Below are 230,686 nucleotides of genomic sequence, written 5' to 3'. Positions count from 1 at the left end.
GACCACCCACAAGACCCTGCGCGGCCCTCGCGGCGCCATGATCATGGCGAGCGCCGAGCATGCCACCGCCATCGACAAGGCCGTCTTCCCCGGCCTGCAGGGCGGCCCGCACAACCACACCACCGCCGGTATCGCCGTCGCGCTGCACGAGGCGGCGCAGCCGACCTTCACCGCGTACGCCCACCAGGTCGTCGCGAACGCCAAGGCGCTCGCGGCCGCGCTCAACGACCGGGGCTTCGACCTGGTCTCCGGGGGCACCGACAACCACCTGGTGCTCATCGACCTGACCGGCAAGGGTGTCGAGGGCAAGCCCGCGGCCAAGGTGCTCGACGCGGCCGGCATCGAGCTGAACTTCAACACGGTGCCCTACGACCCGCGCAAGCCGTGGAGCCCGTCCGGCATCCGCCTGGGCACCGCCGCGCTCACCACGCGAGGCCTCACCGAGCAGCACATGCCGCAGGTAGCGGCATGGATGGACGACGCCGTCACCGCCGCCGTCAAGGACGACACCGCCGCCGTCGAGCGCATCGCCGGCGAGGTGCGCGACCTGCTCCAGGGTTTCCCCATGCCGGGGTACACCGACTAGCACTGTGATCGGAGCTCCTTTCGTGCTGAACTGTTCAGCACGAAGGGGGCTTCGATCATTGACAAAGCAGCTGGAGCTCATATGAAGCGCGTAACCATCGCCGACATCGCCCGCGCGGCGGGGGTGTCCAAAGGCGCCGTGTCGTACGCGCTCAACGGCCGGCCCGGCGTCTCCGAGGAGACCCGCCGCCGCATCCTCGCCGTGGCCGAGCAGTTCGGCTGGCATCCCAGCAGCGCGGCACGGGCGCTGTCCGACGGCCGCACCGGCGTGCTCGGCCTGATCGTCGACCGCCCGGCCCGCACGCTGGGCATCGAGTCGTTCTTCATGCAGCTCATCTCGGGCATCGAGGCGACCCTGTCGGCCCGCGACGTCAGCCTGCTGATGCAGGTCACCGAGGACCGCGAGCGCGAGATGGCGACGTACCGCCGCTGGTGGGCGCAGCGCCGGGTGGACGGCGTGATCATCGTGGACCTGCGCCGCGACGACCCGCGCATCCCGCTGCTCGAAGAGCTGAACATGCCGTGCGTCGTCATCGGCGGCCCGCACGGCCTCGGCACCCTGCCCGGCGTGTGGAGCGACGAGGTCGCGGTGACCACCTCGGTGGTCGAATACCTGGCCGCGCTGGGGCACCGGCGGGTCGCCCGGGTCGCCGGGCTGGCCGACCTGTGGCACACCTCGCTGCGCGGGCAGGCCGTCGCCGACTCCGCCGACCGGGTCGGGCTGACCGACGTGACCACCGTCTACACCGACTACACCGGCGAGGAGGGCGCCCGCGCCACCCGTGCGCTGCTGTCCCGGCGGCCGTCGCCGACCGCGATCGTCTACGACAACGACACCATGGCGGTCGCGGGGCTGGGCGTCGCGCACGAGATGGGCATCTCCGTGCCGCACCAGCTGTCCATTGTGGCCTGGGACGACTCGCCGCTGTGCCAGCTGCTGCACCCGCAGCTGTCCGCGGTCAGCCGCGACATAGCGGCCTACGGCGCGCACGCCGCCGACCAGCTGCTGAAGATCCTCGACGGGGCCGAGATCCGCGGCTTCCAGGACACGACACCGCAGCTCGTGCCCCGGGGAAGCACCGCTCCGCCGGCCGCCTGAGGCCTAGACTCGGCCCATGACCCTGTCCGCGGCGTACGCCCGCGAGCTGCTGGCGGCGCTGCCGGCCCAGGTCGCCGACCCGCTGAGCGCGGCCGAGTTCGCCGGCCTGGCAAGCCGCTTCGGGTTCGTCTTCAACCCCGATCACCGCGCCCTGCTCACCGCCGGGCTGCCGGTCGGCGAGCGCTGGCCGGACTGGCGCGACGGCGACCCGGACCGCCTGCGCGAACTGCTCGCGGCTCCCGTCGACGGGGTGCTGTTCGACGTGCAGGAGAACGGGTTCTGGCTGGCCGCGTGGGGCGACCGGCCGTCACGCACCGCCTTCGCCCTGGCCGTCGCCCGGCGCATGCTCGTGCAGGTCCCGCAGCTCGTCCCCGTGTACGGCCACCGCTACGCCCCCGCGCTCCCCGAGACCGACCTACCCGTCTTCTCGGTCATGCAGACCGACGTCATCGTGTACGGCGACACCCTGCCCGCCTACCTGCACCATGAGTTCGATCTGCCCCGCACCGACCCCACCCTCGGCAGCGCCTCCACCAGACAGGTCCCCTTCTGGTCCGACCTCACCTGATCCCGTCCACCCTGTCGCCCAGCCCGTGCCACATATAAACGTTGGCCTATCTGATCGAGTTTTCGAAGATCGGGCTCGATCAGATAGGCCAACGTCGATCAAAAGCCGGGTGTGGAACGCGGGCGACGCTCAGAGCAGGGCGTAAACCGTGGTTGCGTGGGCCACGAGCACACCCTTGGCGGTCATCGTGATGTCGGCGAAGGCCATGGTACGGCCGAGCTTGGTCAGCCGGGCCGTGACCAGCACGTCGCTGCCGAGCACCGGCCGCTGGAACGTCGTCGACAGCTGCACCGTGGTCATCGGCACGAAGCCGCCCCGAGCCGCGCTGACCGCGATCACCGTCGCGGTGTCCGCGGCCGCCATCAGCGCCTGCCCGCTCAGCGCCCCGCCCTCCCGGGCCAGCCGGTCCGACCAGGGCAGCCGCAACGTGGCCCAGTCCGGACCCGTCTCCTGCACGGTCAACCCCAGCTCCAGCACCCACGGGGCGAAGTTCTCGGCGAGGGTCCGGTCCCCGTCGAGCGCGGGCGCGTCCTGCTCCACGCTGCCGCCCGCGACACTGGGCAGCACCTGCACCTCGCCGCCGCCGGCGACCGGCGTGTCCTGACCCGACAGCATCCGGCAGTCCTCCCCATCCACGTACACGTTGACGTAGCGGCGCAGCTCGCCCCGCTCGTCGCGGATGCGCCGGCCCAGCCGGGGCCAGCGCTGATCGACCTCGTCCAGCACCGCACGCAGCGTGCCGTCCGCCTGTACCTCAAGTTTGGACTCGCCGCCGACCTCGGTCCGCAGCGCCCCCGGCACCAGCACCGTGACCATCAGATCCGGACCGCCCGTACACACAGCACGTCGGGCAGGTGCGCCGCGACCAGCGCCCAGCTGTCACCCTCGTCGGCGCTGGCGAACACCTCGCCGGTGCGGCTGCCGAAGTAGACGCCGACCGGGTCGTTGTCGTCGGCGCACATGGCGTCACGCAGCACCGACGGGTAGAACGGGGCGGTGGGCAGCCCGTACGACTGCGGGGTCCAGGTCTTGCCCGCGTCGCTGGTGCGGAAGACCCGGCACTTGTTCTCGACCGGGAAGCGCAGCGCGTCGGCGGTGATCGGGAAGTTCCAGGCGGTGCCGCCGCGGCGCGGGTGCGCCACCATCGCGAAGCCGAAGTCGCTGGGCAGGCTGTCCGCGATCGAGGACCAGGTCTGGCCGTCGTCGTCGGAGCGGTACACCCCGTGGTGGTTCTGCAGGTACAGCCGCTCGGGGTCCTCGCCGTCGCGGGCGACCTTGTGCACGCACTGGCCGAACTCCGGGAACGCGTCGGGGCTGAAGGTCACCTTGATGCCGCTGTTGGACGGGTGCCAGGTCTGCCCGCCGTCGGTGGTCCGATACACGCCGCCGGTGGACATCGCCACCAGCACCCGCTGCGGATCGGCCGGGTGCGGCAGGATCGTGTGGATGGCCTGGCCGCCGAAGCCCTCGCCCCACTCGGTGCGGTGCGGGTGGTCCCACAGGCTGCGGACCAGCTCGTAGGTCAGGCCGCCGTTGGTCGAGCGGAACAGCGCGGACGGCTGCGTGCCCGCCCAGACCACGTCCGGCTCGGCGGCCGAGCCCGGCTGCAGCGCCCACACCCTGGTCAGCGCCGTATCGGTCTCGCGCGGGAACGCCAGCGGGGCGTGGTCCGGCTCGCGCCAGCAGGCGCCCAGGTCGTCGCTGGTGGCCACGCTCGGGCCGAAGTGCGAGCTGTCGACGGCCGCCAGCAGGCGGGGCGTGGCGCGGCGGGTGTCGACGCCCACGGCGTACACCCCGGTCATCGGGAATTGCGGCACCGACATCTGCCAGGCGTCCCCGACCCGGTCCCGGCGGGCCAGGAACAGCCCTTTCGCTGTGCCTATGAGCAGCAGAACGGTCATCGTCGACCTCTTCGTCTCAGGTTCCACGGCATCGGCCGCTGCGCGCACCCTGAGCTGCCCCTGCCCGGTCGGCCAGGATGCCCGTGACGTCCGACACAACACACTACGTGGAACAATCGTGGCGTGACCCGCTTCCGCCTCCCCGCCGCCATCAGCGTCGCCGCCCTGATCACCGTGCTCGGCGGCTTCCCCATCGCCGCACAGGGCGGGTTCTGGTGGCTGGTGCTCCTCGTCCCGGCCGCGATCATGGTCTGGGCCTGGCGGGCCGGCACCGACGCCAACGAGCGCGGGCTGCGCGTACGGGCCCTGCTCGGCACCCGGATCGTGCTCTGGCCCCAGGTCGCCGAGCTGCGCGCGGACGGCCCCAAGCGTGTCGTCGCCGTGCTCACCGACGGCAGCGCCCTCACCCTCACCGCCGTCCGCCCCACCGACCTGCCCAAGCTGGTCGCCGCCGCCGGACAACCCCTCACCACCGCCTGACGAGGCAGGTCAGTAGCCGTCGTGGACCTGGTTGTCGAGGGGTTCGCCAGCGAGGTGGCGGTGTAGCTGCCGGGCCACCAGGCGGTACGCGCGCGGCAGCAGGCCGCGCACCGAACCTGCCACGTGTGGCGTGATCAGGACGTTGGGCATGTCCCACAGGGGGTGCCCGGCGGGCAGCGGCTCGGGGTCGGTGACGTCCAGGGCCGCGCTGATCCGGCCCGACGCCAGCTCCTTGGCCAGCGCCGCGGTGTCGGCGACCGGCCCCCGGGCGGCGTTGACCAGCATGGCCCCGTCGGCCATCGCGGACAGGAACGACGCGTCCACCAGACCCCGGGTCTGCGGGGTCAGCGGCACCAGCAGCACCACCACGTCGGCCTGCGGCAGCAGCCGGGGCAGCTCGTCGACGCCGTGCACGCCGTCGCGGGCGGTACGCGCGACATAGGCCAGGTCCACCTCGAACGGGGCCAGCCGCGCCGCGACCGCCGCGCCGATGGAGCCCGCGCCGACGATCAGCACCCGCTTGCCGCCCAGCTCGTCGGTGGGCGTGACCTCGGCGTACGACCAGCGGTGCGCCGCCTGCGCCCGCGCGAAGTGGTCGAAACGGCGCAGCGAGGACAGGATCGCCGTGACCACCCATTCGGCGGTGTGCGAGTCGTGCACACCGCGCGCGTCGCACAGCGTCACGCCCTCGCGCAGCCGTCCGACCCAGGCATCGGCCCCGGCGGTGGTCAGCTGCACGACCTTGAGCCCGGTCATCCGGTCGGCGAGGCCGACCACGTCGCCGCCGCTGAGGAACGGCGGCACCCAGAACTCGACCTCGGCCGGGTCGCCCGGCAGGGGCGCGTCGGGGCGGGGCAGCACCGCCACCTCGACACCCGCCGGCAGCGGGCCCATCAGTTCACGTCCGGCCTCATGGGCGATCCACATGCGCACGGCCCCACGCTAGCGGCCGCGGAGGGGGTGGGTGAAGGGCACCTGCCGCGTTCCGGAAGGTGCCCTTCATGACGTCCCGCCGTCACTCCCAGTAGATCGACTCCTGCTCGAGCGAGGCGTCGTACGAGCTGAACGGGGCGTTCCCGGTGCCCACGACCGCACCGGCGGCATCGACCGCCTGCAGGCGTAACCTGCTCTTGCCGTCGTAGGGGAAGGCGCCGACCCCGTCGACGAGCTCGAAGGTGCCGGTGACCCGGTCATCCGCCGCCAGCAGCCGCACCTCCACCGCTTCGGGCGGCGCCAGTACCAGCACCCGGGTCGGGTTCGGCGTCTGGCTCAGCGTCGGGTTCGGCGTGGGGTTCGGCGTCGAGCTCGGCGGGGTCAGCCACCAGGACTCCATCGCGATCATCGCACCGGCCCGGCCCAGGTCGACGTCGGTGTGGAAGCCGAAGGCGGCCTGCTGGGTTTCCACCTCGACTCGCCAGATGCCGTCCGCCTCCGGGGCCACGATCAGGCTGATCGCGGGTTCGTCCGCGGGCGCGTCGGGCAGCCGCCCCATGTACAGCAACCGGGGCGGCCCGATCAGCCCGCTCGTGCTGCCCTGCCTGCGGAGCAGCGCCGCGGCCTTGACGGGGTCGACCTCGCCACGGGCCGCGGCCACGGCCGCGGTCACCTCCTCCTCGGTGAGCGGTCGCACGTTGTGCTCACTGAGCCCGCCGGCTCCGGCCCTGCCCAGGTAGCGCACCTTGCCGTCGCAGGTCACCCGGTGTACCTGCGTCGGCTGGACGTCCAGGACAAGGTCACCCGTCGGTTCGTCGCGCCACGTCCGCGGCGTGCTTATCGTCGCGACGGCGATCCGGCAGCCGGCCGGGACCAGCGCAAGATCGACGCCGGCACCCCAGGCGACGGCGGTGTTGGCGAAAGAGACGCCGACGTATGGGTTCAGCGGGTACACCGAGACCATCGAGCCGTTGGCGCGCTGCTCGGTGCCCGCGTTGGCCAGCTGCTCCGGGCTCGCCCCACGTTCGTCGAACACGGCGATGCCGACCTGCTGCCCGGCGTCGTAACGGGCGGCGACGACGAGGCGGGCGGTCCCGACGTCCCCCACGAAGAGGATCTTCACCGCTCCGTCGGGCACCACGTCGACGTCGCGCTGCCGCAACCGCGCGGCCAGCTCGTCGACGAACCCCCGGTCGGCCGCGAGGCTGCCCCGGGTGGGGGACTCGATCAGCCGCCGGATCCACGGCGTGATCGGCTCGCTGCGATGCATGACCCCCACCGGCGAGGCAGACGGGTCGACGACCTCCGGCTGCGCGGTCGTCGCCGGTCCCAGCGGGCCCAGCATGATCCCTGCCAGCGCGGCGGCCAGCACCGCACTGATGCCGCCGGCCAGCATCCGCCGACGGCCGCGCCGGTGCCGGCGCATCAGGCGGCCGTACGGGTCCTCCCCCGGCACCACCGGACCGGCCAGCCGGGCCAGCCCTTCGATCAGCTCACGCTCGCTCACGCGATCACCTCCGCCACGTCGCCCGCGCGCCGGGGCTCCGGGCGCAGCACCTCCCGCAACCTCGCCAGCCCACGGCTGGCCTGCGACTTCACCGAACCCGCCGAGCAGCCCATCAGCGCCGCGGTGTCCGCTTCGGACATGTCCTCCCAGTACCGCAGCACCAGCACGGCGCGCATGCGCACCGGCAGCTCCGCCAACGCCGCCATCAGCTCGTCGCGTTCGGCGTGGGCTGCGCTCCCGTCTGCCCGCCCTCGTTCCGGCAGCACGCCGGTGAGCAGTTCACGGGAGCCGATCCGGCGCCACACGCTGGTGCGCTGGTTCACCAGCGCCCGCCGCAGGTACGCCATGGGCTCGTCCACCTGGTCCCAGCGCCGGTACGCCTTGAGCAGCGCCGACTGCACGAGATCCTCGGCAGCGTGGGTCGAGCCGGTGAGCAGGTATGCGGTGCGCAGCAGCTCGCCGTAGCGAAGCTGCACGAACTCGCGGAACCCCTCGTCCGCCATACGGCTCCTCCTTCCGTCGCCCTTCCCGACGCGGATGTGCGGGCGCGGGTTGAGAGAAACGAGGCAGTAGTTGAGCACAGCGCACGGAGATAGGCTCGTTCGCATGTCGTCGCGCCGGGCACGGAACGGGATCATCGCGGCGCTGACCGCGTTCGCCTTCACGGCCGGGTGCAGCGAGGAGCCCGAGACGATCGCCACGCAGGCCCCGACGCTGCCGGCCGCGCAGGCGTCGGCCGCGGCGACCTTCAGCCCGCGTACCGCCGAGGTGAAGACCCTGGCCACCGGGCTGCGCGCGCCGTGGGGGGTGGCGTTCCTGCCCGACGGCGGCGCGCTGGTGACCGAGCGCGACTCGCGGCGGATCGTGCAGGTCGGCCCCGGCTCGTCCGGCGGGAAGCTCACCGTCACCGAGGTCGGGACGATCCGCGAAGCGGACTCCGGCGGCGAGGGCGGCCTGCTCGGCATCGCGGTGTCGCCGCAGTACGCGCAGGACAAGACGGTGTTCCTGTACTACACCGCGGGCGACGACAACCGGATCGCGCGCTGGAAGCTCGGCGGACGGCCGGAGCCGATCGTCACCGGCATTCCGATCTCGGGCATCCACAACGGCGGGCGGCTGGCCTTCGGGCCGGACGGCTTCCTGTACGCGACCACCGGCGACGCCGCGACCCGGGGCAACTCGCAGGACCTGAAGAGCCTCGGCGGGAAGATCCTGCGCATGACGCCCGACGGCAAGCCTGCCCCCGGCAACCCGTACGGCACGCTGGTCTGGTCGTACGGGCACCGCAACGTGCAGGGCATCGCCTGGGACGCCGGCGGCCACCTGTGGGCGACCGAGTTCGGCCAGAACACCTGGGACGAGGTCAACCGGATCGAGCCGGGGAAGAACTACGGCTGGCCCGAGGTCGAGGGCGCGGCCGGCGAGGGGCAGTACGTCGACCCGGTGGTGGCGTGGCCGACCGACGAGGCGTCGTGTTCGGGTGCGGCGATGGCCGGGGACGTCTTCGTCGCCGCCTGCCTGCGCGGCGAGCGGCTGTGGCTGGTGCCGGTGCAGGCCGACGGCACGCTGCGGGCGGCCCCGGCGGCGGCGCTCGTCGGCGAGTACGGCCGCCTGCGCGACGCGCACACCGCCCCGGACGGCTCGGTGTGGGTGCTCACCAGCAACCACGACGGCCGCGGTGAACCCGCCGAAACCGATGATCGAATTCTGGCCGTCACGCTCGCTCCCGCGTGACACCCGGGGCATGATGGGGCGATGACTCGGTTGCCGCGGTGGGCACGGCCGCTGAGCCGCAGCGGGGCAGACCGGTCTGGCGGCGAGCCCCCGCGCGGGCGTGCCGTGCAGGTGTGGGACGCGTTCGGCCGGGTGCCGTGGCGTCGGTTCGGCTCCGCGCTCGGGCTGCTCGCCGTGTCGCTGACCGGGCTCGCGCTCGGCCTCTACCTGGCCGCCGGCACCAGCGTCGACGTCGGCCCGTTCCGGTCGACGATGGCGGTCACCCCGTCGTGGTACGGCGACACCGAGATCATCCTGCCGCCGCTGGGTTCACTGCAGCTCGACAGCCACGACGGCCCCGCCCGGCTGATGGTGCGGCTGGACGCGCTCGACCGCGCCCGCACCGAGGCGCTGATCACCGACCCGGCGGGCATCACCGCGGCCAGCCGCACCGCCGTCGACGACGTGCGCGCCGGGGTCACCCGGCTGGTGCTGCGCGCCACCGCGGTCGCGGTGCTCGGCGCGATGCTGCTGTCCGCGCTGGTGTACCGGCGGATGCGCCGGGTCGCCTGGGCGGGCGGGCTCGCACTCACGATCATGGCGGCGGCGTTCGGATCGGCGTTCGGCACCTTCAACCCGGGTGCGCTGCGCGAGCCGCGGTACGAGGGGCTGCTGGCCAACGCGCCGTCGGTGCTCGGCAACGCGCAGCGCATCGCCGACCGGTACGACGAGTACGCAGCCCAGCTGCAGAAGCTGGTGCAGAACGTGGGCAGCCTCTACGCCACGGTGCAGAACCTTCCCGTCTACTCCCCCGAGGACAACACGCTGCGCGTGCTGCACGTCTCCGACCTGCACCTGAACCCGGCCGCGTGGGGCGTGATCCGGACCGTGGTGGACAACTTCCACATCGACGTCGTCGTCGACACCGGCGACATCACCGACTGGGGCAGCGAGCCGGAGAAGGCGTTCGTGGCGTCGATCTCGCTGCTGAAGGTGCCGTACGTCTTCGTGCGCGGCAACCACGACTCGGCCGTGACCCAGGCCGCTGTCGCCGCCCAGCCGAACGCGATCGTGCTGGACGACAAGGTGGTACGGGTGGCCGGGCTGAGCATCGCCGGGATCGGCGACCCGCGCTTCACCCCCGACAAGGGGCTGGAACCGGCGGGCTCCGGCGACTCGAAGCAGACCGTCGAACGGGTCATCGACGTCGGGGACCAGCTCGCCGACACCATAGCCAAGCAGCGGGACGAGGTCGTCGACCTGGCGCTGGTGCACGATCCGATGTCCGCGGGGCCGCTGGCCGGGTACACCCCGCTGGTGCTGGCCGGGCACCGGCACCACCGGGAGATCAGCAAGCTGGGCGACGACCAGACCATGCTCATGGTGCAGGGTTCGACCGGCGGGGCCGGGCTGCGCGGACTGGAGGGCGAGACGCCCACGCCGCTGACGATGTCGGTGCTCTACTTCGACGACAACCGGGCGCTGATGGCGTACGACGACATCACCGTCGGCGGCACCGGCCTGGCCGAGGTCGCCCTGTCGCGCCACGTCGTCGACGACACCCCACCGGGCCAGTCAGCCGCCCCGGGCACGTCGCCCCGCCCGACCCCCTCCCGCACCCGCTGACCCGCTGACCCTCAGCCTGCCCTCAGCCTGAGGCGACCTCCCCGCGGCGACCCCACCCGCCAAAAATAGACGCTGGCCTATTACATCGATTATTCGAAGATCGAACTCGATGTAATAGGCCAGCGTCTATGGAAAAGGCAGGGCGTCCCGCGTGACCGGCGGACCGGTCAGCTAGCCAGGCGGGCCAGGACCAGTTCGCGGACGGTCTTGGCGTCGGCCTGGCCCTTGGTGGTCTTCATGACCGCGCCGATGATGACACCGGCGGCGGCCTGGTTGCCGCCGCGGATCTTCTCGGCGACCGCGGGGTTGGCGGCGATGGCCTCGTCGATGGCGGCGGTCAGCGCACCGGTGTCGGAGACGACCTCCAGCCCACGGGCGGCCATGATCTGCTCCGGGTCGCCCTCGCCGGCCAGCACGCCCTCCAGCACCTGGCGGGCCAGCTTGTCGGTCAGCTTGCCCGACTCGACCATCACCTGCAGCTTCGCGACCTGCTCCGGGGTGGCGCCGACGGCCTCCAGCTCGACGCCCTCGGCGTTGGCGCGGCGCGACAGCTCGCCCAGCCACCACTTGCGGGCCGCCTCCGGCGACGCGCCCGCGGCGACGGTGCGCTCGATCAGGCTGACCGCGCCCGCGTTGAGGATGGACTGCATGTCCAGGTCGGACAGGTTCCAGTCGGTCTTCAGCCGGGCCCGGTGCGCGCTCGGCAGCTCCGGCAGCGCGGCCTTGAGCTTGGCCACCCACGCCGGCTCGGGCGCGAGCGGCACCAGGTCGGGCTCGGGGAAGTAGCGGTAGTCGGTCGCGGTCTCCTTGGACCGGCCGGACGTGGTGTCGCCGGTGTCCTCGTGGAAGTGCCGGGTCTCCTGGGTGATGGCGCCGCCGCCGTCGAGGACCATGGCCTGGCGCAGCATCTCCGAGCGCACCGCGCGCTCGACGCTGCGCAGCGAGTTGACGTTCTTGGTCTCGGTGCGGGTGCCCCACTCCGCGCCGGGCAGGTTCAGCGAGGTGTTCACGTCGCAGCGCATCGAGCCCTGCTCCATGCGCACGTCGGAGACGCCGAGCGTGCGGATCATGTCGCGCAGCTCGGCGACGTACGCCTTGGCGATCTCGGGGGCGCGCGCGCCGAGGCCGGGCACCGGCTTGGTGACGATCTCGACGAGCGGGATGCCGGCCCGGTTGTAGTCGACCAGCGACTCGGTCGCGCCGTGGATGCGCCCGGTGGCGCCGCCGACGTGCAGCGTCTTGCCGGTGTCCTCCTCCAGGTGCACGCGCTCGATGCCGATGCGCACGGTCTCGCCGTCGATCTCGACGTCGAGGTAGCCGTCGGTGCACAGCGGCTCGTCGTACTGGCTGATCTGGAAGTTCTTCGGCATGTCCGGGTAGAAGTAGTTCTTGCGGGCGAAGCGGCACCAGGTGGCGATCGAGCAGTTCAGCGCGAGCCCGATGCGGATGGTCGCCTCGATCGCGGCGCGGTTGGCCACCGGGAGGCTGCCGGGCAGACCCAGGCAGACGGGGCACACCTGGGTGTTCGGCTCGCCGCCGAAGTCGGTCGGGCAGCCGCAGAACATCTTGGTGACCGTGCCCAGCTCGACGTGCGTCTCCAGGCCGATGACCGGCTCGTACCGCGAGATGACGTCGTCGTAGGTGGGCAGCACGTTGGTGCTCATCTGCTCGCTCCAGGCTGGGCGTGGGCGTGCGAGACGCCGCCGGACAAAACAACCACCAGCCTAGTAGCCCGCCCGGCCCCGCTCACACCGGGTTATCCGCCCCCGGACGCATCGATCATGACAGAACGAGTGGCGTACGTCACAACATGAACCGATCGGGTGAGCCTGCATTCATTCATTCGTCGCTGTGCGCTGATCACCGCCGCCCCGATCCTGAATGCACCCTGAGAACGGGACACGCACCGACCGGGCCACCCCTATCCGGCCTGCCGGTTCCCCGCGTCGCGTTCTTTCCCTCATCGATGCACAGGGAGGTGCATGATGGGTTCCGCAACGCTGTCCCGCCTCACCGCCGAGGCGCTCGGCACCGCAGTGCTGGTCTTCTTCGGTGTCGGCGCACTGCTCGTCGGCGGCGGTCCGCTGCTCGCCGGCGCGGTCGGCCTGATGATCGCCGCGGCCGCCGCCGCCTGGATCTTCGGCGGTCACTTCAACCCCTGGCTCACCCTCGCCGCCGCGGTCCGCGGCAGCGTGGACTGGGTCGGCGGCGCTCTGATCATCGCCGCACAACTGGTCGGCGGTTTCGTCGGCGGCCTGCTCATGTGGCTGTGCTACGGCGAGAACGGCGTCGCCGCCGGGCTCGGCGCGAACCGCCTGTCCGAGGCGGCGAGCTCCGGCAAGGGCCTGGTCGCGGCGATCGTCGCCGAGGCGCTGGCCGTGTTCGTCATCGCCTGCGTCATGTTCGCGGTCGGCGACGGCGAGCGTTCGGGCATCAGCCTCGGCCTGGCGTACGCCGGTGGCACGCTTGCCATCGCGGCGGTCACCAGCGCGTCGCTCAACTTCGCCCGCACCTTCGGGCCCGAACTCGCGCTGACCCTGGCGGGCGGCGCGTCGGACTGGTCCGACATCTGGGTGTTCGCCGTCTCCGGCGCCATCGGCGCGGTCCTCGCGGGCCTGCTCTACCCCCGCTTGAAGGGGGCCGCCTCCTGACGCCCGGTCCGCCGGCTCCGTGGCGCGGCCCGTGCCCTGACCCGGACCCACTCCTCAGGCAATGAGAAAGCGGCGTCCCCCTCCCCGGCCGGGAGGGGGACGCCGCCTCGCGTCAGACCGTCAGAGCGCGGGCGGGGCGAACGTGCCCACCGTCGACTCGACCGCGGCGGCGATCCGGTACATCCGGTCGTCGGCCATGGTCGGGGCCATGATCTGCAGACCCACCGGCAGCCCCTCGGACAGGCCGGCCGGCACCGAGATGGCCGGGCCGCCGTAGAGGTTCGTCGGGATCGTGTACAGGTCCGCCAGGTACATCTGGTACGGGTCGGCGGTGCGCGCGCCCAGCTCGAACGCGGTGAACGGGGTGGTCGGCGAGACCAGCACGTCGACCTGCTCGAACGCGGACGTGAAGTCGCGCGTGATGAGCGTGCGCACCTTCTGCGCCTGGCCGTAGTAGGCGTCGTAGTAGCCCGACGACAGCGCGTACGTGCCGATGATGATGCGGCGCTTGACCTCGTCGCCGAAGCCCGCCTCGCGGGTCAGCGACATGACGTCCTCGAGCGAGTTGCGGCCGTCGTCGCCGACGCGCAGGCCGAAGCGCACCGAGTCGAACCGGGCCAGGTTCGACGAGCACTCGCTCGGCGCGATCAGGTAGTAGGCCGGCAGCGCGTACTGGAAGTGCGGGCAGGAGATCTCGACGACCTCGGCGCCCAGCTTGGTCAGCGCCTCCACGGTGTCGCGGAAGACGGCCATGACGCCGGGCTCCGCGCCCTCGCCGGAGAACTCCTTGACCAGGCCGACGCGCACCCCGGTGAGGTCACCGGAGGCGCCCTGGCGGGCGGCGGCGACGACGTCCGGCACGGGCAGCGGGATCGAGGTGGAGTCGCGCGGGTCGTGCCCGGCGATCACCTGGTGCAGCAGGGCGGTGTCCAGCACGGTGCGCGCGACCGGGCCGGGCGTGTCCAGCGACGAGGAGAACGCGATCAGGCCGTAGCGGGAGGTGCCGCCGTAGGTCGGCTTCGCGCCGACGGTGCCGGTGACCGCGCCGGGCTGGCGGATCGAACCGCCGGTGTCGGTGCCGATGGCCAGCGGGGCCTCGTACCCGGCGACCGCCGCCGCCGAGCCGCCGCCGGAGCCACCCGGGATGCGGGTCAGGTCCCACGGGTTGTACGTCGGGCCGTAGGCCGAGTACTCGGTGGAGGAGCCCATCGCGAACTCGTCCATGTTGGTCTTGCCGAGCATGACCATGCCCGCGTCGCGGATGCGGGTCATCACCGTCGCGTCGTACGGCGGCCGCCAGCCTTCGAGGATCTTCGAGGCGGCGGTGGTGGGGATGCCCTTGGTCGCGATGACGTCCTTGATCGCGATCGGCACGCCGGCCAGCGGCCCGAGCTTCTCGCCGGCGGCACGCTTGGCGTCGACGGCCCGCGCGGCCTCGACCGCGCCCGAGTCGTCGACGTGCAGGAACGCGTGCACCCGGCCGTCGACCTCGGCGATGCGGTCCAGGTGGGCGCGGGTGACCTCCTCCGCGGACACGTCCCCGGCGGCGATCTTCCCCGCCAGGTCGGCCGCGGTCAGCTTGATCAGATCACTCATCGGGGTCACTCCTCATCCGCAAGGATCTGGGGTACGCGGAACCGGTCCTCAGCGCTGTCCGGGGCGCCCGACAGCGCCTCGTCCCGGGTCAGGCCGGGCACGATGACGTCCTCGCGCAGCACGTTGACCAGCGGCACCGAGTGCGACGTCGGCGGGATGTCGTCCGCGGCGACCTCACCGACCCGCGCCACCGACTGCAGGATCACATCCAGCTGGCCCGCGAACCGGTCCAGCTCCTGTTCGGTGACGGCGAGCCGCGACAGGCGCGCGAGATGCGCGACCTCTTCGCGGGAGATGGCGGCCATGACTGCCCCCTAGACGTAGCGGCGAACTCGGACAGCGCGAAGGGTGGCACACGCTCCGCGCCCGTAGCGAGTCTATTTGTCACCCGTGGCGTCTTTCGCAGCGCCCCTGCGTCCCGCCGGGAACGGCCCTCGGTCCGGACAGGGATGCTCGCGGCGGCTCCACAACTTCTGGGTTGTGGGCACAACCCAGAAGTTGTGGACCCGTGCGCGAATGCCGCGGCCGGACCCGAGCGCGGGTGGCGGGAGCCACAAGCGGGTGGCCGGAGCCGAGAGCGGGTGGCCGGAGCCGCAAGCGGTCGGCCCAAGCGGCAGCGGTTGGCCGCCGGGCCCGCGGCTCTCAGGCGCTGCGGGCCGGCAGGGTGGTGCGGGCGAGCCAGTCGGCGAGCTCGTCGGGGGGCAGCGGCCGGGCGTAGAACCAGCCCTGGGCGACCTCGCAGCCGGCGGACTGGAGCAGGCGCCAGGCGCGCTCATCCTCGACGCCCTCGGCGACCACGCGCAGGCCGAGCGCCCCGGCCAGCTCGATGATCGACCGTACGATCACCAGGTCGTCCGGGTCGTCGGCCATGGCCATCACGAACGACCGGTCGATCTTCACCTCGGACAGCGGGAGCCGGCGCAGGTGCTGCAGGGACGAGTAGCCGGTGCCGAAGTCGTCCAGCGCGATGCCGACGCCGAGCAGTTGCAGCCGGGTCAGCGTGGCCAGCACCCGGTGCGGGTCGGCCATCAGCGCGCTCTCGGTGATCTCCAGCTGCAGCCGGTACGGCTCCACGTCGTACCGCGCCAGCAGCTCCTCGATCTGCTCGACGATCGCGCCGGTGTGCAGGTCGCGCACGCTGACGTTGACCGCCATACGCACCTGCAGGCCCGACGCGGACCACTTGGCGAGCTGGATCACCGCTTCCTCGACCACCCACCGCGTCAGCAGGCGCATCACGGAGCTGGGCTCGGCCACCCGGATCAGCTCGTCGGGGCTGACCGGGCCGCGGGTCGGGTGCTGCCAGCGCAGCAGCGCCTCCACGCCGACGACCTCGCCGGTCGCGATCTCCACCTGGGGCTGGTAGAACAGCCGCAGCCCGCCCCGGTCCGGCTGGCTGAGCATGGTGCGCAGGTCGGCGAGCAGGCTGAGCCGCTGCGGGGAGTTCTGGTCGGCTTCGGGGCTGTAGACGGCGACGCCGTCGCCGTCGTGCTTGGCCGTGTACATGGCGACGTCGGCGTGGCGCAGCAGGGTGGCGAAGTTGGTGCCGTGGTCGGGGTAGAGGGCGATGCCGATGGAGCCGCCGACGTCGAGCGGCAGGCCGTCCAGCACGACCGGGGCGGTCAGCGCCTGCTCGATCTGCTCGGCCAGCTCCCGTGCCTGCTCAGGGCTGTCGAGGCGCTTCGCCACGACGGCGAACTCGTCGCCGCCCAGCCGCGCGACCAGGTCGCCGGGGCGCACCAGCCGGTCGAGCCGGTCGCCGACCGCGATCAGCAGCCGGTCCCCCACTTCGTGCCCGAGCGAGTCGTTGACGTGCTTGAACCGGTCCAGGTCGAGCAGCAGCAGGCCGAAGCGGCTGCGCGGATCGCCCTGCACGGCGCGCTGGGCGTGGCCGGCGACCGCGGCGGACACCTCGCCGATCAGCGCCTTGCGGTTGGCCAGGCCGGTGAGGGTGTCGATGTTGGCCAGGTGGTTCTGCTCGGCGGTGATGATGGACAGCCGGCGCACTGCCAGCAGCGGCAGGATCAGGGCCAGCACCAGTTCCGGGGCGACCTCGGTCTGCGCGGCGATGACCGGGCCCAGCATCAGCAGCGCGCCGGTGCTGAGCGCCTCGTTGGCCAGCGGGCCCATGATGATCGGCAGCAGCGAGCCGCCGTCGCGCAGCCAGATCGCGGTCGCCGTGGTCAGGTACTTCACCGCGAACCAGGTCGCCGCCGCGGCGGCCAGCGCGAGCAGTCCGGGCGGGTTGTCGCCGCTGAACAGGTGCAGCACCGCGTACGCGAACCCGAAGGCCAGCGTGTACTGGCCGAGGTTGAACACGGCCCGCCACAGCGCGTGCCGCAGCCGCAGCGAGGCCACCGCCACCGCCAGGCCCTGCACCACCACCGCGGCCGCGAGGCCGGAGTCGATCATTATGGCGAACGTGAAACAGATGGACGGGTAGATCGCCGAGGTGTTCCACCGGCCGGGCAGCGTCACGGGCAGCGCGTCGCCCGCGACGGCGAGCCCGGCCAGCAGCCAGAAGCCGACGGTGACATGCGCCAGCACCTCCGGCAGCCCGGCGAGGTCACGCAGCGTGATGGCTGCCGCCGCCACGGTGATCGCGATGACGTACACACCGAAATTCCGCCGCCGCTCCGCGGGCACGCGATTGCGATGTGCCTGCAGTGCTTGGGGTGTGGCCGCCATGGACACCTTCCCGAGGCCGATTGACGCGCGACCGCGCCGCCCGCCGATCGCGGCTGGTCACTTCACTCTAAGCCCGAAAACGCCCCAGACCACTCTGCGCGTTCGCGTGTGACGAAGATGTGATTGTTTGACCCTTTCCTCCGTCACTCCACGTAAGACTCATGCAACCTTGCGTATATCTCCATCCGCCGCTACGGCGCGCCCGACAGCACCCGGCGCAGCCCGTCCCAGGACGCCGCCTCCGCCGCGAGATCACCGTCCGTCGGGGACAGCCGCCAGGCCAGCCGGGTCAGCGCGCGGGTCAGCCGGGCCGCGTCCCGCTCGGCTGGCGTACGGTCCCGCCAGCTCGGTGGCAGCGCCCTCGCCTCCGCCGCGGTCAGCGGCAGCGCGGACAGGCAGCGCCGCGCCGCGTCCGTGGCGGCCGCCGAGCCCGCGCCGACCGTCGGATCCCGATCCGCCAGCTCCACCAGCAGGGACGCACGCATGTGCGCCGCCACGGCCGGCGCGAACACGACCCGTTCGGCGGCGCGGTCGAACAGCCACAACACCAGCGCGAGCGTTTCCGGCGACGCCGGTCCCGGACCGGGCCGGATGGTGACGAGGGAGCCGGCCACGCGCAGCCGTTCCCGCCACCAGACCACATCGCCGCCCGCCTTCCCGTCGGGCGACCGGGCCGCATCGCCGTCGGCGTGACTCTCCAGCCACCGCCGACGCTGACTTTCGTCCATCGCCAGCAGGGCCTTCATCGACTGGCGCAGCGAATCCCACCGGCCCGACGGCATCGCGCCCAGCGGATCGCGGTACGACGTCTGCTCGGGCACGCTGATCTTCGCGATGGCGCCGATCGGGACGCTCAGCGTGTACTCCTGCGGTTCGCGCATCACCAGCAGGCTGACGCCGGTGCCCACGGCGGACACGTCCCGGTAGCCGTCGTCGTAGGACCTCGGCACGTCGACGAACTCGATGCCAAGCACGCCGGCCCGCCGCTCGATCTCCGCGAAGGACGGGGGCGTGCTGTGCGGTGGCAGGTCCAGCCGGTGCGTCTGCACCATGAAGAACAGGCCCTGCCAGGGCGCGAACCGGCTCGACCGCTGCCAGTGCGCTTCGACGAGGCCGAAGTCGTACCACAGGCTGTCGCCGTTGCGGTTCTCGGCGTACTCGCCGAGGTGCTCGACCAGCCGGGCGGTCACCTCGTCCGGATCGTCGTCGGGGTGCACGCCCGCGATACAGCCGGTGCCGAGGACGTCGACGTACCAGTCGGCCGGCGGCGGACGCATTACCGCAGCACCACCCGGATCGCGGTGTTGCGGTAGCCGGCGCGGGCGAAGGCTGCGGCCATCGGCCGGTTACCCAGGTCCGTGTCGGCCCCGATCTCCTCGGCTCCCTGCTCCGCCAGCAGCGCTGTGGCCTCGGCCAGCAGGTCGTCGACGTAGCCGCGTCCGCGCTGCGCGGGCACGACGGCGAGATAGCCGATCACCGCGCGGGTGTGGTTGCGGGACGGCACGACCAGCCCGACCAGGTCGCCCTCCGGCGTGTACGCGGCCCGCCACCACTCGCGCGGCGACGGCAGTTCGGCCAGCCCGGCCAGCATGATGCGGGCGGCCTCGTCCAGGCCGTGCCGGGCGGCGTCGCGGGCGCTGTAGCCGTCGAGCGTGCCCTCGATCGAGGTCCGGCAGATCGCCAGCGCCTGCTCGTCGCCGACCTCGCGGAAGAACAGCCCGGTCGGGCGCGCCGGCACGTCGTCCGCGGGGGTCCAGGTGTAGTTGAACCGCTCGACGAACGGCTCGTACCCGGCGCCGGCCGCGGCGGCCAGCCGGTCCTCGGCGGCCTCCCGCACGCCGCCGGTGTCCCGCCAGCCAGGAGGAAGGAACAGGTGGTACTCGGGCCGCTCACCGTCGGCGGTGCGCATCTCACGCAGCGCCGCCGCGAGCAGCGCCGAGCCGATCTCCCGGCGGTCGGGCTCGGCTCCCGGCTCCAGCCAGTCGAGGCAGTACGGGTTCGCCGACTCGGGGAAGCCCCAGAAGGCGCAGCGCGCCACGGTCCGCCCGGCGCGCAACGCCACCCAGCTCCACCCGGGACGGTACTGGCCGTTCGCGAGAAACTCCGGCCAGGCTCGGCGGGACTCCACGCCCACGCCGGGCACCGGCTCATGCGGGTACGCCAGGAACAGGTCCTGCTCGCCGACGCGCAGCGAGCGGATTTCCAGATCGTTCACCTTCGTCGTCATCGATGCCGACGCTAGATCACTTGTCTACCCGTTTTCGCGGTGCGCGTCCGCGTAAGCCTTCGCGGCCTCCGGGCCCTGCTCCAGCAGCACGGCGAAGCCCGGCTCGTCGAGGGTCGGCACGCCCAGCGAGCGGGCCTTGTCCAGCTTGGACCCGGCGTTCTCGCCGACCACGACGAAGTTGGTCTTCTTCGAGACCGAGCCCGCCACCTTCGCGCCGAGCGCGGTCAGCGCGTCGGCGGCCCCATCCCGGGTGTGGTTCTCCAGCGTGCCGGTGACCACCACGGTCAGGCCGTCCAGCGGCTTGGGCCCGGTGTCGGCGACCGGCTCCTGCTCCATGCGCACGCCTGCGGCACGCCATTTGTCGACCAGCTCGCGGTGCCAGTCCTCGGCGAACCACTCGCGGACCGCCTCGGCGATGGTCCCGCCGACGTCCTCGACCACCGACATCTGCTCCAGCGAGGCCGACGCGATCGCGTCGAGCGCGTTGAAGTGGTTGGCCAGCGCGCGGGCCGCGGTCGGGCCGGTGTGCCGGATCGACAGCGAGGTCAGCACCCGGAACAGTTCCTTGCTCTTGGCCAGTTCCAGGTTGGCCAGCAGCTTGCCCGCGTTCGTGGACAGCGTGCCGTCCTTCTTCAGGAAGAACGGCGACTTCGCCAGCTGCGTCTCGTCGAGGCTGAACAGGTCGCCCTCGTCGGCCAGCACGCCGTCGGTGACCATCGCCCAGGCGGCCTTCTCGCCCATGCCCTCGATGTCGAAGCCGTCCCGGCCGCCGATGTAGATGATCCGCTGGGCGACCTGGGCCTTGCAGTAGCGGGTGTTCGGGCAGCGCAGGTCGACGTCGGCCTCCTTGGCCGGGGCGAGCTTGGTGCCACAGGACGGGCAGGTCGGCGGCATGGTCCAGGCGTGCTCGCTGCCGTCGCGCAGCCCCTCGACCGGGCCGAGCACCTCCGGGATCACGTCGCCCGCGCGCCGGATCACCACGGTGTCGCCGATCAGCACGCCCTTGCGCGCCACCTCCTGCTGGTTGTGCAGGGTCGCGCTGGCGACGGTCACGCCACCGACGAACACCGGCTCCAGCACCGCGTACGGCGTCACCCGGCCGGTGCGGCCGACGTTCACCTCGATGCCGAGCAGCTTGGTGTTGACCTCCTCGGGCGGGTACTTGAACGCGATCGCCCACCGCGGCGCGCGGCTGGTCGCGCCGAGCTTGGTCTGCTCGGCGACGTCGTCGACCTTGACCACGACGCCGTCGATGTCGTGTTCGAGGTCGTGCCGGTGCGCGGCGTAGTTCGCGATGTAGGCCTTCACCTCGTCCAGCGAGCCGACCACCTGCCACCGCTCGCTGGTGGGCAGTCCCCACGCCTTGAGCTGCGCGTACGCGTCGGACTGGCTGACCGGCTCGAAGCCCGCGCGGGCGCCGATGCCGTGCACGATCAGGTGCAGGGCGCGCCTGGCGGTGATCGCGGGGTCCTTCTGCCGCAGCGAGCCGGAAGCGGCGTTGCGCGGGTTGACATACGTCCGCTCGCCCGCCGCGAGCTGGGCCGCGTTCAGGTCGGCGAAGGCCTGCGCCGGGAAGTAGATCTCGCCGCGGACCTCGACCAGGTCCGGCGGGTTGTCCCCGGCCAGCTTGTGCGGGATGCCCGCGATGCGGCGCACGTTGGCGGTGACGTCCTCGCCGGTGCGCCCGTCGCCGCGGGTCGCGCCCCTGGTCAGCCGGCCCTTCTCGTAGGTGAGGTTGACCGCGAGGCCGTCGATCTTCAGCTCGCAGAGGTAGCGCACCGGCGCGCCCGCGTCCTTCTCGACCCGGGCGGCCCAGGCGGCGAGCTGGTCGTCGTTGAACGCGTTGTCGAGGCTGAGCATGCGCTCGGCGTGGTCGACGCTGGCGAAGCCGAGCCAGTCGCCGGCCCCGACCCGCTGCGTCGGCGAGTCCTGCGAGACCAGCTCGGGCTGCGCCAGCTCCAGCGCCTCGAGCTCGTGCATCAGCTCGTCGTAGGCCGCGTCGGACAGCGTCGGCGCGTCGTCGACGTAGTACCGGTGCTGCGCGTCATTGATCTTGGCCACGAGCTCGGCGTACCGCGTCCGGACCTTGTCGGTTACCTCACTGGTCACCCGTGCACGGTAACCGCAACCACCGACACCGCGGACCCCGCCCTGCGGACCACCCATGATCTGTTTTCGTGGACGCCGGACGTCGTCCCAGCAGCGCCGGGCGTCCACTAAAACAGATCATGACGTCAGTCCCAGGCGGCGCCGAGCATCGCCAGCTGATCCGCGTACTCGATGCGCCCGGCCCAGTCGGCCGGCCAGCTCGACATGCCCGTGGCGGCCCCGTGGAACGCGCCCGCCAGGCAGGCGATCGAGTCGGAGTCGCCGCTGGTCGCCGCGGCCCGGCCGAGCGCGGCCAGCGGGTCGTCGGCGTGGCGCAGCGCCGCGAGCAGCGCCGTGGCCAGCGCCTCCTCCGCGATCCAGCCCTCGCCGGTCTCCCGGCACACGTCACCGCCCGAGTCCGGCCTGGCCAGCGCCGCGAGCAGCAGGTCCAGCGCGTCCGCGCACTCGTCCCAGCCCCGCGCGATGAACTCCTCCGGCGTCACCACGCCCGGCCGCTGCCACAGGTCGCCGAGCCAGTCCTCGCGGTAGACGGTGCGCTGGTCGGCACAGCGGTCCCGCAGCGCGCCGGGCACGTCGGCCAGGTCGAGGCCGTCGCGCGGCAGGCGTACCGCCAGCGCGGTCAGCTCGGCCGCCGCCAGCCCGGTCGGGTGCCCGTGGGTCAGCCCGGCCTGCAACTGCGCCACCCCGGCCAGCGTGTCCAGGTCGTAACCGGCGATCAGCCCGACCGGGGTGACCCGCATGTTCGCCCCGCAGCCCTTCGAACCGGCGACCGTCGCCTCCTGCCAGCGCAGTCCCTGCGACAGGTTGGCGCAGGCGTTCAGGCAGGTCATGCCGGGTGCGCGGTTGTTGTCCGGACTCTGCGCCCAGGCCAGGAAGCGCTCGCGCAGCAGCGGTTCGAGCACCGCGGCCGACGGCTCGGGGGCGTCGCGCAGCGCCCAGGCCACCGCGAGCGCCATCTGCGTGTCGTCGGTGACGAGCGCCGGCTCGGGCAGCTCCCGGGGCCCGCCCGGCCCGTAATCCGCCGTGATCTCGGCATACCTGCGGAACTCGGTCGGCTTGCCCAGCGCGTCGCCGTACGCCAACCCGAAGAGCGACCCGCTGGCCGCGTCCATCACCATCACCCGCGGCATCCTGCCACCCCGACGCCACCCGCGCCGTGTCCGGGCGGCTGCCGTGACGGCCGCCCGGACGTCGGCGATCAGGCGACGGCCGGGTACAGCTTGCGCAGGTCGCCGGACAGGCCGGACTTGACCTGGCGGCTGACGTCGTCGGCGAGCACCTCGGGCAGGCCCTCCTCCACGCCGTCCAGGACCTGCGCCACCACGTCCGCGGGGGCGACCTTCGGGCCCTCGACGTGTGCGGCCATGTCGGTGTCGATGTAGCCGATGTGCACCCCGGTCACCAGCGTGCCCTGCTCGTGCAGCGCCAGCCGCAGCGCGTTGGTCGCCGCCCACGCGGCGGACTTCGAGGCCGAGTAGCCCGCGGTGGTGGGCATCGCGAACCAGGACAGCGCGGACAGCACGTTGACGATCGCGCCGCCGCCGTTGGCGCCCAGGACCGGCGCGAACTCGCGGGCCACCCGTACCGTGCCGAAGTAGTTGGTCTCCATCTCGCGGCGCAGCGCCTCGTCGCCGTCGAGGACGCCCGCCCCGGTCGCGATGCCCGCGTTGTTGATCAGCAACTGCACGTCGCCCGCCTGCTTCACGGCCGCGGCCACCGAGTCGGGGTCGGTGATGTCGAGCTGGAGCGGCACCACCCGCGGGTCGGTGATCGACGCGGCGTCACGTGCGGCGGCGTACACCTTCGTCGCGCCACGAGCCAGCAGCGCCTCGGTGAACGCCTTGCCGAGGCCGCGGTTGGCGCCGGTCACGAGTGCCGTAGAACCGTTGATCTTCATACTTCGCCTCCTGGTGGGTACTGCCTTCACCAGCCAAGCTATACGAAACGTATAGCCATCGTCCTGCGATATGAATCATATAGCGGCCACTACCCGAAAGGTATGCTGGCGGGATGCCCAAGCGGATGTACGGCCAGGTGTGCCCGATCGCCCGCTCACTCGACGTGCTCGGTGAGCGGTGGACCCTTCTCATCGTGCGCGAGCTGCTGCTCGGCCCGAAGCGGTTCAAGGAACTCCTGGCCCGGCTACCCGCGATGGGCACCAACCGCCTCGCCGAGCGGCTGCAACTGCTGGAGCACAGCGGGGTCGTGGCGCGCCGCGCGCTGCCCGCCGCCGCGGACGTGCGCGCCTACGAGCTGACCGCCTACGGCGAGCGGCTGCGGCCGCTGCTGGCCGAGCTGGCGGCCTGGGGATCCCGGCTGCCGATGGACGACGACGTCGACCCCGCCACGCTGCGCGCCGAGCTCATCGCGCTCTACCTGACCGAACACAGCGCGCCGGAGGACTCCCGCGGCCTGCACGAGACCTACCAGTTCCAGGTCGGCGACGAGGTCTTCCACGTCGTCGCCGACGACGGCACGGCGTACGCCCGCTCAGGCCCCGCGCCCACCCCCGCCGACCTCACCGTGACCTGCGACCTGGCCACCTTCGACGGCCTGACCCGCGGTTGCCCACCCGCCGCCGACACCCTCACCACCACCGGCGACCCCGCCCTGCTGACCCACGCCTTCCAGGTCCTGCGCCACCCCGGCCCGCCCGCGCCCTGACGCCATCACCAACGCGCCAGGCGGACGGCTCCCAGCCCCGGCCGCCGCCTCGAATAGAGGTTGGCCTATCTGGATGATTATTCGAAGATCGAACTCATCCGGATAGGCCAACGTCTATGACAGCAGTGGCCGAACGCCGGTAAGGTCACTGTTCGATGAGGCGGCGGCCGGCTTCGCGGCACGCCTCCAGGACCGCCTTGGCGTACGCGGGCGACGCGCCCGCCAGGCCGCACGACGGCGTGACCACCACCCGCTGCGCCAGCAGGTCCTCGGCGAACCCGAGGTCCCGCCACAGCCGCTTGATCCGCTCGGCCAGCGCGGCGGCGTCGGGCTGCCGCCCATTCGCCGCGGGCGTCGTGCGTGCCACGCCCGCGAACAGGCCCAGCCCGGCGTCGATCAGCTCACCGATCGCGTCGATCTTCTCCGCGCCGGTGCCGACCAGGTCCAGGTCCAGCGCGAGCCCGGACGCCCCGGCCTCCCGCAGCAGTGCCAGCGGGGCTTCGGGCGCGCAGCAGTGCACGATCACCGGCACCCCCGCCGCCTCGATCACCGAGGTGAGCGTGTCCCGAACGGTCGCCGGCGCCACCGAGCGGTACGTGTGCAGGGTGCTGGCGGTGCGCACCCGCCCGGCCAGCACCGCGGGCAGCGACGGCTCGTCGAGCTGGAGCAGCACCTGCGCACCCGGCACCCGGCGGCGCACGTCGGCCACGTGCGTCTTGAGCCCTTCGGCGAGCGACGCGGCCAGGTCCCGGGTCGCGCCGTGGTCGGATACCAGCGCCTCGCCCAGGGCCAGCTCGATGTTGGCGGCCAGCGTCCACGGCCCGGCCGACTGCACCTTCAGCGTCCCGGTGAAGCCCTCGGCCTGCTCGGTGAGCTGGTCCAGGTCGCGCTCGCGCAGGTCGTACGCCCGGCGAAGCTCCCGGCCCGCACTGGCGGCGACCCGCCACCGGCCCGCGTAGATCTCCACCGGCAGCTCGACCAGGAACCCGGCGCTGCGGCCGATCATGTCCGCGCCGGGCCCGCGGCCGGGCAGTTCCGGCAGGTACGGCAGGTCCGGCAGCTCGCCGAGGGTGAACTTGACCGCCTCGGCGATGTCGGTGCCCGGCAGCGAGCCGATGCCCGTCGCCGATCCGGCGGGCCACAGCGGCTGCGCGGGAATGATCGTGGTCTCGTCAGGCATGCTCATGGTGAGGCCTCGTTCTACTGGCGGGGACGACCCGGTACGGCCGCTCCGCGGCGCGGAGACGGCGGGGTGGGCAGCGCGAACGCCGCCCGGATGTGCTGATCCGCACCTGTGGAAAGAGCTCGACGGACACCGTGCCGGTGGGTCGAGGGAACGCGGCGGGGACCGCGCGCGGTCATGACGCGGTGGTGATGGTGGCGCTGCCGAGCACGATGTCACCGGCCGGGTCCGGCCGGTACGCGACCACGGCCTGGCCGGCGGCGATGCCGCGCTCGGGGCGGCGCAGCCGTGCGCTCATCGCGGAGCCGTCCAGCTCGACGACCGCCGGCGCGGGGCGGCCGTGCGCCCGCAGCTGCACCTCGCACTCGATCGGCCCGGTCGGCGGCTCGCCCGCGATCCAGACCGTACGCGCGCCGTCGACCTGCGTGACCTCCAGCGCCTCGGCGGGGCCGACGGTGACGGTGTTGGTGACCGGCGTGATCGACAGCACGTAGCGCGGTCGGCCGTCCGGCGCGGGCCGGCCCAGCGCCAGCCCCTTGCGCTGCCCCACGGTGTACGCGAACGCCCCGTCGTGCCTGCCCAGCACCTCGCCGGTGCTGCCGTCGACGATGTCGCCCGGCTCGCTGCCCAGGTGCTTGCGCAGGAAGCCCTGGGTGTCGCCGTCGGCGATGAAGCAGATGTCGTGCGAGTCGGGCTTGTCGGCGACGCCCAGGCCGCGGGCGTGCGCCTCGGCGCGCACCTGCTCCTTGGTCGAGTCGCCCAGCGGGAACATCGAGTGACCCAGCTGCTCGGAGTTGAGCACGGCCAGCACGTACGACTGGTCCTTGGCGAGGTCGACGCTGCGGCGCAGCAGCCCGTCGGCGCCCAGCCGCGCGTGGTGGCCGGTGACCACCGCGTCGAAGCCCAGGGCCAGCGCCCGGTCCAGCACCGCCGCGAACTTGATCTTCTCGTTGCAGCGCAGGCACGGGTTCGGGGTCCGGCCCGCCGCGTACTCCGCGACGAAGTCCTCGACCACGTCCTCGTGGAAGCGCTCGGCCATGTCCCACACGTAGAAGGGGATCGCGAGCACGTCCGCCGCCCGCCGCGCGTCGTGCGCGTCCTCCTTGGTGCAGCACCCCCGCGCCCCGGTCCGATGCGTCGCCGCATTCTTGGACAGCGCCAGATGCACCCCGGTGACGTCGTGCCCGGCCGCCACGGCCCGGGCAGCCGCCACCGCCGAGTCCACTCCACCAGACATAGCCGCCAGCACCCGCACCCCGACAGCCTACCCGCCCACCACTTTCCCCCGTTGATCATGAACTTATGGCACGGGTCGACGGCGTGTCATCGCCACAAGTTCATGATCACTTCTGGGTATCGCGAGCCGGCGCGCCCGTACCACCCGGGTGATCATGAGGTTGTGGACACGACACACCGCTGAGCCTTGCCATAAGTTCATGATCAACGCGGTGAGGCGCGGGAGGGGTGGGTCAGCGGGACATGCCGGCGCGGCGGGCGCGGTCCACGGCGGGGGGCAGGGCCGTGATGAGGGCGTCGAGGTCGGCGCGGGTGCTGGTGTGGCCGAGGGTGAAGCGCAGGGAGGAGCGGGCGGAGAGGGGGTCGGCGCCCATCTCCAGGAGCACGTGGGAGGGCTGGGCGACGCCGGCGGAGCAGGCCGAGCCGGTGGAGACGGCGATGTCCTGGGCGTCGAGCAGCAACAGCAGGGCGTCGCCCTCGCAGCCGGGGAAGCTGAAGTGCGCGTTGCCGGGCAGGCGGGAGCCGGGCTGCCCGGTGGGCGCGCCGTTGAGGACCGCGTCGGGGACCACCGCGCGTACCCGCTCCACCAGCTCGTCGCGCAGCGCGGCGAGCCGCTGCGAGTGCTGCTCCTGGTGCTTGACGGCGTGCTCGACGGCGAACGCGAAGGAGACGATGCCGGGCACGTCGAGGGTCCCGGAGCGCACGTCGCGTTCCTGGCCGCCGCCGTGCAGCAGCGGGGTGCAGGCCACGTCGCGGCCCAGTACCAGTGCGCCGACGCCGAGCGGCCCGCCCAGCTTGTGCCCGGTGAGGGTGAGCGCGGCGACACCGCTCGCGGCGTAGTCGACCGGCACCTGGCCGACGGCCTGGACGGCGTCGGTGTGCAGCGGCACCCCGCGCGCGGCGGCCAGCGCGGCCAGTTCGGCGATCGGCTGGACGGTCCCGACCTCGTTGTTGGCCCACATGACGGTGACCAGCGCGACCGTGTCGTCCAGCGCCTCGGCCAGCACGTCGGGCCGCACCCGGCCCTCGTGGTCGACCGGCAGCGAGACCACCTCGGCGCCCTCGTGCTGGCCCAGCCAGTGCACCGCATCCAGCACCGCATGGTGCTCGACGGCGCCGGTCAGCACCTTGGTCCGGCCATCGGGGCGGCGAGCCCAGTAGATGCCCTTGATCGCGAGGTTGTCGCTCTCGGTGCCGCCACCGGTGAAGATCACTTCGGATGGCCGTGCGCCCAGTACCGCCGCGATGCGCTCGCGCGACTCCTCCACCCGGCGGCGGGCAGCACGGCCCGGGCCGTGCAACGACGAGGCGTTGCCGACCTCACGCGCGGTCGCGACATAGGCGTCGAGCGCCTCGGGCAGCATCGGCGTGGTCGCCGCATGATCAAGGTAGGCCATCTCGCCGCCAAGCCTAGCCGTAAGGGTGCTTACCCGTACTCCAGGAGTACACGCACGAGGGCCCGGCGGGGGTTCCCGCCGGGCCCTGTCCAGGGCGTACGCCCTAGCGACGCTTGCGAATCTCCTCGGACGCCTGCGGCACGACCTGGTTCAGGTCTCCCACCACACCGAAGTCGGCCAGCTCGAAGATCGGCGCCTCGGTGTCCTTGTTCACCGCGACGATGGTCTTCGAGGTCTGCATGCCGGCCCGGTGCTGGATCGCGCCGGAGATGCCCACCGCGATGTAGAGCTGCGGCGACACCGTCTTGCCGGTCTGCCCGACCTGGAACGCGTGCGGGTAGAAGCCGGAGTCGGTCGCGGCGCGCGACGCGCCGACGGCCCCGCCGAGCAGGTCGGCCAGCTCCTCGATGATCTTGAAGTTCTCCGCCGACGCGACACCGCGGCCGCCGGAGACGACGATCGACGCCTCGGTCAGCTCCGGGCGGGCGCCCTTGGCCTCGGCGACGCGCTTGGTGACCACGGCCAGCTTGTCGGTGTCGGCGAGCGTCACCTCGACCTGCTCCACCGACGGCGAGGCCGCGGCGGGGCTGGGCGTGAGCGAGTTCGGCCGTACGGTGACCAGCGGCAGGCCCTTGGTGACCTTGGACTTCACGATGGTCGAGCCCGCGAAGACGACCTGGGTGGCGGTGCCGTCGGCGGCCAGCTCGACCACGTCGTGCAGCACGCCGTTGTCCAGCTTGACCGCGAGCCGGCCCGCGATCTCCTTGCCCTCCTGGGTGGAGCCGATCAGCACGGCCGCCGGGGAGGCCGTCTTGACCAGCTGCGCGAGCGCGGTGGCCTTGGGGGCGACCAGGTGCTCGTCGATCTCGGCGCTCTCGGCCGCGTAGACCTTCGTCGCGCCGTACTCGCCGAGCTTGTCGACGAGCGGGGCGGCCGTGCCGGGAGCGCCCAGCACCACCGCGGCAGGCTCGCCGAGCGAGCGCGCCAGGGTCAGCATCTCCAGCGTGACCTTCTTGACCGTGCCGCCGGAGGACTCGACGACTACCAGAACCTCAGCCATTGTCGGCGCCTCTCAGACGAACTTCTCGGACGACAGGTAATCGACCAGCGCGACGCCGCCCTCACCGGAGTCGGCGACCTTCTGGCCGGCGCTGCGCGGCGGGCGCTTGCTGTGCGACAGCACGGTGGTGGCGGCGCCCGCCCAGCCCACCTGGTCGGCGGCGACCCCGAGGTCGGCCAGCGACTTCGTGTCCACCGGCTTCTTCTTGGCCGCCATGATGCCCTTGAAGGACGGGTAACGCGGCTCGTTGATGGTGTCCCACACGCTGACGATCGCGGGGGTGGCGGCCGTGACGACCTCGTACCCCTCCTCGGTCTGGCGCTCGACGGTCAGCTGCGAGCCCTCGACGGTGAGCTTGCGCGCGCCGGTCAGCGCCGCGAAGCCGAGCCGCTCGGCCAGCATGTGCGGCATGACCTGGCCGCGCGCGTCGGTCGACTCGGCACCGGAGATGACCAGGTCGGGCGAGAGCGCGCTGATCGCGGCGGCGAGCACCCGGCTGGTGCCGAGCGCGTCGGTGCCGGCGAGGGCGTCGTCGAGGACGTGCACGGCCGCGTCGGGGCCCATGGACAGCGCCTTGCGGATCGACTCGGTGGCCCGGTCCGGCCCCATGGTCAGCACGGTCACCTCACCGCCGTGCGCCTCCTGCAGCCGCAGCGCCTCCTCGATGGCGTACTCGTCCATCTCGTTGATGACGTTGTTGGCCGAGGCACGGTCGACGGTGTTGTCGTCCGCGCGCAGATTGCGCTCGGCGCCGGAGTCCGGCACCTGCTTGACAAGTACGACGATCTTCATCGCGCTCTGACGACCCTCCTGAGTTGAACGGACGTTCATGCCCTCGCCGCGAGCCTGTCGCCTGACACGTCGCGGGTCAAGCTCGACCGGCTGTGGACGTTGCCACTTTTGCCAGCCCGCCGCAGGTTACTGACGAGTAATTTATTGCCCCTGCTCGTCTACCCGCCAGGACGGCCGCCAATAGTGACAGAGGTCACCCATTGACGACACCCATCCCGTAAAGTCACGCCTAGCAGGAGGTGTCATGACATGACCACGCAAACCGCACCCCTGCCGGGCCGCCCCACGACCGATCCAGGCTTGGGCCCCGAGGCGGAGCACCACCGGCAGGCCGAGCCCGACGAACACCTGTGCACCTGTGGCCGCCTACGCGACGACTGCGTCCGCGACACGATCCGCCACCTCTGGAACCTCACCCGCAGCTGACCACCGCCGCTCGGACTCGCTTTTCCATAGACGTTGGCCTATCTGGATGACTTTTCGGCGATCGAACTCATCCAGATAGGCCAACGTCTATTAAAAACGGGCCGCGCCGCCCGGCCGCCGAGCGCGGGTTACGCAGCCGGCGGCTTCCAGATGTACGGAGTAGTCGTCGTCACCGCGACCATCCCGAGCCGCTCCAAAATCGGCCGACTGTCCGCCGACGCGTCCACCTGCAAATACCTGAACCCGCGCGCCACCGCACGGATCGCCCGGTGCGCCACCATCGCCTTGTAGATCCCCCGCCCCCGCCACTGCTCCAGCGTGGACCCGCCCCACAGCCCCGCGAAGTCGGTGCCCTTCTCGTACCGGATCCACCCGGCGCAGACCACCTCGCCACCCGCCTCGGCGACCACGATCGTCAGCCCCTGCGGATCGGCGTCCAGCTCCTTGGCCAGGCCGTGCACCAGGTGGCTGCGGTCCTCCTGCCAGACCGCCTCCTCCATGGCCGCGATCCGCTCCAGGTCGTCTCGCGAGGTCACCTCGCGCAGCGTCACCCCGTCCGGCAGCACCGGGGCCTTGGCCAGCGGCTCGGCCAGGCCGATGATCACCGTCTCCAGCTCGTTGGGCGCGAACCCGGCCGCGACCAGCCGGTCCGGCAGGTCGGCGGGCAGGTCATGGCCGCGCAGCTTCCACTCGACCTCCTCGCCGCGAGCGGCGAAGTAGTCGCGCTGGCGGGCGATCAGCGCGTCGAGGTCGGGGCCGCTCAGGTGGGACACGTCGCGATAGGTGACGAATCCGCCGCGGTCGAGGCCGCTCATCCGGACCACCGGGCCGTCCCATTCGACGACCATGCCCGCGGGCAGGGGGTCGGGGATCTCGGTGCGCAGTTGCTCGTCGTACGCGCTCAGCAGGGCGTTGGGATCAAGTTCAGAAGTCATCGCCTTGATACTAGGAAGGTGCTGGCTAGAGTGCGCAACTGGTTTGATCCGCGCGAAGTTCACGAAACAGGGCAGACTCCCGACTACCGCTTCTCGCTGGCCAACGAGCGCACCTTCCTCGCGTGGATCCGCACCGGCCTGGCCATGATCGGCGGCGGGCTGGTGGTGGCCCAGTTCCTGCCGCCGATGGCCGTGCCGCACCTGACGAAGATCCTCGGAGTGGCGCTGATCCTGCTCGGCGTGGGCTGCGCGCTGCGCGCCGTCGACCACTGGATCCGCTGCGAGATCGCGATGCGCAACGGCCGCCCGCTGCCGCCGTCGCACTTCCCCGCGGTGCTCGCGATCGTCGTCGCGCTGGGCACGCTGGCCCTGCTGGCCGAGGTCTTCATCGACTGGTACCGGAGCCGGTGAGCAGCCCCGCCGACCACCGCGCGGCCGTGCACACCACCCCCGACCACGGGGCGCAGCCGGAACGCACCCGGCTCGCCTGGCGGCGCACCGTGCTGTCGGGCACGGCGTGCGCGCTGCTGCTGTTCCGGCTGGCGTTCAGCCGCGGCCTGGACGACGCCGGGGCGCTGGCTCTCGCGCTCACGCTGCTGAGCTGGCTGGCGTTGCTCCTGGTCGCCCAGCGGCGGATCAGGGCCATGGCGCGGCAGCATCCGACGGGGGTAGCCCGGACGATGGCGGCGGTCACCGTCTCCAGCATCGTGATGGGTCTGTTGGGGGTACTGCTCATCCTCTGGTGAGGTCTACGCTCTACGCCGTGGGACGCCTCTGGATGTTCATCTTCCTCGCCGAGCTCGTGCTGACCGTGGCCGCGCTGATCAGCTGCCTGTCCGCGGAGGAGCACCGCCTCAACGCGCTGCCGCGCTGGGGCTGGGTCCTCATCATCCTGCTGTTCTCGCCGATCGGGGCCATCGCCTGGTTCGTGGTCGGCCGCGAGACGACGCCGAACCCGAAGGTGTGGCGGCAGGGCAGCGGCTTCCCGGAGCACCAGCGCCCGCGCCAGCTGGCCCCGGACGACGACCCGGACTTCCTGCGCCGGCTCGCCAAGGAGCAGCGCGAGACCGCGGCCGCCGACCGCGAGCTGCTCAGCAAGTGGGAGATGGACCTGCGCCGCCGCGAAGAGGAACTGCGCAAGCCGGACAAGGCCGACGACTAGGCGCGGTCGCGCAACCGCCCCGCCAGCCAGTGGAAGGACTCCTTGGGCGTACGCCGCTGCGTCGGGTAGTCCACGTGCACCAGCCCGAAGCGCTGGCGGTAGCCGGCCGCCCACTCGAAGTTGTCGAGCAGGCTCCACACGAAGTAGCCGCGCAGGTCGAGCCCGTCCGCCCGCTTGCGCAGCGCCACCGCGAGATGCTCGCGCAGGTAGTCCACGCGCTGCGGGTCGGGCACCGAGCCGTCCGGGGCGACCTCGTCGGGGAAGCTGGCCCCGCCCTCGGTGATGTACACCGGCGGCAGACGGTCACCGTAGCGTTCGGACAGTTCGTCGAGGGTGTCGCCGAGCCCGGCCGGGCTGACCGGCCAGCCGAAGCCGGTCCGGGGCAGGCCCTCGATCTCCGCGAAGGCGAACGGCAGCTCGCCGACCCGGGCGAAGTCGCCCTCGGGCGTGTGGTCGGTGGCCGCGTCCGGGTCCGCCATGCCGACCCGGCTCGGGTAGTAGTAGTTGACGCCGTAGAAGTCCAGCGGTGACGAGATAACCGCCAGGTCCTCCGCGGGCACCGCGCCGAACGCGTCGAACATCTCCGTGAACGGCTCCGGGGCCTGCGGATACCGGCCGAGCAGCACCGGGTCCTCGAAGACACGGTTGGCGATGAGGTCGTAGAGGGCGGCGGCGAGCTGGTCTTCGGGGCGCTCCGAGGCGGCGACCACGGGCGTGTGCACGTTGGTGATGCCGATCTGCCCGGCCACCCCGGCGGCGCGCAGCGCCTGCACGGCCAGGCCGTGGCCCAGGAGCTGGTGGTGTGCGGCGGGCAGCGCGTCGAACAGCAGCGCGTGGCCCGGGGCGTGCGCGCCGGTGGCATAGCCGGCCAGGGTCACCGAGTGCGGCTCGTTGATCGTGATCCACTTGCCGACCCGGTCGCCGAGGCGTGCGCCCATCAGGGCGGCGTACTCACCGAAGCGCTCCGCGGTGTCGCGCGACAGCCAGCCGCCCGCGTCCTCCAGGGCCTGCGGGGTGTCCCAGTGGAACAGGGTCGCCACCGGCTCGATGCCCCGGGCCAGCATCGCGTCGACGAGCCGGTCGTAGAACGCCAGACCGTCCGGGTTGGCCGGTCCGGTGCCGTCGGGCTGGATGCGCGGCCACGCGACGGAGAAGCGGTACGCGTCGGCCCCGAGTTCGCGTACCAGATCGAGGTCCTGCTCGTAGCGGTGGTAGTGGTCGCAGGCGACCGACCCGGTGGCTCCGTCGAGCACCCGGCCGGGCTGGGTGCAGAAGGTGTCCCAGACCGACACCCCGCGCCCGCCCTCGGTGACAGCACCCTCGATCTGGTACGCCGCCGTGGCCACGCCCAGCGTGAAGTCCCTGGGGATCGCCGGATCCATCACGCGCCCAGCACCCGGTCCAGGTAGTCGTTGGCGAAGACGCGCTCGGGGTCGAGCTTGTCGCGCACCGCGAGGAAGTCGCCGAACCGGGGGTACGTCGGCGCGAGCGTGCCAGCATCCTGGTAGTGCATCTTGCCCCAGTGCGGCCGCCCGCCGTGCGCGCGGAAGATCTGCTCGGCGAGGCGGAAGTAGGTGTGCGGATCCTCCTTGAAGAACCGGTGGACAGCCACGTATCCGGTCTCGCGCCCGTGCGCGGTGGACAGCCAGATGTCGTCCGGGGCGGCGACCCGCACCTCGACCGGGAACGAGATGCGCCAGTTGTTCTGCGTGATCAGGCGGTCCAGCGCGCGCAGCACGTCGGGCACCTCCTCACGCGGCAGGGCGTACTCCATCTCCCGGAAGCGCACCTCGCGCTTGGTGGTGAAGACCGACGTGGACACGTCGGTGAACTCCCGGTTGTTGGTGAGCCGCTGGGCCAGCCGGTTGATCGGCGGGGTCAGCGCAGGCGCGGCCTTGCCGAGGTTGCACACCCAGTTGAAGACGGTGTTGGACATGAAGTCGTCGTCCATCCATCGCTGGAAGCCGCCGAGCGGCTTGCGCGGGGCGTCCATCGGCAGCCGGGTGTTGGTCTTGGTCAGCGCGGTCTGCGTGTGCGGGAACCAGTAGAACTCGAAGTGGTCAGCCCCCAGCGCCCGCTGCTCCCACCGGGCCAGCACCTCGGTCAGGGGCTCCGGCTTCTCGATCGCCTGGAGCTGGAACGCGGGCACGCACTGCACGGTGATGTCGAGCAGCACCCCGAGCGCGCCCAGGCCGAGCCGGGCCGCGTCGAGCAGTTCCGGGTTGCTGTTCTCGGAGATCTCCAGGACGCGGCCGTCGGCGGTGGCCAGGGTCAGCGCGACGATCTGCGTGGCCAGCCCGCCGAACGCGTGCCCGGTGCCGTGCGTGCCGGTCGAGGTCGCGCCCGCGATGGTCTGCGCGTCGATGTCGCCCATGTTCTGCAGCGCCAGGCCGTACGGCTGGAGCAGCTCGGGCAGCCGGTAGAGGTGGGTGCCCGCGGCGAGCTTCACCCGGTGGCGCTGCTCGTCGACGGCCAGCACGCCTTGCAGGTTGCGCAGGTCGAGCTGCACGCCCGGGGCGACGGCGATGCCGGTGAAACTGTGGCCCGCGCCGATCGGCTTGACCCGCAGCCCGTCGGCACGCGCGGCGGCGATCGCCTGCACCACCTCGTCGGGGCTGCTCGGATACGCCACCCGCGCCGGGGTGACGCTCTCGATGCGGCTCCAGTTCCGCCACACGGTGCTGCTGCTCACAGGAATGCCTTTCCTTCACCACGGTAGGTGGGCAGAGTCCCCACGACCGTGTCTGCGTCGATCAGGTGAAGCTCGTTGACGTGCTCGGACAGCTCGCCCGCCTTGGTGTGCCGCAGCCAGACGCGGTCGCCGAGGCGCAGCCGGGTCGCGGCCTGGCCCACCACCGGAGTCTGCACCTCGCCGGCCATCTCGCGGGGCACCATCTTCAGCCCCGCGGGCCACACGATCTGCGGGAGCCGGTCCATGGCGGGCGGGCCGGACGCGATCCAGCCGCCGCCGAGCAGGGTGACCCGGTCCGGGGCGGGCCGGCGTACCACGGGCAGCGCGAACGCGGCCGCGGGAGCCGGGGTGAAGTGGGCGTAGTTGTCGAACAGGTGCGGGCCGAACAGCCCCGAACCGGCGGCGACCTCGGTCACCGAGCGGTCCGCGCCGGTGACCTCCAGGCTGCCGGTGCCGCCGCCGTTGACGAACTCCAGCGGGGCCAGCTCGTTCACGGCCGCGACGGCTGCCGCACGACGTTCCAGCAGCTCGGACATCGAGGAGCGCTGCAACGCGCGCACCATCGCGCCGCGCAGCGGGCTGCCCTTCGGGGCGTTGCCCAGCCCGGCGATCTGGGCTTCGTAGCCCATCATGCCGACCAGCCGGAAGCCGCGCCGGGCGACGACCGCCTCGGCCAGCGCGCGAGCCTGCTCGGCGCGGTGCACCGGCGAGCGCCACACCCCGATATGCCCGAGCAGCCGCGACTTGAACGACGAGTCCAGCTCGATGGCGACCCGGATGTCGGCCCGCGCGCTCGGCGCGACGACGGCGTCCACCAGGTCCAGGTGATCCACCGAATCGATCATGATGGTGACCCGGCCGGCCAGCTCGGGCGAGGCCGCGAGCTGCGCGATCGCGGCCCGGTCCGCGCTCGGGTAACCGACGACCACGTCGTCGATCGTCTCGGCCAGCCACAGCGCCTCGGCCAGCGTGTACGCCAGCACGCCGTGGTAGCCGGGCAGCGCCAGCACCGCGTCGAGCACGCCGCGGGAGCGCACCGACTTGCTGGCGATGCGGATCGGCACGCCGTTCGCGCGGCGGGCCAGGTCGTGCGCGTTGTACGACAGCGCGGCCAGGTTCACCGCGCCGAACACCGGATCCAGCGCCGCGGTCGCCGTGTTCATCGCCGACCAGTACGCGTCGGCGTCCTCCCACGGCCGGGCCGTGGACGGAGCCGACACCTGCAGCGCCAGAGTCATCAGCGCACTCCCTTCACCGGCAGCACGGCGAGCGCGCCGAGCACCGAGATCACACCGGACGCCACGTACAACGGCCCGAAGCCGCCCAGCTGCGCGACGACGAACGCGCCGAGCAGCGGGGCCATCGCCTGCGGCACCGCGGTGGCGATGTTCATGATGCCGAGGTCCTTGCCGCGGGCCGCCGGGTCCGGCAGCACCTGGGTGGCCAGCGCCTGGTCCACCGACAGGAAGCAGCCGTAGCCCAGGCCGAGCAGGCCCGCGCCGATCGTGGCCACGGTCAGGGTCGGGAAGAACGCCAGCAGCACGGCGGCGACGCCCTGCAACCCCGACGAGACGAGAACGAAGACCTTGCGCCGTCCGATGCGGTCCGACAGCCGGCCGAGGAACAGCGCGGCCAGCACCACGAACAGCATGTAGATCAGCGTCAGGACGAGCAGCGCGTCCTCGGCCTTCTCGACCTTGACGTGGTACATCAGGAAAAAGAGCAGCAGCGTGGTGCCCAGCGCGTTGCCGACGTTGACCAGGATGCGACTGAGCAGCGTCCAGCCGAAGTCGGGGTAGCGGCGCGGGCTGATCCAGAACCCGGCGGCCAGGTCGCGGAAGCTGAACGGCGGCCGGGCCGAGCGCGGCAGCACCTCGTCGGGCGCGCCGAGCACGAACGGCAGCACCAGCAGCACGAGCAGCCCGGCCATCAGGGAGTAGCCGATGACCTGGCTCAGCGCCAGCTCGGTGACCAGCACGATGCCGAGGATGGTGCCGATCGCCTGCGGGGCGGAGATCCAGCCGGAGACGTACCCGCGCTGGCCGACCGGAACCTGGTCGGAGATGGTGGCGGTGAGGGCCGCGGTCAGCACGCAGAAGCCGACCAGGGTCAGCGTCCACCACACGCCGATGCCGACGATGTCGTCCTGCAGGCCGAGCACCACCAGCGAGGCGGCGAACAGCAGCGCGCCGAAGATGATCCAGGGACGGCGGCGGCCGAGCCGCGACACCGTGCGGTCCGAGAGAGCGCCGGTCAGCGGGTACGCGATCAGCGCGAACGCGCCGGCGATGCCGGACACGATGCCGAAGGCGACCACGTTGTCGACCCAGTCCGCGGCTTTGAGCTGCGCCTCGACCTGGATCGGCAGCAGCAGCTGCACGGGGGTCAGCTGCGCCATCCAGATGCCCAGCCAGGCCAGTGCGAACAGGCTGATCCAGCGGCCGGTGACCGGCCGTTGCGGCTCGGCGAACGGAGCGGGCGGGGGCGTTGCGGGGTCAGCCGTAGTGAGCGTGGCCGGTTCGGTCATGGGGGGTCCCTCGGGCCAGGTGTGATTCCCGTCGCGCGGAGTTTAGAGAACTTTTCATGTTCGCACCAGGCTCGCCACCCGGACAGATGAACGGCAGCGTGTCGCGCCGACGGGTCTGGTGCGAACGTGAAACCTTCTCTAGGCTCCGCCGCCATGAAGGCATACACACGTCTGCTCGGCATCGTCGCCGTGGCGGCGATAGCGATACTCGGCCCGGCCACCGCGGCCTCGGCGCACGAGGAGCGGGCCACCCGCGAGCTGGACGGCACCGGCAGCGTCCCGGTCTACCGCACCACCGGGCCCACCCTGCTGGTCTGCAAGACCGACCCGGCCGACTTCGCGACCCGCATCGCCGCCTTCCCGGCCGAGCTCAAGGCCGTGAACGAGCAGCTGTGGACGCAGTGCCAGAACGACGGGTTCCGCCACATCCAGCAGGCCGTGGACGCCGCCCACCTGCCCGGCACCAACATCAAGATCCTGCCCGGGGTGTACCTGGAGGAGCCGAGCATCGCCCCGGCCAGCCCCCAGTGCGCCGCCATGGAGAACGGCGCGGTACGCGGCCGCATCTACGGCTACCCGGTGCTCACCTGGGACCAGCAGCTCGCCTGCCCGCACCTGGCCAATCTGGTGGCCATCCTCGGCAAGAAGAACCTCCAGCTGGAGGGCACCGGCGCGAACCCGGCCGATGTGCTCGTCGACGCGCAGTACAAGAAGCTCAACGCGATCCGGGCCGACAACGCCGACGGCGTGTACTTCCGCAACATGTCCGCCCAGCGGGCCCAATTCAACGCCTTCTACATCATGGAGACCGACGGCTTCGTGGTCGACCGGACCATGGGCCGCTGGAACGACGAGTACGCCTTCCTCACCTTCGCCGTCGACCACGGCCTCTACACCGACTGCGAGGGCTACGGCAACGGCGACTCCGCCTTCTACCCCGGCGCGGCCTCGAACATCAACAAGGACCGGGGCCACGACGTGCCGCGCTACGCCGTGGAGATCCAGCGCTGCTACGGCCACCACAACACGCTGGGCTACTCCGGCACGGCCGGTGACTCGGTCTGGGTGCACGACAGCGTCTTCACCGAGAACACCGCGGGCATCGCCACCGACAGCGCCTTCCCCGACCACCCGGGCATGCCGCAGAACCACTCGAAGTTCGAGAACAACGTCATCGCGAACAACAACACCGACTACTACCGGCACATCGTCGACGGCACCTGCAAGAAGCCCTTCGAGCAGCGCGGGTACGAGCAGGGCGTGGTGTGCCCGGCGGTCGGCCTGCCGGTCGGCGCGGGCGTGGTCAACCCGGGCGGCAACTACAACATCTGGCGCGGCAACCACATCTACGGCAACCGGTACTCCGGGTTCGTGACCAGCTTCGTACCCGGGTTCGTGCGCAACGACACCGAGTTCGCGCAGCAGTTCGACACCTCGCACCACAACCGCTACCTCGACAACGTGATGGGGGTCAGCGAGAAGGGCGAGTCCGAGCCCAACGGGCTGAACTTCTGGTGGGACGGGCAGGGCGTCGGCAGCTGCTGGACGGGCATGTCCGACACGAACATCCGTACTGTGCCCGCCTGCGGCGACGACGACCTGCCCGCCATCGGCTCCCACCGCTACCTCGGCGAGCCCGCCGCCACCCTGAAGATGTACGCCTGCGCCGGCTACGACGGCGGACGGCAGCACCTGCCCTCCGACTGCGACTGGTACGGCGAGTACGCCGCCTCGGGGCTGGCGCGCATCGAGGTCAAGTGGGCGTTCGGCGGCGCAATCGTGCTCGGGCTGCTGGCGATCGGCCTCTACTACCGCCGCCTGCGCGACTCCAAGCGCGCCATGCTCGGGCTGCTGCTGGCGGTCGGCGGCTTGACCGTCGGCGTCTTCGGCACCCTCGACATGGGCAGCGTGCTGCACCCGATCGGCCTCGCCCTGTACGGCGCGGGCTTCGCCCTGCTGGGCCTGGCGCTGCGGGAGACCCACGCCCGCAAGCTGGGCATGACAACGCTGATCGTGGCCGTCTTCGCGCTGCTCGGCGCGATCGACCACGGGCTGATCATGATCCCGTGGCTGCCGGTCTCCCCCGCCCTGCTGCGGGTGCTGACCGAGGTCGTCTGGATCCCGTGGGCCCTCGGCGCGGTCCTCGTCGCGGGGCGCACCCGGGCAGTCGCACCGGCGGCCGAGCCCGCACCGGAACCGGCGGCAGCCTGACCAGCAGCGGTCGGCGGCGGCCTGACCGCCCGCCGCCGACCACTGCGCACGGTGACCGGGCACGGCATGTTCGGGGCTTCGAGCAGCGGGGTGTGCGGGTCGTCGCGTCGACCGGGCCGCTACCGGTTCCGTTCACGTTCGTGCTGAAGACGCCGCCCGCCGCCCCGGCCGCCGGGGGCGAAGATCACCGCCCCGGTACGGTCTTCGGCTCGGCGCTGATCACCGCCCCGGTGCAGGTCTCGGGTCGGCGCTGATCGCCGCCCCGGTGCAGGTCTCGGGTCGGCGAAGATCGCTGTTTCTGGTCATGATCTGCGGTCTGACCACAGTTTCTGACACGAAACAGCGATCTTCCCCCTCCCGCGGCAGCGCGCCGGAGGGTGGGCGTTAAGAAGGGCACCCTCCTCTACGCATGGCGTTAAGAAGGTGCCCTTCCTTCGTTCGGAGCGCGGCGCAGCGCGGCGCGCGGGGGGCGCGGGGCGGGGCGCCGGGGGGCGTTAGGCGAGGTTGGCGGAGCGGGGGTAGGCGTCGGCGGGGTCGGTGATGACGTTGACGAGGTAGGGGACGCCGGCGGAGAAGGCGCGGGAGAGGGCCGCGGGGAGGTCGGCGGCCTTGGCGACGGTTTCGCCGCCGCCGCCGAGGGCCTTGACGACCTCGTCGTAGCGCAGGCCGGGCTGGAGGTCGGCGGCGACGTCGTAGCCGTACATGGCGCGCATGGGGTGCTTCTCCAGGCCCCAGATGCCGTTGTTGCCGACGACCATGACGACGGGCAGCTTCTGGCGGACCAGGGACTCGACGTCCATCAGGGAGAAGCCGGCGGCGCCGTCGCCCATCAGCACGCAGACCTGGCGGTCGGGGTAGGTGACGCGGGCGCCCATCGCGTAGCCCATGCCGGTGCCGAGGCAGCCGTACGGGCCGGGGTCGAGCCAGCTGCCGGGGACCGAGGGCTCCAGGTAGCGCCCGGCGTACGAGACGAAGTCGCCGCCGTCGCCGATGGTGACCGCGTCGGCGGCCAGCACCTTGCGCAGTTCCCCGTAGACCCGGGCCGGCTTGATCAGCTCGGTGTCGGCTTGCATCTCCAGCTCGTGCTTGGCGGCCTGGGCCTGCTCGGCGGCCCGCAGCGTGGCCACCCAGTCCGCGTGGTCCACCCGGTCCCCCGCGTACGCCGCGAAGCCGGACAGGATCGCGCGCAGGTCACCCGCGGGCGAGACGGCGACGGAGACGTGCTCGGCGCGCTGGCTCGGCGCGTCGACGACGTGCACGACCTGGGCCGCGCCGAAGTCGCCGAAGCCGAGGCGGAAGTCGAGCGGGGTGCCGACGACGACCACCACGTCGGCCCCGTCCAGGGCCTTGCGGCGGGATTTGGCGAACGCGAGGGGGTGGCTCGGGGGCAGGGAGCCGCGGCCCATGCCGTTGGCGAAGACGGGCACGGTCAGCGCCTCGGCCGCGGCCCGCAGCGCCTCGGTGGCGTCCCCGCCGTACACGTCCGAACCCGCGATGATCACGGGCCGCGACGCGCCGGCGATGAGGCGAGCGGCCTTCTCCACCAGGTCCGGGTCCGGCTCCAGCACCTGGACCTGCGGTGCGACCGCCTTGCCGTCTCCGGTGCTGAAGACGACTTCCAGCGGCAGGTCCAGGAACGACGGTCCGCGGTGCGGGGCGAGCGCGTGCTCCAGCGCGGTCGTCACCGCCGACGCGATGTCGTCGGTGGCGGTGACGGTGGCGGCGTGTTTGGTGACCGGCGCGACGATCGGCAGGTGGTCGATCTCCTGCAGCGAACCGGAGCCCCAGCGGAACTGCGGCGCCCGGCCGCCGAGCACCAGCACCGGCGCGGCGTTGAAGAAGGCGCTGGTCAGGCCGGAGACACCGTTGGTGACACCGGGACCGGCGGTGAGCACCGCGACGCCCGGACGGCGCTGCAGCTTGGCGACCGCTTCGGCGGCGAACACCGCGGTCTGCTCGTGCCGCACGTCGTAGAGCGGGAAGCCGACCTGATGGGCGGCGTCGTACAGCGGAAAGACGTGCCCCCCGGAGAGGGTGAACATCTCGCGTACGCCCGCGGCCTGCAACGCGGCCAGCGCGAGCTGTCCACCGTGGCCGGAAACAGCGATGTCAGAGGTCTCAGCCATGACCGTGTCCCTTCGTGTGCCGGGAGCCTATCCAGCACGCAGGAAAATATGAAGAGGACTCACAAACTCGTCAGCGGCCGATGAACTTCGCCGGGCGGCGCTCCACGAAAGCGGTCATGCCCTCGCGCCGGTCCTCGGTGGCGAACAGCGCCGCGAACAGCTGGGACTCCCAGGCCAGACCGGCCGCGAGGTCGCGGTCGAGGCCGCCGTCGATGGCCAGCTTGGCCGCCTTCAACGCCTGGGCCGGACCGTTCACGTAACCCGCGACGAGTGCCTTGGCCTGGTCGTACACCATGTCCGCGGCGCACACCCGGTCGGCGAGCCCGATCTCCAGCGCCTCCTCGGCGTCGACCATGCGGCCGGAGAAGATGATGTCCTTGGCCTTGGCCGGGCCGACCAGGCGCGCCAGCCGCTGGGTGCCGCCCGCGCCGGGGATGATGCCCAGCTTGATCTCGGGCTGGCCGAGCTTGGCGTCCTCGGCGACGACCCGCCAGTCGCAGGCCAGGGCCAGCTCGCAGCCGCCGCCCAGGGCGTAGCCGGTGATCGCCGCGACGACCGGCTTCGGGATGCGCGCGACGGCGTCGAAGGCACTGCTCAGCGCACCGGCGCGAGCTGACATGTCCACGTACGACATGTCCGCCATCTCCTTGATGTCGGCGCCGGCCGCGAAGACCTTCGGTCCGCCGTAGACGACGACGGCGGCGATGCGGCTGTCGGTCGTGACCGCCTGGGCCGCGGCCCGCAGCTCCTCCTGGACCTGGACGTTGAGCGCGTTCATCGGCGGGCGTTCCAACCGGATGGTGCCGATCCCTGCGTCGACTTCCACGTTCACGAACTCGCCCACCGCTGCCTCCTCATCGAGTGCCGATAGGACGAGCTTAGGCGGTTTGCGTGCATCGCCTACGGTGAGGGCCGGAGGCTGCGATGATCGTCTATTACCGCGATCCCGCGGTCGAAGTCACCTCGACCGCGATCCACATCCACGACCGCGTCTTCCGGCTCGAGGATCTGGAGTACGTCTGGCACCGCGAGATCACCGCAGATCCGCGGTCCATGCGCCGGCTGGCCGGACGCGGCGCGCTCAACGCGGGCGTCGTGGTCGGGGCGGTGCTCGCCCTGCTCGGACTCATCTACCTGATCGCCGCCACGGTCGGCGACCCCGGAGCCGCGGGCCGGGTGCTGGTGCCGCTGGCGGTCGTGGTGCTGCTGGTCGGCCTGGCCGGTCCCGCCCTGGAGTGGACGCTGCACCGCCTGGACCACAGCTACGACCAGGGCATCTCGATGCACGAGATCTGGGCGGTGTGGCGCGGCCGCGAGCTGCTCCTGCTGCGCGTGGCCGACGAGTCGCGCTTCGGCCGCATCTACCGCTCCATCCAGCGCGCCCTCGAACAACACCGGTAGCGCGGCACGGTCGGCCCGTCCCGGATCCGGGACGGGCCGACCGCGGCACGACGGTCAGGGGCGCTCGACGATCTCCCGGCCGAGCGGCCACAGGGCGGCAGGCACCAGCTTGAAGTTGGCGACGCCGAACGGGATGCCGATCAGGGTGATGCACAGGGCGATGCCGGTGACGATGTGCATCAGCGCCAGCCACCAGCCCGCCACGATCAGCCAGACGACGTTGGCCAGCGTCGAGGCCAGCCCGGCGCTGGGCTTCTCCACGATGGTGTACCCGAACGGCCACAGCGCGTACCGGGCGAGCCGGAACGAGGCCACCCCGAACGGGATGGTCACGATCAGGACGAAGCAGATGATGCCGGCCAGCCCGTACGCGATGGCCAGCAGGAAGCCGCTACCGAAGATGAACCACAGGATGTTCAGGAGCGTGCGCATACCTACGATCGTGACGGGTCAGGGCAAGGTAGGCGCGAGTTCGTCCCATCCCGCGGGCAGCGGTCGCGGCTGCCAGGCCGGATCCGGCTGCCACCGGGCCCAGGACTCGTCCCACCACCGCTCGCCGGCCTCCAGCAACTGAGCCACCCGGTCGCCCTCGGCCTGGATCGCCGCCATCCGCCCGGGGTAGCGGGCCGGGCCGGTGCGCGCGAAGGCCTCGACGTCCTTCCACTCCCACTGCCCGGTGGTCGCGGGGACGTTCAGGTCCAGCTCGTGGTCCAGGGTGTCGAACCCGATGGCGGTACGCCGGGGCGCGTCCTGGAGGTTGACGTACCAGCCGTTCCACTCGCGCTGCGGACCCGTCCAGAACACGAAGATCGCGTGGTCGACCCCCGGGAAGTGCAGGCAGAGCATGCCGTGGCCGCGCCACTCCTGCTTGCCCTCCAGCAGGTACGGGTGCTCGCCGACCGGGAACGTCCCGGACGCGGGGAAGCCGAACCGGGTGCCCGGGGGCACGAACGTGGCCAGCAGGTCGTCGGTGTCCTGCACGCAGACTCCCGCGTACCCGAACCACACCTCGCCGTGCATGATCTCCCGCCGGACGACGGTCTCGCCGGGGGTGAAGCGGCGGGTCACCTGGCGCGGGCCGTGAACCGGCCCTCGGCCGAGGTGACCTCCAGCGGCAGGCCGAAGGTCGCCGACAGGTTGTCCGACGTGATCGTCTCCGGGATCGGCCCGGCCGCGACGATGCCGCCCTCGCGCAGCAGCAGCGCGTGGGTGAAGCTCGGCGGGATCTCCTCCACGTGGTGCGTGACCAGCACCAGGGCCGGCGCGTCCGGGTCGGCGGCCAGCTCGGACAGCCGTGCCACCAGGTCCTCCCGGCCGCCCAGGTCCAGCCCGGCCGCGGGCTCGTCCAGCAGCAGCAGCTCGGGGTCGGTCATCAGGGCGCGGGCGATCTGGGTGCGCTTGCGCTCGCCCTCCGACAGCGTGCCGTACTGGCGCTGGGCCAGCCCGGCCATGCCCCACTCGGCGAGCAGCTCCTCGGCGCGGGCCTCGTCCATCGGGTCGTACGCCTCGCGGAAGCGGCCCACCACCGACCAGGACGCGGTCACCACCACGTCGCGGACCAGCTCGCCCGCGGGCACCCGCTCGGCCAGCGCCGCCGTGGACAGGCCGATCCGGGTGCGCAGCTCGTTCATGTCGACGCGGCCGATGCGCTCGCCGAGCACGTACACGGCGCCCTTGGTCGGGTGCGCGCGGCCCGCGGCCAGGTGCAGCAGGGTGGTCTTGCCCGCGCCGTTGGGGCCGAGCACCACCCAGCGCTCGTCCAGTTCCACCCGCCACGAGATGTCCCGGAGCAGGTGTTTGCCCTCGCGCACGACGTCGACACCGTCGGCGGCGATGACGAGATCGGGGTCGTCCGGGGCGACCGCCCGGTTCACCTCGTGGACGGTCTGAGCAACGCGGTGCAGTCCTGACACGCCGATATCCAATCACGGCCGCCCCCGCCGGGGTGCAGACCTGCCAGCCAGATCACAGTCCGGCCGACGCCGGGACCCCATGGCCTCCGCCGGATCACATACGGTGAGGCGGCACACAGACCGATTGGGGAGGCGCTGTGACCGCCGTGATCGAGATCAGCGGGTTGTGCAAGACGTTCCACAGCCTGTGGCGCGAGGAGAAGACAGCCCTCGACGGCTTCGACATGCACGTCGAGAAGGGCCAGGTCCACGGCTTCCTCGGCCCCAACGGCTCGGGCAAGACCACCACCCTGCGCACCCTGCTCGGCCTGCTGCGGCCCGACGAGGGCGTGATGCGCATCCTCGACACGCCCAGCGCCCGGTTCGGCGACGTGGCGCACCGGGTCGGCGCGATCGTGGAGAGCCCGGCGTTCTTCACCCCGTTCAGCGGCCGCAAGACGCTTCAGCTGCTGGCCACCGCGGGTGGGCTGCCCAAGGGGCGGGTGGACGAGGCGCTGACCACCGTCGGGCTGCGCGACCGCGCGGACGAGCCGGTCAAGGTGTACTCGCTCGGCATGCGCCAGCGGCTCGCCGTCGCCTCCGCCCTGCTCAAACGGCCGGAACTGCTCATTCTGGACGAGCCCGCGAACGGGCTGGACCCGTCCGGCATCCACGCCATGCGCACGCTGATGAGCGACCTGGCCGCGCAGGGCGTCACGGTGCTGCTGTCCAGCCACCTGCTGTCCGAGATCGAGCAGGTCTGCGACTCGGTCACCATCATCGACCGGGGCCGCCGGGTCGCCCACGGCCCGGTGTCGGTGGTGCTGGCCGGTCACGACACCGGCGAGCACCTGGTGCGGGTCGCCGACGTCGAGCAGGCCGCGCGGTTGCTGCGGGCGGCCGGGGCGAGTGTGCGGGTCGCCGACGGCGTGCTGTTCGTGGGCGGCGTCAGCGGCCCGGCCGCGATCAGCGAGACCCTCGGCCGGGCCGGGCTCTGGCTGACCGAGCTGACCCCGCTCACCCCCGACCTGGAGAGCGTCTTCCTGGATCTCACCGGCACCCGGCCCGCCCCGGACGCGCCGCCGCAGATAGCCGTGCCGACCCGCCGCCAGCCGCCCGCGGGCAGTTTCATCGACCTCGACGTGCGGGGATCCGACGTGAGCGTGGGAAGCGAGGAGCGGGCATGAACCTGGTACGTGCCGAGGTGAGCCGGCTGCTGTCGCGGCGGTTCACGCTCATCATGGTGATCGGCCTGCTCGCCGTGTTCGGCGTCACCGCCGCGACGACGCTGGCCAACTCGACCCGGCCCAGCGACGGGACCTGGGCGGCGGCGCAGAAGTCCGCCGCGGAGCGGCGCGAGAGCCTCGTCAGGTTCAAGGCGAACTGCGAGGCGGCGTTCCGGGACGACAAGGAGAGCGCCGAGGCGATGTTCGCCGACGGCTGCGACGCCGCGGGCGACCCGGCCGACATCAAGGCCGCGCCCTACCTTGAGGACGCGTTCGTGTTCGACCAGGAGATCCGGGGCCTGACCGTGTTCCTGGCGGTGTATCTCAGCTTCTTCGCCTTCGTGGTCGCCGCGTCGTTCATCGGGGCCGAGATGAGCAGCGGCGGCATCACCAACCTGCTGCTGTGGCGGCCGCAGCGCTCGGCGATCCTCGGGGCCAAGCTGGCCGCGCTGACCGGCTGCGTGGCGCTCTTCTCCATCCTTTTCACGGCGCTCTACGTGGGCACGTTCTACCTGATCGCGTACACCTCGGGCTGGCCCGGTGACACGGGAGTGGCCTTCTGGGGCGACCTCGCCGCGCTGAGCTGGCGCGCCGTCGCCCTGTCGACGGCCGGTGCGGCGTGCGCTTTCGCGCTGGCCACGCTGGCCCGGCACACCGCGGCTGCGCTGGGCATCGCAGTCGGCTACTTCCTGATCTGGGAGGCGGGCGCGCGCATCGTCTTCGAGATCGGCGGCATGCTGCCGTACGACCCGTACTTCCTGTCCAGCTATCTGTCCGCGTTCATCACCGGCGACCTGACGTACTGGCACGGCCTCGACGGCACGGGCGACCTGGTGATCACCCGGCTCAGCGGCGGCATGGTCGTGGCAGGTCTGACCGCCGCCCTGCTGGCCGCCGCGTTCGCCAACTTCCGCCGCCGCGACCTGGCCTGATGCTTGCCGGACCCCCGCCCGATCCCGTCGGGCGGGGGCTCGGATCAGTCGACGGTGGAGCCGAAGACCTCGTCGCGGACCGCGTCGAGGGCGGTGAGCAGCGCGCCCTGGAGCACGGGTTCGTCGGCGACGCCGGTCACCACGACCCGCGGGGCGACCGGGCTGATCGCGGCTACCTCGTGCTGCACGCGCTCGGCGAGCGGGGTGCCGCCTGCCGCGCCGACCTCGCCGGCGAGCACGACCAGCGGCGGGTCGAGCACGATGCAGGAGGCCGCCACGCCCAGCGCGAGCCGCCGGGCCACCTCGTCGAGCACCGGGCCGCCCTTGGTGCCGGCCGCGATCGCGGCCTTGACCGCCTCGGCCGCGGTGCCGGCCCGGAAGCCGTGCTCGCGGGCCACCTGGCGGACCGCGTCCGCCCCGGCGACCTGCTGGAAGGCGCCCTTGCCGCGCCGGCTGACCTCGCGCGGGATGTCCGCGCCGGGCACCGGCAGGTAGCCGATCTCACCGGCCGCCCCGGCGGTGCCTCGGTGCAGCCGGCCGCCGAGCATCACGGCCAGACCGACGCCCTGGCCGATCCAGACGAGCAGGAAGTCGCCCACCTCGCGGGCCGCGCCGTGGTGCGACTCGGCGACCGCGGCGAGGTTCACGTCGTTCTCGAACACGATGGTGGTGTGCAGGTCGTCGCGCAGGGCCGCGGCGAGGCCGCGCTGCCAGCGGGGCAGGTTGAAGGCGAAGACGATGTCGCCGGTGTTCGGGTCGACCAGGCCGGGGGTGCCCAGCACGATGCGGCGTACGTCGCCGAGCTGCGCGCCGGCCTGCTCGGCCGCCTGGACGACGGCGTTGTGCACCAGCCGGACCGGGTCCTCACCGCCGCCGTTGGCGTCGGGCTTGGTGGACACCTCGACCCGGCCCACCACCGCCCCGGTGATGTCGGCGCAGGCGGCCACCACGTGCTCGTCGCCCACCTCGACACCCACCACGTACGCGCTGTTCGGGGCGACGTTGTAGAGCTGCGCGTTGGGCCCGCGGCCGCCCGCCTGCTCGCCGACCCGGCGCACCAGGCCGCGCTCCTCCAGCCGCTCGACCAGCTGGGAGGCGGTGACCTTGGACAGCCCGGTCAGCTCGCCGAGCTGGGAACGGGTGAGCGGGCCCCGGGCCAGCAGCAGCTCGAGCGCGGCCCGGTCATTGAGCGCGCGGAGCAGCCGGGGGGTGCCGGGTTGGGAAACTGCGGCCATGGTGCGTCATCCTAGAGTTCGGCATGCAGCACCGGGTGTCGGCGCGCCGCTGGCTTTTAGTAAAGTTTCTTATTAGATTGGGTTACCTTAACCAGTACGGCCGTAGCCTACGGCCTACGCGCACAAAACCACTATGGATGGCAAGACCCGACCACACTGGCCGAAGGGCCCACCACCAAAGTCGGGTCGAAGCGGAGGACACCGTGACCACTGATCCAGGTCTGCGCCGGCTGGCACTGCGCACCATGCTCGCCGCGTTCGAGGGCCACACCGCCCCCGAGTGGGCCACCGGCCTGCTCGGCGAGGGCCTGGCCGGCTACACGCTGTTCGGGTTCAACGTCGCCGACCCGGCGCAGCTCGCCGGGCTGACCGCACAGCTGCGGGCCGCGCGCCGGGACACCCTGATCGCCATCGACGAGGAGGGCGGCGACGTCACCCGGCTGGCCCACCGCACCGGCAGCCCGTACCCGGGCAACGCGGCGCTGGGCGCGATCGGCGACCTCGACCTGACCCGCCGGGTGTACCACTCCATCGGGCGGGAGCTGGCCGACGTCGGCATCAACCTGAACCTCGCGCCGACCGTCGACGTCAACACCGCGACCGACAACCCGGTCATCGGCACCCGGTCGTTCGGCGCGGACCCGGTCCGGGTCGCCGCGCACGCCGCCGCGGCCGTGGTCGGCCTCCAGCAGGCCGGGGTGGCCGCCTGCGCCAAGCACTTCCCCGGGCACGGCGCGACCATCGCCGACTCCCACCTCGAACTGCCCACCGTCGACGTGACGCCGCAGCTGCTGCGCGACCGCGAGCTGCCCCCGTTCGCGGCCGTCATCGCGGCGGGCACCAAGGCGATCATGACGGCGCACATCCGGGTGCCCGCCATCACCGGCGACGACCCGGCCACCTTCAGCGAGACGCTGCTGGTCGACGTGCTGCGCCGGGAGTACGGCTTCACCGGCACCGTGGTCACCGACGCGCTGGAGATGCAGGGCGCTGCCCGCGCCGCGGGCGGCATCGGCCCGGCCGCCGTACGGGCCCTGGCAGCCGGGGCGGACCTGCTGTGCCTCGGCGCGGACATCGACCTGGAGATCACCGAGCGGGTGGCCGCCGCCATCGCCGGCGCGCTGGCCGACGGCACGCTGCCGGTCGCTCGGGTCGAGCAGGCGGTCGCCCGCAACCAGGCGCTGGCCGCGTGGACGCACGGGATCGAGGAGATCGAGCTCAGCCCGCGGCTGGGCTACGACGCGGCACGGCGAGCGGTGAGCGTCGAGGGCAGCCTGACCGGGTTCGAGCAGCCGTTCGTCGTACAGCTGCGGGCCGGGCACACCATCGCCGAGGGCGCCGTGCCGTGGGGCCTGTCGCCGCACCTCGACGGCACCCCGCAGCTGGCCGTGGCCGCCGACGAGACCAGCGCCGGAGCACTGATCGACGCCGCCGCCGGACGTCCCATCGTGCTCGTCGGACGGCACACCCACCGCAACCCGGCCGCCCGGTCCCTGGCCGAGCAGCTCGCCGCGGTGCACCCGCTGGCTGTCGTGGAGATGGGCTGGCCCGCCGGCTGGCGGCCGAGCGGCGTGAAGGCCTTCGTCACCACGTACGGCGCGAGCCACGCCAACGGCCGCGCCGCCGCCGAGATCCTGGGCCTCGCCTCGTAACGGGCGTCACTCCGGTCTGGACTGACGGCCGACCCGATGGCAGTATTCATGCTCACGCATCTAATGCGTGAGCATGAATCGTTTCCGACAGGAGAACCCGCCGTGCCGCACGACCCCAGCACCTACCTCTTCCTGCTCGCCGGGGCGCGAGAGGGCGGCAACACCGAGACGCTGGCCCGCGCCGCGGCGGCCGAGCTCCCCGCGCACGCCGCCCAGACCTGGCTGGACCTGCGAGAGCTGCCGCTGGCCCCGTTCGCCGACATCCGGCACGCCGGCGACGGCGTCTACCCCCAGCCCGAAGGCGCGGAGAAGATCCTGCTCGACGCCACCCTGGCCGCCGACCACCTCGTCATCGCCTCCCCGCTGTACTGGTACAGCGTCTCCGCCTCGGCCAAGCTCTACCTCGACTACTGGTCGGGCTGGCTGCGCGTCCCCGGCGCCGACTTCAAGGCCCGCATGCGCGGCAAGACCCTCTCGGCCGTCACCACCATCAGCTCCACCGACCGCACCACCGCCGACCCCCTGCTCGGCACCCTGCGCCTGTCAGCGCGCTACCTCGGCATGCACTGGGGCGGCGCACTCATCGGCTACGGCAACCGCCCCGGCGACATCTCTGCCGACGCCGAAGCCCTGACCCGCGCCAAAACCTTCCTCGCCTGACCACGCCCCCACACCCTCACCCCCGCACCCCGCGCCCCAAGATCGTCGCGGTGGAGGGTTACGCGGCGGCGGTGCGGACCAGGGTGCGGATCTGGCGGAGGAGGACGGAGAGGGGGGCCAGGTCGGCCTTGATGCCCTCGAGTTCGCTGATGGATTTGCGGGCCTGGGCGATGGTGGCGGCGTTGTGCTGCTCCCATTGGGTGACCCGGTCCTGGGCGGGGGCGGCCGGGGTGGCCGCGAGGACCTCGCCGGTCAGGGCGGCCAGGGCTGCGTAGAGGTCGTAGCGCAGGGCCATGCGGGCCAGGGTCTGCCAGCGGTCGTCGCGCGGGAGCTGGGAGATCTTCGTCAGCAGCTCGTCGACGCGGAAGCGTTCGGACAGGACGAAGTAGACGCCGGCCACCTCGTCGAGGTCGTGGCCGGTGGACGAGGCCACCTCGACGATGTCCAGCAGGGCGAAGCTGTACAGGGTGCGGGCGCCCCACTCGGCCAGGTCCTGGGGTGCGCCCAGGGCCACCAGCTCGGCCTCGTGCTCGGCGATGCCCTCGCGCTCCGCGCCCAGGAACATCTCCTTCATGCGCGGGGCCAGCGCGGACACGCCGGGCTTGAGCTTCGCGATCTCGCCGGGCACGTCCAGTGGCGAGCGCCGGTTCTGGATCAGCCAGCGCACCGCCCGGTCCATGAGCCGCCGGGCCTTCAGGTAGACCGCGGTCTGGGCTGCGGTCGGCACGACGTTGTCGGTCGCCTCGACGGCCGCCCACAGCGCGGGCAGCTCGAAGACCTCCCACACGATCTCGAAGGCGCGCAGCACGTCCGCGGCGGACGCGCCCGTCTCCTCGACCGTACGGTGCACGAACGTGATGCCGCCCCGGTTGACGGTCTCGTTGACCAGCACCGTGGTGACGATCTCGCGGCGCAGCCGGTGCTCGGCCATCTGCTGGGTCATGCCGTGCAGCGGCGTCGGGAAGTAGTCGGCCATGGTCTGGGCCGTCCACGCGTCGTCGGGGAGATCCGAGTGGACGATCTCCTCCTCCAGCACGATCTTCACGTACGCCATGAGCACGGCGAACTCGGGCGTGGACAGGCCCTCGCCGTTCTCCGAGCGGGCCGCCAGCTCCTCGTCGCCGGGCAGGCCCTCCAGGGCCCGGTCCAGCCGGCCGGAGCGCTCCAGCTCGGTGATGAGGCGGCGGTGCACGGGCAGCAGGGACAGCGTCTGCGCGCGGGCGTTGCCCAGCGCCGTGGCCTGGCCGTAGTTGTCGCGCAGCACGAGGGCGGCGACCTCGTCGGTCATCGAGGCCAGCAGCTCGTTGCGGGCGTCGCGGCCCAGCTCCGGGTCCGCGCCCAGCAGGATCTTGATGTTGACCTCGTGGTCGGAGCAGTCCACCCCGGCCGTGTTGTCGATGAAGTCGGTGAAGATCCGGCCGCCCGCGCCCTGTGCGCCGCGGCGCGCGTACTCGATGCGCCCGGCCTGGGTCAGGCCCAGGTTGCCGCCCTCGCCGACGACCCTGGCGCGCAGGTGCCCGCCGTTGACCCGGATCGCGTCGTTGGCCTTGTCGCCGACCTCGGCATGCGACTCCGTGGTGGCCTTGACGTAGGTGCCGATGCCGCCGTTCCACAGCAGGTCGACCGGGGCGAGCAGGATCGCCTTCATCAGCTCGGCCGGGCTCATCGCGGTGACCGTGTCGGCCAGGCCGAGCACGGCCCGGACCTGCGGGGTGACCGGGATGGACTTGGCGGTGCGCGGGTGCACGCCGCCGCCCGCGGAGATCAGCTCCGGGTTGTAGTCGGCCCACGAGCTGCGCGGCAGGGCGAACATCCGGGCCCGCTCGGCGAACGAGGCGGCCGCGTCGGGGTCCGGGTCGAGGAAGATGTGCCGGTGGTCGAACGCGGCCACCAGGCGGATGTGCTCGGACAGCAGCATGCCGTTGCCGAACACGTCGCCGGACATGTCGCCGACGCCGACCACGGTGAAGTCCTCGGTCTGCGTGTCGCGGCCCAGGTCGCGGAAGTGCCGCTTGACCGACTCCCACGCGCCGCGGGCGGTGATGCCCATGCCCTTGTGGTCGTAGCCGGCCGAGCCGCCCGAGGCGAACGCGTCGCCCAGCCAGAACCCGTACGAGGCGGAGATCTCGTTGGCGATGTCCGAGAACGTCGCGGTGCCCTTGTCCGCGGCGACGACCAGGTACGGGTCGTCGCCGTCGTGGCGCACCACGTCCACCGGCGGGACGATCTTGCCGGCGTCGAGGTTGTCGGTGATGTCGAGCAGCGCCGAGATGAAGCGCTTGTAGCAGGCCACACCCTCGGCCTGCAGCGCGTCGCGGTCGCCCGCGGCGGGAGCCTGCTTGAGCACGAAGCCGCCCTTGGCCCCCACCGGCACGATCACCGCGTTCTTGACCATCTGCGCCTTGACCAGGCCCAGCACCTCGGTGCGGAAGTCGTCGCGGCGGTCCGACCAGCGCAGCCCGCCCCGGGCCACCGCGCCGAAGCGCAGGTGCACACCCTCGAAGCGGGGCGAGTACACGAAGATCTCGAACTTGGGCCGCGGGGCCGGCAGGTCCGGGATGGCCTGCGGGTCCAGCTTGAACGCGATGTAGGACTTGGGCCGCCCGTCGGCCGCCTTCTGGAAGAAGGAGGTACGCAGCGTGGCCTGCATCAGGGTCAGGAAGTTGCGCAGGATGCGGTCCTGGTCCAGGCTCGCCACCGACTCCAGCTGGCGGCCGATCGCCGAGATCAGCTCCTTGGCCTGGCTGCTGCGCTCGGTGTCGGACAGCTGCAGGCTCGGGTTGAACCGGGTCTCGAACAGCGCCACCAGCATCGCCGCGATCTGCGGGTACGCCGTGAAGGTGGCCTCCATCGACTCCTGCGCGAAGACGGTGCCGGCCTGGCGCAGGTACTTCGCGTACGCCCGCAGCACCACGGCCTGCCGCCAGGTCAGGCCCGCGCGCAGCACCAGCTCGTTGAAGCCGTCGACCTCGGCCTCGCCCCGCCACGCGGCGGCGAAGGCGTTCTCCACGTGCGCGCGCACCTCGGCCAGGTCCCGCGCCCCGGCGGGCAGCTGCAGGCCGAAGTCGTACACGAACACGGTCGCGTCGTCGCGGCGCACCTCGTACGGCCGCTCGTCGGTGACCCGCACACCCAGCGAGTGCAGCACCGGCAGCACCGCCGACAGCAGCATCGGCTCGCCGTGCCGGTACACCTTGAACCGCACGTCGTTGCCGGGCGTGGTGGCCTCGACGACGCTGCCCGAACCTGCCGTGAAGCGCCGCCGGAACAGGTGCATCTCCAGCTGACCGGGCTCGTCCAGCAGCTCCAGCTTGGCCAGGTCCTGCGCGCCCTCGTAGGGCAGGTGCCCGTCCTTGTAGGTCTCCGGCAGCGCGTCGGTGTACCGCGCCGCCAGCAGCCGGGCCTGCTCGTCGCCGACCTTGCGCTCCAGCACCAGCCGGAAGTCGTCGTCCCAGTTGCGGGTGGCGTCGCCCAGCATCTCGGCCAACGCGTCGGCATCCACGTCACCGGGCGGGTCGTTCGGGTCGGTGCGCACGATGAAGTGGATCCGGGCCAGGTTGGACTCGCTGACCCGGGTGGTGTAGTCGACGCCGATGCCGTTCAGCTCGCGCAGCAGGATGTCCTGCATGGCCAGCCGGTGCGCGGTGGTGAACCGGTCCCGCGGCAGGTAGATCAGGCAGGAGATGAACCGGCCGTAGCCGTCGCGGCGCAGGAACAGCCGCAACTGGCGGCGTCCGGCCATTCTGAGCACCCCGGTCACGGCCTGGTACAGGTCGTCGGTGCTGATCTGGAACAGCTCGTCGCGCGGGTAGGTCTCCAGGATCTCCAGCAGGTCCTTGCCGGAGTGGCTGCGCGCGGACAGGCCGGAGCGGTCCAGCACGTTGTCCACCTTGCGGCGGATCACCGGCAGATCCCGCACGCTGGTGCGGTACGCCGCCGACGAGAACAGGCCGAGGAAGCGGCGCTCGCCGCTGACGTTGCCGTCCGCGTCGAACATCTTGAAGCCGATGTAGTCCAGGTAGGCCGAGCGGTGCACGGTGGCCCGCGAGTTCGCCTTGGTGATCACCAGCAGGCGCTTCTCCAGCGCCTTGTGCTGCGCCTCGGGCGTCATCGACTCCAGGGTGCGGGCCGTGGAGGACGCGTCGTCGCGCAGGATGCCCAGCCCTGTGCCGGGCACGGCCCGCATCAGGTCGGTCTCGTTGCCGGCCGCGCCGGGCACGTGGACCAGCTCGTACTCGCGGTAGCCGAGGAAGGTGAAGTGGTGGTCGGCCAGCCAGCGCAGCAGCTCCACCGAGTCGGTGAGGTCGCGGTCGGGCACCGGCAGCTCGGCCCCGGAGATCTCGTCGGCCAGCGCCAGCGCCTGCGCCCGCATGCGCGGCCAGTCCTCGACCGCCCGGCGCACGTCGCCCAGCACCCGCTCCAGGTCGGCCCGCAGGTGCGCCAGCTCCGCCTCGTCGCGGATCGCGCCGACCTCGATCCGCATCCAGCTCTCGACCAGGTCGCCGGGAATGGCGTCGTCCGGCTCGACGTCGGCGCAGACCTCGGTCAGGTCGCCCTGCTCGTCGCGGCGCACCACCATCACCGGGTGCACCAGCAGCTGCACGTCCTTGCGGGCGGACAGCGCCGCGGTGACCGAGTCGACCAGGAACGGCATGTCGTCGGTGACCAGCTCCACGACGGTGTGGCGCGGTTCACCCGACAGGGACAGGCGCAGCTTCAGTTCGCCCGGCATCCGGGAGGCGGCCAGCTCGCGGTGCGCGCGGGCGGCCTCGACCAGGCGGGCCGGGGTGAGGTCGACGAGTTCCTCGTCCGGGGCGAAGCGCCAGTACCGCTGTACCAGCTGGGCTTCGGCGAGCCGGTCGTCGGCCAGGCTCGGGGTGTCGGGGCTGCCCCCGGCGGCCAGCGCGACCGCGGCCGCGATCAGGCGCTCGCCGTTGGGCAGGGGCTCGTCGAGATCGGCGTCGTCCAGGTCGTCCGGATGTGCCTGCGGCACCCCTTCGTTCCTGATGGTGTCGCCGCTCGCACCGGCTTCGACCTCGGCCGAAGCGCTGCCGCCGACCGTTGCGCCGCCAGACTCCATGAAAAGCACTCCCCTTCGCCCACCGCGCTGTGGGTCGTTGGTGGGACGGGCCGTTGCAGGGGCCGTCCCGTCGTCAACCCCAGCCTAGCCAGCACCCCCGGCCAGGCACTCGTTCGGGGGCCGCCGACATCGCGCCCCGTCAGTCCGGTGCCGGACAGCGCTGGTGTCACACGGCTGGTGCCGTTGCGGCAGAATGCCCGCATGGCTCTGCGCTCGAAGGTACGCCGTCCCAAGATTGTCCTCTCTCTGGTGGCGATGTCGCTGCTGTTCCCCGCACTTGCCGCCTGCTCGAAGGACGACGGCCCCGAGACGATGCTCGACGCGTTCCTGGCCGGCTGGCGCTCGGGGACCTTCGACAAGGTCACGTTCGTCAGCCCGACCGGCCAGGGTGTCGCCGTCGACGCAGTCAAGACCGAGCTGCGCGCCCTGGAGGGTGTCTTCCGCGACACTCCCCCGACGCTGACCAGGCAGGACCCGGCGGTGAGCCAGAACCTGGCGACCACCCAGATCAAGGTCGCCCAGCCGTTGCCGGACAAGACCAACTGGGAGTACACCACCACGGTCCGGATGACCAAGGCCAAGGACACCTGGCAGGTCATCTGGGAGCCCGCCATCGTGCACGAGAAGCTGACCAAGGGCGACGAGCTGGCCGTACGCCGGCTGGCCCCGGCCCGCGCCGGTGTCTTCGACGGCACCGGCGCCGAGATCGTCAAGTCCCGGCCGGTCGTCGTCATCGGCATCGAGCCGCAGAAGGTCAAGGACATCGACACGCTGGTCAAGGACCTGACCGAGATCTTCACCTCGGGGGCGTACGACGTCAGCAAGGACGACCTGGCCAAGCTGCCCGCCCGGGTGAAGGACGCCAAGCCGGACGCGCTGGTCGAGATCGTGACCCTGCGCCGCGAGATCTACGAGCCGATCCGCGACCGCCTGCGGGCGCAGATGGACAAGGGTGTGTCGTTCCGCGAGGAGGAGTGGCTGCTCTCGCCGACCCGCACGTTCGCGCGGGCGCTGCTCGGCACGGTCGGGCCGGTCACCAAAGAGATCATGGACAGCAAGCCCGGCGCCTACCAGGTGGGCGACCAGGCCGGTCTCGGCGGCATCCAGCGCAGCTACGACGACCGGCTGCGCGGCACCGCCGGGCTGAGCGTGGTCTCCAGCCGCAAGGCCACCGACGGCACCGTCCAGGACACCCCGCTCTACACGGTGGAGGACAAGGACGGTCAGAAGCTCCAGCTCACCATCGAGGAGAAGAGCCAGATCGCGGCCGAGAAGGCGCTCGCCACGGTCAAGCAGCGCAGCGCCATGGTGGCGATCCGGGTCAGCGACGGCAAGATCGTCGCGGTGGCCAACAGCGGGGCGGACAACCTCGCCTTCACCGCCCAGGTGCCGCCGGGCTCGACCTTCAAGGCCGTGTCCGCGTACGGCCTGCTCGACGCCGGCAAGGTCACCGCGAACCAGGTCGTGCCGTGCCCGAAGTTCTTCACCGTCGAGGGCCGCCAGTTCAAGAACTCGAACTTCCTGGAACTGGGCAACGTCCCCTTCCACACGGACTTCGCCAAGTCCTGCAACACGGCGTTCGCCTCGCTGGCCCCGCAGCTGGGCCCGGACGGCCTGATCAGCGCCGGCAACGCCCTCGGCCTGGGCCAGACCTGGGACCTGGGCGTGCCCGCCTTCACCGGCCGCGTCTCCACCGGCGGCAGCGCCACCGAACTCGCCGCGGCCTCCTTCGGCCAGGGCCAGACCATCGTCAGCCCCGTCGCCATGGCCGGCGTCGCCGCCGCCATCGCCCGCGGCCAGTGGAAGCAGCCCATCCTGCTGCTCGACCCGGTCCCGGCCAAGCCCGCCGCCGACGGCCCCGCCCTCAAGCCCACCACCGTCGACCCGCTGCGGGCCATGATGCGCGAGGTCGTCACCGTCGGCACCGCCACCGCCCTGAAGGACGCCCCCGGCGGCGCCGTCTACGGCAAGACCGGCACCGCCGAGTACGACGACAACCCCGCGCACACCCACGCCTGGTTCATCGGCTGGCAGGGCGACATCGCCTTCGCCGTCTTCGTCGAGAACGGCATCAAGCCCAGCGAAACCGCCGTCCCCGTGACCGAGTCCTTCCTCCGCAACCTCCGCTGACCCCCAACCTCAACGATCTTGCACGAACGGTGGGTACGACACACTCGTACCGGACGAAACAGCAACCGTTCGTGCAAGATCGTCGCGATCTTCGGGGGTCAGCGGGATCCGCGGGCGGCGGTTAGGGTCGCGGGGCATGTGGCCGTTTCGCAAGAAGGTGAGGGCGGCTCCTGAGGAGTCCCCGCCCGAGATCACGATCGACCCGTTCCTCGGCGATGCCGACGCCCGGCGGCTGAGCATGCACCTGGGCAACCGTGACTGGGCAGCCGCCCGCGCCATCGTCATGAACCCCGATCCGGTGCTGCACGGGTACTACGCCGGCATCGCCTCGACGAAGTCCGGGTTGATGGAGTGGATCGACGACGCCGTCCGCTCCGACCCCGACCCGACCGTGCCGCTGCTGGTCAAGGGCCTCGCGGCGATCAGCTGGGCCTGGGACGCCCGGGGCAGCGGTTACGCGTCCAGCGTCACGGAGGAGGGCTGGAAGCTGTTCCGGCAGCGGCTCGTGCTCGCCGAGAACTGCCTGGACGAGGTCCTCGACCGGGACCCTGGGAACGTCAAGGCGCTCGCCGGTCTGATCACCCTCGCCAGCGCCCGCTCCAAAGGGCTGGCCGAGATCCAGCGGCGGTTCGACGCGGTGATCGCGATCGACCCGACCAACGAGAGCGCCCACGCGACGATGCTGCAGGCGGTGTGCCGCAAGTGGAGCGGCAGCTCCGAGCTGATGTTCCGGTTCGCCCGTGAGCGGGCTGCCGCTTTCCCCGGCACGGGTCTGCCCGGCCTGATCGCGGAGGCGCACATCGAGGAGTGGCTCTCCCGCAAGAAGGAAGACGAATACCTGGAGCAGCGCGAAGTCGGCGACGAGCTGGTGGCGGCCGCCGAGAGCTCGATCTGGCATCCGGACTACCGCCGGACCCCGAACACGCCCTACGTCTGGAACGCGTTCGCCATGGCGTTCGCGCTGGGTGACCACTTCACCGAAGCCGAACGCTGTTTCGCCCTCATCGGGGACGCCTTCGTCACCGACGACCCGTGGTACTACCACGGCAAGGCCGAGCGGTCCTTCGTGAAGCTGCGTGACTACACCCGTTACCACCTCGCCGAAGCCTGACCGGCGCGGGCGGTCCGCCGCCGTGTCCCCCGGGCCGTTTCAGACGGTCCGCCGGGACGCGGCGGCACCGGTCGAAGTAGCCGCGCAGCTGGCGGCGACGTCAGCGGCCGGGCAACCGCGCGGTGAGTGCGAACAGGCACACGAGGGCGCCCGGCAGGGCGACGACACCGGGTTCGGCCAGTGCGGCCACTGCGGCGCCGGGCACCGCGGCGAGCCCGGCGCGCAGCACGATCGGATGCCGCAGAGGGCGCCCGGGGTCGTCACGTCCCCCGCTCCACCCGACGAATCGGCGCAGCCTAGCGGACGGTCGAGTCCTCCGTCACGGCCCCCGTCGCGGCCTGCTGCGGGCGGCGCAGCCAGATCAGGCCGAGCACCGGCAGCACGAGCGGCAGGTAGCCGTAGCCCTCGCCGAAACCGGACCACACCGTGGCGTCCGGGAAGTCCTGCGGCTGGAGCACGCTGAGCGTGCCGACGGCGAGCACGCCGATCAGCTCGACGGTGAAGCAGGCCTGCGCCAGGCGGCGGCCACCCGCGTCACCGCGCACCAGGCCGACCGTGGCGACGATGTAGAGCACCGCGGCCAGCGCGCTGAGCAGGTACGAGACCGGAGCCTCACCGAACTTCATGATGATCTGCACACCAGCCCGGCAGGTCGCGGCGACGGCGAACAGGCCGTACACGAAGACGAGAACCCGGCCCAGGCCGGTGTTCACGGGCCTAGGCACCGAACACCTGGCCGATGCGCAGCACGAGCACGGGCACGATGAGCGCGGCCACCCCGATGATCACGCTGCCGAAGCGGGTGGGCTCCATCTTGCCGACGATCCAGGCGCCCGCGGGCAGGAGCAGCATCGTCAGGGCGTACCCCAGGAAGGTGGTGGTCTCCCGCGGCGAGTGACCGCCGATCCAGCTCGCCACGGCGGCGCCGACCAGCACCACGGCGGCGATGCTGACGATCACGGTGCCGATCAGCTGCACGCGGTCCGGAGCGCGGTTGAGCGCGGCCGCCAGCAACGCGACGGCGGCCAGCAGCAGGGCGACGACGGTCGTCGCGGTGGAGAGCACAGCGGGCATGCGGCCACAGTATCCGCCGAGGCCGTCCCCTCCGCGCGCACCTCCGCGCGAGTTAGCCCACACCACCGCCGGCACCTGCCGCCGATGCTGATCACGCAGCGCGGCAGACCGCCGCTCTCCCCACGATCATGAAGTTGTGGCGACGCCACGCCGCCGACCCGTGCCATAAGTTCATGATCAACGCGGAGGTGTCGCGTGGTCAGGCAGCGGTGCGTTTCTCGGTGGCGGTGCGAGGGCTGGGGACGCGGGGGGCGCGGGTGGGGCGTTTGGGGGGCATCAACGGGGCCAGACCGGCGACCAGGGTGCTGACCAGCTCGGCGGCGTGGCGGCCGTCGGGGTCGTGGTCGGGGTCGAAGACGGTCAGCTCCATGCCGAGGCAGTCGGGGGTGTTGACCAGGCCGGTGAGCAGGAGTTCGAGTTCGGTCAGGGCGATGCCGCCGGGCTCGGGGGCGTCGACGGCGGGCATGACCGCGGGGTCGAGCACGTCCACGTCGATGTGCACCCAGAAGCCGGCGCAGTCGGCCAGGCGCTCGCGGGCCCACTGGGCGGTGCGGCGGGCGCCCTCGGCGCGCACCGCGGTGGCCGGGCGGGTCGCGAAACCGGCGGCCTGCAGGTCGAGGCGGTACTCGTCGTGCTCGCGGATGCCGAGCACGACCACGTCGGTGTCGCGGAAGTAGGGGCGGCGGCCCTCGATCCCGGCCAGCTCGGTCTGGCCCCGGCCGGTGACCAGGGCGAGGTCCTCGCCCGCGGCCGCGCCGACGTACGGGGCGTTGCCCGGGTGGCGGAAGTCGGAGTGCCCGTCCACGAAGACCAGCCCGATCCGGCCGCCGACCTCCTCGCCGAGCCGCCGCATGGCCAGCGCCGAACCCAGCAGGATCGAGCAGTCACCGCCCAGCACCAGCGGGAACTCCCCACCGTCGACGATCGCGCCGATCCGCTCGGCCAGCCGCACGCTGTACGAGTGGATCTGCAGCGCGTGCGCCACCCCGTCGCCCGGCCGCCAGTCACCGGGGTCGTAGCGGGGCGGGGTGACGCAGCCGGCGTCGCGCGCGTCGAGCCGGGTCAGCAGCTTCTTGTCACGCAGCGCGCCCGGCGCCTTGGCGCAGCCGGGCACGGAGGTCTCGGTCGGCGGGCGCAGGCCCAGGTTCGACGGCGCGTCGAGAACCGCGATGCGGCGCATAACCCCTTCTCCCCCCTGGCCTCATGCACGCTGGTGGGGAGTGCCCGGCGGCCCGCCGTACAGGCGGGCCGTCCGGGACGGGCCACGAGCGGTTAGAACAAAGCGCTGGCCAGGGCACGCCGCGCGGCCGCCACCGCGGGATCGTCCGGGCCGGCGACGGCGAACAGCGACACGAGGTGCTGGCGCACCGTCTCCCGATCGTCACCGTAGACGCGGCGCACCAGATTGACCAGCCGCTGATACGCCTGCTCTGCCTGACCGGCCAGCACCTCGACGTCGGCCGCCCGCAGTTGCGCGGCCATGTCGTCGGGTGCGGCGTCGGCGGCGGCGACCGCGGCCTGCGGGTCCACCCCGGTGACCCGCTTGGCCAGCACGACTTGGGCCAGGCCGGCCTCGGCCGCGGCGTCCTTCGGCGAATCCGAAAGGATCTTGCGGTACGCCTTCTCGGCCTCGTCCAGGTTGCCCATGATCAGGGCCTCGTCGGCCTCTTCCAGGCGCGGGTCCTCGGGCAAGGCCACGTCGACCCCGCCGGCCCGCAGCACGGCGTCCAGCCACTGGCGCAGCTGGGCCGGCGGCACGGGCCCGGCGAACGCGTCGATCGGCTGCCCGCCCACGACGGCATACACGGTGGGCACGCTCTGCACCCGGAACATGGCGGCCAGCCGCGGATCGGCCTGCGCGTTCACCCGGGCGAGCACCCAGGTGCCGCCGTCGGCGGCGTTGAACTGCGCCAGCGCGTCGGCGAGCTGGTCCACCTCGGGGTAGCCCGGAGCGAGGAAGGCCACCACCACAGGGGTGGTCATCGACTTCTGCAGGACCTCGTCCTGCACGTTGGCCTCGGTCACGTCCACCACGTGACCGCCCCCCGCGGGCGCACCGGGGAAGCCGCCGTTACCACCGTTGCCGGGACCGGCCGAGGTCGTCGTGGACGCGGCCGGGGTCGCCGCGGGCGCCTGCTGACTGCGCGCGGCCAGCGCGCCGAGATCCACCGCGCCACGCGTGAAGATCGACTGTCCGGGTCGGAGATCGCTCATGGTTACCCAGTCTCCCACGCCGGTGACAATCCCCCCGCCAAGGTCCCGCCCCACCCATAGATCACGACGATCTTGCGTGAACTGTTGCCCTTTTGCCCGGTACGAGTGTGTCGTACCCACAGTTCACGCAAGATCGTCGCCTCGGTCGGGGGTTAGAAGCGCGCGGGTTCGCGGTAGACGCCCCATTCGGCGCGGAGGGCGTCGCAGATTTCGCCGAGGGTGGCTTCGGCACGGCAGGCGTCGAGCATGGCGGGGACCATGTTGGCCTCGGTGCGGGAGACGTCGACCATCTTCTTGATGGCGGCGTCGACGGCGGCCTGGTCGCGGTCGGTGCGGCGGGCCTGGAGCATCTTGACCTGCTCGCGCTCGACCTCGTGGGAGACCCGCATGATCTCCAGGTCCTTGGCGATGGTGCCGGTGTGGCAGTTGACGCCGACGATGCGCTTCTGGCCTTCTTCAAGCGCGCGCTGGTAGGTGTAGGCGGAGTCGGCGATCGCGGAGGTGAACCAGCCGTCCTCGATGCCGCGCAGGATGCCGCTGGTGATGGTGCCGTCGGTGCCGCGTTCCTTGATGCGCTGGAAGATCGCCTCGGCCTCGGCCTCGATCTTGTCGGTGAGGGCCTCGACGTACCAGGAGCCGCCCAGCGGGTCGGCCACGTTGACGACGCCGGTCTCCTCCAGGAGCACCTGCTGGGTGCGCAGGGCGATCTCGGCGGACTCGTCGGTGGGCAGCGCGAGGGTCTCGTCCAGGGCGTTGGTGTGCAGCGAGTTGGTGCCGCCGAGGATGGCCGACAGCGCCTCGACGGCGGTGCGCACCACGTTGTTGACGGGCTGCTGGGCGGTCAGCGAGACGCCGGCGGTCTGCGTGTGGAAGCGCAGCCACTGGGCCTTCTCGCTGGTCGCGCCGTACACGTCGCGCATCCAGCGGGCCCAGATGCGGCGGGCGGCGCGGAACTTCGCGATCTCCTCGAAGAAGTCGACGTGCGCGTCGAAGAAGAAGCTCAGGCCGGGGGCGAAGACGTTGACGTCCAGGCCGCGGGACAGGCCCAGCTCGACGTAGCCGAAGCCGTCGGCCAGCGTGTACGCCAGCTCCTGCGCGGCCGTCGCACCCGCCTCGCGGATGTGGTATCCCGACACCGACAGCGGCTTGTACTTCGGGATCTCGTGCGCGCAGTACTCCATCAGGTCGCCGATGAGGCGCAGGTGCGGCTCGGGGTCGAACAGCCACTCCTTCTGCGCGATGTACTCCTTGAAGATGTCGGTCTGCAGGGTGCCGTCGAGCTTGCTCAGGTCGGCGCCCTGGCGCTCGGCGGCGACCAGGTACATGCAGAACACCGGCACCGCGGGGCCGGAGATGGTCATCGAGGTGGTGACCTTCTGCAGGTCGATGCCGCCGAACAGCACGTCCATGTCGGCGGCCGAGTCGATGGCGACGCCGCAGTGGCCGACCTCGCCCAGCGAGCGGCCGTCGTCGGAGTCGCGGCCCATCAGGGTGGGCATGTCGAAGGCGACGGACAGGCCGCCGCCGCCCGCGCCGAGGATCAGCTTGTAGCGCTCGTTGGTCTGCACCGCGTTGCCGAACCCGGCGAACTGGCGGATGGTCCAGGTGCGGCCCCGGTAGCCGGTCGGGTACAGGCCGCGGGTGAACGGGAACTCACCGGGCCAGCCGATGCGCTCGAAGCCCGGGTACGCGACGCCCTCGGCCGGGCCGTAGAGCGGCTCGACCTCGACCCCGCTGAGCGTGGTGAAGTCCGCATGGCGTTTGTGCGCCTTGTCGTACCGCTGCTGCCAACGCTCGCGACCGGCGGCGATCTCGTTCGCGTCCACGTTTCCTCCCGGGGTCTGATACCTGGATCACAGGATTTCGAGCACAGCGTAGCCCGATTGCCTGAACGATCGCTCAGCCAGTCGCTACCCGCCGGTCACTTGCCGAACCGCAGCTCCCTACGCATGATCAGGTCACCGCCCGTTCCGCTGCGGTTTACTTGGAGCGGGCCGTCCTGTTATCTTCTGGCCCACTATGGCCGCGGTTCGGCGACGGTCCGCCGGTCATGGAGCGAACGGGTCCCCGGGCCCATCGCCCCAGGTGAACGCACGCGAGGGGGAGCTGTGCCGATGCTGCGCCGGATGCGGTCGATCAGCGCCAAGGCCCGCCGCGTGACCCGCGAGCCCGGCCGCGCCCTCAAGTACGCGCTCTACCGCGCGCAGCTGCGCCTGCCCGTCGACGAGCGGCTCGCCGTCTACTCGGCCTACTGGGGCGCCGGCTACAGCTGCAACCCGGCCGCGATCTACGAGAAGGCCCGCGAGCTGGCCCCGCACATCCGCGGCGTCTGGGTGGTCAAGCCCGACCGCGTGGCGCACCTGCCGGCCGGCGTCGAGTACGTGGTCGAGGAGTCCCCGGCCTACTTCCGGGCGATGGCCCGCGCCAAGTACTTCATCAGCAACGCGAACTTCCCCGACTACATCGTCAAGCGGCCCGGCGCGGTCGAGGTGCAGACCCACCACGGCACCCCGCTGAAGCTCATGGGCATGGACGGGCTCACCTACGGCGGCCGCCGCGGCAAGGGCGGCGACGAGCTGCTCAAGCGGGTCGGCCGGTGGAACTACAGCGTGGCGGCCAACCAGCACTCGACGCAGTCCTGGGGCACCGCCTACCCGGGTGGCGGCTACGAGTCGCTGGAGTACGGCTACCCGCGCAACGACGTCCTGGTCAACGCCGCCCCCGACCACGGCGCGAAGGTGCGCGCCGCGCTCGGCATCGAGCCCGGCAAGCAGGTCGTGCTGTACGCGCCGACGCACCGCGGCCGCAACAGGGACGTGTCCGGCTACCTCGACCTCGCCGAGCTGGCGGGCTCGCTCGGCCCGGACTCGGTGATCCTGGTCCGCGCGCACTACTTCTACGAGGGCAAGCCGGCCGCGCCCGGCGGCTCCGCCCAGGTCCTGGACGTGACCGGGCACCCCCGGGTGGAGGACCTCTACCTCGCCGCGGACGTGCTGGTCACGGACTACTCGTCGACCATGTTCGACTACGCGGTGCTGGACCGGCCGATCGTGATCTTCGCCCCGGACTGGGAGTGGTACCGCACCACCCGCGGCGTGTACTTCGACATCTTCGACGCGCACCCCGGGGCGATCGCGGCCACCCAGGACGAGCTTGCTGCCGTGTTCGCCTCCGGCGCGGTCGACGACGAGCAGGCCCGGCAGCGGCGGGCGGCGTTCCGCGAGCGCTTCTGCGCCCTGGAAGACGGCAAGGCCGGCGAACGCGTGGTGCGCCGGGTGCTGCTCGGCGAGCAGGTCGGGGATCGCCCCGCGCCCGCACCCGCCGTACCCCAGCAGGCCACGCCTGCCGACCGGCCGGCCCAGCAGCCCGCCCTGTCCTGACCCGGACAGTCCCGGTCGCGGCGTCAAGATCGCTCGACTTGCCTGGCGCCTGTGCGTATCTTGCGTGCCCTTTCGCCCACCTGCCTGGCAAGTCGGCGATCAAGGCGGCCTGGCGACCGTCGCGAGCGGACGGTCCCCCGCCGGACGGGCATTCGATCGGTGTCTGTCTCTTTCGTCACAGTGAATACTTCGTTACCATCCGGTACACGAAATTGCTTCACGTAAGTGCGTCGGCGGCGGACACGTCGCGTCAGGCTGCGCGTGGGCCTGCTGTCCGATGCGGATCAGCGGCCCCCGTCCCGTCCTGCCGAAGGGATCCACCCCATGTCCCGACGCGCCACCCCGGCCCGCTCCCGGGTCAAACGCCCCCTAGCCGCCACGTTCGCACTGGTCACAGCCGGTGCGTTCGCCACGTTCGTGCCCGCTGCGGCCCCCGCCGCCGCAGCCGTGCTGGCCCCGAACGACTTCTGTCTGGCCGAGTGCGCAGACATCCTGCCGCCTGGCCAGAACGGCAACGCCACCCTCGTCGACATCCTCGGCCACCAGGTGTTCGGCACCCGGCCCGCGCACTCGGCCGACCAGCTCGACCGGTACGCCAACCTGGTCTACAACTACGCCGGGCTCACCGACGAGCAGATCCCGGCGTACTTCAACGACGCCTCGTTCGGCGTGCCCGCCGGGCAGGTCGAACGCAGCTACGCCCCCCGCTCCGACGTGACCGTGGTACGCGACAAGGCCACCGGCACGCCGCACGTCACCGGCACCACCCGGGCCGGGACCATGTTCGGGGCCGGCTACGCCGGGGCCGAGGACCGGCTGTTCACCATGGATCTGCTGCGCCACGTCGGGCGCGGCACGCTCACCCCGTTCGCGGGCGGGGCTGCGGGCAACCGCTCGCTGGAGCAGAGCGTGTGGCGCAACGCGCCGTACACCGAAGCCGACCTCCAGGCGCAGGTCAACGCGCTGCAGAACCTCGGCACCCGGGGGGCGCAGCTCTACACCGACGTGCAGAACTACATCGCCGGCATCAACGCCTACATCGCCAAGTGCATGGCCGACCGCAACTGCCCCGGCGAGTACGTGCTCACCGGGCACCTCGACGCGGTCACCAACGCGGGCGGCCCGGTGCAGTTCACGATGACCGACCTGATCGCCATCGCGGGCGTGGTCGGCGGCCTGTTCGGCGGGGGCGGCGGCAGCGAGATGGAGTCCGCGCTGGTCCGCGTCGCCGCGCGGGCCCGCTACGGCGCGGTCGAGGGCGACGCGGTGTGGAACGCGTTCCGCAGCCGCACCGACCCGGAGGCCGTGCTCACCATCCACGACGGCACGAGCTTCCCGTACGGCGCGGCCGACGACAACGCGGCCGGTGTGGTGCTGCCCGACGCGAACAGCGCCGTCGTCGAACCGGTCGTCACCAACCCGACCGGCTCGGCGAACAGCGCCGTCACCGCGCAGTCCGACATCGCCGCAGCCCTGGGCAGCCTGACCATCGGCAACAAGCGCAAGGGCATGTCCAACGCGGCGGTGATCTCCGCGGCGCACTCCGCCACCGGCCACCCGGTCGCCGTGTTCGGGCCGCAGACCGGCTACTTCTCCCCGCAGCTGCTGATGGTGCAGGAGCTGCAGGGCCCCGGGATCAGCGCCCGCGGCGCGGCGTTCGCCGGGCTCAACCTGTACGTGCTGCTCGGCCGCGGGCAGGACTACGCGTGGAGCGCCACCTCGGCGGCGCACGACATCACCGACACGTACTCCCTGCCGCTGTGCACCACCGACGGCAGCGCCCCCACCCTGAGCAGCAACAAGTACTTCTACCGGGGTGTCTGCACCGCGATGGAGGAGCTGTCGCACACCAACGCGTGGACGCCGAGCACGGCCGACGGCACCGCCGCGGGCTCGTACAAGCTGGTCACGTACCGGACCAAGCTAGGTCTGGTGGCCTGGCGCGGCACCGTCGGCGGCGTACCGCACGCATTCACCCACCTGCGGTCCACCTACCGCCACGAGGCCGACTCGGCGATCGGCTTCCAGATGTTCAACGACCCCGCCGCGATGGGCTCGGCGGCCGATTTCAAGACCGCCGCGGGCAACGTCGGCTACTCGTTCAACTGGTTCTACGTGAACTCCACCGACACCGCCTACTTCATGTCCGGCAGCAACCCGCAGCGCGCCGCCGGGCACAACCCCAACCTGCCGGTACGCGGCGACGCGCCATACGAGTGGCTGGGTTACCAGCCCGACAGCAACAACGCGACCTGGGCGGCCAACGCCACCCACCCGCAGTCGGTGAACCAGGACTACTACATCAGCTGGAACAACCGGCAGGCCAAGGACTTCGGGGCGGCCGACGGCGACTTCAGCTTCGGCTCGGTGCACCGCGGCGACCTGCTCGACGCCCCGGTCAAAGCCGCGATCGCGAGCGGGCACAAGTTCACCCGTTCCTCGCTGGCGAGCCTGGTCGAGAACGCCGGGGTCACCGACCTGCGCGGCTGGAAGGTGCTCGACGACCTGCTCCGGGTCATCGAGAGCCAGGCCGTCACCGACCCCACGCTGTCCGCCGCCGTCGCCAAGCTCAAGGCATGGCAGCAGGCCGGAGCCCGGCGCGTCGAGACCGCCCCCGGCTCGAAGGCCTACGCCCACGCCGACGCGATCCGGATCTTCGACGCGTGGTGGCCGCTGCTGGTCAGCGGCCAGTTCAAGGCCGAACTCGGCGACGGGCTCTACGGCGCCCTCGTCGACGCCATGCAGATCAACGAATCACCGTCCGGCGGCCAGAACGGTCCCGGCTCCGGCCTGCCCGGCTCGCTGTCCGCCAGCCAGGCCCACAAGGGCTCGTCCTTCCAGCACGGCTGGTGGGGGTACGTCGAGAAGGACGTGCGCACCGTGCTCGGCGACCCGGTCGCCGGCGGGCTCGGGCGCACGTACTGCGGCAACGGCGTGCTCAGCGCGTGCCGCACCGTGCTGCTGTCCACCCTGGGCAGCGCCAACGGGCAGGGGGCGAGTGCCGTCTACCCCGGCGACGAGCACTGCGCCGCCGGTGACCAGTGGTGTGCCGACGCGATCCTGCAGTCGGCGCTGGGCGGCATCACCGCGCCGCTGACCGCCTGGCAGAACCGGCCGACCTACCAGCAGGTGGTGTCGTTCCCGGCCAGGCGTGGCCAGGACATCGCCAACCTGGCCCAGGGCCGCTCGGTCTCGGCGAACGGCAGCCAGCTGTTCTACCCGGTCGGCAACGCCGTCGACGGCAACCCGACCACCCGCTGGAGCAGCACCTCCGCCGACAGCAGGCAGATCACCGTCGACCTGGGCAGCGTACGCAGCGTAGGCCGGACCATCCTGCGCTGGGAGGCGGCGTACGGGCGCTCGTACCGCATCGACGTCTCCACCGACGGCAGCACCTGGACCACGGCCTGGTCCACCACCACCGGCAACGGCGGCGTCGACATCAACACCTTCACCCCCGTCAACGCCCGCTACGTCCGCATGCAGGGCGTCCAACGCGCCACCACCTACGGCTACAGCCTCTGGGAGATCGAGGTCTACAGCCGCTGACGCGTCACCGACCTGCGACAACTCTTAAAGACTTGCGGCCTCCGAGTGACTCGGAGGCCGCAAGTCTTTAAGAGTTGCGAAAGGAAGGGGTGGGTCAGTGGGTGGCGGGGGTGGTGGCGTAGCCGTCGACGAGGTGGAGTTCGTCGTCGCAGGCTGCCGCGGCTTGGGGGTCGTGGGTGGCGAAGACGACGGCTGCGCCGCGTTCGGCTTCGGCACGCAGGAGGGTCAGCACCGTCTGGCGGTTGGCGGCGTCGAGTTCGCTGGTGACCTCGTCGGCCAGCAGCACCGGGCCGCGCAGGGCCAGGCCGCGGGCGATCGCCGTACGCTGCTGCTGCCCGCCGGACAGCTCCTCGACCAGCTGCTCGGCCTGGTTGGCCAGGCCGACCCGCTCCAGCGCCTCGGCGGTGAGCCGGCGCGCGTCCGGGGCCCGTACACCCGCCGACACCAGGGCGACCAGGATGTTCTCGGCCGCGGTCAGGGTCGGGGCGAGCCCGTTGTGCTGCGGGATCAGCACGATGCCGTGGGTGACGGCCTGGTCGCGGTCACGCAGCGGCGCTCCGTCGAGGCTGACCTGCCCCTCTACCGGGCGCAGCAGCCCGGCCAGCGCCCACAGCAGCGTGGTCTTGCCCGCGCCGGACGCGCCGGTGACGGCCAGGATCCGGCCCGGCTGGGCGGCCACGGTGATGTCGCGCAGCACCGCCCGGTCCTTGCCGTACGCCATGGTGATCCGCTCGGCCAGCAGCATCCGGGTCATCAGGCCACCTCACGGCTGTAGTCGGGGACGATCTGACCACGCCGGTAGGCGGTCGCGTCGTCCTCGGGCTCGTACTCGTCGACCGGCACGACCGCGCTGCCCGGTTGGGCCGCGTGCGCGGGGGCCAGCAGCACCGTGCCGTCGGGACGCGCGTGCACCCGCAGCTTGGTGCCGGGCGGCAGCAGCGCCAGCACGTCGGGCGGCAGGTGCACCGAGCCGTCCCGACCGACCACGGCGAACTCCTCACCGAGCCGTCCCTCGCCGCCGACCCGCCCGTCGCGGATGGTGACCTGGCGGCCCATGCCCGCGCCGACCTCGGGGTCGTGGGTGACCACGACGACCGTGGTGCCGTTGCGGCGCACCGACTCCAGGGCGGCGATGACCTCGTCGCGGGCGACCGAGTCGAGCTGGCTGGTCGGCTCGTCGGCGAGCAGCAGCCCCGGCTTGTGCGCCAGCGCGACGGCCAGCGCCAGGCGCTGCCGCTCGCCGGGGGTCAGCTCGTGCGGGCGCTGGCGCAGCCGGCCGCGCACGCCGAGCAGGCCGACCAGCGCGAGCACGTCACGCGGGGCGGGCAGGTCGGCCACACCGTGCGAGCGGGCGGCCCGCTGGGCGAAGCGCACGTTCTGCTCGGCGGTCAGGTACGGCAGCAGGTTGCGCTCGGCGCCCTGCAGCACGACGCCGACCTCGGTGGCGCGCATCCGGGCCAGGTCCGCCTCGGACGCCTTGGCCAGGTCGGTCTCGCCGACGGTGGCCCGCCCGGCGGCCGGGCGGATCAGCCCGGCCAGCAGGGAGAGCAGCGTGGACTTGCCGGAGCCGGACGGGCCCAGCAGGGCCACCGACTCGCCGGGTGCGATGTCCAGGTCCACCCCGCCGAGGGCGACCACGTCGTACCCCTCCAGCCGGTAGATGTAGACCAGGCCGCGACAGGTAACCGTGCCGTTCACCGGCCGCCTCCTCGGATCAGTTCGGGGGTCGCCCGCTTCACGAGCCGGCCGCTGCGCAGCACGACCACCACGAGCACCAGCAGGGCACCGGCGATCGCCAGCGGCAGCGCGTCCAGGGTCAGTCCGGGCACCAGCGTGCCGAGCACGTCCCCGGTCAGGTTCGGCGCGCCGGGCGTGCCGACGGTGACCAGCGGGATGCCGGGCAGCATCAGGGCCGCGGCGCCGAGGCCGACCAGCAATCCGACGATCATCGGCAGGCCGATCAGCGCGAGCCGTTCCCGCCGCAGCCCGCGGCGCAGCACGTTCGGGCGTACGCCGGTGACGCGCAGCGCGGCCAGTTCTGCCTGGCGGTCGGCGGCGCCCAGCCGGGTGCTGAGCGCGAGCACGCCGAGCGCGAGCAGCGCGGCCGCGACACCGGCCAGCAGGTAGAGCAGCAGCCCGAGCGCGGGGGCGCGGCGGCCCAGCCGGGCCAGCTCGTCCGGCACGGTCTCGGTGCGCAGCACCCGTACGCCCTGGCCGGCGAGCTTCGCGGCGAGGTCGGACGGGGCGTCCGCCGCGGCCCACACCTCGTAGCGCAGGTCGCTCGCGTCGGACAGGCCCTGCGTCACCGCGGCGGCCCGGGTCGCCAGGTCGAGGTCGAACAGCAGTCCGCGCTCGCCCGCCCGGGGCAGCACCGCGGCCTTCTCCAGCACGCTGAACGCCTGCGGCGTCTCGGCGAACGCGGGCAGGTCGAAGTGCTCCGGATCGTCGCTGCTCGGCGCGGGCCCGGCCAGCACCGCGGGCAGCTCCGCCGGGGTGTCCAGGTAGGAGATGAGCACATCGCCCTGGTCGGCGGAGTTCACGCTGAGGCCGAGCTGCTGGCCTGCGGTGACGCGTACGGTCGCGTTGGGGGTGCGGTCCACCAGGAACCGCCAGGCCGACGACTCGGTGAAGCGCACCGGCAGCTGCTGCCCGCCGGAGCTGAGCGACTGCACGACCAGCTCGGCCTGCACCGGGCCGCTCTCCCCGGGCTCCCGGGCGACCGCCAGGCCGACCAGGCGGCAGGGCGCGGCCGCGCAGGCGGGCGCGGCGGCGGTGTAGTTGCGCGCGCCGTCGCGCAGCCTGCCCAGCCAGACGATGCTCGGCGGCTCACCGGGCGAGGACAGCACCGCCCCCAGCCGGGCCGGCGTCTCGCCGAGCGTGCTCACCGACACCCGGGCGGTCACCTGGCTGCTGACCTCGGCGGCCTGCGGCACGTCCGCGCGCAGGCGGCCCGCCAGCAGGGACAGCGCGGCAGCGTCGTGGTCACGCCAGATCGCGACGGCGGGCAGCCGCTCGGACTGCACGCCGATCAGCTCGACGCGCTGGTTGTTGTACAGCTCGTCGACCCGCACCACGGCCATCGAGCGGCTCGACGGGTCGGCCGCGGCCAGTGCCTTGACCAGCGCCTGCGGGTGCGCCGCGGAGACCGCGTAGACGGTCGGCGCGCCGACCGCGTCGTCGGCCCGCTCGGCGCGCGCGTCCGCGGCGACGTCCCAGGCGGTGGCGGAGAAGGTCAGCAGCGCGACGGCGGCGGTGAGCACGGCGACCGTGCGGGCAGCCCCCGGTCGGCGTGAGAGCTGCGCCGCCGACAGCATGGCGGGCAGCCGGCCGCGGCGACGGGCCAGGCTCAGCCGCGCCCGCGACCAGAGGCTCAGCAGCCGGCCCGCGAACACGCCCGCGACGATGGCGAGCGCGGCGGGCGCCAGCAGCGCCAGCGGTGCGGACCGGTCGCGCAGCGCCGCGGCCAGCGAGGCGATCGCCAGCGCCGCGGCCACGCCCTCCAGCACGCCCGCGCGCCAGGTGACCCGCTGCGGCACGCGCCGCAGCAGACCCAGCACGCTGCGGCCGAGCGTGGCCCGTGCGGCCAGCCAGGCGGCGGCGCAGGCGAGCAGCAGGCCGCCCGCGGCGGCTGCGAATACCGGCCAGCGCAGCTCTACGTGTACGCCGTCGGCGAGCACCGAGCGGGCGGCCAGCTCGACCGCGCCCAGCCCGGCCGCCAGGCCCACCGGCGCGCCGAGGACGATCAGCAGCAGCGTCTCGCCCAGCCCGAAGCGGATCGTGCCGCCGCTGCCGTAGCCGCGCAGCCGGGCCAGCGCCAGCTCCGGGCCACGCTCCTCGGTCAGCGCCGCGACCAGCAGCAGCAGTACGACGAAGGCCAGCAGCACCAGCGGCACCGCGATGATGGGCACGGTCCGGGCGAGGGCGTCCTGGTCCTTGGCGGCGTCCTCGACGATCGACGGCAGCGCCGTCTCGACCTGCAGCTCGAACCCGTTCAGGGCCAGGCCGAGCGCGCCCAGCTCGTCGCGCAGCGCGGTGACGTCGTCGAGCCGCACCTGCGCCGACTTCAGCGGGTACGCCACGGACAGCGTCACCGGCACCGCGTCGCCGAGCCGCACGTCGTCCTCGGCCCCGGTGAACACGGCGTCCAGGCGCGGCGCGCCCTCCCCGCCGGACTGGGCCTGCGCGAAGTAGCCGTTGTTGCCCCAGTAGGAGTCGTCCGGGGCGAGCGGGGTGTAGAGGCCGACGACCTCGTACGTCCGGAGTTTCGCTTCGCCCTGCGTGGCGCGTGCCGACACCTTGTCGCCGACCTCGACCCCGGCCTCGGCCGCGGCGCGCTCGCTGAGCAGCACCTGCTCGGCGTCGATGGCGCAGTCGCCGGTGATCCGCAGGTGCGCGCACGCTCCCTGGTGCCAGGCCAGCCGGGCGGCGAAACGGTTCCCACTCACCGTGGACAGCGTGGTGTCGGTGCTGACAGAGCCGATCGGCCGGTCCAGCACCGCGGCCAGGTGCGGCGCCTTGGCCAGCGCGCCGTTGACGATCGACTGGGTGTCACCGACCGGCTGGTGTGCCGCCTCGGCGGTGTCCGCGCTGCCCTCGGCGGTCACCGTGACCGCGGCGGCGCTGGCCGGGGCCGCGCTCAGCGCGTCGGTCAGCACCGACTGCTGTGCGGCGCGGCCGTACGCCGGGGCGAGCACCGCCGCGGCGGTGGCGAAGGCCGCGAGCGACAACACCACCAGCGATCGGCCGGAGCGGTGACGGATGCCCCGCATCATGACGGACCAACCGGTCACCATCGCCTCCACGCGTAAGAGCCCTATGTGCCCCGACACCTTAGCGATTGGTCAGTCCACCCGTGAAGTCGCTTCACCTATCGTTGCCAACCCGCGTCCGAGCAGCTCTCCGGCCGAATCCACCTGCTCACACAGCGTTAACAAGCCCACCTCCACACCGCCCCTGCCGCCCTCTCGGCGGCGGCCTGCGCGGCGCTTTCGGGGAAACTGCACGAAAGGCGAGGCTTGTGCATGCAGTTTCCCCGAAACTGCGGCGGGTGCTGCTCAGACCAGCTCGTCCAGGAGCTGGTTGGCGGCGGCGTAGGGGTCGAGGGCGCCGGTGACGACCTTGTCGGCGAGGGCGGCGATGCCGTCGCCGGGCAGGTCGGCGAAGCGGGCGCGTAGCCGGCCCAGGGCCAGGGCTTCGATCTCGGCGGCGGCCCGGCGGCGGCGGCGCACCGTCAGCTGGTCGGTGTCGACCAGCCAGGTGCGGTGCTCCTCGATCGCGGCGATGATGCCGTCGATGCCTTCGGCCCGCGCCGCGACGGCCTTGACCACGCGCGGCCGCCAGTCCCCGGGGCCGCGGTCCGACCCGCCGAGGGCGATCATGCCCTGGATGTCGCGGTGGGTGGCCTCCACGCCGTCGCGGTCGGCCTTGTTGATGACGAAGATGTCGGCGATCTCCAGGATGCCCGCCTTGACGGCCTGGATGGCGTCGCCCATGCCGGGCGCGAGCAGCACCAGCGTGGTGTCGGCCAGCGAGGCGATCTCGACCTCGGCCTGGCCCACCCCGACGGTCTCCACCAGCACCACGTCGAAGCCGACGCCGGCCAGCACGCGTACCGCCGCGGGGGTGGCCGCCGACAGCCCGCCCAGATGGCCGCGGCTGGACATGGACCGGATGTAGACGCCGGGATCGGTGGCGTGGTCCTGCATCCGGATCCGGTCACCGAGGATCGCCCCGCCGGTGTACGGGCTGGACGGGTCGATGGCGAGCACGGCGACCCGCTTGCCCGCCGCCCGGTACGCCCGCACCAGTTCGTTGGTGGTGGTCGACTTGCCCACCCCCGGCGACCCGGTCAACCCGAGCACGATCGCGTCCCCCGCCGTGGGCGCCAGCATCGCCGCGATCTCCGCCAGCGCCGCCGCACCCGACTCCACCAGCGTGATCAGCCGCGCCACCGCCCTGGCCTCCCCCTCCCGAGCCCGCGCGACAAGCTCAGCGACCGACCTCTGCGGCACAGGCGACAGGGACGGCGTACTCGGCTCGGTCATCAGCTCAACCATTCACAGACGGCGGGACGGGTCAGCAGGTGCGCCTCAACTCTTAAAGAGTCGCGGCCACCGGATACCCGGGAAGCCGCGACTCTTTAAGAGTTGCGCCACGAAAAGGCGGTCAGGCGGGGACCTTGAGGATCAGGGCGTCGCCCTGGCCGCCGCCGCCGCAGAGGGCGGCCGCGCCGGTGCCGCCGCCGCGGCGCTTGAGCTCCAGGGCCAGGGTGAGGGCCAGGCGGGCGCCGGACATGCCGATGGGGTGGCCCAGGGCGATCGCGCCGCCGTTGACGTTCACGATCTCGGGGTCGATGCCCAGCTCGCGGGTGGACTGGATGCCGACCGCGGCGAACGCCTCGTTGATCTCGACCAGGTCGAGGTCGGCCGGGGTCAGGCCCTCCTTGGCCAGCGCCTGCTTGATGGCGTTGGCGGGCTGGGCGTGCAGCGAGTTGTCCGGGCCCGCGACGTTGCCGTGCGCGCCGATCTCGGCGATCCAGGTGAGGCCCAGCTCCTGCGCCTTCTCCTTGCGCATGACCACGACCGCGGCAGCCCCGTCGGAGATCGGCGAGGAGGAGCCGGCGGTGATGGTGCCGTCCTTGGCGAACGCCGGGCGCAGCTTGCCCAGGGTGTCGGCGGTGGTGTCGGGGCGTACGCCCTCGTCCTCGCTGATCACGATCGGGTCGCCCTTGCGGGCGGGGATGGTGACCGGAGCGATCTCCTCGGCGAAGCGGCCGTCCTTGATCGCGGCGGCGGCGCGCTGGTGCGACGCGGCGGAGAAGGCGTCCTGCTCGGCGCGGCTGATCTCGTAGCGGCCGTTGTGGCGCTCGGTCGACTCGCCCATCGAGCATTGGTCCCACGCGTCGGACAGGCCGTCGTGCGCCATGTGGTCCTTGACGGTGACGTCGCCGTACTTGTAGCCGGTGCGCTGCCCGACGAGCAGGTGCGGGGCGTTGGTCATCGACTCCATGCCGCCCGCGACGACGATGTCGAACTCGCCGGCCCGGATGAGCTGGTCGGCCAGCGCGATGGCGTCGAGGCCGGACAGGCAGACCTTGTTGACGGTGAGGGCGGGCACGCTCATCGGCACGCCGGCGCCGACGGCGGCCTGGCGGGCGGTGATCTGGCCGCCGCCGGCCTGCAGCACCTGGCCCATGATCACGTACTGCACCTGGTCGGGGGAGACCCCGGCGCGCTCCAGGGCGGCCTTGATGGCGACCGAGCCGAGCTGCGTGGCCGACAGGTCCTTCAGGTTGCCGAGCAGGCGGCCCATCGGGGTGCGCGCTCCGCTCACGATCACAGAAGTCATGGTGTACCCCTCCGAGTGGCCTGGTTCACGTATCGCCTTAACGATGGTTCGGTCAGACTAACCGCATGACCGAACCAGCATCCCTGTCGACCTCATCACAGAGCACTCCGTCACAGCTCGTGGGCTTGCTGCGCATCGATCATGTCGGCATCGCGGTGCCGGATCTCGACGCCGCGATCGCCTTCTACGAAGGTACGTTCGGGATGACCTGCGTGCACACGGAGACCAACGAGGAGCAGGGCGTACGCGAGGCGATGCTCCAGGTCGGGCCGAGTCCCGAGGGTGGGGCAGTGCAGCTGCTCGCCCCGCTGCGCCCGGACTCGCCGATCGGGAAGTTCCTGGACCGCAGCGGCCCCGGCATCCAGCAGATGGCGTACACGGTCGCCGACGTCGACGCGACCTGCGCGGCCCTGCGCGAGCGCGGCGTACGCCTGCTCTACGAGGCTCCGAAGCGCGGCACGGCCGGCTCGCGGATCAATTTCGTGCACCCGAAGGACGCCGGCGGCGTGCTGGTCGAGCTGGTGGAGCCCGGCCACGGCCACTGACCGGCCCCTGCGGGCCACCCCGGCTGAATGATCGTTAAGTAGAGCGTGGACTTTTTCACACAAGCGTTCCCGCGCAAGCTACCGACCAGTAACGTCCGGCTCACCTGAACCGCACATGTGTGCCCGACCACATGGCGACCCGCAGGAGGGCCCGCCAAGGATGGCCCGCAGACCCGGAACTCCGCCCGCAGCGCGAGCGCGGGACGCCGCAGTTCCCTCACCACGGAGGTGGCGCCGTGCAAGACATCCTCGACGTGATCATGGAAGCCGAGAACGCGGCCGACCCCGCCGCGCGGCTGCGGAGCCTGGCCGACGTGCCGGTGCCCGCCTCGTACCAGGGCATGGTGGTACGCGAGGACGAGACCGCCATGTTCGACGGACTGGCCACTCGCGACAAGGACCCGCGCAAGGCCCTCCACCTGCAGGAAGTGCCCGTGCCGGAGCTGGGGCCGGGCGAGGCGCTGATCGCGGTCATGGCCAGCGCGGTCAACTACAACACCGTGTGGACGTCCATTTTCGAGCCGCTGTCGACCTTCGGGTTCCTGAAGCGATACGGGCGGCTGTCGGCGTTGACCAAGCGCCACGACCTGCCGTACCACGTGGTCGGTTCGGACGCCGCGGGCGTGGTGCTGCGCACCGGCGTCGGCGTGACGAAGTGGAAGGCCGGCGACCAGGTCGTGGCGCACTGCCTCAACGTCGAGCTGGAGGACGCGGCGGGCCACGACGACACGATGCTCGACCCGCAGCAGCGCATCTGGGGCTTCGAGACCAACTTCGGCGGCCTGGCCCAGCTCGCGATCGTCAAGGCGAACCAGCTCATGCCCAAGCCCGCCCACCTGACCTGGGAGGAGGCGGCCAGCCCGGGGCTGGTCAACTCCACCGCGTACCGGCAGCTGGTGTCGCACCACGGCGCGAACATGAAGCAGGGCGACGTCGTGCTGATCTGGGGCGCCAGCGGCGGCCTCGGCTCGTACGCGACGCAGATGGCGCTCAACGGCGGCGCGATCCCGGTGTGCGTGGTGTCCTCCCCGGAGAAGGCCGAGATCTGCCGGCGCATGGGCGCCGACCTGGTCATCGACCGGGCGGCCGAGGGCTACCGGTTCTGGTCCGATGAGCACACCCAGGATCCGGCCGAGTGGAAGCGGTTCGGGGCGCGCATCCGGGAGCTGACCGGCGGCGAGGACCCGGACATCGTGTTCGAGCACCCGGGCCGGGAGACCTTCGGCGCCAGCGTGTACGTCGCCAAGAAGGGCGGCACCATCGTCACCTGCGCCTCGACCAGCGGGTACGAGCACCAGTACGACAACCGCTACCTGTGGATGTCGCTGAAGCGGATCGTGGGCAGCCACTTCGCCAACTACCGCGAGGCGTGGGAGGCCAACCGCCTGGTCGACCTGGGCCGGGTGCACCCGACGCTGTCGAAGGTGTTCCCGCTGGAGCAGACCGGCCAGGCCGCCTACGAGGTGCACCGCAACACGCACCAGGGCAAGGTCGGTGTGCTGTGCCTGGCGCCCGCGGAGGGCCTCGGCGTACGCGATCAGGAGAAGCGGGCCCGCCACCTGCCCGCGATCAACCGCTTCCGCGGGGTGTGATCTCAAGCTCACCGCAGGTGAGGCCGGCTACCGAGACCCGGATGGCGGAGGCGCGACGGCGCGCTTCCGCCATCCGGCATTTCCGGCAATAATCACAATTGGCTTCCGGTATGGATCTTACGGCTGGAATGGCACTGGCACTTTTGGTGCCTCCGGCCCACATCCGGTGGGCGAAAGTGCCCCCACGGCCTTGCGCTACACCCGGGGTCATCTGCGAGTATGTCCCAATGTCCCAGCAGCCCTCCTCCGTCGCGTTCTTCGATGGCGCGAATACCCAACAAGACTTCACAGTCGTCCTGCGCGGTTTCGACCGCGAGCAGGTAAACGCGTTTGTCGGTCGCCTGAACGCTCAGCTTGCCCAGTCGGAGCAGGCACGCGGGGAGGCCGAGCAGCGCATGAACGACGCCCAGCGTCGTCTGCGCCAGGCTGAGCAGCGGCTCAACTCGGTCGAGCAGAAGCTGACCGACACGAGCAAGCAGCTGGAAGAGAACAGCCGCCCCACCCTGTCCGGCCTCGGCACCCGCGTGGAGCAGATCCTGCGCCTCGCCGAGGAGCAGGCCAACGACCACCGCGGCGAGTCCAAGCGCGAGTCCGAGGGCATCCTGTCCGCGGCCCGCCTCGAGGCCCGCGAGATCACCGACAAGGCGCGTGCCGAGGCCGCCGCCATGAAGGCGACCGCCGAGCGCGAGGCCGGCAACCTGCGCACCGCCGCCGAGCGCGAGGCCGCCGAGGTCCGGGTGCAGGCCCGCCGCGAGGCCGACACGCTGCGCGCCGACGCCGACCGCGAGACCAAGCAGCTGCGCACTGCCACCTCGCACGAGGTGGCCGAGCTCAAGGCCACCGTCGAGCGCGAGGTCGCGACGCTGCGCGCCACCGCCGAGCGGGAGATCACCCAGCTGCGCGCCAAGGCCGCCCGCGAGGCGGAGGAGAAGCGCGCCGAGGCCTCCAAGATGCTGGCCGACGCCCGCGACAAGCGCGACAAGGACCTGCAGGCCCTGCAGCTGGAGCTGGCCGAGCGCCGCGAGAAGTCCGAGCGCGAGGAGTCGCAGCGCCACTCCTCCGCCGTGGCCGCCACGCAGAAGCTGGTCGGCGAGGCCGAGGAGCGCGCCCGCGCCGCCGAGGACCGGGCCAAGGAGATCGAGCAGCGCGCCGAGGCGCGCCGGGTCGAGTCCGAGCGCACCGCGACCGAGACGACCGAGAAGGCCCGCGTCGCCGCCGAGAAGAACGTCAACGAGGCCAAGGCCGAGGCGCACCGCCTGGTGACCGAGGCCCGCAACGAGGCCGAGCTGACCACCACGGCCGCCCGTCGCGAGGTCGACGACCTCACCCGCCAGAAGAACGCGGTCACCGCGCAGCTCGGCCAGATGCTGTCCGGCCTGGCCGGCATCGTGCCCGGCGTCGGCAACCCCGCGCCCGCCCCGGCGGCCGAGGAGAAGCCCAAGGCGGAAAAGGCCGAATAACGACTCGGCCCACATCTGATCACGCCGCGCCCGGCACCTGTCGGGCGCGGCGTGACTCTTTATGTGAAGATGGACCGCATGTCGCACGGCGGAGACCTGTTCGCGCTCGGTGAGGGCGTCTCATCGGAACCCAGCTTCGATACGTCCCTCAAGGGCTTCGACAAGAAACAGGTGAACCGATACGTCGTCCAGGTCGAATCCGAACTGGCGACCCTGGCCGCCGAACGGGACCAGGCCATCTCGCAACTGCAGGCCCTGGCCGGCCAGGTGCAGCAGCTCCAGCTGGAGCTCGCCGACGCCGCCCGCCGCGCGGTGCCGTCCCGCGTCTCCTTCCGGCACCTCGGCGCGCGCGTGGAGCAGATCCTCTCGCTGGCCGAGGACCAGGCCGACGACCTGCGCAACGGCGCCGCCCAGGAGATCGCCGACCAGCGGTCCGAAGCGGAGCGCCTGCTCGCCGACGCCCGTGAGCGCGCCGCCACCGCCTCCCGCGACTTCGATCTCGCCCTGGCCTCCCGGCGGGCCGAGGAGCGCAAGGCCGAGGAGCAGCACCGCGTCGACCTGATGAACGAGACGCAGCGCCTGCGCACCGAGGCCCGCGAACTGCTCGCGCACGCCCAGGTCGAGGCGCAGGGCGTACGCACCGCCGCGGCACAGGAGGCCGCCTCCCGACGCATCCAGGCCGACAAGGAGATCGCCGCCGCGCGCGCCGCGACCGAGCAGCACGCGGCCGACAGCCGCGCCCAGGCCGAGCAGCAGCTCGCGGCGGCCGCCGCGGAAGCCGAGCAGCGGCTGGCCGCGGCGTCCGCCGAGGCTGAGCAGCGGATCGCCGCCGCGACCGCCACCGTCCAGCAGAAGCTGGCCGAGGTGGAGACCCAGGCGTCCCAGCGCACCGACCAGGCCGAGCAGGAGGTGGCGCTCGCCCGCGGGCGGGCGGCCGCCGAGCAGGCCGCCGCGGACACCGCCAAGCAGCAGTACGAGGACGGCCAGACCCGCCTGGTGGCGATGCGGGCCGACATCACGCAGGTCGAGCACCGGCTGGCCGAGCTGAAGCAGCAGCTGCACGTCGAGCTGGAGCGACTGGCCAAGGCGCAGCGCGAGGCTGAGGCGGCCGAGCGCCGCCGGGCCGAGGCACAGCGCTCTGCCGACCCGGCTCCCGCCGATGAGCCGACCCAGGCCGTGACGCTGCCTGCGCCGCCCAGCCCGGCCGCACCGGCCGCCCCGGCAGCCGCACCGGCGCAGCCCGCACCCGCGCAGCCGCAGCCCGATCAGCCGCAGGCGACCCGGCCGGCCGAGTCGCAGAGCGGGGACGAGCCCACCATCATGCTGGCCGGCAACGAGCCCACCATCAGCCTCGACGGACGCAGCGACGCCGGAGCGCCCAACCGCTAGCACTACCGGCCCGGCCCGGCCCGGCCGGGCCGGGGGCGGCACGCGACCCGCGACTTCCATAGACATTGGCCTATCTGGATTAATTCGATCGACGAATTCTCATCCAGATAGGCCAACGTCTATCAAAAAACGGTGCGGCGCGCGGGGGCGGCGTGACCGGCGGCGATGGGGTCAGATCGGCTTGTCGGCGAAGGCGGCGACGGTGCGGTCGGCGTACGCGCTGGCGTCGCCGTACTCCATGGGGCCGGACCAGTCCTTGGGGAGCGGGACCTCGGCCTCGGGGGCGACCCGCCGGACGATCTCGTCCAGCACCGTCTCGGCGTCGCCGACCCACAGGTGCTTCGCGCCGGGCACGCCCACGACCTCGGCGTGCGGAATCGCGGCGAAGCGCTCCTTGGCCTCGGCGGGGCGCAGGTAGTCGTCGTGCTCGGGCACCAGCGCGGTCACCGGGCGGCCGGACTGCGCCCATACCGCCAGGTCTTCGGGCTTGGAGAAGCGCAGCGGCGGGGACAGCAGGATTGCGCCGGCGACCGCCGGGTCGCAGCCGTACTTGAGGGCCAGGTCGGTGCCGAAGGACCAGCCGACCAGCCACAGGTTCGGCAGCTCGTGGAACTCGGCGTACTCGATGGCGGCGGCGACGTCGAAGCGCTCCCCCACCGCGTGGTCGAAAGCCCCCTCGCTGGTGCCGCGCACGCTGGACGTGCCGCGGCTGTTGAAGCGCAGCACGGCGATCCCGGCGAGCGCGGGCAGCCGCCAGGCGGCCTTGCGGTACACGTGGCTGTCCATCATGCCGCCGTGCGTCGGCAGCGGGTGCAGGCAGATCAGGGTGGCGACCGGGTCGCGGTCGGCGGGCAGCGCCAGCTCCCCCACCAGCTTCAACCCGTCGGCGGTATGCAGTTCGATGTCCTGCCGTCGCGCGGGCAGGATCGAGTTGGCACGGATCGCGGTCACGCCTACAGTCTGCCCGCGCCGGAGGCCGCCCTACCCCCTGACGTCACGGTGATCACACCGGGCCGCTCAGCCGTAACGGGGCGCGTTGCGCGACCGTTCGACGTTGGGTCTGCGCTGGTGACGGCTCCCCCAGCAACTGCTGTGCCAGTGCCTGCGGTCACCCGCGTCACCCCAGCCCTGCGACGGCCAGGCGACCACGTGCGGCACCCCGGGCCGGATCTCCTGGTGGCAGCCCGGACACTTGTACGTCTTGTCCGACCGCTCACCACTCAGATGCCGGACGGTGAACTCCCCGTCCGGATCGTCATGGACGTACTCCACCCCGCGTCGCGACATGGCTTCATCAAGATCGCGCTCCGGGCGATCTTTCTTGTTGTTACGACGCGGGCTCATGTCCCCAAGATACGGCGCACCCCACCCGACCCAACGATCTTGCGCGAACCGCTGGGGAAATGCCCGATTAGGGCGTGTCATCCCCACGGCCGGCGCAAGATCGCTGGCGTGGTCGGGTCAGCGGTGGGTGTGGTCGCGGAAGCCGCGGCCGGTCTTGCGGCCGAGGTAGCCGGCGGTGACCAGGTGCTCCAGCAGCGGGGCCGGGGAGAAGCCGGGCTCGCGGAGTTCGAGGTAGAGCTCGCGCTGGATCGCCAGGGACACGTCCAGGCCGACCACGTCGAGCAGCTCGAACGGGCCCATCGGGTAGCCGCAGCCGAGCTTCATCGCGGCGTCGATGTCGTCGGCGGTGGCGTAGCTGGCCTCCAGCATCTTCACCGCGTCGTTGAGGTACGGGAAGAGCAGCGCGTTGACGATGAAGCCGGCCCGGTCGGCGCAGTCGACGGCGGTCTTGCCGAGGCTGGACACGACGGCGTCGGCGGTGGCCAGGGTCGCGGCGCTGGTGCGGATGGTCGCCACCACCTCGATCAGCGGCATCACCTGGGCGGGGTTGAAGAAGTGCAGGCCGACCACGTCCGCGGGGCGGTGGGTGGCCATGGCGCACTCGACGACCGGCAGGCTCGACGTGGTGGTGGCCAGCACCGTGCCCGGCTTGCAGATCTCGTCCAGGCTGGCGAACAGGGCCTTCTTGACACTCAGCTCCTCGACCACGGCCTCGACGACCATGTCCACGTCGGCCAGGTGGTCCAGGTTGGTGGACCAGGTGATCCGGCCGATGGCCGCGTCGCGCTCGGCCTCGGTGAGCTTGCCGCGCACCACGCCCTTGTTCAGGGAGGTCTTGACGGTCTCGCAGACCTTCGCGGACTTCTCCGCGCCGCGGGTCACGCTCAGCACCTCGTACCCCGCCTTGGCGAAGACCTCGATGATGCCGGTGGCCATGGTGCCCGAGCCGACGATCCCGACGGTGCCGATCGGCCGCGGAGCGGCCTCGTGCTCACCGGCGGCCGGGGTCAGCTCGTCGGCCACCACGACCGGCGAGCCCTGCTTCTCGTAGGTGTAGAAGCCGCGGCCGGTCTTGCGGCCCAGCAGGCCCGCGGTGACCATCTGCTTGAGCAGCGGAGCCGGGGCGTGGCGGCGGTCGCGGCCGCCGCGGCGGTACATGGTGTCGAGGATCTCGTACGCCGTGTCCAGGCCGATCAGGTCCATCAGCGCGAGCGGGCCCATGGGCAGGCCGCAACCCTGCTTCATGGCCGCGTCGATGTCCTCGCGGGTGGCGTAGTGGTTCTCGAACATGGTGACGGCGTGGTTCAGGTACCCGAACAGCAGCGCGTTGGCGATGAACCCGGCCCGGTCGCTGATGGTCACGTCGGTCTTGCCGAGGCGGGCGCACAGCGCCTCCACGTCGGCGACGACCTCCGGCGCGGTCACCACGGTACGGATGATCTCGACCAGCTTCATCACCGGCGCGGGGTTGAAGAAATGCACCCCGATGACCTGGTTGGGCCGGTGGGTGGCCACCGAGATCTCGGTGACCGACAGCGAGCTGGTGTTGGTGGCGAGGATGGCGTGCGGCGGGCAGACCTTGTCCAGCTCGGCGAAGATCGCCTGCTTGAGGTCCAGGTGCTCGGGCACGGCCTCGATCACGAAATCGACGCTGTGCAGCGCCGCCAGGCCGACCTGGAAGTCGACCCGGGCGTGCAGCGCGTCGCGGTCCTCCGCCGACAGCTTGCCCTTGGCCACCGCGCGGTCGGTCGAGCCGGCCAGGTTGGCCCGGCCCCGCTCCAGCGCGCCCTCGCTGATCTCGACGGCCACGACGTCCAGGCCGTTGCGCGCGAATACCTCGACGATGCCGGCGCCCATGGTGCCGAGGCCGACCACGCCCACCGTGTTGATTTCGCGAGCCACAGTGCCCATCCCATCTCCCGAACGATCGCTAAGGTTACTCGGGAGTCTGCCAGAGCCCCCGCGTTCCCACATCGCGTGCCGGAAGTGAACATAGCCACTCATCAGCCACCCCGCGGTGCGTACGAAGGAAGGGCACCTTCACATCGCTATGCGTTGTAGAAGGTGCCCTTGTTAACGCCCGCGGCGTCGGGCGGCCGGCCGAGCGGACGCATGGGCAGGTCAGGGCGCGTGATGGGTGGCGGCGCGGACCGCGGCAGCCACGGCCTCGGCGCCCGCACGGCCCAGCGTGATCGTGTAATGGTTCACATCCGGCACGTCGGACTCCACCACGTCCGGCAGCCACTCGCCCGCCCGGCCAGGGGCGTAGAGCGGGGAGTCGGGGTCGTCGAACATGCCGCGCGGGGCGCGCAGGAACACCGCGGGGCGGGGCAGCGCCGCGGGCGTCGCGCCCGGCAGCGCGTAGAGGTCCTGGCCGTCGCGCGCCGCGGCCTCCATCAAGCAGGCGGCGCGCAGGTGCGGCTCCTCGCCCACCAGGTCGTAGTCGAGATACGCGTCCGCCCCCTCGGGCCAGGGGTCGAAGGACGGGTGCTGCCGCCACAGCGCCAGGTACTCGGCCCGGTCCGGGAAGGTCATGTTCAGCCGGGCGAAGACGGCACCCACCGTCGTGGCGATCGCCTGCTCCAGCGCGGCCGGTCCGGCTGACGCGTCGATGCCGGGCGGCAGCGGCAGCGGGGCTCCGCCGTCGACCAGGATCAGGCGCTCCACCAGCTCCGGGAAGCGGCGGGCGGTCTCGGCGACCACGAAGCCGCCCATCGAGTGGCCCAGCAGGGGCACCGGGCTGTCGGCGTACGCCCGGACGACCTCGGCGATGTCGGCGGCGTGCGCGGCCATGCCGTACGGGCCCGGCAGATCCCGGCTGCCGCCGCGTCCGCGCAGGTCCACCGCGACCACCCGGTGGTCCCGGCCCAGCTCCGGCCCGATCAGCGTCCAGGCCAGGTGCGACGACGTGATCCCGTGCACCGCGACGATCACCGGACCGTCCTCGCCCCACACGCCCACCCGCAGCTCGCCGCCGCGCACGGGAACGCTGTCCATCCGGTACGCCACCACGTCGCCCATCTGCCGCCCCTTCCTCGTCGTGCGCCGGATGCTGCCACACCGGCCCCGCCCTGCCAGTGGTGTCTGCCCACACAATCCACGTCACCGGACGCGGCCCCGCGCCCGTCGCACCTCGTCCTCACCGGGTCCGGTGCGCATTGCCGTCCATGCAGGTCGGGGTGCTCCTTCGGCATGCAGCAGCGGGGAAGGGCACCTGCCGCATCGCCAAGCGACAGGAAGGCGCCCTTCCTCCGTGCCGGGCGGGTGGGCGGGAAGTCGGTTGCCGGGGCCTGCCGCGGGCGGAAGCATCCTTCGCATGTCGACACTCAAGGTCACCGCGGAACGGCTGGTGATCCACCCGCACCCCAATGCCGACGCGCTCGAACTCGCCGAGGTGGGACGGCTGCGCGCGGTGGTCGCCAAGGGCGCTTTCCGCACCGGGGACCACGCCGTCTACCTGCCCGAAAGCTCCGTGCTGCCGGAGCCGCTGATCGCCGAACTCGGCCTCACCGGACGGCTCGCGGGCGCGAACAAGGACCGCATCACCGCGGTACGCCTGCGCGGCGAGCTGTCCCAGGGCATCGTCTGCCTGCCCAAGGCGCTGTCCGACGTGGACCTTGCCCTGGCCGCCGCGGCGGGCACGGACTTCGCGGAGCTGCTCGGCGTGGTCAAGTGGAACCCGCCGGTGCCGGTGCACCTGGCCGGGGACATGGAGCCCGCCGCCGACCTGCTGCCCTGGCTGGAGGTGGAGAACATCCGCCGCTACCCGGACCTGTTCACGGCCGGCGAGCCGGTGATCGCCACCGAGAAGATCCACGGGTCGGCCACGCTGATGACGTTCGTCGCGGCCACCGGCGGGGTGTACGCATCCTCGAAGGGCTTCGGCAAGCAGCGCCTGGCGATCAAGGAGACCGGGCACAACCTCTACTGGCGCGCGATCCGCACCTTCGACGTGCCCGCGTTCGCCGCGACCGTCGCCGGGGCGTTCGACGCGGCCCGGGTCGGCGTGTTCGGCGAGGTGTTCGGCCGCGGCGTGCAGGACCTGCCGTACGGCGCGAACGCGGGGGTGCGTCCCGGGTACGCGGTGTTCGACGTGTGCGTGGACGTCGGGGACGGCGTGCGCTGGCTGACGCTGGACGAGTACGCGCCCCTGGCTGCCGGCCACGGGGTGCCGCTGGTCCCGGTGCTGTTCCGGGGCGGCTACGACGAGCAGGCGCTGATCGCGCTGGCCGACGGCGTCGAGACGGTCTCGGGCACCGGCGCGAACCTGCGCGAGGGCCTGGTCGTGCGCTCCACGCCCGAGCGCTACAGCCCGGTGACCGGCGGCCGGGCCATCGGCAAGCTGGTCTCCCCCGCCTACCTGACCCGAAGAGGCGGCACCGAGTACGAGTGATCCGCCGCCGTCTCCGGCCGGCCCGGTCTGTCCGCAACGGGCACCCGGGCCGCCGGAGACGGCGACCGTCGAGCGCTCCGGGCCCGGCCGCTGCGCCGTTCGCGCTCCGGGCGGCCGCCGCCGCGCCACTATTCGGTTCGAGCCGGTCGCATGGCCGGACCAGGCGAACCACTAACCTGTCAGCGTGCGTTATGTCGTGATCACAGGCGTGTCCCGCGGGCTGGGCGAGGCGCTGCTGAACCAGTTCGAGACCGACGAGGACACCACGGTGCTGGCGCTGGGTCGCGGCTTCACCGACGCGCAGCGCATCGCCGCCGGCAAGCGGCTGATCCTGCGCCACTGCGAGCTGGCCGAGCCGTCCACCCTGCCGCACGCGGCGGAGCTGAGCGAGCTGTTCGAGGACGCCGACGAGGTGGTCCTGATCCACAACGCGGCGGTGGTCGCCCCGATCGGGCCGATCGGCGACCTGGACGCCGACGAGCTGGCCAACGCCGTGGCGGTGAACCTGACCGCGCCGATGCTGCTGACCAACTCCCTGCTGGCCGCGCTGCCGGCGACCGCCGGCCGCGCCGTGATCATGTTCGTCTCCTCGGGTGCGGCGCACCGGGTCATCGACGGCTGGTCGGCGTACTCGGCGACCAAGCGCGGGGCGGAGGAGTTCTTCGCGCACCTGGCCGAGCAGTGCTCGGACGATCCCCGGATCAAGGTGGAGATCGTCAACCCGGGCGTGATGGACACCGGGATGCAGGAGACGATCCGCGGTGCCCGGTTCGCCGGTCAGCAGCGCTTCCTCGACCTGTACGAGAACAACGAGCTGCCCGACCCGGCCGCGATCGCCGCGCGGCTGATCGAGGAGCATCTCCAGGCGTGAGGATGTTTCGGATTACTCACGGGTAGGCCTAGACTGCGCGCGTGACCACCACCTCATCCCTGCCGCCCGGCGCGAGTGTCGTCGAGGCCGGCGAGCTGATCTCGACGAATCCCGCCACCGGCGACGAGGTGGCCCGCCTGCCCGTCGCCACCGCCGCGGACGTGGCCGCCGCCGTCGCGCGAGCCCGCGTCGCCGCCGCGTGGTGGGCCGGACTGGGCTGGCGCGAGCGCCGCCGGCGGCTGCTGGCCTGGCGCAGCCTGCTGGTCACCCGCATCCACGAGCTGGCCGAGCTGATGCACCGCGAGGGCGGCAAGCCGGTCGACGAGGCACTGCTGGAGATCGTCGTCTCGGTCGACCACGCCGCCTGGGCCGCCAAGCACGCCCGCAAGGTGCTCGGCCCGCGCCGGGTCGGCGGCTCGCTGATGCAGTCGGAGTACGCCGCCCACCTGGAGTACCAGCCGTTCGGCGTCATCGGCGTGCTCGGCCCGTGGAACTTCCCGATCTTCACCCCGTTCGGCTCCATCGCGTACGGGCTGGCCGCGGGCAACGCCGTGGTGTTCAAGCCCAGCGAGTACACCCCCGCCGTCGGCCAGTTCTACGTGGACGCGTTCAACGAGATCGTGCCGGAGCACCCGGTGCTGCAGATCGTGCACGGCACCGGCGAGACCGGGGCCGCGCTGTGCCGCTCGGGCGTGGACAAGCTGGCCTTCACCGGTTCCGCGGCGACCGGCCGCAAGGTGATGGCGGCCTGCGCCGAGTCGCTGACCCCGGTGCTCATCGAGTGCGGCGGCAAGGACGCGCTGATCGTGGCCGACGACGCCGACCTCGACGCGGCGGCGGAGGCGGCGGCCTGGGGCGCGAACTTCAACGCAGGACAGGCCTGCGTCGGCATCGAGCGGGCGTACGTGCACGAGCGGGTGTACGACGCGTTCGTGGGCAAGCTGGTGGCGCGCACCGAGAAGCTGACGGTCGGCGAGCAGGTCGGCCCGATCACCATGCCCGGCCAGCGCGACATCATCGCCCGGCACATCGACGACGCCCTGACCAGCGGCGGCCGCGCCCTGCTCGGCGGGCCGGACTCGGTGCAGGGCGCGTACGTCAAGCCGACCATCCTGGTCGACGTGCCGGAGTCCTCGGCGGCCGTGCGCGAGGAGACGTTCGGCCCGACCATCACGGTCACCAAGGTCGCCTCGGTCGAGGAGGCCATAACGCTGGCCAACGACTCGGCGTACGGCCTCGGCTCAGCGGTGTTCTCCAAGCGCCACGGCATGGCCATCGCCCGCCGCCTGCGCACCGGCATGACCGCGGTGAACTCCGCCTTCTCCTTCGCGGTGCTGCCCACGCTGCCCTTCGGCGGCGTCGGCGCGTCCGGCTTCGGCCGCATCCACGGCGCGGACGGCCTGCGCGAGTTCACCCGCGCCAAGTCCATCGCCCGGCGGCGGATGCCGAGCCTGCCCGCCCTGCTCACCTTCGAGCGCACACCGGCGGCGGTCCGGCTGGCGCTGAGGGTGACGAAGCTGCTGCACGGCCGCGACCGCTGATCGAAGACACGACGGGCCCCCGGCGTAACCACGCCGGGGGCCTCGCTGTTTGCGCTCCAAAATTCTGACAGCTACTGTCATTTTCTAGTAGCTGTCATTTTGGAGGAGCTGTCATGTCGAACGTACGGCGCTGGTGGGCACTGGGCGCGCTGGTGCTCAGCGTGCTCGTGGTGGGCCTGGACGGGACGGTGCTCAATGTCGCGCTGCCCACGATCGCGGCGGACCTGGACGCGGGCACCGACGGGCTGCAGTGGGTCGTCAACGCGTACGTGCTGGTGTTCGCGGGCCTGATGCTGCCGTTCGGGGCGCTGGGCGACCGCTACGGCCGCCGCCGGCTGATCCTGGCCGGGCTGGCCGTGCTCGGCGCGGCCTCGCTGATCTCGGTGTTCGCGGACGGGCTGGCCGCGCTGCTGGTCGCCCGCACCCTGATGGGCGCGGGCGCGGCGATGCTGACCCCGACCGCTATCGCGGTGCTGCCCGCGCTGTTCGCCCCCGCCGAACGGCCGAAGGCGGTCGCGGTGCTGATGCTGGGCCTGGGACTGGGCATCCCGCTCGGCCCGATCGTGGGCGGCTACCTGCTCGATCACTTCTGGTGGGGTTCGATCTTCCTGATCAACGTGCCGGTCGCGGCACTCGGCATGCTCGCCGTGGCGCTGCTGATGCCGGAGAACCGCGATCCGCGCCCGCGCCCCGCCGACCTGCCCGGCGGCCTGCTCTCCACGACCGGCCTGGTGACCCTGGTGTACGGCATCGTCGCCGCCCCCGAACGCGGCTGGGGGGACCCGCTGGTGGTGGCCGCGCTGGCCGGCGGCGTCCTGCTGCTGACGGCCTTCGGGTGGTGGGAGCGCCGCACCGCCGACCCGATGATCGACCTGCGGCTGTTCGGGGACCCCGGCTTCCTGTGGGGCGCGGTCGCCGCCACGATCCTTTCCTTCGGCCTGTTCGGCCTGCTCTTCGTCGTGCCGCAGTACCTGTCCTTCGGCTTCGGCTACGACGCCCTCGGCACCGGCGTACGGCTGCTGCCGCTGATCGGCGGACTGTTCGTGGCGTCACCGCTCGCGGCTCGGCTGTCCGTCCGGATCGGCCACCGGCTTCCGGTCACCGCGGGCCTGCTCATCACCGCGGCCGGGCTGGCGCTGGGCGCGACGACCGGACCCGCCACGGGGTACGGCTTCACGGCCGCCTGGTGCGCGATCGTCGGCTTCGGCACCGGGCTGGCCCTTGCCCCCGCGATGGACGCCGTGCTGGGTGCGCTGCCGCCGGAGCGGGCCGGCTCCGGCACCGCACTGACGATGACCATGCGCCAGGCCGCCGGGGCACTGGGCGTGGCCCTGCTGGGCAGCCTGCTCAATGCCGTCTACGCGGGACGGGTCGACGTCACCGGCCTCGGGTCCGACGCGGCCGGGACCGCCCGGGACTCGGCCGCCGGAGCGTACGCCGTGGCTGCCGCGCTGGGCCGCCCGGAGCTGGCGGCGAGCGCCCATGACGCGTTCATCGCGGGCATGGCCGCCGTGCTGTGGTGCTGCGCGGCGATCACGGTCGTCGGGGCGGTGCTGACGGCCCTGCTGCTGCCCACCCGCCGTACCGACCCCGGCGATGGTGGAGAATCCGCACATGAGCTCGTCGGGGTTGCGTGAGCGGAAGAAGCAGAAGACGCGCTGGGCGATCCAGGAGCACGCGCTGCGGCTGTTCACCGAGCAGGGCTACGACGCGACCACGGTGGAGCAGATCGCCGCGGCCGCCGAGATCTCCCCCAGCACGTTCTTCCGGTACTTCGCCACCAAAGAGGATGTCGTGCTCGACGACGAGTACGACCCGATGCTGGGCGCCGCGGTCGCCGCGGCCCCGGCCGACCTGGGACCGATCGACGCGCTGCGGCACGCGGTGCGCACCACGATGGGCAACCTCCCCGAAGCCGACCGTGACAAGCTGCTCTTCCGCTCCCGCCTGCAGAATTCCGTGCCGGCGCTGCGCGCCCGCCTGCTCGACGGCCTGCTCGGCAACATCAAGCTGATCGCAGCCGCGGTCGCGCCCCGCATCGGCCGCCCCGAGGACGACCTGGAGGTCCAGATCATGGCCGGCGCCTGCCTGGGCGCCATGCTCCCCGCCATCTTCGCCTGGGTCGACTCCAACGGCACCCTGGACCTCGCCAAGGTCGTCGACGACTCCCTCGCCAAGGTCGCCAAAGGCTTCACCCCGTAGCCGTAGACCCCCGCCGGCCACCCCGAGATCCCGACGATCTCGCGTGAACCGTTGCGCTTCACACCCGTTTCGGGCGGGTCGCACCCGCGGTCCGCGCAAGATCGTCGGGATCTCGTCAGAAGAGGGTGAGTTCGTCTTTTTTGGTGCCGCGGAGGCGGTCGTAGTCCACGACCACGCAGCGGATGCCGCGGTCTTCGGCGAGGACCCGGGCCTGGGGTTTGATCTCTTGGGCGGCGAAGATGCCGGCGACCGGGGCGAGCAGGGGGTCGCGGTTGAGGAGTTCGAGGTAGCGGGTCAGTTGCTCGACGCCGTCGATCTCGCCGCGACGTTTGATCTCGACAGCCACGTGGGCTTTGGCGGCGTCGCGGCAGAGCAGGTCCACGGGGCCGATGGCGGTCATGTACTCGCGGCGGACCAGGGTGTAGCCCTCGCCGAAAGTGTGGGGGGCGGCGGCCAGCAGCTCCTGGAGATGGGCTTCGACGCCGTCCTTCTGCAGGCCCGGGTCGGGGCCGAAGACGTGGGAGGTGTCCTCGAAGACCTCCTCCAGGGCGATGCGGAGTTCCTCACCGGCCTTGTTGACCACGCGCCACACGCCGGGCTCCTCGACCAGCTTGCAGGGTGGGCTCATCCAGTTCAGCGGCTTGTATGCCCGGTCGTCGGCGTGGATCGAGACCGAACCGTCCGCCTTCACGATGAGCAGGCGTTTGGCGGAGGGGAGGTGGGATGACAGCCGTCCGACATAGTCGACGGTGCACCGGGCGATGACGAGACGCACCGAAACAGCCTAAGGGACGCGTATCCGCCGTAGCGTTCGCGTCCGTTGCGCGTGCGGGGCATGCTGGGATCGTGCTCGAACTTCTGACCGGAACGGGGCTGGCCACCGCGGCGGGGCTCAATGCGTACATCCCGCTGCTGGTGATCGGCCTGCTCGACCGGTACACGAACCTCATCAATCTGCCTTCAGCCTGGTCCTGGCTGAGCAACGGGTGGGTGATGCTGATCCTCGCGGTGCTGCTGGCGATCGAGTTCGTCGCGGACAAGGTGCCGGTGGTGGACAGCGTCAACGACGTGGTGCAGACGGTGGTCCGGCCGACCGCGGGCGGCATGGCCTTCGCGGCGGGTTCGGGCTCGGAGACGGTCACGGTCACCGACCCGTCGGCGCTGTGGACGCAGAAGCTGTGGATACCGATCGTGATCGGCCTGCTCATAGCGCTCACGGTGCACGGCACCAAGGCGGCTGCCCGGCCGGTGATGAATCTCGCCTCGGGCGGGGTGGCGGCTCCGGTGGTGTCGACGGTGGAGGACGGCGCGAGCATCGGCCTGTCGGTCGTGGCGATCATCATCCCGTTCCTGGTGGTCATCTTCCTGATCGGTTTCGTCTGGTGGGTGATGACCGTTTCCCGAAGGCGGCGGCAGCGGCGGGCGGTCCGGGCACTGTCGGAAAAGTAGCTACGGCCATCAGGCGTGGCGAAAGGACCTGAAACGGGCGAAAACGTCATACTCTCGCGGAGGTATTCCATCCGATCCCCCGTGGAGGTCTCGTGGCCAGCGTCGCCGAGGTCAAAGCCGCCATCGATGCCGCCATGCTGCATGTGCAGGAAGGCCAGGACGCGGTCCGTTCCGCCAACGACCGGCTCGGCGAGGCGCAGCTCAGCCTCGCCACCGCGGTCGAGGGGTCCGGCCACGAGGCCGTGACCGCCGCGCAGGCCGCACTCGCCCAGGCCGCCTCGGAACTCGAGGAGTGCCTCACCGCGACGCTGCACGCGGTGGAGCAGGCCGAGTCGTACGTCGCGACGCTGTGAGCGCCCGATGAGCCTTGTACAAGATCTTGCCGACCAGCTGCGCGTCGCCCGCGAGGAGCTGCCCCTGCCGCAGGTCTCCGCGGCCGCCGAGCGCCTGCGCAGCGCCACCGGGCTGCTGGCCTGGGTGCTGCACCACAGCGCGACCCCGATCAGCGTGCCCGACCTGAGCCGCGCCGTCGAGCGCCTGGACCACGCCGCCGCCGCGCTGCGCGTCGCCCAGGACCGGCTCGACGAGTACGCGCTGGCACTGGGCATGCCCGCCGACGCCCACGCCCGCCACGACGAGGGGTGGCAGGCCGTCGTGCCCGCCCAGGCCCCGCGCGGCGAGGTCACCGGCTCCGGCGACTGCCGGCTGGCCGACTGGTGGGGCGAGCGGATCGCCGCGCTGACCGGCGAAGCCTTCTCCGCGTCCACGCTCACCGGGGACCGCGCCGACGCCGCGCAGTCCAGCGCCGAGCTGCTGCGCCGCTGTGTGCAGGCGGCCCACGACGGCGACCGCAGGCGGCTGCACCGGCACCTGGCCGCGGCGGGACCCGCCGTCGGCCTGGGCCTGGCCGCGATCGCGCCGCCGCTGCTGCGCCACCTCGCCGCCGACCTGGTCGGCTACCCGCCGCGGCTGGAGGACCTGGCCCGGGTACGCCGGGCGGGCCTGCCGCTACCCGCGGAACTGCTGCCGCAGCTGCCCGCCCAGGCGGCCGAGGAGATCGTGGCGCGGGTCTGCCACACCTCGCCCCAGCGCACCGCCGACCGGCCGCCCACCCACCCGGTGGACGCCGCCACCGCTGCCGCGCTGCTGGTCGCCGCGCTGCTGCGGGCCAACGGCCGGCCGGCCGACGAGCTGAACCAGATCATCGAGGCCGAACGGGCCGCCGCCGGAGCCGCGCAGCAGCGGGCCACCGAGCGGGCCGAGGCCCACCGGGCAGCGCTGCGCATCACCGACAGCGGCCGCCGCCGCTCCGCCGTCGACGAGCTGGGCCGCGTCACGCAGTCCACGCGCCGCCGCAGCGGTGGCTGAACAGGACGCCGCGACTGCGCCGACCAGCCGAGGGATCGTCGCGGCGGTACGCAGGGAACTTGCCGCGGCCCGGCACGCCGCCCGCGCCTCGCTGGCCGCCACCGCGGCGGCCCGGGTCGCGGCGCTCGCGCAGCTCGACGCCGTCCGGCGCTCGGCCCCGAAACGGCGCGACGAACTGCTGGCGACCCGGGACACCGCGCTGGCCGAGGCCCGTGCCCGCCGCGAGCGGGAGACCGCCAAGCTCGGCCGGGGGCTGCTCGGGCTCGCCGAGGCGGCCGCGCCCGGCACCGCGGGCAGCCCGTGGACGGCGTGGCGACCCGGGATGAAGCCGGAGCCGCAGGCCGGGCTCACCCCCGGGCTGCTGCGCGTCGGCTCGCTGGTGCAGGAACCGGCCCCGGCCACGCCCGTCCCGGCCCTGGTCCCGCTGCTGGACAACGCGCACCTGCACGTGTCCGGCGACGGCGCGGCCGCCGTGGACGCCCTGATCGGGGCGATGCTGCTGCGTGCACTGGCGTCGGTGCCGCCCGGTTCGCTGCGGATCAGCGTGTACGACCCGGGCCGCCTCGGCGGCGCGCTGGCGGGGCTCGCTCCGCTGGCCCCGGCCGGGCTCATCTCGTATCTCGGGCCGGGCGGGCTCGCCCCGCTGCTCGACGACCTCGCCGAGCAGATCCGCCGCATCAACGAGAACGTGCTCGGCGGGGTCTACCTGAGCGTCGCCGAGCTGGCCGCGGAGACCGGCCGCCGCCCCGAGCCGTGGCGGGTGGCGGTGCTGCTGGCCGACCCGAACGGGGCGGAGCTGTCCAAAGCCGAGCGCGCCCAGCTCGACCGGGTGGCCCGCACTGGCGTCGCGGCCGGCGTACACCTGATCAGCCGTGGTTTCGAGCTCGCCGGTGACGCCGACGTCGAGACGATCGCACTCCGGGCGGGCGGCACCGCCCGGACCAGCCTCACCGGCGAGATCCCGGTGCGCCTGGACGCCCCGCCGGGGGCTGCCCTGGTCACCGGGGTCTGCCGGGCGCTGGCCGAGCAGGCCACCGCCGGGCCGCCGCCGGTGCCGTTCGCGGCCCTGCTGCCCGACGAGATCTGGCAGCAGTCCTCGGCCGAGGCGCTGCGCGCGCCCATCGGCGAGGGCACCGACGGGCGGCTGGTGGAGCTGGTGCTCGGCGACGACCCGCCGCACGCGCTGATCGGCGGCCCGTCCGGCTCCGGCAAGACCAACCTGATCTACTGCTGGCTGGCCGCGCTGGCCACCCGCTACTCCCCCGGCGAGCTGTCGCTGTACCTGCTGGACTTCAAGGAGGGCGTGTCCTTCGCCCGCTTCGCCCCCGGCACCCGCGACCCGAGCTGGCTGCCGCAGGTGCGGCTGGTCGGCGTCAACGTCAACAGCGACCGGGAGTTCGGCCTGGCCCTGCTGCGGCACCTGGCCGAGGAGCTCAAGCGCCGGGCCGCCGCCGCCAAGCAGCACGAGGCGACCAAGCTCGCCGAGCTGCGGGCCGAGGACCCGGCGGGCGACTGGCCGCGCATCGTCGCCGTCATCGACGAGTTCCAGGTGCTGCTGGGTGCGCGCGACGCGGTGACCAGCGAGGCCGTGGACCTGCTGGAGGACCTGGCCCGCCGGGGCCGCTCGCAGGGCATCCACCTGGTGCTGGCCAGCCAGGACGTGTCCGGCATCGAGGCGCTGTGGGGCCGTTCGGGCCTGGTCTCGCAGTTCACGCTGCGCATCGCGCTGCCCAAGGCACGGCGCATCCTGTCGGATGTGAACCTGGCCGCCGAGCTGATCCCGCGCTGCCACGCCGTGGTCAACGCCGACTCGGGCGTGCCGTCGGCGAACACCATCGTGCGGCTGCCCGACGCCGGCGACCGCGCGACCTGGCTCGGGCTGCAGGAACAGCTGTGGTCGGCGCGACCCGACGGAGCTGAGCCGCCGCGGCTGTTCGACGGCGACGCCCGCCCGCTGTTCCCGCTGCTGCCGCCGCCGCCCGCGCCGGAGCTGCCCGCCGCGGTGGGCGCGGTGGCCCTGCTCGGCGAGACCATCGACGTGACCGGCCGCCCGGCCACGCTGCGGCTCAACCGCGCGCCCGGCCGCAACCTCGCCGTGCTCGGCACCCGGGCCGACGAGGCCTGCGCGGTGCTGCTGGCCGCCGGGCACGCCCTGGGCAGCCAGCACACCTCCGGTTCGGCCCGGTTCAGCGTGCTGTGCCTGGACTCCGACGCGACTACCGCCGCCAAGTCGCTGCACGCGGTGCTCGACACCCGCCACCGCTGCGACTGGTACGACGCCGACGGCATCACCGGCCTGCTGGCCGAACTCGCCGCGGAGCGGCCCGACGCCGAGGTCGCCGACACCCCGCACTACGTGTTCGCCTTCGCCCTGGACGCGGTCGCCGCCCGCCTGGCCGCCAAACCCGGACCGGGCCTGCCCAGCGGCCACGAGCTGCTGCGCACCGTGCTGGCGCGCGGCCCCGAGCGGCGCACCCACGTGCTGGGCTGGTGGCGCACGGTCGCCCGGCTGCGCGACGACCTCGGCGGCCCCGGCGCCCGCTTCGACACGATCGGCGCGTGGGTGGCGCTCGACGTGCACGGACCCGAGCTCTCCGCGCTGTATCCGCAGCCCGGCGGCCCGCCCTGGTTCCCCCGGCTCAACCGGGCCCTGCACTTCGACCGTGCGGTGCACCACCGCGCGCAGCTCATCATCCCGTACGAGGTGGCCCCGTGACCTCCCCGCCGACGGTCCGCTACCGCGCGCTGATCGCCGACCTGGTCGCCGCGTCCCGGCGGCACGAGACGGCGCTGACCGCGGCCGTGCAGTCCCATGCGGACGGCATCGCCACCATCGAGCACGACCTCGCCGCGGCCGACGACGCCGTGGTCGCGGCGACCGCCCGGATGGCCCACGCGCAGCGCCTCGTCGCGCAGACCGACCTCGCGTCGGGCGCCCTGTGGGACGAGCTGAAGGAGGTACGCGGCCGCCGCGGCCGCCGCCTGGGCCCCGTGCCGCCGCCGCTGCCGATGCCCGAGCAGCCCGCCGCCACGGTCACCGACCCGATCGCGCTGATGGAGAGCGCCGCCGCCCGGATCGACCGGGCCCGGCGCGGCGGCGAGAAGCTCCCCCCGCTGATCCTGCCTCTGCTGTTCGCCCTCGGCGCGGCCTGCTCGGCCGTAGTCACCCTGGTCTCGGCACTCCTGCAGTCCCACGGCCCCGCCGGCCTGCTGGCCGGCTGGCTGGTCCTGCTCGCCGCCCCGCTGTCCGGCCTGCTCCCCGCCCGCGACCTCGCCGACCGCTGGTTCGGCGCCCGCCTCGACCCCGGCGCCATCGGCCTGGTGGTCCTCGCAGGCATGCTGGCAACCGCCACCATCGTCCTAGCCTGACCCCCCACCCGGCCCGGCCCCGCGCCACACCTCGTTGATCATGAACTTATGGCACGGCTCGACGGCGTGTCACGTCCACAAATTCATGATCAACCCGGGTTGGCGGGCCGCTTGGTCAGGGCAGGTTGTGGCGTTCGCGGACGACCGTCACGAGTTCGGACATGATGTCGGTGAGGGCGAAGTCCTTCGGGGTGAAGACGCGGGCGACGCCAGCCTCGCGCAGGACCTCGGCGTCGTCTTCGGGGATGATGCCGCCGACGACGACGGGCAGGTCGGCCAGGCCGGCCGCGCGCAGGCCGTTCAGTACGGCGGGCACCGCGTTGAGGTGTGAGCCGGACAGCACCGACAGGCCGACCAGGTCCACGTCCTCCTGCACCGCCGCCGCCACGATCTGCGCCGGGGTCAGCCGGATGCCCTGGTAGACAACCTCGAACCCGGCGTCGCGGGCGCGTACGGCGATCTGCTCCGCGCCGTTGGAGTGCCCGTCCAGCCCCGGCTTGCCGACCAGCAGCCGCAGCGCCGGACGACCCAGCTCGCGGGCCGTGGCGTGCACCCGCTCGCGGACCCTGGCCAGCGTTCCGTCCCCGCTGCCCGACACACCGCTGCTCAGGCCGGTGGGGGCGCGGTACTCGCCGAACACCTCGCGCAGCACCCCGGCCCACTCGCCGGTGGTGACCCCGGCCCGTACGCACTCCAGCGTGGCCGGCATCAGGTTGCGCGACCCGGCGGCCTCGGCCCGCAGCCGGTCCAGCGCCTCGGCGGCGGCCTGGCCGTCGCGCTCGGCGCGCCAGCGCTGCACCGCGTCGATCGCCGCCTTCTCCGCGGCCGGGTCGACCTGCTCGATGGCCTGCGCGCCCGCGGCGGTCAGCGGCGACGGCTCGGTCTCGACGAACCGGTTGACGCCGACGACGACGTCCTCGCCCGACTCGACCCGCCCGCGCCGCCGGGCCAGGGACGCGACCAGGGCACTCTTGAGGTGCCCGCTCTCCACGGCGACGACAGCCCCGCCGAGTTCCAGCACCTCGGCGAGCTGCTTGCGGGCCCCGTCCGCGATCTCGTCGACCAGCCCTTCCACGACGTGCGATCCGGCGAACAGGTCGGGGTACTCCAGCAGGTCCGACTCGTACGCCAGCACCTGCTGCAGGCGCAGCGACCACTGCTGGTCCCAGGGCCGGGGCAGCCCGAGGGCCTCGTTCCAGGCGGGCAGCTGCACGGCGCGGGCGCGCGCGTCGCGGGACATGGTGACGCCGAGCATCTCCAGCACGATCCGGGCGACGTTGTTCTCCGGCTGCGGCTCGGTCAGCCCCAGCGAGTTGACCTGTACGCCGTAGCGCAGGCGGCGCTGCTTGGGATCGGTGACGCCGTACCGGTCGCGGGTGATCTCGTCCCAGAGCCGGTTGAACGCGCGCATCTTCGCCATCTCCTCGACGAAGCGCACGCCGGAGTTGACGAAGAACGAGATGCGCTGCACGACGTCGCCCATGCGCTCGGGCGCGACCTGACCGCCGTCGCGCACCCGGTCCAGCACCGCGACCGCGGTGGCCAGCGCGAAGCCGACCTCCTGCACGGGCGTCGCGCCCGCCTCCTGGAGGTGGTACGAGCAGATGTTGACCGGGTTCCAGGCGGGCGCGTTGGCCACGGTCCACGCGACGACGTCGGTGGTCAGGCGTAGCGAGGGGCCGGGCGGGAAGATGTACGTCCCGCGCGACAGGTACTCCTTGATGATGTCGTTCTGCGTCGTCCCGGCCAGCGCGGCGGGGTCGGCGCCCTGCTCCTGCGCGACGGTGACGTACAGCGCGAGCAGCCACATCGCGGTGGCGTTGATGGTCATGCTGGTGTTCGCGGCGGCCAGGTCGATGCCGTCGAACAGTGCCCGCGCGTCGCCGAGGTGCGCCACCGGCACGCCGACCCGGCCCACCTCGCCGGCGGCCAGCTCGTGGTCGGGGTCGTAGCCGGTCTGCGTGGGCAGGTCGAAGGCGACCGACAGCCCGGTCTGGCCCTTGGCCAGGTTCCGCCGGAAGAGCGCGTTGGTGGCCGCCGCGTTCGAGTGGCCGGCGTAGGTGCGCATGACCCAGGGACGGTCACGATCGGCTAGACGAGGCTCCATACGCCGATGCTAAGTGAACGTTCAGTAACTTGTGCCGGTGAACATTCTCACTGAGGCCGCGTGGCGTCGCTCGCGCCCGGCCGAGCACCGGCGGGCCTCGATGCGGCCCTGACGTATGGTGCCGGGTGTGACTCACGAAGAGCTGGCGATCAGCGTTTCCGGGCTGCGCAAGTCCTATGCGGACAACGTCGCGGTCGCGGGGGTCGACCTGGCCGTGCCGCGCGGCGAGGTGTTCGCGCTGCTGGGGCCCAACGGGGCCGGCAAGACCACCACCGTGGAGATCCTTGAGGGCTTCCGCACCCGGGACTCCGGCCAGGTGTCGGTGCTCGGCATCGACCCGGCCAGGGCCGACCGCGACTGGCGTCGCCGGGTCGGCATCGTGCTGCAGGGCACCGGCGAGTTCGACGAGCTCAAAGTGCATGAGGTGGTACGCCACTTCGCCCGCTTCTACCCGAACCCGGCCGACCCCGACGAGGTCATCGAGCGGGTCGGGCTGACCGAGAAGGCGAACTCGCGCACGCACACCCTCTCCGGCGGCCAGAAGCGCCGGCTCGACGTGGCGCTGGGCATCGTGAACCAGCCCGAGGTGCTGTTCCTCGACGAGCCGACGACGGGCTTCGACCCGGCGGCCCGCCGCGAGTTCTGGGACCTGATCCGCCAGCTCTCGCACACCGGCACCACCATCCTGCTCACCACGCACTACCTGGACGAGGCCGAGGCGCTCGCGGACCGGGTCGGCGTGATCGCGCGCGGCACCATGATCGCCGTGTCGACCCCCGCCGAGCTGGGCGGGCGGCACCTGGCCACGGCCACGGTGAGCTGGCGCGAAGAGGGCGGCCCGCGCAGCGAGGACACCGACCGGCCCACCGAGGTGGTGCAGCGGCTGGCCGCCTCGTTCGGCGGCGAGGTGCCGGAGCTGACCGTCACCCGGCCCACGCTGGAGGACGTCTACCTGAAGATGATCGGCGAGAACGGGCAGGAGCCGGCATGAGCACGTTGACAAAGCAGGAAACGGCGCAGCCTGCCGTGCGGGAGGCGGGCGGGCTCAGCCTGGCCCTGGCGCAGGGCGGGATCGAGTTCAAGCAGTTCGTGCGTACCCGGGAGTCCCTGGTCTTCACGCTGCTCTTCCCCGTCATGCTGATGCTGATCTTCGGGTCCATCTTCGGCAGCGTGATCATCACCCCGCCCGGCGAGATCCCCGCGGTGACCCTGTCGCAGTACTTCGTCACCGGCATGATCGCCTCGGGCATCATGGCCACCGGCTTCCAGAACCTGGCCATCACCATCCCCATCGAGCGGGACCGGGGCGTGCTCAAGCGCTACCGCGGCACGCCCATGCCGAAATGGGTCTTCTTCGCCGGCAAGATCCTCTGCGTGGCGGCGCTCGCCTTCATCGCCATCGTCCTGCTGCTGGGCGTGGCGGTGGCCCTCTACGACCTCCGCCTGCCCGACACCGGCCAGAAGTGGTTCACCTTCGGCTGGGTCAGCGTGCTCGGCCTGATCGCCTGCACGCTGTGCGGCATCGCCTTCTCCGGCGTGGCGAAGACCGGCCGGTCCGGGCCGGCGGTGGTCACCCCGATCGCGCTGATCCTGCAGTTCACCTCGGGCGTGTTCTTCGAGTACAGCGACCTGCCGCACTGGATGCAGCAGTTCGCCGCCCTGTTCCCGCTGAAGTGGATGTGCCAGGGACTGCGCAGCGTCTTCCTGCCCGAGTCCTTCGCCAGCCAGGAGGTGGCCGGCTCGTACGAGCTGGGCCGGGTCGCCCTGGTGCTGGCCGCCTGGTGCGTCGGCGGCCTGATCCTGTGCCTGGTCGGGTTCCGCTGGACCACCAAGCGGGAAGGCTGATGGAACGCCGCCGGGTGCTGCAGGCCGCGGCGGGGGTGACCCTCGGCGCGGCGGTGCTCGGCGGCGCCCTGCTCTGGCGGCGCGGCCCCGACGACGCGACGACCGCGGCCGCACTGATCCCCGACGTGCCGCTCGGCGACGAGCGGCTGGAGCAGCGGCAGTCGAGCGCCCGCGGCGCGACCGTCGACTTCTACACCGCGGTGCCCGCGGGTCACGGCGACGGCCGCGGCCTGCCCGTCTGCCTGGTCCTGCACGGCGCGTCGGCGACCGCGGCGAGCTACCCCGGCTTCGGCTTCGGCCGCTTCCTCAGTGACGCCGTCCGCCGCGGCGTGCCGCCGTTCGTGCTGGCCGGGGCGACCGGCGGGCGGTTGCGCTGGGAGCCGTCCGGCTCCGACGACCCGCAGCGGATGGCGTACGAGGAGATCCCGGCCTGGTGCGCCGAGCGCGGCTTCGACACCACCCGGCTGGCCCTGTGGGGCTGGTCCATGGGCGGCTACGGGGTGCTGCGCCTGGCCGAGTCGCGCCCCGGCGCGTACCGCGCGGTCGCGGCCTTCTCCCCCGCGGTCGCGCGTGGCGACCGGGTCTTCGCGGACGCGGCGGCGCTGGCGGGCACCCCCGTCGCGCTGTGGTGCGGCAAGCAGGACGGCTTCTACGAGGACGTGCGGGCCCTGGCCCCCACGATCCCCGGCGCCACCACGGCGTACGCCGACGGCGCACACACCCGCACCTACTGGAACTCGATCACCCCGGCCGCCTTCGACTTCCTCGGCCGCGCCCTGTCCCCCGCGTGAACGCTTTTTCCTAGACGTTGGCCTATCACATCGATTATTTGCAGATCGAACTCGATGTGATAGGCCAACGTCTATTGAAGGCGGGTCGGGCGATGTGCGACCGCCGATCAGTACGTGTAGAAGCCCTTGCCGCTCTTACGCCCCAGCTCACCGGCCGTGACCATGCGCTGGAGCAGCTCCGGCGGGAAGAACTTCGGGTCGGCCGTGTCGGTGTAGATGTTGCGCGCGGCGTGCGCCAGGATGTCCACCCCGGTCAGGTCGGTCGTCGCCAGCGGCCCCATCGCGTGACCGAACCCCAGCTTGCAGGCCGTGTCCAGATCCTCTGGCGTGCACACGCCCGACTCGACCAGCTTGACCGCCTCCACGACCAGCGCCGCGATCAACCGGGTGGTGACGAAGCCCGCGATGTCGCGGTTCACCACGATGCAGGTCTTGCCGATGCCCTCGGCGAACGCCCGCGCGGCGGCCAGCGTCTCGTCGCTGGTGCGGTGGCCGCGGACCAGCTCGCACAGCTTCATCATCGGCACCGGCGAGAAGAAGTGGGTGCCGACGACCATCTCGGGCCGGGACGTGGCGGCGGCGATCTGGGTGATCGGGATGGCGGAGGTGTTGGTGCCGAGCACCGCGTCCGGCTTGCAGATGCGGTCCAGCGCCCGGAACACCTCCTGCTTGATCTCCAGCTTCTCGAAGACCGCCTCGATCACGATGTCGGCCTCGGCCGCGGCTTCGAGGTCCGTGGTGGTGGTGATGCGTCCCAGCGCGTCCTGGGCGTCCTGTTCGGTGATGGTGCCCTTGGCGGCGAACCGGCCCAGCGAGGTGCGGATGCCCTCCAGGCCCCGCCCGGTGGCGGCGTCGTCGAGGTCGCGCAGCGTGACCTGCCAACCGGCCTGCGCCGCCACCTGGGCGATGCCGGCGCCCATGAGTCCCGCCCCGATGACCGCGAGCTTCCCTGCCATTGCCCTGCCTCCCACTGAACGTCATCCGTGTCGTCGGCGCCGGTGGACGCGCTGCCGACCGCAGTCGAGCCTAAACGATCGCTCAGGACGCTGCGAACGGCCTCGCGACCCCGTCACCGGGGTGCAAACTGGGATCATGCCTGCTAGTGCCTATCTCGCCGGCCCGATGGTCGCGATCCTGACGATCGCGGTCCTCGCCGTGGTCATGCACCGCGGCCTGCAGCGCGACGCCGAGCCAGCCGTCCCGGTCGCGCCGAGCCCTGCCCTCGACGACTACGGCCTGCTCGCCAGCGCCGCCGTGGTCCGTACCCTCGCCGACGCGGCGCTCATCCGTGAGCATCTGCACAGCGTCGGCATCCGCGCCACGCTCGCCACCGCACCCGACGGGCGCATCCGGGTGCTGGTCTTCGCCGACGAGGTCAGCCGCGCCCGCCGCGTCGTCGGCGAAACCCGCTGAACCCCGGTTGCCGTCAACGCCGCCGGCACCCGGTCCCACCACCACGGCCGACCACGGCCCGGCCGTCGTCGGCCCGCCCGGCGCTGCGCAACTCTGAAGGACTTGCGGCCTCAGGACGTCCTGAGGCCGCAAGTCCTTCAGAGTTGCGCGACGCGACGCGGCGCGACGGCCCGGCGGGGGGTGGCGGGGTGGCGGGTGGGTCAGAAGCCGTATTCGGGGTCGGCGGGGGTTTCGGCGCGTTCGACTTGGACGCCGAGGGCGCGCAGGTCGCGGGCGAAGTCGGGGTAGCCGCGGTCGATGTGGTGGACGGCGCGGACGGTGGTGACGCCGTCGCCGCACAGGCCCGCGATGACCAGGCCGGCTCCGGCGCGGATGTCGCTGGCGGTGACCTCCGCGCTGGACAGCCTGTCCCGGCCGCGGACCATCGCGTGGTGGCCCTCGATGCGGATGTCGGCGCCGAGCCGCTTGAGCTCCTCGGCGAACATGAACCGCCCGTCGAAGATGTTCTCCGTGATCAGCGAGACGCCGTCGGCCACCGCGGCCATGCCGATGGCCATCGGCAGCAGGTCGGTGGCGAAACCCGGGAAGGGCAGCGTGCGCACGTCCACCGCGGTGGCCCGGTCGGCCTGGCGCACCCGGAACCAGTCGGGGCCGTAGTCGACGTCGCCGCCCGCCTGCTGGATCTTGTCCAGCGCGATCTCCAGGCAGCGCGGGTCGATGCCGCGCACGGTCACGTCACCGCGGGTCATCGCGGCGCCGAAGGCCCAGGTGCCGGCCACGATGCGGTCGCCGATGGTGGCGTGCTCGACGGGCTGGAGCTGGCTCACGCCGTGCACGGTCAGCTCGGAGGTGCCGGCCCCCTCGATACGCGCGCCCATCGCGGTCAGCATCTGGCAGATGTCGACGATCTCCGGCTCGCGCGCCACGTTGTCGATCACCGTGGTGCCACGGGCCAGCACCGCAGCCATCAGCAGGTTCTCGGTCGCGCCGACGCTGGGGAAGTCCAGGCTGATCTTCGCGCCGTGCAGGCCCGACGGGGCCTCGGCGACGACGAAGCCGTGCTCGCCGCTGATGTCCGCGCCCATCTTCGCCAGACCGGACACGTGCATGTCCAGCCCGCGCGAGCCGATCGCGTCGCCGCCCGGATGCGCCACCCGCACCTTGCCGCAGCGCGCGAGCAGCGGCCCGAGCACGCAGATCGACGCCCGCAGCCGGCGCACCAGCTCGTAGTCGGCCTCGGGGTGCAGTTTCGCGGGCACGTCGATGCGCACCCGGTCGTCTTCGAAGAAGACGTCCGCGCCCAGCCGCCGTAGCACCTCCCCCATCAGCGCGATGTCGGTGATGCGCGGCACGTTCGTGATGACGCTCTCGCCTTCGGCCAGCAACGCCGCCGCCATCAGCTTGAGCGCGCTGTTCTTCGCGCCGACCACGCCGACCTCGCCGGCCAGCCGTACGCCGCCCTTGACCCGGATCACATCCACGTCGGCCATCGTAGAAGCCGGACCCCCCATCCGGGCGTCCGCCAGCAACGCGCCGACGGAGTCACCACCGTCGGCCACCATTAGGCTCGCTGTCATGGCTGTTCACCTCACCCGCATCTACACCAGGACCGGCGACGCCGGCACCACTGCGCTCGGCAACGGCGAGCGTGTGGACAAGACCGATCCGCGCATCACCGCGTACGCCGATGTGGACGAGTGCAACGCCGCACTGGGTGTGGCGCTCGCTCTGGGCAACCTAGCTGATGATGTGCGCAATGTGCTGACCCTCATCCAGAACGATCTGTTCGACGTGGGCGCCGACCTGTGCAACCCGATCACCCCCGATCCGAAGTACCCGCCGCTGCGCGTCACGCAGGACTACGTCACCCGCCTGGAGGGCTGGTGCGACGAGTTCAACGCGCGACTGGCCAAGCTGGATTCTTTTATCCTGCCGGGGGGTTCGCCGGGGGCGGCCCTGCTGCACGTCGCGCGCACCACCGCCCGGCGCGCGGAACGTTCGGCGTTCGCGCTGCTGAGCGTGGACGCGGAGCGCTCCGGCCCGCTGCCCGCACAGTATCTCAACAGGCTCTCCGATCTGCTGTTCATCCTCGGAAGAGTCGCCAATTCCGATGGCGCGGCGGACGTGAAGTGGGTGCCCGGGGCCAACCGGTGAGCCTGCACCATGTCGAGGTGTGGGTGCCCGACCTGGCGGCGACCAAACGTTCCTGGGGCTGGCTGCTGACCGAGCTGGGCTGGGAAGAGCACCAGCGCTGGGCGCACGGCGTCTCCTGGCGGCACGGCACCGCGTACGTGGTCTTCGAGAGCTCGCCGGACCTGGTCGGCGGGCGGCACGAGCGGCGTGCCCCCGGGCTGAACCACCTGGCGCTGCACGCGGGCTCGCCCGCGGACGTGGACCGGCTGGTCGCGGCGGCGGGCGAGCACGGCTGGCGGCTGCTGTTCGCCGACCGGCACCCGCACGCGGGCGGCCCGGACAGCTACGCGGCCTACCTGGAGGACGAGCAGGGCTACGAGGCCGAACTGGTCGCGACCCGGTAAAAGGGCGGATCCGGCGCGCGGGGCCCACCCCGTGACTACCGTGTGTCCATGGCCGCTGCGATCGTCGCGGAAGGTCTGGTCAAGCGGTACGGCTCGGCGACCGCGCTGGCCGGGCTGTCCCTGAGCGTGCCGGAGGGCACCGTGCTGGGGCTGCTCGGGCCTGACCGGGCCGGCAAGTCCACCGCGGTGCGCATCGTGGCCACGCTGCTGCGCCCGGACGCGGGCAGCTGCCTGGTCAACGGCGTCGACGTGCTGACCCACCCGCGCTGGGCCCGCCAGGACATCGGGGTATGCGGGCAGCGCCCGGCCGTGGACGACTTCCTCACCGGCTTCGAGAACCTGGAGCAGCTCGGCAGGCTGCACCGGCTGGGCCGCCGCCGGGCCCGGAGCCGGGCCGAGGAGCTGCTGGAACGGTTCCACCTGAGCGAGGCCGCCCACCGGCCGGCCCGCTGCTACCCCGCCGGTATGCGCCGCCGGCTCGACCTGGCCGGCGCGCTGGTGGCCGCGCCCGCCGTGGTCCTGCTGGACGAGCCCACCGCGGGGCTGGACCAACGCAGCCGGCTGGGCATCTGGGACGTGATCAGCGAGCGGGTGCGCGACGGCACGACCCTGCTGCTGGCCACCCGGCGCCTGGAGGAGGCGGACGAACTCGCCGACCAGATCGTGGTGCTCGACCGCGGCCACGTGCTCGCCCGCGGCACACCGGAGCAGCTCACCCGGCAGATCGGCGGCGAGCGGCTGCAGGTCGTGCTGGGCAACCGGGCCGAGACCCAGGTCGCCGAGGACATCCTGAACCGCGTCTGCGGCGGCCAGGCCGTGGTCTTCCTGGACCAGCACCTGGTCCAGGCTCCGGTCGTGTCCGGCGCGCAGGCGCTGGTCGAGCTGGTGCGCCGGCTCGACGCGGCCGGGATCGAGCCGGTCGACATCGGCATCCACCGGGCCAGCCTCGACGACGTCTTCCGCAAGCTCACCGGCCAAGCAGCCACCCCCAGCCTGGCCGACGAGGAGGCCCGGACATGAGCGAAAGGAAGGGCGCCTTGACATCGCCATGTGTTGTAGAAGGCGCCCTTCCCGACCAGCGACCGGGTGGGCGAGCCGTGGTGGTTCCCCGCGCGGTCGCCGGGCGCGGCGTGGTGAAGCCATGAGCGAGTTCGCGGCGGCGGCGCAGGACGCCTGGGTCACGGCCCGGCGCGGGCTGCTGCGCGGTCGGCGTGAGCCGCGGCTGCTGGCGCTGCCGCTGCTGCAGCCCGTGCTGTTCATGCTGCTGTTCGGGGTGGTCCTGAGCGGTGTGATCGGGGTACCGGGCGTCGCCTCCTATCCCGGATTCCTGACCCCGGGCCTGCTCGTGCAGGCGGTGGCGATCACCGCGGGGCTGGCCGCCGTCGACGTCGCGCGCGACGTGCACCGGGGCATGCTCGACCGGTTCCGCACGCTGCCCGTGCCGCCGAGCGCGGTGCTGTTCGGGCGTACCGTGTCGGATCTGGTCCGGATCTCGATGACAGCGGCCGTCGCGGCGGCGACGGGGGTGATCGCGGGATGGCGTGTCCACAGCGGCCCCGCTGCGGCCGCGGCGGGCTTCCTGCTGGTCCTGACCTTCGGGTACGCCGTCGCGTGGCTGTCCGTGCTCGTGGGGCTGTCCCTACGCACGCCCCGCGCGGCCCGGACCGCCGTGCTGGTGTGCCTGGTCCCGGTGACGTTCGTGTCGAACGTGCTGGCGCCTGAGGACACCATGCCGCCGTGGCTGCGCCCGCTCGCCGAGGCGAACCCCGTCTCCGCGGTCGTCACGGCGCTGCGCCTGCTGTGGGGCAACGAACCGGCCACCTCCGCGGCAGACCCGGTCTCGGCGTACCCCCTGGCTCTGGCCTGGGTCGCCGCGGCGCTGCTGGCGGCGATCCCGCTCGCCCTGCACCGCTATCGCCGCCTGCCCGCGCCCTGACGGGCGGCTGCGGGGCTCGCTACGTGGAGTAGGGGGCGGCGGCTTCGAGCCAGGAGAGGAAGCCGGTGACGGTGTGCAGGGGCATCGCGATCTCCACCTGGGTTCGCGAGTCGGCGCACTGCAGCACCACCCAGTCGGCGGGCACCAGCACCGCCTCCTCCTCGCTGGGCGCCCGCCGGGCGATCACCTTGAGATCGCGGCGCGAGAGCGTGCGGCGGGGGCGCGGAGACAGGCTGAACATCCGGTACCAGCGCAGGTCGTCGCCGCGGAACTGGGCGAACCCGGGAGCCCAGCCGCGCCCTCCGGCCGTCTGCCGCAGCCGGAGGTAGAGCTCGACGGTGCCGTGGCCGCGCGCGAACACCTCGCGGCGCACGAAGAGGCCCGCCAGCAGGGCGAGCAGGACGACGAGGCCGATGGCGACTACTTCCAGCAGCGACCTCATCGTCGTCGGGGGCGCTGGTCGCTCAGTGGCGGGCGGCCGGGGCGACCGGGGTCGCGTTCTCCGCGAGCACCGTCACGCCCTCGGTCGTCACCGACAGGAAGCCGCCGAAGACCTCGTAGGCCTTCTCCTCGCCGCCGGGGAGGATGATGCGCACCCCGCCGGGGTTGGCCAGCTGGCCGAGCAGCGGCGCGTGACTGGGCAGCACGCCCAGCTCGCCCTCGGTGGTGCGGGCGATGACCATCTCGGCCTCCCCGGACCAGACCTTCTCCTCGACGGCGACGAGCTCGACCTGGAGCAGCTTGGCCACGATGACTCCTCAGGTGTGCAAGATTGGTGCAGCGAGTCTAACCGCCGGTGATCAGCGGTCCCCACCAGGACCGGTCAGTGTGAGCTGCGGGCCACTCTCACTTACCCAGCATTTCGGGATGGAACGCCACGAAGTTCTCGACCGAGCCTGCGGCGACCGAGGCGAGGAACTGGCGGGAATACGCGTCCAGCTGCTCTCCCTGGTACTGGTACTTCATCTTGGGCTTGGACTTCTTCTTCTTGTCGTCCTTCTTGTCGTCGTCGCCGTCGTCCCCGTCGTCGCCGCCGTCATCCCCGTCGTCGCCGCCGTCGCCCTCGTCGTCGCCCTTGCCCTTGTCTACGACGTAGCGGCCCACCCCGCCGCCGGCCAGCTTCACCATGTGCACGGTGCTCGGGCGCAGGTCCTGCAGCGCGAAGGCCCAGTCGATCACGCCGTGCCCGCGGCCGCTGAAGGTGAGCGACTGCCCGGCCGCGCGCAGCACCGAGTCCATCTTCAGCGGGTCGGTCAGCACGTCGTCGCTGAACGCCTTGGAGATCATGGCGCGGACCAGTTGCTGCTGGTGTCGCTGGCGGGCGTAGTCGCCGCCGGTGACGTAGCGCTGCCGGGCGTAGTCCAGTGCCTGCCAGCCCTTGAAGTGGCGCAGGCCGGGCTCGTAGACCATCTGCTCGCCCACGTAGCCGGTGCTGCTCGCGCCGCGGTCCCGGGGGTCGCCGTCGGGCTCCAGGTGGATCGAGGCGACCCGCTCGTCGACCGTCATGTCGATCCCGCCGAGCGCGTCGATGACGTCCTTGAACCCGCTGAAGTCGATGATCGCCCCCGCGTCGAAGCGCGGGATCCCGGTGTACTGGCTGACCGTCGCGGCCAGCAACTCGAAGCCCTGGGCGTGGTTGGCGCGCCGGTCGCCGGGCACCATCGAGCCGAAGTACATCGCGTGCGCGAGCTTGTCCGCGGGGTTGCCGCCGTAGCCGGCCTTGGGGAACGGCGGGATGGCCACCAGCAGGTCCCGGGGCAGCGAGAACAGGTAGCCGCGGTCGAGGCCGGCGGGGATGTGCATGACCAGGACCGAGTCGGCCCGCGGGATCCAGAACGGGTCGTCGTGCCGCGGGTCGATGCCCGCCAGCAGGATGTTCAGCGGCCCCTTGATGTCCTCCGGGCGGGGCGGCGCCGCTCGGCCCGACTCGTCGCCGAAGAGGTCGTCCTTGTGGATCGCGCCTTCGTAGCGCGCGAGCACACGGTCCACGGTGACCAGGGACGCGCCGCTCAGCATCATCAGGGCCGTACCCGCGAGCACACTCCAGCGCGCCCAGCGCGCCGCGGCACGCCACCGTTTCGCCACCATGATGTGGCTAACGAGGCAGATGCGACGAAGGCTCCTCATGACGAAAAGAGGCCCCTCCCGGTGGGGAGGGGCCTCTTTTCGCGGAACCGACCTACTTGGTCAGCTCGCGGTAGTTCTTCTCGAGGTCGTCGAGACCGCCGCACATGAAGAAGGCCTGCTCCGGGACGTGGTCGTAGTCGCCCTGGGAGATGCGCTTGAACGCCTCCACGGTCTCCTTCACCGGCACCGTCGAACCCTCGACACCGGTGAACTGCTTGGCCGCGTAGGTGTTCTGCGACAGGAACCGCTCGATCCGGCGGGCCCGGGCCACGGTGATCTTGTCGTCCTCGGAGAGCTCGTCCATACCGAGGATGGCGATGATGTCCTGCAGGTCGTTGTACTTCTGCAGGATCCGCTTCACCTCGGTGGCGACGGCGTAGTGCTCCGCGCCGACGTACTCCGGGGCCAGGATTCGCGAGGACGAGGCCAGCGGGTCCACGGCGGGGTAGATGCCCTTGTCGGACACCTTGCGCTCAAGGTTCGTGGTCGCGTCCAGGTGGGCGAAGGTGGTCGCCGGCGCCGGGTCGGTGTAGTCGTCCGCGGGCACGTAGATGGCCTGCAGCGAGGTGATGGCCTGGCCACGCACCGAGGTGATGCGCTCCTGGAGCTCACCCATCTCGTCGGCGAGGGTCGGCTGGTAACCCACGGCGCTCGGCATACGGCCGAGCAGGGTGGACACCTCGGAACCGGCCTGCGTGAAGCGGAAGATGTTGTCGATGAAGAGCAGCACCTCCTGCTTCTGCACGTCGCGGAAGTACTCGGCCATGGTCAGCGCGGACAGCGCGACCCGCAGACGGGTGCCCGGGGGCTCGTCCATCTGGCCGAACACCAGGGCGGTGTCGCCCAGCACGTTGGCCTCGGCCATCTCGGCGATGAGGTCGTTGCCCTCACGGGTGCGCTCACCGACGCCCGCGAAGACGGACGTACCACCGAAGTTACGGGCAACGCGGATGATCATCTCCTGGATGAGCACCGTCTTGCCCACGCCCGCGCCGCCGAACAGACCGATCTTGCCGCCCTTGACGTACGGGGCCAGCAGGTCGATCACCTTGACGCCGGTCTCCAGCATCTCGGTCTTCGGCTCCAGCTCGGCGAACGCCGGAGGCTTGCGGTGGATCGGCCAGCGCTCGGAAACCTCGAGCGTCTGACCCTTCTCCAGGTTCAGGCACTCGCCGAGGACGTTGAACACCTTGCCCTTGGTGGCGTCGCCGACCGGCACGCTGATCGGGGCACCCGTGTCGGTCACCTTCGCGCCGCGGACCATACCGTCGGTCGGCTGCATCGAGATGGCACGCACGACGTTGCCGCCGAGGTGGTTGGAGACCTCCAGGGTCAGCGTGCGCTCACCCTCGCTCAGGGTAACGTTGACCTTGAGCGCGTTGAAGATCTCAGGCATCGCGTCGCGCGGGAACTCGACGTCGACGACCGGGCCGATGACCCGGACGACTCGACCGACGCCCGCCTTGGTGTCAGTAGCAGTGGTCATCATTCACTCCCCGCCGCCGCCAGCGCGTTCGCGCCGCCGACGATCTCGCTGATTTCCTGGGTGATCGCGGCCTGGCGGGCGGAGTTCATCTCCCGCGTCAGCGACTTGATCATTTCTTCGGCGTTGTCCGTGGCGCTCTTCATCGCCCGGCGGCGCGACGCCGACTCACTGGCCGCCGAGTCCAGCAACGCCGCGTAGATCCGCGTGTTGATGTACTTCGGCAGCAGCGCGTCCAGCAGCTCTTCCGCGTTCGGCTCGAAGTCGTACGCGGGCAGCAGCTCGCCCTTGTTGCCCTCGCGCTCCTCGACCTGCATCGGCGCGAAGATCTTCGTCGAGGCGTTCTGGCTGATGAGCGACTTGAACTCGGTGTAGACGATGTGCAACTCGTCCACGCCCAGCACGCCGTCGTCACCCGCGTGGTCCGCACCGTCGTCCGCGCCGTGCACGAACGCCTGGATCAGCAGCTCGCCGACCCGGCGCGCGTCCTCGAACCGCGGCTGCTCGGAGAACCCGCTCCAGCTACCGGCGAGCTCGCGCCCGCGGTAGGTGTAGTAGGTGATCCCCTTGCGGCCGATCACGTACAGCGCCACCTGCTTGCCCTGCGCCTTGAGCCGCGAGATCAGCTGCTCGGTGAGCTTGATCGCGTTGGCGTTGTAACCGCCGCACAGGCCGCGGTCGCTCGTGATGAGCAGCACGCCGGCCCGGTGCTCCGGGTCACGCGGGACCAGCAGCGGGTGCTGGGCGTTGGTGTTCGAGGCCAGCGCGGTGAGCACGCCGGTGATGGCGTTCGCATAGGGCAGCGACGCCGCGACACGGTCCTGAGCCTTGGCGATGCGGCTGGTCGCGACCAGCTCCATCGCCTTGGTGATCTTCTTCGTCGAGCGGGTCGCCTTGATCCGCCGACGGAGAACTCGTACCTGCCCGGCCATGGCTACTTCTTCTCAGCCACGATGCGGGTGACGGTCTCGGTCTTCTCGTCGCCCTCGAGCGCGTCGGCGTCGACGTCCACGATCGCCTGGTCCTCGACGGGCAGGAAGCCCTTCTTGAACTCGGTGATCAGGGTGTCGAGCTTGGCTGCGACGTCGTCGTCCCAGGTGCCGGACGCGATCGTCTTCAGCACGTCGCTGTGCGAGCTGCGCAGGTGCTGCAGGAACTCGGCCTCGAAGCGGCGCACGTCGGAGATCGGGATGTCGTCGAGCTTGCCCTCGGTGCCGGACCAGATCGAGACGGCCTGCTCCTCCATCGGGTACGGCGAGAAGTTCTGCTGCTTGAGCAGCTCGACCAGCCGGCCGCCCTTCTCCAGCTGGGCCAGCGAGGTCTTGTCCAGGTCCGAGGCGAAAGCCGCGAACGACTCCAGCTCGCGGTACTGGGCCAGGTCCAGACGCAGGCGGCCGGAGACCTTGCGCATCGGCTTGGTCTGCGCCGAGCCACCGACCCGGGAGACCGACGTGCCGACGTTGATGGCCGGACGCACACCCGAGTTGAACAGGGACTCCTCGAGGAAGATCTGCCCGTCGGTGATGGAGATGACGTTGGTCGGGATGAACGCCGAGATGTCGCCGGCCTTCGTCTCGATGATCGGCAGACCGGTCATCGAGCCCGCGCCCAGCTCGTCCGACAGCTTCGCGCAGCGCTCCAGCAGACGCGAGTGCAGGTAGAAGACGTCACCCGGGTAGGCCTCACGGCCCGGCGGGCGGCGCAGCAGCAGCGACACGGCACGGTAGGCCTCGGCCTGCTTGCTCAGGTCGTCGAAGACGATCAGAACGTGCTTGCCGGCGTACATCCAGTGCTGGCCGATGGCCGAGCCGGCGTACGGCGACAGGTACTTGAAGCCGGCCGGGTCCGAGGCCGGCGACGCGACGATGGTGGTGTACTCCATCGCGCCCGCCGCCTCGAGCGTGCCCTTGACCGACGCGATGGTGGAGGCCTTCTGACCGATGGCCACGTAGATGCAGCGCACCTGCTTGACCGGGTCGCCGGACTTCCAGTTGTCACGCTGGTTGATGATCGCGTCCAGCGCGACCGAGGTCTTGCCGGTCTTGCGGTCACCGATGATCAGCTGACGCTGGCCACGGCCGATCGGGGTCATCGCGTCGATGGCCTTGATGCCGGTCGCCAGGGGCTCGTGCACCGACTTGCGGACCATCACGTTCGGGGCCTGCAGCTCCAGCTCACGGAAGCCCTCGTTGGCGATCTCGCCCAGGCCGTCGATCGGCGCACCCAGCGGGTTCACCACGCGGCCCAGGAACTTGTCGCCCACCGGCACGGAGAGAACCCGGCCGGTGCGCTTGACCGGCTGGCCCTCCTCGATGCCCTCGAAGGCACCCAGAACGACGACACCGATCTCGCGGACGTCGAGGTTCAGCGCGACACCCAGGGTGCCGTCCGCGAACTCCAGCAGCTCGTTGGCCATGGTCGAGGGGAGACCCTCCACCTTGGCGATGCCGTCACCGGCCTCGGTGACGACGCCGACCTCCTCGCGGGAGATCTCGGGCGCGTACGAGGAGACGAAACGCTCAAGCGCTCCACGGATCTCCTCGGACGAGATGGTCAGCTCGGCCATCCTCAGCTTCCTAACGGGTGTCGTGACTGTCAAAAGTCAGGTTCGGTTGCGGTTCTCACGGAGTGCGGTTCGTCCCGGCGCGCCACCGCTCAAGCGGCGCATCCAGGCGTCAGCCGGCCCTCCGGCGCTCACTTTCCGGCGAGCGCGTTGCGGACTGCGGCCAGCCGCCGTGCGATGGTGCCGTCGTAGAGGTCGCTGCCGACCTGCACGCGCAGCCCACCCAGCACCGCGGGGTCGACGGTTACCTTCACCGAGACCTGACGGCCGTAGATGGCGGACAGGGACGAGGCCAGCCGGGCCTCCTCCGCCTCGGTCAGCGACTCCGCGACCGTGACGTAGGCGACCTGCGCCTCGCGGCGCTCCGCGGCCAGCTCCACCAGGCGGGTGATGCCGTTGCCGAACGAGCGGCCGCCGAAGCCCCGCACCGCCAGCTCCGCCAGCGTCACCGTCACCGGCTTCGCCTTGCCCTGCAGCAGGCCCCGGACCAGCTCGGCCCGGCGCGCCACCGGCACGACGAACTCGCCGATCGTGGCGGCCAGCTGCGGGTCGCCGTCGACGATCTGCCCGAAGCGGAACAGCTCGTCCTCGACCTCGTTCAGGTCGCCGGACTGCTCGGCCGAGGCCAGCAGGGCGTCGACACCGAGCCGCTCAGCGGCCTCCAGCAGCTCCGACGCGGCCGACCAGCGGCCCGACGCGAGCACCTTGACGAGGTCGATGGCACCCTGGCCGACCTTGCCCTGCAGCAGGCTCGCGGCAAGCTCGCCGCGCTGCTCGCCCGGACGGGAGGGGTCGGACAGCGCGCGGCGCAGCCGCGGCTCGCGGCCCAGCAGGTCCGCGAAGGACAGCAGCTCCTGCGCCGTCACCGCCGTGGCGGCGGCACCGGCGCCTCCTGCGGAGGCCTCCAGCGCCGCCCGCGCAGCGGCGTACGACTCTCGGCTTGCCGCCTGCATCAGCGGGCTCCGGCGCTCTCGAGGTCCGCGAGCGCGCGCTCGACGGTGCCACGACGACGGGCCTCGTCCTCCAGCGACTCGCCAACGATCTTGCCGGCCAGGCTGACCGCCAGCGCGCCCATCTCGCCGCGCAGCTCACGGACGATGCTCGCCCGCTCGCCGGCCAGCTGCTCGCGACCGGCCGCGATGATGCGGTCGGACTCCTCGCGAGCCTTGCCCAGCACGTCGGCACGGATGCCCTCGGCGTCGGCACGGGCCTCGTCACGGATGCGCGCGGCCTCCGTGCGAGCCTCGGCCAGCTGCGCCTTGTACTGCGACAGCAGGGCGGCGGCCTCGGCCTGAGCCTTCTCCGCCTTGACGAGTCCACCCTCGATGGCCTCGACGCGCTGCTGGAACATGCTCTCCATACGCGGGAACACGAACTTGGTCAGCACGAACAGCAGGACGCCGAAAGCGATGAGGCCGACGATCACCTCGGCCAGCGGCACGCCGAGCACGTTGTATTCCGCGTGCTCCGCGGGCGCGCCAGGCGCCTCTTGTGCGATGTACATAGGTCACTCCCCTTCGGCGGTGACCGGTCGTCGTGGACCGGTCACCGGATCGTCTCGGCGCTCGGGACCCGGCTTAGCTGAGGGCGAACGCGAGCACGAGGCCCAGCAGGGCGAGCGCCTCGACAACGGCGAAGCCCATGAACATGTAGGTGCGGGTCAGGCCGGCGCTCTCGGGCTGACGGGCGGTCGCCTGGATGTAGGCGGCGAAGACCAGACCCACGCCGATACCCGGGCCCAGCGCGGCGATGCCGTAGCCGATGACGTTAAGGCTGCCGGTCATGTTGGTTTCCTCCTGAGTAGGACGCGTGCCAGTCACGCGCACGTTTTTTGGTTACAGGTATGAACGATCTTCAGTTGTGGATCGAAAAGCCAGGGTGTGTCGCGCCGGAGGGGCGCGAGTGTCTCGGTGCGCCGGAACTCAGTGCTCGTCGGCGATCGAGCTCTGGAAGTACGTCGCCGAGAGCAGGGTGAACACGTACGCCTGCAGGCTCAGGATGAACAGCTCGAACAGCGTCATCACGATGGCGAACGCCCAGCTGCCGAACGCGGCGGGCTTGAGCAGCAGCGGGCCCGCGTTCCACAGCGCCACGCCACCGAGGGTGAACACCAGCAGGATCATGTGGCCGGCGAACATGTTCGCGAAGAGACGGACGGCCAGCGTGATCGGGCGCAGGATCAGGTTCGAGAGGAACTCGATCGGAACCAGGATCGGGTGCACCCACCACGGCACGCCCGGCTGCACCGTGGAGTGCTTGAGGTAGCCCAGCACGCCGTGCTTCTTGATGCCCAGGCCGATGTAGACGAACCAGGTGAGCACGGCGAGCACGACCGGGAAGGCCAGGTGCGAGTTCGGCGAGATCTGCGCGAACGGCACGATGCTCCACAGGTTCGTCACGAAGACGAAGCAGAAGATCGTCGCCAGGTACGGCGCGAAGCGCACGCCCTGCGGGCCGATGATGTCGGTGGCGATGTTGTTGCGCACCACGCCGTAGACGGACTCGGCGAGCCACTGCTTCTTGGTCGGCACCAGCGTGGGGTTGCGGTACGTCACCAGGAAGAAGATGATCACGATGGCGACCGCCATCCAGACCAGGAGGCTCAGCTTCGTGAACGCCCCGCCCCACATGCTGTCTTCGAGCGACGGGATCAGGGACTTGTAGTCGAAGACATCCACGCCAGGAGGAAACTCCGAGGCAAGGAAACCCGGCTGCGTAATCAACCTGTCATCCTCCGTCGATCGGGCACGGTCACCCGTCCAGTCTTTTCACGGTCAGATAGACCCCGGCGGCCGCGCCGCCGATCAAACCGATCAACAGCCCGACGTTGGGGAGTCCCAGCCACTTATCGATGAGCCACCCGACCCCTCCCCAGACCATCATTCCGCCGAGGAGATACCCGATGGCCGCCCAACCCGCATCGGCGCCCTCTGCGTGAGGGCGCTTCGGAGGCTGGTCATCGGCCATGACGGGGCGAACAATATCAGCCACCCCCTGCAGCGGCCGACGCACCCCCCGTACGCGAGCGATGTTCATCACCAGGTCGGCGCTGCGTCATCTTCCATCACAATGAGATCGATGTTGATTTAACCGCGTCGAACCGCTGAGATGGAGAGAACCCTTCCGTTCTCCCCCACGGCGGTGCGGCGATGCGCAAGCTCACGATACCCGTAGTTTTCGTACTGCTCACAGCGTTGAGCAGCGGTTGTGAGCCGCGGGGCAACGACGACAAGGAATCGACCAAGCCAGTGCACTGCACGGTCATCGTCGATGGTCCGAAGGCCGACGAGGACCGGGACAACTTCGCCGGGAGCGTCCGCTACCGCTGCGCCACGCCGGGCGCCGAGAAGCTCGTCTTGAAGATCAAACTTGAGCGCCGCGACGGTGACGTATGGCGCAGTGTGGCCTCCCGCACACACACCCTCAAAGGCAAGGCCACCTACGCCGCCGAGCTCAAGTATCAGACCAAGGACCTGACCATCAGCTGCCGCTCCGGCACCTTCCGCACCGTGGTCGACTGGTCCCGCACCTCCCGCAAGGACACCGAGGGCGACAACCTCATCTCCGGCGCCGTCAAAGACCCCTGCCGCCCACCCATCTTCGGCTAGCGGGGACTTGCCGCGTTGATCATGAACTTATGGCACGGCTCGACGGTGTGTCTCGGCCACAAGTTCATGATCAGCTACTTCTCGGGCTCGTCGATGTAGGGGATCTTGGCGTGCCAGAGCCACCAGCCGTGGCCGATGGTCCACGCGATCGCGGCGATGCCGATGCCGATGGCCATCGGCTTGAGCCCGGCCCAGCCCGACTTGGCGATCACGGCGAGCACCAGGAACAGCACGGTGAACTTGACGCCGTACATCAGCAAACCGACCGACAGCACCATCTTCGGGTTGATCGAGTCCGCCCAGGCGATCACGAAGCTGGACAGCAGGTAGCTGGCCGCGACCAGGGCCACGCCCGCCAGCACGCCGACCGCGGCCTGCGAGCCGACGGTGAGGTACGCCACCAGCGGCGCCACCACGGCCACCGCCGCGGTCACACCGAGCATGAACGGCAGGAACTTCAGCCGCTTACCGAGCATTCACGCCTCAAGGTCATCAGGATGTTGTGCCAACGACACGCCGACCAACCGTGCCACAGGTTCATGATCAACCAGGTGGGGGCGTGGGGTCGGTCACGGGAGGGGTGGGAGGAGGACCGCGGTGAGGGGCAGGACGGTGGACTGGATCTCGTCGCCGACGCGGGCGAAGACCTGGTCACCGCGGCCCCACGGGTCGTCGAGGTCGTCCTTGGCCTGGGCCGGCTCGCCGTTGCGGGCGGCGGCGACGGCGGCGACCAGGGCCACCCCGCGTTCGTAGACCGCGTCGGGGGTGCGGTCGGCGACGGCCGGCAGGGTCGACGGGTCGACGGAGGGCAGCAGGCGGCCGAACTCGCCGAGCACGAAGGTGCGGTCGGCGGCGTCGGGGCGCAGCGCGACCACGTAGTCGTACTGGTCGGCGGTCGCGGTGAGGATCAGATCGGCGGCTTCGATGTGCTCGGCGCGCAGCTTGCGGGCGCTGAAGTCGTCGGGCGAGCCGCCGCGCGAGCGCACCTGGCGGGCCGCGGGCGGGTTCATCTCCTCGCCCTCGTGCCAGCCGCCGGTGCCGGCGGAGTGCGACAGCACCAGGTCGGCGCCCACCGGTCCGGCCTGCTCGGTGACCGCCAGCGCCAGCAAGCGCTCGGCCATCGGCGAGCGGCAGATGTTGCCCATGCACACGTGCAGGACCGTGAACGGCGCCATCACGACTCCTCGGGGCCTTGGATGTCGGTGGCGACCTCACGCAGCTGGTCGAGGCTGATCGCGCCGGCGCGCAGCACCCGCGGGCGGTCGCCGGTGACGTCCACGATGGTCGACGGGACCGGGCTGGGGCACTCCCCCGCCTCCAGGTACACGCTGACCTTGTAGCTGAGCTGGTCGCGGGCCTGCTCGGCGGTGAGCGCCGCGGCCTGGCCGGTGAGGTTCGCCGAGGAGACGGCCATCGGGCCGGTCTTGCGCAGCACCTCCAGCGCGACGGGGTGCAGCGGCATGCGTACGGCCACCGTGCCGCCGGTCTCGCCGAGGTCCCACTGCAGGCTCGGCGCCTGCTCGACGACGATGGTCAGCGCTCCCGGCCAGAAGGCCTCGACCAGGTCGCGGGCCACCGACGGCAGCCGCATCACGAGTCCGTCCAGCGTGTGCCGGGAGCCGACCAGCACCGGCGGCGGCATGTGCCGGCCCCGCCCCTTGGCGCTGAGCAGGTTGGTCACCGCCCAGGGCTTGAAGGCGTCGGCGCCGATGCCGTACACCGTGTCGGTCGGCAGGACCACAAGGTCGCCACTGGATACGGCGTCGATCGCGGCCTGGATCCCGCGGTCACGTTCGATGACGTTGCGGCAGTCGTAGAGCCTCACGGTGAGCCAGTCTGTCATGCGCTGTTCGCATCCGGCACACACGGCTCCCACCCACCGGACAGCAGGTCCGCCGGATCCCGGCAGTGCCCGCCGCGGCGGCTCAAGATCGCCCGACTTGCCTGGCACATGGGCGCATGCCACCTCAAGATACGCACAGGTGCCGGGCAAGTTGAGCGATCTTGACGCGCCGCGGCGGGCGATCAGCCCCGGCCGCCTCCGCCGCGGACCGTCGCGTGGCACGAGCAGGGGGCGGAGAGGTTAAGAAGGTGCCCTTCCTCTACCCATGGCGATGTGAAGGCGCCCTTCCTTACTTCTGGGCGGTGGTGAAGCGGGGGCGGCCGGCGAGGTCGGGGTGGGTGGTCACGTCGCGCCAGCCGGCGAGCAGGGCGGCCATGGCGGGGGTATGGGTGTCGTCGTGTTCGATGCCGAGGCGGCCGCCGTCGCCGAGGACCTCGGCCGCGCGGGCGATGATCACGGGGATGAGGTCGAGGCCGTGCTCGCCGGAGAAGACCGCCTCGGCGGGGTCGTGGCCGACCTCGGGCGGCACCGGCGCCGAGAGGGGCACGTAGGGCGGGTTGCACAGGACCAGGTCGACAGGGGCGGGCAGCGGCACGTCGCGGACGTCGCCCGGGATCACCTCGACCTGCGTCCCGGCGGTGTTGCGGCGCAGCCAGGGCAGGGCGTCGTCGCTGCGTTCGACGGCGTACACGGTCGCGTCGGGACGCGCGTCGGCCAGCGCGACGGCCAGCGCGCCGGATCCGCTGCACAGGTCCAGCACCACCGGCTCGGCGACGCCGTGCAGGGACTCGATCCCCCACCGGGCCAGCAGCTCGGTCTCGGGGCGCGGGATGAAGACGCCGGGCCCGACCAGCAGCTCGCGGTCGAGGAACGGGGCGGTGCCGGTCAGGTGCTGCAGCGGCACCCGCGACGCGCGGCGGGTCACCAGCTCGTCGAGCGCCTCGGCCTGCGGTTCGGTGACCGAGTCGATCAGCAGGAGCCGGCCGCGGGCCACCCCCAGCACGTACGCGGCCAGCAGCTCCGCCTCCACCCGGGGCGAGTCCAGCCCGGCCGCGGCGAGCCGGGACGCGGCGGAGCGGAGCTGGGCGGAGAGGGCGGGCACCCGATCACGGTAACGGCCGGGGCGCGAGAATCCGGTTGACCCCCCGGCGAGCGCGCTGAGAGGGTCGCGGCATGTCATTGGTGGAGGCCCAGGGGCTGACGAAGATCTTCCGTCGGCCCGAGAAGGATCCGGGTCTTCGCGGCTCGCTGAAACACTTGGTGCAACGGCGCTTCAAGGAGTTCCGGGCGGTGGACGGCATCGACCTGTCCATCGAGGCCGGCGAGTCCGTGGCGTACGTCGGGCCCAACGGCGCGGGCAAGTCGACCACGATCAAGCTGCTCACCGGCATCCTGGTGCCGACGTCGGGCACGGTGCGGGTGGCCGGGGCCGAGCCGCACACCGATCGCATGGTCAACGCCCGCAACATCGGCGTGCTGTTCGGCCAGCGCACCCAGCTGTGGTGGGACCTGCCGGTACGCGAGTCGCTGGCCCTGCTGCGCGACATGTACGACCTGAGCCCCGCCTTCTACAAGCAGCGCCTGGAGCGCCTCGACGACGTGCTCGGCCTGGCCGACCTGCTGCCGGTGGTGGCCCGCAAGCTGTCGCTGGGCCAGCGTATGCGCGCCGACCTGGCCGCCGCGCTGCTGCACCAGCCGAAGATCGTCTACTTGGACGAGCCGACCATCGGGCTCGACATCTCGGTCAAGGACCGGGTCCGGCAGTTCCTGCGCGAGCTGCGCCAGGACGGCACGACGCTGATGCTGACCACGCACGACCTGGGCGACATCGAGGACGTGTGCGAGCGGATCGTCATCATCGACGAGGGCCGCAAGATCTTCGACGGTCCGCTGGCGCAGATGAAGGACCGCTTCGCGCGGGTACGCCGGATGCGCCTGCAACTGGCCGAGCCGACGCCGGTGGAGAAGCTCGCCGAGCGGCTGCCCGACGTGGAGGTCGTCGCGGGCGACGCCCCGACCGAGGTCACCGTCACCTTCGACCGGTTCACCCACACCGCCGGGCAGATCATCGCCGGGGTGCTCGACGTCGTCGAGGTCGGTGAGCTGCACCTGGACGAGCCGGCGATCGAGGACGTGGTGCGCAAGGTCTACGCCGGGGAGCTGCTGCGGATACCGGAGCCCGGTCCGGCTCGCGACGCCGCCGAGCGCAGCGGGGAGAGGGCATGAGGCCCTATTGGGGGCTGCTGCGGATGTCGACGCGCCGCATCCTCACCTACCGGCTCAACTCGCTGATCCTGTGGATCGGCGGCGCGACCTTCCTGGCCGGCTCGCTCGCGGTGTGGCACGCGCTGCTGTCGCAGGGCGAGATCGGCGGCTACGACTGGGACCAGATGAAGGCGTATCTGCTGATCGGCTGGGCGACGGGCGCGATCGGCTCGGCGTACGGCGACTGGTGGATGGCGGGGCGCATCCTCGAGGGCCACGTGGCCACCGACCTGACCAAGCCGCTGGACTACCAGTGGGCCCGGTTCAGCGAGCACATGGGCGGGCTGGCCACGGAGTTCATCGCGATCACGATCGCCGCGACGGCGATCGTGACCTTCACCGGCGGCCTCGTCGTGCCCGGCCCGGCGCAGGCGCTGCTGTTCGCCGCGAGCTTCCTGCTGGTGGCTCCGCTGAAGTTCGCGATCGCGTACATCACCACGATGGCCTGCTTCTGGACGCAGAACTTCATGGGCGTCTCGTGGGCCAAGGACGCCATCGTCACCCTGTTCTCCGGCGCGCTGATCCCGCTGGCGCTGCTGCCGGCGTGGCTGGCCGGCCCTGCGGCGGTGCTGCCGTTCGCCAGCATCACCGCCACCCCCGCCGCGCTCTACCTGGGCCAGGCCACCGGCTGGGAGGCGCTGCGGCTGCTGGCCGTGCAGGCCGCCTGGGTGCTGGTGCTGTGGTGGGGCGCCCGGCTCGTCTTCCGGCGCGCGCTGCGCGCCCTCACCGTTCACGGAGGCTGATGTGCGTCGCACGCTGCGGATCTACCGGCGCAGCCTAGGCGCGCACCTGCGCGCGGTGCTGGAGTACGAGGCCGACTTCTGGATCCTCGTCGTCGCCGGGCTGCTGTTCCAGGTGCTCAATCTGATCTTCCTGAGCGCCGTCTTCAGCCACGTGCCCGCCCTGAACGGCTGGTCGTTCCCGGAGGCGGTGCTGCTCGCCGGGACGTACGGCTTCGTCAACGGCCTCGGGCCGCTCTTCTTCGAGGGCACCTGGCGGCTCGCCGGGAAGATCAACCACGGTGAGCTGGACTACCCGCTGATCCGGCCCGCCCCGGTGCTGGTCCAGGTGGTCAGCGCGGGCATCGGCATGCACGGCGTCGGCGACCTCATCGGCGGCGGCGCGATGATCGGCTATGGCCTGGCCAACTCCGACATCGCCTGGAGCCCCGCCCGGATCGGCGGCGCGCTGCTCCTGCTGGCCGCCAGCGCCACCATCCTGCTGTCGCTGATCGTGCTCGGCAACGCGGCGTCGTTCTGGGTCGGCGGCAACCACCCCGTCTTCGCGATGACCCTCATCCGCACCGGCGACATGGCCAAGTACCCGCTCAGCATCTACGGCGTCGCGGTGCGCGCGACCTTCACCGTCCTGGTCCCGTACGCCTTCATCAGCTTCTTCCCCGCCTCCTGGCTGCTGGGCAAGGAATCCGCCTGGATCGGCCTGCTGACGCCCCTGGTCGCCGTCTACTGCGTCTACCTGGCCCGCCTCATCTTCCGCCAGGGCCTACGCCGCTACGACTCCGCGGGCCACTGACCCCAAGATCGCGATGATCTTGCGCGAACGGTTGGGGATACGGGTCTTTTGCCCGTGTCATACCCACAGTTCACGCAAGATCGTCGCGATCTCGGGGTCAGGCGCGGGAGAGTTCGGTTTCGCCGGCCAGGCGGGCGGCGCGGTCGGCGGTGGTGAGGGCTTCGAGGACGCCGTCCATGTCGCCGCCGATGGCCAGGTCGAGGTTGTACGCCGTGTAGCCGATGCGGTGATCGGTCAGGCGGTTCTGGGGGTAGTTGTAGGTGCGGATGCGCTCGGAGCGGTCGACCGTGCGGATCTGGGCCTTGCGGGCGTCCGCGGCGGCGGCGAGGGCCTGTTCCTCGGCGAGCTGCGCGAGCTTGGACCGCAGCATGCGCATCGCCTTGTCCTTGTTCTGGAGTTGGGAACGCTCGTTCTGGCAGGTCACGACGGTGCCGGTGGGGATGTGGGTGATGCGCACGGCCGAGTCGGTGGTGTTGACGGACTGGCCGCCGGCGCCCTGCGAGCGGTAGACGTCGATGCGCAGGTCACCGGTGTCGATCTCGACCTCGGTGTCCTCGGCTTCGGGCATGACCAGGACGCCCGCGGCGGAGGTGTGGATGCGGCCCTGGGACTCGGTGGCGGGGACGCGCTGCACGCGGTGCACGCCGCCCTCCCACTTCAGGCGGGACCAGACGCCGTTGCCGCCGTCGGGGACGCCGCGGGTCTTGATGGCGACGGAGACGTCCTTGACGCCGCCGAGGTCGGAGTCCTGGGAGTCGAGGACCTCGGTGATCCAGCCGCGGCGCTCGGCGTAGCGCAGGTACATGCGCAGCAGGTCGCCCGCGAACAGCGCGGACTCCTCGCCGCCCTCGCCGGACTTGATCTCCAGGATCACGTCCTTGGCGTCGTTGGGGTCGCGCGGGGCGAGCAGCTCGGCGAGCTTCTCCTCCAGCTCCGGCAGGCGCTGCTCCATGCTCGCCGCCTCGGCCGCGAAGTCGGGGTCGATCGAGGCCAGCTCGCGCGCGGCCTCCAGATCGGCCCGGGCTGCGTCCAGCTCGTGCGCCGTCTTGTGGATCGGGGTGAGTTCGGCGAAGCGCCGCCCCACCTTGCGCGCCGCGGCCTGGTCAGCGTGGATCGATGGATCCGCCAGCCGCGCCTCCAGCTCCGCGTACTCGGCCAGCAGCGCGGTGAGCCGTTCGTTACTCATGTCCGAATCCTCACTCGACAGCGGTACGACCTGCAACAGCACAACGCCCGCTCCGTACACACGGAGCGGGCGTCGTCACGACAGCTACTTGGCGTCCTTCTTGGCGACCTTGGCGTACTTGGCCTGGAACTTGGCCACCCGGCCCGCCGTGTCCATGACGCGCTGCTTGCCCGTGTAGAACGGGTGGCAGGCGCTGCAGGTCTCAGCGTGGATCGAACCGCCCTTGGCGGTGCTGCGGGTGGTGAAGGTGCTGCCACAGGAGCAGGTGACGGTGGTCTCGTTGTACTGCGGGTGAATACCGGACTTCATAGTCACGGTCCTTTCGTTTTCATGGGCGCTGGGTCGCTGTCAACACCGCCGGACGCACGTCCGGACGGCTCGGGCGTGAACCAGTCCCGGTGGCCGACTGACCAGTATGCCATCCACCTCGTTCGCGATCTGCAGCGGCTAACTCGGCTGCGTTTCGCGAGGAAGTCTCGTAGCGTCACCGGCCATGTCCCCCACCACAACAACGACCCTCGCCGCTATCTTCCCGCCCGGAGCCCTGGCCCACGCCATGGCCGAGGGGCTCGTCCGCGCGCAGACCCACCCGGAGCTGCCGCTCACGATCTACAACTACACGGAGAAGTGCACGTACGCGAACCTCTGGGACGAGGTGACACTCGCGTGCCGTGGATTGATCAGTGATGCGGAGGGGACCGTGCTGGCGCGGCCCCTGGTCAAGTTCTTCAACCACGGGCAGCCGGGCGCGGCCGTGATCGCCCTGGACGAGCCGGTGGTGGTGACCGACAAGGCCGACGGCTCGCTGGGCATCGTCTACCCCACCCCGGACGGCCCGGCGGTGGCCACCCGCGGCTCGTTCGCCTCGGATCAGGCCCGCCACGCGACGGCGCTGCTGCGCGGGCGCTACCCGCACTGGGCGCCCCCGGCGGGGCTGACCGTGCTCGCGGAGATCATCTACCCGGGCAACCGGATCGTGGTCGACTACGGCGGCATGAACGACCTGATGCTGCTGGGCGCGGTGGAGATCGCGACCGGCCGGTCGTTCCCGCCGAGCGCGGTCGCCGACTGGCCCGGCCCGGTGGTGGAGACGTTCGCGTACCCGACGTTCGGGCAGGCGCTGGCCGCACCGGCCCGGCCGGGCCGCGAAGGCCTGGTCGTGCACGCGCTCGCCACGGACGCCCGCGTGAAGATCAAGTACGAGGAGTACGTGCACCTGCACCGCATCGTCACCGGCCTGAGCGCCCGCGGCGTATGGGCGGCGCTGGGCGAGGGCGCGACGGTCGCCGAGATCGCCGAGCCGCTGCCCGACGAGTTCCACGGCTGGGTCACCGAGCTGGCCACCCGCCTCACCACCGGCCTGGCCGACCTGGAGAAGCAGGTGGCACAGGCGCACGACGAGATCATGGAGGGCCTGCCCGAGGGCTGGGCGCGCAAGGACTACGCCATGATCGCGGGGCGGCATCCGCTGCGCGGCTACCTGTTCGCGCACCTGGACGGCAAGCCGTACCGGCGGCAGTTGTGGGAGGCGCTCAAGCCCGACGGCGACGAGCGACCGCACGGCCGTACCTTCGACGATGAATGACCACGACGGGAGCCAGACGCGATGCCCACCCTCACCATCACCCGCGGCCTGCCCGGCTCGGGCAAGACCACCTGGGCCAAGGACCAGCCCGGCGTCCGGGTCAACCGCGACGACCTGCGGCGCATGCTGCACGGCGGCAACCTCGGTGAGGGCTGGGCGGAGCGGCAGGTCACCGTGGCGCAGCGGGCGCAGGTCGAGGCGCTGCTGAAGGCGGGCGCGGACGTGATCTGCGACGACACCAACCTGCGCGCCCGGGTCGTACGCGAGCTGGCCGACCTCGCCGTCGACTGCGGCGCGCGGGTCGTACTTCGCGACTTCACCGACGTGCCGCTGGCCGTCTGCCTGGAGCGCGACGCGGCCCGGCCCGAGGCCGAGCGGGTCGGCGCCGAGGTCATCGAGCGCTTTCACGAGCGTTACCTCGCCGGCCACCGCGAGCCGCTCGTGCTGCCGTCGCCCGGTCCGCGCCTGGTCTACGAGCCGAACCCGGAGCTGCCCCGGGCGGTGCTGGTGGACCTCGACGGCACGGTGGCGCTGATGGGCGACCGCAGCCCGTACGACCACACCCGCGTCCACCTCGACCTGCCGCACCAGCCGGTGATCGACGCGGTCCGCGCCCTGCACGCCGCGGGCCACGCGATCGTCTACTGCTCCGGCCGCGTCGACGCCTGCCGCGAGTCCACCGCCGCCTGGCTGGACCAGCACGTCGGCGTCCCGTACGCGGCGCTGCACATGCGCGTCACCGGTGACCAGCGCAAGGACTCCGTGGTCAAGCGCGAGATCTTCGAGCACGACATCCGCCACGCCTGGTACGTCGTGGCCGTCCTCGACGACCGCAACCAGGTCGTGCGCATGTGGCGCGACCTGGGCCTCACCGTCTTCCAGGTCGCCGAGGGCAACTTCTGACCCACCTCGCCATCCGGACAAATCTCCCCGCCCGAAGGAAGGGCACCTTGCCATCGCTATTGGTAGAGGAAGGTGCCCTTCTTAACATTGATGGACAGATGTCGGTGTGAGAGGACGAGATGACCAGGCCGTTGCCGAAGGTCGCCCAGGACGGGGCGCACATCACGCTGCCCAGCGCGGTGACGGTCACCCCTGACGAGTACGACGCCCTGCCCCCGGATCCCCGGATCGAGCTCGTGGACGGAGTGCTGCACGTCATGACTCCCCCGACAGCCCGGCATCAGATCGTCATGATGAGGCTCGTGACCAGCCTGCTCCGCCGGTGCCCGGAGCACCTGACCGCGCTGCACGAGCAGGAGATCCGCCTCGCCGACGACCACCGGCGCAACCCCGACGTGCTGGTCGTACGCCGGGACGCGGTGAACCTCGACTGGTTCAGCTTCCCGCCCAAGGTCGTGCTGCTGGCCGTCGAGATCGTCAGCCCCGGCACGCAGACCGCCGACCGCAAGCACAAACACGCCGAGTACGCCGACGCGGGCATCCCCTGCTACTGGCGCATCGAGCCGCTGCCCGAACTCGTGGTGCACACCTACCAGCTGGACGAGACCGACGTGTACGAGTCCACCGGCGTGTTCCACCCCGGCGACGTCATCTCCGTCCCCCGCCTCGACTGGGCCGCCATCCCCGTCACCGACCTCATCCCCTGACCAGCCCGGCCTCCCTCCTGGCGCAACTCTTCAAGACTCGCGGCCTCCGGGGGCTTATGTGGCCGCGAGTGTTGGAGAGGTGCCGCTCAGACCGGCCGGCCTGGCGGGCCGGTGGCCGGGTGGGAGGGGCAGGATCGGGTCGGGTCAGGACACGGTGACCGTCGCTGTCGTGGTGACGGCGTTGACGGTCACCGTCAAGGTTGCCGTGCCCTGACGCAGGGCGGTGAGTTGTCCGGTCGCCGGGTCGTACGCGGCGACCGCGTCACGCGGAGCCGTCCGGGCCGGGCCGATGTGGACCGTGCCCGCCCAGTCCGCGGACACCGGGTAGGCCACCGGGACGGCCCGGTCGCCCTGGGTGACCACCGCCGACACCGGCCCGGTCGCGCCGACGGCGAGCGTCGCGGGCGCGGTCAGGTCCAGCGCGTCCACGTGCGGGCGGATCTCGGCGTGGAACCAGCCGTTCACCCCGGCCTGCGGGAACAGCCGCGGCACCAGCCACTCCAGCGGGCTGACCGGGTCGACGCCGACCATGGTCCAGCCGGTGAAGCCGCCCTCGGCGGGCGAGGTGGACGGGGCCTTGCCCGAGTTCCCGTTGATCAGGTACGGCACCCCGTCGACCTCACTGGCCGCGAACGTGCCGACGTGGCTGTTCACCATGGCCGCGCCCTTGCCCGAGGCCCACTGGAAGTCGGCCAGCCAGCGTTCCACGGTGGCGACCTCCTTCGCCTCGGCAAGCTCGCTGGCCTGCACCGGGGTGGGGTCGCGGGGCGGGTGGTGGAAGAACACCGCGACCGAGCCGATCGCCGGGTCGTCCGCCGCCTCGTCGAGCGCCTGGCGCAGCATCAGCACCTGGTCGAACCCGCCGCCGCGCAGCGTGCCCTTCGAGGAGTCGAGCATGACGAACCGGGTGCCCTTGTGGTCGACGACGCGGTGGGTGTCGCCGAACACGGCCCGCCAGTTGTCCAGGTTGCCCGGTCCCATGATCTCGTGGTTGCCGGGCACGTAGTAGTACGGCAGCGTGCCGCCGAGTTCCTCGTCGAGGATCTGCTTGGCCAGCGCGATGTCGGCCGGGGCCGCCTCGTCGACGAAGTCGCCGTTGACGATGAGGAAGTCCGGCGCGGCGGCCTTGATCTCGCGTAGCGTGCGCCGGGCGTTGCGGACCAGGTCGCTGTCGGGGTTGCGGGCCACGAACTGGGCGTCGGACATCACCGCGAAGCGCCACTTCTCGTCGGCCGCGGCGCCGTCGCGGATCACGAAGTCCCGCTGGTACGCCGGGTCGGCCGGCACGTCGATGGTGGCCGGGAGCTTGACCGCGAGGTCGTCGATGACGATCGCGTTCGTGTAGGAGGCCTCCGGTTTGATCTCCGCCGGGTAGAACCAGCGGAACTTCAGCGGGTACTGCAGTCCGGCCGGCACCGGGAACTCGATCTTCTGCCAGCCGGTGGCGGTGAGGTACGGCCCGCTGAACGCGGGGACGAGCGCGCCGGTGGCGTCGTACACCTGCAGCCGCGCCCACTCGCCGCGCCCGGCCTCCGGGTTGACCCACATGCTGACCGCGAGCGGCTGTCCGGGCAGTTCGATGAGCGCCGGCGGGGTCGCGTACGAGGTGCGGGTGCCGGTGGACTGGGTGAAGTCGTACGACATGCGCAGGCCCAGCCCGTCGTGGCCCGGCACGGCGGAGACCGCGCAGGTCGCACGGGCGGTGGTGCACTTCCAGGCGGCGGCGTCGTCGAAGTTCGCGACGACCACCTCGCGCGAGCCCACGGTGACGCCGACCCGGGTCGTCTTGCCGTCGACCGTCAATTCGACCACGGTGCCGCCGTCGGCCCTACCGGTGACCCGGAAGCCGCCCGCGCCGTCCGGGGCCACGTCCACGATCGACGTGTCGTAGCTCAGCTCGACCTCGCCGGCCTCGATCGGTGCGCTCAGCGCGTCGCGGTCGAAGCCCAGCACGCCGAAGCCGCCGGTGCTGCCCGCCCCGGCCAGCGACAGCCGCCCGGTGGTCGGGCTGATCCGCTCCAGCCTGTTCAGCACCGTCATGACGAGCTGCCCGGACGCCGCCCCGCGGTACGCGGTGACGGTCGCCTCGCCCGGCAGCAGCCCACGGAAGGACCCGTCGGTGACGCGGCCGGACAGGGCCGGGAACACCCTCCAGGACGCGGCGCCCGCGGCGGGGCCGAAGCTCTCGTCGTACCCGGCCGCGGTCAGCCGCCGGGAGTGCCCGGGGAACACCCGGTCCGGCCGTCCCCCGCGTACGTCGTTGAGGGTGGGGGCGGTCATCGGGGCCGTCGCGGTCTCCACCCAGAAGCCGTGCAGCCGCCCGCTGCCGACCGGTGACAGCACCGCCAGGCCGTTGGGCGTGGGCCGCTCGCTGCCGTCGGACGGCGCGTTCTCGATCTGCGGGACTGCGGTGCCGGGCTCGCGGGCGAGCATCGTCGACGATCCGCCGCCGTCGAGGTTGAGCGCGTCGTGCGCGCCCAGGCGCTGCATCATCACGGCCAGGTCGCGCAGGGTCAGCCCGTGGCTGTCGGCCTGCCGCCCGTCCACGGTGAGCAGGTACATCTTCGTGCCGGTGGCGTCGAAGCCGACCGCGGTGCGCGGGTTGTCCGCGTCGACCGCGGCCTCGCCGGTGACCTGGCCGTCGCGCAGCAGCCACGCGTTGCCGCCGATGGCGGTGGTCAGCTCCGCCCCGTCCGAGCTGCGCGGGGAGTAGGCGACCGTGACCCGGGTGCCCGGGGTCAGCGCGGCCAGCGCGTCCGCGCCCGCCTCGCGGCCCAGCAGCACCTGGGTGCCCTGGGCGATGGGGCCGCTGCCGGGCGTCGCCGAGACCGACTCGACCACGCCGTCACGCAGCACGACCTCGGCGGTCCGGCTCGCGCCGGTCACCGGCCGGGCGCGGCTGACGTCGCCCCACAGGCCGGTGAAGACGCCGACCGCGTTCACGGCCAGGACGTGGGTGTTGAAGCCGGTGAGCGCGATCGGCGCGCCGCCGTCGGGCGTGGCGGTGCCGTCGAAGTACACCTCGACCAGGCGGCCCACGTCACCCGCGGTGAAGCCGACGGCCTTGTGGTGCCCGGCGACCGGGGCCTGGATCAGCGCGCCGCCCTGGATGCCGACGCCCTGCGCCGCGCCGGAGTTGTTGATGTCGAAGAAGTCGCCGTTGACCGCGCCGACGACGCGCTTGTCGTCGCGGGCGGCCAGCTGCTGCGACAGCGGCCGGGTGGCGGCCACCGCGCCCGGGAACACGTAGTCGACGGTGGCGCTGCCGGACAGGTCCACGGAGAGCGCGTCGGCGCGCAGGAAGCCGCGGGCGTCGTACCGGTCGAACGAGGTCAGCGTGACCCCGGGGGCCACGGGACGGGTGCTGGTCGGGGTGTCCACGTAGTCGGGACCGACCACGACGGCACCGCCCTGGGCGGGCCCGGCCGGGGCGGGCAGGGCTGCGGGCGCGGCCGCGGCGGCAGGCTGCGACAGAGCCGCGCCTGCGGTGACGGAGAGCGCGGTGAGGGCAACGAGCAGGGGGTGTATCCGCCTTCGCGAAGGCACGGTTCCTCCCGGGGGTGTGGGGTGCTGCCGCCAGTGCAGTCCCCTCCGGGGAGGCGCGCGCGGCAGTGCGGATGCCTGAAGGAAAACTTCAGACAAACAATAGAACCCGAAAGGTAATTGCACATCCCCCGATGCCGGACCGTTCTCCGGCCCGCATCCGCCATGATCGCCGGACCTGCCAGGCACCTGTGCGTATCTTGATCCGGCATTCGCCCACCTGCCTGGCAAGTCGGGCGATCTCGGCCGCGATACCGGCCGGCGCGGTCCGGACACGACGAAGCGCCGGGAGCCGTGAGGCTGCCCGGCGCTTGCGCCGTGTTTACGGTGCGGTGTTACTCGTTCGGCGTCGACTTCGCGATCTGCATCAGGAACTCGATGTTGGTCCGGGTCTGCTTGAGCTTGTCGAGCAGCAGATCCAGGGCCGCCTGCGAGTCCAGCGAGTGCAGGACCTTGCGGAGCTTGTGCACGATGACCAGCTCCTCCGGCGCCAGCAGGATCTCCTCCTTGCGGGTGCCGGACGGGTCGATGTCGATGGCCGGGAAGATGCGCTTGTCGGCGATCTTCCGGTCGAGCTTGAGCTCGGCGTTACCCGTGCCCTTGAACTCCTCGAAGATGACCGTGTCCATCATGGAGCCCGTCTCCACCAGCGCCGTGGCGAGGATGGTGAGCGAACCGCCGTTCTCGATGTTGCGGGCGGCGCCGAGGAAGCGCTTGGGCGGGTACAGCGCGGTCGAGTCGATACCACCGGACAGGATGCGGCCGGAGGCCGGCGCGGCCAGGTTGTAGGCCCGGCCCAGACGCGTGATCGAGTCCAGCAGCACCACCACGTCGTGACCCAGCTCGACCAGGCGCTTGGCCCGCTCGATCGCCAGCTCGGCGACGGTGGTGTGGTCCTGCGGCGGCCGGTCGAACGTCGAGGCGATGACCTCGCCCTTGACCGAGCGCTGCATGTCGGTGACCTCTTCAGGCCGCTCGTCCACCAGCACCACCATCAGGTGGCACTCCGGGTTGTTCGTCGTGATCGCGTTCGCCAGCGCCTGCAGGACCATGGTCTTGCCGGCCTTGGGCGGGGACACGATCAGCGCACGCTGGCCCTTGCCGATCGGCATGACCAGGTCGATGACCCGGGTGGTGAGGATGTGCGGCTCGGTCTCCAGGCGCAGGCGGTCCTGCGGGTACAGCGGAGTGAGCTTGTAGAACTCGCCACGGCGGCGGGCCTCGTCGGGCTCCATGCCGTTGACGGTGTCCAGGCGCACCAGCGGGTTGTACTTGTCCCGCCGCTGCTCGCCGTCGCGCGGGCTGGCCTTGACGGCGCCGGTGATGGCGTCGCCGCGGCGCAGGCCGTACTTCTTGACCTGCGACATCGACACGTAGACGTCGTTGGGGCCGGAGAGGTAGCCGGTCGTGCGCACGAAGGCGTAGTTGTCCAGCACGTCCACGATGCCGGCGACCGGCACGAGCACGTCGTCCTCGCCCACATGCGGCTCACCGCCACCGCCGCCGCCGGCAGCGCCGACGGTCTCGCCGCGCTCGCGGCCCCGGCGGCGGTCGCGGAACCGGCTGCGCCGGCCACGACGGCCGTCACCGTCCTCGTCACCGTCGAAGCCACCCCGGTCGGGACCCCGGTCGCCGCCACGGTCCGGACCGCGGTCGTTGCCGCGGTCGGCGGCACGCTCCCCGCGCTCCGGCCGGTCGCCGCGCTCGGCACGCTCCCCGCGCTCGGGCCGGTCACCACGCTCAGCACGGTCACCACGCTCGGCGGTGCGCTCCCCGCGCTCGGGCCGGTCGGCGCCGCGCTCGGGCCGGTCACCCCGGTCGCCTCGCTCGGCGCGCTCACGGCGGGACTCGCGACGGTTCTCGCGGCCCTCGGCCGGCGCCTCCGCCTCACCACGGGGCTCCGGAGCGCGGCGGCTACGGCGCTCGCCACGCGGTTCGGTGCCCTCAGCTGCTGTCGGCGCGGGCTCGCCCGCCGCCTCGCGGACCTCGGCCCGCACCTCCTCGCGAGCCGGAGCAGCGGCCGCGGCGACGTCAGCACGGGGGCGCGGTGCGCCGCCGCCCTGGCTGGCCGTGATCGCGGCGATCAGCTCGCCCTTGCGCATGCGTGCGGTGCCCGTGATACCCAACCCCGCTGCCATGGTCTGCAACTCGGGCAGCAGCTTCGCGGAGAGACCGCTGCCGGCGGAGCGGCGGCGCCGGCCGGTGGAGGCGTCGTCAGCGACGTGGGAGACATCCGACGTCATGTCGGTGGTGTCGCTCAATGGATTCCTTCCCTCGATTGGCCGGGGCAGCCCGGGTCTTCTAACGACAGTTGGCGGCCGGGCGGCCTCGGAAACCCGTGGTGCTCATCCAGAGCGCTACGGGAGTTTTTGCGCAGTCACGACAGCGTTCCGCCACCGTCCACATACGACGGCGTGGACACGCCTGGAGCGTGCGATCAGTCTGCGGCAGGCATAGGACTGGGGGTGGACGGCCGTTTGGCGAACGTATCCGTCTGAACCGAGCTCCGGTTGCGCCGCCCCGCAAGATCGGGCGCTTCGCGGCTGTGCTGCCCTAGAGCGTAATCAACGACTGAGACCAGCGGCAACACCGGGCTACTCGGCGTGTCTGAAATGCTGCAAAAGACAGGTGATACGCCCCGGTTTCTAACCAGGGATCCTACCCGCTGAAACTCGGGCGCCACCAGCGAACACCGCAAGAGTGTGTGCCAACCAACTCCCATCGTGCTCGAAACCGGACGGCACGGACGAAAGCGCCAGCACGCTCGGCCCTGCCCCGCTCACCACGGCCGCGACGCCGGCCGCGCGCAGCTGTGCGACCAGCGCGGCGGTCTCCGGCATTCCCGCCGCCCGGTAGCCCTGGTGCAGGCGGTCCTCGGTGGCCTCGAAGAGCAGCCCAGGGGCGCTGGTCAGGGCGTGGGTGAGCAGGGCCGCCCGGCCCGCGTTGAAGGCGGCGTCGGCGTGCGGCACGGTCGCGGGCAGCGCGGCCCGCGCGTGGGCGGTCAGGCCGCGTACGGCGGGCACGAACACCGTCGGCCGGATCTCGGCCGCCACCGGCAGCGCGACGGCACGCGCCCCGCCCGCCTCGGTCCAGGCGATGGTGAAGCCGCCGAGCAGGCACGGCGCGATGTTGTCCGGGTGCCCCTCGATCCGTCCCGCGATGCGGACCTCGTCGGCCCGGGTCAGCCGGCCGCCGGAGAGCGCGTTGGCCAGGGTCACCCCGGCCGTGATGGCAGCGCTGGAGGAGCCCATGCCGCGCGCCTGCGGGATCCGGTTGACGCAGCGCAGGCCCAGGCCCCGGGGCTGGGCGCCCAGCTCGGCGAAGGTCTCCCGCATCGCGCGTACGACCAGGTGGGTCTCGTCGGCGGGCAGCTCGCCCGCGCCCTCCCCGGTCACCTCGACGGCGGTCTTGCCGTCGTCGGACACCCAGGCGGTGACCTCGTCGCAGAGGTCCAGCGCCAGGCCCAGGGCGTCGAAGCCCGGTCCGAGGTTGGCGCTGGTGGCGGGCGCGTGGACGGTGTACGCCCCGGGCGCGAAGGAGATCGTCACGGTGGTCATGGTAGGGCCGCCGCCCCTCCCGTCGGCCGATCCGGTGGCCGGGCCGCCCAGTCCTCGGGAGGCCGTCGCCGGACGGTGGCCGCATCCGCAGGTCAGCAACTGCGGTGTGGACGGACCACGACGCGGCTGCGGCCGGATGGCGGGCGCTCGATACGGTGTCGGGGTCGCCCACCCCTCGGGAGAAGCTGTGGAATCGTTCGACCTGTCGTTGCTCGGCGTCATCCTGCCGCAGGCCGTCGGCGTACTGCTGATGATCGCCGGCCTGGTCGCGGCGCTGGCGCAACGGGCCCGCCTGGGCTCCGCCGCCACCGGCCTCACCGTCGCGGCGACCGCGCTGGGCGCGCTGACCTTCCTGGTCAGCACCTGGTGGCAGACCTTCGGCCTGCGCTCGGTGATCGAGGAAGGCGGCAGCTCGCGTTACGCCATGATCAGCTTCGTCAGCCTCGTCCTCTGGCTGTTCCACCTGATCTGGACGGGTCTGCTGATCGGCGCGGTGTTCGCCGGGCGGCGCCGCCCGCCGGTGGTGGAGAACGCCGTCATGGCACCGGGATCGCCGCTGTAGCGTCCGGAGTAGACGGACGGCGGATCAGTCATCGGCGGGTTCCTCGTCGGCGGGCACGGCGGCGGTGGGGCGGTCGACCTGCCGCCCCACCGACTTCAGCGCCGCCCGCAGGGCGTACTCGATCTGCGCGTTGACGCTGCGCAGATCGTCGGCCGCCCAGCGGGCGAGCGCGTCGTACACCGCGGGATCCAGCCGCAGCAACAGTTTCTTGCGTTCAGGCACGCGATGTCCTCAGTAGAGGGAGCCCGTGTTGACGACAGGCTGCGCGTTGCGGTCGCCGCAGAGCACCACCAGCAGGTTCGACACCATGTGCGCCTTACGCTCCTCGTCCAGCTCGACGACGCCCTGCTCGCGCAGCTGCTCCAGCGCACTGGAGACCATGCCGACCGCGCCCTCCACGATGGTGGACCGCGCCGCGACGATGGCCTGCGCCTGCTGGCGGGCCAGCATCGCCTGCGCGATCTCCGCAGCATAGGCGAGATGGGTGATCCGCGACTCGACCACCTCGACGCCCGCCAGGGTGACCCGCTCGCGCAGCTCGGCGGTGAGCTCCTCGCTGGCTGCGGCGCTGTCGCGCAGGCTGGTCCGGCCGCTGGCGTGGGCCTCGTACGGGTAGCTGGTGGCCAGGTGCCGCACCGCGGTCTCGGCCTGCACCTCGACGAAGTGCACGAAGTCGTCGACGGCGAACTTGGCGGCGTAGGTGTCCACGACCCGCCACACCACGACGGCGGCGATCTCGACCGGGTTGCCGTCGGCGTCGGAGACCTTGAGCCGGTTGGACTCGAAGTTGCGGATCCGCTTGGAGATCTTCGACTTCTCGGTCAGCGGCCAGGTCCAGTGGAAGCCGGGCTCGCCGATCGTGCCGACGTACTTGCCGAAGAACTGGATGACCCGGGCGTCGTTCGGGCTGATCACGATGAACCCGGTCGCGATCAGCACGAGCAGCAGGGCGCCGGCCGCGACGGCGGGGACGATGGCGGCGGCGGCGTCGTCGGCGTCGGGCACGCCCACGTTCGCGGCGATGACGGCGATCATTGCGGCAAGCACCAGCAGGCTCGCGAGGACCATGATGAACCCGGAGATCCGGAACGCCTTACGCTGCATGGCGGCTCCCTCTACTATCGAAGTGATATCACTAAGCTAGCAGGGGGTGTCAAGCCCGCTCAGTCGGCGAGCGCGGGCACCGGGGCCTGGGCCGGGATGCGCCGGGTGACCAGGAACCAGCCCACGGCGTACGACAGCGTGGTGACGCCGCAGCAGGCGACCAGCACCCGCCAGTCCACCGAGTCCACGAACGCGCCCACGACCAGCTGCGAGACCGTCACCGCGAGCATCGCGATCATCGTGTCGGTGGCGTTGACCCGGCCGCGCAGCTCGTCGGGCACTTCCTGGGCGATGGCGTAGTTCGACATCACCCAGTTGCCGCCGCCGGCCGCGTGCGCCAGGAAGATGCCCGCCAGCACCACCGGGAACCAGGCCGCCCCGGCCACGCCGACGTACACCAGGCCGTAGGTCGACATGGACAGCGCCAGCGCCGGGAACAGCCAGTGCGGCCGGGCCAGCGCCGCCCGGAACAGGAACGGGCCGACGATGCTGCCCAGCCCGCGCACCGCGAACATGAGGCCGAGCCCCCGCGCGCCCACCCCGAACGTGGCCGCGATCAGCGGGAACGTGGCCAGCAGGCCGTTGCCGGTGCCCACCGCCGACTTCACGGTCACCAGGGCCAGCAGCCGCGGCTCGCGGCGCAGGTAGCCCATCGCCTCCCGGATCGCCGCGAACGCCGGACGCGACACGGTCGGCAGGGTGCCCTGGGTCGGCCGCTGGATCCGCGAGGTGAGCAGCGCCGAGGTCGCCAGGCTCACCGCGACCAGGCCGAAGCAGGCGTACGGCGACAGCCACTCGGTGAGCAGGCCGCCCACCGACGAGGCGACCACGGTCATGGTGCCCCACGCCGTGCCGTTGACGGCCATCGCCGGACCCATGTCGGCGGGGTCGACCAGGTTGGGCACCGCCGCGTTGGCGGCCGGGGTGTAGAACGCCTTCGCCGCGGCGAGCGCCCCCAGCGCGACCAGTGCGATCGGGCCCGCGCCGGGGCCGCGCACCAGGAACAGGCCGCCGACGGCGACCAGCGCGGAGAGGTTGGACGCGATCAGGATGTGCTTGCGGTTGAACCGGTCGGCGATGGTGCCCGCGTACGGCAGCAGCAGCGCGACGGTGCCCGTCTCCACGGCCAGCGCCAGCCCGCCCCACAGGCCCTGGCCCGTCTCCCGGTTGAGCAGCACCAGCAGCGGAACCATGACGAACCAGTCCGCTCCGAAGACGATGACCTCGGCAAGGAACAGGCGGCGGAAGTCGGCGCTACGCGTAAGGACCCTGAGCACGTACGCACCGTACACCTGAGAGCGATCTCACGGACCGCGGGCACGCTGTGACGTGCCTCCCGATGGCGTTTTGCAGTTTCGGGGAAACTGCAGCCTCATCCCCACGGATGGGCGCACTTTCCCCGAAACTGCAGCCGCCGCCCTGCGGAGCGAGGCGGGGCGGGGGTTAGGCGAGGCCGAGTTCGCGGGCGGCGACCAGCGGGTCGTTGCCGATGGTGGTCGGGGCGGGGGCGGTGGAGATGGCCCACTCCGGGTCCTTGAGGCCGTGGCCGGTGACCGTGCAGACGATGCGGGAGCCGGGCGGCACCTTGCCCGCCGCAGACGCCTGCAGCAGTCCGGCGACGCTGGCGGCCGAGCCCAGCTCGACGAAGACGCCGACCTCGCGGGCCAGCAACCGGTACGCCGAGAGGATCTCGCGGTCGGTGACGGCGTCGATGAGGCCGCCGGAGGCGTCGCGCGCGTCGAGGGCCTTGGTCCACGAGGCGGGGTTGCCGATCCGGATCGCGGTGGCGATCGTGGACGGGTTCGGCACGACCGCACCGTTGACGATCGGGGCGGAGCCGGCGGCCTGGAAGCCGTACAGCTTCGGGGCCTTCGTGGCGTTGCCCGCCGCGACGTCCTCGGTGTAGCCCAGCCAGTACGCGCTGATGTTGCCGGCGTTGCCGACCGGCATGCAGTGGATGTCCGGCGCGTCGCCGAGCGCCTCGACGATCTCGAACGCGGCGGTCTTCTGCCCGTGCAGCCGGTCGATGTTCACCGAGTTGACCAGTGCCACCGGGTAGTCCTGGGACAGCTTGCCCGCCATCGCCAGGCAGTCGTCGAAGTTGCCGCTGACCTGGAGCAGCTTCGCGCCGTGCACCAGCGCCTGGGCGAGCTTGCCCAGCGCGATCTTGCCTTGCGGCACGAGCACGGCACAGGTGATGCCGGCGCGGGCGGCATACGCCGCGGCGCTGGCGGAGGTGTTGCCGGTGGAGGCGCAGATGATCGCCTTCGCGCCGTGCTCGACGGCCGTGGAGACGGCCACCGTCATGCCGCGGTCCTTGAAGGAGCCGGTCGGGTTGGCGCCCTCGACCTTCAGGTAGACGTCACACCCGGTGCGGTCGGACAGCACCGGTGCCGGCACCAGCGGCGTGTTGCCCTCGTGCAGCGTGATCACGGGCGTCTTGTCCGTCACCGGCAGCCGGTCCCGGTACTGCTCGATCAACCCACGCCACATGCTGGCCTCCTTACCGAGTGTCATCGAGTACCTTGCCGCCTCGCCGCCCGTAACTCCACTCGGGTTCCACGCAGCGAGACGCGCGCATCCTTACCGTTGATCATGAACTTGTGCCGCCGACACGCCGACGAGCCGTGCCATAAGTTCATGATCAACGCGAGGAGGCTAGAACTCCACCCGCAGGACGGAGGCTACGGCTCGGACGAAGTCGAGGGTACGGAGTTCGGCGACCGTGGCGGCGAGGGCGCTGTCGGGGGCGGAGTGGGTGACGATGACGAGGCTGGCCTCGTCGCCGCGGCCCGACTGGTTGACGGTGGCGATGGAGACGTCGTGGCGGGCGAAGACCCCGGCGACCGAGGCCAGCACGCCGGCTCGGTCGGCCACGTCGAGGGAGACGTGGTAGCGGGTGCGGACCTCGCCCATCGGGTGGACCGGCAGGTCGGCGTAGACGGACTCGCTGGCGGCGCGTACCCCGGCCAGGCGGTTGCGGCCGACGGCGACCAGGTCGCCGAGCACCGCGCTGGCGGTCGGCGCGCCACCCGCGCCGCGGCCGTAGAACATCAGCTGACCGGCGGCCTCGGCCTCGACGAACACGGCGTTGAACGCCTCGCCGACCCCGGCCAGCGGGTGCGTGCGCGGGATCATCGCCGGGTGCACGCGGACGCTGACGCCGCCGTCGGGCGTGCGGCCCGCGATGCACAGCAGCTTGATCGTGCAGCCCATCGCCTTGGCACTGGCCACGTCGGCCGCGCTGACCTCGGTGATGCCCTCGCGGTACACGTCGGCGGCCTTGACCCGGGTGTGGAAGGCCAGGCTGGCCAGGATCGCGGCCTTCGCGGCGGCGTCGAAGCCCTCCACGTCGGCGGTCGGGTCGGCCTCGGCGTAGCCGAGCGCGGTCGCCTCTTCGAGGGCCTCGGAGAAGCCCGCGCCGGTGGCGTCCATCGCCGAGAGGATGAAGTTCGTGGTGCCGTTCACGATGCCGGTGACCTGGGTGATGCGGTCGCCGTGCAGGGACTCCCGCAGCGGGCGCAGCAGCGGGATCGCGCCCGCCACCGACGCCTCGTAGTACAGGTCGGCCCCGCCCTCGGCGGCGGCGTCGTGCAGGCTGCCGCCGTCCTCAGCCAGCAGCGCCTTGTTGCCCGTGATCACGGACTTGCCCGCGCGCAGCGCCTCGACCAGCCAGGTGCGGGCCGGCTCGATGCCGCCCACCACCTCGATGACCACGTCCACGTCGTCGCGCTTGACCAGGCCGAGGGCGTCCGTGGTGAACAGGTCGGCGCTGACCGGCAGATCACTGCGGTCGCGGCCCGCTCTGCGCACGGCGATGCCGACCAGCTCGACGGGGGCGCCGATACGCGCCGTGAGGTCGGCGGCCTGCTCGTGCAGCAGGCGTACGACCTCCGAGCCGACGGCGCCGCATCCCAGCAGCGCCACCTTGACCGAGTCAGCCACTTCGTCTCCCGTAACGCTCACCTGGACAGGGCGCAGTCGCGCCCTACCCCACGTCCAACGCCAGGAGATCGTCCTCGGTCTCCCTGCGCACGATCACCCGAGCCTGCCCGTCCCGCACCGCCACGACCGGCGGCCGCGGCACGTGGTTGTAATTGCTGGCCATGCTCCGGCAGTAGGCGCCGGTTCCCGGCACCGCAATAAGATCTCCGGGCCGGACGTCAGCGGGCAGGAATTCATCCTTCACCACCACGTCCCCCGCCTCACAATGTTTTCCCACCACGCGGGCAAGAATCGGTTCCGCCTGTGACGCACGCGACGCCAGCGTCGCCGAGTACGACGCGTCGTACAGCGCGGTGCGGATGTTGTCGCTCATGCCGCCGTCCACGCTCACGTAGGTGCGCAGGCCGTCGAGCGGCTTGACCGTGCCGACCTCGTACAGCGTGAAGGTGGACGGGCCGACGATGGCGCGGCCCGGCTCCACGGACAGGTGCGGCTGGGCGATGCCCAGGCCCCGGCACTCGTCCGCCACGATCTTGAACATCCGCTCGGCGAGGTCGCCGGCGGGTGAGGGCGTGTCCTGGCTGGTGTACGCGATGCCGAAGCCGCCGCCCAGGTCCAGCTCGGGCAGCTCCGCCCCCAGCTCGGTGCGGATGCGCTCCTGCAGGGTGAGGATGCGCCGGGCGCTGACCTCGAAGCCCGACGTGTCGAAGATCTGCGAGCCGATGTGCGAGTGCAGGCCGCGCAGCTCCAGCGTGCCCTGCTCCAGGATGAGCCGGGCCGCCTCGAACGCCTTGCCGCCCGCCAGCGAGAACCCGAACTTCTGGTCCTCGTGCGCCGTCGCGATGAACTCGTGGGTGTGCGCCTCCACGCCGACCGTCACCCGGATCATGACGCGCGGGCGTACCCCGCGCTCCCGGGCGATCGCCGACAGGCGCTCGATCTCGTCGAACGAGTCGACCACGATCCGGCCCACCCCGGTCTCCACGGCCCGGGTCAGCTCGCGTACCGACTTGTTGTTGCCGTGCAGCGCGAGCCGGGCCGGGTCCATGCCCGCCGCCAGCGCGGTGGCCAGCTCGCCGCCGCTGCACACGTCGAGGTTCATCTCCTCCTCGACCAGGATGCGCACGATCGCCCGGCACAGGAACGCCTTGCCCGCGTAGTACACGTCAGCCCCCGCGAAGCCCTGCTTGAAGTCGCGGCAGCGGGCCCGGAAGTCCTCCTCGTCGAGCAGGTACGCCGGGGTGCCGAACTCCTGCGCCAGGGACGCCACGTCCCGGCCGCCCACGTGCAGCACGCCGGACGCGTCCTTGCTCGCGGTCCGCGGCCACAGCGGCGTCATCAGCTCGTTCACGTCAGCGGGCGTACGCAGCCAGGAAGGTCCCTGGTGCCCGAAGTCGCCGTGCAGGGCCCCAGCCTCATGAGCGCGCAAGGGTGTTCACATCCGTTCGGGGGCGGTCACGCCGAGCAGGCCGAGGCCGTTGGCGATGACGGTGCGGGTGGCGTCATTGAGCCAGAGCCGGGCGACGTTGACGGGCTCGATGGGCGCGTCCCCCATGGGCAGCACCCGGCAGTTGTCGAAGAACCGGTGGTAGTCCCCGGCCAGGGTCTCCAGGTAGGTCGCCACCCGGTGCGGCTCGCGCAGCTCGGCGGCGCCGGCCACCACCGCCGGGTAGTCGCCGAGCGCCTTGAGCAGCTCCAGCTCCTTCGGGTGGGACAGCAGCGCCGGGTCGAACCCACCCGAATCACGGGTCAGCCCCAGCTCGGCCGCGTTGCGGGCGACGCTCGCGGAGCGGGCGGCGACGTACTGCACGTAGTACACCGGGTTGTCGCGGGTCGCCCGGGTCCACAGGTCGACGTCGATGTCGATCGGCGAGTGGATGCTGTAGCGGGCCAGGGCGTACCGGGAGGCGTCCACGCCGATCGCCTCGACCAGGTCCTCCATCGTCACCACGGTGCCCGCGCGCTTGCTCATGCGCATCGGCTGGCCGTCGCGGACCAGGTTCACCATCTGCCCGATGAGAATCTCGAGGTTGACGTTCGGGTCGTCGCCGAAGCAGGCCGACATCGCGCGCATCCGGCCCACGTAACCGTGGTGGTCCGCGCCCAGCATCATGACGATCTTCTCCGCGCCCCGCTCCCGCTTGTCCAGGTAGTAGGCGCAGTCGGCGGCGAAGTAGGTCCAGTCGCCGTCGCTCTTGCGCAGCACCCGGTCCTTGTCGTCGCCGAAGTCGGTGGTGCGCAGCCAGGTCGCGCCCTCGGACTCGTAGATGTGGCCCTGCCCCCGCAGCCGCTCCAGGGCCAGGTCCAGCTCGCCCTTGGCGTGCAGGTCCTTCTCGTTGAAGTACACGTCGAAGTGCGTGCCGAACTCGTTCAGCGACGACTTGATCTGCGCGAACATCAGCTCGACGCCCTCGACCCGGAACGTCTCCAGGTCATCGGCCCCCGGGTGCTTCGCCCGGACCGCCTCGGCGATCTCGGCGATGTACGCGCCGCCGTAGCCGTCCTCCGGCGTCTGCTCGCCCCGGGCCGCGGCCAGCAGCGACTTGGCGAACCGGTCGATCTGCGCACCGGCGTCGTTGAAGTAGTACTCCGTGGTCACGTCCGCGCCCGCCGCCTTGAGCAGTCGCGCCAGCGCGTCGCCGACCGCCGCCCAGCGCACCCCGCCCAGGTGGATCGGGCCGGTCGGGTTCGCCGACACGAACTCCAGGTTCAGCCGCAGCCCGGCCAGCGCCGAGCCGTGCCCGTACGCCCGGCCCTGGGTGACCACCGTGCGGGCCAGCTCACCGGCGGACGCCGCGTCCACCCGGATGTTCAGGAAGCCCGGCCCGGCGATCTCCACCGCAGCGATACCTGTGACTTTGCTGAGTTCCGCGGCCAGGGCCGAGGCCAGATCACGCGGGTTCGCGCCGACCTTCTTGGCGACCTGAAGAGCCAGGTTGGTGGCGTAATCCCCGTGCTCCGGGTTGCGCGGACGCTCCACCGTCGCCGCCGCCGGCAGGGCCGCCAGGTCGAGGTCGCGGGCCGTGAAGACGGCTTTCGCGGCGGTCAGGACGGCATCGGCGATATTCGCGGGAGTCACCCGGCCATGCTAACCGGGTAGACTTCTGCCCTCCGCGTCCCACCGCTCGGCGGGCGCGCCCATCCCCTCGATGTGACGGACACCACGATGAGCATCAGCACGCCTGGCGGGGAGCAGCACCGCCCCGGTCTCGTGAAGGTCGGCGGCAAGCCCGCGGCCGGCGCCAAGCCCGGCACCAAGACCACCACCGGCGGCGGCAAGACCCCGCCGAAGGCCGGCGGCCCGCGCAAGCCGATCACGCCGATCAAGGTCAACCAGGGCCGCAACTGGGGCCCCATCGCCATGTTCGCCGCCGTCGGCCTGCTCGCGGTCGGCATCATCGGCTGGGGCGCCTGGGCGGCGTTCAAGCCGGGCGGCGCGGGCTACGACTGGGAGACGCGCGCCGGCAGCATCGACGGCATCACGCACGTCACCACCGAGCTCAAGAGCAACCACACGTACAACCAGGAGAAGTACGAGCAGAGCCCGCCGGTCGGCGGCACGCACAGCTACGTGTGGCAGCAGTGCATGGGCAACGTCTACGACGCGCCCATCCCCAACGAGCACGCGGTGCACAGCCTCGAGCACGGCGCCGTCTGGGTCACGTACCGCGCGGACCTGCCCGCCGACCAGGTGGCCAAGCTGGCCGCCAAGGTCGAGGGCAAGGAGATGATGCTGATGAGCCCGGTCGCGAACCTGGACAAGCCGATCTCCCTGCAGGCCTGGTCGTACCAGCTCAAGGTCGACGACGCGAGCGACTCCCGGATCGACGACTTCATCGGCGCGCTGCGCGTGAACGCGACCCAGGAAGCGGGCGCGACGTGCTCCGGCGGCAACACCGCCACCGGCGACAAGCCGCTGACCGAGGAGCAGGCCGCCGCACTCGCCCAGCAGCAGCAGGGCTGACAGGAGCACCATGACGGACGTGGGGAACAGCCCTCGGTTCAGCACGCGAGGGCTGGCCCTCTCCGTGGCGCTCGCGCTGCTGGTCGGGCTCGCCATCGGTTTCGGCGTGACCCGGCTGGCCGCGCCCGGCACCCCGGCCGACGACTCGGCCGCCGCCGGCTTCGCCCGTGACATGACGTCGCACCACGCTCAGGCCGTCGCCATGGGCATGATCGCCGCCAAGAAGGGCTACGCGCACGAGGTGCGGACCATCGGCGAGGACATCGCGCTGACCCAGCAGGGCCAGATCGGCATCATGGGCCAGTGGCTGCGGGACTGGGGCCTCAACCTCAACTCCGCCGCCAAGCCGATGGCCTGGATGCCCGACGGTGACGCGGCACTGAACGGCAACCTGATGCCAGGCATGGCCACGCCGCAGGAGATGACCGCGCTGGAGAACGCCGCCGGCAAGGACGTCGACCGCCTGTTCCTGGAGATGATGATCAAACATCACCTGGGCGGCGTGCACATGGTCGACGCCGTGCTGACCCGGACCGACGATCCCGACGTGCTCTGGCTGGCCAAGGGCATGAAGGCCCGCCAGACGCTGGAGATCTCCGAGATGCAGCAACTGCAGGCCACGCTCGCCAAACGCTGAACGGTGTACGCATGATGAAGGCCCCGCCAGAACTCCGGCGGGGCCTTCATCATCTCTTCGTGCCCGGGTCAGGACCGACTCGCGATCAGATCTCGGTCGGCAGATCGCGGCGGCGGCGCACCAGGAACAGCGTGCCCACCCCGCCGACGACCAGGGCCAGGCCCACGGCGGCGAAGACGGTCACGGCCGCGCCGGTCACCGGCAGGCCCGGCTCCGACGGCGACGGCGAGTCGCCCGGCACGTCCGGCGTCTCCGACGTGCCAGGCGTCTCGGTCGTGCCAGGGGTCGGCGTGCCCGGAGTCGGCGTCCCCGGCGTCGGCGTGCCGCTCGGCGACTCCGACGGGAACGGCGACGGGGTGTTGCCACCCTCACCGGCGCAGGTGTGCGTCACCACGATCCGGTCCACGTCCTTGCTGCCGACGCTCTTGCCCTCGGCGTCCAGCAGCGTCCAGCCGGCCGGCACGACCACCCAGGCCAGATGCTTGTTGGTGGCGTTGGCGAACCCGTGCGGGTACGCGTCGGCATCGGAGTCCTTGATGTACGTGGTCACCTGGCCGCTGCCGGTGTCGAACTTCGCCCACATGCCGACGGCGGTGTCGAACTCGTCCGGCGCGATGTTGAACACCCAGCCGTCCTTGTCGGCCGCGGCGAGGTTGCCGATCTCCGTGCAGCCGCGCGTGAAGACCTTCGCCTTGGTGTTGTGGTGCGGCTGGTGCAACACCGCGTCGTACGGAGCGGTCGGCGCTGGGTGTGCCGCCTGCGCGGGCATGGCGAACAGCGTGGCGAGTCCGGCGCCCACAGCCGCCAGCGAGACGACGGCCAGCGGCGCCAGCAGACGCTTGTTCATGAGTCCTCCGGAGGGGTGGAAGTGGTGCAACGCCACATCGTCACCCGCAGCCAGCAGGGGCAGGATCGGATTAACCGGCCCTGAACCGATGATCGACACGACACGCCATCGGCCGAACGGCCGAGCCGGATACCGATTCGAGGCCACGAAGGGGACCTGCTACTCTTTGACGGTCGCTGAGCCCCCGTAGCTCAGGGGATAGAGCACCGCCCTCCGGAGGCGGGGGCGCAGGTTCGAATCCTGCCGGGGGCACCACTCACCACCAGCACAAAGAAGCCGCTGACCTGCGAGAAGCAGATCGGCGGCTTCAAACGTATGCGCGACCGCGGGCGACTTTGTCCCGGCCGGCTACGGCCATCCGTTCCGAAGGTTCCGGCCCTCGACACCGGCCCGGCCCCGGGCACGGCGCTCCGGTTCGGCCCAGGACCAAACCGCCCGTTGACGCAGGCCACGGTTCGGGCAGCTCTCCGCTCTCGACGACCGGACACTTTCCCCACCACCTCGGATGGCGTTTTGGTTGAGGCCCGGCGTTACCTTCTGTTTTGTGGATTTCTGGAGCACCCTTGACGCGATCGGATCATTCGGTGGAATGATTCTTGCGGGTGTCGCGGGATATGTCGCCTACCGGCTGTTCAAGGTCGAGTCAGAACGCGACCAGAGGGCGGAGCAGGCGCGGCGTCAGCAGATGGCGGATCAGGCGCGCGACCAAGCGGCGAGAATCGGCTTCTGGAAAGACAACCGATCCGACGTCATCAAGGTCCTGAATGCGTCGTCACTGCCCGTCTACGATGCCGAGTTGCACGTTGACGTGTTCACGGATGGCGCTTTCGTCCGGCAACCGATCAAGTACCTGGCGGCGATAGTCCCCGGCGAGCAGATCGAATTGAGCCCACAGGAATTCGCCGAAGCAAAAGCACTTCTGGTGGGCGATGCCGACGCCTTCAACGGACCACATTTATACTTTCGCGACAACGCCGGGCTCTTTTGGGAACGCATGATGAGCGGGGAGCTGAGGCAGTGGACGGCGGAGGGTCGCTGGTAGCTGCTTCCCACGCGATCCGGTCGGCGGGTGGCTTTCCTCAGCCGGACTCTCAAGGTCGGAAGAACCACGCAGCGCCGCCTCGACCCGGCGGTTGCTGGTCATGGTCGCCGTGATGGCGGTCATGGCAATGAGGAGACCGGCGGCGGCGTAGAGCGGGGTGCGTACGTCGTACGTGGTGGCCAGCCAGCCGCCGAGGAAGGCACCGAACGGGGCGGCGCACATGGCGAGCATGCGGGAGGTGGAGGCGACGCGGCCCATCAGGTGAGCCGGGACGATCGCCTGCCGCAGGGAGGGGCCGAGCACCATCGTGGCGCCCATGCCGGCCCCGCAGGCAGCGAGCGCGAGCCCGGCCACGTAAGGATTCGGGGCGGCGGCGAGCCCCAGGATGGCGAGCCCTTCGACCATGGCCGTGCAGATCAGCGCGGTGCCGGTGCCGAGTCGCCGGCCGAGGAAGGAGGCGATGCCCGCGCCGAGCAGGCCGCCGGTGGCCTCGGCCGTCAGGAGCAGGCCGAAGCCGAAGGCGCCCATACCGAGACGGTCGTGCGCGAACAGGGCGAGCACGGTCTCCACGGCGAGGAAGGCGACGTTCCCGACCGCCGGACGGAGCGCGAGCCCGAGCAGCAGCCGATCCCGGAAGACGTACGCGGCCCCGGCCCGCGCCTGCCGGAGCAGCGACTCGCGGGCCGCGGGTGCGGGCCGGGGCACGGCGGGCAGCGACCGCACGAGCACGGCGGAGAGCGCGAACGACACCGCGTCGGCGAGCAGCGGCGCCGCCCGCCCGAGCACGAGCAGCGCACTGCCCGCAGGCGGCCCCGCGAAGCCGGACATGGCGGTCTGGGCACCGCGCAGGCGGGCGTTGGCACGCTCCAGGAATGCGGGATCGCGGCCGAGCAGGTCTGGCAGATAGGCCGTGGCGGCCGTGTCGAAGAAGAGGCCGCCGAGGCTGAGCAGGAAGGCGACGGCCGCGAGCAGCGGGATGCTCAGCACGTCGAGCGCGGCGGCGGACACCGGTATCGCGAGCAGTGCCGCGCGCGCGATGTCCGCCGTCCACATCGTGCGTCGGCGGTCCCAGCGGTCCACCAGCGCACCGCCGAGTATCCCGAAGAGCAGCCAGGGCAGGGTCCCGGCGGCCGTGACGACGGCCAGTGCCATCGGATCCCGCGTCAGGGTCAACGCGAGCAGCGGCAGGGCCGCGTGCATCACCCCGTCACCGAGCGAGGACACCGTCTGTGCGGTCCACAGCCGCCCGAACCCGGTCGGTAGCCTCCTTGCCTCCGGGTTCACTTGACGGCCCCTCGGGACTGCGCGGCCGGGTCCGGCGGGAACAGCACGTGCATCGCATACATGGTGGTCAGGTCCAGGTGCATGGCCTCACCCTGCCGAAGCCTCCAGGTCCCGATCAAGGTCGGTTCTCCGGCCGTGCGATAACACGGGGCTTATCAAAGCCCATCGACCTCGCGCTTTCGCCTTCCGTCGGGCCGCAGGGCCCTACCCGGCATCCGCCGGCTCCCCTGCGGACGGCCGGCGTCGCTGCTCACCTCGCGGCGGCGGGTTCCGCCACGGGATCCGGCTCGGTCCGCTGCGACGGCACGGGCGGGCGCGGGCCGGGCTGCGGCTCGTCTGCGCGGAAGCGACGCGAGAGCCGCTTGGCCAGCGCCTGGCCGGGCCGCTCGACGAGCCGGTAGGACAGTTCCGAGACCACGAGGATCGCGATGAGGGTCGCGACGAACAGCACGGCCTGTGCCGGCCAGCTCATGCGCGCCGGCCGGATCGCCGACAGCAGCGCGAAGAGGACGACGTTGTGGAAGAGGTAGGTGGAGTAGCTGACCCGGCCCAGCCAGATCAGGGCGCGCGGGAACCTCCGGTTGCGCAGCATGAACACGGCGGCGAAGGTGATCACGACCGCGAGCAGCGTGACCAGCGCGTTCTGCCGCATGGACGCGAGCCGGTGTGCAGCCCACGGCTGGTCCGCGAGGTGCACCCACGTCGCGGCGACGATCTCCACCAGGACGGCCGCGAGCACCGCGAAGGCGACCGGCCGCCGCAGGACACCACGGTGGGCGTAGAAGACGACGCTGCCGGCGAACATGATGGCGAGCAAGGTCAGCACGTTCCAGGAGGCGATGGCCTGGGTCCGTTCCCAGAGCCGCCCGTTGAGCGCGACGTAGCCGAGCAGCGCCAGGCCGCCCAGCCCGGCCCCGACCCAGGCCCGCCGGCCGCCCCAGACGTACGCGGCGATGCTTCCCGCCAGCAGCAGGAGCAGCGCCGACGCGGCGATGAGGCGGTGACTGTCCGCGACGCCGATGAGGGCCCCGGGCAGCACTCCGCCGAGCAGCAGTGCCACGCCGGCGAGCCCGAGCGCCCACCAGTGCGCCCGGCGTTGCAGCCCGAACACGAACAGCGCCGAGACCACGAGGTAGAAGACCATCTCGTAGGAGAGGGTCCAGTAGACCCCGACCAGTGGTGAGGCGCCGGTGAACTCGCCGAGCATCGCGGCATGGGAGATCGCCGAGATCGCCGGGTCGCCGAGATCGTATGCGCGATAGGGCCGGTAGCCGGTCATCAGCACCGCCGCCATGGCCAGGGCGGAGACGAGGTAGGCGGGGTAGAGCCGGAACACCCGCCCGATCCAGAAGGCGCCGAGGTGCCGGTAGCGCTCCAGCGCCATGGCGATCACGTACCCGCTCACCAGGAAGAAGAGCATCACCCCGTACCGCCCGAGGTCGATCTGGCGGACCAGCCACAGGGGGCGCAGGGCGGGGAAGCCGTAACTGACGAGGTGGAAGACGACGACGGTGCCGGCAGCGATGGCCCGCAGGGCGTCCATCCATTGCATGCGCTCGTCGGGACGGGGGTTGTGCTGGCGGTGCATCGGCCAGATGCTACCGGCCGATGATCAGGTTCGCTGCCCCGGTGATCTAGGACCGGCCGATCATGCGGGACGCACTGAGCAGGCAAGCCGCTTCGGCCGGTCGTCGTCGGTAACGTGAGTCACATGGACATCAAGGTCTCGCACTGCTTCATCATCGTCGACGATCATGACAAGGCCCTCGGGTTCTACCGCGACGTCCTCGGTTTCGAGGTCCGCACCGATGTCAGCTACGAGGGCATGCGCTGGGTGACCGTCGTGCCGCCGGGCCAGCCCGAACTCGAGATCACCATCGAGACCCCCGATTCCCACCCGGACGCCTCCGCCGAGGACAAGCAGAAGCAGTACGACCTGCTGGCCAAGGGCCTGCTGCGCGGGCTGATCTTCACCACCGACGACGTGGACGCCGCCTTCGAGCACATCCGCGCTTCGGGTGCCGAGGTGCTCCAGGAGCCCGCGGACCAGGCTTACGGCGTACGCGACTGCGCGTTCCGCGACCCGGCCGGGAACATGATCCGCCTGAACCAGCCCCGCACGAGCTCCTAGCCTTGCCCGCCGTGGCGACCGCCGGGTGGCGAGTGCTGCCCGCTCGGTAGGCTTCGGCCCGTGACCATCACGTTTGCTGAGCTGACCACCATGCGGGTCGGTGGCCCGGTAGGACGGCTGGAAGTCGCCCGCAGCACGCCGCACGCGATCGAGTTGCTCCGCGACGCGGGCACGACCGACGAGCCGCTGTTCGTGCTGGGTGGCGGCTCGAACCTGGTGGTCGGCGACGTCGGTTGGGACGGCACGGTCGTCAAGATGGAGTCGGCCGAGTTCGACATCGACGGCGAGCTGGTCACCGCCGCCGCCGGAGTCGAGTGGGATCACCTCGTGCGTACCGTGCTGGCGGAGGGCCTGTCCGGGGTCGAGGCGCTGTCCGGCATCCCGGGCTCGGTCGGCGGCACACCCGTGCAGAACGTCGGCGCGTACGGCACCGTGACCTCGGACGTGCTGGAGTCGGTCACCGTGTACGACCGCACCACCGGCGAGGTGGAGGTCTGGTCGCCGGAGCGGTGCGGGTTCGGCAGCCACCGGCAGTCGGTGTTCAAGCACAGCGACCGCTGGGTCGTGCTGGACGTCACGTTCCGGCTGCGCCGCGACGGGCAGTCCGCCCCCGTCACGTTCCCGGCGGTCGCCGAGCGGCTGGGGATCGAGGTCGGCGGCACGGCGGACCCGGCCGACGTGCGCGAGGCGGTCCTGGCCCAGCGCCGCCAGCGCAAGATGGTCCTGGACCCCGCCGACCACGACACCTGGAGCGTCGGGTCGTTCTTCCTGAACCCGGTGCTGGCCGAGGTGCCGGACCGGGCCCGGGACTGCCCCGGCCAGCCGGACGCCAAGGGCACCAAGCTGCACGCAGCCTGGCTCATCCAGCAGGCCGGGTTCGGTCCGGGTTACGGGACCGAGTGGGGCAACGGCGCCGTCGCGCTCTCCTCGCGGCACACCCTCGCCCTGACCAACCGCGGCGGAGCGACCACCGCGGACGTGCTGAAGTTCGCCGCGCACATCCGCGACGGCGTACAGGCAAGGTTCGGCGTCGCGCTGACCCCCGAGTGCCACCTGGTCAACTGCTCGTTCTGAGGTCGGCAGGACCGGGACGCCGTCATCGGTGGCGCGCGGCCACGGCTTCGAGCAGCGAGACGCACCACTGCCGGAACGGCTCCGGGTTCTCACGCGTGGTGTGGACGCGGTTGCTGAGCACGACCACGCCGTAGCCGCGGGCAGGCTCCAGCCAGATCCTGTTCCCGACGAATCCCGAGCAGCCGTAGGAGTCCGGGCCCGCGGACGGCCCGCCGATACCCCGGGTCGGCGGCAGCCACCACCCGAGCCCGAAGCGCTCGTCGGAGTCGTTCGCCGCCCAGCAGGCGGTCGCGGCCCGGTGCAGCTGCTCCGGCACGGCCGAGCCGGACAGCCAGGCCTTGGCCGCCGCTGTGACCTGGGCCAGGGTGCCGAACGCGCCGGCGTGGCCGGCGACGCCGCCCATGGCGTACGCGTTCTCGTCGTGCACCTCGCCGACGATCAGCCGGCCGCGCCACGCGCAGAGCTCGGTGGCCACGGCCGCGCCCGGCACCGGCCCGTAGGTGAAGCCGCTGCGCCGCTGCGCGAGTTCGGCCAGGCTCAGCCCGGCCTGGTCCTGGACCGCCTCGCCGAGCAGCAGGAAACCCAGGTCGCTGTACTCCGCCCCGCCGCCCGGCGCGCGCACGAGCGGGATCGCGGCCGCCCGCGCGACGATCTCCTCCCGCGTGGCGGCCGTCCGGAAGAACTGCACCACTGCGGGCAGTCCCGCCTGGTGCGACAGCAGTTGCCGGACCGTCGCCCGGCCGACCGGGTGGCCCCGGGCGGGCGCCCACGCGTCGGCGAGCGGGCTGTCGAGGTCGAGCCGCTCCAGCACCTCGGGCAGCGTCACCAGCGTCTTGGTCACGCTGGCCAGGTCCCACCAGTCGTGCGGGCCGGCGGGTCTGCCGGTCGTGACGTCGGCCGTGCCGGTCACCTCGCTGAAGCAGACCGCCGTGCGGTCGAAGACGCTGACGGCGACCGCCGGCATCGGCGCCTGTGCCATCAGCTGCCTGATCTCTTCGTGCACGGTGTCCTCCCCGCCGGTCGACGCGGTCACGTCTCGTCGGCCGGGGGCAGGCCCCGCCGCACGGTGTTGGCCAGCGTGCCGATCGAGCCGATGGTGATGTGCACGGCGTCGCCGTCACGCAGGCTGAACGGCGCGGGCGGCACCAGGCAGGTGCCGGTGGACAGGACCACCCCGTCCGGGTGGACGTCGCCGCGCATCAGGTGGCCGACCAGGTCGTCGAGCCGCCGGTGCAGTTGAGAGGTGCCGGCCGCGCCCTGCCAGGCGGTGCCGCCGTCGCGCATGATCTCCAGCGTGATGGCCAGGTCGTAGGGGTCGGCCACCGCCCAGACCGGCGTGATCCACGGCCCGAGGGCACAGGCCCCGAAGTAGATCTTCGCCTGGGGCAGGTACAGCGGGTTCTCGCCCTCGATCGTGCGCGACGACACGTCGTCGCAGATCGTGTACCCCACGATCTCGCCGAACCGGTTGACGACGAGGGCCAGCTCGGGCTCGGGCACGTCCACCTCGGAGTCCGCGCGTACGCCGATCTCCTGCCCCGGGCCGCGCACCCGCCACGCCGCCGACTTGAAGAACAGCTCGGGGCGGGCCGCGTCGTAGACGAGCTGGTAGACGTCGGCGGCGCGTTCGCTCTCCTCGATCCGGGCCTCGCGGGAGATCCGGTAGGTGACGCCGGCGGCCCATACCTCGGTGGTCGCGTCGACGGGCGCGAGCAGGCGCACCTGCGCCAGCGGCAGCGCGGGGCCGGGCTCGGGCCGGGCCAGCCGGTCACGCAGCTCCGCCAGCGGCAGCCGCCACAGCTGCGCCAGCGACGCGACGCCGCGCAGCTCGGTGACCTCGCCGTCGGCGTGCAGGCCGATGCGGACGTCGGGCGCACCGGCCACCCGGTATCTGACGATGTTCACGGCCGGGGCCCGGACCTGCCGGGCCGGCGCTGTGGTGCCGACATGCCAGCAGACCCTAGTGTGTCGATACACGTAAACCCAGCGCGGCCAGCGGACCGGTCACCGCACGTCGGCGCACGGCCGGAGGCGGACATGGACGCGCAGGACACGACGACGCGGCGCAGTCAGAACTGGTTCGGCGCGCAGGGGCGATCGGGCATGGTGTATCGGTCCTGGATGCGCAATCAGGGCCACGGGCCCGAGGTCTTCGACGGCCGCCCGGTGATCGGGATCGCCTCGACCTGGTCGGAGCTCGCGCCGTGCAACGCCCACCTGGACCGCGTCGCCGAGTCGGTCAAGCGCGGGGTGTGGCAGGCCGGCGGCTTCCCGCTGGTCTTCCCGGTGATGGCGACCGGCGAGACGCTGATGCGCCCGACCGCGATGCTGTACCGCAACCTGATCGCGATGGTGGGCGAGGAGCTGATCCGGGCCAACCCGCTCGACGGCGTGGTGCTGCTGTCCGGCTGCGACAAGACCACCCCGGGCCTGCTGATGGCCGCGGCCAGCGTGGACCTGCCCGCGATCATGGTCACCGGCGGGCCGATGCTCAACGGCAAGTTCCAGGGCAAGGACGTCGGGTCGGGTACGCACGTCTGGAAGTTCGAGGCGGAGGTCAAAGCCGGCCGGATGACCGTCGCCGAGTGCGAGGTCGCCGAGGGCTGCATGGCCCGCTCCAACGGCCACTGCATGACGATGGGCACCGCCTCGACGATGGCGTGCCTGGCCGAGGCGCTGGGCATGCAGCTGCCCGGCTCGGCGAGCTGGCCCGCGGTCGACGCCCGACGCTACGAGACGGCCCAGACCGCGGGCAGGCGCATCGTCGCGATGGTCGAGGAGGACCTGCGGCCCAGCGCGGTGCTGACCCGGGCGGCGTTCGAGAACGCGATCCGGGCCAACGCGGCGATCGGCGGCTCGACCAACGCGGTGCTGCACCTGCTCGCGCTCGCCGGCCGGGTCGGGGTCGAGCTGAGCCTCGACGACTTCGACGGGCTGATCCGGCAGGTGCCGACGCTGGCCGACCTGATGCCGTCGGGGCGGTTCCTGATGGAGGACTTCTGCTACGCGGGCGGCCTGCCGGTGGTGCTGCGGCGGCTCGCCGAGGCGGGGCTGCTGCACGGCGACGCGCTCACCGTCACCGGCCGCGGGATCGGCACGGAGTCCGCGGACGCCGCCTGCTGGAACGACGAGGTGATCCGGCCCTGGGACGCACCGTTGCAGGCGGCTGGGAGCGGCACCGCTGTGCTGACCGGCAACCTGTGCCCGCGCGGCGCGGTCCTGAAGCAGTCGGCGGCCTCGCCGCACCTGCTGGTGCACGAGGGCCGCGCGCTGGTCTTCGACTCCCCCGAGGACTACCACGCCGTCTGCGACGACGAGGACCTCGACGTGACGGCGGACGACGTGCTGGTGGTCCGGGGTGCGGGGCCAAGGGGATACCCGGGTATGCCGGAGGTGGCCAACGTGCCGATCCCGACCCGGCTGCTGCGCCAGGGCGTGACGGACATGGTGCGGATCAGCGACGGGCGGATGAGTGGCACCGGCTTCGGCACGGTGGTGCTGCACGTGTCCCCCGAGTCGGCCGTCGGCGGGCCGCTCGCCCTGGTCCGCACCGGTGACCGGATCCGGCTCGACGTGCCGTCCCGCTCGCTCGACCTGCTGGTATCCGATGAGGAACTGGCGCGGCGGGCGGAGGGCTGGTCCGAGCAGACGCGGCCCGCGGACCGGTCGGGCTACCGCTGGCTGTACCGCGCGCACGTGCAGCAGGCCGACTTGGGCGCCGACTTCGACTTCCTCACCGGCTGCCGCGGCTCCGAGGTCCCGCGCGACTCGCACTGAGCTGCCCGGCCGAGAACACTGCCGGGGCACACGAGGCCCCGCAATTCGACGGCGCTGGTTACAGTGGCCGCTTCCCGCCCCTCGCCGACCGGAGTCGCTCGTGACGTGGACTTTCCGTCGCATGACGACGGTCCTTGCCGCGGCGGCGCTGCTGGGGCTCACGGCGTACGCCGGGCACGCCCTCGGCGCGCGGCAGCGTGAGCGGATCGTGGAACAGGGGCTCTCCGTGTCCGCGACCGTCGTCGCCACGCACGGCTCCCGCTGGGCCGACACGTCGAAGATCAGCTACCGCCTGGACGGCACCACCCGGCATGCCGTGCTCTACGGGACATGGAACAGCACGCTGGAGGTCGGCAGCCGGATCACCGTGTTCCGGGATCCTGCCGATGCGGATCGGCTGGTCACCGCCGACGGTTACGCGACCGACGCGAACACGGTGTGGCCGCTGTTCATGACCCTCTTCGCGGGCGCGCTCACCCTGGTGGCCGTGACCGGTCGGCTGGTCGCCACCTCGGCACGCGACGGAGCCTGACCACCTTCCCGACGTGCGGGTGTACCGCGTGCCACGGCACGGCCGGGGACCTACCTGCCCAAATACGACGACCGAGTTAAGAAGGGCACCTTCCTATACGCATAGCGTTAAGAAGGTGCCCTTCCTTCCCCGTTTAGCGGAGGGGGGTGCGGTGGACGCCGCCGCGGAGGGTGCCCGCGAACAGCCACTGGCCGTCGGGGCTCACCGCGACGGTGGTGATGTCCAGGTTCTGCAGGCCGGACGAGATGTTGTGCCAGGTCCGGCCGTTGTCGGTGCTGCGCAGGACGCCGCGGCCGCCCTTGGCCAGGCCGTACGCGGACCACGTGGTGGTGGCCGCGTAGAGGGTGTCGCCCTTGGCGGCGAAGTCGGACACCATCAGGTCCAGCGAGCCGGTGTCGGCGGTGCGGAAGGTCCGGCCGCCGTCGGTGCTGATCCGGATGCTCGGCCCGCCGACCACGAGCCGCCTGCCGTCGGCGCGCAGCGCGGTCACCTGACCGTCGGCGACCTTGGTAAGGGTGACGCCGCCGTCGTCGGAGCGGTAGAGGCCGCTGTTCATGCCCAGCCACAGCCGCTTCGCGTTCGCCGGGTCACCGGCCAGCGCGTTGACCCGCTCGTCCAGGTAGAGGTTCTTCCAGGTGGCGCCACCGTCGAGGGTGACGGTCAGGCCCCGGCCGTCGAGCCGCTCGAAGCCGGCGTACACCCGCTTGTCGTCGGCGGGGTGGATCAGCAGCGCGGTCGGCTTCTCGGTGCCCGTGAAGACCTCGGTCCAGGTCTGGCCGCCGTCGGTGCTGCGGCCGAACATGAACTGGTCGCCCCAGGCGGCCCGGCGGATCTTCCAGACCAGCTTCGGGTCGGCCGGGGACACGGCCAGGAACTCCGCGCCCTCGCCGATCCAGCCCTCGCCGACGGCCTTGCCCCAGTCCGGGCCGCCCGCGGCGGGCGAAGCCGTGCGGTAGAGGCCGTTCTCGGTACCCGCCACCAGGTCGCCGCCGACCACCGCGAGGTCGTACACGGTGCTGCCCTGCACGCCGAGACGGCGGTAGCCGCCCTGCTCGGACGCGTAGAGGCCGGCCGAGGTGGCCGTGGTGGCCGTGCCGTCGGCCCAGCGGTCGTAGTCGGTGAACAGCGCGTCGTGCGCGGGCAGCGGCACCGACGTCCAGGTGCGGCCGTGGTCGTGGCTGACCAGGCCCTCGCCGGACAGGGTGGACACGTACAGGTCGCCGCCCGAGGTGCGCATCGTGTGCAGGCCGAACTCGCGGCTGTACAGCGTGGACCAGGTCTTGCCGCCGTCGTGCGAGCCGACGACGCCCACGCCCCACACCGAGGCCGCCACGACGCCGTCGTCGGCGACGAGGCCCGCGACGTACTGCGACGCGCTGTCGTACACCTGCACACCGGCCGCCGGGGTGCCGGACGTGATGCCGGACAGCTTCCACACCCCGTCGTGGGTGCCCAGGTAGAGGTCGTCGCCGCCGATCGCCGCGTACGCGATCTCGCCCGGCAGGCCGGTCTGCTGCGGCGTCCAGGTGTCGCCGCCGTCGACGCTGGTCAGCAGCGTGCCGCTGACGACCGCCACCAGCACGCGGGTCTGCGCGTCGGCGACGAGCGCGTCCACCCACCCGCTCGGGGTGGGCAGCGTCTGCCAGGTGCGGCCCCGGTCGGTGGTGCGCAGGATCTTCCCGCCGGTCTGCGGGTCGTTGACGGCGTACCACCAGCGCGACGCGTTCTTCGCGTCGAGCACGGGCGTGGCGATGCCGGCGGATCCGGCGACCGGAAGCCGGTTGAGCTGGCTCCAGCTCGCGCCGTGGTCGGTGGTGAGCCAGGGGCCCGCCTTGTAGTCGGTGGTCATGACACCCACCGCGCCGTCGGCCGGGGTGACGGCCAGCTGGCCGCCGGTGCCGTTCGGGCCGACCGGCTCCCACCTGTTGCGGCGCACGTCCTCGGGGATCACCTCGAAGCCGCTGGACCCGATCAGGCGCTGCCCGGAGGCAGCCGTGCCGCGCACGTTCAGGTGGTACGCGCCCGACTGCTCGCCGGTTAGGTCGGCGGTGTACACGTCGCCGTACTGGTGGGTCGCCGTCACGGTGTACGACCGGCCGTGGGGCTGGTCGACGGTGACGACGGGGGCGGCCTTCAGCGCGGTCGGCGCGCCGATCCAGACGGTGCTGTGCCCGTCGCTGGGGTCGGGCGTGGCGGCCACGATCAGCGGACGCACCACCAGCAGGTACGGCACCCGGGAAACCTTGCCCCAGCCGCCGTCCGCGGTGATCACGCCGGAGATCTCGGTGTCACCGGCGGGACGCTTGGCCCGCAGCGTGACGGTCACCTTCGCGGTCCGTCCGGCCGGGACGGTCACCCGGTCCGGCTTGATGCTGACGGTCTTGGCGTCGGCGCGCAGCCGCACGGTCGTCGCGCGGGTGCCGCTGTTGCGCAGGGTCACCGTCGCGCTGCCGCCCACGGTGGATCCGCCCAGGTCGGCGAGTCCGAACGAGACGGACGACGGGTTCGCGGTGAGCGTCGCACGCGCCGCGGCGGCCACGTCGAGGCGGCCCGAGCCGTACGCGGTCGGCGTGCCGCCCACGGGCTTGGCCGTGCCGGTCAGCGTGGCCAGCACCTGCGCGGGCTCCTGGCCCGGGTGCAGCTGGCGCAGCAGCGCCGCCGCGCCCGCCACGTGCGGGGCGGCCATCGAGGTGCCGGACATCAGGTACTGCCCCGGCCCGAACAGCGCGGTCGGCACCGTCGAGCGGATGCCCACGCCGGGCGCGACCAGGTCGGGCTTGAGCCCGAAGCGCAGCGACGGGCCGCGCGAGGAGAACGCGGCGATCCGGTCGGTCACGTCCTCGCCCTTCAGCGTGACGTCGACCGGCCCGGCGGCCAGCCGCTCGCTCAGCTCCGCGAACTGGGTGCCGTCCATGCCCAGCACGACCAGCTTGTCCATCCGGTAGAGATCGCCGGAGGCCTGCGTGCCGACCATGCCCTTGAGCAGGCCCTGCACGCTGGTCGACGGCGCGACCGGCACCGAGCCGTCGGCGGCCGCGGCCACCACCGGACCCGAGTCGGCCTGGCCCGAGATCACCGCGAGCGCGCCCCGGCGCTCCAGCTCCTTGGCCAGGTCCAACTCCCACTGCGACAGGTAGTCCAGCACCGGGGCTGCGTAGCCGCTGATGCGCACGACCTTGCCGCGCAGGTCGCCGGCCGCGTCCAGCTCCTCGGTGCTGCCGTAGCCCGCGTCGACCAGCCGGCCGGTGACCGGCTTGGCGGCCGGGTTCGCCGACAGGACACCGCGGTACGTCTGCAGCCGCACCCCGCCGACGTAGGCGGTGGGCAGCACCATGTTGCTGGTGGACGCGCCCACGGCGATGACGCCGTCGGCGACGGCCGGGGTGCCGACCGTGTCGCGGCCCGGCCCGGCGTTGCCCGCCGCGGCCACCACCACGACCCCGGCCCGGGTGGCCGCGGTCGCGGCCATGCCCAGCGGGTCGAGGCCGTCGCCGTAGCCGCCGAGGCTCATGTTGATGACGTCGGCGCGGTGCGGGTTCGCCGGGTCGGCGGCCGCCTCGATGCTCGCGACGATGTCGGAGGTGTAGCCCTCGCCCCACTCGTTCATCGCCTTGTACGCCAGCAGGTCCGCCTCCGGCGCGACGCCGGTGATCCCGCCCGCCGCGGCGGCCTTGCCCGCGATGATGCCCGCGACGTGGGTGCCGTGCCCGTTGTCGTCCATCGGGTCGGCGTCGCCGTTGACGAAGTCGTACCCGCCGACGACCTTGAAGCCCTCGCCCAGGCCGCCGCCGAGGTCCGGGTGCGTGTAGTCGACGCCGCTGTCGATGACGGCGACGGTCACGCCCTTGCCCTTGACCTGCGTTCCGGTGGTGTCCTTGCGCTGCCAGACCTCGGTCGCGCCGATCAGCGGCACGCTCACGTCGGTGTACGCGCGCACCGGGGCGTCCGGCACGACGGCGAGCACACCGGGCAGCGCGGACAGCCGCGCCACCTCGTCGGCCGGGACGGTGGCGGCGACCGCGTTGACCAGCAGGCCCAGCGGGCGTTCACGGGTCAGCCGCAGGCCCTTGCCGCGGGCGCTGTCGAGGAAGGCGCGCTGGCGGTCCTGCACCGCCTTGCGAGCGCCGTTGACCTGGGCCGCGCCGGCGGCGTCACGCAGCGCGCCGGCCGGGGCGGACGCCACCGCCGCGTCCCCGGCCAGCAGCACGATGACCCGCCGCTGCGGTGCCGGGGCGGCGGCGTCGGCCGGGGACCATACCGAGAGTGTCCCGGCGACGACCACGGCCGACAGACCGGCCGCGAGTCTGGTCGCCAGTGAGTGAGGGGGGAGTTTCATAGATAAGCGGTCTAACGGTCTTCACCAGGTCAGCGCAATGATCTCCGCTGGCCCGTTGCTGCCGGTGGCACAGTTAGGCCAAGATCTGCCCATGCCCTCCGACCTGACCCCTGCCGGTGTGGACCCCTTCGACGAGGCCGTCTACCGTGCCATCCTCGTCCGCCGCACCGCCGTTCCGGCCGACCTGGCCGAGGAACTCGCCTGCTCGTCCGAGCGGGTGGCCCGTGCCCTGGACCGGCTGCGCGACCACGGGCTGGTCGGGCGGCTGGCCGGCAACCGCCGCCGGTACGCCGCCATCGAGCCTCAGGCGGCCGTAGCCGCGCTGATCCGCGCCCGCTCGGCGGAGCTGGACAACGTGCAGGCCGCGGCCGGTCAGCTGGCGCTGCTGTTCGCCGCGGCGCACTCCGGCAGCGGCGAGGAGATCGAGATCGTGACCGGCAGCGAGGCGCTGGGCCGCTGGTTCGTGCAGATCCAGCAGGAGGCCCGCGAGGAGGTCATCACGCTCGACCGGCCGCCGTACGCGCTGACCACCTCGAACCCGATCGAGCAGACGGGCATCGCCCGCGGCGTGCAGTACCGGGTGGTGTACGCCCCCGAGGCCCTGGAGTGGCCCGGCGTCTTCGACGACATCCGGGAGCTGATCAGTCACGGCGAGCAGGCACGGGTGCTGCCCGGCCTGCGCATCAAGCTGGCGATAGCCGACCGGCGCATCGCGCTGATGCCGCTGTCGCTGGACCTGTCCGACGTGCGGGCCGCCGTGATCCGGCCGTCCACGCTGCTCGACGGGCTGATCGACTACTGGGAGCTGTGCTGGCGGGCGGCCGTGCCGCTGCTCGCCCCGGCCGAGGACCCGGTATCCGAGGAGGACCGGGCGCTGCTGACACTGCTGGTCAGCGGCTTGAAGGACGAGGCCGTCGCGCGCCAGCTCGACTGGTCGGTGCGCACCATGCGGCGACGCATCAGCCGCCTCTACGAGCTGCTGGGCGCGGCGAACCGCTTCCAGGCGGGCGCCATCGCGGCCCGCCGCGGCTGGATCTGACGCCGGACGGGGGTGCGTGCGAGGGCGCCCGCCGGACCCGGCGGGCGCCCTGGCCACGGCTCACGGGCGCGGGTTGTCCCGCACGAAGTCGGCGATGTACTGGTCCAGCAGCACCTTCGGCTCCCAGCCCAGGTCGCGCACCTTCGAGTTGTCGGCGCGGCCGTGGGTGCGCTCGCCGCGCTTGGCCGGGATCAGCGTGTACTCGGTGCCGAACATCTTCGCGACCTCGGTCAGCTCCCACTCCCGGCCGTTGCCGAGCAGGTAGCCGTCGCCCTTGCCGCCCTCGGCGGAGACCAGGATGCCGGAGATGATGTCCGAGATGTGGGTGAAGTCGCGGGTCTGGGTGCCCGGGGAGACCACGGTCAGCGGCTCGCCGGCCAGGTACTGCCGCTCGAAGATGCCGATCACGGTCGCGTAGGTGCCGGCGCTGATCTGGCCCGGCCCGTAGGCGTTGTAGAAGTACGTGATCACGTAGTCGAGGCCGTACCACTCGCCGTAGTTCTTGATCAGCTCGACGTTCTTGGCCTTGGTCCAGGCGTACGGGTTGAGGTGCTCGTCCTTGCCCTCGTTGCCGAACTTCGAGCTGGACGCCGAGTACACCAGCCGCGCGCCGTGCTGGGCGGCGAAGCGGATGACCTCCTTGGTGCCGTGCGTGTTGTACTCCCAGGTGCGGTCGAACTCGTCGAACGACTGCACGATCCGGGCGTACTCCCCCAGGTGGAACACCATCTTCGGGGACTCGAACCCGTGCTCCGCCCAGATCTTGAAGATGTCCACCGTCGAGCCGTCGAGGTACGTCACCCGCTCGTCGACGATCTCGTTGTCGTGCCGCCCGGTGAAGTAGTTGTCGACGGAGACGATCCGCGCGTCCGGGCGGGTGTCCAGCAGCGCCCGGATCAGGTGTGTCCCTACGAAGCCGGCACCACCGGTGACCAGCAGCGTCTCGTTCGACATGATTCTCGGCTCCCGCAGTTCTCGACCGGCACTAGTCAATTCCCGGCCGGCCACGAGCAGGCACGCCGCTCGAACCCAGGGCCTGGCCAGGGCACTGCGCAGCATACAGCCTCGCGCGCCGGGACGGCCGGGCCGCGGGCGTCACCGGGGGCGCATACATTCATGATGTTCGCCCTCAGCACGGCTCCCCCGGCCCGCAACCCCCTCGGAGACGCACCCCATGACCTCGTCAATGCCCGACCGTGTGCCGCTGCACCGGGCCCGGCTGGCCGTCTGCCTGCTCTTCGGGCTGTACGGCGTGATCCTCGGCACCTGGACCGCCCGGATCCCGGCGATCAAGCAGGGCCTGACGCTGACCGACGGCGCGCTCAGCCTGGGCCTGCTGGCGTTCGCCGCGGGGGCGATCATCGGCATGCAGGCCGCGGGACGCCTCGTCGACCGGTACGGCACCGGCCGGCTGCTGCTGCCCGTCGTGCTCGCCGACGGTGTGCTGCTGGTCTCCCCCGCGTTCGCGCCGAACCTGGTGGCGCTGGCCGGCTGCCTGCTGGCCTTCGGGACCGCGCACGGGCTGCTCAACATCACCATGAACACGGCCGCCGTCGAGGTGCAGCGGGCCTGGCAGGCGCCGATCATGTCCTCGTTCCACGCCGTGTACAGCATCGGCGGCTTCCTCGGCGCGGCCGTGGGCGGGCTGTGCGCGTGGGCCGGGCTGAGCGCGACGACCACGTTCCTGATCGTCGCCGCGGTGGTGGCGGTGACCGCCCCGGTGGCCGCGCACTGGCGGCTCACCCCGTCGGCCGTCCCGGCGGCGGAGACCGGGCCGGGCGGGGGTGGCCTGCCGGGCGTCACGTTCCTCGGCGTGCTGGTGTTCTGCTGCCTGGTCGGCGAGGGCGCGGCGGCCGACTGGAGCAGCGTCTACCTGCGCGACAGCCTGAGCAGCACGGCGGGCTTCGCGGCGGCCGCGTACGCCGCGTTCTCGATCATGATGATGGCCGGGCGGCTGGTCGGCGACCGGCTCACCGCCGCGCTCGGACCCGTGCGGCTGGTCCGTTACAGCGGGGTGCTGGCCGCAGCGGGTCTGGGCACGGCGCTGCTGATCGGGCACCCGATCGCCGGGGTGGCCGGATTCGGCCTGCTCGGCGCGGGCCTGGCCTGCATCGCGCCGCAGGTGTTCTCCGCGGCCGGCAGCCAGGACCCGGCCCGCGCGGGCCAGGCCATCGCCCGGGTCGCCAGCCTGGGCTTCCTCGGCTTCGTCGTCGGCCCGCTGGTGATCGGCGCACTGGCCGAGCTGGTCGGCCTACCCGCGGCCCTGTCGGTGCCCGCCGTGCTGGCGCTGTTCGTCGCGGCGGCAGCGACCGCCCTGCGCCCGAGTCCCGCCTCCACGCCCACCCCCGAGCAAGGAAGGGCACCTTCACATCGCTATACGTAGAGGAAGGGCACCTTCTTAACGCCGCGGCCTCGCGGGCTGCGGGTTTACTTGCGCAGGGTCGAGGACTTGACGGTGGGATTGCGGGCGCCGAGGAAGAAGATGCCGGGGAAGCCGCTGGTCTCGAAGCCGTCGCTGGGGTTGCGCTGGAGTGTGGAGCTCTCGATGGTCATCGTGCCGGTGCGGTCGTTGCTGACGAAGAAGACCGCGCCGCCGCCCTCCTCGGCATGGTTGTCCATGACGATCGAGCCCGCGATGCGCACCGTGAACAGGTTGCCGTCGGTGTAGATCGCGCCACCGCTGCCGCCGCCCGGTCTGCCGGCGCGGGCCGGGTTCGCGCCGCTGCCGATGGCGCTGTTGTGGGTCAGCACGCTGTTGAGCACCACCCAGGAGACGCCGATGCTGCTCAGCGCGCCGCCGTTGGAGCACCGGCCGCCCAGGCCCTTGCCGCCGCCGAAGGTGCTGCTGACGATGTACACCGGCAGGCCCTTGGACTGGCTGAGCACCCGGATCGCCGCGCCGCCGAGGTCCGGGCCGGTGCTGTCGCAGCGGTTGCGGATGAAGCGCGAGTTGACCACCTTGAGCCGCCCACCGCGTACGAAGATCGCGCCGCCGCCCCCGCCCTCCGCGGTCTCACCGGTCGAGTTGCCGTCGGCGAAGGTCAGGTTCTGCACCGTGAGCTGGGGATGGTCCTGGTCCTGGCAGTGCGAGGTGGTCCACCCCTGGGCCTTGTCACAGGTGTTCATGTAGAGGATGCGCCGCTTGCCGCCGCCGCTGAGCGTGATCTTCCCGCCGCCGTCGAGCACGATCTTCGGGCCGTTCGCGTTCCTGACCTTGGCGGTCGCCGACATGGTGATGGTCAGCGGGTCCGGACCGCAGTCGAACGTGATGATCCCGCCCGCCGCGACCGCCGCGACCACCGCCTTGGAGGTGCAGCTCGCGGGCGTGCCGTTCCCGATCCGGCGAGTCGGCCGCGACGTGTCGACGGCCTTCGCCTCGGCCGGCACGGTGGCCCGCCCCTTCGGGTTGCCCGCCACCACGGCCGCCGGAGCAGGTGAGGAGGCCGCCGCGCTCGGGACGGCCGACGACGACGGCGTGGCGCCGGCCCCGGCCGCGACCCACTCGCCCTGCGGCCCCTCGGGGACCGCGTCCGACCCGCACCCCGCCGGCAGCACGGCCATCACGACACCAGCAACAACCGCAACACAGGAACGCCAACGCACGGCCGGAGCCTAAGCCCTCGGCCCGCTTCCCGCCTCCCGGCGGCTCTCCCCGTCGAGCAACCGCAAGATCGTCGGACTTGCCTGGCAGCCGGGCGAATCCTGGCACGTCTTCGCCCCGGTTGCCGGGCAAGTCCGACGATCTTGGCACGTCTGTCGTCCGGCTGCCGGGCAAGTCGGGCGATCTTGGCGCTGGGGTTCGGCGGGCGGGACACGGAGGCAGGGCGGGGATGGTACGCGGTCCGGCGGTGCGCTGATCGGGCTTGGCCGAGTTCGCCCGGACCGGCCCCGCGCGGGCAGAAAATGGTCATCTTGGGGCCGGCTCTCCCAGCCGGGCCCGCGGCCCCGATTGGAGGACGTCATGCGACGCCTCTCACGCGCAGCCTGCATCCTCTCCACCACCGTGCTCGCCGCGCTCGGCTTCAGCGCCGTGCCGGCCGCGGCCGAACCCACGCCGCAGGTCTGCACCAAGACCGCCAAGACGGTCGAAGACGGCCTCAGCCAGTTCGCGCAGGAGCTGACCAAGGTCACCCAGGCCGCCGACTCCGGCAACATGGCCGCCGCGGACCAGTCCGTCAAGGCCGCCGGCGGCGAGCTGGTCGACCTCGCCGCGAACTTGCGCACCGACGCGGCGACCGCCGACGCCGCGGACGTCAAGGCCACGCTGGGCCAGCTCGCCGACGAGTTCGAGTCCCAGGGCAAGAGCCTCACCGACATGAATTCGCTGCAGAAGCTGGACGTCACCCGCATCGACGCCCTGTCCGACCAGATGATCGCCATCTGCGGCAACGCCTCCGGAACCCCGGCCACGCCCCGCTGACCCACCACTGATCCCACGCTGGTTCCGGCCTCATCCGGCCTCAACATGATCGCTGTTTCGTGTCAGATTGTGGAGTCGTACCCGATTTCCTGACACGAAACAGCGATCTTCGCTGAGGGCGTCGCGCAGGGCCTCAGCGGGGGAACTGCTCGGCCAGGCCGTCGGGCGGGACCAGGGGCGTGGTGAGCAGGTCGCGGATCAGGCGGTCGCGGCGGGCGAGTGCGTCGCGTTGGGCCGTCGTGAGCGGCGCCCACGGCCGGGGCGGCGCGGGCAGGCTCGGCGGCAGCAGCCGTCCGGCCAGGTAGGTGGCCTCGTTGCGCAGCCGCATGGGCGCGCTGCGGACCTGCCCGTGCACGTCGGCGAGCGGGAAGTCACCCTCCTCCACCGCGAACACGGCCACGTCCGCAGGCGCGCCGACGCGCAGCGTGCCGGTGCCCGCGGGCAGCGCGAGGGCGCGCGCGGGCGTGCTGGTCGCCGCGGCGACGACCGCGGCGAGCGGCATGCCTGTGGCGAGCAGCTTGGCCATCGTGGTGGGCAGGTCGAAGGCGGGGCCGTGCAGCGAGCGCGCGTGCAGGTCGGTGGAGACCGTGTGCGGTGGCATGCCCGCGGCCAGTTGCGCCTCCAGCACGTCGTACGCGAAGCCGCCGGACCCGTGGCCGAGGTCGAACAGCACACCGGCGTCGTACGCGCGGCGCAGCGCCGGGTCCAGGCCGTCCCGCCCCAGGGCGATGCCGCTGGCGCAGTGCGTGACGATGTCACCTGCCCCGAGCAGCGGCAGCAGGTCGGCGACGGTGGGCGGCGCGACGCCGATGTGCACCATGACGGGCAGCTCGCAGGCCCGTGCGACGGCGACGGCGCGGCGCAGCGGCTCCAGCCCGTGCGCCCCGACGGTATTGGCGTCGATGCGGGCCTTGACCCCGTACACCAGGTCGCGGTTCGCCGTGACGGTGGCGATCGCGAGGTCGACGTCGCAGGCGGCGAGGTCGCGGGACTCCCCGGTGAGCCCGGTCAGGCCGACCGCGGAGATGTTGAGCAGCACGGGTACGCGTACCCGGTGGCCGCGGATCGCGGCGCGCAGCGCGTCGAGCCCGTACGCCCCGGCGGAGCCCGCGTCCACCCAGGTGGTGACGCCGGAGCACCAGGCAGCCGGATCGGGGTCGATGCCCCAGTAGGTCGCGCCCGCGAACACGTGCGTGTGCAGGTCGACCAGGCCCGGCGTGACCAGGCGGCCGCGCACGTCGACGACCTCGCGGACACCTTCGCGCAGCAGGTCCGGGCCGACCGCGGCGATCCGCCCGCCGGTCACCGCGACGTCGGCCACGCCGTCGCGGCCGGCGTCCGGATCGAGCACATGTCCACCGGTCAACAGCAGGTCGTACGGCATGCCAGGGCTCCCGGTGCGGTCGAGGGTCGGCGCTCCCGGACGACCCTAACCACCTCAGCGCTCTGCGGCATCCACGTCCGGCCCGTCACACCGGAAAGACCACCGACCAGTCGTCGCGCATGGAGACCACCGTCCAGCCCAGACGGTGTGCCGCGTCGGTGATCGGCTCGGTGTCCTTGAAGGTCACCGCGGCCGAGGCGTAGGCGTACTCGCGCTCGGCGTCGTCGTGGTCGATCAGCACGGCCAGGCTGGGCATGCCGGCGGCGCGGGCGTACTCCAGCATCTCCTTGTCGCCTGCGGAGTTGCCGGCCGCGAAGATCGGCCGGCGGCCGAGCTGGGTCTGGATGTGCTCGACCTTCGCCGCCCCTTCGTTGACCTCGCCCTGCGCCTGCGCGGTGCGCACGAGCGCAGGGCCGTCGCCGTGCTCCTCGTAGTGGTACTCGACCAGCGTGCCGACCACGTCGTCGGGACGTACGCCGTAGAGGTCGCGGCTGACCGCGCGGACGAACTCGGTGCCGCCGCCGGTGACGATGAAGACGTCGAAGCCGTGCCCGCGCAGCGCCTCCAGCAGCTCCAGCATCGGCTGGTAGACCATCTTCGGGTACGGCGCGCCCCGGCCCGGGTGCTTCTCCTGCCCCATGAAGTCGCGCACCCGGGCGGCGAACTCGTCCGGTGTCCAGCCTGCGCACAGCTCCAGCAGGGCCAGTGCGATCCGTTGCAGCCCCAGCTCGCCGAGCGCGGCCCGGTCGCCGTCGAGCAGCGCCTTGTACTCGGCCCGCTCGCCTATGGCGGCGTCGTGCTCGACGGCGTCGTGCAGGGTGCGTACGAGGAAGTCGTACTGGATGTAGTTCGGCTTCTCGCACCACAGCGTGCCGTCGTTGTCGAGCACGGCCACCCGCTGCTCGGCGGGCAGTGCCAGCGACTCGTCGAGGAACGACGTGATCGCGTCCCGGGCGGCCCCCGGCCGCCAGGAGGGCAGGAACGACATCAGTGGCTCCCTATCCCTTCCTTGATCTTCTCCATCACCTGGTCGACCGTGAAGCTGGCCGCCTCCTGGCGGGGCGGGAACTGCTGGAACGTGGCCATGAACTCGCCGACCAGCTTCTGCGCGGCAAGGATCATGTACGCCCGGTCCAGGAACCAGGAGTAGTAGGTGTTGGACGTGACGTCGGCCCGCTCGAACGGGTCGGTGCGCAGGTTGTAGAGCTTGGGCACCCGCAGCGCCGTGAACGGCTCGGACCACACGCGCAGCGTGCCCGGGGCACGCTGCTCCATGAAGACCACTTTCCAGTTGTCGAAGCGCAGCGCGGTCAGGTCGCCGTCGTCGGAGAAGTAGAAGAATCCCTCGCGCGGACTGTGCGGATCCTCCCCGAGCAGGTACGGCAGCAGGTTGAAACCGTCCAGGTGCACCTGGAAGTGCTTGCCCGCCGCGTCGTGTCCCGCCTCGCACTTTTCGACGATGTCCGGCTCGCCCGCCGCTGCCAGCAGCGTCGGCAGCAGGTCCAGATGGCTGACGATCTCGTTGGAGATGCGCCCCGGCCGGATGTGTCCGGGCCAGCGCAGCATGGCCGGCACGCGGTAGGCGCCTTCCCAGTTGGAGTTCTTCTCGTTGCGGAACGGGGTCATGCCCGCGTCCGGCCACGAGTTCATGTGCGGGCCGTTGTCGGTGCTGTACATGACGATCGTGTCGTCGGCGATGCCGAGCTCGTCCAGCACGTTCAGCAGCTCCCCGACCAGCCGGTCGTGGTCGACCATCACGTCGTGGTAGTCGGACTGCCAGGGGCCCGCCCACCCCTTGATCTCGGGCCGCGGGTGCGTCTTGAAGTGCATGTGCGTGGTGTTGAACCAGACGAAGAACGGCGTGTCCGCGGCCGCCTGGCGGCCGATGAAGTCTGCCGCGTGCTCGAACACCTCGTCGTCGATGGTCTCCATGCGTTTGCGGGTCAGCGGGCCGGTGTCCTCGATCTTCTGGCCGCCGTCGGGCAGTGCCCAGCAGTGCAGCACCCCGCGCGGGCCGAAGTTGGCCTTGAAGTCCGGGAAGCGCCGCGGGTCCGGGTAGTCCTCGTGTTCGGGCTCCTCCTCGGCGTTGAGGTGGTAGAGGTTGCCGAAGAACTCGTCGAACCCGTGCATGGTCGGCAGGAACCGGTCCTTGTCCCCGAAGTGGTTCTTGCCGAACTGGCCGGTCGCATACCCGTGCGGTTTCAGCAGTTCGGCGATGGTCGGGTCCTCGGCCTGCAGGCCGACGTCGGCGCCGGGCAGGCCGACCTTGGACAGGCCGGTGCGGAACACGGACTGCCCGGTCAGAAACGCGGCCCGGCCGGCGGTGCAGCTCTGCTCGCCGTAGTAGTCGGTGAAGCGGATGCCCTCGTCGGCGACCCGGTCGATGTTGGGTGTGCGGTAGCCCATCAGCCCGTCGCTGTAGCAGCTCAGGTTGGTGATGCCGATGTCGTCGCCCCAGATGACCAGGATGTTGGGCTTGCGGCCCGCGCCCGTGCCGGCCGCTGCCGACCGCGGGGACGACTTGCGTGCCGGGCCGCGGTCGGCCGCGGTGCGCGCGCTCGCACGGGAGGGCGGGGCCTTCTTCGCGGGTACGGGAGCGGCCGCCTTCTTGCCCGGCCCCGCCTTGCGGGCAGCCGGACCACCCGCCGGGGTGCTCTTCGCAGCACGTGGCGGGGTGGCTGCCTTCTTCGCGACGGCCTTCGACGCCACGGCCGGTGACGCGACGGCCTTCGAGGCAGCGGCCTTGCTCACGGCCGCCTTGGCCGGAGCGGCTTTGCGGGAGGCCGGCTGCGGTGGGGTGGTCTTGCTCGCCGTCACCTTCTTCGCCGTCTTCTTCACGGTGGCCTTCTCAGCCGGGGACTGCGTTCGGGGCATGTCGCCTCCCAGGGACACGGATACCGCGCTCCAGTATTCCGGAGATACGAATCATATTTCCCTTATAAGCGGAATGCGTTGATACCGTCGTGTGCGGACGATGGAGGTCGGATGGGCGTGTTGACCGCTGCCGGGTGGGCCGCTCTCGCGGCGTTCTCCCTGGTCATCGGCGCATGGCTGGCGTACCGGCCGACCCCGGTCCCCCCGGCGCGGGTCGGCATGGTGATGGGCTTCGGCTCCGGGGCGCTGCTCGCCGCGATCGCCTACGAACTGGTGCCCACCGGCTTCCACCAGGACGTGCTGCTGTTCTCCGCGTTCGGCCTGGGCGCGGTCGTCTTCTTCCTCGCGGACGCGGCCGTCACCGGCCGGCGCAGCATGGGCGCGGCTTCGGCCGACCGGTCCCTGGTGGTCGGCGCGCTGCTGGACGGTGTGCCGGAGTCGCTGGTGCTGGGCATCGGCGTGGCCATGGGCGGCGACGTGCCGATCGCCTTCCTGGTCGCGGTGTTCGTGTCCAACCTGCCCGAGGCCCTGGGCGCGACGGCCGGCATGCGAGCCCAGGGGCACACGAAGGCCCAGTCGTACCGGGTGTGGTGGATCATCGTGGCGGTGTCGGCACTGGCCGCGGCCGTCGGCTACCTGCTGTACGGCCTGATGCCACGAGCCGACGGCGGTTACGTCGAGGCCTTCGCCGCCGGGGCGGTGCTGACCATGCTGGCCGACTCGATGATCCCGGAGGCCTACCGGCAGGGCGGCAAGGCCACCGGCCTGCTGGCGGTGTTCGGCTTCGCGGTGGCCGGTGCGCTCTCCGCCCTGGACTAGCCGAATATTCACCACAGATTGCGGAAACACCGCATACCCGGATGAGGTGGTGCATAGTCTGCAACCGGATGGCTCTCACTACCGGCAGTACGCATGAGCGAGCGCAGCGCGCATCTCAGCCGCAGTCCACTCATGCCGCCGACGAGCGCAGCGAGGAGTAGGCATGAGCACCGCATCGCCCAGCCCCAGCACCGGTAAGCCCGGCAAGACCGCCGCGGCCGGCGCGCACGCGGCGAAGGAGGCCGAGGGCGTGGCGACCGGCACCGCACGGGCTGCCACCGGGACCACGCCCGGTCCCATCCCACCCGGCACGACGTCGACCGGTGACGTGTTCCGCAGCGCCGGAACACCGCTGCCGATGTCCCGGGTGCCGTGGTGGCTGTTCCTCATCACCGGCGTCTGCTGGATCATCGTCAGCTGGTTCGTGCTGGCCCTCAACCAGTCGCCGGTGCGCAGCATCGCCACCGTCGCGACCCTGGCCGGCATCGTCGTGCTGGTCGCCGGCGTCTTCGAGCTGTTCCAGGCGTTCACCGCGCCCGGCTGGCGCTGGCTGCACGCCATCCTCGGCGTGCTGTTCCTGATCACCGGCTTCATCTGCTGGATCAACCCGGGCGGCACGGTGTTCTGGCTGGCCGCGTTCATCGGCTGGTACCTGCTGTTCAAGGGCGCGGCCGACATCGTGCTGGCCTTCCTCACCAAGAAGGAGCACGACGGCTGGTGGCTGGGCCTGGTCGTCGGCATCATCGAGATGCTGCTGGGCTTCTGGGCCGCGGGCCGGTTCACCCGCTCGTTCTTCCTGCTCATCGTGTTCGTCGGCGCGATCTGCCTGGCCCGCGGCATCACCGACTTCATCATGGCGTTCCGGATGCGCGACCTGAAGCACAAGGCCGAGCAGGGGCTGGTCGGCCCCGGCGGCACCGGTCCGGTGGTCCCCGCGTGAGCGAACCGATCACCCTGACCCGGCCCGGCCGGGACGGCGAGGCCCCGGCCGCGCCGCCCCGGCCGGGCATGGTGTGGCTGCCCGGCGGCACGTTCCGGATGGGCTCCGACGCGCACTACCCGGAGGAGGCCCCCGCGCACCCGGCCCGGGTCGGCGGCTTCTGGATCGACCGGCACCAGGTCACCAACCGGCAGTTCGCCGAGTTCGTCGCGTTGACCGGCCACGTCACCGTCGCCGAGACCGCCCCGGACCCGGCCGACTACCCCGGGGCCGACCCGTCGCTGCTGGTGCCCGCGTCAGTCGTGTTCGTCAAGCCACGCCACCGGGTGGACCTGCGCGACGTGCAGAACTGGTGGCAGCTGGTGCCCGGCGCGGACTGGCGCCGCCCGTACGGGCCGGGCTCGGACCTGCACGGCCTCGACGACCACCCGGTCGTGCACGTGGCCTGGGCCGACGTCGCCGCGTACGCGCAGTGGGCGGGCGGCGACCTGCCGACCGAGGCCGAGTGGGAGTACGCCGCGTCCGGCGGTGCGACGGAGCCGGCCGAGTACGCCTGGGGCGACGAGCTGACCCCGGGCGGGGAGCACCTGGCCAACCTGTGGCAGGGCGAGTTCCCGGTGCTCAACCTGGCCGCCGACGGCTACGAGACGACCGCGCCCGTCGGCTCGTTCCCCCCGAACGCCTTCGGGCTGTCCGACATGATCGGCAACGTGTGGGAGTGGACGTCCGACTGGTACGGCCCGCACCACACCGCGGGCCGGCAGACCTGCTGCGCCCCGGCGAACCCGCGCCGCAACGCCGAACAGGCCAGCTACGACCCGGCCACGCCCGCCGTGCGCATCCCGCGCCGGGTGAGCAAGGGCGGCTCGTTCCTCTGCGCGCCCGACTACTGCCGCCGCTACCGCCCCGCCGCCCGCATGCCCCAGGCCGTCGACACCTCCACCTGCCACCTCGGCTTCCGCCTGGTGATCCGCCACTGACCGGGGCGCGCCCCGCTCGCGTTTGGTCACCCGACTTGCCTGGCACCTGGGCGTATCCGCAGTCAAGATACGCACATCTGCCCCGCAAGTCGGATGACCTTGGGTGACGGCCGCCGCCGGGCGGGACCCGGGCTGCGGGAGCCGACCGGTTACAGGCAGGATTCTCCGCATGTCCTCAGCGTCCACCGCCGTCCTCACACCCGAGGCTCCGGCGACCGCTCCGGAGGATCCGCCGTCGCCGCCACGATGGCGGCGCAGGACCCTGGCACTGCTCCCGCCGGTGCTGGCGTACCTGGTCAGCCACCTGGTCTACACCGTCGCCGCCGCGCTGGTATCCGAATCGTTCCTGCCGGTCGCGGGTCGGGTCCGCGCCGACTCGGGGCTCTACGCCCTGGTCGCCTCGCGCGGATACGAGCTGTTCCTGTGCGACGCCGACCCGGACCTCGCCCCGCATTTCGCGCCCGGCGCGTGGTGCGGCACCGCGGGCTGGTTCCCCCTCTACCCCGGCCTCATCCGGGCGCTGACCTGGTCCACCTGGCTGGGCGAGTACGAAGCCGGGCTGCTCGTCACCGAGGTCTGCCTGCTGCTGGCGTTCGTGCTGCTGTGGCGCCTGCTGCGCGACACGCGCCGCTCGACGGCGGCGGCGATGCTGGCCCTGGCCACCCTGCTGCCGTCCGGTGTGTACCTGCACGCCGTGTTCCCGATGGCGCTGGCCGGGGTGCTGCTGCTCGGCTGCGTGACCGCGGTCGCGGCGCACCGGTGGGTCCTGGCCGGACTCGCCGGCGCCCTGGTCGCCGCGGCGTACCCGATGGGAGTCGCGGTCGCCGCGATCGGCTTCGGCGCGGTGGCCACCCTGCTCGGCCGCCGCGAGCTGCGACCGTGGGCCGGGTTGCGGGCCGGGCTGGCCGTATGCGGGCTGCCGCTGGCCGGGCTGGGCGCGGTGTTCGGGGTGCACCAGCTGACCGTGGGGCACTGGAACGCGTACATGATGATCCAGGAGCACTACGGCAACGGCGTGCACAACCCGCTGCACTCGCTGGCCAAGCTGGCGATCGAGCCGTCGGTGATCCCCATCGGGGACCCGCCGCAGGACCTGCTCTGGTCGCTGCACGTGTACACCGACGCCGAACTGTGGTGGTCGCTGGCGCTGGCCCTGCTGGCCGTCACCGCGGCGGTGGTCGCCTCGGGCCACGGACGGCTGCGGCCGTTCGATGCCGGGCTCGCGATCTATGCGGTCGCCGCGTTCGTCGGCCCGCTGATCGCCGGGGCCGGGGTGTCCCAGTACCGCTCGCACACCCTGCTGCTGCCCGCGCTGCTGGTGCTGCGGCACCTGCCCGCGCGCCTGCTCTGGCCGTACGCCGCGGTCGCGGGCGTGATCGCGGTGCCGATGGGCATGCTCTTCTCGACCCGGCTGCTGTTCTGAGCCACGATCCACCTGCCGGGACGCGGCGGCGCAGCCGTGGCCTGGTGAAACATTGTCGCGATAGGCTGCTCGCCCCGGCAACACTTGGAGGACGGCATGGCTCCGGAGGCCGTTGACCTGACGGTGCGCACGCTCGGCGACTGCCGCATCGACTCACCGCTGGCGCCGCTGCTGGCCGAGACCGAGAGCACCGAGCACTACGTCGACGAGAACGACCGGGTGCTGTTCGACGACACCGTGAACATGGTCGCCGCGCGCAGGGCCAAGCTGGACGCGCTGCCCGGATTCGAGCCCGGCGGCCCGCGCCGGAAGATCTTCTTTCAGCCGTCGAAGACCCGCGTCGGCATCGTCACCTGCGGCGGGCTCTGCCCCGGCCTCAACGACGTCATCCGGGGCCTGGTGCTGGAGCTGACCTCGCACTACGGCGTCACCAAGATCTACGGCTTCCGGAACGGATACCAGGGCTTCATCGCCAAGTACGGCCACCCGCCGATCGACCTCGACGCCGAGGCGGTCAGCGGCGTCAACGAGTACGGCGGCACCATCCTGGGCACCTCCCGGGGCAGCCAGGACCCGTACGAGATCGTCGACTGCCTGGAGTCGATGAGCATCAACGTGCTCTTCGTCATCGGCGGCGACGGCTCCATGCGCGGCGCGCTGACCCTCGCCGACGTGGTCAAGGAGCGCGGCCTGAAGATCGCCGTGATCGGCGTGCCGAAGACCATCGACAACGACATCCCGTACATCGACCAGAGCTTCGGCTTCCAGACCGCCTTCTCGAAGGCCACCGAGTCGCTGCGCAGCGCCCACGTCGAGGCCCGCGCGGTGCCCAACGGCGTCGGCCTGGTGCAGGTCATGGGCCGGCACTCCGGCTTCATCGCCTGCTACGCGGCACTGGCCAACAACGACGCCGACTACGTGCTCATCCCCGAGGTGCCGTTCGACCTCGAAGGCGACAGCGGGTTCCTCGCCCACCTGCGGCGGCGCGTCGCCGAACGCGGGCACGCGGTGGTGGTCGCCGCCGAGGGCGCCGGGCAGGAGTACCTGGAGTCCGACGAACCCGGCCAGGTCGACAAGTCAGGCAACCGCAAACTCAAGGACATCGGCCTCTACCTGCGCAAACGCATCGCGGAGGACTTCGCGGAGCACGGCATGGAGACCAGCCTCAAGTACATCGACCCCAGCTACGCCATCCGCAGCGTGCCCGCCAATCCGTACGACAGCGTCTACTGCATCCGCCTCGCCCACGCCGCCGTCCACGCGGCCATGGCCGGCCGCACCGCGATGGTCGTCGGCCGCTGGCGAGGCCGCTTCGTCCACGTCCCGATAGCCCTCGCCATCAGCAAACGCAACCAGGTAGACCCCGCCGGCGACCTCTGGATGTCCGTCCTCGAAACCACCGGCCAACCCCGCCGCTTCGCCTAACCCGAAGGAAGGGCACCTTCTTATCGGAAAACGAGGTAGAAGGTGCCCTTCTTAACAAGCGACAGTGCTCAAGCTGCACTTACCTGCGGTGCACCCTTGCAAGAATCTGTCCGGGGTACGGGTGGATTACTCCACCCACGCCAGGCCCTTCGGTAATCCGGACCTTAGGCAGCCCAGACATCGGATGCACGTCCTCGATCACGCCGACCGTGTCGGGAGTGAGATCGAGGGCGACATGATGGCCGACGGCTACCAACGCCCCGTTGACCGCCACCCAGTTCGTCGGACTCTGGCTCGCCATGACTGCCTCCCCATCCCCCTGAAGGTGATCGCGAATTGCTTTCACGACCCGGGTGGACGAGTTCCAGCCGGTGGAAGCGGCCACATTGCGTTCCTGCACACGCAGCGCCATCAGTGACTGTGTGTCCTCCTCGGCCCATGCGGGACGACATCCAGGCGCGACCTTCATTGATCCTCACCAACCCTCCGACTACCGTCGTGATGGGCAGCGAGGCGAGCGGACCGTTCGTCACCCCCGCCTCGCGCCTGATTCAGCGTGACTGGTCAAAGGCGGCGGCTGCAGGTGTTGACAGTTGTGCCCGGACAAGGGTCAACATCGCACACATCAGGCAGGATGCAACTCGATGGACGAGACTGTGGGTGAGGCGTTACGTCGTCTCCGCAAGGCGCACGGGTTGTCGTTGCGACAGCTCGGTCGGGCTGTGCCAGTCGACTTCGGGCTGCTCAGCCGGATAGAGAACAACAGGCAGCACCCCTCGGACTCGGTCATCAGAGCTGTTGACGCCGCCCTCAATGCCGGCGGGCAGTTGGTGCTCGCCAAGGCAAATGACGATTCCAGACGCGTCCAGGAACCCGCCGTGCCTGCGCAGGTGTGGAGGGTGTCGTCGATGCTGACGAGAACCGCGGGGCTCGGTGCCACCCCACCCCGGCAGGGTCAGTCGATCCTGGCAGTCGACGAACGTGCTCGTGAACTTTACGTACGTGGACACGGCTTACTCCACGGCAACCAACGCCGTGAAATCGAGGCCGCTAAGGCTCTTCTCGACCGGGCGGTGGGCAGGGATCCACGCCTTGCGCCGGCGATCGCCGACCGGGGCTACGCGAGGTGGCGTCAATACTTCGCTGGATGGACCGACGCCCCGCAAGCGGCGTTGACCGGCGCTCTCCGAGACGTCGAGGCAGCATTGACAGTTGACCCCGACTCCGTCGCCGCCCACACCACGTTCATTCGCACCTGCTGGGACATGGGTTGGCATCGGCGCGCCCTAGAGGTCGGCAGGTCGATTCATCTACGGCATCCCGACAGCCTGGACGCAGCGATCGCGTACGCGAGGGCGTTGATGAACGCCGGTATGGCCGAGCTGGCATTGCCGCTGGCGACATCGGTACTGCGCGAGGATCCGACTCACCCAGCCGCGTCCAAGCTGACCATCTGGTGTCGACTGCTGTTAGGCCAGCACGAGTTGGCCGTGGAGATCGCGAAGCCATACCTCGACCACCATCAAGGCGACGCGAACACCCGGTGGGCAGTGGCCCTGGCAAGCGCGAACTCTCCAACAGGACTTGAGTATGCGCTCCGTGTGGCGACGGAGGCGATCCGCGTTGACGATGCCGACATCACCCAGTGGCTTCTCCTCGGCTATCTGCACAGACGGCACGGCGTTGAGAAGTCCGCGAGAGAAGTATGGGCCCAAGGCGCATCGCGTGCAGAGAGTGCCAGCCTGGGCGCCAATCATCGCACCACTGCTTGGGCGGCAAATCTGTACGCCGCGTTGCAAGACCGCACGGCAACAATGGAGACAGTCACTTATCTCATCGAAAACAGCGGCACCAACGGATACATCCGATACCGGCTATTCCACGCCCTGGCTGAACTGGGCGACGAGCCTGCAGCTATCGCCATGCTCGACGCAGCAGCCTCCAACGGGTTCATGTCGGTGCAGCTGATGCGGCAGGAGGAGAAACTCGCCCCGCATGGTCTACGTAAGTCCACCGCGTACCGGCGAGTGGCGCAAAGGCTTGAAGACGCCGTCAAAGAGCAGAGAGATGAACACGTATCACCACAACGACTCCCCGCACGCCGTAAGGAGCACACGAGGTAATGGCACTCCCACCGAGCAGCCGAGACTGGATCACAGGCGTCGCCAGCGAGGGCGTCGTCACCATCGGTGACCCACGGCTGAAGGCCCCCACGCTGGAAGCTACGAGTGCTGACCAAGTTAAGCCACTGCTGGATGCCATGGTGAGCCGGCTGCGCTCGCTCAACGGAGCGGGACTCGCGGCACCTCAAATCGGAGCGGCGACCAAGGCCATAGTGGTCGAGGTACGCAGAACCGATGTGTTCCCGGATCGACCGGAACACCCGCTGGTACAGATGGTCAACCCCATGATCGTGGACCACTCCGCCGGGCAGGTAACGGACTGGGAGGGATGCTTCAGTGTTCCCGGAATCATGGGACCAGTCCCTCGGTTCGAATCCATCACCGTCACGTACCTCAACGAGGCACACACCCCCGTCACCCAAACGTTCACCGGGTACGTCGCACGCGTGGTCCAGCATGAGATAGACCATCTATCGGGGGTGGAGTTCGTAGACAGGATGGCGGATCTGTCCCGATTGACCACAGTAGCCAACTACCTGGCCCATCACCGAATCAACCACTGATCCTTCGAGAGAACAGATGCACCGCCCATCGGCCCCGCGGCACGCGAAAAGGGGGCGCACGTCGGAAGCTGAGTACCCGGACTGGTGCACTGTTCGCCAGGAGATCGAGGCTGAGGCAGGTTCGGAGGCCGTCAAAACCGCGAAGGTCGAACTCCAAACCTGGCTTCGCTCGTACCAGCCTGCTGGCACGAGCGAAGCAATTCATGACCCAGGCTGCGCAACACGTCCAGCTTCCTGAACCCGGATACGATTTCGACGACGCCCCGACTACGACTAGGACTTCTGAACGGACCACGATCCGTCTGCGGTCACCTCGAACACTATCGTCTCTGAGCTGACCAGCACCTCTCCCGAGTACTTACCGATCTCATTGATCACCAGGTCTCGGCCGGATTCACCCCATGCCCACAGGGCGAAGTTCGACCTCCCCGTGTGGGAGACTTTCAATGTGGAGAGGCCCCCAAGGACACCGCTCGGCACGAGATAGACGGCGTCGCCTTTGCTCTTCAACAGGGCACCGCTCCAACGGGGGGCCTTCTGGAGAACCTGAACGGTGACCTTCCAGCTTCCTCCAGCCGTGATCTCCAACGCTGCCGGATAGTCCTCAAAGGTCAGCGGCCTCGTCCCGGCATACGAGCCGATCTCGTTAACCAGAAGATCGAGATACTCGCCGTTGCTGCCACGCGACTTGATGGCGAAGTTGGAGGAGCCGCTGTGCGAGATCTTCGCGATGTAGTGGTACTCCTCGTCGAACTTCGCCAACTTGACGACCTTGTCGCCTCTCCCGGAGTAGACCTTGTCGGCAGGAACCGCCACCGCACTCGTCGCGACTACCGTGGGCGAGGGGGACGGACTCAAGACGGCGACCGGCGATACGAGCGGTGACGGCGCAGCCTGGACGCCAGCTGCCCGTGTCGGGGAACTATCCGGCCGAGGGTCGCCCGAGGTCGCCACAACGGCGACGACGCCACCGCAGCACAAAAGTGCCATAACAGCGACACCGCCACCGATGCCTAACAAAATTCCACGCCTGCCACCGCGCTTCTGAGGTGAAGCAACTGGCGGGATACCGACGTGATAGGTCTCGGTGGGTGGCAAATCCTGGCTCACGGTTAGTCCGTCTCCTCGGCACTAGAAGGTTTGCTTCGCTTCACGAGATGTGGCGAAACAAGCCTTCATGAAAACTGCCTCGCCGACGATTGCCCAGCAGGCGCTATGTGCGGATCGGAACGTTCTCTTCGCTCGGCCGGCAGTACGACGGGTAATGCCCATTGGATCGGCCAGCCTCAAGGACAGCCGTCTCCGTATAGCACAATGGGGACAGAAACGATCCCTTTGTCGGAAGCAACAGCCCCGAACAACTCTTGGTGCCGCCCCTGCGCGCAAGATCCCCACGATATGTGCGACCAGCACAACCGATCATCTTTCACTGTTGCCTGAATCGGCGAACCAATTAGCGGCGCCCCCGGGCGAGACGACGACTAGAGCGACTCCTCTGGCAGCGTCCAAATCGTGGGAGAGCAGCGTCTCGGTGGGGACTAGCCATCGCTCCGACCGGTCATCGATGTCCTGCGCTCAATTCGTCCGCCGTAGCGCCGCAAACCGGTTCAGCACACGACGAAACACAACCTTCACATCTGTGCCCGAGCCGGCTCGGTTTGCAGTTTCGGGGAAAGTGCAGCCATCGACGGTCGGTCAAGCGCACTTTCCCCGAAACTGCAGGCACAAGCGAGGTGTCAACGGCCCCCGTGGGGGCGGTTGCGGGTGAGGATGAGGTCGAGGACCAGGGCGGTCCAGCCGCACTGGTGGGTCGCGCCCATGCCCATGCCGTTGTCGCCGTGGAAGAACTCGGGGAACGTCAGGTGGGCGGTCCAGTCCGGGTGGTCGCTGAGCAGCGGGTGTTTCGGCAGGTACGGCCGGTTGCCGTCCTTGTCGGGCAGGAACAGCGCGATGAGCCGGTCGGAGAGGTCGTCGGCGATCTGGTCGAGGGTCAGTTTCTGGCCGGACCGGGTCGGATACTCCACCAGCAGGTCGTCGTGGAAGAACCGGGCGTAGTGCCGGATGCCCTCGATGAGCAGGTAGTTCACCGGGAACCAGATCGGCCCGCGCCAGTTGGAGTTGCCGCCGAACAGCCCGTTCGTCGACTCCGCCGGCTCGTACCCGACGGTGTAGTCGTGCCCGCCGAGCCGGATCGTGTACGGCTTGTCCAGGTGCGCCCGGGACAGGGTGCGCAGCCCGTAGTCGGACAGGAACTCGTCGGTGTCGAGCATCCGGCTCAGGATGCGCCGCAGCTGCTCCGGCCCGACGACCGCGAGCAGCCGCTGCTGCTGACCGCCGTCGGAGATCCGCCGCGCCCCGACGACCTCGGTGAACTCGGGCCGGTTGGTCAGGAACCAGCGCAGCCGCGCCGCGATCTCCGGCAGCCGGACCAGCGTCACCGAGCTGAGCGTCGTCGTCGCGCACAGCGGCAGCAGGCCGACCACGGAGCGCACCTTCAGTGGCACCTCCCGCCCGTCGGTGCGCCGTAGCAGGTCGTAGAAGAAGCCGTCCTCGTCGTCCCAGAGTCCCTGGTGGGAGGCGGCGTTGGCGATGTACGCGAAGTGTTCGAGGAACTTGGTCGCTATGTCGGTCCACACCCGGTCGTGGGTGGCCAGCACCAGCGAGATCTCCAGCAGGTTGAGGGCGTACATCGCCATCCAGGCGGTGCCGTCGGACTGCTCCAGCACGCCGGGCACGGGCAGCGACGCCGAGCGGTCGAACGGGCCGACGTTGTCCAGGCCGAGGAAGCCGCCCTCGAACAGATTGTTGCCGCCGGTGTCCTTGCGGTTGACCCACCAGGTGAAGTTGAGCAGCAGCTTGTGCATCACGCGGGCCAGGAAGGCGTAGTCGCGCCCGCCGTCGATCTCGAACACGCGCAGCGCCGCCCAGGCGTGCACGGGCGGGTTGACGTCGCCGAACGCCCACTCGTACGCCGGGATCTGCCCGTTGGGGTGCAGGTACCAGTCGCGCAGCAGGAGCAGGATCTGCTCCTTGGCGAAGTGCGGGTCGACGCGGGCCAGCGCGACGCAGTGGAAGGCCAGGTCCCAGGCGGCGTACCAGGGGTACTCCCACGGGTCCGGCATGGAGATGACGTCGAAGCTGGTCATGTGCCGCCAGGCGCTGTTGCGCCCGAACCGGCGGCCCTCCGGCGGGGCGGGCGAGGCCGGGTCGCCGTCGAGCCAGCGGGCCACGTCGTAGTGGTAGAACTGCTTGCCCCACATCAGCCCGGCGACGGCCTCGCGCACCACCTGCGTCTGCGCAGGCGGGGTGCCCGGCGGGACCAGCCAGGCGAAGTACTGGTCGGCCTCGGCCTTGCGGGCGGCCATGACCTGGTCGAACTCCCCGCCCAGCGAGGGCACGGGGCGTTCCTTGCCGCCCGGCGCGGCGATCTGGGTCAACCGCAGCCTGATCTGCGCCGTCTCGCCCGGCGGCACGGTCAGCACGTAGTGCAGCGAGGCTTTGGTGCCGGTGCGCTCCGGGTTGACCGTCGGCAGCCCGTGCACCACGTGGTCGGCGATGCCGTCCTTCGGGTAGTCGGGCGTCTCCTCGTAGCCCCACAGCCGCGCCGCGTTGGTCTCGTTGTCGCAGGCCAGCGGCACGGGCGCGCCGTCGCCCTGGAGTGTCAGCCGGCCCAGGATGCGGTGCTGGGCCCGCAGCTCGCCGTGCCCGTCGACCAGGTCCGCGACGATCTCCGGCTTGTCGTCGCGGCCCGGCAGGCCCCACGACCAGGTGTTGCGGAACCAGAGCGTCGGCAGCACGTGCAGGCTCGCCGGGTCCGCGCCCCGGTTGGTCACCGAGACGAGGATGCACATGTCGGTCGGCGAGGCCTTGGCGTAGTCGGCGGTGACCACCCAGTAGCGGTCGTCGGCGAAGACCCCGGTGTCGGCCAGCTCGTACTCCGGCTCGGAGCGGTCCAGCTGCCGGTTGACCGCGACCAGCTCCGAGTACGGGAACTCGCGCTGCGGGTAGTGGTAGCGCCAAGACATCCACGAGTGCGTCGGCGTGGAGTCGGTGTACCACCAGTACTCCTTGGCGTCCTCGCCGTGGTTGCCCTCGTTGCCGGTCAGCCCGAAGATGCGCTCCTTGATGATCGGGTCGGCGCCGTTCCACAGGCCGAGGCCGAAGCAGAAGGTCTGCCGCTCGTCGCAGATGCCGGCCAGCCCGTCCTCGTTCCAGCGGAAGGCGCGGGAGCGGGCGTGGTCGTGCGGGAAGTACTCCCAGGCCGTGCCGTGTTCGCTGTAGTCCTCGCGCACGGTGCCCCAGGCCCGCTCGGAGACGTACGGCCCCCACATCCGCCAGGGTTCGGCCCCGGCATCCGCGTCGGCCAGTCTCCTGCGTTCCGCGTCACTCACGCGTTCTCCTCGCTACGCTCGTCGGCCGCGTGGCCGCGGTGCCACCCGGTTCCCTCGCTACGCTCGGTCACGCATCTCCCCGCTCTGCTCGCCCACCCCGTGATTGTCCCCTGCCTCTGTTACACGTCTGCGTAACTTTGGCTGAGTCGCGCGATCACCATCCCGATTGCCCTGGTTTTTTGGCAGAGTTGCTGCATGCGATTCGGGACGCAGGTATGCGGCGAGCCGGCCCTCGGCGCGGCGCGGGAGTGGCTGGTGGCCGACGGGCGCGGCGGTTACGCGATGGGCACGGTGAGCGGGCTGCGCACCCGGCGCTACCACGGTCTGCTGGTGGTCGCGGGGGACACGCCGGCGTCCCGGCACGTCGGGCTGGCGGCACTCGATCCGGTGGTACGCCTGCCCGGTGGACGGATCGTACGGCTGGGCAGCCACGAGTGGGCCGACGGCACGCTCGCCCCGCAGGGATACCTCCTGCTGGAGGAGTTCGCACTGGTGGACGGCCTGCCCCGGTGGCGCTGGCGGATCGGCGCGACGGTGCTGGAGCGCACGCTCGCGATGCGGCACGGCTCGTCCTGCGTGGCCGTGGTCGACCGGCTGGTCAGCGGCGGCCCGGTCGAACTGTCCCTGGAGGCACTGTGCACCTGGCGTGACCAGCACGGCGAGCGCCGCGCAGGTGACCTGCCGGTGCGCGAGGTCGCCGGCGGAGCAGTGATCGCGGACGCCTACCGGCTCCGGGGCCGCCTGGCCGCCGGCGGTCACGCCGCAGCGCCGCCCGCCGGGCCGCCCGACACCCGGCCGTGGGCCGAGCGGGCGGCCGACGCCGTCTGGGCTCCCGACGGCACCTGGCTGCTGAACGTGCACCACCGGATGGAGGCCGAACGCGGGTACGTGCCGAACGAGGATCTGCTGCTGGCGGGCCGGTTCACGGCGACGTTGGCCGAGCCCGGCGACGCCCTGGAGGTCACCGCCTGGTCCGGCGACCTGGGTGTCGAGCCGCCTCCGGCCGGGGCGATCATCGACACGGACCGCGCGCGCCGCCGGGCTCTGACCGCCGGTGCGGCCGACGCCGACGCCGCTGAGCTGGCGCTGGCCGCGGACGCGTTCGTGGTGACCACGGCGAGCGGGCCGGACGTGGTGGCCGGCTACCCGTGGTTCGGCGCGTGGTCCCGCGACACGATGACCTCATATGAGGGGCTGTTCCTCACCACCGGGCGTGCGGAGCAGGGGCGTGAGCTGCTGCGGGCGTACGCGGCGACGCTGTCGGAGGGCATGCTGGCCAACACGGCCGACGGCGGGGCGGTCGGGCACAACACCGCCGACGCGACGCTGTGGTTCCTGCACGCGATCGACCGGCACGTTCGCGCGACCGACGACGACGATCTCGCCGCGGAGCTGGTGCCCGCGCTGGACGAGGTGCTGGCGGCGCACCTGCGCGGCACCCGCTACGGGATCAAGGTGGACGAGAGCGACGGGCTGCTCTTGCAGGGCGCCGACGGGGAGGCGCTGACCTGGATGGACGCCCGCGTCGACGGGATGGGGGTGACCCAGCGCGCGGGCAAGGCCGTCGACATCAACGCGCTGTGGTGCAACGGGCTGGCGGCGCTGGCCGCGCTGCGCGAGCGGGCCGGGCGGCACAGCGACGACGTGCGGCGGCGGCACGCGGTGACCGAGGCGGCGTTCCGGCGGCGCTTCCCCGCGCCGTCCGGCCACCTCTATGACGTGATCGACCCTGACGACGCCGCGCTGCGGCCGAACCAGCTGCTGGCGTACTCGCTGCCGTACGCGCCGATGGAGCCGGACCCGGCGGTGCTGCACCGGATCACCGACGCCCTGCTCACCCCGCTGGGGCCGCGCAGCCTCGACCCGGCCGACCCGGCCTACCGGCCGGTGCACGGCGGCACCCTGCGCGACCGTGATCTGGCCTACCACCAGGGCACGGTGTGGCCGTGGCTGATCGGGCCGCTGGGTGACGCGCGGCGCCGGGCCGGCCTGCCCAACCGCGAGGTGCTGACCGGGCTGCTGGCGCACCTGGGTGATTTCGGTCTCGGTTCGGTCAGCGAGACCGCCGACGGCGACGCCCCGCACCGGGCCACGGGCTGCCCGTTCCAGGCGTGGAGCGTGGCCGAGACGATGAGAGTTCACGTCACGTCTACTGAGTAGTAGCAGAGCGTAACAGACACGAAACACAAGGTCCCCAGCTCGAAATTGGTATCAGTCAGACTTTGTACAACCCCAAAGGCGTACGCGGCATCGAGTGTCCGGTGCCTGGTTCCGTATGCCCGGGAGTCGCTGCGAGGGGGCCGCATGACCATGAACCTTCCCGTCCCATCGGGTCTGCCGACGGCATCGAAGCCGCTGCGGATCATGATGCTTTCCTGGGAATACCCGCCGGTTGTGGTCGGCGGCCTCGGCCGGCACGTGCATGCGCTGGCCAATTCACTGGTGCTGGCCGGTCACCACGTCACCGTGGTCACCCGGCATGCGCCGGGCGCCCCGCTGGAGGAGTACGCGCCCCCGCCCGCGCCCGGCTTCCAGGGCGTGCGCGTCGTGCGCGCACCGGAGGACCCGCCGCTGTTCCCACTGGCCACCCCGACGCTGCTGGCCTGGACGATGGCGTTCAACCACACGCTCACCCGGGCCGCGCTGCGGGCCGCCGAGGCCGACGACTACGACGTGATCCACGGCCACGACTGGCTGGTCACGCACACCGCTGTCACGCTGGCCGAGCACCTGGGCAAGCCGCTGGTCGCCACCATCCACGCCACCGAGGCCGGTCGGCACCAGGGCTGGCTGCCGGAGGACCTGAACAAGAGCATCCACTCCGTCGAGTGGTGGCTCGGCCACCGCGCCTGCCGGGTGCTGGTCTGCTCGGAGTACATGCGCTGGGAGGTCACCCGGCTGCTCAACCTGCCCATCGGCAAGGTCGACGTCATCCCCAACGGGGTCGACGGCCGGGTCTGGAAGGCCCCCGTGCAGGCGGTCCGCGAGGCGCGGTCCCGGTTCGCCGGGGACGGCCCGCTGGTCGGCTTCGCCGGGCGGCTGGTGTACGAGAAGGGCGTGCAGCACCTGGTCGACGCGGTGCCGCAGCTCGCCGACGAGCACCCGGGCCTGCGCGTGGTCATCGCCGGGGACGGCCCCTACCGCGAGCAGCTGGTCGAGGCCACGCACGCGCTGAAGATCGACAAGCAGGTCAGCTTCATCGGCTTCCTGTCCGAGCGCGAACTGCCCGCCGTGCTCGCGGCGACCGACGCGACCGTCGTCCCCTCGCTGTACGAGCCGTTCGGCATGGTCGCGCTGGAGGCTGCCGCGGCCGGCGCGCCGCTGGCCGTCGCCGACACCGGCGGCCTGGCCGAGATCGTCGAGCCCGGCGTGACCGGCATGACCTTCCCGCACAGCAACCCCGAGGCGCTGGCCGGCGCCGTGGGCACGCTGCTCGCCGAGCCGGTCAAGGCCAAGCAGATCGCCAAGCGGGCGCTGACCATGGTGTCCAAGCGGTACGGCTGGCAGACCATCGCGGCCAGCACCGTGCAGACCTACCGCAGCGCCATCGCCCAGGAACCCGCCTTCCAGGTCGAGCGCCTGGCCGAGCAGGCCGGCGGTGAGCGCCCGCAGATCATCGTCCCTGACGGAAACCTGCTCCGATGAGGGCGCAGGCAGAACTTCGGCTCGTTGGTCAACGGGGCGTTGCGCACGACGAGGAGAAGCCATGAACCTGATCGGCGATCTTGATCTATACCTCATCGGTGAGGGCAGGCACGAGCGGCTCTGGAAGGTGCTCGGGGCCAACCCGGAGCCCGAGGGCCAGGGCTGGCGCTTCGCGGTATGGGCGCCGAACGCCAGGGAAGTCCAGGTCATCGGCGACTTCTCGGGCTGGTGGCCGGACGACGGCATCCCGATGAGCCCGCAGGGTGACAGCGGGGTCTGGGCGGCCATCGTGCCGCACGCCGCCGCCGGGCAGCGCTACCGCTACCGGGTCCACGGCGCCGACGGCCGCTGGACCTACCGCGCCGACCCGCTGGCCGTCGCGGCGCAGTGCCCCCCGGAGAACGCCTCGGTGCTCTTCTCCTCCGACTACACCTGGAACGACGAGTCCTGGATGGCCGGGCGCGGCAAGCGCGCCGACCACCACGCCAGGCCGATGGCCACCTACGAGGTGCACCTGGGCTCGTGGCGGCCGGGGCTGTCCTACAAGGAACTCGCCGACGAGCTGGTCGCCTACGTCACCGACCTGGGCTTCACGCACGTGGAGTTCCTGCCCGTGATGGAGCACCCGTACGGCGGCTCGTGGGGATACCAGATCACCGGCTTCTTCGCGCCCACCGCCCGCTTCGGCGACCCGGACCAGTTCCGCCACCTCGTCGACCGGCTGCACCAGGCCGGCATCGGTGTCCTGCTGGACTGGGTGCCCGCCCACTTCCCCCGGGACGAGTGGGCCCTGGCCCGCTTCGACGGCACCCCGCTCTACGAGCACGAGGACCCGCAGCGCGGCGAGCACCCCGACTGGGGCACGCTGGTCTTCAACTACGGCCGCCGCGAGGTGCGCAACTTCCTGATCGCCAACGCCCGCTACTGGTGCGAGGAGTTCCACGTCGACGGGCTGCGCGTGGACGCGGTCGCCTCGATGCTCTACCTCGACTACTCGCGCGAGGCCGGGCAGTGGACGCCCAACGTGTACGGCGGCAACACGTACCTGGAGGCGGTGGACTTCCTCAAGGAGCTCAACACCTCCGTGTACGCCGACCAGCCGGGCGTGCTCACCATCGCGGAGGAGTCGACGGCCTGGCCGGGCGTCTCCCGGCCGGTGGACACCGGCGGCCTGGGCTTCGGCATGAAGTGGAACATGGGCTGGATGCACGACACCCTGGAGTACCTCCAGAAGGACCCGTCGCACCGCAGCTACCACCACGCGCAGCTGACCTGGCCCAGCGTGTACGCCTTCGACGAGCAGTGGGTGCTGCCGCTCAGCCACGACGAGGTGGTGCACGGCAAGCGCTCGCTGATGGGCAAGCTGCCCGGCGACCGCTGGCAGCGGCTGGCCGGGCTGCGCGGGCTGCTGGGCTACATGTACGCCTTCCCGGGCAAGAAACTGCTGTTCATGGGTGCGGAGCTGGCCCAGGAATCGGAGTGGAGCGAGCAGTTCGGGCTGGACTGGGCGCACGCCGACTACCACGGTGACGTGCGCGGGCTGGTGCGCGACCTGAACCGGATCTACCGCGACAGCGCAGCCCTGTGGGCCCGCGACACCGAGCCGGGCGGTTTCAGCTGGATCGACCCGCACGACTCGGGCAGCAACACCGTCTCCTTCGTACGCCACGGCAAGACGTCGAAGAAGCTGCTGGCCTGCGTGGCCAACTTCTCCGGCATCCCGCTGCACAGCCACCCGATCAAGCTCCCGCGCACCGGGTCGTGGCTGGAGGTGCTCAACACCGACGCGGAGGTGTACGGCGGCTCCGGGGTCGGCAACATGGGCCGGATCCGCACCGACGCCGAGGGCAACGCCGTCGTCCAGGTCGGACCGTACGGTGCGGTCTGGTTCGCACCCGCGTAACGATCTCCGTCAGCACGTGACCGGCACCGGCATCGGTGCCGGTCATCGTGTTTTCAGCGTCCTACCTGGTGAACTGAGGGCGCCCGAAAGGTGTGCCGGGGCCGTGAGATCAGTAGTATTTCCACGTTTCCTCGGTTGTCCCCACCCCCGGTGCGCTTATGAGGTCGTCATGCCCCGACGCGTCTTCTCCCAGCAGAGCTGGTCGATCAGGTCGCGGGTGATGCTGCTCCTGCTGGCGCCGCTGGTGCCGCTGATCGGCATGTGGCTGCTGGGCACCACGGCGAGCCTCGGCCCGGCGACGAACCTGCTCGACGTCAAGTCCGGCGTGGACATGTTCGGCACACCCGCCTACGAGCTGGTCAGCGAGCTGCAGGCGGAGCGGGCGCTGTCGATGCGCCTCGTCAGCGGCGGGGCCGGTGCGGCGACCGAACTCGACACGCAGCGCGCCGAGACCGACGCGGCGCTGGCCGAGTTCCGGCGGCTGACCGGCAGCGACGACGCCGAGTCGGCGGCGAGCGCGCTCACCCGCCAGCACCTGGCCGCGGTCGGCAAGGCGCTGGAGGAGCTGCCGCTGGGCCGGGCCGTGGTGGACACCCGGCAGTACGACCGGGTGCAGATCATGCGGCTGTACAGCGACATCATCGACAGGACCTTCGGACTGTACGGCTCCGTCTCCGGCCTCGACGACCACGAGCTGAACCGCCAGGCGGGCACCGTCATCGCGCTCACCGAGGCACGTGAGCTCTACGCCCGGGAGAACGCGCTGGTCAGTGCCACCATCGCGGGCGGCGGCATGTCCCCGGCCGAGCGGGCCGAGGTGGTGGCGCTGGTCGGGCTGCAGCGGCGCGCACACGACACGGCGACCCGCTACCTGCACCCCGACGACGCCGACCGGTACACCGCCATCCTGGACAGCGCGGCCTACCTGCGTCTGCGGGCCGTCGAGGACCGGCTCGCCGACCTCGGCCGCCCGGCCCCCGCGATCGACGCGACGCAGTGGTCCGCCGACTACGCCGCGGTCGACGGCAAGCTCTACGAGCTGGAATCCGCGGCCGCGTCCCGCACCATCGACGCGACCATGCCCGCCGCCACCGCGATCCTGCTCCGGCTGGCCCTGGCCGGCGGGGTCGGGCTGATCGTCATCGTGGTGCTGGTGCTGGTCTCCCGGCGGGTGGCCCGCTCGGTCATCCACCGCATCAACGCGCTGCGCACGCAGGCCCTGCACGTCGCCGAGCACAGCCTGCCCGACGTGGTGGCGCGGCTGCGCACCGGCGCCGACGTGGACGTGGACGCCGAGGTGCCGCCGCCGCCGGCCACCGTCTCCGACGAGCTCGACGAGCTGGAGAACGCCTTCGCCCTGGTGCAGCGGACCGCCGTGGCCTCGGCCGTGCAGGAGGCGACCCTGCGCAACGGGCTCAACCAGGTCTTCCTCAACATCGGCCGGCGCAGCCAGGTGCTGCTGCACCGCCAGCTCGCGCTGCTCGACGCGATGGAGCGCCGGGTCACCGACCCGCAGGACCTCGAAGACCTGTACCGCGTCGACCACCTCGGCGCGCGGATGCGCCGCCACGCCGAGGACCTGGTGATCCTGGCCGGGGCCAAGCCCGGCCGGGGCTGGCGGCATCCGGTGCCCGTGCACGACGTGATGCGCTCGGCGGTGTCCGAGGTCGAGGAGTTCACCCGGATCACCGTGGTGCCGCCGCAGGAGCTGGCGCTGCGCGGCCGCGCCGTCAGCGACGTCATCCACCTGCTGGCCGAGCTGCTGGAGAACGCCACCGCGTACTCGCCCCGCGACACCCATGTCACGGTGGCCGGGCAGCTGCTGCCCAACGGCTACGCGGTGGAGATCGAGGACCGCGGCGTCGGCATGCCGGCGTCCGCCGTCGACGAGGCCAACGGGCGGCTGGCCGACCCACCCGACTTCGATCCCGCGCACAGCTCCCGGCTGGGCCTGTTCGTGGTGGCCCGGCTGGCTGCCCGGCACGGCATCCGGGTCACCCTGCGCCCCTCCCCGTACGGCGGGCTCACCGCGGTGGTGCTGCTGCCACGTGAGCTGGTCGTCGACGACAACGCCACCGCCCCGCCGGCGACCCCGGCCGTGCCGGCCGCCGTGGCCGTCCCGATCGCCGCGCTGACCGCCGGGCCGCAGAGCGCCCAGGTGGTCGAGGGCACGAGCACGCCTGCGGCAGCCGCCGCCGACGACAGCGGCCCGCAGACCGAGGCCGAGCTGCCGGTGCGGGCGCCGCAGACGCATCTCGCCGCGCCGCTGCGCAACGAGCCGCTGATCGTGCTCGACACCGCGGCGGACTCCGGATCCACCCCGTCGGCGCGGCCCGCCGAGCGCACCCGCAGCATCCTGACGTCCCTGCTCGCGGGTGCGCACCGGGGCCGGGCGGCCGCCACGGTGCGCACCTCGCCCACCCCTCCCGCTGGCACCCCCGCAGCGGCCGAACCGCCTGAGGAGCCGACATCATGAGCAATCCCGCGGGCCTGGACTGGCTGCTCGACGACTTCGTGGACCGCATACCCGCGGCGCTGCGGGCCGTCGTGTTCTCCGTGGACGGGCTGCTGCTCGGCGCGTCGCGCGACCTGTCCCAGGCCGACGCCGACCACATGGCCGCGATCGCGGCCGGGTTCGCCAGCCTGTCACGCAGCGCCGGACGGCACTTCAAGGCCGGGCCGGTGCGCCAGGCCGTGATCGAGATGGAGGAGGCCGTCCTGCTGGTCACCGACGCCGGCGAGGGCAGCTGCTTCGCGGTGCTGAGCAATGCCGACTCCGACATCGGCATGGTCGCGTACGAGATGGCCATGGTCGTCGAGCGCATCGGCCACAGCCTCGGCACGCAGCCGCGGCCGACCTCCACCCATGCGCGCTGACGACGACGATGCGCACGAGTGGCTCGATGCCGAAGCCGGGCCGCTGGTGCGGTCGTACGCGGTCACCGGCGGCCGGGCGCGCCCCGGCGCGGCCACGTTCGACCTGCTCACCTATGTCGTGGCGACACCGGCGGGGCAGCGTCGCCACGCCGTCCACCTGCAACCCGAGCACCGGGCGGTCCTCGCGCTGGCGGCCGAACCCATCTCGGTCGCCGAACTTTCCTCCCGTGCCGGGTTTGCCCTCGGCGTGGTCCGGGTACTCCTCGCCGACCTGTTCGACGAGGGCGCCGTGAAACCTCTCGCGCCAGCAGTGGCCCCCGGCCACATTCCGGACGACCACATCCTCCAGGCGGTGATCCTTGGCCTCCGTCATGCGTGACGAGCGTGCCCGGTCCGTACCCACGGCGATCAAAATACTGGTCGCCGGGGGCTTCGGCGCAGGCAAGACGACAATGGTGGGCACGGTCAGCGAGATCATGCCCCTGCACACCGAGGAGGTGCTCACCTCGGCCGGCACCGAATCCGACGACCTGTCCGGAGTGGAGGCGAAGCGCACCACCACGGTCACCATGGACTTCGGCCGGATCACCATCGGCGACAGCGCGGTGCTGTACCTGTTCGGCACGCCGGGCCAGGACCGGTTCTGGTTCCTCTGGGACGAGCTGGCGATCGGCGCGCTGGGCGCGGTGGTGCTGGCCGACACCCGGCGGCTGGCGGACAGCTTCCCGTCCATCGACTACTTCGAGCGGCGGGGCGTTCCGTTCGTCGTCGCGGTGAACTGCTTCCACGGCCACCAGCCGTTCGGCGTCGACGCGGTGCGCGGTGCGCTGTCGCTGGACCCGGAGGTGCCGGTGGTGATGTGCGACGTGCGGGACCGCCGCTCCGGGCGCGAAGTGCTGGTGACCCTGATCGAACACGTACGGGCGATCACGCTCGGACCGGCGCACACCGCCGCAGCCGGCACGAGCTGACCCACCCGCGGTGTGTCAACTGATCGGCGGACCTCTCCAGCCATAGGCGTGACACGCGTGTCGCCGGTACGCTGCGCCGGTGCCGAACCCCGACCGACTCGCCAGCCGGAGCCTGCCGGCCATCCTGCGCGACGCCGCTGACCTCGCCCTGAAGCAGTGGCGCGGCCTGCTGGTGGTGGCCGCCACCGCGCTGGTGCCGGCGCTGGTGGCGCGTGAGGTCATCGGGCTGTTCGCGCTCAACGGCAGCGCGACGGTGGTGGACGGGACGTTCACGCCGTCCCCCGCCGCGGCGGCGGGCGGGGCCGGGCTGGTGGCGCTCGCGCTCGGCTGGGTGGTGGCACTGGTCGCCGGCATCGCGGTGGCGTCCGGCGGCGTACGCGGCATCCCGGTCGACCCCCGGGCCGCCCTGCTGCTGGCCCTGCGCCGGCTGCCCGCGCTCGTGCCGGCCCTGCTGCTGATCGCCGTCGCGGCGGTCGGGCTGCAGGTCCTGACGCTGCTCGCGGTCGCCTTCTTCGACATCGCCCTGCCCCAGGACGTGGCCACGGCGGCGGTCTTCGGCCTGTTCGTGCTGGCCCTGATCGTGCTCGCCAGCAGGTTGCTGACGGTGCCCGCGGTGGTGCTGGGCGATGGCGCGGTCTCCTGGCTGCAGCATGCGCACGCGCTCGCCGCGGGCCGGCTGCTGTCGGCCGGGGGCGCGCTGGCGATCGGCGTGGTGGTGGTCCCGGCGCTGACGGGCATGGGCGCCACCGCGCTGGCCCAGGCGCAGCCCGCGTTCGCGCTGCTGGTCGCCGCGGTGGCCGCGATCGTGGTGCCTACCGTCCAGTCCGCGGTGCTGGCCACTGTCTACCTGCAACCCCGCCCGACCGGCGGACGCGGCGCGGAGGCCGACCTCGACCGGGTCGACCAGGCACTGTCGGCGCTGTCCCCCGCACCGGCAGCCGACCCCCCGCCCGCGGACCCGGCCGAAGACGCGGTGGCCCCCGCCGAGCTCGCCACAGCGCTTCCCGCCCCCGCCGCGCAGGTCCAGGCCGGCACCACGACACCGGCCCACGCCGCAGCCCAGCCGGCCGCGCCCGCCTGGACCGACGGCACGACGTCAACGCCCGGCCCGCCGTTGCGGGCCTCCGGCCCTCGGCACGGCTCGCCTACCCGGACCGATCGCCGCGACGCGCTCGCCCGGCACTCCGCCGCGCTCGGACGGCGCTCCGCCGCGCTCGCCCGGCACTCCGCCGAATTCGGACGGCGCTCCGCCGCGTTCGGACGCCGGGGGTTCGCCGCGCTCGGGCGGCCCTGGACCGGGCGGGCCGCGTTCGTTACGGCGCTGGCATCTCTGCTGCTGCCGGCGCTGCTGGGGCTGGGTTTCGCGGCCGCCGACCCGTGGGACGGCCCGCACGCGAGCCGGCACGGTGTCTCGTGGAGCGGCGAGGTGCTGGCCATGGCTTGGCCGTCGGGCCGCCATCCGGTCGTGGTGACCGACTACGGCCCGCACTGGTGCCTCGACGACGAGTGCCGCACCGTGCGCTCGCGCAGCTCCGAACCGCTGATGCTGGGTGCGCCGATGCCCGCGACCGCGATCACCGCCGCCGGGGACGTGGTGTCGGCGGGCATCCGCGGCCGGGAGAACCGGGCGATCAAGACCGACGGCGACGACGCCGTGCAGATGCAGCGCTGCACCGCGCCGTGGGCCCCGGCCGACTCCCGGCCGAAGCCCGGGACCTGCGAGGACGGCATCACCCGCTGGCACAGCGGCGGCCGGGAGGGTCAGTCGCACCTGGCCGTCGCGGCCGGACCCGACGGCTCCGTCGTGGTGGCCACCGCCCGCCCGCTCCTGGTGCGCACCGGCACCCGGCCCCGGGCCGAGCTCGCGGTCACCCGCTGCAGCTCGGTGCACTGCAACCGGCGCACGCTGGACGTGCTCGGCACGGTCGAGGTCGAGCTGAGCGCGTGGCTGCCCGAGGGCACGGTGACCGCGCCGGCGTACGCCCCGCTGCTCCAGCTCACCCTCGACGCGGCGGACCGGCCGACGGTGCTGCTGCGCGATCCTGCCGGGCGCCGGGCCTGGCTCGGGACCTGCCCGACGGCCGCGTGCGACAGCCCGAGCGTCACCGAGATCGGCGCCCCGGAACGGGCCACCGACCAGGCCGTGCTGCTGCCCGGCGGCACGCCGCGGCTGGTCGCCGGCGACACGGCACGGCTGGTCGCCGGCGGCGACGCGATCACCTTCCACGCCCCGGTGGCGGTCGCCGCGGGCGGGCCCGGCCTGTACGTGCTGGGCACGGAGTCCGATCTGGCGGCCCCGGTGCCACTGGCCCCGGCCGAGCACGGCACCGGCAGGCTGGTGCTCTGGCACTGCCCGCCCGGCTCCGCGGACCGGGCCCGCCGGGTGGCGCTGCCCTTGCTGACCGGCGAGCTGTTCCAGGCCGCGCTGGTCACCAGCGGCGACGGCCGAATCCTGGTCACCTACTCCGACAGTGGTCTGCGGTACGCCGTGCTGGTGACCGGGCCGCCCAACCCGGGCAAAGGCCCCTACTGCGCGGGGTTCGACGGCTAGGTTCTGCTCATGGGGGCCGGACACAGTCACGAGCCTGGCGAGTCGCTGCCACCTGCCCCGGCTGACCTGCGCAGGATCGTCACCGCGGTCATCGTGCCGCTGATCGCGGCCACCCTGGTCGGGCTGGTCGTGCTGTGGCCACGCGGGCAGTCCCCGCAGCAGGCCTCCGACACCATGCAGCGGCTGCACGGCGAGATCGTGTCGGCGACGCCCGCCTGCCCGCGCGAGGTCCCGGCCCAGCCCGGCGGCGACTGCGGCACCGCTCAGGTGCGCATCGGCGACGAGGTGGTCGACGCGGTCGTGCCGACCGGGCCGAGCGCGCCGGTGGTCGGCGTCGGCGACGACGTGGTGCTGATCGGGTCCGTCGACGCCGAGGGCGGGCAGCGGTACGCGGTGGTCGACCACGACCGGTGGGGCTGGCTGCTGGCACTGGTCGCGCTGTTCGCCGCCGCGGTGATCGCGTTCGCGCGCTGGCGCGGTGTGGCGAGCCTGGTCGGGCTGATCGTGAGCTTCGGGGTGCTGCTGGCCTTCATCCTGCCCGCGATCGTGCGCGGGGAGCCGCCGCTGGCGGTCGCGATCGTCGGGTCCGCCGCGATCATGTTCGCGGTGATCTACCTGACGCACGGCGTCAGCGTGGGCACCTCCATGGCGCTGCTGGGCACGCTGGCCGCGCTGGTGCTGACCGGGCTGCTCGGCCTGCTCACCACGAACCTGCTGCACCTGACCGGCTCCGGCAGCGACGAGGCCGCGATCCTGGCCAACGTGCTGGCCGGGGTGGACCTGCGCGGCCTGCTGCTGGCCGGGATCATCATCGGCACGCTGGGCGTGCTCGACGACGTCGCCATCACCCAGCTGGCCATCGTCGGGGAGCTGTCGCTGGCCGATCCGACGCTGAGCGCGCGGCAGCTCTACCGGTCGGCGATCAAGGTGGGCCGGTCCCACGTCGCGTCCGTGGTCAACACCATCATCCTGGCGTACGCCGGCGCGTCGCTGCCGCTCATGCTGCTCCTGGTCACGGCGGGCACCCGGACCCGTGACGTGCTCTCCACGCAGGTGATGGCGGCGGAGATCGTGCGCGGCGTGGTCGGCACGATCGGCCTCATCGCCGCGGTTCCGATCACGACCGCGCTCGCCGCCTGGGCGATCGCCCGCTCGCACCGGCACGCCGCCGCGCCGCACGCGCATCCGGTCGAGCCGGACGCGCTCTGAGCTGTTTCCGGCGTTCGCCCTGATCAGTCGGTTGTTCGGCGATAACGTGAAGGGGCTTCGTCCGTTTCGCACGAAGGTGGGTGCTATGTCGACCGTGGCGAAAGCGACCGAGCGCATCGGCTCGGGCTGGCTGTCCTTCGCCGGCCTGCTCATTCTGCTGCTGGGGGTGTTCAACGTGGTGGAGGGCATCTTTGCGATCGCCAACGACCGGTATGCCGCGTACGCCACGTCCACCCAGGGCGAGTTGTACGTGTTCAACCTGCACACCTGGGGCTGGCTGCACGTCCTGCTGGGCGCGGTGCTCATCGCCGTCGGCGCGGGCATCTGGTCCGGCAAGGAGTGGGCGCGCGGCGCGGGCATCGGCCTGGCCGGCGCGACGGCGCTGCTCCAGATGCTCTACCTGCCGGTGTACCCGTTCTGGTCGCTGATCAACATCGCGCTCTGCATCCTGGTCATCTACGCCCTGGTGGTGCCCCCGCGCGGCAGCACCGCCGACTGACCGCGCCGGCCCGGCTCGGGCGCGGCTCGCTGCGGGCCGCCGACGGGTCGACGGCGGCGGGTGAAGATCGCCGTTTGGTGTCATGATCTACGGTTTGACCGCAGATCATGACACCAAACGGCGATCATGACCCTGAGGCAGGCACCCGGGGACGGGCCACGTCCGGCTCAGCGGACCGGGACGTCCACCCAGGACTGGCCGGAGAAGGCCACCGAGCCCAGCCAGCCGTTCTCGTCCAGGTAGAGGCCGTCGTGGCCGTCGACCACCAGCGCGAGCCGGTGCCCGGCGGGCAGGTCCCAGCTGGTCGCGGGCAGCGCGATGTCGACCGTGCGGGCGGTGTTCGCGGTGGCGTTCAGCCACGACACCGGCCCGTGGGTGATCAGCTTGCCGGTGCCGGCCCAGTCGACGTCGTAGAGGTACGCCACGATGGTGCCGCTGCGCTCGGTCGGGGTGAACCGGGCGTGCACGGTCGCGCTGCCGCGGATGCGTACCGCGCTGGTCGCCTCGTCGCCGATCCAGACCGCGCCGTTGTCCCGGTCCACCGCGGGCATCCACGCCGTCGGCGGGATTCCGGTCAGCGCCTGCAGCCCGTTGGACAGCAGCACGATGCCGCCCGCGGCGACCGTGTCGTCGTTGAACCAGGTCCGCCGTGACCAGCCGGTGGTCGCCGTGCCGCCGAGCCTGCCGGTGCCGGTGAGCCAGCTGACCTCGCCGAGGCCGTAGCGCTTCGTCGACGTGCTCGCCGCGGCCCAGTTCGGGTACGACTCCACCGGGCCGCCGGTCAGCGAGCGCAGCACCACCGGCGGCTCGGCGTCGATGCCGTTGGCGATGCCCGACAGGTGCCGGTCGAACCAGCGCCGCACCGAGGTCCACACGTGGTTGTCCAGCCCGATCAGGCCGGTCAGCTCCGGGATGGCGTGGTCGCCGGGCGCGAACTCCAGCCGCTTCGGGCCGGTCAGCGCACCGTAGAAGTCGACCAGCTGGTTCGGCGGGAAGATCGTGTCGCCGTACCCGTTGGCCAGCAGCACCGCCGGGCGGTTGGCGTTGATCCCGGACAGGTACGTGCCCGCCGAGCGGAGCCGGGCGAACTCCTTGACCCCCGCGATGTTCCGGTTGGCGTAGAAGTCGTCGATGATCGCGTCGAACTCGTCGCTGGTGTCGCCGAGCAGTGCCGCCGAGCCGACCAGCAGCGCCGAGGACTGCAGCCGCCGGGTGTCCCCGCCGTACAGCGAGGCGACCAGGTCGCTCCAGCCGGACAGTGCCGCCACGGCCCGCACCCGGGCGTCGTGGCCGGACGCGATCAGGCTGATGCCCGCCCCGTAGGAGACCCCGGCCATGCCGATGCGGGACGGGTCGGCGGTGGTGTTCGCGACGAGCCAGTCGATCACCCGGGACGCGTCGGCGATGTCCTTCGGGCCAGCGGTGTCGATCTCACCGCCCGAGGCCCACCAGCCGCGCGGGGTGTACGACAGGACCGTGTAGCCGCCCTGGGCCAGGGCGTTCGCCTGGGCGATGTACTCCAGGTCGTTGAGGGACCAGCTGGCCGGGAAGACGACGGCGGGGTGGCGGCCCGGGGTGGTCGGCTCGATGACGTTGGCCTTGAGCACGGTTCCGTCGGGGGCGGTGATGTCGATGAATCGGAAGCCGGTGGTCGGGGCGGCGGCCTGGGCGGGAGCGGCCCAGGTGACGAGCGCCAGCGCGACCACCGTCAGGAGGGACAGGGATCTCCTCACGGCGGACCTCACGGGGGTGTCGGCCTTGCTTCGAAAATGTTACCGAGAGGTAACCACGCCGTGAGCTAGATCACAATACCCGCGAGTAGCTTTTTATGGACGTTGGCCTATCTGCGAGTTCGATCCACGAAAACTCGCTCAGATAGGCCAACGTCTATTGGAATGGCCCGGCAGGGCGGGATCAGCCGCGGGGGCCGCCGGCGACGTAGATGACCTGGCCGGTGACGAAGCCGGCGCCTTCGCTGGCCAGGTACGAGATCGCGTGCGCGACGTCGGCGGGGGTGCCGACCCGGCGGACCGGGGTCTCCGCCGCCCGCGCGGCCTGGAATGCCTCGAAGTCGACGCCGACGCGCGCCGCGGTGGCGGCGGTCATCTCGGTGACGATGAAGCCCGGCGCTACCGCGTTCGCGGTGATGCCGAACGGGCCCAGCTCGATGGCCAGGGTCTTGGTGAAGCCCTGCAGGCCGGCCTTGGCCGCGGCGTAGTTGGCCTGGCCCCGGTTGCCGAGCGCGGAGGTGCTGGACAGCGACACGATCCGGCCGTACTTCTGCTCCACCATGTACTTCTGCACGGCCCGGCTGCACAGGAACGCGCCGCGCAGGTGCACCGACATCACGGTGTCCCAGTCGCTGTCGCTCATCTTGAACAGCAGGTTGTCGCGCAGCACACCCGCGTTGTTGACCAGTGCGGACGGCGCGCCGAGGGTGGCCGCGACGTGCGCCACGGCGGCGTCCACGGCGGCGGAGTCGGAGACGTCCGCGCCGACCGCGATGGCCCGGCCGCCGGCCTCGGTGATCGCGGCGACGGTGTCGGCGCAGTTGTCCTCGGTGAGGTCGACGGCGGCGACGGCGAACCCGTCGGCGGCGAGCCGCCGCGCGGTGGCCGCGCCGATGCCCCGGGCCGCGCCGGTGACGATCGCTACTCTCTGGCTGTCAGTCATGCGCCGCACTTTAACGACAGTTCAGCGCCCCGCGGAATCGCCCCGCGCGGCGGGCGTGATTCGGACCGCCGGTGGCGGTGCCCGCCTGCTCCGCGGCCCGGTGACGCCCCCGCACGACATCGCGCCAGGCCGGAGGCGGGCTGACTACAGTGACCCGACCCGAAAAAACCTCCGATCGGGCTGCAACCTTGCGGACGCCCGCGTGGTGATATCGCGACGGGCCGATGTCGGCTCACGGGGACGAACGGATTGGCAGATGACGGCGTTGTCGATCAGACAGGCTGACTCACCGCCGGAGCAGGCGGAAGCGGGGCGCGAGAACGCCGCGCTCGCGGACTTCGAGGAGTGCTACGCCGCCAACTTTCACAAGATCACGATCCAGCTCGCGGCGTACCTCGGCAGCCTGGCCGAGGCCCAGGACGTCACCCAGGAGGCGTTCGCCCGGGCGCTGCCCCGCTGGGAACGCCTCACCGGGTACGCCGATCCGGGCGCGTGGGTGCGGCACGTCGCGTGGAATCTGGCCAAGACCCGCCAGCGCCGCCAGCAACGCCTGGCCCTGTTCCTGCGCCGGCAACAGCAGGAGGAGGTCGCCGGACCCGAGCCGGATCGCGTCGCGCTGATCCGCGCGCTGTCGAAGCTGCCCGAACGGCAGCGGCGCGCGTTCGTGCTGCACTACCTCGCCGACCTGTCCATAGCGCAGATCGCCGATCAGGAAGGCACCCCCGAAGGAACCGTCAAGTCCTGGCTGCACCGCGCACGTACGGCCATGGCGGCGCACCTCACCGGTGCGGCAGAGGAGGGTCGCGATGTCTGAGCCGCAGCACGAAGAGCTCTTCGCCCGAGCGGTCGGCGACTTCCGGGCGGCCGCGATGCCCGCGATCACGCCCCCGGGCCCGGCCGGGGCACTGCGCCGCGCCCGCGCCCGCCGCCGCAATCGCGTGCTGGTGCTGTGCACCGTGCTGGCGCTGCTGACGGCCCTGCCCGCGGCCGTGCTGGCACAGCAGCACCCGGGACCGGCGCCGGTGGTGAACCCCTCGGCCACGCCGTCCCCGTCGCCGAGCAGCACCGCGTCCCCGTCGGCCACGGCCACGCCGAGCGGCAGCCCTTCGCCCTCCCCTGCGCGGGTCACTCCGTCGGCCCCCCGCCCGACCACCAGCCGCCCGACCTCCGGCAGCGGCAGCGGGAGCGGCAAGAACTGCAGGCCCGGCGGCTACATCTCGGTGGTGGACGACGGCCCGCCCGCCCTGGTCGAAGTGGACGCGCTGCCGAACCTGTGCGCCGGGGAGAAGCTGTACTTCTTCTGGGCCGTCTATCGGGTGCAGGACGCGAACACTCTGGTGCTGACCGCGTCAGGACGCGGTTACGTCGACCACGCCCACGTCCGGCGCTCGATCGGGCTGCCCGGATGGGGCGGGCCCGAGGACGTCGAGGGCTGCACCGCGGCCTTCGTCGTTCAGGGCCGCGGTGCCATCAAGAGCACGATCCCCTGGTCGAGCGGCCGGCAGGGCTTCCAGGGCGGTAGCCCGTACGCGGCGTTCACGCCGACGCACTGGTACCCGTTCCACTCCTACTGCGATCCCGCTTGACCGGGTCCGGGCCGCGTCACCCACGGGGGGCGACGCGGCCCGGACCGCCACTCGCGGGTTCGGGGAGGCCCGCGGAAAGCGCCTCCCGCGCGCCACGCAACGGATCGTTGGTCGACAGGGTGAACTACGCAAGAAACCAAGGTCATAAGCATGAGCGAATGATGGTTATGCTGCGATCTTCACCTCTAGCGTTAGGGCCATGCAGAAGCGCTTTCTGATGTGCCGGCCCACCCACTTCGCCGTCACCTACAAGATCAACCCCTGGATGGACCCGGCCGCCCCGTACGACACCACTCTGGCGATCAGCCAGTGGGAGAGCCTCAAGGCCACGTACGAGAACCTCGGACATCAGATCGAGCTCATCGACCCCGTTCCGGGCCTGCCCGACATGGTCTTCGCCGCCAACGGCGGCACGGTGATCGACGGCAAGATGTTCACGGCGCAGTTCAGGCACGCCGAGCGGGCCGACGAGGGCCCGGCCTACCGCGACTGGGCCGACCGCGCCGGGTACGAGGTGCACGACGCCAAGCACGTCAACGAGGGCGAGGGCGACATCCTGCTGGCCGGCGAGTACGTGCTGGCAGGCACCGGTTTCCGTACGGCCCACGCCTCACACGCCGAGGTGCAGGAGATCTTCGGCCGCCCCGTGATCACCCTGCAGCTGGTGGACCCGCGCTTCTACCACCTCGACACCGCGCTCGCGGTGCTGTCGACCGGCGCCGACGGCAAGCCGGCCAACATCGCGTACCTGCCTGAGGCGTTCTCCCCCGGCAGCCAGAATGTGCTGCGTCAGCTGTTCCCGAACGCCGTCATCGCTAACATCGAGGATGCGGAGGTGCTGGGACTCAACGCGGTCAGCGACGGCGAGAACGTCGTGCTGCCGGTCCAGGCCACCCACCTCGCGGAGGAGTTGCGCAAGGCCGGCTACGAGCCGATCGGAGTCGACGTCTCCGAGCTGCGACTGGCCGGTGGTGGACCCAAGTGCTGCACCCTGGAGCTACGGTCATGAACTCGATCGTCGACAGCCGTACGCCGTCTGCGGTAGACGAGGCGGAGCGGTACACGGCGCACAACTACCATCCGCTGCCGGTCGTCATCACCGAGGCCGAGGGCTGCTGGGTCACCGACGTGGACGGGCGGCGCTACCTGGACTTCCTGTCCGGATACTCGGCGCTGAACTTCGGCCACCGGCACCCGGCGCTGATCGCCGCGGCGCACGCCCAGCTGGACCGGCTCACGCTGACCAGCCGCGCGTTCATCCACGACCAGTTCGCGGAGTTCTGCCACCGGCTGGCCGAGCTGACCGGCCAGGACCTGGTGCTGCCGATGAACACCGGCGCGGAGGCCGTGGAGACCGCGGTCAAGGTGGCCCGCAAGTGGGGCTACCAGGTCAAGGGCGTCCCGGACGGCCAGGCGAAGATCATCGTGGCGGCGGACAACTTCCACGGCCGCACCACCACGATCATCAGCTTCTCCACCGACGAGGACGCGCGGGCCGACTTCGGGCCGTACACCCCGGGCTTCGAGATCGTCGCGTACGGCGACCTGGAGGCGCTGGCCGAGGCGATCGACGACTACACGGTCGCGGTGCTGCTGGAGCCGATCCAGGGCGAGGCCGGCGTGCTGGTGCCGCCGGACGGCTACCTGTCGGGCGTACGCGCCCTGTGCAGCAGCCGCAACGTGCTGTTCCTGGCCGACGAGATCCAGAGCGGGCTGGCCCGCACCGGGCGCACGTTCGCCGTGGACCACGAGGACGTCAAGCCGGACATGCACATCATGGGCAAGGCGCTGGGCGGCGGCATCGTGCCCGTCTCCGCCGTCGCCGCCAGCCGTGAAGTGCTCGGCGTGCTCAAGCCCGGCCAGCACGGCTCGACCTTCGGCGGCAACCCGCTGTCCTGCGCGGTCGGCATCGAGGTCATCAAGCTGCTGGAGACCGGCGAGTACCAGCGCCGCTCGGCCGAGCTGGGTGCGGTGCTGCACGAGCAGCTGCGCGCGCTGATGGGCCGGGGCGTCACCGCGGTGCGCGGCCGCGGCCTGTGGGCCGGGGTCGACATCGACCCGGGCGTGATGACCGGACGCCAGGCGTCCGAGAAGCTGATGGCCCGCGGCATGCTCGCCAAGGACACCCACGGCACCACGATCCGCCTGGCCCCGCCCCTGGTCATCACCGAAGACGAGGTCACCTGGGCGGTCCGCCAGCTCGCCGAGGTCATCGGCGCAGCCTGACCGCCCGCCCCGCCGCCCCTTCCCGCGGCAACTCTTAAAGACTTGCGGCCTCGGAGTGCATCCGAGGCCGCAAGTCTTTAAGAGTTGCGCACCGGGCCGGGCCGGGCCGGGCCGCGGCGCGGCGTGGGGTGGGGTGGGGTGGGGTGGGGTGGCCTGGCGGCCCAGGGTGGACGCGTGGGCTGGGGTGGGGTGTCAGTAGCCGGAGCCGGGGCGGAAGGTCATGGTGGGGGCGTCGGACAGGACGGAGGCGGAGTCGAGGGGGCGGCTGCTGGCGAGGGCGCCGATGCGGCCGATCTCGACGCCGGGGAACAGTTCGACGATGTCGGAGACGCCGAGCTGGCGGGTCGCGCCGCGGCTGAGCTGGAGCTCGCCGTCGGCGGCGCCGCCCAGGCGGACCAGGGTGCCGTTCATGCTGAGGTCGGTGACCGAGACACCCTGCGGGGTGAGCGCGACCGAGAGGTGGGCGCGGCTGACCTTGGCGCGGGCGTCCTCGCTGAGCCACGGACCGAGCTGGACCCCGACCTGGCCCTGACCGCCGTCGGGGGCGCGACCGACCACCACCGGGCCCGCGGCGGTGACCACGAAGCGGGTCCGGATCACGCCGTCCACCCTTACCGCGAGCACCTGCTGCGGCGGGCGCGGACCGGAGTCGCCCAGCGGCGCGTCGTGCCGGGGGCAGATCGGCTGGCCGTTGCGCAGCCGCGGCGCGGGCTGGCCGCTGCTGCGGCGGGCCGGGCCGAAGTTGGCGCAGTCCGGGTCCGGGCAGTGCCACCAGCGTGCGGTGAGCTGGCGGCCGACCGGCGACGGGCCGGTCGGCACCGGCCCGCGCGGCTGCAGCACGACACCGCCGGCGCCCGGCAGCGGCGACCAGACCGCGGGCAGCACCCGCGAGACGATCGGCAGACCGGTGAGCTCGGATACCTCGACGACCCGCGCGGCCGCGCCGACCACGACCTCGACCACGCCGTCGTCGCCCCAGCGGCGCATGACCATCCGCTCGTTGGACGTCAGATCCTGGTTGGAGAGCAGGGACTTGTCGACGACGCAGTATGCCGAGACGTGCTCCTCGCCGACCTGGCGGGCCAGCCCGTCGACCACCATGCCGAGCCGGACCAGGTTGGCGGGGCGGCCGCCGTCCAGGTCGGCGCAATAGATCAATTCAGCCACGTCGAGCACTCCGGCGGCGAGAGCCGGGTCGGTGCCCAGCCGCCGCTCGATCGCATCCAGCACATGACTGACCTCGAACCTCATAGTCACAGACCCTAGGTTCGGTGCGCGACCTGCCGCAACCCGCAAACGTCCAGCGTCACAGCCCGACGTCTATGCGCCGAAGCCCCGCGGGCGGCGCGGCGGCTCGCTGCCGCCGGTCGTCGGCGGCGGCGCGACAGGTCCGGCCGTGTCTGCAGGGGCCGCCGGGGGCGTGCCGGGGCCGGCGGGCGGGGTGTCGTGTGGGCGGGCGACGTCGAGCATGCGGGCCTTCTCCTCCGGTGTGTCGTGCGCGCGGGCGGCGTCGAGCACGCGGGTCTTCTCCTCGGCGAACTCCGCGTCGCTCAGCTTGCCGCGGTCGTGCAGGTCGGACAGCAGTTTGAGCTGCTGCGCCGAGTCGTTCGGCGAGTACTTCTCGACGAACTCGCGGCTGGCCTGGTCCATCGCCCGGCGCTCCTGGGCGGTGGCCCCGGGCTGCCGGAAGATGAGGTAGATCAGCGTGCCGAGGAACGGCAGCAGGATGACCACCACGATCCACAGCGCCTTGAGCCAGCCGGAGAGGTCGTCGCGGCGGAAGATGTCCACGATCGCGAAGGCCCAGATCAGCAGCAGCGGAATGAAGATCAGCAACAACCAGAAGACGTCCCAGAAGTCCATCTTCCCCCCTAATGTGGCACTCTCCCCCATTCTTGCGGGCAGAACGCCTCAGCGGGACCCGGTTACCGCATCCGGCCGATGGCCCCCCTCAACCGGGCGACGTCCCGGCGGCTGCGCTCGTAGGTGATGGCCAGCGCCAGCAGCACCGCCCCGCCGACCGCGATCGGCACCCACGTCGGCAGCAGCCGCGACACCAGGACCAGCTCGTGCAGGGACACCACCAGGAGCACGCCGCCGCCGAGCACCACCGGCGCCTGCAACCGGCGCACCGAGCCGAACACGGTGACCGCCAGCGCGCCGGCCCCCAGCAGCAGCCGCCGCAGCGGGACCTCGTCGGTCAGCGCGCCCGCCAGGCTGGGCAGCAGCGCCGCGACCAGTGCCGGACCGGCGTACAGCCAGCTGGACAGGTCCGGCCGCGACCGTGCCGCGTACCAGCCGACGGCCAGCGCGAGCAGCGCCACCGGCAGGGTGTACGCCTCCAGCAGGCCGACGCCCTGCGCGGCGAGGATCGCGCACCACGCGACCGCCTCCAGCACGGCGGACGCGGCGGCCCGCAGCACCCGCTCCCGGCGCGGCGCGGCCAGCACGGTCAGCCCGACCGCGATCCCCCACAGCGCCAGCACCAGTGCCATCGCCTCGACGTAACCGTGGCACAGCGTCAACGCGACCAGGGCCGCGGAATGGGCCGCCGCCTCCGCCGCGACCCGCTGCTCCCGGGCGAACGGCGCGTACGCCAGGCCCAGCACGATCGCCGCGACCCCGAGCACCAGGTAGGCGACGAACTCGAAGCGCAGCTCGGCCGCCTCGCCGACGGCGATCGCCAGCAGCACCTTGCCGGCAGCCCCGGCCAGCCAGCCGGCGGTGCGCACCGGCCGGGTGCGCCCGCCCACCGCGATCACGGCCAGCGTCACGGTCACCAGCGCCAGCCCGGCGATCGTCGACCACTTCTCGGCCAACGTCCCGGCCAGCCCGGCCCCGGTGAGCAGCAGCCCGAACAGGCCGCCCGCGAGCGTCAGCGCGCCGTACGGCCGCAGCCCGGCCAGCACCAGCAGGGCCACGCCCAGCAGCAGCTGCACAGCGCTGATCGTCGGCCAGGGCGCCTGCGCGGCGGCCAGCGCGGCGAGCCCGGCGACCGCGGCGACCACACCACCGGCCACCGCCATCAGGCGCACCCCGCCCCGCCGGAACCAGGCCGCGACCGCGGGCGCGAGCAGCAGCAGCGCGACCGCGTACGCCCAGGGCAGCCGGTCGCTCGGATAGGCGCTCAGTCCGGTGCCGACCGGGTCGGCCGCCCAGATCCGGCCCAGCCAGCTCAGCGGCGCGATGAAGATCAGGTGTAGCGCCTCGGCGCACATCAGCAGGGTCAGCGCCAGCACGACCTGCGCCGGGATCTCCGCCCGGACCCAGCGCGACTGCATCGCGACCAGCGCGAGGGCCAGCGTGCACAGGGCGGCGTACACGGCCGCGGAATCCTGCGGCGGATGCCCGCCGGGCAGCGCCCACAACGCCCCCACCAGGCCGCCGACCACGGCGTAGTCCCGCAACCGGGCGGGCGACAGGTATACCCACAGCGGCGTCAGCAGAGCCGCGGCCAGCATCGCCCGGCGCGACCACAGGTCGTCCACCCCGGCCGCGGCCACCACGCTGTGCGCCATGGGCGGCAGCAGCGCCAGCGCCACCGCGCCGCTCACCCCGCCAAGCACCCGCACCCCGTGCAGCGCGCTCGCGGTGCTCACGGTGCCGGTCCCGCCCAGCGAGCGCGTGCCGCCCTCCGGCACCAGGGAGCTGCGCCAGCCGAACGCGGCCGCGGCCAGCCCCAGCACCACCACGCCACCCAGCGCCCAGGCCGACAACACCCGGCTGCCCGCCCCGGCCAGCAGCGCGTGTCCCGCGAGCAGCCCGGCCACCACGCCCCAGAGCACGAGGTGGCGGCGCAGCAGCAGGGCCACGCCCAGCGCGACGGCCACCGCGGCCAGATCGACGGCGAGCGCCGACCACGGCGTCAGCGCCGGGTGTCCCGGCACCGTCAGCGGGAGCAGCAGCACCGCCCCCGCGGCGACGTACGCCCGCACCGGTTCGGGCGCCGGCGGCCCGGTCAGCAGCCAGCCCGCGGCGGCCACCAGGGTCAGGCTCACCGGCAGGAGCCAGCCGTACGAACCGTCGAAGCCCGCCGGATCGGCGGCCCACCACGGCATCGCGTCCTCGACGGACTGCCAGCCCGCGCCCAGCGCCCAGCCGGCGGCGCACAGTGCGGGCACGCTCAGCGCCAGCGCCGCACCGCCGACCAGCCCGGCCCGGACCGCGGGCCACCGGGCCGACAGGGCACCACCCAGCACCACCACCAGCACCGTCACCAGTGCCGCCGCGCCCGCCAGCACCAGCAGCCAGTAGTGCGGCCACTGCACGAGCGCCGGACGTGCCAGCGCCGCGGCCAGCGCCACCGTCACCACGGCACCGGCCATGGGCCGGGCGAACCCGGCGGCAGCGCCCGTGCCGAACTGCCACAGCCCGGCCGCCAGCACTCCGGCGGCGGCGAGCAGCACCAGCGAGCCGGTCACCGCGGTGTCCGGCTCGGCTCCGAGCAGCCATGCGACCAGTGCGAGCAGACCACCGATCCCCAGCATGCCGAGGTATGCCAGCAGCGCCAGCACCCGCAGCCCGGCGCGCCCCGGCAGCTCCGCCGCCGTCGCCTGCGCCGCGGCCGCGGTGGGCTGCGGGGGCGAACCTGCCACGGCAGGCTCCTGCCCGGACTGCCTCGGCACGGGGACCTCGGCCACGGGCTGGTCGTCCGGCACCGGCCGGCCGGTCGCCGACGGGACGGCGGCGGGCCGCAACGCCCGGTAGAGCAGCAGGTCGCCGAGGGCGACCGCGGTGAAGACGGCCGACCAGCCCGCCACGTCGGCGGAGGACTCCAGGAAGAACAGGGGCAGCGCGGGCTGCGCGGCCAGCAGCGCGCCGAACCGGGTCGCGCTCGTCCCGACGACCCGGGCATAGCCGTAGCCGAGCAGGGCGGTGAAGGTGGCCACGGCTCCCGCGTAGAAGCCGGGGTCCCAGTGGTCGGCGACGCCGCCGAGGTTGACATACCAGACGGCGTAGCCGTCGAGCACGACCAGCAGCAGCCCGAGCGCCGCGAAGGTCTCCGCGGTCGCGGTCAGCGCGCGGCGGCGCACCAGCGGCGGCACGGCCAGCACGCCGATGGTGAGCACGCCGAGGATGAGGGCCCGGCCGACCACGTCGAACGTCGCCCAGGCCACCGCGGTGAACACGATCGCGGCGATGCCGAGCAGCAGCCCGCCCAGGATGAACAGCAGGTTCTGCACGGTGCGCGGCGAGGACTCCGGCTGCCGGCCGGCGGGCGGCAGGGCACCGGCCGTCGGCGGGACGCCTCCGGTCGCCTGCGGCAGGCTGCCGGTGGTGGGCGGCAGTCTGAGCAGCGTCGGCTGATGCGCCGAGCGCTCCCGGGCCACCGCCACCCGGACCTTCGAGGCATGCACCTCACGGTCCCGGCGCAGCTGCGCGAGCTGGTCCGACAGTCCCTCGTACGCGATGCGGGCCTGCTCCACCTGCGGCAGGACCGCGGTGATCCGCCCGTCGTAGGCCAGCACCGCCGCAGCGTCCGGGTCCGGCGCGCGGCCGCAACCGGGGCAGGGACCGTCCAGGGTGGCGGTGGCTCTGCACAGCGGGCAGGGGTACGACGCGAGCTCGGTCATGCGGGTCAGCATGCCGCAACCGCGCCAGTTACGGATCGACCGCTCGGTCGGTGGGGTCGATCGGCGGCCCGTCCGAAGGCGACGGCCGTGCGGCCGGGCCACGTCTGCCCGGCTCGGTCGGCTTGTCCGCGGTGGATTCCGGCTCGTCCGTCTCCGCCTGGCCGGGCTCCTCCGCCCGGGCGGCCTCCGTTGCCTGCGACGGCTCCGACAGCTCCCACGGGGTCGACTCGTCGGTGAGGTCCTCCTCGGCGGCCTTCGGGACAGCCGTGGCCGCAGGCGCGGTGGCAGCCCGCGTGGTCGCGGGGTCCACTCCGATCGGCGGGCCCGCGGGCAGCGGTTCCAGGACCGCGGCGGGCATCCGGCGGCCCAGCGTCAGCACCAGTGTGACGAGCGCCGCGCAGACGAACGCCCACACCGCCGTCGCCACCGAGGGCCGGGCCAGCAGCCACCACCCCACCAGCACCCCGAGCACGATCGCGAACCAGCGGAAGTAACGGCGTACGAACGCGCCGGTCCGCACCGCCCACGGCTCCCGCGCCAGCGGGCGCGCAGCCCGGTCGATCAGGGCGTTCACGCCGCTGCGCACCGCCACCGCCGGTCGCGACGGGCCCGCCAGCAGTGCCCACAGCACCCCGAGCAGCGCCACCACCAGGACGGAGACCAGGGCGGTGACCAGGAACCGGAGCACCGTGTCGTAGACGTCCAGCGTCACCGCCTGGTTCAGGCCGCGCTCGGTGGCCCGCTGCGCTGCTCTGTCCCGGACCATCTGGTTGGCGATCAGCCCCACGACCAGCATCAGCGCGCTGAGAGTCAGGCCGAGGACCAGCCCGCGCCGCCGGTTCGGGGCGGTCCACACGGCGAGTCCGAGCAGCAGCAGCGCCAGCAGCGGCAGCCAGGTCGCGCTGACGTCGAGCAGCCGCACGTAACGCTGGATCTCCGGAAGCTGGTCCACCTGCGCGACGGTGTACGGGATGGACATGTCCGGGATCCGGGCCGCGAGCCCGAAGCCGCGGTCGACCAGTTCCTGCCGCGCGGCGGCCAGCACCGGGCCGAGATCCACCACGACGTCGGTGCCCGAGCTGTGCAGCATCGGCGTGCCCTGGCCGGTGAGCAGACCTTCGATGTTCTGGTGGGCGGTGCGGTTGACCTGGTTCCACACCGCGGGGAAGCGGGGTGAGGTGACCAGGTCGCCCACCACCTTGTGGATCTGGCCCTGCAGCCAGTCGGTGACCGCGGGCAGCACCAGCGTGATCACCGCTTCCACGCGCGGCAGGTTCACCGCCGCGGCCAGGTCGCCGGCCAGTTTCTCCAGTGGCAGCCGCGCCATGATCTCGTCGGTGACGCGGTCGGTGACCGCCGCCTGCACCTGCGGGTCGGTGGCGAGCGGGGCGACGGTCTCCACGTAGCGGTCGGTGTCGAGCAGCTCGGCACGGGCGTAGCGCGCCGTCACCGACGCCAGCACCAGCACCGCCGAGAGCAGCGCCAGCACGAACGCGCCCGCCCAGCGCAGCGTGCGCACCGTGCCGCCGGGCCGCCGGACCGTGGGCTGAACGGGCTCGGGCACGTCGTGCGTCGCACCGGCGAGCCGCCGCTCCCACGCGGACGGTGACGGGTCCTCGGGCTCCGTCATCAGGTGCCCAGCAGCTTCGTCTTGGCCGCGGTGAACTCCGCGTCCGTCAGCGTGCCCGCGGCCTTGAGGTCGGCCAATTGCTTGAGCTGCGACATCAGGTCCACGCCCGGCATGCCGGCAGCGGTCGCGGACGCGGCGGCGGCGGGCGCTGCGGCGGGCGCGGGCGGGGGCACCCCGGCAGGCTGCTGTGCCTGTGCGTCGAGCTGCGCCTGCGACTGCGCGAGCTGCTGTTGCTGGTCGTGCACGGCCTGCTGGACGGCCTGCTCCTGGACCGCCTCCGCCTGCCTGCGGTCGGACCACCGGTGCACGGTGCCCGCCGTGGCGGTCGCCGTGCCGGCCACGACCGCGGTGCGTGCGACAGTGCCGAGCAGTCCCGGCCCGCGCCGCGCTGTCATCGGACGTCTCCGCAGCATGTCAGCCTCCCACCGGTGCCGCGTGCACCGCCGCCTCGACCGCGTCCACCACCGGGACCGGGATGCGTTCGGCGAGGACGATCTCACCGCCGGCCTCCGCGACGACCGCGCTGACGCTGGCCAGCCACAGGTGCTCGAAGAGCAGCACGAGGGCCTGCGCACCGGGCGTGATCGCCTCGGCGAGGTCCTGCACGTCCTGTTCGGAGATGAGCCCGTCGAGCGCCTGGATCGCCGGGTCGATCGCCTCGAAGTCCTCATCGCCCTGATACTCCCCCAGCTCGTGGGAGGTGACGGCGCCGTCGGCGGCCTTGTCGACCACCACCATGTCGATGATGCGGACGATCTCCTGGTCCACCAGGCGATGCAGCTCGGGCCCGAGGCGACGCCCGGGAATGCGGCCGGCGAACTCGACGACCACGAACTCGAGCGGACCTCTCTTCATCGCTGCCCCCTTCATCTCATGTTGAGGCTACTCATCCGAAAAGGGAGAAATCACAGATATTGCGAGTTATCTTCGCACCATGATTGATCCGTATGGAGACGCGGCACTCGAAGCCAGCGCATTGCGTTCGTTCAAACGCATGTCGATCATCGGCGGGCTGATCTCCATCGCCGCGGGTCTCGCGCTCACCTTCTGGCCCGAGAAGACGCTCGTGCTGATCGCGGCGCTGATCGGCGTCTGGCTCGTCATCGTCGGGATCTTCCGGATCGTGGAGGGCCTGACCGCCAAGGGGGTCAGCGGCGGCCACCGCGCCCTGATCGCCGTGATGGGCCTGCTCTACGTCGTCGTGGGCATCATCTGCCTGCGGCACCTGGTCGACTCGATCAAGGTGCTGGCCGTGGTGCTGGGCCTGGTCTGGATCGTCGGCGGGGTCGCCGAGGTGGTCACCGGCTTCGCCCGCGTGCACGGCACCTGGCCGAAGATCGGCACCGTGCTGATGGGGCTGCTCAGCATCGCGGCCGGCCTGGTCCTGTTCTTCTGGCCGGGCATCACGCTCACCGTGCTGGTCTGGATCACCGGCTTCTGGCTCATCGCCCTCGGCATCATCCAGCTCGTCCTCGGCTTCACCTCAGGCCGCGCCGCCAAACGCACCGCCTCCGGCTCCGGCTCCGGCTCCGTCCCCGGCGTCGCCTGACCACCGCCCCCCGCCACCCGGCCCCGCCACCCGGCCTCGCCACCCGGCCTCGCCACCCGGCCTCGCCACCCGGCCTCGCCACCCGGCCTCGCCACCCGGCCTCGCCACCCGGCCTCGCCACCCGGCCTCGCCACCTGCCGCAACTCTTAAAGAGTCGCGGCCTTGGGGCAGGTCTGAGGCCGCGACTCTTTAAGAGTTGCGGCAAGGGGCCAGGGGTGCGGCAGGCGTTTCGGGGGTGTGCGTGGGTGGGTCAGTGGCCGACGGCGGAGAGGTAGTCGCGGGAGGCGGCGTAGGCGGCGGAGACGCGGCGGCCGACGGCGGCGGCGTCGCGGTACGCCCAGGGGCTCTCATCGGCGCCGGCGCCGCCGGGGAGCACGTGCACGCGTACGCCGTCGGGGATGGCGGCCAGCTCACGGGTGAAGCGGACCCGGCGGGCGATCTCCATGGCGACGTTGGTCGCCTCCCACGGCCGCTGCGGCGGCTGCAACGGCCGTTCCAGCCGGCCGACCTGGAGCATGAAGACCTCGTCCGCGCCCATCTCGACGGCGTGGTTGATCGGGTACGCCACCAGGTTGCCGTCGAGGTAGTGCTCGCCGCCGATCTCCACCGGGGGCAGCACCCCGGGCAGGGCGGCCGCGGCCAGCACCGCGTCCACGACCCGGCCGCTGCTGAACCAGTGCGCCTCGGCGCGTTCGATGTTCGCCGCGCACACGTGCAGCGGCACGCGCATGTCGGCGAAGGTGATCTCGGCCCGCATCGAGCGCTCCAGCACCCGCTGCAGCGGGGCGGGCGAGTGCAGGTGGGTACGGGTGGCCAGGCGGCGCAGCTGGCGCGGCACCGAGTCGCCGTACACCTCGCTGATCTCGGGGGTGGCCCACAGCCGGACCAGCTTGTCGGTGACCTCGGGTTCGGGGTCCGCGGCGACCAGGGCTGCATTGATCGCGCCGATGGACAGGCCGACCACCAGGTCGGGCCGGATGCCCGCGCGGAACAGCGCGCGCAGCATGCCGACCTCGACGGCGCCGAGCACGCCACCGCCGCCGAGCACGAACGCCGTAGTCCCCACGCCGCCATCATGCCGGATGCCGGCCCCGTCTGAGCTGTCAGACCTGCTCAGACGATGACCGGCATCACATTTCACGGCATGGGGGCCGGCCCGGCGCCCCGGTTGGAAGGGGCGGCGCGCCGGGCCGGACCGGTTACAGGGCCAGCCAGAGCGCGCCGACGTTCGGCGGCTCCCAGCCGGTGATGGAGGTGTGCGCCTGGCGGCACTGGTAGGACCGGCCGCCGTAGGTGACCCGGGCGCCGGTCGCGTACGCGGTGTTCGGCGCCCACGCCGGGTAGGCCCCGGGCGAGGTGGACGGGCTGGCCGACGGCGAGGCGCTGGGCGACGTGCTCGGCGACACGCTCGGCGAGGGCCGCGGGGACGACGACGGCGACACGCTCGGCGAGGGCGGAGCCGACGGCGAGGCGCTGCCGCCAGTGCACGGGCCGAGGTCGACCCACACCGACGCGGTGCCCGGGGTCTCGTTCTGCGTCCACCACTGGGCGCGGTAGGCGCGGCCGTTGTACGACACCCGGTTGCCGCCGGTGTAGATCTGCGTCGGGCTCCACACCGGGTCGGTGCAGGTGCCGGGCGGGGTGCTCGGCGACGCGGACGCCGACGCGCTCGGCGACACCGGGGTGCTCGGCGAGGCCGTCGGGGCCACCCCGCCCCGGCTGCGGTTGACGGCCAGGTTGTAGGTCTGCCCGCCGAAGGTGAGCGTGTAGTTCGACGGCGAGGCGATCGGCAGCACGTAGTTGAGCGTCAGCTCGATCGACGCGCCTGGGGCCACCGTCTGCCAGCTCGGCAGGGTCAGCTTCACGTGGTGGAAGTCGCCCTTGAGGCCGCCGACGTTGTTGCCGGTGTGGCCGGGGGTGACCGCCATCGTCCAGCCGGACTGCTGGCTCATGTTGCCCGGCGCCGAGGTGCCGTAGTCGAAGTCCAGCACCGCCCCGCCGGGGATGGTGGTGGTCGTGTTGTTGACCAGCTTCAGCTTCGGGTTGATCGGGTAGTTCGAGTCGCCGAGGGCGAACCCGCCGAGCTGCACGTCCACGTTGATGGTCTGGGTGGGCAGCGCCGTGTTCGACCGGCTCGCGCCGTACGCCGGCGCGGTGGCGAACTTCGCGGCGATGGTGTTGGTGAGCGTGTTGCCCATCCGGTACTCACCGGCCGCCGAGTCGTACGCGTAGTCGCCGGCCAGCTCCCAGATCATGATGCCGCCGATGCCCTTGTTCACCACGTAGTCGGCCTTGACCCCGATGGACTGCTCGTCCTCGGTGGAGATGAAGACCTTCTTCTGCGCGTTCCACAGCCACGGCGCGACCAGCGTCGAGGAGTAGTTGCGCACGTAGGTGCCGGTCAGCGTGTCGGCCGGGTCGGTGGCCGGGGTGAGACCGTACGCCGCCCGGTACGAGCCGGCGATGCCGTTCTCCAGGTTCTTGGCGTGCCACATCGGATTGGAGCCGGCCGGCTCCTCGTTGCCCGCGGTGTCCAGGTCGTGCCACAGGTTGTCGATGCCGATCGCGCCGTTGCCGCAGGGGCTCTGCGTGCCGATCGGGCAGTTGGCGGTCTTGGCCGCGGTGCCCCACAGGCCGTTGGTGCCGCCGGTGACGTTCTGGTGGCCGCGGGTGTAGTACGGCACGCCGATGTTGATGCGCCCGCTCTGCACCGCCCCGCGGAAGTAGTGGTAGGCCCAGTCGGTGTTCAGCGAGCCGATGCCCGCGTAGGCGTTGTAGACCCCGCCCGCGATCAGCTCGTTGTCCTGGCCGTCGTCGTACAGGGCCGCGTTCGGGCCGACGTACTGGTTCCAGGCGCCGTGCAGGTCGTACGACATGATGTTGATGTAGTCGAGGTACTGCGTGGCCTGGAACGACTCCATGCCGCGCAGCAGCCAGCCGGAGGCCGGGGCCGCCACGGTCACCATGTAGTACTTGCCGTCACTGGCGGCAGCCGTGTCCAGCTTCTCCCGCAGTGCCTTCATCAGCACCTGGTACGACGCGTTCAGGCCGGCCCGGCGCGCGTTGGACTGCGCGAAGTCGAGCGGGTGGCCGGCGTCCTTGTTGGACGTCGGGTACTCGTAGTCGATGTCCACGCCGTCGAAGCCGTACGTGCGCAGGAACGTCACCACGGAGTCGGCGAAGGCGTTGATGCCGCCGGTGTTGACCGAGCCGTCGGCGTTGGTGGTCATCCGGTAGAAGCCGCCGGAGTCGATCCGCGCGCCGCTGCCGTCGAAGTACGCGCCGGTCTCGGCCCAGCCGCCGACGCTGACCAGCGTCTTGACGTCCGGGTACTGCTTCTTGAACTTGTTGAGCAGGTTGAAGTGCCCGGTGTACGGGAACGCCGGGTCCATCTCCGCGCCGGCCACGCCGGGCCAGGTCATGTTCGTGGAGGCGTTGTCAGCCGCGGCCGGGTTGCCGATCGAGATCTTGTTGGCACCGTCCACGTGCGCGAACGCGTAGTTGATGTGGGTGATCTTCTGCCACGGGATCTGGTTGGCCAGATAGGCCGGAGCGCCGTTCTTGCCGGTGCGCCAGTTGGTGAAGTAGCCGATGATCCGGCGCGGGTGGCCCGCCCCCATCGACTCACGGCCGTTGGTGTCGTAGACGTCGCAGTAGGGGACGGCCACGCCGGGGGTCTGATACAGACCGTCCGGGCGACAGGCGTTGTGGTCTACGGCGGCGCTGTTGGCGGTGCCCGCGGCCGCGACGGCCACGGCGGTCCCGACCAGCGCCGTCGCCGCGGCGACGAACAGGTTGAGGAGCGGTTTGCGTTGCATGATCACCCTCCTGGGGGCGAAAGCAGCTATCAGGGAAACCGTTAGTTAAGTTTGCTAAAAGTTAATCCCGTGACCCCGACCACACAAGAGGTGACTGCCGATCTTTAACCCCGGCTTAAGGTTGCCGCCGGCCGGTGCCGTTCGGCCCGTGACCGTGACCGTGACCGTGACCGCGACCGCGACCGCGACCGCGACCGGGCATGATCGCTGTTTCGTGTCAGAAAGTGTGGTCCGACCTCAGCTTCTGACACGAAACAGCGATCATCGCCAGTGCCGTCCACGGTGGACCGGCAACGGGAGCACTTTCCTCTACGCACGGCGTTAAGAAGGTGCCCTTCCTTCGCCCGCGGCGCGGCGCGGTGCGGCGCTGGGTGCGGTGCGGTGCGGTGCGGTGGGGCGGCGCTGGGCGCGGTGCGGCAGGGCGCTGGACTGGATGGGTCAGCCCGGGCAGGGCGCTGGACTGGATGGGTCAGCCTGGGCAGAGCGGCAGGGTGATCCGGAAGGTGGCGCCGCCGCCGGGGGTGGGGCGGTGGCACACCTCGCCGCCGTGCGCGGCGATCAGCGCGGCCACGATGGACAGACCCAGGCCGGACCCGGCCGCGGGCGAGCGCTCGTGGTCGCGGGCGCGGGCGGGGTCGGCGCGGTAGAAGCGTTCGAAGACCCGTTCGGCGTGCGCGGGCGACAGGCCGGGGCCGCGGTCGACGACCTCCAGCAGGGCGCGGGAGTCCGCAACGCCGACCCGTACCGTCACCGGCGTGCCCGCGGGAGTGTGGGTGAGGGCGTTGCCGAGCAGGTTGGTGACGACCTGGCGGAGCCGGTCCTCGTCGCCCAGGACCACGGGCGGCTCACCGTCGAGCAGTTCCAGCCGCAGGGGCCGGTCGAGCTCGCGCAGCTGCGCGGACTCGATCGCGTCGGCGGCGATGGGCACCAGGTCGACGGGCTCGCTGCGCAGCGGCCGCTGCTCGTCGAGGCGGGCCAGCATCAGCAGGTCCTCGACGAGCAGGCCCATCCGGGTCGCCTCGGTCTCGATGCGGGCCAGCAGGGCGGAGACCTCGGCCGGGTCGGTGACCACGCCCTGGCGGTGCAGTTCGGCCAGGCCGCGGATGCCGGCGAGAGGGGTACGCAGTTCGTGCGAGGCGTCGGCGACGAAGCGGCGCAGCCGCGCCTCGGATTCGGTGCGCTCGGCGAACGAACCCTCGATCTGGGCGAGCATCGTGTTGAGGGTGCGCGACAGCCGCCCCATCTCGGTGCGCGGGCCGACCTGTGCGGGCACCCGGCGGGACAGGTCGCCGCCGGCGATGATCTCTTCGGCGGTCTGCTCGACCTCGGTCAGCGGGCGCAGCCCCATCCGGATCACCCAGACGCCGAGTGCGGTGGCCAGTCCGAGCACGGCCAGCGTCACCGCGATCTCGATCGCGCCGAGCCGGGCCATCGTCTTGGCCACGCCGGTGAGGTCGTACGCGATGACTACGCTGCCCTGGCCGTCGACCCGCTCCCCGACCAGCACCTGGTAGCCGGGGTGCCGGTGGTAGGACACCTCGTTGGGGACGAAGAACGGCTTGTCGGCCAGCTTGCGTGCCGAGGCGAGGTCCAGGGGCGGCAGGGCCGGCGCGCCGCGCTCGTCCCGGCCGTACTGCGCCTGGACGCCGCCGTCGACGTTGCGGAACTCCAGGATGTACGCGTCGAAGAAGGTCTTGCCCTCGGTCTGCTCCTTGGCGAACTGATCGACCTCGGCCTGCGTGAACTTGGCCGGATCACGTTTGGTCAGGTCGTGCATGGCGACGGCGAGCTGCTCGTCGATCTGCTCGATCATGTACATGCGCAGCAGGGCCACGCTGGCCATGTCGGCGACGACGAACCCGGCGCAGACCAGCGCGAGCACGCCGGCCAGCAGCCGGGCTCGCAGCGACCAGCGTTTCGGCCCGCGCATCAGCCGCCTCACGATCTCGGCAGCCGCAGGGAGTAGCCGAACCCGCGCAGCGTGTGGATCAGCGGCGGTTCGACCGTGTCGACCTTGCGGCGCAGCAGCGAGATGTAGGACTCGACGATCCGGGCGTCGCCGCCGAAGTCGTACCGCCAGACGTGGTCGAGGATCTGCGCCTTGCTGACCACCCGGTCGGAGTTGACCAGCAGGTAGTGCAGCAGCTTGAACTCGGTCGGGCTGAGCCGAACCAGCTTGCCGGCGCGGCGTACGTCGTGGGTCTCCTCGTCGAGTTCGAGGTCGGCGAAGCGCAGCGTGGTGTCGTCGGTCGGCACGGCCGCGCCGGTGTAGGTGCGGCGCAGCACGGCCCGGATCCGGGCGACGACCTCCTCCAGGCTGAACGGCTTGGTGACGTAGTCGTCGCCGCCCACGGTCAACCCGGTGATCTTGTCTTGTACGCCGTCGCGGGCGGTCAGGAACAGCACGGGCACGTGCGCGCCGCCGGCCCGCAGCCTGCGGACCACCTCGAAGCCGTCGCAGTCGGGCAGCATCACGTCGAGCACCAGCAGCTCGGGCTTGAACTCGGCGGCGACGGCCAGGGCCTCCGCGCCGGTGGCGGCGGTGCGCACCTCGAACCCGACGAACCGCAGGCTGGCCGAAAGCAGGGACACGATCGTGGGCTCGTCGTCCACCACGAGCAGGCGGCGCTGCTCGCCCTTCTCCGGTTTCATGGTCGACTCCCAGGGGTGCGCGCTTCATCGGGCGTGGCAAGTGTGCCCGAGCCTGCCCGCATGGCCCCTGCACGGAACCCGAATAAATGCTGAAAGTCGGCGAGCTCACGCCCGATTTCGGATGATTGGCCGCTCCGCGGCTTGTACCTTGGGGATCCGTTCCCCCTGTCTCACCCGGCAACTCCCGAAGAACCACTGTGACGAACTCGAAGCGGCTTTCGGCTGGCTTTCAGGTTCGGTTCACAGTTCCTACGCGTTGACCTGGTTGACTGCGGCGGTCGTCATCCCCCATATCGCTCGACCGTGATGCACCTGGAGTCGTCAATGTCATTCCTGGCCAGGCTGAGCCTCGCCAACCGCGGACTAGTCGCGCTGATCAGCGTGGCGATCCTCGGTGCGGGTGCTTTCGTGCTGCCGCAGCTGCGCCAGCAGATGTTCCCCGACCTGCAGTTCCCGATGGTCTCCGTGGTCGCCGCCTACCCGGGCGCCACGCCGGAGATCGTCGAGCAGCAGGTCGCCATCCCGATCGAGCAGGCGGTCGCCGGCGTCAGCGGGGTGACCAGCGTGACCTCGACGTCGCGCAACGGCTCCGCCTCCGTGAGCGTGGCCTTCGACTTCGGCGCGGACATCGACCAGGTCGAGGGCGACATCCAGCAGGCGCTGGCCCGCATCGACGCCCGCCTGCCGCAGAACGTGGACCCGGCGGTCTTCGCGGGCACCACCGACGACATCCCGGTCATCCAGCTGGCCGCCAGCGGAGCCGGTGGCGACGACCAGGAGCTGGCCCGCCGCCTGCGGGCCACCGTGCTGCCCGCCCTCAACAACATCGAGGGTGTACGCGAGACGACCCTGTCCGGCGATCGCACCCCGCAGGTCACCATCGACCTGAACCCGGTCAAGCTGGCCGCCAAGGGCCTCACCGCGCAGTCGGTGACCAGCGCGCTGACCGCCAACGGCATCAGCATGCCGGGCGGCGTGATCACCGACGGCGGCCTGGTCTACTCGGTCGCGGTCGGCAGCCGCTTCTCCACCGTCGAGCAGATCGGCGACCTCTACCTGGGCGCGGCCCCCGGCCAGCGTCCGGCCACCGGCAAGCCCGCCGCGGCAGCTCCCCAGCTCAAGGACGTCGCCACGGTCACCTCGGCGCCCGCCGACGCGACCACGCTGACCCGTACCAACGGCAAGCCGAGCCTCGGCGTCGGCGTCACCGCCCTGCCCGGCGCGAACGCCGTCGAGATCTCGCACCAGGTCAACGACCAGCTTCCCAAGCTCGCCGAACAGCTCGGCGCGGGCGGCGCGCTGCAGGTCATCTTCGACCAGGCGCCCGAGGTCGAGCGCTCGGTCAGCAGCCTGACCACCGAGGGCGCGCTGGGCCTGGCCTTCGCCGTCCTCGTCATCCTGATCTTCCTGCTGTCGGTCCGCTCGACCCTGGTCACCGCCGTGTCGATCCCGGTCAGCGTGGTCATCGCACTGATCGCGCTGTGGGCCGGCGACTACTCGCTCAACCTGCTCACCCTGGGCGGTCTGACGATCGCGATCGGCCGGGTGGTCGACGACTCGATCGTGGTCCTGGAGAACATCAAACGGCACCTGGAGTACGGCGAACCCAAGAAGGAGGCCATCCTCACCGCGGTGAAGGAGGTCTCCGGCGCGGTGACCGCCTCGACGCTGACCACGGTCGCGGTGTTCCTGCCCGTCGCACTGGTCGGCGGCATGGTCGGCCAGCTGTTCGGCCCGTTCGGCCTGACCGTGACCGCGGCGCTGCTGGCCTCGCTGCTGGTGTCGCTGACCATCGTCCCGGTCATGGCGTACTGGTTCCTCAAGTCGCCGCAGGGCACCGCCGAGGAGCTGGAGGCGATCCGGGTCAAGGCCGAGGCCAAGGAGCTGCGCAGCCCGCTGCAGCGCGCGTACGTGCCGATCCTGCGCTGGTCGCTGGGCCACCGGGCGCTCACCCTGCTGATGGCGTTCCTGGTCATCGCCGGCACCGGCTTCCTCGCCACCCGGATCGAGACCAGCTTCATCGAGAGCTCCGGCAACTCGTTCTCGATCTCGCAGACCATGCCGATCGGCACCTCGCTGGCCAGCACCGACGAGGCTGCCAAGCGGGTCGAGACGATCCTCGACTCCACCGACGGCGTGAAGTCTTACCAGGTGACCGTCGGCGGCGGGGGCGGCATCTTCGGCGGTGGCGGCGGCGCCAACACCACCCAGGCCCGCTTCCAGGTGACCTCGGAGACCGGCACGGACCAGAAGGCGCTCACCGATTCACTGCGCGAGAAGATCGACGCGCTGGACGACAGCGCCGTCGGCGAGGTCGTGGTCGGCGCGGTGCAGGGCGGCTTCGGCGGCAACGGCCTGGAGGTCGCGGTCGAGGCGGCGGACGACGCGACGCTGCGGGCCGCGGCCGAGCAGATCCGCGCCGCAGTGGCCGAGCTGCCGAATGTCACCGAGGTCGACAGCGACCTGGCCGCGAACACCCCGCAGGTGCAGGTCACCCTGGACCGGGCCGCCGCGGCGCGGGCCGGGCTGAGCGACGCCGCGCTGGGCCAGCTGGTCGGGCAGGCGTTCCGGGGCACCACGCTGACCCGCGTCGTGATCAACGGTATCGAGCAGCCGGTGGTGCTGCGCAGCGGAGCGGCCCCGGCCGACATCGCCGCGCTGCGCGCCCTGCCGATCGGTCCCGGGGTGACCCTGGACGACGTCGCCGACGTCAACACGGTGGCCGGCCCCAGCCAGATCAACCGCGTGGACCAGGTCCGCACGGCCAAGGTGACCGGCACGCCGAGCGCCGAGGCGCTGGGCACGATCAACGCCGAGCTGGACAAGAAGCTGAAGAGCCTCGACCTGCCCGACGGCGCGTCGTACTCCATCGGCGGTGTCACCGAGGCCCAGCAGGACGCCTTCGGCGACCTGGGGCTGGCCATGCTGGTCGCCATCGCGCTGGTGTTCATCATCATGATCGCCACGTTCCGCGGGCTGGTGCAGCCGCTGATCCTGCTGATCTCGGTGCCGTTCGCGGCGACCGGCGCGCTGGGGCTGCTGGCCGTCACCGGGCAGCCGCTCGGCCTCGCCGCGATGATCGGTCTGCTGATGCTGGTCGGCATCGTGGTCACCAACGCGATCGTGCTGCTCGACCTGATCAACCAGTACCGGGCCGACGGCTACACCACGCGTGAGGCGATCATCGAGGGCGGCCGCCGCCGCCTGCGACCGATCCTGATGACGGCGGTGGCGACCATCTTCGCGCTGCTGCCGATGTCGCTGGGCCTGACCGAGTCGAGCGCCTTCATCTCGCAGCCGCTGGCCGTCGTGGTGATCGGCGGTCTGGTCAGCTCCACGCTGCTCACGCTGGTCCTGGTCCCGGTCCTCTACTCCCTGGTGGAGGGCTTCAAGGCCCGGGTCAAGCGCAAGCGCAACGGCGGCAGGCACGTCGCCCCGCACCACGGGCAGCACGCCGAGGCGACGGTCGCGCAGCCGCGTACCGACCGCACCGACGAGGACCTGGCCGAAGCCGTCCGCTGACGCCAGCCCACGATCCCTGCCCGTCCCGGGGCCGCCTCCCCGGGACGGGCAGCCTTCCGGCAAGAAGGGCACCTGCTCCGTCGCGGAGCAGGTGCCCTTCTTCATGCGCGGACGAGCCGTGCGGAGCGGTCCGTCAGGACGGGATGCCCCTGCCCTTGCCGCCCGCGACCGACTTGCGCATCGTCTTCTTGCCGAACGAGATCGCGCACAGCACCGCGTGGTCGCCGCCCTCCCAGCGCTCCTGGCTGGGCAGCGAGACGATGGTGCCGTAGTACGGCGCCCGCGAGACCCCGACGCCCAGGTACTGGGTGACCAGCGTGCCGCAGGTGCGGTGCAGCCGGTCCCACACCTTCTGCGTCACCGGGTACGCGGCGGTCGCGGAGTCGCGGAACACGCCGACGTACTCGGCGTTGTGCGCCCGGTTGCACGCCATGTCCGTCATCAGCGTGATGTCGTCGCCGGAGTAGCTCGCGTTGACGCAGTTGACCAGGAGCGCGGCGGGGATGGCGCCCTTCAGGCTGCCCTTGCGCGTGACGAAGCTGTTGCTGTCGTCGGAGTCCTGCTGCTCGCTGATCTCGCAGCGGAACCAGCGGGCCCCGCTCTCCCAGGTGGGCACCTTGGGTGTGGCCAGGCGCAGCTCCAGCCTCGACGCGTGCCCCCAGGCCCGGTCCAGGTACAGCATCGCCTCGACGTCGCACTTGGCGAGCGCGTCGGCCTTCTGCCGGGGACCGGGGTAGGCGTCGCCGGGGAACTTCCCGACGTACACCACCTCGGCGATGTGCGGCTCCGCGCAGTCCACCACGGGCGCCGTACGCAGCGCGATGTCGACCGACGCTCCGACCAGGCATTCGCCGACCTTGGGGGTCCAGTCACCGACCGCCGCCAGCGGCGTCCAGTCGTCGACGAGTCGCGCGTCGACCTCCGCCGGCAGCGCCGGAGCGCAACCCGACAGGGTGAGTGCCGTCAACAGTGCTGCCAGCGTCGTGCCGGCCGTGAAGCGTCCCCGCATCGCCGTACCTCCCAGGTCAGAGCCTGGCGCAGCGTAAGGGATCCACGGCGGCGACGGATCGGCCCATCGGCTCGCATGATCGACACCTCCGGTCGGCGCGGCCCGGGTGTCAGGTCCGGCCGAGGTCCGGGCACAAAGGTGGCGGCGGGCGGTGGTGACCAACCCCGATGGTCACCCCCGCCCGCCGCCGGGTGGGGAGGAGGCACAGATCCTGTGCGCTGCTATTAGGACGCTTCGCCGAGCGTCACAGTTGCCGTCTTGGCCTCGCCGTTTCGGGTGAACTCGACGGTCACCTGCTGCCCGACGGTGCCCGATTGGACGGCAGACACCAGGTCATCGCTGTCGTTGATGATTTTCCCGTTGAACTTGCTGATGATGTCGCCCTTCTGCAGCCCCGCCTTGTTCGCCGGGCTGTTCTCGGTCACCGCGCTGACCGCGGCGCCGCCGGTGTCCGAAGCGGTCACCGAGACACCCAGGTACGGGTGGCTCACCGGCTTGCCGTTCATGATCTGCTCGGCGATGCCCTTGGCCTTGTTGCTCGGGATGGCGAACCCGACGCCGATGTTGCCGTCGCTGCTGCCGTTGGTGGCGATGGCGGTGTTGATGCCGATCACCTCGCCCTTGGTGTTGACCAGCGCGCCGCCGGAGTTGCCCGGGTTGATCGGGGCGTCGGTCTGCAGCAGGCCGGACAGCGAGGTGGAGCGGCCCTCACCGACCGAGATGGTGCGGTCGCGGGCGCTGATGATGCCGGCGGTCACCGAGCCGCGCAGGCCCAGCGGGCTGCCGATGGCCAGCACGGTGTCGCCGACGGCGACCTTGTCGCTGTCACCGAAGGGCGCCAGCTTCAGGCCGTTCGTGTCGGCCTTGACCACGCCGAGGTCGGTACGCGGGTCGGTGCCCACGACCTTGGCCGGCACCTTCTTTCCGCTGGACAGGGTGACCGAGACGTTCTGGCCCTCCGCTCCGGCGACCACGTGGTTGTTGGTGAGGATGTAGCCGTCCTCGGTGAGCACGATGCCCGAGCCCTCGCCGGAGCCGGTGCTGATGTTCACCACGCTGGGCTGCATCGCCGCGGCCACGCCGGACAGCGACGAGCGGTCCACCACGGGCGCGGCGGCGGTGCTGCCGGACGACACCGTGATCTTGCCGTCGTCGGCGTACTTGGTCGCGATCACCGCCCCGGCCACGCCGGAGCCCAGCGCGAGCACCACCGCGGCGACCGAGCCCAGAGCGAACTTGGCGATGGTCCCGCCGACGCTCTTGCCGGGCGTGCCGGGCGGGGTCCACGCGGGCTGGCCGGTGGCCGGGTAGGAGCCCGTCGGGTAGCCGGCGGCCGGGTAACCGGACGTCGGGTAGCCCGCCGGGGTGCCCGGGTACGCCGAGCCGTGCTGCGCCGCGTATCCCTGCTGCGGGTATCCGGGCTGGGCCGCCGCGGCACCCGGGTAGGCGGGGGCCGGGGGCTGCGGACCGGCCGGTGCCGCCGCAGCGGGCTGCCACGCCGCCGGAGCGGGCTGCTCGACGGGCTGCGGCCACGCCGCCGGAGCGGGCTGCTCGACCGGCTGCGGCCAGGCCGCCGGGGCGGGCGCCACCGGCAGGCCGGCTGCCGGGGCCGCCGCCTGGGGCTGGTTGACCACGGTGTCGTCGGGTGCCGCGTGAGCAGGAGTGACCGGCACGGTGCCGGCCGTCGCCTCCGGACGCGGGGGTACGGCGGCAGTCTCGCCCGGTTCGGCCGGCTGCGCTGCGTTCTGGGGCTTGTCGTACTCGCTCATGTCCTCAGTCTTCCGTGCGACGCTGCGTCTGTTCTGGGTTGGTTCTGGAAAATGTCTGTGAGTCGTGCTCGGTCACGGGTCGAATGCGGGATCGAAGGCGCGGTTCATCAGGCGTCCACCTGGTGCGACGGGCTGTCGGAGTGATCATCGACATCGTCGGTGATCTCAACGAGCGGCAGCCGCACCCGGAACACGGCACCCTTGCCGGGCTCGCTGTCGACCTCGATGGTGCCGTGGTGCGCCTCCACCAGCGCCGCCACGATGGCCAGGCCCAGCCCGGTGCTGACCTGGCCGTTGGCTCGGCGGGTGCGGGCCGCGTCCGCGCGGTAGAACCGCTCGAACACCCGTTCCCGCTGGGCCTGGTCGAGGCCGGGGCCCTCGTCGGCCACCTCCAGCACAGCCTGCTCCGACTCGGCGCGCAGCCGCAACTCGACACGGGTGCCCGGTGGTGTGTGCGCCAGGGCGTTGCTCATGAGGTTGCCGATGATCTGCCGCAGCCGGGCGTCGTCGCCGGCCACCACCAGGTGCCCGGCGTTCGGCGCGACGACCAGGTCGGTCTGCCGGGTCGGATCCATCACCCGGGCGGCCTGCACCGCCTCGACCGCCAGCACCCGCAGCTCGACCGGGGCCGGGCGCAGCTGGCGCTCCTGGTCCATCCGGGCCAGCAGCAGCAGGTCGTCGACGAGCAGCCCCATCCGGCGGGACTCGTCCTCGATCCGCTTGACCAGTGCCGCGGTCTCCTCCGGGGCGCGGGCCGCACCCTGCCGGTACAGCTCGGCGAAGCCGCGGATGGTGGTCAGCGGCGTACGCAGCTCGTGCGAGGCGTCGGCGACGAACCGCCGCATCTTCTCCTCCGAGCGCCGGGCCCTTCCCTCGGAGACCTGCGCCGCCACGGCAGCGTCGCGGGCCGCGGACTCGGCCGCGCGGGCCGAGGTCTCCGACGCGGCACGGGCACTGAACGCGGTCTCGATCTGCGCCAGCATCGCGTTGAGCGCGCGGGCCAGCGAACCGACCTCGGTACGGGGCGGGGTGCACCCCTCCTCCGGATCGGGCACCCGCTGAGTCAGGTCGCCGCCTGCGATGGCCTTCGCCGTCTTCTCGATCGCGGCCAGCGGCCGCAGGCTGCGCCGGACCAGCTCGGTGCCGACCATCGCGGCCAGGATGAGTACCGCGGCCCCACCGTAGATGTTGATCCACAGCAGGCGCTGGACCGCTGCGTCGATGGTGGTGGTGCGCTCCGCGACCAGGAACGGCCCGGAGTAGCCGGGGACCTTCAGCTCGCCCACCAGCACGCGCCAGTGCGGCGCGCCATCGCGCGCCCGGACCGTCAGGTAACTGCCGACCTTGTCGTGCAGTTCGCTCGGCGGCGGCAGTTGCGGAAGGTCCTGCGGGGTCACGTTGGGCGGGGCCGTGAATCCCCAGGGGTCTTCGCCCGGCGCCAGCTCGCCGGGCTTCTGCCCGCCGATGATGAAGTCGCTCGGCAGGAAGACCTGAGTGCTGGTGCCGGGCCGGAAGGAGGCGCCGGACAGCTCCTTCTTCAACACCGCCATGGCGCCGTCCAGGTCGGCGTCGAGGCGGTCGGTGAGGTAGCGCCGCATCGCCATGTGGCTGGCCACGCCGATCAGCACGATCGCCAGGACCAGCAGCAGCATGGTGTACGCGACCAGCTTCACCCGCAGCGGCTGGTCCCGGGTCGGCCGCGGCAGTTTCACGACGTCGGCTTGCGCAGCACGTAACCCACGCCGCGCAGGGTCTGGATGAGGCGGGGCGAGACGTTGTCGACCTTGCGGCGCAGGTACGAGATGTAGGACTCGACGATGTTGTCGTCGCCCCGGAAGTCGTAGTTCCACACGTGGTCGAGGATCTGCGCCTTGGACAGCACCCGGTTGGGGTTGAGCATCAGGTAGCGCAGCAGCTTGAACTCGGTCGGCGACAGCTGCACCAGGTTGCCTGCCCGGCGCACCTCGTGCGTCTCCTCGTCCAGTTCCAGGTCGGCGAAGGTGAGCCGGGGGGAGCCCGTCTCGCCGCTGGTGCGCCGCAGCACCGCGCGGATGCGCGCGGTCAGCTCCTCCAGGCTGAACGGCTTGGTGACGTAGTCGTCGCCGCCCAGCGTCAGCCCGCGGATCTTGTCGTCGGTGGCGTCGCGCGCGGTCAGGAACACCACGGGCACGCGGCCCCGGTCCTGGCGCAGCTGTTTGATCACCTCGAACCCGTCCAGGTCCGGCAGCATCACGTCGAGCACGACGAGGTCGGGCCGCGTCTTCGCAGCGGCGTCGAGCGCGGTCGCGCCGTCGCCCACCGCCTTGACCTCGAAACCCGCGAAACGCAGGCTGGCCGACAGCAGCTCCAGGATGTTCGGGTCATCCTCGACCACGAGCAGATTCGCCTCAGGCATGTGCTCCATCCTGCGCCGGGTCACTCGCCCGGCGCTGTGGATACCCTGAACGCTTCCTGTGAATTCGACGACAGATTCCGGCGAATCAGCTGAATCCGGAACTATCGCCCCGAGGTGCCGAGCTGCTCAGCCTGACGCGCTCGGCAGATCGGCGTGGGAGAGCCGGGCGGCCAGCTCCCGCCGCGGCGCGTCGGCCGGACGCGGCGCGCCCAGCAGCACGGCCGCCGACATGCCGCGCGCCGCGAGCACCCGGCGCAGCGACGCCACCAGGGTGTCCTCGCCGACGAAACCGGCCGCCGGATGGGCGTAGCGCAGTGTGAAGGTCTGCACGGGCGCGTCCGCGTCGAGCGCGGCCTGCAGGAACGCCGCACGCCACGGCACCGGGTGCGGCCCGCAGGTGGTGGTCCCCTCGGGGAACACCTGCACCGCCTGCCCCGCCCGCAACGCCGCCGTCACCTGCGCCAGCGTGCCCGGCAGGGTGCGGGGCCTGGCCCGGTCGACGAAGATGGTCCGCTGCCGCCGGGCGATGCGCCCGATCACCGGCCACGTGGCGACCTCGGTCTTGGCCACCATGCGCAGCCTGCCGGCCCGCCGGCTCAGCGCCGTCATCACGACGATGTCCAGCCAGGAGACGTGGTTGCCGACCAGCAGCGCGCCCGGCGTGACACCCGGCCCGGTCACCCGCAGCCGGATGCCCAGCGCCCGCAGCAGCGCGCGGGCCATCAGGTCCGGCCGCCACGGCAGGAGCACGCCGAGCAGCAGCACCAGGCCGCCCGCCACGGCTCGCGCCGTCCGACGTACCCGGCCGACCTGCGGGCCCCCGTCGCACCCGCACTGGCGGCCGCAGTCCGCGTACGGACGCCAGAGCTGTTCCGCCGGGATCCGCGGCGCAGGAGCCGAACGGACCTCGGCGGGCATCGCTGGCGGGACCGCCGCCCGCGGCGTGGTTCTCGTCGTTCGCACCGTGCTCACCCCTGTCGCGAGCCGCTCACGCGGCCAGGAAGTGCTTGAGGTAGCGGGGGTCGATCCGGTCCACGCCGAGCAGCACGTAGAAGTCGGCCACCCCGAAGGACGGGTCGTGCGCGGGCGCGCCCGCCACCCACGCGCCCAGCCGCAGGTATCCGCGCAGCAGCGGCGGCGCGGCGGCGATCGTCGCGGGCCTGTCCACGGGCGACGCCTGCCACGGCGTACGCGGGAGCACCCGCAGCTGGGGCGGGGACAGGTGCTTGCGGGACACCAGGTCCCACACCTGCGACGCCTGCACGCCGCCGTCGGCCAGCGGCACCGAGGCACAGCCGCTCAGCCAGCGGTGCCCCATCCGGTCCAGGTACTTGGCGATGCCGGCCCACATCAGGTTGATCACGGCCCCGGTGCGGTGGTCGGGGTGCACGCAGCTGCGTCCCGCCTCGACCAGCTGGTCGCGCAGCACGGTCAGCGCGGTCAGGTCGAATTCGCTGTCGCCGTACCGGCGGCCCAGCCAGATGGCCCGCTGCGGGGGCAGCAGGCGGTACGTACCGACGATCTCCCCGGTGCGGTCCTCCCGCACCACCAGGTGATCGCAGTACGCGTCGTACTCGTCGACGTCCAGGCCTCCCGTGTCGGGAAGCCGGGCGCCCATCTCGTCAGCGAAAACGCGGTAGCGCAGCCGCTGTGCCGCCTCGACAGTGGCCGCGTCCCCGGCGATCAGCGCGGAGTAGCCCGTAGGGGCGGCGGTAAGCAACATCGTCGTCATGTGCCCTGTGTAGAAGCCCTGCTTGACACCTGGGCCCGTGCTGGATGACCGGCACATGAAGAGTGAGAGGCTTGGAGGCATGACCTCCCTGGTGATCGACGCCCGGTACAGCGGCCCGCCCGGGTCCGGCAACGGCGGCTGGACGAGTGGCCTGGTCGCCGGGGCTGTCGGCGCGGTGGGCGGGCTGGTCGAGATCACCTTGCGCAAGCCGCCGCCGCTGGATGCCGAGTTGGCGGTCACCGCTACCGCCGACGGCTGGGCGGTGCTGGATCCGCAGGGCACGCTGATCGCCTCCGCGGCCGTGCGCGCCGACGACATCCCGCCGGTGCCACCCGTGAGCCGCACCGAGGCCCTGGCCGCGTCCGGCCGCTACGCCGGGCACACCGACCACCCGTTCCCCACCTGTTTCGTATGCGGCCCGCAGCGCGCCGACGGGCTGCGCATCTTCCCGGGCCGGCTGCCCGACGGCCGGACGGCAGCCACCTTCGTCGTGCCGACCGACCTGTCGCCGACGGTGGTGTGGGCCGCGCTGGACTGCCCCGGCGGCTGGGCCGTCATCGACCGGGACCAGGCCTTCGTGCTCGGCCGGTACGCCGTGGCGGTGGACGGCCTGCCGGAACCCGACGACGAGTGCGTGGTCGTCGGGCAACCGGTGCACCGGGAGGGCCGCAAGGCGCTGGTCCGCTCGTCGCTCTACGCGCTGGACGGGGCCCTGCTGGCCCGCGCCGAGGCGACCTGGATCGCCGTGGCCGGCTGAGCCGGTTCCATCACGCGGGTCAGCCCGCCGGGCCGTGTGGTGGTAGGAGTCCTGTGCCCTGGGTCACTGCCGAGCTGCGGTTTCGCCCGCGGCGTACTGTCGCGGATAGGACGGCGTGTGTCATGCGACACGGAGCCGTGCCGCGAGTGCCGCCCCACATCGCACCGCGTAGCCTGGGACCCGGTTTTCTGAGTTCTCGTTAAAGACGTGCGGAAGAGGCGAAAGAACCCGTGTCGACCCAGCACACCTCGGGCGCCGGCCCGACTGGACGCTCAGTTCAGGACAACCCACTGGCGAGCTTCGGTCCGAACGAGTGGATCGTGGAGGAGATGTACCAGCGGTACCTCGCCGACCCGACCAGCGTCGATCCGGCGTGGCACGACTTCTTCGCCGACTACAAGCCGGCGGACAGTGCCCCCGCCGCGGCCAAGCCCGCCGCGGCCGCCAAGCCCGCCGCGCCCGCGCAGCCCGCTGCCGCCCCGGCCCCCGCCG

At 71.7% G+C, this 230,686-nt stretch carries 197 protein-coding genes and 1 tRNA gene (1 of these 198 cut by a window edge); 89 read left to right on the top strand and 109 right to left on the bottom strand.

Annotated features, from left to right (window positions below; genetic code table 11):
• The 3 genes from F6W97_RS20235 to F6W97_RS20225 form a co-directional block, all read left to right on the top strand.
• On the top strand, positions 1-586 hold the 3' portion of the coding sequence (locus F6W97_RS20235) for a serine hydroxymethyltransferase (RefSeq protein ID WP_155372022.1). Its footprint begins 680 nt before the window's first position; the window shows 586 of its 1,266 coding nt (coding positions 681-1,266); the start codon falls outside the window, past its left edge; it ends in the stop codon at positions 584-586.
• 81 nt (positions 587-667) lie between these two features.
• Positions 668-1,684 carry a LacI family DNA-binding transcriptional regulator gene (locus F6W97_RS20230; RefSeq protein ID WP_155372021.1) on the top strand — a complete coding sequence of 339 codons (1,017 nt, stop codon included), beginning with the start codon at positions 668-670 and terminating at the stop codon, positions 1,682-1,684.
• A 16-nt stretch (positions 1,685-1,700) separates the two neighbouring features.
• The gene (locus tag F6W97_RS20225; protein WP_155372020.1) at positions 1,701-2,252 is read left to right on the top strand and encodes a hypothetical protein; all 552 of its coding nucleotides are present in this window, start codon (positions 1,701-1,703) and stop codon (positions 2,250-2,252) included.
• 129 nt (positions 2,253-2,381) lie between these two features.
• Here the strand turns inward: F6W97_RS20225 and F6W97_RS20220 are convergent, their stop codons facing one another.
• Both F6W97_RS20220 and F6W97_RS20215 read right to left on the bottom strand, forming a co-directional pair.
• Positions 2,382-3,068 carry a MoaD/ThiS family protein gene (locus tag F6W97_RS20220; RefSeq protein WP_230686835.1) on the bottom strand — a complete coding sequence of 229 codons (687 nt, stop codon included), beginning with the start codon at positions 3,066-3,068 and terminating at the stop codon, positions 2,382-2,384.
• On the bottom strand, positions 3,068-4,153 hold the full coding sequence (locus tag F6W97_RS20215; RefSeq protein ID WP_155372019.1) for a WD40/YVTN/BNR-like repeat-containing protein: 1,086 nt from the start codon (positions 4,151-4,153) through the stop codon (positions 3,068-3,070). Before F6W97_RS20215 ends, F6W97_RS20220 begins: the two co-directional genes overlap by 1 nt.
• 123 nt (positions 4,154-4,276) lie before the next feature.
• Here F6W97_RS20215 and F6W97_RS20210 point away from each other — a divergent pair, with 123 nt between their 5' ends.
• Positions 4,277-4,633 carry a PH domain-containing protein gene (locus F6W97_RS20210; RefSeq protein WP_155372018.1) on the top strand — a complete coding sequence of 119 codons (357 nt, stop codon included), beginning with the start codon at positions 4,277-4,279 and terminating at the stop codon, positions 4,631-4,633.
• A 9-nt stretch (positions 4,634-4,642) separates the two neighbouring features.
• Here the strand turns inward: F6W97_RS20210 and F6W97_RS20205 are convergent, their stop codons facing one another.
• The 3 genes from F6W97_RS20205 to F6W97_RS20195 form a co-directional block, all read right to left on the bottom strand.
• Positions 4,643-5,566, bottom strand: a complete 924-nt coding sequence (locus tag F6W97_RS20205) for a 2-hydroxyacid dehydrogenase (protein ID WP_155372017.1) — start codon at positions 5,564-5,566, stop codon at positions 4,643-4,645.
• 82 nt (positions 5,567-5,648) lie between these two features.
• Positions 5,649-7,073 (bottom strand): hypothetical protein, encoded by a 1,425-nt coding sequence (locus F6W97_RS20200; protein ID WP_155372016.1) that lies wholly within the window; start codon positions 7,071-7,073, stop codon positions 5,649-5,651.
• On the bottom strand, positions 7,070-7,576 hold the full coding sequence (locus F6W97_RS20195) for a SigE family RNA polymerase sigma factor (RefSeq protein WP_155372015.1): 507 nt from the start codon (positions 7,574-7,576) through the stop codon (positions 7,070-7,072). The genes F6W97_RS20200 and F6W97_RS20195 overlap by 4 nt, the downstream gene beginning before the upstream one ends.
• 103 nt (positions 7,577-7,679) lie before the next feature.
• On the opposite strand from F6W97_RS20195, the gene F6W97_RS20190 reads away from it, so the two are divergent.
• Positions 7,680-8,807 (top strand): PQQ-dependent sugar dehydrogenase, encoded by a 1,128-nt coding sequence (locus F6W97_RS20190; RefSeq protein WP_155372014.1) that lies wholly within the window; start codon positions 7,680-7,682, stop codon positions 8,805-8,807.
• A gap of 21 nt (positions 8,808-8,828) precedes the next feature.
• Positions 8,829-10,412, top strand: a complete 1,584-nt coding sequence (locus F6W97_RS20185; protein ID WP_155372013.1) for a metallophosphoesterase family protein — start codon at positions 8,829-8,831, stop codon at positions 10,410-10,412.
• Between the two features lie 167 nt (positions 10,413-10,579).
• Here the strand turns inward: F6W97_RS20185 and gatB are convergent, their stop codons facing one another.
• A complete protein-coding gene (gene gatB, locus F6W97_RS20180) occupies positions 10,580-12,076 on the bottom strand; it encodes an Asp-tRNA(Asn)/Glu-tRNA(Gln) amidotransferase subunit GatB (RefSeq protein ID WP_155372012.1) in 1,497 nt (498 codons plus the stop codon).
• Between the two features lie 321 nt (positions 12,077-12,397).
• Here gatB and F6W97_RS20175 point away from each other — a divergent pair, with 321 nt between their 5' ends.
• Entirely contained in the window at positions 12,398-13,063 is a 666-nt protein-coding gene (locus F6W97_RS20175) for an MIP/aquaporin family protein (protein WP_196279246.1), read from the top strand.
• Between the two features lie 120 nt (positions 13,064-13,183).
• On the opposite strand, the gene gatA is transcribed toward F6W97_RS20175, so the two are convergent.
• From gatA to F6W97_RS20135, 8 genes are all read right to left on the bottom strand, one after another.
• Positions 13,184-14,659 carry an Asp-tRNA(Asn)/Glu-tRNA(Gln) amidotransferase subunit GatA gene (gatA, locus tag F6W97_RS20170; protein ID WP_155372010.1) on the bottom strand — a complete coding sequence of 492 codons (1,476 nt, stop codon included), beginning with the start codon at positions 14,657-14,659 and terminating at the stop codon, positions 13,184-13,186.
• A 5-nt stretch (positions 14,660-14,664) separates the two neighbouring features.
• Positions 14,665-14,964, bottom strand: coding sequence for an Asp-tRNA(Asn)/Glu-tRNA(Gln) amidotransferase subunit GatC (gene gatC, locus F6W97_RS20165; RefSeq protein WP_155372009.1), 300 nt, complete (start codon positions 14,962-14,964; stop codon positions 14,665-14,667).
• 337 nt (positions 14,965-15,301) lie between these two features.
• Positions 15,302-17,275 (bottom strand): putative bifunctional diguanylate cyclase/phosphodiesterase, encoded by a 1,974-nt coding sequence (locus F6W97_RS20160; protein ID WP_230686834.1) that lies wholly within the window; start codon positions 17,273-17,275, stop codon positions 15,302-15,304.
• Between the two features lie 263 nt (positions 17,276-17,538).
• On the bottom strand, positions 17,539-18,624 hold the full coding sequence (locus tag F6W97_RS20155) for a hypothetical protein (RefSeq protein ID WP_155372007.1): 1,086 nt from the start codon (positions 18,622-18,624) through the stop codon (positions 17,539-17,541).
• Positions 18,624-19,574, bottom strand: a complete 951-nt coding sequence (locus F6W97_RS20150) for a GNAT family N-acetyltransferase (protein WP_230686833.1) — start codon at positions 19,572-19,574, stop codon at positions 18,624-18,626. The genes F6W97_RS20155 and F6W97_RS20150 overlap by 1 nt, the downstream gene beginning before the upstream one ends.
• Before the next feature lie 24 nt (positions 19,575-19,598).
• Positions 19,599-21,740, bottom strand: coding sequence for an NAD-dependent DNA ligase LigA (ligA, locus tag F6W97_RS20145; RefSeq protein WP_155372006.1), 2,142 nt, complete (start codon positions 21,738-21,740; stop codon positions 19,599-19,601).
• 68 nt (positions 21,741-21,808) lie between these two features.
• On the bottom strand, positions 21,809-22,813 hold the full coding sequence (locus F6W97_RS20140) for an ADP-ribosylglycohydrolase family protein (RefSeq protein ID WP_155372005.1): 1,005 nt from the start codon (positions 22,811-22,813) through the stop codon (positions 21,809-21,811).
• A 68-nt stretch (positions 22,814-22,881) separates the two neighbouring features.
• On the bottom strand, positions 22,882-23,580 hold the full coding sequence (locus F6W97_RS20135; protein ID WP_155372004.1) for an SDR family oxidoreductase: 699 nt from the start codon (positions 23,578-23,580) through the stop codon (positions 22,882-22,884).
• Between the two features lie 113 nt (positions 23,581-23,693).
• On the opposite strand from F6W97_RS20135, the gene F6W97_RS20130 reads away from it, so the two are divergent.
• Positions 23,694-24,347 carry a winged helix-turn-helix transcriptional regulator gene (locus F6W97_RS20130; RefSeq protein WP_155372003.1) on the top strand — a complete coding sequence of 218 codons (654 nt, stop codon included), beginning with the start codon at positions 23,694-23,696 and terminating at the stop codon, positions 24,345-24,347.
• A gap of 145 nt (positions 24,348-24,492) precedes the next feature.
• Here F6W97_RS20130 and F6W97_RS20125 read toward each other — a convergent pair whose 3' ends face one another.
• The 5 genes from F6W97_RS20125 to F6W97_RS20105 all read right to left on the bottom strand — a co-directional run bounded on the left by F6W97_RS20125 (position 24,493) and on the right by F6W97_RS20105 (position 30,015).
• Positions 24,493-25,506, bottom strand: a complete 1,014-nt coding sequence (locus tag F6W97_RS20125; RefSeq protein ID WP_407924601.1) for a methionine synthase — start codon at positions 25,504-25,506, stop codon at positions 24,493-24,495.
• Between the two features lie 199 nt (positions 25,507-25,705).
• Entirely contained in the window at positions 25,706-26,785 is a 1,080-nt protein-coding gene (mnmA, locus tag F6W97_RS20120) for a tRNA 2-thiouridine(34) synthase MnmA (protein ID WP_196279245.1), read from the bottom strand.
• A gap of 214 nt (positions 26,786-26,999) precedes the next feature.
• Complete coding sequence (locus F6W97_RS20115) at positions 27,000-28,163, bottom strand: cysteine desulfurase family protein (protein ID WP_155372001.1); 1,164 nt, start codon at positions 28,161-28,163, stop codon at positions 27,000-27,002.
• A gap of 103 nt (positions 28,164-28,266) precedes the next feature.
• Positions 28,267-29,223 carry an electron transfer flavoprotein subunit alpha/FixB family protein gene (locus F6W97_RS20110; RefSeq protein ID WP_155372000.1) on the bottom strand — a complete coding sequence of 319 codons (957 nt, stop codon included), beginning with the start codon at positions 29,221-29,223 and terminating at the stop codon, positions 28,267-28,269.
• 12 nt (positions 29,224-29,235) lie between these two features.
• The gene (locus F6W97_RS20105) at positions 29,236-30,015 is read right to left on the bottom strand and encodes an electron transfer flavoprotein subunit beta/FixA family protein (protein ID WP_155371999.1); all 780 of its coding nucleotides are present in this window, start codon (positions 30,013-30,015) and stop codon (positions 29,236-29,238) included.
• Between the two features lie 249 nt (positions 30,016-30,264).
• On the opposite strand from F6W97_RS20105, the gene F6W97_RS20100 reads away from it, so the two are divergent.
• Positions 30,265-30,441 (top strand): hypothetical protein, encoded by a 177-nt coding sequence (locus F6W97_RS20100; protein WP_155371998.1) that lies wholly within the window; start codon positions 30,265-30,267, stop codon positions 30,439-30,441.
• Between the two features lie 128 nt (positions 30,442-30,569).
• Here the strand turns inward: F6W97_RS20100 and F6W97_RS20095 are convergent, their stop codons facing one another.
• Positions 30,570-31,376, bottom strand: coding sequence for a GNAT family N-acetyltransferase (locus F6W97_RS20095; protein WP_196279244.1), 807 nt, complete (start codon positions 31,374-31,376; stop codon positions 30,570-30,572).
• Positions 31,377-31,394: 18 nt separating this feature from the next.
• Here F6W97_RS20095 and F6W97_RS40185 point away from each other — a divergent pair, with 18 nt between their 5' ends.
• From F6W97_RS40185 to F6W97_RS20080, 3 genes are read left to right on the top strand one after another with little or no spacing between them, the layout of a single operon-like run.
• The gene (locus tag F6W97_RS40185) at positions 31,395-31,787 is read left to right on the top strand and encodes a YidH family protein (RefSeq protein ID WP_196279243.1); all 393 of its coding nucleotides are present in this window, start codon (positions 31,395-31,397) and stop codon (positions 31,785-31,787) included.
• Positions 31,784-32,122, top strand: a complete 339-nt coding sequence (locus F6W97_RS20085) for a DUF202 domain-containing protein (protein ID WP_230686831.1) — start codon at positions 31,784-31,786, stop codon at positions 32,120-32,122. Before F6W97_RS40185 ends, F6W97_RS20085 begins: the two co-directional genes overlap by 4 nt.
• A 17-nt stretch (positions 32,123-32,139) precedes the next feature.
• Positions 32,140-32,538 carry a PLD nuclease N-terminal domain-containing protein gene (locus F6W97_RS20080; RefSeq protein ID WP_155371995.1) on the top strand — a complete coding sequence of 133 codons (399 nt, stop codon included), beginning with the start codon at positions 32,140-32,142 and terminating at the stop codon, positions 32,536-32,538.
• On the opposite strand, the gene F6W97_RS20075 is transcribed toward F6W97_RS20080, so the two are convergent.
• The 4 genes from F6W97_RS20075 to F6W97_RS20060 form a co-directional block, all read right to left on the bottom strand.
• Entirely contained in the window at positions 32,535-33,920 is a 1,386-nt protein-coding gene (locus F6W97_RS20075) for a GH1 family beta-glucosidase (protein WP_155372989.1), read from the bottom strand. The genes F6W97_RS20080 and F6W97_RS20075 overlap by 4 nt on opposite strands.
• Complete coding sequence (locus F6W97_RS20070; protein WP_230686830.1) at positions 33,920-35,230, bottom strand: D-arabinono-1,4-lactone oxidase; 1,311 nt, start codon at positions 35,228-35,230, stop codon at positions 33,920-33,922. The genes F6W97_RS20075 and F6W97_RS20070 overlap by 1 nt, the downstream gene beginning before the upstream one ends.
• Positions 35,227-36,393, bottom strand: coding sequence for an alanine racemase (locus F6W97_RS20065; protein WP_230686959.1), 1,167 nt, complete (start codon positions 36,391-36,393; stop codon positions 35,227-35,229). Before F6W97_RS20065 ends, F6W97_RS20070 begins: the two co-directional genes overlap by 4 nt.
• A gap of 74 nt (positions 36,394-36,467) precedes the next feature.
• Positions 36,468-37,757 (bottom strand): MFS transporter, encoded by a 1,290-nt coding sequence (locus F6W97_RS20060; protein ID WP_155371993.1) that lies wholly within the window; start codon positions 37,755-37,757, stop codon positions 36,468-36,470.
• 153 nt (positions 37,758-37,910) lie between these two features.
• Here F6W97_RS20060 and F6W97_RS20055 point away from each other — a divergent pair, with 153 nt between their 5' ends.
• Together F6W97_RS20055 and F6W97_RS20050 are read left to right on the top strand one after the other, a co-directional pair.
• Positions 37,911-39,968 carry a hypothetical protein gene (locus F6W97_RS20055; protein WP_155371992.1) on the top strand — a complete coding sequence of 686 codons (2,058 nt, stop codon included), beginning with the start codon at positions 37,911-37,913 and terminating at the stop codon, positions 39,966-39,968.
• A gap of 92 nt (positions 39,969-40,060) precedes the next feature.
• Positions 40,061-40,222 (top strand): hypothetical protein, encoded by a 162-nt coding sequence (locus tag F6W97_RS20050; protein WP_155371991.1) that lies wholly within the window; start codon positions 40,061-40,063, stop codon positions 40,220-40,222.
• Positions 40,223-40,462: 240 nt separating this feature from the next.
• On the opposite strand, the gene F6W97_RS20045 is transcribed toward F6W97_RS20050, so the two are convergent.
• The gene (locus F6W97_RS20045; RefSeq protein ID WP_155371990.1) at positions 40,463-42,094 is read right to left on the bottom strand and encodes an acetolactate synthase; all 1,632 of its coding nucleotides are present in this window, start codon (positions 42,092-42,094) and stop codon (positions 40,463-40,465) included.
• A gap of 70 nt (positions 42,095-42,164) precedes the next feature.
• Positions 42,165-42,938, bottom strand: a complete 774-nt coding sequence (locus tag F6W97_RS20040) for an enoyl-CoA hydratase-related protein (RefSeq protein WP_155371989.1) — start codon at positions 42,936-42,938, stop codon at positions 42,165-42,167.
• 80 nt (positions 42,939-43,018) lie between these two features.
• Between F6W97_RS20040 and F6W97_RS20035 the strand changes: the two genes are divergently transcribed.
• Complete coding sequence (locus F6W97_RS20035) at positions 43,019-43,495, top strand: DUF6232 family protein (protein WP_155371988.1); 477 nt, start codon at positions 43,019-43,021, stop codon at positions 43,493-43,495.
• Between the two features lie 54 nt (positions 43,496-43,549).
• Here the strand turns inward: F6W97_RS20035 and F6W97_RS20030 are convergent, their stop codons facing one another.
• From F6W97_RS20030 to F6W97_RS20020, 3 genes are read right to left on the bottom strand one after another with little or no spacing between them, the layout of a single operon-like run.
• Positions 43,550-43,927, bottom strand: coding sequence for a YccF domain-containing protein (locus F6W97_RS20030; protein WP_155371987.1), 378 nt, complete (start codon positions 43,925-43,927; stop codon positions 43,550-43,552).
• 18 nt (positions 43,928-43,945) lie between these two features.
• Positions 43,946-44,563, bottom strand: a complete 618-nt coding sequence (locus F6W97_RS20025) for a ribonuclease FAU-1 family protein (RefSeq protein ID WP_230686829.1) — start codon at positions 44,561-44,563, stop codon at positions 43,946-43,948.
• Positions 44,560-45,399 carry an ABC transporter ATP-binding protein gene (locus F6W97_RS20020; protein ID WP_155372986.1) on the bottom strand — a complete coding sequence of 280 codons (840 nt, stop codon included), beginning with the start codon at positions 45,397-45,399 and terminating at the stop codon, positions 44,560-44,562. The genes F6W97_RS20025 and F6W97_RS20020 overlap by 4 nt, the downstream gene beginning before the upstream one ends.
• A gap of 146 nt (positions 45,400-45,545) precedes the next feature.
• Here F6W97_RS20020 and F6W97_RS20015 point away from each other — a divergent pair, with 146 nt between their 5' ends.
• Positions 45,546-46,574 (top strand): ATP-binding cassette domain-containing protein, encoded by a 1,029-nt coding sequence (locus F6W97_RS20015; RefSeq protein WP_155371986.1) that lies wholly within the window; start codon positions 45,546-45,548, stop codon positions 46,572-46,574.
• Positions 46,571-47,545: an ABC transporter permease subunit gene (locus F6W97_RS20010; protein WP_155371985.1), complete on the top strand. Its 975-nt coding sequence runs from the start codon at positions 46,571-46,573 to the stop codon at positions 47,543-47,545. Before F6W97_RS20015 ends, F6W97_RS20010 begins: the two co-directional genes overlap by 4 nt.
• Before the next feature lie 44 nt (positions 47,546-47,589).
• Here F6W97_RS20010 and F6W97_RS20005 read toward each other — a convergent pair whose 3' ends face one another.
• The gene (locus F6W97_RS20005; protein ID WP_155371984.1) at positions 47,590-48,780 is read right to left on the bottom strand and encodes an ROK family transcriptional regulator; all 1,191 of its coding nucleotides are present in this window, start codon (positions 48,778-48,780) and stop codon (positions 47,590-47,592) included.
• Between the two features lie 203 nt (positions 48,781-48,983).
• On the opposite strand from F6W97_RS20005, the gene F6W97_RS20000 reads away from it, so the two are divergent.
• On the top strand, positions 48,984-50,432 hold the full coding sequence (locus tag F6W97_RS20000; protein WP_155371983.1) for a glycoside hydrolase family 3 protein: 1,449 nt from the start codon (positions 48,984-48,986) through the stop codon (positions 50,430-50,432).
• Between the two features lie 102 nt (positions 50,433-50,534).
• Positions 50,535-51,092: an NAD(P)H-dependent oxidoreductase gene (locus tag F6W97_RS19995; RefSeq protein WP_230686828.1), complete on the top strand. Its 558-nt coding sequence runs from the start codon at positions 50,535-50,537 to the stop codon at positions 51,090-51,092.
• Between the two features lie 58 nt (positions 51,093-51,150).
• Here F6W97_RS19995 and F6W97_RS19990 read toward each other — a convergent pair whose 3' ends face one another.
• Entirely contained in the window at positions 51,151-56,172 is a 5,022-nt protein-coding gene (locus F6W97_RS19990) for an NAD-glutamate dehydrogenase (protein WP_155371981.1), read from the bottom strand.
• A 201-nt stretch (positions 56,173-56,373) separates the two neighbouring features.
• Here F6W97_RS19990 and F6W97_RS19985 point away from each other — a divergent pair, with 201 nt between their 5' ends.
• Both F6W97_RS19985 and F6W97_RS19980 read left to right on the top strand, forming a co-directional pair.
• Complete coding sequence (locus tag F6W97_RS19985; protein ID WP_155371980.1) at positions 56,374-58,302, top strand: penicillin-binding transpeptidase domain-containing protein; 1,929 nt, start codon at positions 56,374-56,376, stop codon at positions 58,300-58,302.
• Between the two features lie 136 nt (positions 58,303-58,438).
• A complete protein-coding gene (locus tag F6W97_RS19980) occupies positions 58,439-59,413 on the top strand; it encodes a tetratricopeptide repeat protein (RefSeq protein ID WP_155371979.1) in 975 nt (324 codons plus the stop codon).
• A 100-nt stretch (positions 59,414-59,513) separates the two neighbouring features.
• Here the strand turns inward: F6W97_RS19980 and F6W97_RS41285 are convergent, their stop codons facing one another.
• The 6 genes from F6W97_RS41285 to F6W97_RS19955 all read right to left on the bottom strand — a co-directional run bounded on the left by F6W97_RS41285 (position 59,514) and on the right by F6W97_RS19955 (position 64,527).
• Positions 59,514-59,642, bottom strand: a complete 129-nt coding sequence (locus F6W97_RS41285) for a hypothetical protein (RefSeq protein WP_269059702.1) — start codon at positions 59,640-59,642, stop codon at positions 59,514-59,516.
• Between the two features lie 67 nt (positions 59,643-59,709).
• Positions 59,710-60,138, bottom strand: a complete 429-nt coding sequence (locus F6W97_RS19975) for a hypothetical protein (protein ID WP_155371978.1) — start codon at positions 60,136-60,138, stop codon at positions 59,710-59,712.
• Positions 60,131-60,487 (bottom strand): hypothetical protein, encoded by a 357-nt coding sequence (locus F6W97_RS19970; RefSeq protein WP_155371977.1) that lies wholly within the window; start codon positions 60,485-60,487, stop codon positions 60,131-60,133. The genes F6W97_RS19975 and F6W97_RS19970 overlap by 8 nt, the downstream gene beginning before the upstream one ends.
• Positions 60,488-60,686: 199 nt before the next feature.
• Complete coding sequence (locus F6W97_RS19965; RefSeq protein WP_155371976.1) at positions 60,687-61,667, bottom strand: arginase family protein; 981 nt, start codon at positions 61,665-61,667, stop codon at positions 60,687-60,689.
• A gap of 92 nt (positions 61,668-61,759) precedes the next feature.
• Positions 61,760-62,701 carry a tetratricopeptide repeat protein gene (locus F6W97_RS19960; RefSeq protein ID WP_155371975.1) on the bottom strand — a complete coding sequence of 314 codons (942 nt, stop codon included), beginning with the start codon at positions 62,699-62,701 and terminating at the stop codon, positions 61,760-61,762.
• Positions 62,702-62,853: 152 nt separating this feature from the next.
• Positions 62,854-64,527: an acyl-CoA mutase large subunit family protein gene (locus tag F6W97_RS19955; protein ID WP_155371974.1), complete on the bottom strand. Its 1,674-nt coding sequence runs from the start codon at positions 64,525-64,527 to the stop codon at positions 62,854-62,856.
• Between the two features lie 300 nt (positions 64,528-64,827).
• Here F6W97_RS19955 and F6W97_RS19950 point away from each other — a divergent pair, with 300 nt between their 5' ends.
• Positions 64,828-66,081: a CDP-glycerol glycerophosphotransferase family protein gene (locus F6W97_RS19950; RefSeq protein ID WP_196279242.1), complete on the top strand. Its 1,254-nt coding sequence runs from the start codon at positions 64,828-64,830 to the stop codon at positions 66,079-66,081.
• A gap of 324 nt (positions 66,082-66,405) precedes the next feature.
• Positions 66,406-69,630 (top strand): penicillin acylase family protein, encoded by a 3,225-nt coding sequence (locus tag F6W97_RS19945; RefSeq protein WP_155371972.1) that lies wholly within the window; start codon positions 66,406-66,408, stop codon positions 69,628-69,630.
• Positions 69,631-69,724: 94 nt separating this feature from the next.
• On the opposite strand, the gene F6W97_RS19940 is transcribed toward F6W97_RS19945, so the two are convergent.
• From F6W97_RS19940 to F6W97_RS19920, 5 genes are all read right to left on the bottom strand, one after another.
• Positions 69,725-70,384 carry an ABC transporter ATP-binding protein gene (locus F6W97_RS19940; protein ID WP_155371971.1) on the bottom strand — a complete coding sequence of 220 codons (660 nt, stop codon included), beginning with the start codon at positions 70,382-70,384 and terminating at the stop codon, positions 69,725-69,727.
• On the bottom strand, positions 70,384-71,328 hold the full coding sequence (locus tag F6W97_RS19935; protein ID WP_155371970.1) for an ABC transporter ATP-binding protein: 945 nt from the start codon (positions 71,326-71,328) through the stop codon (positions 70,384-70,386). Before F6W97_RS19935 ends, F6W97_RS19940 begins: the two co-directional genes overlap by 1 nt.
• Entirely contained in the window at positions 71,325-74,420 is a 3,096-nt protein-coding gene (locus F6W97_RS19930; RefSeq protein ID WP_155371969.1) for an FtsX-like permease family protein, read from the bottom strand. Before F6W97_RS19930 ends, F6W97_RS19935 begins: the two co-directional genes overlap by 4 nt.
• A 264-nt stretch (positions 74,421-74,684) precedes the next feature.
• The gene (gene meaB, locus F6W97_RS19925; protein ID WP_155371968.1) at positions 74,685-75,674 is read right to left on the bottom strand and encodes a methylmalonyl Co-A mutase-associated GTPase MeaB; all 990 of its coding nucleotides are present in this window, start codon (positions 75,672-75,674) and stop codon (positions 74,685-74,687) included.
• A gap of 121 nt (positions 75,675-75,795) precedes the next feature.
• Positions 75,796-76,977, bottom strand: a complete 1,182-nt coding sequence (locus F6W97_RS19920; RefSeq protein WP_155371967.1) for an acetyl-CoA C-acetyltransferase — start codon at positions 76,975-76,977, stop codon at positions 75,796-75,798.
• A 65-nt stretch (positions 76,978-77,042) separates the two neighbouring features.
• Between F6W97_RS19920 and mce the strand changes: the two genes are divergently transcribed.
• The 4 genes from mce (at position 77,043) to F6W97_RS19900 (ending at position 81,963) form a co-directional block, all read left to right on the top strand.
• On the top strand, positions 77,043-77,522 hold the full coding sequence (gene mce, locus F6W97_RS19915; RefSeq protein ID WP_155371966.1) for a methylmalonyl-CoA epimerase: 480 nt from the start codon (positions 77,043-77,045) through the stop codon (positions 77,520-77,522).
• Between the two features lie 236 nt (positions 77,523-77,758).
• Complete coding sequence (ccrA, locus tag F6W97_RS19910; RefSeq protein ID WP_155371965.1) at positions 77,759-79,114, top strand: crotonyl-CoA carboxylase/reductase; 1,356 nt, start codon at positions 77,759-77,761, stop codon at positions 79,112-79,114.
• A 227-nt stretch (positions 79,115-79,341) separates the two neighbouring features.
• A complete protein-coding gene (locus F6W97_RS19905; protein WP_155371964.1) occupies positions 79,342-80,574 on the top strand; it encodes a coiled-coil domain-containing protein in 1,233 nt (410 codons plus the stop codon).
• A 78-nt stretch (positions 80,575-80,652) separates the two neighbouring features.
• Positions 80,653-81,963 carry a coiled-coil domain-containing protein gene (locus F6W97_RS19900; RefSeq protein ID WP_155371963.1) on the top strand — a complete coding sequence of 437 codons (1,311 nt, stop codon included), beginning with the start codon at positions 80,653-80,655 and terminating at the stop codon, positions 81,961-81,963.
• 171 nt (positions 81,964-82,134) lie between these two features.
• Here F6W97_RS19900 and F6W97_RS19895 read toward each other — a convergent pair whose 3' ends face one another.
• From F6W97_RS19895 to F6W97_RS19880, 4 genes are all read right to left on the bottom strand, one after another.
• Complete coding sequence (locus F6W97_RS19895; RefSeq protein WP_155371962.1) at positions 82,135-82,914, bottom strand: alpha/beta hydrolase; 780 nt, start codon at positions 82,912-82,914, stop codon at positions 82,135-82,137.
• Positions 82,915-82,980: 66 nt separating this feature from the next.
• Complete coding sequence (locus F6W97_RS19890) at positions 82,981-83,307, bottom strand: hypothetical protein (RefSeq protein ID WP_407924594.1); 327 nt, start codon at positions 83,305-83,307, stop codon at positions 82,981-82,983.
• 117 nt (positions 83,308-83,424) lie between these two features.
• Positions 83,425-85,218, bottom strand: coding sequence for a 3-hydroxyacyl-CoA dehydrogenase family protein (locus tag F6W97_RS19885; RefSeq protein ID WP_407924593.1), 1,794 nt, complete (start codon positions 85,216-85,218; stop codon positions 83,425-83,427).
• Positions 85,219-85,428: 210 nt separating this feature from the next.
• Positions 85,429-86,328 (bottom strand): alpha/beta fold hydrolase, encoded by a 900-nt coding sequence (locus tag F6W97_RS19880; RefSeq protein ID WP_155371961.1) that lies wholly within the window; start codon positions 86,326-86,328, stop codon positions 85,429-85,431.
• A 295-nt stretch (positions 86,329-86,623) separates the two neighbouring features.
• Here F6W97_RS19880 and F6W97_RS19875 point away from each other — a divergent pair, with 295 nt between their 5' ends.
• From F6W97_RS19875 to F6W97_RS19855, 5 genes are all read left to right on the top strand, one after another.
• Positions 86,624-87,700 carry an RNA ligase (ATP) gene (locus F6W97_RS19875; protein WP_155371960.1) on the top strand — a complete coding sequence of 359 codons (1,077 nt, stop codon included), beginning with the start codon at positions 86,624-86,626 and terminating at the stop codon, positions 87,698-87,700.
• A gap of 184 nt (positions 87,701-87,884) precedes the next feature.
• Positions 87,885-88,571 (top strand): SDR family NAD(P)-dependent oxidoreductase, encoded by a 687-nt coding sequence (locus F6W97_RS19870; protein WP_155371959.1) that lies wholly within the window; start codon positions 87,885-87,887, stop codon positions 88,569-88,571.
• A gap of 41 nt (positions 88,572-88,612) precedes the next feature.
• Positions 88,613-90,112, top strand: a complete 1,500-nt coding sequence (locus tag F6W97_RS19865; RefSeq protein ID WP_155371958.1) for an aldehyde dehydrogenase family protein — start codon at positions 88,613-88,615, stop codon at positions 90,110-90,112.
• Positions 90,113-90,225: 113 nt separating this feature from the next.
• Positions 90,226-91,749, top strand: coding sequence for a DHA2 family efflux MFS transporter permease subunit (locus F6W97_RS19860; protein ID WP_155371957.1), 1,524 nt, complete (start codon positions 90,226-90,228; stop codon positions 91,747-91,749).
• The gene (locus tag F6W97_RS19855) at positions 91,727-92,314 is read left to right on the top strand and encodes an acyl-CoA-like ligand-binding transcription factor (RefSeq protein ID WP_155371956.1); all 588 of its coding nucleotides are present in this window, start codon (positions 91,727-91,729) and stop codon (positions 92,312-92,314) included. The genes F6W97_RS19860 and F6W97_RS19855 overlap by 23 nt, the downstream gene beginning before the upstream one ends.
• A 115-nt stretch (positions 92,315-92,429) precedes the next feature.
• Here F6W97_RS19855 and nucS read toward each other — a convergent pair whose 3' ends face one another.
• The gene (gene nucS / locus F6W97_RS19850) at positions 92,430-93,089 is read right to left on the bottom strand and encodes an endonuclease NucS (protein ID WP_155371955.1); all 660 of its coding nucleotides are present in this window, start codon (positions 93,087-93,089) and stop codon (positions 92,430-92,432) included.
• Positions 93,090-93,160: 71 nt separating this feature from the next.
• On the opposite strand from nucS, the gene F6W97_RS19845 reads away from it, so the two are divergent.
• From F6W97_RS19845 to F6W97_RS19825, 5 genes are all read left to right on the top strand, one after another.
• A complete protein-coding gene (locus F6W97_RS19845; protein ID WP_155371954.1) occupies positions 93,161-93,763 on the top strand; it encodes a DUF4126 domain-containing protein in 603 nt (200 codons plus the stop codon).
• Between the two features lie 92 nt (positions 93,764-93,855).
• Positions 93,856-94,116, top strand: a complete 261-nt coding sequence (locus tag F6W97_RS19840; RefSeq protein WP_120318357.1) for a hypothetical protein — start codon at positions 93,856-93,858, stop codon at positions 94,114-94,116.
• 7 nt (positions 94,117-94,123) lie between these two features.
• Positions 94,124-95,131, top strand: coding sequence for a hypothetical protein (locus F6W97_RS19835; RefSeq protein ID WP_155371953.1), 1,008 nt, complete (start codon positions 94,124-94,126; stop codon positions 95,129-95,131).
• Positions 95,124-97,847, top strand: a complete 2,724-nt coding sequence (locus tag F6W97_RS19830; protein ID WP_230686827.1) for an FtsK/SpoIIIE domain-containing protein — start codon at positions 95,124-95,126, stop codon at positions 97,845-97,847. Before F6W97_RS19835 ends, F6W97_RS19830 begins: the two co-directional genes overlap by 8 nt.
• Positions 97,844-98,500 carry a hypothetical protein gene (locus F6W97_RS19825; RefSeq protein WP_155371952.1) on the top strand — a complete coding sequence of 219 codons (657 nt, stop codon included), beginning with the start codon at positions 97,844-97,846 and terminating at the stop codon, positions 98,498-98,500. The genes F6W97_RS19830 and F6W97_RS19825 overlap by 4 nt, the downstream gene beginning before the upstream one ends.
• Positions 98,501-98,615: 115 nt before the next feature.
• On the opposite strand, the gene F6W97_RS19820 is transcribed toward F6W97_RS19825, so the two are convergent.
• Positions 98,616-100,607, bottom strand: a complete 1,992-nt coding sequence (locus F6W97_RS19820; protein WP_155371951.1) for a protein meaA — start codon at positions 100,605-100,607, stop codon at positions 98,616-98,618.
• Positions 100,608-100,734: 127 nt separating this feature from the next.
• Between F6W97_RS19820 and F6W97_RS19815 the strand changes: the two genes are divergently transcribed.
• From F6W97_RS19815 to F6W97_RS19805, 3 genes are read left to right on the top strand one after another with little or no spacing between them, the layout of a single operon-like run.
• Positions 100,735-101,598: an ABC transporter ATP-binding protein gene (locus tag F6W97_RS19815; RefSeq protein WP_230686826.1), complete on the top strand. Its 864-nt coding sequence runs from the start codon at positions 100,735-100,737 to the stop codon at positions 101,596-101,598.
• Positions 101,595-102,452 (top strand): ABC transporter permease, encoded by an 858-nt coding sequence (locus F6W97_RS19810; RefSeq protein ID WP_155371949.1) that lies wholly within the window; start codon positions 101,595-101,597, stop codon positions 102,450-102,452. The genes F6W97_RS19815 and F6W97_RS19810 overlap by 4 nt, the downstream gene beginning before the upstream one ends.
• A complete protein-coding gene (locus tag F6W97_RS19805; protein ID WP_155371948.1) occupies positions 102,452-103,243 on the top strand; it encodes an alpha/beta hydrolase-fold protein in 792 nt (263 codons plus the stop codon). The genes F6W97_RS19810 and F6W97_RS19805 overlap by 1 nt, the downstream gene beginning before the upstream one ends.
• 107 nt (positions 103,244-103,350) lie before the next feature.
• Here F6W97_RS19805 and F6W97_RS19800 read toward each other — a convergent pair whose 3' ends face one another.
• The gene (locus tag F6W97_RS19800; protein ID WP_155371947.1) at positions 103,351-104,199 is read right to left on the bottom strand and encodes a 3-hydroxyacyl-CoA dehydrogenase family protein; all 849 of its coding nucleotides are present in this window, start codon (positions 104,197-104,199) and stop codon (positions 103,351-103,353) included.
• Positions 104,200-104,335: 136 nt separating this feature from the next.
• On the opposite strand from F6W97_RS19800, the gene F6W97_RS19795 reads away from it, so the two are divergent.
• The gene (locus F6W97_RS19795; RefSeq protein WP_155371946.1) at positions 104,336-104,656 is read left to right on the top strand and encodes a hypothetical protein; all 321 of its coding nucleotides are present in this window, start codon (positions 104,336-104,338) and stop codon (positions 104,654-104,656) included.
• Between the two features lie 200 nt (positions 104,657-104,856).
• On the opposite strand, the gene murA is transcribed toward F6W97_RS19795, so the two are convergent.
• Positions 104,857-106,233, bottom strand: coding sequence for a UDP-N-acetylglucosamine 1-carboxyvinyltransferase (murA, locus tag F6W97_RS19790; protein WP_407924592.1), 1,377 nt, complete (start codon positions 106,231-106,233; stop codon positions 104,857-104,859).
• Here murA and F6W97_RS19785 point away from each other — a divergent pair.
• The 4 genes from F6W97_RS19785 (at position 106,232) to F6W97_RS19770 (ending at position 109,129) form a co-directional block, all read left to right on the top strand.
• Entirely contained in the window at positions 106,232-106,810 is a 579-nt protein-coding gene (locus tag F6W97_RS19785) for a cob(I)yrinic acid a,c-diamide adenosyltransferase (protein WP_155371945.1), read from the top strand. The two genes, murA and F6W97_RS19785, sit on opposite strands and share 2 nt — an antisense overlap.
• Positions 106,807-107,193, top strand: coding sequence for a VOC family protein (locus F6W97_RS19780; protein ID WP_230686825.1), 387 nt, complete (start codon positions 106,807-106,809; stop codon positions 107,191-107,193). Before F6W97_RS19785 ends, F6W97_RS19780 begins: the two co-directional genes overlap by 4 nt.
• A gap of 48 nt (positions 107,194-107,241) precedes the next feature.
• Positions 107,242-108,213: an ATP-binding cassette domain-containing protein gene (locus F6W97_RS19775; protein ID WP_155371943.1), complete on the top strand. Its 972-nt coding sequence runs from the start codon at positions 107,242-107,244 to the stop codon at positions 108,211-108,213.
• 121 nt (positions 108,214-108,334) lie between these two features.
• Positions 108,335-109,129, top strand: a complete 795-nt coding sequence (locus F6W97_RS19770; protein ID WP_196279241.1) for an ABC transporter permease — start codon at positions 108,335-108,337, stop codon at positions 109,127-109,129.
• Positions 109,130-109,148: 19 nt separating this feature from the next.
• Here the strand turns inward: F6W97_RS19770 and F6W97_RS19765 are convergent, their stop codons facing one another.
• The 11 genes from F6W97_RS19765 to F6W97_RS19715 form a co-directional block, all read right to left on the bottom strand.
• Positions 109,149-109,571 carry a DUF2550 domain-containing protein gene (locus F6W97_RS19765; protein ID WP_155371940.1) on the bottom strand — a complete coding sequence of 141 codons (423 nt, stop codon included), beginning with the start codon at positions 109,569-109,571 and terminating at the stop codon, positions 109,149-109,151.
• A gap of 22 nt (positions 109,572-109,593) precedes the next feature.
• Positions 109,594-109,878, bottom strand: a complete 285-nt coding sequence (locus F6W97_RS19760; RefSeq protein ID WP_155371939.1) for a F0F1 ATP synthase subunit epsilon — start codon at positions 109,876-109,878, stop codon at positions 109,594-109,596.
• Between the two features lie 97 nt (positions 109,879-109,975).
• Positions 109,976-111,214, bottom strand: coding sequence for an LCP family protein (locus F6W97_RS19755; protein ID WP_196279240.1), 1,239 nt, complete (start codon positions 111,212-111,214; stop codon positions 109,976-109,978).
• Between the two features lie 94 nt (positions 111,215-111,308).
• Positions 111,309-112,742 (bottom strand): F0F1 ATP synthase subunit beta, encoded by a 1,434-nt coding sequence (gene atpD / locus F6W97_RS19750; protein ID WP_407924591.1) that lies wholly within the window; start codon positions 112,740-112,742, stop codon positions 111,309-111,311.
• Positions 112,742-113,671 carry a F0F1 ATP synthase subunit gamma gene (locus tag F6W97_RS19745; RefSeq protein ID WP_155371933.1) on the bottom strand — a complete coding sequence of 310 codons (930 nt, stop codon included), beginning with the start codon at positions 113,669-113,671 and terminating at the stop codon, positions 112,742-112,744. Before F6W97_RS19745 ends, atpD begins: the two co-directional genes overlap by 1 nt.
• Positions 113,672-113,673: 2 nt before the next feature.
• A complete protein-coding gene (gene atpA / locus F6W97_RS19740) occupies positions 113,674-115,305 on the bottom strand; it encodes a F0F1 ATP synthase subunit alpha (protein ID WP_155371931.1) in 1,632 nt (543 codons plus the stop codon).
• A 128-nt stretch (positions 115,306-115,433) separates the two neighbouring features.
• Complete coding sequence (locus tag F6W97_RS19735; protein ID WP_155371929.1) at positions 115,434-116,255, bottom strand: F0F1 ATP synthase subunit delta; 822 nt, start codon at positions 116,253-116,255, stop codon at positions 115,434-115,436.
• A complete protein-coding gene (locus tag F6W97_RS19730; RefSeq protein ID WP_155371927.1) occupies positions 116,255-116,806 on the bottom strand; it encodes a F0F1 ATP synthase subunit B in 552 nt (183 codons plus the stop codon). The genes F6W97_RS19735 and F6W97_RS19730 overlap by 1 nt, the downstream gene beginning before the upstream one ends.
• 73 nt (positions 116,807-116,879) lie before the next feature.
• Entirely contained in the window at positions 116,880-117,086 is a 207-nt protein-coding gene (atpE, locus tag F6W97_RS19725; protein WP_155371925.1) for an ATP synthase F0 subunit C, read from the bottom strand.
• A gap of 138 nt (positions 117,087-117,224) precedes the next feature.
• On the bottom strand, positions 117,225-118,025 hold the full coding sequence (gene atpB, locus F6W97_RS19720; protein ID WP_407924590.1) for a F0F1 ATP synthase subunit A: 801 nt from the start codon (positions 118,023-118,025) through the stop codon (positions 117,225-117,227).
• 28 nt (positions 118,026-118,053) lie between these two features.
• A complete protein-coding gene (locus tag F6W97_RS19715; protein ID WP_155371924.1) occupies positions 118,054-118,269 on the bottom strand; it encodes a hypothetical protein in 216 nt (71 codons plus the stop codon).
• A 182-nt stretch (positions 118,270-118,451) separates the two neighbouring features.
• On the opposite strand from F6W97_RS19715, the gene F6W97_RS19710 reads away from it, so the two are divergent.
• Positions 118,452-118,910, top strand: a complete 459-nt coding sequence (locus F6W97_RS19710) for a hypothetical protein (RefSeq protein ID WP_155371922.1) — start codon at positions 118,452-118,454, stop codon at positions 118,908-118,910.
• Between the two features lie 74 nt (positions 118,911-118,984).
• Here the strand turns inward: F6W97_RS19710 and F6W97_RS19705 are convergent, their stop codons facing one another.
• From F6W97_RS19705 to prmC, 4 genes are all read right to left on the bottom strand, one after another.
• Positions 118,985-119,386 (bottom strand): hypothetical protein, encoded by a 402-nt coding sequence (locus tag F6W97_RS19705; protein WP_155371920.1) that lies wholly within the window; start codon positions 119,384-119,386, stop codon positions 118,985-118,987.
• Positions 119,387-119,479: 93 nt separating this feature from the next.
• Positions 119,480-120,085: an arsenate reductase/protein-tyrosine-phosphatase family protein gene (locus F6W97_RS19700; RefSeq protein ID WP_155371918.1), complete on the bottom strand. Its 606-nt coding sequence runs from the start codon at positions 120,083-120,085 to the stop codon at positions 119,480-119,482.
• Positions 120,085-120,753, bottom strand: a complete 669-nt coding sequence (locus F6W97_RS19695) for an L-threonylcarbamoyladenylate synthase (RefSeq protein WP_155371916.1) — start codon at positions 120,751-120,753, stop codon at positions 120,085-120,087. Before F6W97_RS19695 ends, F6W97_RS19700 begins: the two co-directional genes overlap by 1 nt.
• A 289-nt stretch (positions 120,754-121,042) precedes the next feature.
• Positions 121,043-121,933 (bottom strand): peptide chain release factor N(5)-glutamine methyltransferase, encoded by an 891-nt coding sequence (gene prmC, locus F6W97_RS19690; RefSeq protein ID WP_155371914.1) that lies wholly within the window; start codon positions 121,931-121,933, stop codon positions 121,043-121,045.
• On the opposite strand from prmC, the gene F6W97_RS19685 reads away from it, so the two are divergent.
• From F6W97_RS19685 to F6W97_RS19675, 3 genes are read left to right on the top strand one after another with little or no spacing between them, the layout of a single operon-like run.
• On the top strand, positions 121,927-122,979 hold the full coding sequence (locus F6W97_RS19685; RefSeq protein ID WP_196279239.1) for an ABC transporter ATP-binding protein: 1,053 nt from the start codon (positions 121,927-121,929) through the stop codon (positions 122,977-122,979). The two genes, prmC and F6W97_RS19685, sit on opposite strands and share 7 nt — an antisense overlap.
• Entirely contained in the window at positions 122,976-123,761 is a 786-nt protein-coding gene (locus F6W97_RS19680) for an ABC transporter permease (protein WP_155371912.1), read from the top strand. Before F6W97_RS19685 ends, F6W97_RS19680 begins: the two co-directional genes overlap by 4 nt.
• A 1-nt stretch (position 123,762) precedes the next feature.
• Complete coding sequence (locus F6W97_RS19675; protein WP_155371910.1) at positions 123,763-124,551, top strand: ABC transporter permease; 789 nt, start codon at positions 123,763-123,765, stop codon at positions 124,549-124,551.
• A 97-nt stretch (positions 124,552-124,648) separates the two neighbouring features.
• Here the strand turns inward: F6W97_RS19675 and prfA are convergent, their stop codons facing one another.
• A complete protein-coding gene (gene prfA / locus F6W97_RS19670) occupies positions 124,649-125,737 on the bottom strand; it encodes a peptide chain release factor 1 (RefSeq protein ID WP_155371908.1) in 1,089 nt (362 codons plus the stop codon).
• Between the two features lie 84 nt (positions 125,738-125,821).
• The gene (gene rpmE, locus F6W97_RS19665) at positions 125,822-126,046 is read right to left on the bottom strand and encodes a 50S ribosomal protein L31 (RefSeq protein WP_120318328.1); all 225 of its coding nucleotides are present in this window, start codon (positions 126,044-126,046) and stop codon (positions 125,822-125,824) included.
• A gap of 184 nt (positions 126,047-126,230) precedes the next feature.
• On the opposite strand from rpmE, the gene F6W97_RS19660 reads away from it, so the two are divergent.
• The 3 genes from F6W97_RS19660 (at position 126,231) to F6W97_RS19650 (ending at position 128,932) form a co-directional block, all read left to right on the top strand.
• Positions 126,231-127,322: an RNA ligase gene (locus F6W97_RS19660; RefSeq protein WP_155371907.1), complete on the top strand. Its 1,092-nt coding sequence runs from the start codon at positions 126,231-126,233 to the stop codon at positions 127,320-127,322.
• Positions 127,323-127,343: 21 nt separating this feature from the next.
• Positions 127,344-128,225 carry a phosphatase domain-containing protein gene (locus F6W97_RS19655; RefSeq protein ID WP_155371905.1) on the top strand — a complete coding sequence of 294 codons (882 nt, stop codon included), beginning with the start codon at positions 127,344-127,346 and terminating at the stop codon, positions 128,223-128,225.
• Positions 128,226-128,344: 119 nt separating this feature from the next.
• Positions 128,345-128,932 (top strand): Uma2 family endonuclease, encoded by a 588-nt coding sequence (locus tag F6W97_RS19650; RefSeq protein WP_155371902.1) that lies wholly within the window; start codon positions 128,345-128,347, stop codon positions 128,930-128,932.
• Positions 128,933-129,076: 144 nt separating this feature from the next.
• Here F6W97_RS19650 and F6W97_RS19645 read toward each other — a convergent pair whose 3' ends face one another.
• The 3 genes from F6W97_RS19645 to thrB form a co-directional block, all read right to left on the bottom strand.
• Positions 129,077-132,478: a phosphodiester glycosidase family protein gene (locus F6W97_RS19645; RefSeq protein WP_230686822.1), complete on the bottom strand. Its 3,402-nt coding sequence runs from the start codon at positions 132,476-132,478 to the stop codon at positions 129,077-129,079.
• 332 nt (positions 132,479-132,810) lie between these two features.
• Complete coding sequence (gene rho, locus F6W97_RS19640) at positions 132,811-134,736, bottom strand: transcription termination factor Rho (protein WP_155371900.1); 1,926 nt, start codon at positions 134,734-134,736, stop codon at positions 132,811-132,813.
• Positions 134,737-135,120: 384 nt separating this feature from the next.
• Positions 135,121-136,023, bottom strand: coding sequence for a homoserine kinase (gene thrB, locus F6W97_RS19635; protein ID WP_230686821.1), 903 nt, complete (start codon positions 136,021-136,023; stop codon positions 135,121-135,123).
• A 196-nt stretch (positions 136,024-136,219) separates the two neighbouring features.
• Between thrB and F6W97_RS19630 the strand changes: the two genes are divergently transcribed.
• A complete protein-coding gene (locus tag F6W97_RS19630) occupies positions 136,220-136,594 on the top strand; it encodes a hypothetical protein (protein ID WP_155371896.1) in 375 nt (124 codons plus the stop codon).
• Between the two features lie 24 nt (positions 136,595-136,618).
• Here F6W97_RS19630 and F6W97_RS19625 read toward each other — a convergent pair whose 3' ends face one another.
• From F6W97_RS19625 to argS, 7 genes are all read right to left on the bottom strand, one after another.
• On the bottom strand, positions 136,619-136,816 hold the full coding sequence (locus tag F6W97_RS19625) for a type II toxin-antitoxin system antitoxin (protein ID WP_155371894.1): 198 nt from the start codon (positions 136,814-136,816) through the stop codon (positions 136,619-136,621).
• A 9-nt stretch (positions 136,817-136,825) separates the two neighbouring features.
• Entirely contained in the window at positions 136,826-137,698 is an 873-nt protein-coding gene (locus F6W97_RS19620; RefSeq protein ID WP_155371892.1) for an SPFH domain-containing protein, read from the bottom strand.
• A 59-nt stretch (positions 137,699-137,757) separates the two neighbouring features.
• A complete protein-coding gene (locus F6W97_RS19615) occupies positions 137,758-138,975 on the bottom strand; it encodes an MFS transporter (protein ID WP_155371890.1) in 1,218 nt (405 codons plus the stop codon).
• 166 nt (positions 138,976-139,141) lie between these two features.
• Positions 139,142-140,191, bottom strand: coding sequence for a threonine synthase (thrC, locus tag F6W97_RS19610; RefSeq protein WP_155371888.1), 1,050 nt, complete (start codon positions 140,189-140,191; stop codon positions 139,142-139,144).
• Between the two features lie 165 nt (positions 140,192-140,356).
• Positions 140,357-141,643, bottom strand: coding sequence for a homoserine dehydrogenase (locus F6W97_RS19605; protein ID WP_155371887.1), 1,287 nt, complete (start codon positions 141,641-141,643; stop codon positions 140,357-140,359).
• A 43-nt stretch (positions 141,644-141,686) separates the two neighbouring features.
• Complete coding sequence (gene lysA / locus F6W97_RS19600; protein ID WP_155371885.1) at positions 141,687-143,072, bottom strand: diaminopimelate decarboxylase; 1,386 nt, start codon at positions 143,070-143,072, stop codon at positions 141,687-141,689.
• Between the two features lie 6 nt (positions 143,073-143,078).
• A complete protein-coding gene (gene argS / locus F6W97_RS19595) occupies positions 143,079-144,722 on the bottom strand; it encodes an arginine--tRNA ligase (protein WP_155371883.1) in 1,644 nt (547 codons plus the stop codon).
• A gap of 87 nt (positions 144,723-144,809) precedes the next feature.
• On the opposite strand from argS, the gene F6W97_RS19590 reads away from it, so the two are divergent.
• Both F6W97_RS19590 and F6W97_RS19585 read left to right on the top strand, forming a co-directional pair.
• On the top strand, positions 144,810-145,607 hold the full coding sequence (locus F6W97_RS19590) for a DUF3105 domain-containing protein (protein WP_155371882.1): 798 nt from the start codon (positions 144,810-144,812) through the stop codon (positions 145,605-145,607).
• Positions 145,608-145,617: 10 nt separating this feature from the next.
• The gene (locus F6W97_RS19585) at positions 145,618-146,244 is read left to right on the top strand and encodes a DUF305 domain-containing protein (RefSeq protein WP_155371880.1); all 627 of its coding nucleotides are present in this window, start codon (positions 145,618-145,620) and stop codon (positions 146,242-146,244) included.
• An 85-nt stretch (positions 146,245-146,329) separates the two neighbouring features.
• Here the strand turns inward: F6W97_RS19585 and F6W97_RS19580 are convergent, their stop codons facing one another.
• Positions 146,330-147,091: an LPXTG cell wall anchor domain-containing protein gene (locus F6W97_RS19580; protein ID WP_155371877.1), complete on the bottom strand. Its 762-nt coding sequence runs from the start codon at positions 147,089-147,091 to the stop codon at positions 146,330-146,332.
• Between the two features lie 180 nt (positions 147,092-147,271).
• Here F6W97_RS19580 and F6W97_RS19575 point away from each other — a divergent pair.
• Together F6W97_RS19575 and F6W97_RS19570 are read left to right on the top strand one after the other, a co-directional pair.
• A tRNA-Arg gene (locus tag F6W97_RS19575) sits at positions 147,272-147,346 on the top strand.
• 289 nt (positions 147,347-147,635) lie between these two features.
• Positions 147,636-148,133, top strand: a complete 498-nt coding sequence (locus tag F6W97_RS19570; protein WP_155371875.1) for a hypothetical protein — start codon at positions 147,636-147,638, stop codon at positions 148,131-148,133.
• Here F6W97_RS19570 and F6W97_RS19565 read toward each other — a convergent pair.
• Positions 148,047-149,417: an MFS transporter gene (locus F6W97_RS19565; RefSeq protein WP_230686820.1), complete on the bottom strand. Its 1,371-nt coding sequence runs from the start codon at positions 149,415-149,417 to the stop codon at positions 148,047-148,049. The genes F6W97_RS19570 and F6W97_RS19565 overlap by 87 nt on opposite strands.
• Before the next feature lie 250 nt (positions 149,418-149,667).
• On the bottom strand, positions 149,668-151,005 hold the full coding sequence (locus F6W97_RS19560; RefSeq protein WP_155371873.1) for an acyltransferase family protein: 1,338 nt from the start codon (positions 151,003-151,005) through the stop codon (positions 149,668-149,670).
• A gap of 123 nt (positions 151,006-151,128) precedes the next feature.
• Here F6W97_RS19560 and F6W97_RS19555 point away from each other — a divergent pair, with 123 nt between their 5' ends.
• Both F6W97_RS19555 and F6W97_RS19550 read left to right on the top strand, forming a co-directional pair.
• The gene (locus F6W97_RS19555) at positions 151,129-151,548 is read left to right on the top strand and encodes a VOC family protein (RefSeq protein ID WP_155371872.1); all 420 of its coding nucleotides are present in this window, start codon (positions 151,129-151,131) and stop codon (positions 151,546-151,548) included.
• 60 nt (positions 151,549-151,608) lie between these two features.
• Positions 151,609-152,622 (top strand): UDP-N-acetylmuramate dehydrogenase, encoded by a 1,014-nt coding sequence (locus F6W97_RS19550; RefSeq protein ID WP_155371870.1) that lies wholly within the window; start codon positions 151,609-151,611, stop codon positions 152,620-152,622.
• Positions 152,623-152,644: 22 nt separating this feature from the next.
• On the opposite strand, the gene F6W97_RS19545 is transcribed toward F6W97_RS19550, so the two are convergent.
• On the bottom strand, positions 152,645-153,655 hold the full coding sequence (locus tag F6W97_RS19545; RefSeq protein WP_155371869.1) for a serine hydrolase domain-containing protein: 1,011 nt from the start codon (positions 153,653-153,655) through the stop codon (positions 152,645-152,647).
• A complete protein-coding gene (locus tag F6W97_RS19540; RefSeq protein WP_155371867.1) occupies positions 153,652-154,527 on the bottom strand; it encodes a fumarylacetoacetate hydrolase family protein in 876 nt (291 codons plus the stop codon). The genes F6W97_RS19545 and F6W97_RS19540 overlap by 4 nt, the downstream gene beginning before the upstream one ends.
• Positions 154,528-154,659: 132 nt before the next feature.
• Here F6W97_RS19540 and F6W97_RS19535 point away from each other — a divergent pair, with 132 nt between their 5' ends.
• Together F6W97_RS19535 and F6W97_RS19530 are read left to right on the top strand one after the other, a co-directional pair.
• Positions 154,660-156,399 carry an IlvD/Edd family dehydratase gene (locus F6W97_RS19535; RefSeq protein ID WP_155371865.1) on the top strand — a complete coding sequence of 580 codons (1,740 nt, stop codon included), beginning with the start codon at positions 154,660-154,662 and terminating at the stop codon, positions 156,397-156,399.
• Positions 156,400-156,520: 121 nt separating this feature from the next.
• Positions 156,521-156,931, top strand: a complete 411-nt coding sequence (locus F6W97_RS19530; protein ID WP_155371863.1) for a DUF3592 domain-containing protein — start codon at positions 156,521-156,523, stop codon at positions 156,929-156,931.
• A gap of 133 nt (positions 156,932-157,064) precedes the next feature.
• Here F6W97_RS19530 and F6W97_RS19525 read toward each other — a convergent pair whose 3' ends face one another.
• A complete protein-coding gene (locus tag F6W97_RS19525) occupies positions 157,065-161,267 on the bottom strand; it encodes a S8 family serine peptidase (protein ID WP_155371861.1) in 4,203 nt (1,400 codons plus the stop codon).
• 91 nt (positions 161,268-161,358) lie between these two features.
• Between F6W97_RS19525 and F6W97_RS19520 the strand changes: the two genes are divergently transcribed.
• Complete coding sequence (locus tag F6W97_RS19520) at positions 161,359-162,306, top strand: helix-turn-helix domain-containing protein (protein ID WP_230686819.1); 948 nt, start codon at positions 161,359-161,361, stop codon at positions 162,304-162,306.
• Between the two features lie 60 nt (positions 162,307-162,366).
• On the opposite strand, the gene F6W97_RS19515 is transcribed toward F6W97_RS19520, so the two are convergent.
• Positions 162,367-163,260: an NAD-dependent epimerase/dehydratase family protein gene (locus F6W97_RS19515; RefSeq protein WP_155371858.1), complete on the bottom strand. Its 894-nt coding sequence runs from the start codon at positions 163,258-163,260 to the stop codon at positions 162,367-162,369.
• Positions 163,261-163,492: 232 nt separating this feature from the next.
• On the opposite strand from F6W97_RS19515, the gene F6W97_RS19510 reads away from it, so the two are divergent.
• Positions 163,493-164,689: an MFS transporter gene (locus F6W97_RS19510; RefSeq protein WP_155371856.1), complete on the top strand. Its 1,197-nt coding sequence runs from the start codon at positions 163,493-163,495 to the stop codon at positions 164,687-164,689.
• Positions 164,690-164,733: 44 nt separating this feature from the next.
• Here the strand turns inward: F6W97_RS19510 and F6W97_RS19505 are convergent, their stop codons facing one another.
• Positions 164,734-165,867: a hypothetical protein gene (locus tag F6W97_RS19505; RefSeq protein WP_155371854.1), complete on the bottom strand. Its 1,134-nt coding sequence runs from the start codon at positions 165,865-165,867 to the stop codon at positions 164,734-164,736.
• A gap of 400 nt (positions 165,868-166,267) precedes the next feature.
• On the opposite strand from F6W97_RS19505, the gene F6W97_RS19500 reads away from it, so the two are divergent.
• Complete coding sequence (locus F6W97_RS19500) at positions 166,268-166,726, top strand: hypothetical protein (RefSeq protein ID WP_155371852.1); 459 nt, start codon at positions 166,268-166,270, stop codon at positions 166,724-166,726.
• A gap of 133 nt (positions 166,727-166,859) precedes the next feature.
• Here the strand turns inward: F6W97_RS19500 and F6W97_RS19495 are convergent, their stop codons facing one another.
• The 3 genes from F6W97_RS19495 to F6W97_RS19485 all read right to left on the bottom strand — a co-directional run bounded on the left by F6W97_RS19495 (position 166,860) and on the right by F6W97_RS19485 (position 170,984).
• Complete coding sequence (locus F6W97_RS19495; protein ID WP_155371851.1) at positions 166,860-168,110, bottom strand: amidohydrolase/deacetylase family metallohydrolase; 1,251 nt, start codon at positions 168,108-168,110, stop codon at positions 166,860-166,862.
• A gap of 85 nt (positions 168,111-168,195) precedes the next feature.
• On the bottom strand, positions 168,196-169,098 hold the full coding sequence (locus F6W97_RS19490) for an HAD family hydrolase (protein WP_155371849.1): 903 nt from the start codon (positions 169,096-169,098) through the stop codon (positions 168,196-168,198).
• The gene (locus F6W97_RS19485) at positions 169,098-170,984 is read right to left on the bottom strand and encodes an arylsulfatase (RefSeq protein ID WP_230686818.1); all 1,887 of its coding nucleotides are present in this window, start codon (positions 170,982-170,984) and stop codon (positions 169,098-169,100) included. Before F6W97_RS19485 ends, F6W97_RS19490 begins: the two co-directional genes overlap by 1 nt.
• Positions 170,985-171,095: 111 nt before the next feature.
• Here F6W97_RS19485 and F6W97_RS19480 point away from each other — a divergent pair, with 111 nt between their 5' ends.
• The 5 genes from F6W97_RS19480 to F6W97_RS19460 all read left to right on the top strand — a co-directional run bounded on the left by F6W97_RS19480 (position 171,096) and on the right by F6W97_RS19460 (position 176,571).
• Complete coding sequence (locus F6W97_RS19480) at positions 171,096-171,803, top strand: ZIP family metal transporter (protein ID WP_155371847.1); 708 nt, start codon at positions 171,096-171,098, stop codon at positions 171,801-171,803.
• Between the two features lie 163 nt (positions 171,804-171,966).
• Complete coding sequence (locus F6W97_RS19475; RefSeq protein ID WP_155371846.1) at positions 171,967-172,743, top strand: HdeD family acid-resistance protein; 777 nt, start codon at positions 171,967-171,969, stop codon at positions 172,741-172,743.
• Positions 172,744-172,811: 68 nt separating this feature from the next.
• Positions 172,812-173,723, top strand: a complete 912-nt coding sequence (locus F6W97_RS19470; protein ID WP_155372978.1) for a formylglycine-generating enzyme family protein — start codon at positions 172,812-172,814, stop codon at positions 173,721-173,723.
• 169 nt (positions 173,724-173,892) lie between these two features.
• Positions 173,893-175,146, top strand: a complete 1,254-nt coding sequence (locus tag F6W97_RS19465) for a hypothetical protein (RefSeq protein WP_155371844.1) — start codon at positions 173,893-173,895, stop codon at positions 175,144-175,146.
• A gap of 96 nt (positions 175,147-175,242) precedes the next feature.
• A complete protein-coding gene (locus F6W97_RS19460; RefSeq protein ID WP_196279238.1) occupies positions 175,243-176,571 on the top strand; it encodes an ATP-dependent 6-phosphofructokinase in 1,329 nt (442 codons plus the stop codon).
• 79 nt (positions 176,572-176,650) lie between these two features.
• Here F6W97_RS19460 and F6W97_RS19455 read toward each other — a convergent pair whose 3' ends face one another.
• Positions 176,651-176,983 (bottom strand): hypothetical protein, encoded by a 333-nt coding sequence (locus F6W97_RS19455; RefSeq protein ID WP_155371840.1) that lies wholly within the window; start codon positions 176,981-176,983, stop codon positions 176,651-176,653.
• A gap of 232 nt (positions 176,984-177,215) precedes the next feature.
• On the opposite strand from F6W97_RS19455, the gene F6W97_RS19450 reads away from it, so the two are divergent.
• Positions 177,216-178,694, top strand: coding sequence for a helix-turn-helix domain-containing protein (locus F6W97_RS19450; RefSeq protein ID WP_155371838.1), 1,479 nt, complete (start codon positions 177,216-177,218; stop codon positions 178,692-178,694).
• On the top strand, positions 178,694-179,257 hold the full coding sequence (def, locus tag F6W97_RS19445) for a peptide deformylase (RefSeq protein ID WP_155371836.1): 564 nt from the start codon (positions 178,694-178,696) through the stop codon (positions 179,255-179,257). Before F6W97_RS19450 ends, def begins: the two co-directional genes overlap by 1 nt.
• Before the next feature lie 273 nt (positions 179,258-179,530).
• Here def and F6W97_RS19440 read toward each other — a convergent pair whose 3' ends face one another.
• Together F6W97_RS19440 and F6W97_RS19435 are read right to left on the bottom strand one after the other, a co-directional pair.
• Positions 179,531-180,073 (bottom strand): hypothetical protein, encoded by a 543-nt coding sequence (locus F6W97_RS19440; RefSeq protein ID WP_155371835.1) that lies wholly within the window; start codon positions 180,071-180,073, stop codon positions 179,531-179,533.
• A 920-nt stretch (positions 180,074-180,993) separates the two neighbouring features.
• Entirely contained in the window at positions 180,994-183,588 is a 2,595-nt protein-coding gene (locus F6W97_RS19435) for an MGH1-like glycoside hydrolase domain-containing protein (RefSeq protein ID WP_155372977.1), read from the bottom strand.
• Between the two features lie 255 nt (positions 183,589-183,843).
• Between F6W97_RS19435 and F6W97_RS19430 the strand changes: the two genes are divergently transcribed.
• The 10 genes from F6W97_RS19430 (at position 183,844) to F6W97_RS19385 (ending at position 197,303) form a co-directional block, all read left to right on the top strand.
• Positions 183,844-185,808 carry an amylo-alpha-1,6-glucosidase gene (locus F6W97_RS19430; protein WP_155371833.1) on the top strand — a complete coding sequence of 655 codons (1,965 nt, stop codon included), beginning with the start codon at positions 183,844-183,846 and terminating at the stop codon, positions 185,806-185,808.
• 150 nt (positions 185,809-185,958) lie between these two features.
• Positions 185,959-187,293 carry a glycosyltransferase family 4 protein gene (locus F6W97_RS19425; protein WP_196279315.1) on the top strand — a complete coding sequence of 445 codons (1,335 nt, stop codon included), beginning with the start codon at positions 185,959-185,961 and terminating at the stop codon, positions 187,291-187,293.
• Positions 187,294-187,354: 61 nt separating this feature from the next.
• Complete coding sequence (glgB, locus tag F6W97_RS19420) at positions 187,355-189,196, top strand: 1,4-alpha-glucan branching protein GlgB (protein WP_196279237.1); 1,842 nt, start codon at positions 187,355-187,357, stop codon at positions 189,194-189,196.
• 169 nt (positions 189,197-189,365) lie between these two features.
• A complete protein-coding gene (locus F6W97_RS19415; RefSeq protein WP_155371830.1) occupies positions 189,366-191,672 on the top strand; it encodes a sensor histidine kinase in 2,307 nt (768 codons plus the stop codon).
• Positions 191,669-192,073 carry a roadblock/LC7 domain-containing protein gene (locus tag F6W97_RS19410; protein ID WP_144120291.1) on the top strand — a complete coding sequence of 135 codons (405 nt, stop codon included), beginning with the start codon at positions 191,669-191,671 and terminating at the stop codon, positions 192,071-192,073. Before F6W97_RS19415 ends, F6W97_RS19410 begins: the two co-directional genes overlap by 4 nt.
• Entirely contained in the window at positions 192,063-192,452 is a 390-nt protein-coding gene (locus F6W97_RS19405; RefSeq protein ID WP_155371828.1) for a DUF742 domain-containing protein, read from the top strand. Before F6W97_RS19410 ends, F6W97_RS19405 begins: the two co-directional genes overlap by 11 nt.
• On the top strand, positions 192,445-193,044 hold the full coding sequence (locus tag F6W97_RS19400; RefSeq protein ID WP_155371826.1) for a GTP-binding protein: 600 nt from the start codon (positions 192,445-192,447) through the stop codon (positions 193,042-193,044). Before F6W97_RS19405 ends, F6W97_RS19400 begins: the two co-directional genes overlap by 8 nt.
• Before the next feature lie 79 nt (positions 193,045-193,123).
• Positions 193,124-195,595, top strand: a complete 2,472-nt coding sequence (locus tag F6W97_RS19395) for a hypothetical protein (protein WP_155371824.1) — start codon at positions 193,124-193,126, stop codon at positions 195,593-195,595.
• A gap of 9 nt (positions 195,596-195,604) precedes the next feature.
• The gene (locus F6W97_RS19390) at positions 195,605-196,804 is read left to right on the top strand and encodes a YibE/F family protein (protein WP_155371823.1); all 1,200 of its coding nucleotides are present in this window, start codon (positions 195,605-195,607) and stop codon (positions 196,802-196,804) included.
• Between the two features lie 85 nt (positions 196,805-196,889).
• Entirely contained in the window at positions 196,890-197,303 is a 414-nt protein-coding gene (locus F6W97_RS19385; RefSeq protein ID WP_155371821.1) for a DUF7144 family membrane protein, read from the top strand.
• A 167-nt stretch (positions 197,304-197,470) separates the two neighbouring features.
• Here F6W97_RS19385 and F6W97_RS19380 read toward each other — a convergent pair whose 3' ends face one another.
• Positions 197,471-199,036, bottom strand: coding sequence for a CocE/NonD family hydrolase (locus F6W97_RS19380; protein ID WP_155371819.1), 1,566 nt, complete (start codon positions 199,034-199,036; stop codon positions 197,471-197,473).
• Between the two features lie 181 nt (positions 199,037-199,217).
• Entirely contained in the window at positions 199,218-199,976 is a 759-nt protein-coding gene (locus F6W97_RS19375) for an SDR family oxidoreductase (RefSeq protein ID WP_155371817.1), read from the bottom strand.
• 256 nt (positions 199,977-200,232) lie between these two features.
• Here F6W97_RS19375 and F6W97_RS19370 point away from each other — a divergent pair, with 256 nt between their 5' ends.
• The 4 genes from F6W97_RS19370 to rocD all read left to right on the top strand — a co-directional run bounded on the left by F6W97_RS19370 (position 200,233) and on the right by rocD (position 203,788).
• Positions 200,233-200,790, top strand: coding sequence for an RNA polymerase sigma factor (locus F6W97_RS19370; protein ID WP_155371816.1), 558 nt, complete (start codon positions 200,233-200,235; stop codon positions 200,788-200,790).
• Complete coding sequence (locus tag F6W97_RS19365; protein ID WP_155371814.1) at positions 200,783-201,562, top strand: hypothetical protein; 780 nt, start codon at positions 200,783-200,785, stop codon at positions 201,560-201,562. Before F6W97_RS19370 ends, F6W97_RS19365 begins: the two co-directional genes overlap by 8 nt.
• A 199-nt stretch (positions 201,563-201,761) precedes the next feature.
• Positions 201,762-202,571: a dimethylargininase gene (ddaH, locus tag F6W97_RS19360; protein WP_196279236.1), complete on the top strand. Its 810-nt coding sequence runs from the start codon at positions 201,762-201,764 to the stop codon at positions 202,569-202,571.
• A complete protein-coding gene (gene rocD, locus F6W97_RS19355) occupies positions 202,568-203,788 on the top strand; it encodes an ornithine--oxo-acid transaminase (protein ID WP_155371813.1) in 1,221 nt (406 codons plus the stop codon). Before ddaH ends, rocD begins: the two co-directional genes overlap by 4 nt.
• 192 nt (positions 203,789-203,980) lie before the next feature.
• On the opposite strand, the gene F6W97_RS19350 is transcribed toward rocD, so the two are convergent.
• From F6W97_RS19350 to F6W97_RS19325, 6 genes are all read right to left on the bottom strand, one after another.
• Positions 203,981-205,039, bottom strand: coding sequence for an FHA domain-containing protein (locus tag F6W97_RS19350; RefSeq protein ID WP_155371811.1), 1,059 nt, complete (start codon positions 205,037-205,039; stop codon positions 203,981-203,983).
• 69 nt (positions 205,040-205,108) lie between these two features.
• Complete coding sequence (locus tag F6W97_RS19345; protein WP_196279235.1) at positions 205,109-205,651, bottom strand: SHOCT domain-containing protein; 543 nt, start codon at positions 205,649-205,651, stop codon at positions 205,109-205,111.
• 62 nt (positions 205,652-205,713) lie between these two features.
• Positions 205,714-209,361 (bottom strand): SCO7613 C-terminal domain-containing membrane protein, encoded by a 3,648-nt coding sequence (locus F6W97_RS19340; protein WP_155371807.1) that lies wholly within the window; start codon positions 209,359-209,361, stop codon positions 205,714-205,716.
• A 28-nt stretch (positions 209,362-209,389) separates the two neighbouring features.
• On the bottom strand, positions 209,390-210,991 hold the full coding sequence (locus tag F6W97_RS19335; protein ID WP_155371805.1) for a hypothetical protein: 1,602 nt from the start codon (positions 210,989-210,991) through the stop codon (positions 209,390-209,392).
• A complete protein-coding gene (locus F6W97_RS19330; protein ID WP_230686817.1) occupies positions 210,991-211,386 on the bottom strand; it encodes an SHOCT domain-containing protein in 396 nt (131 codons plus the stop codon). The genes F6W97_RS19335 and F6W97_RS19330 overlap by 1 nt, the downstream gene beginning before the upstream one ends.
• 19 nt (positions 211,387-211,405) lie before the next feature.
• Positions 211,406-211,846 carry a DUF6325 family protein gene (locus F6W97_RS19325; protein WP_155371802.1) on the bottom strand — a complete coding sequence of 147 codons (441 nt, stop codon included), beginning with the start codon at positions 211,844-211,846 and terminating at the stop codon, positions 211,406-211,408.
• A gap of 79 nt (positions 211,847-211,925) precedes the next feature.
• Here F6W97_RS19325 and F6W97_RS19320 point away from each other — a divergent pair, with 79 nt between their 5' ends.
• Entirely contained in the window at positions 211,926-212,540 is a 615-nt protein-coding gene (locus F6W97_RS19320; RefSeq protein ID WP_155371801.1) for an HdeD family acid-resistance protein, read from the top strand.
• Between the two features lie 250 nt (positions 212,541-212,790).
• Here the strand turns inward: F6W97_RS19320 and F6W97_RS19315 are convergent, their stop codons facing one another.
• The 4 genes from F6W97_RS19315 to F6W97_RS19300 all read right to left on the bottom strand — a co-directional run bounded on the left by F6W97_RS19315 (position 212,791) and on the right by F6W97_RS19300 (position 219,010).
• Positions 212,791-213,606 carry a patatin-like phospholipase family protein gene (locus F6W97_RS19315; RefSeq protein ID WP_269059701.1) on the bottom strand — a complete coding sequence of 272 codons (816 nt, stop codon included), beginning with the start codon at positions 213,604-213,606 and terminating at the stop codon, positions 212,791-212,793.
• Positions 213,607-213,739: 133 nt separating this feature from the next.
• Positions 213,740-216,358, bottom strand: a complete 2,619-nt coding sequence (locus F6W97_RS19310; protein WP_155371799.1) for a chitinase C-terminal domain-containing protein — start codon at positions 216,356-216,358, stop codon at positions 213,740-213,742.
• 469 nt (positions 216,359-216,827) lie between these two features.
• Complete coding sequence (locus F6W97_RS41410) at positions 216,828-218,288, bottom strand: sensor histidine kinase (RefSeq protein WP_155371797.1); 1,461 nt, start codon at positions 218,286-218,288, stop codon at positions 216,828-216,830.
• A gap of 8 nt (positions 218,289-218,296) precedes the next feature.
• Positions 218,297-219,010, bottom strand: coding sequence for a response regulator transcription factor (locus F6W97_RS19300; protein WP_155371795.1), 714 nt, complete (start codon positions 219,008-219,010; stop codon positions 218,297-218,299).
• Between the two features lie 324 nt (positions 219,011-219,334).
• Here F6W97_RS19300 and F6W97_RS19295 point away from each other — a divergent pair, with 324 nt between their 5' ends.
• Positions 219,335-222,532 (top strand): efflux RND transporter permease subunit, encoded by a 3,198-nt coding sequence (locus tag F6W97_RS19295; protein ID WP_155371793.1) that lies wholly within the window; start codon positions 219,335-219,337, stop codon positions 222,530-222,532.
• A 133-nt stretch (positions 222,533-222,665) separates the two neighbouring features.
• Here the strand turns inward: F6W97_RS19295 and F6W97_RS19290 are convergent, their stop codons facing one another.
• The 6 genes from F6W97_RS19290 to F6W97_RS19265 form a co-directional block, all read right to left on the bottom strand.
• Entirely contained in the window at positions 222,666-223,541 is an 876-nt protein-coding gene (locus F6W97_RS19290; protein ID WP_155371792.1) for a septum formation family protein, read from the bottom strand.
• A 224-nt stretch (positions 223,542-223,765) separates the two neighbouring features.
• A complete protein-coding gene (locus F6W97_RS19285) occupies positions 223,766-225,310 on the bottom strand; it encodes a S1C family serine protease (RefSeq protein WP_230686816.1) in 1,545 nt (514 codons plus the stop codon).
• A 107-nt stretch (positions 225,311-225,417) separates the two neighbouring features.
• Positions 225,418-226,962, bottom strand: a complete 1,545-nt coding sequence (locus F6W97_RS19280; RefSeq protein ID WP_155372973.1) for a sensor histidine kinase — start codon at positions 226,960-226,962, stop codon at positions 225,418-225,420.
• 56 nt (positions 226,963-227,018) lie between these two features.
• The gene (locus F6W97_RS19275) at positions 227,019-227,705 is read right to left on the bottom strand and encodes a response regulator transcription factor (RefSeq protein WP_407924589.1); all 687 of its coding nucleotides are present in this window, start codon (positions 227,703-227,705) and stop codon (positions 227,019-227,021) included.
• A 126-nt stretch (positions 227,706-227,831) separates the two neighbouring features.
• Positions 227,832-228,485 (bottom strand): lysophospholipid acyltransferase family protein, encoded by a 654-nt coding sequence (locus F6W97_RS19270; protein ID WP_196279234.1) that lies wholly within the window; start codon positions 228,483-228,485, stop codon positions 227,832-227,834.
• A gap of 208 nt (positions 228,486-228,693) precedes the next feature.
• Positions 228,694-229,437 (bottom strand): GNAT family N-acetyltransferase, encoded by a 744-nt coding sequence (locus F6W97_RS19265; RefSeq protein ID WP_155371786.1) that lies wholly within the window; start codon positions 229,435-229,437, stop codon positions 228,694-228,696.
• A 79-nt stretch (positions 229,438-229,516) separates the two neighbouring features.
• Here F6W97_RS19265 and F6W97_RS19260 point away from each other — a divergent pair, with 79 nt between their 5' ends.
• Both F6W97_RS19260 and F6W97_RS19255 read left to right on the top strand, forming a co-directional pair.
• Positions 229,517-230,194 carry a hotdog family protein gene (locus F6W97_RS19260; protein WP_230686815.1) on the top strand — a complete coding sequence of 226 codons (678 nt, stop codon included), beginning with the start codon at positions 229,517-229,519 and terminating at the stop codon, positions 230,192-230,194.
• A 230-nt stretch (positions 230,195-230,424) separates the two neighbouring features.
• On the top strand, positions 230,425-230,686 hold a 262-nt coding region (locus F6W97_RS19255; RefSeq protein ID WP_155371784.1), incomplete at its 3' end, for a 2-oxoglutarate dehydrogenase E1 subunit family protein.

This window comes from Catellatospora vulcania, from assembly GCF_009720385.1.
Lineage (GTDB): Bacteria > Actinomycetota > Actinomycetes > Mycobacteriales > Micromonosporaceae > Catellatospora > Catellatospora vulcania.
This window is presented reverse-complemented; position numbering and strand designations above follow the sequence as displayed.

Excerpts from the sequence above, each read along its gene's own strand:
- F6W97_RS20230 (WP_155372021.1), top strand. The coding sequence starts at position 668 with ATGAAGCGCGTAACCATCGCCGACATCGCCCGCGCGGCGGGGGTGTCC.
- F6W97_RS20225 (WP_155372020.1), top strand. The coding sequence starts at position 1,701 with ATGACCCTGTCCGCGGCGTACGCCCGCGAGCTGCTGGCGGCGCTGCCG.
- F6W97_RS20220 (WP_230686835.1), bottom strand. The coding sequence starts at position 3,068 with ATGGTCACGGTGCTGGTGCCGGGGGCGCTGCGGACCGAGGTCGGCGGC.
- F6W97_RS20215 (WP_155372019.1), bottom strand. The coding sequence starts at position 4,153 with ATGACCGTTCTGCTGCTCATAGGCACAGCGAAAGGGCTGTTCCTGGCC.
- F6W97_RS20195 (WP_155372015.1), bottom strand. The coding sequence starts at position 7,576 with ATGGCGGACGAGGGGTTCCGCGAGTTCGTGCAGCTTCGCTACGGCGAG.
- F6W97_RS20190 (WP_155372014.1), top strand. The coding sequence starts at position 7,680 with ATGTCGTCGCGCCGGGCACGGAACGGGATCATCGCGGCGCTGACCGCG.
- F6W97_RS20185 (WP_155372013.1), top strand. The coding sequence starts at position 8,829 with ATGACTCGGTTGCCGCGGTGGGCACGGCCGCTGAGCCGCAGCGGGGCA.
- gatB (WP_155372012.1), bottom strand. The coding sequence starts at position 12,076 with ATGAGCACCAACGTGCTGCCCACCTACGACGACGTCATCTCGCGGTAC.
- F6W97_RS20175 (WP_196279246.1), top strand. The coding sequence starts at position 12,398 with ATGGGTTCCGCAACGCTGTCCCGCCTCACCGCCGAGGCGCTCGGCACC.
- gatA (WP_155372010.1), bottom strand. The coding sequence starts at position 14,659 with ATGAGTGATCTGATCAAGCTGACCGCGGCCGACCTGGCGGGGAAGATC.
- gatC (WP_155372009.1), bottom strand. The coding sequence starts at position 14,964 with ATGGCCGCCATCTCCCGCGAAGAGGTCGCGCATCTCGCGCGCCTGTCG.
- F6W97_RS20155 (WP_155372007.1), bottom strand. The coding sequence starts at position 18,624 with ATGCGTCCGCCGCCGGCCGACTGGTACGTCGACGTCCTCGGCACCGGC.
- F6W97_RS20150 (WP_230686833.1), bottom strand. The coding sequence starts at position 19,574 with ATGACGACGAAGGTGAACGATCTGGAAATCCGCTCGCTGCGCGTCGGC.
- ligA (WP_155372006.1), bottom strand. The coding sequence starts at position 21,740 with ATGGGTGGTCCGCAGGGCGGGGTCCGCGGTGTCGGTGGTTGCGGTTAC.
- F6W97_RS20140 (WP_155372005.1), bottom strand. The coding sequence starts at position 22,813 with ATGCCGCGGGTGATGGTGATGGACGCGGCCAGCGGGTCGCTCTTCGGG.
- F6W97_RS20135 (WP_155372004.1), bottom strand. The coding sequence starts at position 23,580 with ATGAAGATCAACGGTTCTACGGCACTCGTGACCGGCGCCAACCGCGGC.
- F6W97_RS20130 (WP_155372003.1), top strand. The coding sequence starts at position 23,694 with ATGCCCAAGCGGATGTACGGCCAGGTGTGCCCGATCGCCCGCTCACTC.
- F6W97_RS20115 (WP_155372001.1), bottom strand. The coding sequence starts at position 28,163 with ATGGCCTACCTTGATCATGCGGCGACCACGCCGATGCTGCCCGAGGCG.
- F6W97_RS20110 (WP_155372000.1), bottom strand. The coding sequence starts at position 29,223 with ATGGCTGAGGTTCTGGTAGTCGTCGAGTCCTCCGGCGGCACGGTCAAG.
- F6W97_RS20105 (WP_155371999.1), bottom strand. The coding sequence starts at position 30,015 with ATGAAGATCGTCGTACTTGTCAAGCAGGTGCCGGACTCCGGCGCCGAG.
- F6W97_RS20100 (WP_155371998.1), top strand. The coding sequence starts at position 30,265 with ATGACCACGCAAACCGCACCCCTGCCGGGCCGCCCCACGACCGATCCA.
- F6W97_RS20095 (WP_196279244.1), bottom strand. The coding sequence starts at position 31,376 with ATGACTTCTGAACTTGATCCCAACGCCCTGCTGAGCGCGTACGACGAG.
- F6W97_RS20075 (WP_155372989.1), bottom strand. The coding sequence starts at position 33,920 with ATGGATCCGGCGATCCCCAGGGACTTCACGCTGGGCGTGGCCACGGCG.
- F6W97_RS20065 (WP_230686959.1), bottom strand. The coding sequence starts at position 36,393 with ATGAACACGGCGACCGCGGCGCTGGATCCGGTGTTCGGCGCGGTGAAC.
- F6W97_RS20060 (WP_155371993.1), bottom strand. The coding sequence starts at position 37,757 with ATGACCGAACCGGCCACGCTCACTACGGCTGACCCCGCAACGCCCCCG.
- F6W97_RS20055 (WP_155371992.1), top strand. The coding sequence starts at position 37,911 with ATGAAGGCATACACACGTCTGCTCGGCATCGTCGCCGTGGCGGCGATA.
- F6W97_RS20045 (WP_155371990.1), bottom strand. The coding sequence starts at position 42,094 with ATGGCTGAGACCTCTGACATCGCTGTTTCCGGCCACGGTGGACAGCTC.
- F6W97_RS20035 (WP_155371988.1), top strand. The coding sequence starts at position 43,019 with ATGATCGTCTATTACCGCGATCCCGCGGTCGAAGTCACCTCGACCGCG.
- F6W97_RS20030 (WP_155371987.1), bottom strand. The coding sequence starts at position 43,927 with ATGCGCACGCTCCTGAACATCCTGTGGTTCATCTTCGGTAGCGGCTTC.
- F6W97_RS20010 (WP_155371985.1), top strand. The coding sequence starts at position 46,571 with ATGAACCTGGTACGTGCCGAGGTGAGCCGGCTGCTGTCGCGGCGGTTC.
- F6W97_RS20005 (WP_155371984.1), bottom strand. The coding sequence starts at position 48,780 with ATGGCCGCAGTTTCCCAACCCGGCACCCCCCGGCTGCTCCGCGCGCTC.
- F6W97_RS19990 (WP_155371981.1), bottom strand. The coding sequence starts at position 56,172 with ATGGAGTCTGGCGGCGCAACGGTCGGCGGCAGCGCTTCGGCCGAGGTC.
- F6W97_RS19985 (WP_155371980.1), top strand. The coding sequence starts at position 56,374 with ATGGCTCTGCGCTCGAAGGTACGCCGTCCCAAGATTGTCCTCTCTCTG.
- F6W97_RS19980 (WP_155371979.1), top strand. The coding sequence starts at position 58,439 with ATGTGGCCGTTTCGCAAGAAGGTGAGGGCGGCTCCTGAGGAGTCCCCG.
- F6W97_RS19970 (WP_155371977.1), bottom strand. The coding sequence starts at position 60,487 with ATGCCCGCTGTGCTCTCCACCGCGACGACCGTCGTCGCCCTGCTGCTG.
- F6W97_RS19965 (WP_155371976.1), bottom strand. The coding sequence starts at position 61,667 with ATGCGCCGCATCGCGGTTCTCGACGCGCCGTCGAACCTGGGCCTGCGC.
- F6W97_RS19960 (WP_155371975.1), bottom strand. The coding sequence starts at position 62,701 with ATGAGCGATCTCCGACCCGGACAGTCGATCTTCACGCGTGGCGCGGTG.
- F6W97_RS19950 (WP_196279242.1), top strand. The coding sequence starts at position 64,828 with ATGCGGTCGATCAGCGCCAAGGCCCGCCGCGTGACCCGCGAGCCCGGC.
- F6W97_RS19945 (WP_155371972.1), top strand. The coding sequence starts at position 66,406 with ATGTCCCGACGCGCCACCCCGGCCCGCTCCCGGGTCAAACGCCCCCTA.
- F6W97_RS19940 (WP_155371971.1), bottom strand. The coding sequence starts at position 70,384 with ATGACCCGGATGCTGCTGGCCGAGCGGATCACCATGGCGTACGGCAAG.
- meaB (WP_155371968.1), bottom strand. The coding sequence starts at position 75,674 with ATGACCGAGCCGAGTACGCCGTCCCTGTCGCCTGTGCCGCAGAGGTCG.
- F6W97_RS19920 (WP_155371967.1), bottom strand. The coding sequence starts at position 76,977 with ATGACTTCTGTGATCGTGAGCGGAGCGCGCACCCCGATGGGCCGCCTG.
- mce (WP_155371966.1), top strand. The coding sequence starts at position 77,043 with ATGACCGAACCAGCATCCCTGTCGACCTCATCACAGAGCACTCCGTCA.
- F6W97_RS19905 (WP_155371964.1), top strand. The coding sequence starts at position 79,342 with ATGTCCCAGCAGCCCTCCTCCGTCGCGTTCTTCGATGGCGCGAATACC.
- F6W97_RS19900 (WP_155371963.1), top strand. The coding sequence starts at position 80,653 with ATGTCGCACGGCGGAGACCTGTTCGCGCTCGGTGAGGGCGTCTCATCG.
- F6W97_RS19890 (WP_407924594.1), bottom strand. The coding sequence starts at position 83,307 with ATGAGCCCGCGTCGTAACAACAAGAAAGATCGCCCGGAGCGCGATCTT.
- F6W97_RS19885 (WP_407924593.1), bottom strand. The coding sequence starts at position 85,218 with ATGGGCACTGTGGCTCGCGAAATCAACACGGTGGGCGTGGTCGGCCTC.
- F6W97_RS19880 (WP_155371961.1), bottom strand. The coding sequence starts at position 86,328 with ATGGGCGACGTGGTGGCGTACCGGATGGACAGCGTTCCCGTGCGCGGC.
- F6W97_RS19875 (WP_155371960.1), top strand. The coding sequence starts at position 86,624 with ATGTCGACACTCAAGGTCACCGCGGAACGGCTGGTGATCCACCCGCAC.
- F6W97_RS19860 (WP_155371957.1), top strand. The coding sequence starts at position 90,226 with ATGTCGAACGTACGGCGCTGGTGGGCACTGGGCGCGCTGGTGCTCAGC.
- F6W97_RS19855 (WP_155371956.1), top strand. The coding sequence starts at position 91,727 with ATGAGCTCGTCGGGGTTGCGTGAGCGGAAGAAGCAGAAGACGCGCTGG.
- F6W97_RS19835 (WP_155371953.1), top strand. The coding sequence starts at position 94,124 with ATGAGCCTTGTACAAGATCTTGCCGACCAGCTGCGCGTCGCCCGCGAG.
- F6W97_RS19820 (WP_155371951.1), bottom strand. The coding sequence starts at position 100,607 with ATGGAGCCTCGTCTAGCCGATCGTGACCGTCCCTGGGTCATGCGCACC.
- F6W97_RS19810 (WP_155371949.1), top strand. The coding sequence starts at position 101,595 with ATGAGCACGTTGACAAAGCAGGAAACGGCGCAGCCTGCCGTGCGGGAG.
- F6W97_RS19805 (WP_155371948.1), top strand. The coding sequence starts at position 102,452 with ATGGAACGCCGCCGGGTGCTGCAGGCCGCGGCGGGGGTGACCCTCGGC.
- F6W97_RS19800 (WP_155371947.1), bottom strand. The coding sequence starts at position 104,199 with ATGGCAGGGAAGCTCGCGGTCATCGGGGCGGGACTCATGGGCGCCGGC.
- F6W97_RS19795 (WP_155371946.1), top strand. The coding sequence starts at position 104,336 with ATGCCTGCTAGTGCCTATCTCGCCGGCCCGATGGTCGCGATCCTGACG.
- F6W97_RS19785 (WP_155371945.1), top strand. The coding sequence starts at position 106,232 with ATGGCTGTTCACCTCACCCGCATCTACACCAGGACCGGCGACGCCGGC.
- murA (WP_407924592.1), bottom strand. The coding sequence starts at position 106,233 with ATGACAGCGAGCCTAATGGTGGCCGACGGTGGTGACTCCGTCGGCGCG.
- F6W97_RS19775 (WP_155371943.1), top strand. The coding sequence starts at position 107,242 with ATGGCCGCTGCGATCGTCGCGGAAGGTCTGGTCAAGCGGTACGGCTCG.
- F6W97_RS19770 (WP_196279241.1), top strand. The coding sequence starts at position 108,335 with ATGAGCGAGTTCGCGGCGGCGGCGCAGGACGCCTGGGTCACGGCCCGG.
- F6W97_RS19765 (WP_155371940.1), bottom strand. The coding sequence starts at position 109,571 with ATGAGGTCGCTGCTGGAAGTAGTCGCCATCGGCCTCGTCGTCCTGCTC.
- atpD (WP_407924591.1), bottom strand. The coding sequence starts at position 112,742 with ATGACCACTGCTACTGACACCAAGGCGGGCGTCGGTCGAGTCGTCCGG.
- F6W97_RS19745 (WP_155371933.1), bottom strand. The coding sequence starts at position 113,671 with ATGGCCGGGCAGGTACGAGTTCTCCGTCGGCGGATCAAGGCGACCCGC.
- atpA (WP_155371931.1), bottom strand. The coding sequence starts at position 115,305 with ATGGCCGAGCTGACCATCTCGTCCGAGGAGATCCGTGGAGCGCTTGAG.
- F6W97_RS19735 (WP_155371929.1), bottom strand. The coding sequence starts at position 116,255 with ATGCAGGCGGCAAGCCGAGAGTCGTACGCCGCTGCGCGGGCGGCGCTG.
- F6W97_RS19730 (WP_155371927.1), bottom strand. The coding sequence starts at position 116,806 with ATGTACATCGCACAAGAGGCGCCTGGCGCGCCCGCGGAGCACGCGGAA.
- atpE (WP_155371925.1), bottom strand. The coding sequence starts at position 117,086 with ATGACCGGCAGCCTTAACGTCATCGGCTACGGCATCGCCGCGCTGGGC.
- F6W97_RS19715 (WP_155371924.1), bottom strand. The coding sequence starts at position 118,269 with ATGGCCGATGACCAGCCTCCGAAGCGCCCTCACGCAGAGGGCGCCGAT.
- F6W97_RS19710 (WP_155371922.1), top strand. The coding sequence starts at position 118,452 with ATGCGCAAGCTCACGATACCCGTAGTTTTCGTACTGCTCACAGCGTTG.
- F6W97_RS19705 (WP_155371920.1), bottom strand. The coding sequence starts at position 119,386 with ATGCTCGGTAAGCGGCTGAAGTTCCTGCCGTTCATGCTCGGTGTGACC.
- F6W97_RS19700 (WP_155371918.1), bottom strand. The coding sequence starts at position 120,085 with ATGGCGCCGTTCACGGTCCTGCACGTGTGCATGGGCAACATCTGCCGC.
- F6W97_RS19695 (WP_155371916.1), bottom strand. The coding sequence starts at position 120,753 with ATGACAGACTGGCTCACCGTGAGGCTCTACGACTGCCGCAACGTCATC.
- F6W97_RS19685 (WP_196279239.1), top strand. The coding sequence starts at position 121,927 with ATGTCATTGGTGGAGGCCCAGGGGCTGACGAAGATCTTCCGTCGGCCC.
- prmC (WP_155371914.1), bottom strand. The coding sequence starts at position 121,933 with ATGACATGCCGCGACCCTCTCAGCGCGCTCGCCGGGGGGTCAACCGGA.
- F6W97_RS19680 (WP_155371912.1), top strand. The coding sequence starts at position 122,976 with ATGAGGCCCTATTGGGGGCTGCTGCGGATGTCGACGCGCCGCATCCTC.
- prfA (WP_155371908.1), bottom strand. The coding sequence starts at position 125,737 with ATGAGTAACGAACGGCTCACCGCGCTGCTGGCCGAGTACGCGGAGCTG.
- rpmE (WP_120318328.1), bottom strand. The coding sequence starts at position 126,046 with ATGAAGTCCGGTATTCACCCGCAGTACAACGAGACCACCGTCACCTGC.
- F6W97_RS19660 (WP_155371907.1), top strand. The coding sequence starts at position 126,231 with ATGTCCCCCACCACAACAACGACCCTCGCCGCTATCTTCCCGCCCGGA.
- F6W97_RS19655 (WP_155371905.1), top strand. The coding sequence starts at position 127,344 with ATGCCCACCCTCACCATCACCCGCGGCCTGCCCGGCTCGGGCAAGACC.
- F6W97_RS19650 (WP_155371902.1), top strand. The coding sequence starts at position 128,345 with ATGACCAGGCCGTTGCCGAAGGTCGCCCAGGACGGGGCGCACATCACG.
- F6W97_RS19620 (WP_155371892.1), bottom strand. The coding sequence starts at position 137,698 with ATGCAGCGTAAGGCGTTCCGGATCTCCGGGTTCATCATGGTCCTCGCG.
- thrC (WP_155371888.1), bottom strand. The coding sequence starts at position 140,191 with ATGTGGCGTGGGTTGATCGAGCAGTACCGGGACCGGCTGCCGGTGACG.
- F6W97_RS19590 (WP_155371882.1), top strand. The coding sequence starts at position 144,810 with ATGAGCATCAGCACGCCTGGCGGGGAGCAGCACCGCCCCGGTCTCGTG.
- F6W97_RS19585 (WP_155371880.1), top strand. The coding sequence starts at position 145,618 with ATGACGGACGTGGGGAACAGCCCTCGGTTCAGCACGCGAGGGCTGGCC.
- F6W97_RS19580 (WP_155371877.1), bottom strand. The coding sequence starts at position 147,091 with ATGAACAAGCGTCTGCTGGCGCCGCTGGCCGTCGTCTCGCTGGCGGCT.
- F6W97_RS19560 (WP_155371873.1), bottom strand. The coding sequence starts at position 151,005 with ATGCACCGCCAGCACAACCCCCGTCCCGACGAGCGCATGCAATGGATG.
- F6W97_RS19555 (WP_155371872.1), top strand. The coding sequence starts at position 151,129 with ATGGACATCAAGGTCTCGCACTGCTTCATCATCGTCGACGATCATGAC.
- F6W97_RS19535 (WP_155371865.1), top strand. The coding sequence starts at position 154,660 with ATGGACGCGCAGGACACGACGACGCGGCGCAGTCAGAACTGGTTCGGC.
- F6W97_RS19530 (WP_155371863.1), top strand. The coding sequence starts at position 156,521 with ATGACGACGGTCCTTGCCGCGGCGGCGCTGCTGGGGCTCACGGCGTAC.
- F6W97_RS19525 (WP_155371861.1), bottom strand. The coding sequence starts at position 161,267 with ATGAAACTCCCCCCTCACTCACTGGCGACCAGACTCGCGGCCGGTCTG.
- F6W97_RS19520 (WP_230686819.1), top strand. The coding sequence starts at position 161,359 with ATGCCCTCCGACCTGACCCCTGCCGGTGTGGACCCCTTCGACGAGGCC.
- F6W97_RS19515 (WP_155371858.1), bottom strand. The coding sequence starts at position 163,260 with ATGTCGAACGAGACGCTGCTGGTCACCGGTGGTGCCGGCTTCGTAGGG.
- F6W97_RS19510 (WP_155371856.1), top strand. The coding sequence starts at position 163,493 with ATGCCCGACCGTGTGCCGCTGCACCGGGCCCGGCTGGCCGTCTGCCTG.
- F6W97_RS19505 (WP_155371854.1), bottom strand. The coding sequence starts at position 165,867 with ATGGCCGTGCTGCCGGCGGGGTGCGGGTCGGACGCGGTCCCCGAGGGG.
- F6W97_RS19500 (WP_155371852.1), top strand. The coding sequence starts at position 166,268 with ATGCGACGCCTCTCACGCGCAGCCTGCATCCTCTCCACCACCGTGCTC.
- F6W97_RS19495 (WP_155371851.1), bottom strand. The coding sequence starts at position 168,110 with ATGCCGTACGACCTGCTGTTGACCGGTGGACATGTGCTCGATCCGGAC.
- F6W97_RS19490 (WP_155371849.1), bottom strand. The coding sequence starts at position 169,098 with ATGTCGTTCCTGCCCTCCTGGCGGCCGGGGGCCGCCCGGGACGCGATC.
- F6W97_RS19485 (WP_230686818.1), bottom strand. The coding sequence starts at position 170,984 with ATGCCCCGAACGCAGTCCCCGGCTGAGAAGGCCACCGTGAAGAAGACG.
- F6W97_RS19480 (WP_155371847.1), top strand. The coding sequence starts at position 171,096 with ATGGGCGTGTTGACCGCTGCCGGGTGGGCCGCTCTCGCGGCGTTCTCC.
- F6W97_RS19475 (WP_155371846.1), top strand. The coding sequence starts at position 171,967 with ATGAGCACCGCATCGCCCAGCCCCAGCACCGGTAAGCCCGGCAAGACC.
- F6W97_RS19470 (WP_155372978.1), top strand. The coding sequence starts at position 172,812 with ATGGTGTGGCTGCCCGGCGGCACGTTCCGGATGGGCTCCGACGCGCAC.
- F6W97_RS19465 (WP_155371844.1), top strand. The coding sequence starts at position 173,893 with ATGTCCTCAGCGTCCACCGCCGTCCTCACACCCGAGGCTCCGGCGACC.
- F6W97_RS19460 (WP_196279238.1), top strand. The coding sequence starts at position 175,243 with ATGGCTCCGGAGGCCGTTGACCTGACGGTGCGCACGCTCGGCGACTGC.
- F6W97_RS19455 (WP_155371840.1), bottom strand. The coding sequence starts at position 176,983 with ATGGCGCTGCGTGTGCAGGAACGCAATGTGGCCGCTTCCACCGGCTGG.
- F6W97_RS19450 (WP_155371838.1), top strand. The coding sequence starts at position 177,216 with ATGGACGAGACTGTGGGTGAGGCGTTACGTCGTCTCCGCAAGGCGCAC.
- def (WP_155371836.1), top strand. The coding sequence starts at position 178,694 with ATGGCACTCCCACCGAGCAGCCGAGACTGGATCACAGGCGTCGCCAGC.
- F6W97_RS19435 (WP_155372977.1), bottom strand. The coding sequence starts at position 183,588 with ATGTGGGGGCCGTACGTCTCCGAGCGGGCCTGGGGCACCGTGCGCGAG.
- F6W97_RS19430 (WP_155371833.1), top strand. The coding sequence starts at position 183,844 with ATGCGATTCGGGACGCAGGTATGCGGCGAGCCGGCCCTCGGCGCGGCG.
- F6W97_RS19425 (WP_196279315.1), top strand. The coding sequence starts at position 185,959 with ATGAACCTTCCCGTCCCATCGGGTCTGCCGACGGCATCGAAGCCGCTG.
- glgB (WP_196279237.1), top strand. The coding sequence starts at position 187,355 with ATGAACCTGATCGGCGATCTTGATCTATACCTCATCGGTGAGGGCAGG.
- F6W97_RS19415 (WP_155371830.1), top strand. The coding sequence starts at position 189,366 with ATGCCCCGACGCGTCTTCTCCCAGCAGAGCTGGTCGATCAGGTCGCGG.
- F6W97_RS19410 (WP_144120291.1), top strand. The coding sequence starts at position 191,669 with ATGAGCAATCCCGCGGGCCTGGACTGGCTGCTCGACGACTTCGTGGAC.
- F6W97_RS19405 (WP_155371828.1), top strand. The coding sequence starts at position 192,063 with ATGCGCGCTGACGACGACGATGCGCACGAGTGGCTCGATGCCGAAGCC.
- F6W97_RS19400 (WP_155371826.1), top strand. The coding sequence starts at position 192,445 with ATGCGTGACGAGCGTGCCCGGTCCGTACCCACGGCGATCAAAATACTG.
- F6W97_RS19390 (WP_155371823.1), top strand. The coding sequence starts at position 195,605 with ATGGGGGCCGGACACAGTCACGAGCCTGGCGAGTCGCTGCCACCTGCC.
- F6W97_RS19385 (WP_155371821.1), top strand. The coding sequence starts at position 196,890 with ATGTCGACCGTGGCGAAAGCGACCGAGCGCATCGGCTCGGGCTGGCTG.
- F6W97_RS19375 (WP_155371817.1), bottom strand. The coding sequence starts at position 199,976 with ATGACTGACAGCCAGAGAGTAGCGATCGTCACCGGCGCGGCCCGGGGC.
- F6W97_RS19370 (WP_155371816.1), top strand. The coding sequence starts at position 200,233 with ATGACGGCGTTGTCGATCAGACAGGCTGACTCACCGCCGGAGCAGGCG.
- F6W97_RS19365 (WP_155371814.1), top strand. The coding sequence starts at position 200,783 with ATGTCTGAGCCGCAGCACGAAGAGCTCTTCGCCCGAGCGGTCGGCGAC.
- ddaH (WP_196279236.1), top strand. The coding sequence starts at position 201,762 with ATGCAGAAGCGCTTTCTGATGTGCCGGCCCACCCACTTCGCCGTCACC.
- rocD (WP_155371813.1), top strand. The coding sequence starts at position 202,568 with ATGAACTCGATCGTCGACAGCCGTACGCCGTCTGCGGTAGACGAGGCG.
- F6W97_RS19350 (WP_155371811.1), bottom strand. The coding sequence starts at position 205,039 with ATGAGGTTCGAGGTCAGTCATGTGCTGGATGCGATCGAGCGGCGGCTG.
- F6W97_RS19345 (WP_196279235.1), bottom strand. The coding sequence starts at position 205,651 with ATGGACTTCTGGGACGTCTTCTGGTTGTTGCTGATCTTCATTCCGCTG.
- F6W97_RS19340 (WP_155371807.1), bottom strand. The coding sequence starts at position 209,361 with ATGACCGAGCTCGCGTCGTACCCCTGCCCGCTGTGCAGAGCCACCGCC.
- F6W97_RS19335 (WP_155371805.1), bottom strand. The coding sequence starts at position 210,991 with ATGACGGAGCCCGAGGACCCGTCACCGTCCGCGTGGGAGCGGCGGCTC.
- F6W97_RS19330 (WP_230686817.1), bottom strand. The coding sequence starts at position 211,386 with ATGACAGCGCGGCGCGGGCCGGGACTGCTCGGCACTGTCGCACGCACC.
- F6W97_RS19325 (WP_155371802.1), bottom strand. The coding sequence starts at position 211,846 with ATGAAGAGAGGTCCGCTCGAGTTCGTGGTCGTCGAGTTCGCCGGCCGC.
- F6W97_RS19320 (WP_155371801.1), top strand. The coding sequence starts at position 211,926 with ATGATTGATCCGTATGGAGACGCGGCACTCGAAGCCAGCGCATTGCGT.
- F6W97_RS19310 (WP_155371799.1), bottom strand. The coding sequence starts at position 216,358 with ATGCAACGCAAACCGCTCCTCAACCTGTTCGTCGCCGCGGCGACGGCG.
- F6W97_RS41410 (WP_155371797.1), bottom strand. The coding sequence starts at position 218,288 with ATGCGCGGGCCGAAACGCTGGTCGCTGCGAGCCCGGCTGCTGGCCGGC.
- F6W97_RS19300 (WP_155371795.1), bottom strand. The coding sequence starts at position 219,010 with ATGAAACCGGAGAAGGGCGAGCAGCGCCGCCTGCTCGTGGTGGACGAC.
- F6W97_RS19295 (WP_155371793.1), top strand. The coding sequence starts at position 219,335 with ATGTCATTCCTGGCCAGGCTGAGCCTCGCCAACCGCGGACTAGTCGCG.
- F6W97_RS19290 (WP_155371792.1), bottom strand. The coding sequence starts at position 223,541 with ATGCGGGGACGCTTCACGGCCGGCACGACGCTGGCAGCACTGTTGACG.
- F6W97_RS19285 (WP_230686816.1), bottom strand. The coding sequence starts at position 225,310 with ATGAGCGAGTACGACAAGCCCCAGAACGCAGCGCAGCCGGCCGAACCG.
- F6W97_RS19280 (WP_155372973.1), bottom strand. The coding sequence starts at position 226,962 with ATGCTGCTGCTGGTCCTGGCGATCGTGCTGATCGGCGTGGCCAGCCAC.
- F6W97_RS19275 (WP_407924589.1), bottom strand. The coding sequence starts at position 227,705 with ATGCCTGAGGCGAATCTGCTCGTGGTCGAGGATGACCCGAACATCCTG.
- F6W97_RS19265 (WP_155371786.1), bottom strand. The coding sequence starts at position 229,437 with ATGACGACGATGTTGCTTACCGCCGCCCCTACGGGCTACTCCGCGCTG.
- F6W97_RS19260 (WP_230686815.1), top strand. The coding sequence starts at position 229,517 with ATGACCTCCCTGGTGATCGACGCCCGGTACAGCGGCCCGCCCGGGTCC.